Source organism: Streptomyces sp. NPDC030296 (assembly GCF_055572815.1).
In genome coordinates, this window is sequence record NZ_JBVICQ010000011.1 from 7289 (window position 1) to 236780 (window position 229492).

A 229492-nucleotide genomic window follows, 5' to 3' on the forward strand; every position below is an offset into this window, starting at 1 on the left:
AGTCTCCCGCCCGCCCGAGCCACCCCCTCACCGCCGGCTCACCACGACGCGGTGGTTCCCCGCCCCGTCCGTCCCCGTCACCGTGATCGTCACGCCCGCCCTCGTGTCCTTGAACGTCTCGCCGCGCACCAGCGGCGCGTCCGAGAGTTCCGCGTGGACGTTGGGGCTGCGGGTGCACCCCCCGCTGTCGGGGCGCGCGTCGTGGACCCGGATGGGGCCGTTGCCGGTGTCGACGTCCGCGTCGATCCGGTAGACGAGGACACCGGGACGGCAGACGGCGACATCGTTGCCCGCCCGGGTCCGCAGTTCGACGGCGTACGCCGTGCGGGCCGTCAGCGGCACCACCACCAGCTTCGGCCCACCCGCCTTCGCCAGCGGCGTGAGCGTGTACTCCGCCGCCCCCGGCGCGGAAACGCAGCCGACCTGCGTCGCGTCGAGCCAGCCGAGCTTCCACTTGTGCCAGCCCAGCATGTCGTTGTCGACGCCCCAGTCCTCGCTCATGATGTCCCAGTGCCCGACCGCGCCCCCGCCCTCGTGGGTGTAGAGGTCGGGCAGGCCGAAGACGTGGCCGTTCTCGTGGGGGAGCACGCGGTAGCCGGTCTCGTGGTACGTGCCGGAGCCGTCGTCCTGGCGGCTGTACACGAACGACGCGTTGGCGACGGGGGTGCCGTCCGCGACCGGCGCCTCCCGGTTCCCGGCGAACGTCACGGACAGGACCGTGTCGAGCGCGGAGGGCCCCGCGTTCGGAGTGACGAGGACGTTGACCAGGTCGTACTTGCGAAAGTCGACGACGGGGTCGGCGACCCGCACCATGTCCTGCACCAGCCGCCGGTAGCCGGGCTCGAAGGGGACGCCGCGTTCTATCCCGTACGAGCGGAACGTCTCCGGCATCCGCAGCCACTCGGTGACCGGGGTCTCGGGCCGGTAGTCGATACGGCCGTAGCTGCTCGTCCGGAACCACTTCTGGGTCTGCGGGGCGAACTCGGCGAAGCGGTCCATCGCGCTGCCCTCGCCGGGTGCGTCGGAGAAGTCGATCATCAGGTTGAGGGCGCGGACCGTTCCGGTGGAGCGGGAGTATCCGGGCGGGGTGGGGATGCCCTCGGACATCTGGACGCCGAGCCGGCCGCGGATCATGCACGGGTCGAGGCCGGAGCCGGGAGCCACGGCGACCGCTCCCGCGGCCGTGCTCGTCTCCTTCGCCACGAGGTGCCCGGTGCCGGCCGGGGTGCTGACCGCGAGGGTGAGGGCGGTGACGGAGGCGATCGCGACGGACCGGCGGGGGCGTATACGGCCCATCCCTCCCATACCGCCCATGCCGCCCATGCCGCTCGTCGCACGGCGGCCGTCCGTGCGGCGTGCCCGCCACGCGCGCCGGGGCCGCGGCCGGCCGAACGCGGTCGGCCGGCGCTCGGGTATCCCGCTTCGGCGGAACGGCTGCTGCATGCACGCGCCCTTCGCTTCACGGCAGCCGCCCGGGCCACGGCCGCACCCTTTCGATCACCCTGTGGCGAGGGCGGCGGAGGCGCGCGCTGGATGGGCCGAACGAGGGGTTCCCGCCCGCAGGAGCGTGACCTGGATCACTCCGCCGCATACTTGGGTCGGATGTGACCCAGGTCACGGGAAATCTCTTCGGCGGGGGGAAATAACCGGGGACCGTCTCCCCGTTTAGCCATGTGTCCGAGCGAAACGGGGAAACGCTCCCCGGATCCCGCTCCCTTCGATCGTCAGGAGGCACGCCGTGCAGACCGCCACCCCCGTGCGCAAGGTGTCCCGTCCCCGGGCGGACGCCCTGCGCAACCGGGAGCGGATCGTCACCGCCGCCCGGGAGATGTTCGTCGAGTTCGGCCCCGACGTGCCGCTCGACGAGATCGCCCGTCGGGCCGGCGTCGGCAACGCCACGGTGTACCGCAACTTCCCGGACCGCGACGCACTGGTCCGCGAGGTCGTGTGCTCGGTCATGGACCGTACGGCGCTGGCGGCGGAGGTCGCGCTCGAGGAGACCGGTGACGCGTTCGAGGCGCTGTCCCGCTTCGTGCACGCCGCCGCCGACGAGCGGATCAGCGCCCTCTGCCCGATGATCCAGAGCGCCTTCGACAAGAACCACCCCGACCTGGAGGCGGCGCGCGAACGGCTGGAGGAGCAGATGGCCGCCATCATGGAGCGGGCCCAGCGAGCCGGACAGCTCCGTGACGACGTCAGCGTCGGCGACCTGATGCTCGCCGTCAGCCAGCTCAGCCGCCCCCCGGCCGGCACCCAGTGCGTGGGGGTCGACCGTTTCGTCCACCGTCATCTGCAGCTGTTGCTCGACGGTCTGCGGGCCCCGGCCCGCTCCGAACTGCCCGGCACCACCGTCACGATGGAGGACCTCCGCCGAGCCTGACCTGATCTATCTGATCTGTCTGACTTATTCCGTCCCATCCGTCATCGGCGCAGTGTCGCGCTCCGACGCTTTCACCTGACTTTTTCCGTCACGAAGTCCCGAAGTGGGTACCGCCATGTCTGCAACAGCCCGGAATGTCCCCGAAACGGTGGACGATTCGCACTCCAACCGCTGGAAAGCGCTCGTGTTCATCGCGCTCGCCCAGCTGATGGTCGTCCTCGACGCGACCATCGTGAACATCGCCCTGCCGTCCGCCCAGCAGGACCTCGGGATATCCGACGGCAACCGCCAGTGGGTCATCACGGCGTACGCGCTGGCCTTCGGCGGTCTGCTTCTCTTCGGCGGCCGTATCTCCGACCTGTGGGGACGCAAGCGCACCTTCGTCACCGGTCTGATCGGCTTCGCCGGTGCCTCCGCGCTGGGCGGCGCGGCCACCGGTGAGGCCATGATGCTGGGCGCCCGAGCCCTTCAGGGTGCCTTCGGCGCGCTGCTCGCGCCCGCCGCGCTCTCCCTGCTCGCCGTGATGTTCACGGACGCCAAGGAGCGGGCCAAGGCGTTCGGCATCTACGGTGCGATCGCCGGTGGCGGTGGCGCCGTGGGCCTGATCCTCGGCGGCTTCCTCACCGAGTACCTGGACTGGCGCTGGACGTTCTTCGTCAACATCCCGTTCGCGGTGATCGCCGCGGCCGGCGCGTACTTCGTCATCCGTGAGCCGGAGGGCGGCCGCAACCGTTCGCCGCTGGACATCCCCGGTGTGGTCCTGTCCACCCTCGGTCTGGTCTCGCTGGTCTACGGCTTCACGCGCGCCGAGTCCGACGGCTGGGGCGACTCCCTGACCATCGCCCTCTTCATCACCTCCGCCGTGCTGCTCGCGGCCTTCGTCCTCGTCGAGTCCAAGGTCAAGGCTCCGCTGCTGCCGCTGCGCGTGGTCATGGAGCGCAACCGCGGCGGTGTCTACCTCTCCCTCGGCCTCGCGATCATCGCGATGTTCGGCCTGTTCCTCTTCCTGACCTACTACCTGCAGATCGTGAAGGGGTACTCCCCGGTCAAGACTGGCTTCGCCTTCCTGCCCATGATCACGGGCATGATCGTCGGCTCCACGCAGATCGGCACCCGCCTCATGACCCGGGTCGCGCCGCGCCTGCTGATGGCGCCGGGCTTCCTGCTCGCGGGGGTCGGCATGCTGCTGCTGACCCAGATGGAGATCGACTCCTCGTACGCGGCCCTGCTCCTGCCGGCCCAGCTGCTGCTCGGCCTCGGTATGGGTACGGCGTTCATGCCGGCGATGTCCCTCGCGACCCACGGTGTCGAACCGCGTGACGCGGGTGTCGCCTCCGCGATGGTCAACACCTCACAGCAGGTCGGTGGCGCCATCGGTACGGCCCTGCTGAACACGATCGCCGCGTCCGCGACCACGTCGTACATCCAGGACCACATCGCCTCGGCGACCTCCCGTCCCCAGCAGCAGCTCGTCCAGCTCCAGGGCATGGTCAACGGCTACACCAACGCCATCTGGTTCGCCGTCGGCATCCTGGTCCTGTCGGCCGCCATCGCCTTCACCTTCGTCACCACCGGCAAGCCGGACATGACGGCCACCGCCGGTGCGAGCGAGGACGCGGCGGACGGGGTCAAGGTCCCGGTGATCGCCCACTGACGACGGGACGGGCCCCGCGGTCGGGGCCGACCTGAGGGGCGTGGGGACCCACGCGGCCGGCCCAGTACGGCTCACGGCGGCGGGGGGTCCCCGAGTCCCGGCACCCACTCCCCGTGGGCCGAGTCCCAGCACCCCACTCCCCGAAGGTCCCCGAGTCCCGGCGCCCCACTCCCCGTGGGCCGAGTCCCGGCGCCTCACGCGCCGTGCGGCGGAGCGGCTAACGCAGCCAGGGCAGGTCCGCCCCCGCCTCCTTCGGCTGAAGCCCCTCGGCGATGATCCCCATGATCTCGCCGAGGGCTTTCTGCTGTTCCGGCGACAACCGGTCGAACAGCGCCTGCCGCACCGCCGCCACATGTCCCGGCGCGCTCTTCTCCAGGGTCGCGAACCCGCCTTCCGTGAGCACGGCGAACTGTCCCCGCTTGTCCGACGGACAGTCCTCGCGCCGCACCCATCCGTTCTTCTCCAGGCGGGCGATGGCGTGCGAGAGGCGCGAGCGCGTGATCTTCGTGTGCATCGCCAGTTCGGTCATCCGCAGCCGCCGCTGCGGCGCGCCGGACAACACCACGAGCAGGTGGTAGTAGAGGTGCGGCATACCCGCGTCCCGCTGCAACTGGCGATCGAGGTGGTCGTCGAGCAGGGTCGTGCCATGGACGTAGGCGAGCCAGGTGCGCTGTTCCTCTTCGGTGAGCCAGCGGGGTTCTTCGGCGGCGGACGGTGTCTTCATACCTCCACTCTACGAGCACCCTTCTTGAAATTTGAACAATAGAGATGTAAGGTGAAACTAGAAATATTGAGACTTCAACTACTGGGGAGTGGGGCGAGGTCTCAAGCAACCGATGAGCCTGAAGCGACCCGCCGCGGCCCGCTTGAGGACGACGCGCTCAAGGAGCCGTCCGTGCCGAGGCGTGGCCCCGCCCCTCGCGAGTCGCGTGTGCCGAGGGAGTCACCCCAATGTCCGCCGCCACCGCCGAACGCATGCCGACCCTCTATCTCAGCCATGGCGCGCCCCCGCTCGCCGACGACCCGATCTGGCCCGGCGAACTGGCCGCCTGGGCGAAGACGCTGGCCCGCCCCAAGGCGATCCTCATGGTCTCCGCCCACTGGGAGGAGGCCCCGCTCGCCCTCGGCGCCGTCGAGACCGTCCCGCTGGTCTACGACTTCTGGGGCTTCCCCGAGCACTACTACACCGTCCAGTACCCGGCGCCCGGCGCTCCCGAGCTGGCCGCGTCGGTGCGCAAGCTGCTCCAGGCACCCGGCACGCCGGTCCAGGACATCCCGGACCGGGGCCTCGACCACGGGGCGTACGTCCCGCTCGTCGAGATGTTCCCGGAGGCCGACATCCCGGTCCTTCAGATCTCCATGCCGACCCTGGACCCGGTGAGGCTGATGGACATCGGCCGCAAGCTCGCCCCCCTCCGGGACGAGGGCGTCCTGATCGTCGGCTCCGGCTTCTTCACCCACAACCTCGCCGCGCTCCGCCAGGGCGGCATCCCCGCCTGGTCCGCCGAGTTCGACGACTGGGGCAACCGGGCTCTGGAGTCCCGCGACTGGGACTCCCTCCTGGACTTCCTCCACAAGTCCCCGGCGGGCCGGCTCGCCCACCCTCGCACCGAGCACTTCGCGCCCTTGTTCGTGACCATGGGCGCGGCCGAGGCCACCGGCGAACTGGACGCCCAGCGGTCGGTGATCGACGGCTTCTGGATGGGCCTGGCGAAGCGGTCGGTCCAGTTCGGCTGAGGAGCCTGCCGACAGGAAGGGCCGCGGACAACGGCACCGCGGCCCACCCTGAGGGGCTTCCCGCGACGGGCTTTCCCCTCAGGGCAGGGCGAGTTGCTCCTACGCTGGACGGCGTGACGGATCCGGACGGCGCGAACAACAGCATCAACGACACCACGGTCCACGGCACGGCGTTCCAGGCGCGTGACGTGGACCAGGTGGTGATCAACCACTACGCGACGCCCGCGCCCGACGCGACGGACGGCCTCACCGACACGCCGCTGCCCGGCTGGGCGCGGGAAGTCGCCGACTCCCCGCTCTGGCAACGGCTTCCGCCGACCAGGGGCCCCGCGCCGTTCCGGGCCGCCGCCCGTGACATCGCCGCCGCGCTCGCCGCCCTGCACGACGAGACGGAGTGGGAGGCGACCGGCGACCCCTGGTCGGACCGCTCCTTCCCCACCCGCTTCCACGGCCAGCTCAGCCAGTTGCTGTGCGCGGAGGACGCGCCCGAGGCGGACTTCCACCCCGCCGAGATCCTGCTCCTGACCCTCGCCCCGTACCTGTCGCAGACCCTGTGGGCGCGTACGGCGGCCGACCGGGTCGGTGTCGACCCCACCGACCTCCGCCTGACCGGGGCCGGAGGAGACCGCGGCGACTTCGAGAGGTACTTCGACCGCGGGCACGAACGCCTCGTCCGCCGGGCCCGGTTGGAGCTGCCGGAGCGACGGGGCGCCGAGTCGGACATCGGGTGGTGGCTGTTCCACCAGTGGGTGGACCACGGGCTGCGGGGCAGTCAGGACCACTGGACGGCGTACACGGACCTGACCGCCCGGCTCCCCCTGGGCGACACCGCGCTGGGCGCGCTGTTCCACCGGCGCCGCACCGGTCAACTGCTCTACGGGCTGCGGCTGTCGCTGGGGGAGACGTGCCGCCAGGAACGCCTGGACCGGCTGGAGGCCGTCGCGTCCGTCACCGGCGGCGTCGGCGGTATCGGTGGCATGGGCATGGGCATGGGGGTGCCGCAGCAGGTCCGGGTGAGACGTCTCGCCGTCCTTCTGGCCGTCGCCCGCGCCCGGGCGCTGGACATCCCCGCGACGGGTCCGCTGCTTCCGGCACGCCCGTCGGACGGTGTGCTGCTGGCACCGGGCGGCCGTCGGGGCCGACGCCCTGCTCGAAGCGGATCTTCCCCTTCCAGTCGTCCGGGGCGCCGCCCTCCGACCTTCCGGACCCGGTGGATGTCGATCTGCTGAGGGACGGCCCGCTCGACACCGACCACGTCCCGTTCGACGAGGCGGTGGTGTGGCTGTCCGCCGCCAAGCCGGTGCCGCTGCGCCACTTCCTCTACGCCTACGTGGACCTGGGCCTGAGCGTCACGGAGACGGCCGACCGCATGAGGTCGTACGGCTTCGACGTCTCGCTGGCCGAGACCCTTCCGGACCGCCCGGACCGGACGGACCTCGCGCTGTTGAGCCGGGACGGCGGGGGTGAGGGCGCGTGGTTCCGCGGCGACCGTGAGGTGCCGCCGGGACATGTGCTGTGGAGCGCGGAGCGGACCGGCCTCCCGGTGGCGGAGGTCTGCCGCCGGCTGCGGAATTACGGGCTGGACGTGACCGACCCCCCGGAAGGCGGAGCCCGCAGGACCTGCGGTTGCTCAGCCGCGATCACGACGGCCGGCCGCACTGGCACGCGGTGGGCGCGATCGTGCCTTTCAAGAGCCTTCTGGACGCCGCGGAGAAGTGCGGCATGACGGTCACCGCCGTCGCCGCCGTCCTCACCGCCTACGGTCTGCGCCCAGGGAGTCCCCCGCCGGTCCGGCCGACGGATCAGGACCGCAGACTCTTCGGTTCTCAGGTGTACGAGCAAGCTGAGGACGGGCGGTCCGTGCGCGACCTGAACGTGTGGCACCGGGTATGGGGCAGGGCCGACGATCTGGGGCTGTCCCGGGCAGCCGCGGCGGACAGACTGCGGGAGCTGGGGGTGGCCTGCCCACTGGTCCTGCCCGAGGCGACGACCGAACTCGACCATGCCCTGCTCGACAAGGACCTCTTCCTCTGGCAGACGCTGCATGCGAACGCCGACGACGTCCCCTTGCCCCTACTCCTGATCACCGCGTACGAACTGAGCAGACCCGTTACCGAGATCGGCGCCCGTCCGGAGTCGTACGGGCTGCGGGTGCCGGACTGCTCCGCGTACCCAGCGGCCGACCGGGCCGACCTCTGGGACGACATCGCGTTGCTGAGCAGGGACCTGAGCCGTCCGGAGCTCGGGGTCGTGGCGGTCTACCGGCCGAGTCTCCGTCATTGGCTGACGCCCGGGACCCAGATCCCCCTCCACCACCTCTGCGCCGCCTCGACCATGCTCGGCATCACCCTCGCCGAGGTCGCCGCCCGCCTCCGCCGCCTCGGCATCGACGTGCCCGATCTCGCCGACACCGTCCGCGCCGCCATGGCCCGGATCCCGCGCCCCTCGCGGGAACAGAACCCGGCCTGAAGGATCCCTAGAGCTCCTTCTCGTACCAGGCCACGTCCCAGTAGCGGCCGAACTTCCGCCCGACCTCCCGGTACGTCCCCACGTGGCGGAAACCGAAGCGTTCGTGGAGGCGGGTGGACGGCTCGTTCGGCTGCGCGATGCCGGCGTACGCGCGGTGCACGTCCTCCGTCGCGAGCGCGTCGAACAGCGCCTTGTACAGCAGCGTGCCGACGCCCCGGCCCCCCGCGTCGGGGGCGAGGTACACGGAGACCTCCACGGACGTGTGGTACGCCGCCTTCGCACGGAACGCGCTGCTCGTGGCGTAACCGAGGATTCGCTGTGAATCCTCCGTGGTGGCAACTATCAGGCGATGCCGACCGTCTACAAGGTGGGAGAGCAGCCACGGACGGCGCTCCTCCGGAGTGAGGACGGCGGTGTCGAATGTGATGGGCGTCTCACGGACGTAGTGGTTGTAGATGTCGGTGAGGGGGGCGAGGTCGGCCTCGACTCCTGGTCTGACCTGCACCTCTGCGGACCCCGCGGACATCACGCCTCCTCCTGTGGCCGCACAGGGTACTGCAAGATCAGAAAAATAGTGGGCTTGCTTGGGAATTCTGTCCTGATTCCAGTCGTTGTTTCCTTCGGAAGCCGGGCACTCGGGAGAGTGTCCGAGCGGCCTTGTCAAGACACGTAGGACCAGACACGACCCTGCCAGCCCACCATCGCAAGGGAGCACGCATGGCAACCCGTGCCGTCGCCGCTCGTCGTTCGTCCGCCGCCGGCGGGAGCGACGCGGCAAGCAGCGTTCGCGCCTCTGGCGGCGAGATCGCCGACCGCGACCTGGTCGGCATGTACCTCGACGAGATAGCGCGTACACCGCTACTCGACGCCGCCAAGGAAGTCGAGCTGTCCCAGATCATCGAGGCGGGTGTGTTCGCACAGCAGATCCTCGACGGCGAGGAGGAGGCGAGGGCGGACGCGACCCGCGAGGAGTTGGAGGCCCTCGTCGCCGACAGCGAGCGGGCCAAGGACATCTTCATACGGTCGAACCTCCGCCTCGTCGTGGCCGTCGCCCGGCGGTATCCGCGCAGCGGTCTGCCCCTGCTGGACCTCATCCAGGAGGGCAACGCGGGCCTGGTCCGCGCGGTGGAGAAGTTCGACTACCGCAAGGGCTTCAAGTTCTCGACCTACGCCACCTGGTGGATCCGTCAGGCGATCACCCGCTCCATAGCCGACCAGTCGCGCACCATCCGGCTGCCCGTCCACCTGGTCGAGGAGCTGGGCCGGATCCGACGGGTGCAGCGCGAGTTCAACCGGGAGCACGGCCGCGACCCCGAGCCCCAGGAGATCGCCGCCGAGCTGGGCTCCACCGCGGAGCGCGTCAGCGACGTCCTCGACTGGGCCCGCGACCCGGTCTCGCTGAACATGTCGGTGGACGACGAGGGCGAGACCCAGTTCGGCGACCTGCTGGAGGACACCTCCGCCGTCTCGCCCGAGCAGTCCGTGCTGACCCTGCTGCGCAGCGAGGAGCTGGACAGCCTCATCGGGCGGCTCGACCAGCGCACGGCCTCCATCATCAAGATGCGGTACGGCATCGAGGACGGCCGCGAGCGCACGCTCACCGAGGTCGGCAAGGAACACGGGCTCACCCGTGAGCGGATCCGGCAGATCGAGAAGCACGCGCTGCTCGAACTGAAGAAGCTCGCCCGCGACACGGGCTTCGACGCGGCGGCCTGACCCGCCCGGCCGGGCTACGACGCGGCGGCCCGATCGCGGCCGCCGCGCCCCGCCCGTCCCGCCCCGCCCGTCGCCCGCAGCCGGGACAGGCCCCGTGGGTGGACGCCGCCCCCGTACCTTCGCACCCCCGCACCACCGCCCTTCCGGCCCGCCGCCGTGGCCCGCGTGTCCCGGTTCGACGGCTCGGTCTCCGTCCGGTCCGACGACCGCCGGTTCGACCACCCGGTCTCCGTCCGGCCCGTCGCGCGGACCGTGCCCCGGCGTACGGCCGTACGTCGGCCGTCGGCCACACGTTGGCCGTAGTCCATCGCTTCAACTCCCCGATCCCGGGGCACAAGACTTGCGGGCCCACGACTCCACCGGGCTCGGAGCCCAGCGGCCCGGGACCCGGAGTCAGACGTTCCAGGGGAGCCGGGGGCACCGCACCGCAGCCAGTGCCGCCGTCCGTACGCCGCCGACCGCCGTCCTGCCCGCGCACCGAACCAGCCCCAGCCCCCACACGACCCGCCCCGGTCACCATCGAAGCCAACTGAAGCCGAGTCCCGACACTCTCCCCCCAGTGCCGGGACTCCTCAGAGCCGGGCTTCGGCGCCTCCCCCCCGGCGCCGGAGCCCGGCTCCTTCGTGTGCCGCCTCAGTCCTCCGTGCCGCCGGCCGCCCGGGTCAGCCGTGCGCCCAACTCCCGTACGTGCTCGACCAGTTCCGGCGGCTCGTGCACCGTGAACTCGTAGCCCAGCACGGCGAGCCGTACCGCGAGCCACTCCACCGCGTCGCCGGTCGACGCCCGTACGAGGCAGCTGTGCTCGTCGACGGGTTCGGGGCTGCCGAACCAGGCCGGCAGCCGGGCCGCGACGACCTCCCGGGGCGCGGCGAACGTGACCTCGAACGTGTACGTCTCCTGTCGACGCTGCATCGACTGCTTCAGATACTCCGCCGCGTTCCCCGTCGGCAGTTCACGCGGCGCGAACCGGGCGCCGGTTGCGAAGGGCTCCTGGACGCGGTCGACGCGGAAGGTGCGCCAGTCGGCGCGGTCGAGGTCGTAGGCGACCAGGTACCAGCGGCGGCCGGTCGACACCAGCCGGTACGGCTCGCAGTGGCGCCGCGAGTCCGCGCCGTCGCCGGCCCGGTAGGCGAAGCGGAGACGCTCGTTGCCCGCCACCGCCGACGCGATCACCGTCAGCGTCTCGGGCGTCACCGTCGCCCCGTCGCCGCTGGTCAGCGGGGTGGTGGCGGCCTGGAGCGTGGAGACCCGGTGCCGTAGCCGCGAGGGCAGTACCTGCTCCAGCTTGGCCAGCGCCCGTACGGAGGCCTCGTCCACGCCCTCCACGGCGTGCCCGGCACCGGCCCGCAGCCCCACCGCGATCGCCACGGCCTCCTCGTCGTCCAGCACCAGCGGCGGCATGGCCTTCCCGGCGACCAGCCGGTAACCGCCGTCCGCCCCCATGCTCGCCTGCACCGGATAGCCCAGCTCCCGCAGCCGGTCGACGTCCCGGCGGACCGTCCGCCGCGACACCCCCAGCCGGTCGGCCAGCTCACCGCCGGGCCACTCGCGGGGCGTCTGGAGCAAGGAGAGGAGCTGAAGGAGTCGCGCCGGGGTGTCCGTAGTCATGAGTTCGAGGATGCCGCAGAAGTAGGACACAATCTGACCTACTGGGGTTCTACCTTCGTTCCATGACCTCAACCACGAACGCCCTGAAGGGGCGCGACACCCGTACGGCGCTCGACGCCTCTCCCGACGGAGGCGCCGACCGCAGGCGGTGGATCGCCCTCGCCATCGTCATGACCGCCGCCTTCATGGACCTCGTGGACGTCACGATCGTCAACATCGCAATTCCCTCCATCCAGCGAGGCGAGGCCGCCACGGTCAGCCAGATCCAATGGATCACCGCCGGCTACGCCCTCGCCTTCGCTGCCGGACTCGTCACCGGCGGCCGGCTCGGCGACATCCACGGTCGTCGGCGGATCTTCCTCCTCGGCATCGGCGGCTTCACCGTCGCCTCCGCGCTGTGCGGCCTCGCCGCGAACCCGGAGATGCTCGTCGCCGCACGGATCGCGCAGGGCGCGACGGCCGCGCTGATGGTGCCGCAGGTGCTGTCGATCGTCCACGCCACCTTCCCCGCGCACGAACGCGGCAAGGTGTTCGGGCTGTTCGGCGCGATCGTCGGCCTCGGCGCCGTCTCCGGCCCGCTGCTCGGCGCCCTGCTCATCGAGTGGAACCCGCTCGGCCTCGAATGGCGGGCGATCTTCCTGATCAACCTCCCGGTCGGCATCGCCGGCCTCGTCCTGGGCCGCCGCTTCATCACCGAGTCCAGGGCCCCCCACGCCCTCAAGCTGGACCTCGTCGGCGTCGCCCTCGTCACCGGCGGCCTGCTGATGCTGCTCTACCCGCTCACCCGCGGCCACGAGCTGGACTGGCCGCTGTGGGGCTACGCCCTGATGGCGGGCTCGCTGGTCGTGTTCGCGGCGCTGGTGGCGTACGAGCGGCACAAGACCGCGCGCGACGGCTCCCCGCTGATCGAACTGTCGCTGTTCAAGGTGAAGAGCTTCGCGGCCGGCATCGCCGTGCAGACGGTGTTCGGCATCGCCCTCGGTGTGTTCTTCCTCGTCTGGACCCTCTACCTCCAGACCGGCCTCGGCTGGAGCGTCCTGAAGGCCGGCCTGACCGGCGTGCCGTTCTCCGTCTCCGTCTCCGTCGCTGCCGGGATGTCGGTCCAGAAGCTCGTCCCGCGCTTCGGCCGCAAGGTCCTCCAGACGGGCGCGCTGCTGATGGCGGCCGGGGTGCTGCTCTACCTGGGGGAGTCCGAGCGGTACGGCCTCGCCATCACCCCCTGGCAGATGGCGCTCCCGCTGATCGTGATGGGCGCGGGCATGGGGCTCATCGTCGCCCCGCTGACCGACGCGATCCTCTCCGGGGTGCCGCGTGAGCACGCCGGTTCCGCGTCCGGGCTGATCAGCACGGTGCAGCAGATGGGCAACGCGCTCGGACTCGGCCTGGTGGCCGTGGTCTTCTTCGGCGCCATGGACGAGCCTCTCGTCCCCGCCGAGATCGGCCCCGCCTTCGTCGACGCCTTCGAACACGCCCTCGGCTGGGTCGCCGCGGTGCTCTTCGCGATCTTCCTCCTGATGTTCGCCCTCCCCCGACACCCCGTGACGGCCGAGCACGACGCCCACGAGGCCGAGGGTGCGGCCGAGGTCGCGGGTGAGGTCGAGCGCGAGCCGCAGTTGGCCCGGTGACCGACGACGGTCGGTAGGACGAGTGGGACGGAGATCGGCCCGGCACCTTCGGATGCCGGGCCGATCTCCGTTTGTGTCCGAGTCATGCCCGAACCTGTTTACTTTCTGGAAATCCAGGCGTAGCCTCCCGACCGAAACCACAAAGTCGGGCATCGGTCGGAGGCGAACGGACATGTACGCACCGGAGCGGCAGCAGGAGATCCTCCGGCTCGCCCGTGACGGCGGCCGGGTGGACGTGGTGTCGCTGGCGGAGGAGTTCCAGGTCACGGCCGAGACCATCCGGCGCGACCTGAAGGCCCTGGACCGCGCGGGCCTCCTCCAGCGGGTCCACGGTGGCGCCATTCCCGCGGGCCGCCTGGACTTCGAGCCCGACCTCGCCGAACGCGAGAGCACGGCCGCCGACGAGAAGGACCGCATCGCGCAGGCCGCCCTCGCCGAACTGCCGATCGACGGCACCGTCGTCCTCGACGCCGGTACGACCGTCGCCCGCCTCGCCGCGGCCATCCCGCTGGAGGCCACGCTCACCGCGGTCACGCACAGCCTGCCCATCGCGGCCCGCCTCGCCGACCACCCGGGCATCCAGCTCCACCTGGTCGGCGGACGCGTCCGCCACCGCACCCGCGCCGCGGTCGACGCGTGGGCGCTCCGCGCCTACGGCGAGATCCGCGCCGACGTGCTCTTCGTGGCGGCGAACGGTTTCTCCCCCGCCCGCGGTCTGACCACCCCCGACCTCGCCGAGGCCGCCGTGAAGCGGGCCGCGATGGCCGCCGCCCGCCGGGTGGTGCTGCTCGCCGACTCCTCCAAGTGCGGCCAAGAGCACTTCGCCCGCTTCGGTGCCCTGAGCGACGTCGATCTGCTGATCACCGACAGCGGCCTGAGCCCCGAGGACGCCCTCGCCATCGAACGCGACGGCACCGAAGTACTACGGGTCCCCGGCGCAGGCGGGGGCACGGGCGCCTCCGCGGGCAACGCCAGGGGCAGGACCGCGGGCAATGCCACGGCTCAAGGGGCCGTCAACGGCTCCGTCGCGGGCCGCACCGCCGGTCGGAAGGCCCGCGCATGATCCTCACCGTCACCCCCAACCCGTCCCTCGACCGCACCTACGAGGTCCCCTCCCTCGACCGCGGCGAGGTCATCCGGGCCACCGGCGAACGCATGGACCCGGGCGGCAAGGGCGTCAACGTCTCCCGCGCGGTCGCCGCCGCCGGGCAGCGCACCGTGGCCGTCCTGCCGCTGGGCGGCGCGCCAGGCGCGCTCGTCGCGGACCTGCTCGACGCGCAGGGCATCGAGGTCGCACGGGTCCCCGTGGCCGGGGCGACCCGCTCCAACATCGCCCTCGCCGAGGCGGACGGCGTCCTCACGAAGATCAACGCGCCGGGCCCCGAACTCTCCGCCGCCGAACGGGAACTCCTCCTGGAGACCGTCCGCACCCAGTCCGTCCACGCCTCGTGGATCGCCTGCTGCGGCAGCCTCCCGCGCGGCCTCGCCCCCTCCTGGTACGCCGAACTCGTCGCCCGCGCCCACGCCGCGGGTGCCCGGATCGCCCTGGACACCTCCGGCCCGGCCCTGCTGGCCGCCCTCCGCGAACGCCCCGACGTGGTCAAGCCCAACGCCGAGGAACTCGCCGAAGCCGTCGGCCGCCCCCTCGCGACCGTCGGCGACGCTGTCAAGGCAGCGGAGGAACTGCGGGAGATGGGCGCGGGCGCGGTCCTGGCCAGCCTCGGCGCCGACGGACAGGTCCTCGTGAACGCCTCCGGCGCCTGGTTCGGCAGCGCCCGGGTCGACGCCGTCCGCAGCAACGTTGGCGCCGGCGACTCCTCCCTCGCCGGCTTCCTCATCGCCGGCGGCCACGGCGCTGACGCCCTCGCCTCCGCCGTGGCCCACGGCGCCGCCGCCGTCCAACTTCCCGGCAGCGTCATGCCGACCCCCTCCGACCTCGACCCGTCCGCGGTGAGGGTGACGACGGAGGTACCGGTGGACCGCGCCCTGAAGGAGCCGGTGGCATGAGCGAGCGAACGCAAACGAACCTTCGTTCTGTATTACTCCCGCCGCGCCCGGGAAGGCGTAGTCTCCCCGGCCCCGGCAGCCCCGTCGGCGCCACCGGCTCCGTCGGCCTCGTCGGCCCCGGCCGGTCCTTCCTCTCGGCCCCCCTGGCCGGCGCCCCCCACACTTCCGTCCCCACCCCCGCCCACCTCACCCCCCGGGCGATACGCGTGCGAAGGAGCCCGCGATGAGCGAGATGATCACCGCGGATCTGGTCGACCTCGACCTGTCCGCCGAGACGAAGGAAGCGGCGGCGCGTGCCCTCGCCGAGCGCATGGTGGCGAAGGGCCGGGTCACCGACCTGGACGGCTTCCTCGCCGACGTGGCAGCCCGCGAGGCCCAGATGCCGACCGGTCTCGACGGCGGTATCGGCATCCCTCACTGCCGCAGTGAGCATGTCACCGAGCCGACCCTGGCCTTCGGGCGCAGCGCCGCCGGTATCGACTTCGGTGCCGCCGACGGCCCCGCCGACCTGATCTTCCTGATCGCCGCCCCTGCCGGCGCGGACGACGCCCACCTCACGATCCTCTCCTCGCTCGCCCGTCAGCTGATGAACGCCGAGTTCACCGAAGCCCTCCGCGCGGTGGACGACGCGGCCCGCGCCGCCGCCCTCATCCGGGGCGACGCGACGGACGAGACCACCGAAGACTCCGCGGCGGCGTCGGGCGGAACGGCCTCCCCCGACGCCGCCGCGGGCGGCACGCCCCCGAAGGAGCCCGCGGCCACGACGACCGCCACGGCGTCGCTCGACGAGGCCCCGCCCGCGGAGCCGCAGACGGGCGCGGAGGACGAGCCCGCCCCCGCCGGCCGCCCCTTCCGGATCGTCGCCGTCACCTCCTGCCCCACCGGCATCGCGCACACCTACATGGCCGCCGAGTCCCTGGAGAACGCGGGCCGGGACGCCGACGGCGTCGAGATCGTCGTCGAGACGCAGGGTTCGGCCGGGTTCAGCCGGCTCGACCCGGCGGTCATCGCCGCCGCCGACGGCGTGATCTTCGCCCATGACGTCCCCGTACGGGAGAAGGAACGGTTCGCCGGAAAGCCCACCGTGGACACCGGTGTGAAGGCCGCCATCAACCGCCCCGCCGAACTGATCGCCGAGGTCCGTGGCAAGGCCGAGCGCGGCGAGGTCACCGCCGCCGCGCGCCCGGGCACCCCCGTGGAGCGCGCGGGCGAACCCGGCGAGGGCTACGGCACCAAGCTGCGCAAGTGGCTGATGACGGGCGTGAGCTACATGGTTCCGTTCGTCGCGGCGGGCGGTCTGCTGATCGCCCTCGGCTTCATGATCGGCGGCTACCAGATCAACGAGGCGAAGTCGGTCACCGAGCACTTCGACTGGGGGCAGATCGACAGCTGGGGCGCGCTGCTGTTCCAGGTCGGCGCCGCCGCCTTCGGCTTCCTCGTCCCGGTCCTCGCCGGTTACATCGCCTACGGCATGGCCGACCGGCCCGGTCTCGTGCCCGGTTTCGTCGGCGGTGCGATCTCCGTGACGATCGGCGCGGGCTTCCTCGGCGGTCTCGTCGCCGGTCTGATCGCCGGTGGTGTGGTCCTCGCGATCCAGCGGATCGAGATCCCGCCGGTGCTGCGCGGCATCATGCCGGTGGTGGTGATCCCGCTGGTGTCGACGGCGGTGGTCGGATTCCTGATGTTCGTGGTGATCGGCAAGCCGATCTCCGAGGCGCAGAAGGGGCTGACCGACTGGCTGAACGGCCTCTCCGGCACCAACGCCGTCCTCCTCGGCGTCCTGCTCGGCCTGATGATGTGCTTCGACCTCGGCGGTCCGGTCAACAAGGTGGCCTACGCCTTCGCCACCGCCGGGATCGCCGTCCAGGACCCCAGCGACTCCGCGATGAAGATCATGGCCGCGGTCATGGCCGCCGGTATGGTCCCGCCGCTGGGCATGGCCCTGGCCACCACGATCCGCAAGAAGCTGTTCACCACCGCCGAACGCGAGAACGGCAAGGCGGCCTGGGTCCTGGGCGCCTCGTTCATCTCCGAGGGCGCCATCCCGTTCGCGGCGGCCGACCCGCTGCGCGTCATCCCGGCCTCCATGGCGGGCGGCGCGGTCACCGGCGCGCTGACCATGGCCTTCGGGTCGACCCTGCGCGCCCCGCACGGAGGTATCTGGGTCACCTTCCTGATCGGCAAGCCGATCCTGTACCTGCTGGCCATCGCCGTCGGCACGGCGGTCACGGCCGGCCTCGTCATCGTCCTGAAGGGCATGCGCAAGACCCAGCCGGGCAGGGCCGCCGAGGCCGCTCCCGCTGCCGAGACGCAGACGAAGGAGTCGGTCGCGGCCTGAGCCCCGCGACCTTCCGCCGGCCGCAGCCCTCCCTCGTGGGGCTGCGGCCGACCGCGTTTCACAGTGAGCCCCATGCGCCCCTTTGGGCGCCTTTGCGACCCCTGTTACTTGTACGCCGTACCTGCGAGATACGTCACCATCCGGGCTCAAAGTCCCGTCTGGTGGTGTCTACTGGAGGGCATGCCTGAGCACGTGTCGATCCTCCAGTTGGTGGGCGTGGCCACCCTCGCCCTCGCGGCGGTCATCTGGGTCGCCGTGCTGGTCCGCGTTCTGCGCCGGGACGGCGAGGCGCATCGCGCCCGCTTCATGGATTTGGCCCGGCGCCGCGGTGGGCGCCTTCGCGGCCTGCCCCACCAGCGCCGCAAGGGCCCGCACGTCGAGCATGTGGAACTGACCCCGGCCGAACAGGACGCCTTCGCGTTCCTGGCCCGTCAGTTCACCGATGACCGTCTGGCCTGAGGGGCCGGCTCCGGACCCTCACGGCCCGGTCCGCTCCCGGGCCCTACCCGAGTAACCCCGCCCGGCGCTCCATCGCGTCTCGGGCCGCGTCCTCCGTCGTGTAGACCTCGCACATATGGCGTCCGTCCGGGGTGGCCGTGTGCTCCACCTCCCACAGGGAGATCTCCTGCCCGTCCGTGAGCAGGAACGCGTGCTCGTAGAGCGAGAAGCTCAAGCCGGGGCGACCGCCCCGGCGGGACCGGCTCGGGCGGCCGAACGCCTGGGTGATCTCATGCGCGAACGCGGTCCGCAGCAGCAACGTGGCGATCTCGTCACCGGGAGGGTCCGGGTTCTCCGCCCGCCGCAGCAGCCGCCGGGCGTGGTCCGCGGAGTCGTCCGGTGTGTACGCGTGGCGCGGCTCGGGGAACGCCGCCAGCTCCACCATCGCGGGCAGTTCGAAATCCGGGGCGTCCGCAGGCAGCGGCAGCCGCGCGGTGGCGGCCCGCAACTCCTCCTCGTCGGTGTACACCTCGTGCTGGATGTCGCTGCCGGGCACCGTGTTGTGCACCAGCTCCCACAGGGTGACCGCGGAGCCGTCGGCGAGCAGCCACGTGTGCCGGTAGGTCGCCCGGTGCAGGCCCGAGCTGTAGTGCGCGGAGTGCAGCGAGCTGTCGTGGGCGAGGGGGCAGTCGAGCTGCCTTATGGTCTCGTCGGGCAGTTCGAAGGAGTTCAGGGCGCGACCGAGGAGCCGCGCGAGGTGCTCCTCCGGAGACTCCGGCGACTCGGCTGGTTCGTACGCTGCCGTCTCGTACGGAACGCTCAAGGTTTCTCCCGGCGTTGCTGCATGTCACCTTGTGGGTGCATACCGTAGCCCCTCGGTCGGACATCATGTCCGGGAACCGAGAAAACGTACGCCCGTGAAACGGCCGCGCCGCGCGGTTTGTTCCCGCGCGGCCCGGCGAACTCTCTGACGGATCCTCAGAAGCCCGAGGTCAGACGACGCTTCCGGCCTTCCAGGCGCTCCAGGACATGTTCCAGCCGTTGAGGCCGTTGTCCGGCGCGACCGTGTCGTCGGGGGAGTTCTTGACGATCACCACGTCACCGGTGAGCGAGTTGTCGAAGAACCACTTGGCGATCGTGTCGCCGTTCGCCCCCCGGACGTCCGCCAGGCCGACGCAGCCGTGGCTGGTGCCCTGCCGGCCGAAGGGCGGGTTGCCCCGGTTGTACCAGTAGTTGCCGTGGAGGAAGGTGCCCGACGAGGTCAGACGCATCGCGTGCGGCACGTCCGGGATGTCGTACTCCCCGCCGAAGCCGACCGTCGAGCCGTTCATCCGGGTCTGCTTGAACTTCTCCGAGATCACCATCTGCCCGTTGTACGTCGGGTTTTCGGCGCTGCCGGCGGAGATCGGCACCGTCTTGATCGTCTTGCCGTCCCGGACGACCTTCATCGTCTGGGTGTCGACGTCGACCGTGGAGACCTGCGACCGCCCGACGGTGAAGGTCACCGTCTTGTCCTGCACCCCGTACAGCCCGTTCGCACCCTCGACGCCGTCCAGGTCGATCTTCATCGTGACCTTGGAACCGGCCTTCCAGTACTCCTCGGGCCGGAAGTCGAGCCGCTGCGCCCCGAACCAGTGCCCGACGACCTCCTGCCCGCTGCTCGACGTCACCTTGATGTGCGACTGCACGGCCTTCTTGTCCGTGATCGCCTTGTCGAACGTGAACGACACCGGCATGCCCACACCGACCGTGGTGCCGTTGTCCGGCGTGTACGTGCCTATGAAGCTGTTGGCGGTGGAGACCGTCGTGAAGATGGAGTTGGCGGCCGACGTCTTGCCCGCCGCGTTCTTCGCCGTCGCGGAGATCCGGTACTTCGTCCCCCGCTCCAGCTGCCCCTTCGGCTGCCAGGAGCGTCCGTCCGCCGCGATCTCGCCCGGCACCTCGGTGCCGGCCTCCGTCGCGGTCATCTTCACCTCGGTCAGCTTGCCGCCGCTGACCTTCACACCGGTCGAGTTGATCGACGCGCCCGTCGAACCGTCCTTCGCCGAGATCGTGATCCGCGCCGCCGAGTCCTTGACCGACGTCTTCTTGTCGCCCCCGCCCTTGTTGTCGGCCTGGGCGTCCCCGCCACAGCCGGTCAGGGTCAGCGCGCCGGCCACCAGCACGGCACAGGCCCCCATCACACGCCGCACAGCTATCTTCGGCCTCGTCACGATCTGCTCCACCTTCTACGCGTCCACGTGATCTACGTCATCCGCTCCAGTACGTGGAGAAAGAGCGACCGGCGGCCGACAGGGTTCCCGACTTCCGCCCCACACGGCATCACGTGACAGAACCGGGACAATCGCCTCCCGTACGAACCCCTACGACCCCCTCAACACCCTGTCCCGGTACTCCTGCCACGCCTCGAACGACGACCGCCGCGACTCGGCGGTGAGAAAGCCCCCGACCCGGCCTCGATGTCGGCCGGTGACTCGGCCTCGGGCGGGAACCGGTAGACGTAGAGATCCCAACTCACGGCCGCAACCCAGCCACGCCCACTGACACTCCGGCCGACCGCCCTCCGCGACCCCGCGTGGCTCATGCCCCCCGCACGCGCCCCCGTACGACTAGTGGCTCCCGTACAACTCCCCGTACGACGGCCACGTCCCGCCCGGTCCGTCCACCGACTCGGCCGCCCGCACAGCCCGGACGATCGCCCGTGTCACCAAGTCCGCGCTCACCGCCAGGAGTTCGTTCAGGGCGAGTGGACCGGAGTCCGGGGCGAGCGGGCGGGCGCCGGTGGCCAGGGTGAAGACCGTGTCGCCGTCGTTCAGCAGATGCACGGGCCGCACGGCGCGGGCGATGCCGTCGTGGGCCGTCCCGGCGAGCTTCTGGGCCTGGGCGCGGGTCAGTTCGGCGTCGGTCGCGACGACCGCCAACGTCGTGTTCAGCGGGGGAGGCGGGCTCTTCGCTGCGGCCTCGGCGATCCTGCGGCGCGCGACCTCGTGCACCTCGGCCGCCGGATACTCCACCCGACCCTGGAACAACTCCCCGTACAACACCCCCGTCTCCGGCTCCATCACCGACCCTGCGGCGTTCGCCACGACCAGCGCGGCCACCGTGATCCCCGAGCCGAGCACGGTGCTCGCGGTGCCGACACCGCCCTTCAGCAGCCCGACCGTCGCCCCCGTCCCCGCGCCCACGCACCCCTCCGCCACCGGGGCACCGAGCCCGCTCGCAGCCGCCGCCTCCACAGCGGCCCGGCCGGTCGCCGCGTCCGGTCTGGCCCGGAAGTCGCCGCCCCGGCCCAGGTCGAAGACACAGGCCGCCGGCACCACCGGCACGACATGCGCCGGATCGGGGCCGACCCGTACCCCGCGCCGCCGCTCCTCCAGCCAGGCCATCACACCCGACGCCGAGTCCAGCCCGTACGCGCTGCCGCCGGTCAGTACTACCGCCTCGACCCTCTGCACCAGGTTCCGCGGGTCGAGCGCGTCCGTCTCCTTGGTGCCGGGCCCGCCACCGCGCACATCCACGGCCGCCACCGCGCCGCCCTCCGGAGCGAGAACCACGGTCGTACCGGTCAGCCAGCCGCCGCCGACCCGGGTGGCGTGCCCGACCCGCAGCCCGAGCACGTCGGTGAGGGCGTCCGCGCGGTGGGCGCGGTCGGAGGACATGGGGGTGCCGGAGGTCTCGGGTGTCATCTGCGTCCTTGTCTGCGACCGGGGCGTGCGTGTGTCGGACCGTGCCTGTGACTCCCTCAACCCTGCCCGGGCGCGGCGGTCCTGGCCCCCTCCGCACCGGCCGTACGTGCCGTGAACACCACGCCGATCGCCACGGTCCCCGCCGCCACGACGCCCGCCGCCAGGACCGCCCAGTGGCCCAGGAACGTGCACAGCACCACCGCCAGCGCGGCCAGCGGCAACACGGCCTGCTGCGCCGTGCCCACCTTGTAGTGACGGGCGTGCAGCGCCCACACCGACAGCAGGTAGAGCGCCGTCGGCAGCGTCACGGCGGCGGACGCGGCCAGCGTCGAGATGTGCGCCTTGTGCACCGCCTCCTCCACCGCGACCTCCAGCCCGGCGCCGATCGCGGCCGCCGAGGCGAAGATCAGGTAGTGGCCGTAACCCCACAGGAAGCTCTCCCTGTTGGAGCGCAGATGGCCGTGGATCGGCACCGTGAAGTAGATCCACCACGCGGAGAACACGATCAGCAGTCCGCCCAGCGCGATCGGCAGCAGCTCGCCCAGCGCGTCGTTCTCGTCCGCGGCCGACTTCACGGCGACCGTGGCCGCCAGGATCGTCTCGCCGAGCACGATGATGGTGAACAGGCCGTACCGCTCGGCGATGTGACGCGGATGCCAGGACGTGGCGAAGTCCTTCTCCGCGTACACCGGGACGCACAGCTCCAGGATCGCCATCCCCAGGAACAGCCACGGTCTGGCCGGCTCGGGCAGGATCAGCAGGCCCAGCCAGCCGACCTGACACACCGCCACACCGGCCGCGTACCGCAGCGCCATGACGCGCTCGGCGCCCTCCGCCGACCGGGCCACCCGCAGCCACTGCGTGGTCATCGCCAGCCGCATGATCGCGTAACCGAGCCAGACCAGCAGGAAGCCGTGGTCCTCGAACGCCCGGGCGATCCCGGCGGCGAGCACCAGCACACCGAATATCTGGACGAGGGTGACGACCCGGTAGAGCACGTCGTCGTTGTCGTACGCCGAGGCGAACCAGGTGAAGTTCATCCAGGCCCACCAGATCGCGAAGAAGACCATCGCGTAGTTGAGGATGCCTTCGGCCGCGTGGGCCTCGGCGACGGCGTGCACCAACTGGACGCCTGCCTGGGCGACGGCGACGACGAAGCACAGGTCGAAGAACAGTTCGAGAGGCGACGCGACCCGGTGGGTCTCCCCGCGCCCACGGGCGACGAGCCGACGCAACGGGAGCCGGCCGGCACCGGAGGGAGAGGCGGATGCCGTGGCCGGGCCGGAGCCCGGGTCGGGGTCCCGCGCCGGGGGTGTCGAGGACGTGGAACTGGACGTCATGGCGCCAAGCACACCAGAAAACCCGGGGGAATTCTCGCTCAGGTGTTCATGAGTGCGCGCGCGGGCCGGGAGAGTGCGCGGAGGGGTCCGGCAACCGGCTCGGGCGGTGGGTGGGGGTGTCCGGAGGCTGGCTCGGGCCGTGGGTGGGGGTGGCCGGTGACTGGGCTGGGGGCGTTCGAGCGGGGGCCCGTACCCTGGAGGCATGAGTAGCGCTCCCGCACCCGAGCCGCGTGACCCCAAGGCCGCGCTGGTTTTCGACGACCCGCTCAGCCGCCCCTCGTCCGACGACACGGACCACGGCTGGGGCGAGCGGCCCGGCGACGGCGGCGACAGCGCGGCCGACCTCAAGCGCTTCCTCGACGAGAAGCCGCCCCACCACCTCTGACCTCGCCGGGCATGCGCCCGTCGTGCGGTTACTCGCGGTCGTGGCCCGAGCCGCGCTGCGCCACCAGGGCGTCGCGGATCTCCTTCAGGACCTCCAGCTCCGTCACCTCGATGACCTCGTGGGTGCCCTCCTTCGCCTTCCGGCGGGCCTCCTGGCGGGCCAGGTACTTGGCCATCGGCAGGACCATCAGGAAGTAGACGACGGCCGCGGTGATGACGAACGTCATCGTGGCACCGAGCACCGAACCCCAGGCGATCTGGATGCCGCTCGTCACCGTGCCGTCCTTGGCGACGTCGCAAGGGCCCTTCAGACAGCTGGTGTAACTGTCCAGGTTCTTGGTGCCGAACGCCCCCACCAGCGGGTTGATGACGCCCTTCACCACGGAGTTGACGATGTTCGTGAAGGCCGCGCCGATGACCACGGCGACGGCCAGGTCCACGACGTTCCCCCGCATCAGGAAGGCCTTGAAGCCCTCCCAGACACTCGGCTCCTTCTTCTCGCTCACCACGAGACCCCTCCGCGCTGGTTGTGGAACAAACGACTCCGCAACCTACGTCAAGGCCCGCTCCGACTGTCCCCTCGGGTCCCACCAACGAGGGACTTGACCTGTGGCCGGGGGCCCGGCGCCTCACCACAGCGTCACCGCCAGGCGGGAGGTCGCGCCCGCGCCGGCCAGGCGCGCCGCCGTGGAGCGGGGCACCGACAGGACGATCAGGGCGCCGCTCTCCGTGGCGCTCGCCGTCGGCACCTTCGTGACGCGGGCGCCTCGCGCGACCACCCGCGCGTCGCCGCCCGTGGCGGACTGCTCCGCCGCGATCACGTCGACGCGGTCGCCGGGGCGCAGCAGCCGTACCGTCGCGCCGTCGGCGATGCGTACCGGTGCGGTGACCGTGCCGGTGGTGGCCCGGCGCTCGGCCACGGGGTGCCCCCTGACCCGTTCTCCCTCCCTTTCCCCTTCACCGGGGCCCGCCCCCGTGGCAAGCAGCGCGGCGGCGGTCACCGCCAGACCGGCCGCCATGGCCCGCCTCCGGCAGCGGGCGAGGCGCCGCAACCGCTGAGCGCCGCCACGCACCCGCAGCGGCGGGAAGTGCGGGACCTCGCAGGTGGGAGGCGCGTCGGCACCGGGCGGCCCGGCGGCCCAGGAGGGCAGGCGGGCGGACACCGAACCGGATGCGCGCGAGGACGGGATCGCCGACGGCATGGAGGCCGAGGGGGACGAGAGGGCCGAGTGCGTGAGCCCAGGCCTGGCCGAGGCCGAGGCCGTGGCCGAGGTCGCGGGCGTGGACGAGAGCGTGGACGAGGGACGGGACATGAGGTCACCACCTGCTGCGTGAGATCGGCTTGCGGTCCCACGATGAGGCTTCGCGGCGGAGCCCGCCGACCCCTGTGGATCGTCCACCGACTGTGGAAAACGCAGCCACCCGAACGGGGCGTTCCGGCGGACCGTCCCCACCAACTCCCGGCCGGTCACCCCGCCGCCGGAACAAGAGGCTCCGGCGTCGCGGCCACCACCGTCCCGCCCAGTCTCACCTGGCCACCCGGCCACACCCCGTCACGGCAGTTCGAACCCCGGGTCCATTCCGCCCAGTGCCTTCGTGCACAGGCAGTCGCGGGTGTCGGTCGGGGGCAGTGCGGTGATCGTGTCGAAGAGGACGCCGCGGAGGCGGTCGATGTTCGCGGCGAAGACCTCGAAAACCTCCTCGTGGGAGACGCCCTCGCCGGTCTCGGCACCCGCGTCGAGGTCGGTGACGAGGGCGAGGGACGTGTAGCAGAGCTCCAGCTCACGCGCGAGGATCGCCTCGGGGTGGCCGGTCATGCCGACGACGGACCAGCCCTGCGCCTGGTGCCAGAGGGACTCGGCGCGGGTGGAGAAGCGGGGGCCCTCCACGACGACGAGAGTGCCACCGTCCACCGGCTCCCACCCCCGGCCGCGGGCCGCTTCGAGGGCCACCCTGCGCCCGGCGGGGCAGTACGGGTCGGCGAGCGAGACATGGACCACGTTCGGGATCGTGCCGTCGGGACGGGGCAGGCCGTCGAAGTAGGTCTGCTCCCGGGACTTCGTGCGGTCCACCAGCTGGTCCGGCACCAGGAGCGTGCCGGGGCCGTACTCGGGGCGCAGCCCGCCCACCGCGCACGGGCCGAGGACCTGGCGCGCCCCCACGGACCGCAGCGCCCACAGGTTGGCGCGGTAGTTGATGCGGTGCGGCGGCAGATGGTGGCCGCGGCCGTGGCGCGGGAGGAAGGCGACCCGGCGGCCGGCGATCTCGCCGATGAACAGTGAGTCGCTCGGCGGCCCGTACGGGGTGTCCACCTGTATCTCGGTCACGTCGTCGAGGAAGGAGTAGAACCCCGAACCCCCGATGACACCGATCTCCGCCCGGTCGGCCGCCGACGATCCCGTCGACGTGGCCGCCGACGCTCCCGTGGACGTGGCCACCGCGTTGCCCAACTGCTCCGTGTTCGCCATGCCCGCACCCTAACCGGGCGGGGGGACGCCGAAGACCCTGCCGTCGGTGAACGACGGCAGGGCCGGAAGGAAGCGCCGCCCGCGTACTACGCGGCGGAGGTGCTGCTGGAGCTGCTGCTGGTCGAGGACGAGCCCGAGGACGACTTCGCGTCGGACGACGACGTCGAGGAGGCGGCCTTCGAGTCCGAGGAGGACGACGACGACTTCGACGACGCCGGGCTGCTGCTCGACGACGAGCCACGGCTGTCGTTGCGGTAGAAGCCGGAGCCCTTGAAGACGATGCCGACCGCGGAGAACACCTTCTTGAGGCGGCCGTTGCAGCTGGGGCACTCGGTCAGGGCGTCGTCGGTGAACTTCTGCACCGCTTCGAGGCCCTCACCGCATTCGGTGCACTGGTACTGGTACGTCGGCACTGGTCTTCCTCCTGGCACTCTCACTCGATGAGTGCTAACGACGGTCCATAGTGACCTATTCCAAGGCCATCAGTCCACTGTCACCGGCACTCGGTGACCGACGACACGCGCGACGGTACGGCTCCGGGGCCGTGCCACCAGGCGTGAACGCAGCGCCAGCAGGGTCACCAGCGCCAGTGCCGTACCGGCCATCGGGACCAGGAACCCGGCGCCGCCCCACAGCCGGTCCTCCAGCTGTCCGGCGGCCGTGACGGCGGCCGCCTGGCCGAGCGCGACCGCGCCGGTCAGCCAGGTGAACGCCTCCGTGCGGGCGCCCGCCGGGACGAGGCTCTCGACCAGGGTGTAGCCGGTGATCAGCGCGGGCGCGATGCACATGCCGACCACGAGCCCCAGGGCGGCGAGCACCACCACGGAGTCGGCGGTCCACAGGGCGGAGGCCACGAGCGCGAGGGCCGTGTACCCGGCGATCAGGCGCCGTCGCGGAGTCGCCTTCCAGGCGATCGCGCCGCAGACGACGCCGGACAGCATGTTGCCGGCGGCGAAGACGCCGTACAGGACGCCGTTCATGCCGGGCTCGCCGATCGACTCGCTGAAGGCGGCGAGTGACACCTGCATGCCGCCGAAGACGGAACCGATGCCCAGGAAGGCGACGATCAGGACGCGCACACCCGGGACCGACAGCGCGGAGACGTGCTCCACGCGCGCGTGGGACGCGAGTACGACCGCGGGTTGAGTGCCCCGCTGCGCGGCGAACAGCAGTCCGCCGACCAGCGTGAGCGCGGCCTCGGTGAGCAGTCCCGCGGCCGGGTGCACGGCCGTGCAGAGCGCTGTCGCCAGCAGCGGGCCGAGCACGAAGGTCAGCTCGTCCGTGACGGACTCGAAGGCCGCCGCGGTCGACAGCAGGGGCGAGCCCTTGAGCTTGACGCCCCAGCGGGCCCGCACCATGGGTCCGATCTGCGGTACCGAGGCACCGGTCGGCACGGCGGCGGCGAACAGCGCCCACAGGGGGGCGTGGGCGAGTGCCAGCGCCGTCAGGGAGAGGGCTGCCACGCCATGGACGAGGATGCCCGGAAGCAGGACGGCGCGCTGCCCGTAGCGGTCGGCGAGACGGCCGCTGTAGGGGGCGAACAGCGCCATGGAGGCACCGGTGACGGCGGCGACGGCGCCCGCCGCCCCGTACGAGCCGGTGGTGTGCTGCACCAGCAGCACGAGGGAGAGCGTCAGCATCGCGAACGGCTGGCGTGCCGCGAAGCCGGGGAGGAGAAACGTCCACGCGCCGCGGGTGCGCAGCAGTTGCCCGTATCCCGGGCGGGACGCCTTCGAGGTGACCGTGGATGCCACGGCCCGTGCCTTTCCGCCGCCTGGTAGCGCGGTCCCCAGGTCGCGGGGCCGGGCGCCGAGAGCTGTCCTCTTGCGCCACTGCGGTAGATGCCGATGCCCGCGGAAGGGGGCGATCCGGCCGCCATACGGTCGCGCCAGCTCTGCGTCAGACAGAGTTGGTCCGATCAAGTGCGCCTTCATCGTACAGGGGGAACGGGCGGTTCACCTGTGAAAATGAGCACTTCTGGCGGTCGGGCCTCCGGATTCGGATGGTGTGAACGGTTGGAAATCTGTTCTTAACGGCCCCTCGTCGGCCCCTCAGCGACCGGACCCGCCGTTCCCGTTGCCCGTGCCCAGCCATCCGGCGAGCTTGCCGCCCTGGCCGACGGCCCTCAGGCGGCGCTCCGCGCTGTCGCGGACGGGGTCGGTGGCGACGACGAGGAGTTCGTCCCCGCGGCGCAGCACGGTGGTCGGCAGCGGCACGAAGGACGTGCCGTCGCGGACGACGAGGGTGACGGCCGAGCCCGCCGGCAGCCGCAGCTCGTTGACCTCGACGCCGTGCATACGGGATCCCTCCGGGATGGCCACCGACAGCAGGTGCCCGCGCAGCCGCTCCAGGGGCGCCGATTCGATGCCGAGGTCGGCGGCCTCGTCGCCGCTGCCGCCCAGCCGAAGCTTCCGGGCCAGCCAGGGCAGGGTCGGCCCCTGGACCAGGGTGTAGACCACGACCAGCACGAAGACGATGTTGAAGATCCGGCGGCTGCCCTCGACGCCGCTCACCATGGGGATGGTCGCCAGGATGATGGGCACCGCGCCGCGCAGGCCGGCCCACGACAGCAGGGCCTGCTCGCGCCACGGGATCCGGAACGGCAGCAGGCCCGCGACGACGCTCAACGGTCGCGCCACCATGGTGAGCACCAGGCCGATGACGAGCGCGGGCCAGATGTCGTCGCCCATCTCGTGCGGGGTGACGAGCAGACCGAGCAGCACGAACATGCCGATCTGGGCGATCCAGCCGACGCCCTCGGCGAAGCCGCGGGTGGCGGGCCAGTGCGGCAGCTTGGCGTTGCCGAGCACCATGGAGGCCAGGTAGACGGCGAGGAAGCCGCTGCCGTGGGCGAGCGCGCCGGTCGCGTACGCGGCGACGGCGATGGCCATGACGGCGATCGGGTAGAGACCGGAGGCGGGCAGGGCCACATGCCTGAGGCCCCACGAGCCGAGCCAGCCCACCGCGAGGCCGATGGCGGCGCCGATCGTCAGTTCGAGGGCTATCTCGCCGATCAGGGCGTACCAGTGCTCGACCGGTCCGGCGGTGGAGAGCGCGGCGACGAGGATGACCACCGGGGCGTCGTTGAAGCCGGACTCGGCCTCCAGGATGCCCGTCACGCGCGCGGGGAGGGGGATCTTGCGCAGCACGGAGAACACGGCCGCCGCGTCCGTGGAGGACACCACCGCGCCGATGATGAGCGCCTGCCGCCACTCCAGGCCGATCAGGTAGTGCGCCCCCGCGGCCGTCACCCCGACGCTCACCGCGACCCCGACCAGCGCCAGCGAGCTGGCGGCCGGCAGGGCCGGCTTGATCTCCTTCCACTTCGTGCCGAGGCCGCCCTCCGCCAGGATGACGACGAGGGCCGCGTAGCCGATGACCTGGGTCAGTTCGGCGTTGTCGAAGTGGATGTCCCCGATGCCGTCCTGACCCATGGCGATGCCGATGCCGAGGTAGACGAGCAGGCTGGGGAGCCCGCTGCGCGACGAGATCCGGACCGCGGCCACCGCGACCAGGAGGACGAGCGAGCAGACGAGCAGGAGCTGGTTGAGGTCATGGACAGTCAGAGGGTCGTACCTTTCTCGCCGAACCGCACGTGGTTCCAGGTGGTGGGCTGCCGAGCACCTGAAGCGGGCACGTGCGCGTGAGGGCATACGAAGCCGATCACGGGAACCGTGCTGTAGGGGTTACTTCAGTGCAAGTACTTCGTTACCTTACCTAACTCTTGACGATTTCTTGACGCTTGCGGGTGCATGATCGAACGTCCGTCTGTGCCAGTTCCCGACTCCGCGTCAAGTCGTGTCGGGCCCTGCGCCTATGGTTGCTCCAGCGTTCAGTACAAAGCACAGCCCGACCTGCCGCTCGTGTTAGGACAGCAAGGACAGCGATGCCCCCCAACACCACCGCCTCCTCCGGCCAGCAGTCCGGCAAGTCCGGCAGGAAAAAGGGGCGCAAAGTACGCCTTCTCCTGATCATCCTGGTTCTGGCCCTCATCGGCGGCGTCGGCTTCGGGGCGTTCTGGTCCATCAGCACGGTCCGCGCCTCGTTCCCGCAGACCAAGGGCTCCATAACCCTGGAGGGCCTGTCCGGCCCGGTCGACGTCAAGCGCGACGGCTACGGGATCCCGCAGGTCTACGCCTCCTCCGACGAGGACCTGTTCATGGCGCAGGGCTACGTCCAGGCGCAGGACAGGTTCTACGAGATGGACGTGCGCCGCCACATGACGGCCGGCCGCCTCTCGGAGATGTTCGGCGAGGGTCAGGTCGACAACGACGAGTTCCTGCGCACCCTCGGCTGGCACCGCGTCGCCGAGGAGGAGTACAAGTCCACGATCTCGGCCGAGACGAAGAAGTACCTGGACGCGTACGCCAAGGGGGTCAACGCCTACCTCGCAGGCAAGGACGGCGCGGAGATCTCCCTGGAGTACGCGGCCCTCGGCTTCGCCAACGACTACCAGCCCGAGGAGTGGACCCCGATCGACTCCCTGGCCTGGCTGAAGGCCATGGCCTGGGACCTGCGCGGCAACATGCAGGACGAGATCGACCGGGCCCTGATGACCAGCCGCCTCGGCCCCAAACAGATCGCCGACCTGTACCCGCAGTACCCGTACGACCGCAACAAGGCGATCGTCCAGGAGGGCACGTACGACGAGCTCACCAAGACCTGGACCGACGGCTCGGGCGCCTCGCGGAACGCCGGCGGTGCCGCGCAGGGCACGGGTGGCACGGGCACCGGCACGGGCGGCACGGGCACGAACACCGGCGGAACGGGCGCGGGCGGCACGGGCACCGGGACCGGCACCGCGGGCGCCTCCTCCGACTCCTCGGCCCTCCAGACCCAGCTGACGGGCCTCTACGACGTCCTGGAGGACCTGCCCGAGGCCGTCGGCGTGAACGGCAACGGCATCGGCTCCAACTCCTGGGTCGTCGCCGGCAGCCACACCATCACCGGCAAGCCCCTGCTCGCCAACGACCCGCACCTGTCGGCGTCGCTGCCCTCCGTCTGGTACCAGATGGGCCTGCACTGCAAGTCGGTCTCCCAGAAGTGCCAGTACGACGTCTCCGGCTACACCTTCGCCGGGATGCCCGGCGTGGTCATCGGCCACAACCGGGACATCTCCTGGGGCATGACCAACTCCGGCGTCGACGTCACCGACCTGTACCTGGAGAAGCTCACCGGCGACGGCTACCAGTACGGCAGCAAGGTGCTGCCGTTCGAGTCGCGCGAGGAGACCATCCAGGTCGCCGGCGGCTCCGACAAGAAGATCGTCGTCCGCACCACCAACAACGGGCCCCTGCTGTCCGACCGCAGCAGCGAACTCGTCCAGGTCGGCAAGAAGGCCACCGTCGACCGGGACGCCCCCGACCGCGGCGACGGCTACGGCATCGCCCTGCGCTGGACGGCGCTGGAGCCCGGCACCACCATGGACGCCGTCTTCGCGATGAACAAGGCCGCCGACTGGAACGGCTTCCGCAAGGCCGCCGCCCTGTTCGACGTGCCCTCGCAGAACCTGATCTACGCCGACACCAAGGGCCACATCGGCTACCAGCTGCCCGGCAGGATCCCCACCCGCGGCAAGGGCGACGGCTCGATACCCGCGCCGGGCTGGGACACCAGGTACCGCTGGAACGGCTACATCGATCAGGACGAACTGCCGTACGAGTACGACCCGGAGCGCGGCTACATCGTCACCGCCAACCAGGCCGTCGTCGACGAGAAGTACCCCTACACCCTCACCACCGACTGGGGCTACGGCACGCGCGCGCAGCGCATCACCAGCCTGATCGAGTCGAAGATCAAGGGCGGCGGGAAGATCTCCACCGAGGACATGCGCCAGATGCAGATGGACAACAGCAGCGAGATCGCCAAGCTGCTCGTCCCGCTGCTGCTGAAGATCGACGTCAAGGACAAGCACGTCCGGGAGGCGCAGAAGCTCCTGGAGGGCTGGGACTACACCCAGGACGCCGACTCGGCCGCCGCCGCGTACTTCAACTCGGTCTGGCGCAACATCCTCAAGCTCGCCTTCGGCAACAAGCTGCCCAAGGAGCTGCGGGTCAAGGGCCAGTGCCTGTCGGTCGAGCCGGTCGACAGCACCGGTCCCGCCGACGAGGACCGCCGGGTGCGCGAGTGCGGCAAGCGCGACGCCGACCAGGCGCAGCCGGACGGCGGCGACCGCTGGTTCGAGGTGGTCCGCCGGATCATCGACGACCAGGACAACGCCTGGTGGTCCACGCCCGCGCTGCGCAACCAGGACGCCGCCGACACCCGTGACGAGCTGTTCGCCCGGGCCATGCGCGACGCCCGCTGGGAGCTGACCGCCAAGCTCGGCAAGGACATCGACACCTGGAGCTGGGGCCGGCTGCACCGCCTGTTCCTGAAGAACCAGACGCTCGGCACCGAGGGCCCCGGCTTCGTGAAGTACATGCTCAACCGAGGCCCCTGGAAGCTCGGCGGCGGCGAGGCCACGGTCAACGCCACCGGCTGGAACGCGGCCGGCGGCTACGAGGTCGTGTGGGTGCCGTCGATGCGGATGATCGTGAACCTGGGGGACCTCGACAAGTCCAAGTGGATCAACCTCACCGGTGCGTCCGGCCACGCGTACAACGCGCACTACACGGACCAGACCGGCAAGTGGGTCAAGGGCGAGCTGCTCACGTGGTCCTTCTCGAACAAGGCGGTCCAGGAGAGCACGAGCGACACGCTGCTGCTGAAGCCATGACCGGCTGACCGAGCGGAACGGCAAGAAGCGGCCCCCACGCGTGCGTGGGGGCCGCTTCTTCGCGTCCGGTCACCGGAAGCGGCGCACCCCCGAAGGGGTCACCGCCGCGTGCACCGGGCGGTCGTGCGGCTCCTCGGGGACCCGGTCCACGACCTCCGTGTCGTACAGCAGCACCACCAGCGCCGGGTCGGCTCCCGCGCGCTCCAGGCGGGCGAGGACACGGTCGTACGAGCCGCCGCCCCTGCCCAGCCGCATCCCGCGCGCGTCCACGGCGACCCCGGGCAGCAGGACGACATCGGCGGCGGTCACCGCGTCGGGGCCGAGGTGCTCGCCGGCGGGCTCCAGGAGTTCCATCCGGCCGCCGCCGTGCCGCACGCGCGCGAGGGAGCCCTCTCCCTCGTACACACCCCAGTCGAGGTCGTTGTCCGGGAGGAGGGCCGGGAGCAGGACACGCGCGCCGCGCGCGCGGAGCGCGTCGAGGAGCGGGAGGGTGCCCGGTTCGCGTCCCACCGAGACATACGCCGCCACCGTGCGCGCCTGCGCCAGTTCGGGCAGATCGAGGGCCCGGCCGGCCAGGGCGTCAGCCGTTCTCCTGACGTCATCGTCCGTCAACCCGTTCCTCACCGAGAGGAACTCTCTGCGCAACGTTGGCTTGGGAGGCTCCGCTTCGCGACCCATCTGACTCACAGGTTGCCCCAGTACCCTTCTAATCTGCTCATATGAGAGCGAATTAACCGGAGCCACAGAATCTTCCTAAAGGCACCGGATATGGTTGCGGACATGACTGAGGCGAACCCCAGGATCAGTAAGGCTGTCATTCCCGCCGCGGGTCTCGGTACTCGCTTTCTCCCGGCCACCAAAGCCACTCCCAAGGAGATGCTGCCGGTCGTGGACAAGCCCGCGATCCAGTACGTGGTCGAGGAGGCCGCGGCGGCAGGGCTCGACGACGTCCTGATGATCACCGGACGCAACAAGCGTCCCCTAGAGGACCACTTCGACCGCAACCACGAACTCGAGTCGGCCCTGGAGAAGAAGGGCGACGGCAGCAAGCTCGCCAAGGTCCAGGAGTCCAGCGACCTGGCGACCATCCACTACGTCCGCCAGGGCGACCCCAAGGGCCTCGGTCACGCCGTCCTGTGCGCAGCCCCCCACGTGGGCAACGAGCCCTTCGCGGTCCTCCTCGGCGACGACCTGATCGACCCCCGCGACCCGCTCCTCCAGCGCATGGTCGAGGTCCAGGAACAGCACGGCGGCAGCGTCATCGCGCTCATGGAGGTCGCCCCCGAGCAGATCCACCTCTACGGCTGCGCCGCCGTCGAGAGCACCGGGGCCGGCGACGTCGTCAAGGTGACGGGCCTGGTCGAGAAGCCCGACCCGGCCGACGCCCCGTCGAACTACGCGATCATCGGCCGCTATGTCCTCGCCCCGCAGATCTTCGACGTCCTGCGCAAGACGGAGCCGGGCCGCGGCGGCGAGATCCAGCTCACCGACGCCCTCCAGCAGCTCGCCGCGGACGAGAAGGTCGGCGGCCCCGTGCACGGCGTCGTCTTCAAGGGCCGCCGCTATGACACCGGGGACCGCGGCGACTATCTGCGTGCCATTGTCAGACTCGCGTGCGAACGTGAAGACCTGGGCCCGGACTTCCGGACCTGGCTCCGCAGTTTCGTAGCCGAGGAGATGTAGCCACTTTGAGCAGCGCCGCGACCCGCGCCACCGACCGGGACCACCTGTGGTCGGTGACCGAGCACCTGGAGGACGTCCTCGCCACCGTCCGTCCCCTGGAACCCATCGAGCTGCAGCTCCTCGACGCCCAGGGCTGCGTCCTGGTCGAGGACGTCACGGTGCCGGTGTCGCTGCCGCCGTTCGACAACAGCTCCATGGACGGGTACGCGGTGCGGGTCGCGGACGTCGCGGGCGCGAGCGAGGAGTTCCCGGCCGTGCTCACGGTCGTCGGGGACGTGGCGGCGGGCGCGGCCGAGCAGCCCCACGTGGGGCCCGGCGAGGCCGCCCGCATCATGACCGGCGCCCCCCTGCCGCCCGGCGCCGAGACCGTCGTCCCCGTGGAGTGGACCGACGGCGGCCTCGGCGAGGGTCCCGTCTCCGGGATGCGCGCCCGCAGCGCGAGCCCCGACGACGCCACCGGCCAGGTCGCCGTGCACCGCGGTGCCGAGGCACGCGCGCACGTACGCGCGAAGGGCAGCGACGTGAAGGCCGGGGAGCGCGCCCTCGCCGCGGGCACCGTCCTCGGCCCGCCGCAGCTCGGGCTGCTCGCCGCCATCGGCCGGGCGTCGGTACGCGTACGCCCGCGCCCGCGCGTGGTGGTGCTCTCCACCGGCAGCGAACTGATCCCGCCGGGCGAGCAGTTGGGCACCGGCCAGATCTACGACTCCAACAGCTTCGCCCTCACCGCCGCCGCCCGCGACGCCGGCGCCATCGCCTACCGCGTGGGCGCCGTCGCCGACGACGCCGAGACCCTCCGCGCCACCATCGACGACCAGCTCGTCCGCGCCGACCTCGTCGTCACCACCGGCGGCGTCAGCGTCGGGGCGTACGACGTCGTCAAGGAAGCCCTGGAGTCCGTCGCCGACGAGGACGAGGAGGGCGCCGGCATCGAGTTCCGCAAGCTCGCCATGCAGCCCGGCAAGCCCCAGGGCTTCGGCACCATCGGCCCCGACCACACCCCGCTGCTCGCCCTTCCGGGCAACCCGGTGTCGTCGTACGTCTCCTTCGAACTGTTCGTCCGGCCCGCCATCCGCACCCTGATGGGGCTGGAGGACGTCCACCGTCCGACGACCACGGCGACCCTCCGGGCACCCAAGGCGCTGACCTCACCCACCGGGCGCCGCCAGTTCCTGCGCGGCACCTACGCCGACGGACAGGTCACCCCCGTCGGGGGCGCCGGATCGCATCTGGTCGCGGCCCTGGCACAGGCCGACGCGCTGATCGTGATCCCCGAGGACACCGAGTCCGTCGAGCCGGGCACGGAGGTCGAGGTCGTCCTGCTGGGCTGAGGTCCCGCGGAGGCGGTCCGCGGCCGCAGCGGTCCTGCTCGGCCGAACCGCCGAGGGTGGCGTACCGTGTCGCGCACAACAGGCCGCGCGCCGCACCGCGACGGGCCCCGACCGGGAGCGCCACACCACCATGAGTACGCCGCAGGACCGACTGACCCACATCGACGAGGCGGGCGCCGCGCGCATGGTCGACGTCTCAGGGAAGGACGTGACCGCGCGCACCGCCCGCGCCAGCGGCCGGGTCCTGGTCTCACCGAAGGTGGTCGAACTGCTGCGCGGTGAGGGCGTCCCCAAGGGCGACGCCCTCGCCACCGCGCGCATCGCCGGGATCATGGGCGCCAAGCGCACCCCCGATCTCATCCCGCTCTGCCACCCGCTGTCGGTGTCGGGCGTCAAGCTCGACCTGTCGGTCGCGGACGACGCCGTCGAGATCCTGGCCACCGTCAAGACCACGGACCGCACGGGCGTCGAGATGGAGGCCCTCACCGCCGTCTCCGTCGCCGCGCTCACCGTGATCGACATGGTCAAGGCCGTCGACAAGGCCGCGGTCATCACGGACGTGCGCGTCGAGGAGAAGACGGGCGGCAAGTCGGGCGACTGGAGCCGGTCATGAGCGACACCCCGCACCCGGCGCCGGACCCCGCCCAGCACGGGTCGCCCGCGCACGATCCGGCCGGAGGCGCCGCACACCCGTCCGCCCCGGATGCCGCCCCCGCCTCCGCCGAGGTCGCGCCCGCCCCGTACCGCGCGCTCGTCGTGACCGCCTCCAACCGGGCCTCCGCCGGGGTCTACGAGGACAAGGGCGGCCCGCTGATCGCGGAGGGGCTGGCGCGGTTCGGGTTCGCCGTGGAGGGGCCGCAGGTGGTGCCCGACGGCGACCCCGTGGAGGCGGCGCTGCGCGCGGGCGTGGACGCCGGGTACGACGTGATCGTCACCACCGGCGGTACGGGCGTCTCACCCACCGACCGCACCCCCGAGGCGACCCGCGCGGTCCTCGACCACGAGGTCCCCGGCATCCCCGAGGCGATCCGGGCGTACGGCCGGGACAAGGTGCCCACGGCGGCGCTCTCCCGGGGCCTCGCCGGAGTCGCCGGCCGCACCCTGATCGTCAACCTGCCGGGCTCCACCGGCGGCGTACGGGACGGTCTGGCCGTCCTGGAACCGCTGCTGACCCACGCCGTCGACCAGATCCGCGGCGGGGACCACCCGAGGCCGGCCGAAGGCGGGGGCACCCCGGCCTCACCCGCCTCCCTCACCGCCGAGGACCACGAGCGACCCTCCGGACCCCATGGGGGTGCGAGCTGAACAGCTCATCCTGGCCCGTAGTGCTGGTGGACGGCGACGTGGTCCTCCGGCCCATAAGGATGCGCGACCAGCGGGCCTGGCGCGAGGTCAACCGGCGCAACCGGGACTGGCTGCGCCCCTGGGAGGCGACCATCCCGCCGCCCACACCGAGCGGGCCCATCGCGCACCGGCCGACGTACCGTCAGATGGTCCGCCATCTGCGGGCGGAGGCGAACGCGGGCCGGATGCTGCCGTTCGTCATCGAGTACCAGGGGCGGCTCGTCGGGCAGTTGACGGTAGCGGGGATCACCTGGGGCTCGATGTGCTCCGGGCACGTCGGCTACTGGATCGACGAGTCGGTGGCCGGGCGCGGGGTCATGCCGACGTCGGTGGCGCTCGTCGTCGACCACTGCTTCAGAACCGTCGGACTGCACCGCATCGAGGTCTGCATTCGCCCCGAGAACCGGCCCAGCCGACGGGTCGTGGAGAAACTCGGATTCCGCGAGGAGGGTCTTCGTCCACGATATCTTCACATCGACGGTGCCTGGCGTGATCATCTGGTCTTCGCCCTCACTGCCGAGGAGGTCCCCGAGGGGCTGCTCGGCCGTTGGCAGCGCGAACGGGCACGGTACGGGCGCAACGCCGGATCCGACGCGGGCTAGCCGGGCCGACTCAATAAATGAAATATATGTTCGAAGAAAGCTGATCGACCTGCGATCGAGTTGAACGAGTCGAAGCGTTCTCGGTGCGTACTCGATTCGCTCTCGATGCGTGAAATTCCCGCTCTCGATGGTCAGCTGATCGGATCGGTCACAAAAAAAGCTCGAAATATCAGCCAGATCGTGCGACACACCGGCCCAATTGGCGGATGGCCCCACGCAAACCCCTCTACGGTGTGAGCGTGAGCAGCAGCGGCCTCATCTACGCAGTCATCGTCGGGGCCTGGGCCGCCTACTTGGTGCCGATGTGGCTCCGTAGGCAGGACGAGCTGAACGAAGCCCGTCCGACGGAACGCTTCAGCACCGCCATCCGGCTGCTTTCCGGACGGGCGGGCATGGAGCGCCGATACGCCAAGGACCTGCGGGCGCGCTCCACCGACGAGGGGGAGCCCGACGCCGATCCGGACGCCGTCACCGACTCGGTGGACGTCCGGGCCTTCGCCATGCCCCCGCACCGGGCGCACACGAAGGCCCAACTCCCCGTGGAGCGGGGTGAGTCACCGCAGCACCCGAAGCAGGCGCAGCAGCACGGGAAACCGGCGCCCCAGGGCAAGGCCGGCCCGCAGGGCAAGCCGATGCCCCAGCAGGCCGGCGCGGGCAAGCCGATGGCCGCGCAGGCCTCGGCCGGGGCGCAGGGCGGGGCCGGGATGCAAGGCGGACCCGGGATGCGGGGCGGGGCCCGCGCGAAGTCCGCGGCAGCCGCCTCGCCCTCTTCGACACCCTCTTCCTCGTCCTCTTCCCCCTCTCCCTCGCCGTCGGGCAAGCGGAAGGCGGCCGCACGCAAGGCGGCCTCGGCGGAGGCCCTGGCGCGGGCCCGGCGCACGAAGGTGCTCGCGCGCCGACGGCGTACCACCGTGATGCTCTTCCTCGCCTTCACCCTCGGCGCGGTGGTCGCCGCGGTCGGCGGACTCGCCTTCCTGTGGGCGCCCGCCGTCCCCGCGGTGCTGCTGAGCGCGTACATCGCGCATCTGCGCCGCCAGGAGCGCAAGCGGTTCGCGTACGTCATGGACCGCAGGCGGGCCGAGGTGGCGGCGCAGCAACTGCGGGAGCGGCAGCCCAGGCGGCGGCCGGTCACCGAAGCGGTGGACGCCGACGAGCCGGAGGACGGGCCAGAGGCGAACGAGGAGACCAGGCCGGACCTGAACGCCCTCGCGGCCGACCGCCGGGCCCTCGTCGAGCAGACCGACCACGCCGAGTGGATCGACCAGCAGCGCGAGCGCCAGCGCAAGCCCGGCCAGGGTGAGAGCTGGGACCCGGTCCCGGTTCCGCTCCCCACCTACGTCACCGCGCCGGTCGCCCCCCGGGCCACCTCCGGGGTCGACCTCGGCGCACCGGACGCGTGGAGCTCCGCGCGCTCCAGCGCGGCCGACCCGCACGCCGGAGCGCGGGAGGCGGAGTCGGAGTCCGCCGCCGAGGAGGACCCTGCCGGTGCCGGGCCGCCCGAGGCCGCGGACACCCCCGACGGCGGACGCTCCGACGCCCGCCGCGCCGCGTCCGCGCGCCGCTCCCGCGAGCGGGGCCGCACACCGCTCTTCGACCAGTACGAGGACGGCGACCGCCCCCGGGCGGCCAACGAGTGACACCCGGCCCGCTGGTCCGCCCGCTCCCTGACCAGCCACGAGCCGGCCGGAAGTGGATCGGCGGCCCACCCGGAACGGATTTCCAAGCAGCCGGATGGGGATGCTAGAGTTTCACTCGTTGCAAGGGCCTGTGGCGCAGTCCGGTAGCGCACCTCGTTCGCATCGAGGGGGCCAGGGGTTCAAATCCCCTCAGGTCCACGCAGCTCAGAGCCCCCAGTGGTATCACCACTGGGGGCTCTGACGTGTTGTCAGGCGGGTGTCGTGGGGGCGTTGGGCGTCACGGCGGTGATCGTGTCGAAGTAGGGCCAGCCGTCCAGTTCGACCGTGTGGGCGGACGGGGAGCGGTCCAGGGTGGGGGCCGCGGCGTCCAGAAGGCGGCGGACCGTGGCGGGTTCGTAGAGGTTGAGCCAGGTGTGGTCCGGCAGGCGGACCAGGTCGCCGGCCGCGAAGTAGCAGCTGGAGACGACCCGGTTCTCAGCCGGCGCGAAGACCAGGACCAGGCGGCGGCGCCGGGGGCCCTCCGGATAGAGCGTGAGCTTCAGCAGGCAGTGGCCGTGAGTGCGGTGGGAGCGTCGGCGGACCGTCCAGAGCCAGGTGGTGTCACCCACGACCATGCGGCGCAGACGGCGGTTCTCGTTCACGGGGTCACGGTAGGGGGCGGGAGGCGACGGCGGCATGGGGATTTTCCCGCCGCCGGGCTGACCGGCCCCGACCGCCCCTCGCTGCCGCGCCGTGCCGCCGTGTTGCGTCAGAGCGGCTTCGCGAAGCAGAGGCTCAGTTCGTGGAAGCGGTAGTAGCCGAACTTGGCGCAGGGCTCGTAGCCGCTGGAGGCGTAGAGGGCGACGGCCTCGGGCTGCTTCGTGCCCGTTTCGAGGACCATGCGCGTGCGGCCGGCCGCGCGGGCGTCGCTCTCCAGCTGGGTGAGGATGCGGCGGGCCAGGCCCAGGCCGCGGGCGGCCGGGGTGACGTACATGCGCTTGATCTCGGCGTCCCCGTCCAGGTAGCCCTCGTCGCTCGCGTCCTGGGAGCGCCAGCCGCCCGTCGCGACCGGTCTGTCCTGGCCGTCGTAGGCGATCAGATACAGCCCGGTCGGCGGCATGAAGTGCGCGGGGTCGACATGGGTGGCGTCCCCGCCGTCGCCGTAGCGGACGGCGTACTCGGCCTGGACCTCGTCGTTCAGCTTGACGGCGTCGGGGTGGTCGAAGCGTACCGGGCGGATAATCATGTCGTGGATCGTACAACTATGCATGTGTCCGGGGGTGTGAGCGGGCTCGTCGGAATCTGGACACAGTCCAATGTACGGGTATCGTGCAGCGGTGCTCACTGTGACCTCTGTGAATGTGAACGGGCTTCGGGCCGCCGCGAAGAAGGGCTTCGTGGAGTGGCTCGGCGAGACCTCCGCGGACGTGCTGTGCCTCCAGGAGGTGCGGGCCGAGCCCGGGCAGCTGCCCGAGGCGGTGCGGGAGCCCGACGGGTGGTTCGTCGTGCACGCGCCGGCCGCCGCCAAGGGGCGCGCGGGGGTGTCGCTGTACACCCGGCGTGAACCCGACGGGGTGCGGGTGGGGTTCGGGTCGGCCGAGTTCGACGGCACCGGACGCTATGTCGAGGCCGATCTGCCCGGCGTCACCGTGGCCAGCCTCTATCTGCCCTCCGGTGAGGTCGGAACCGAGCGGCAGGACGAGAAGGTCCGGTTCATGGGAGAGTTCCTGCCCTATCTGAAGGAGCTGCGCGAGCGGGCCGCCGCCGACGGACGTGAGGTCGTGGTGTGCGGCGACTGGAACATTGCCCACCGCGAGGCCGACCTCAAGAACTGGCGCGGCAACGTCAAGAACTCCGGGTTCCTCCCGGAGGAGCGCGCCTGGCTCGACCGGGTCTTCGACGAGGCCGACGGCGGCTATGTCGACGTCGTGCGCGCCCTGCACCCGGACGTCGAGGGGCCGTACACCTGGTGGTCGTACCGGGGGAGGGCTTTCGACAACGACAGCGGATGGCGCATCGACTACCACGCGGCCACCGCCCGGCTCGCCGGCAAGGCGGTCAAGGGGTTCGTGGAGCGGGCCGCCACGCACGGGGAGCGGTGGTCGGACCACGCCCCGGTGACCGTCGTCTACGACCTCTGACCGGGCCGAGGGCGGCTTCACGGCCGGCTCCTGTCGCACTCGCTCCGGATCACTGACGGATTCTGCGGCACTCGCTCCGGATCACTGACGGATTCTGCGGCACTCGCTCCGGGCGGCTGTGTGGTCGGCCCCGGCTACGGCTGCTCGTTCCCCCGGCCGGCCTGCCGCAGGCGTCGGTCCAAGGCCATTGACAGTTCTGCCTCCGCCACGCTCTTCGCCAGGGGGCGGAGGCGTTCGAGGTCTTCGGGGGTGTGGTCGGGGTGGTTGAGGACGAGGTCGGTGAAGAGGGCGGCCAGGGCTTCCGCGTGGGTGCGGACCTGGCGGCCGGTGGCGAGGACGTCGGCCAGGGGGATGCCCTCGCGGACCAGGGCGGCGGAGGCGTCGAGGAGGCGGCGGCTGATGTGGACGATCTCGCCGCCGTCGGTGGCGAGGTAGCCGAGGTCGAGGGCCGCGGAGAGGTTCTCGGGGGTCGCCTGGTCGCCGAAGTGGTCGGCGAGGGCCTCGGGGGTGAGGCGGACCGGGGTCTCCTCGGTGGGTTCGCCGAGGCCCAGCAGTTCGCCCACGTCGCGGCCCTGGTCGAAGGCCTCGGCCAGTTCCGCGATGCCGTTCAGGGTGTGGCCGCGCTCCAGCAGGGCCGAGATCGTGCGCAGCCGGGCCAGGTGTGTGTCGTCGTACCAGGCGATGCGGCCCTCGCGGCGGGGCGGCGGGATCAGTCTGCGCTCCCGGTAGAAGCGCAGGGTGCGTACGGTGATGCCGGCCTCCCTGGCCAGCTCCTCCATGCGGTACTCGCGTCGCTCGCCGTCTGCTGCCACGTGGGAAGCCTATGTTGTACCGGCGGTAACTCGGCACCGTCCGACCCCTACCCATCGGTACGGTCCTGCCCTACTCTCGCCACTGCGCCAGTGATTACTGGCGTGGACGTGGGGTGCGGACGCAGGGTGCGGACGCGGTGTGCGCACGCGATGAGGCGTGGAGGTACCGGATGGCCGAGCAGGAGCACAGGCAGGGGCACGCGGACGGGGGCGGGGGTGAGTCCTCGTACCCGCACGTCCGGGTCGCGGTGATCGGGGCCGGGTTCGGCGGGCTGGGCGCCGCCGTACGGCTGAGGCGGGAAGGGATCACCGACTTCGTCGTGCTGGAGCGGGGCGGCTCGGTCGGCGGCACCTGGCGGGACAACGACTACCCGGGGTGCGCCTGCGACGTGCCGTCGCACCTGTACTCGTTCTCCTTCGCGCCCAACCCGGACTGGCCGCGCACCTTCTCCGGGCAGGAGCACATCCGGGCCTATCTGGAGCACGTCGCCGATGTCTTCCGGCTGCGGCCGCACATCCGGCCGCACTGCGAGGTCAAGCGGATGAGCTGGGACGGGAAGCGGCTGCGCTGGGAGATCGAGACCAGCGGCGGGCGGTTCTCCGCCGATGTCGTGGTCTCCGCCACCGGGCCGCTCTCCGATCCCAAGGTCCCCGACATCCCCGGCATCGACTCGTTCCCCGGCGAGGTGTTCCACTCCGCGCGCTGGAACCACGACTACGACCTGCGCGGCAAGCGGGTCGCGATGGTCGGCACGGGGGCCTCGGCGATCCAGATCGTGCCCGCGATCCAGCCCGAGGTCGGCCGGCTGACCCTGTTCCAGCGGACCCCGCCGTGGGTGCTGCCCCGCGTCGACCGCGACATCAGCCGGGCCGAGCGGTGGCTGCACCGGCAGCTGCCCTTCACCACGCAGGCCCGGCGCGGACTGCTGTGGGGCATCCGGGAGCTCCAGGTGCAGGCCTTCACCAAGCGGCCCGAACAGCTGGGCCTGGTGGAGCGGATGGCCCGGCGGAACATGGCGCGGGCGATCAAGGACCCCGCCCTGCGTGCCAAGCTCACCCCCGACTACCGCATCGGCTGCAAGCGGATCCTGCTGTCGAACACCTATTATCCGGCGCTCACCCGGCCGAACGTCGACGTGGTCGCCTCCGGGCTCACCCGCGTCGAGGGCTCCACACTCGTCGCGGCCGACGGGACCACCGCCGAGGTCGACGCGATCGTCTTCGGCACCGGGTTCCACGTCACCGACATGCCCATCGCCGACCGGGTCGTGGGCGCCGACGGCCGGACCCTCGCGGAGTCCTGGGCGGACGGCGGGATGCGGGCGCTGCGCGGGGCGTCCGCTGCCGGGTTCCCGAACTGGATGACGATCATCGGGCCCAACACGGGCCTCGGGAACTCCAGCATGATCCTCATGATCGAGTCCCAGCTGAACTACATGGCGGACTTCCTGCGGCAGTTGGACGTGCTGGGCGGCCGGGTCGCCCTCGACGCCCGGGCCGACGCCGTGGACGCCTGGAACCTGCGCGTGCAGAAGCGCATGGAGCGGACCGTCTGGAACACCGGCGGCTGCACCAGCTGGTACCTCGACGCGCACGGGCGCAACACCACCATCTGGCCCGGCACGACCACGGAGTTCCGCGGCGCCACCCGGCGGGTGGATCTCGCCGAGTACGAGGTGCTGCGGGTGCCGCCGCCCGGTGCGGGGAAGACGCGGGGGACGACCGCGACCGAGGCGACGAAGGTGGAGGCCGGGGCGTGACCCGACTGACCCATGTGAAGCACGGGCCCTACGCCCCGCCCGCCGCCGTACGGGAGTTGACGGCCGTGTCCGCCGACGGCGCGCGGCTGCACGTCGAGATCCACGGGCCGGACGACGCGCCCGCGGTGGTGCTCGTGCACGGCTGGACCTGCTCGACCGCGTTCTGGGCGGCGCAGATCCGGGACCTCGCCGTCGACCACCGGGTGATCGCCTACGATCAGCGCGGCCACGGCCGCAGCCCCGCCGCCGACCTGTGCAGCACGGACGCCCTCGCGGACGACCTGGAGGCGGTGCTCGCGGCGACGCTCGCGCCCGGCGAGAAGGCCGTGCTCGTCGGGCACTCCATGGGCGGGATGACGCTGATGGCCGCCGCGACTCGGGTCGGCGTCCAGGAGCACGCGGCGGCGGTACTGCTGTGCAGCACAGGCAGTTCGAAGCTGGTGTCCCAGGCGCTCGTCGTGCCCGGCCGCCCCGGACGGATGCGCACCTGGCTCACCGCCAAGGTCCTCGGGTCGCGGGCGCCGCTCGGGCCGGTCACACCCCTCGCCCGGCGGATCCTGAAGTACGCCACCATGGGCCCAGGTGCGTCGCCGACGATGGTCGAGGCGTGCGCGCGGATCGTGCACGCGTGCCCGGCGCGGGTGCGGCACGCCTGGTCGCACGTCCTCGACACGCTCGACCTCGACCACGGGGTACGGGCCTTGACGGTGCCGGCCGCCGTCCTCGTGGGCACGGCGGACCGGATGACTCCGCCGGTGCACGCCCGGACGCTGGCCGCCGCGCTGCCGGACTGCGTGGGCGTGACGGAGCTGACGGGTGTGGGGCACATGGCGCCGGTGGAGGCACCGGAGGCGGTCACCGCCCGGATACGCGGGCTGGTGACGGCGTACGGACCACGGACCGAGCGGGACGAGCTGGAGGAGGCGGGCGCATGAGCAGGGGCGGCAGCAGGGGGAACGTCCTGGAGGGGCGGGTGGCGGTGGTCACCGGGGCCGCGCGGGGCGTGGGGGAACTCCTCGCCCGCAAGCTCTCGGTGCGCGGGGCGAAGGTCGCGCTCGTCGGGCTGGAGCCGGACGAGCTGAAGGGGGTCTGTGAACGGCTGTACGGCGAGAGTGAGTTCTGGCACGCCGACGTCACCGACCACGAGGCGATGGCGCGGGTCGCCGCCGAGGTGAAGGAGCGCTTCGGCCGGGTGGACATCGTGGTCGCCAACGCGGGTGTCGCCAACGGCGGTCCGTTCGTCGACTCCGACCCGGACGCCTGGCGGCGGGTCATCGAGGTCAACCTCGTCGGATCGGCCGTGACCGGGCGGGTGTTCCTGCCCGCGCTCGTGGAGAGCCGGGGGTATCTGCTGCAGATCGCCTCCCTCGCCGCGATCACGCCGGCGCCGATGATGACGGCGTACTGCGCGTCGAAGGCAGGCGTCGAGGCGTACGCGCACAGTCTGCGGGCCGAGGTCGGGCACAAGGGCGTCGGGGTCGGGGTCGCGTATCTGTCGTGGACCGACACGGACATGGTGCGCGGGGCCGATCAGGAGCACGCCATGCGGGAGTTGCGGCAGCGGCTGCCGTGGCCGGCCGGCAAGACGTATCCGCTGGGCCCGGCCGTGGACCGGATCGTGGCCGGGATCGAACGGCGGTCCGCGCATGTCTACGGGCAGTGGTGGCTGCGGGGCATGCAGGGCGTGCGCGGGTATCTGCCGGGCCTCATCGGGGCGTTCGGGCCGCGTGAGGTGCGGCGGTTCGAGGGACGGCTGCGCGGGGCGCCGACCGGGCTGGTGGGGGCGGGCGGTGCCGCCGACGAACGGGAGCGCCGGGTGGTCGGTGACCGTGAGTGAGTGATCGAAATGCGTTGAATGTCCGCCCGTGTTTGTCTGGTCGAGGCCCGATCCCCTCACCCACATTGGGAGTGAAACCACATGGGCATGAAGGACCAGTTCCAGGAGAAGACCGAGCAGCTCAAGCACCAGGCGCGGCAGAAGGCCGGGCGGGCTCCGCAGGAGTCGGAGCGACTGTCCCCCGAGGAGCGTGCGCGTCAGGAGCGTGAGCGGGCTCAGCAGCAGCCTGGGCAGCGCGGCCGGCAGCCGCAGGGCGAGCACGAGCGCGGCCGCGACCTGCGGGACGCCGAGGACCGGTTCCAGCAGGACTACGACATCTGAGTCGAGCGTCCGCTGATGGTCCTGAGCGGGGCGCCCTCTTCACCGAGGGTGCCCCGTTCTCATGTCCGCCGCCGGTCCTCGTCGACAACTTCGCAGCCGACGTTCCCCGTCGGCAACCTGTCAGCCGCTGCGCCCCGCCGGCGACTTCTCAGCCGCTGCGCCGCCGACAGCTTCTCAGCCGCCGTTCCTCGGCGGCAGCTTCGGGCGGGACCTGTCCGGCACGTTGCCGTAGTCCGGGGGGTTCGCGGCGGGGTGGGTCTTGAGGAGGTCCAGGGCGAGCGTGACCGCGGCGTCGAGCTGGGAGTTGCGGCCCTCCGCCCAGTCGAGCGGGGTGCGGTGGACCTCGACGTCGGGCAGGACGCCCCGGTTCTCGATGGACCAGCCGTACGCGTCGAACCAGGCGGCGTTCATGGGGACCGTGATGACGGTGCCGTCGCCGAGCTGGTGGCGGCCGGTCATGCCGACGACGCCGCCCCAGGTGCGCAGGCCCACCACCGGGCCGAGTTCGAGGAGCTTGAAGGCGGCCGTGATCATGTCGCCGTCGGACGAGGTCGCCTCGTCGGCCAGCGCGACGACCGGCCCGCGCGGCGCGTTGGAGGCGTACGACACCGGCTGCGCGCCCCGGGTGAGGTCCCAGCCGAGGATCCTGCGGGTGAGTTTCTCCACCACCAGTTCGCTGATGTGGCCGCCCGCGTTGCCGCGCACGTCCACGATCAGGGCCGGGCGGGAGACCTCCATGCGCAGGTCGCGGTTGAACTGGGCCCAGCCGGAGCCGCCCATGTCGGGGATGTGGAGGTAGCCGCAGTGGCCGCCGCTGAGTTCGTGGACGACCTCGCGGCGTTTGGCGACCCAGTCCTGGTAGCGCAGGGGGCGCTCGTCGAGCAGGGGGACCACGGCCACCCGGCGCGCGCGGCCCTGGCCCTCCGCCGGGGTGAACGTCAGCTCCACCGTCGTGCCGCCCGCGCCCGCCAGCAGGGGGAACGGGCCCGTCGTCGGGTCCACCGGGCGGCCGTCGACATGGGTCAGGACGGCGCCCTCGCGGATGCCCGTACCGGCGAGCGGGGAGCGGGCCTTGGAGTCCGAGGAGTCGCCGGGCAGGACCCGGCGGACCTGCCAGCCGTCGTCCCGGCGCACGAAGTTGGCGCCGAGGAGGCCCTGGCGGCGCTGGTAGTGGGGCGGGCCCTCGTTGCGTCGGGCGGCGGACACATAGGCGTGGGAGGTGCCCAGTTCGCCGAGGACCTCGCGCAGGAGGTCGGCGAACTCGTCCGGGGAGGCGACCCGTTCGACGAGGGGCCGGTACTGGTCGAGGACCCCGGCCCAGTCGACGCCGCTCATGCCCGGGTCCCAGAAGTGGGCGCGGATCAGCCGGCCCGCCTCGGCGTAGGACTGGCGCCACTCGGCGCCCGGGTCGACCTCGTGCATGATGCGCCGCAGGTCGATCCAGACGGTGCTGTCGCTGTCGCCGGACTCGGTGGACGGCACGGCCCGCAGGTCGCCCTCGTCGACGACCACGAGGCGGGTGCCGTCGCCGCTGACCGCGAACCAGTCGAGGTGGGAGACGAGTTCGGACCTTTTCGCCTTGCTGATGTTGAAGTACTCGAGGGTCGGGCGCCCGGTCATGTCGTCGGGGTTGGCGAAGGTCTCGCCGAGGGCGCCGGAGATCGGCCAGCGCAGCCAGACCAGACCGCCGCCGTTCACCGGGCACAGCGCCGAGTACTTGGAGGCGGTGACGGGGAAGGGCGTGACGCGGTTCTCCAGGCCCTCGGCCTCCACGGTGACCGCCCCGCCGGTCTCCTCGTCCCCGCCGGGGTCCATGCCCCCGGCGACCGGGCGGCCGTCGGGGTTGAGGGCGAACGGGGAGGGCGTGGCGGAGGAGAGCGGGACCAGGTAGGGGCGGCAGCCGAGGGGGAAGGACAGGTCGCCGGTGTGGACGTCGTAGACCGGGTCGAAGCCGCGCCAGGACAGGAAGGCCAGATAGCGGCCGTCGCCGGTGAACACCGGGTTCTCGTCCTCGAAGCGGCCGCCCGTGACGTCGACGATCAGCCGGTCCTTCAGGCGGGCCATCTTGATCTGGCGCAGGCTGCGGCCGATGCCCGGATGGGACCAGGCCAGCCAGCTGCCGTCGGGGGAGAACGCGAGGTCGCGGACGGGCCCGTTGATCGAGGCGATGATCTCGGTGACCTCGCCGTTGGACTCCTCCGTGGCGTCGAGCAGCAGCAGCCGGCCGTCGTGCGCGGCGAGGGCGAGGCGCTCGCCCGCCGGGTCGGAGACCATCTCCAGGACACGGCCCACCGCGCCGGACGCTAGACGGCGGGGCTCGCGGTCGCCGGTGGCCCGGGGGAGGTAGGCGATCTCGATCGCGTCCTCGCCGTCGGCGTCCGTCACGTACGCGACCTGGCCGCCGACGCCGAGCATCTCGGGCAGCCGGACGCGGACGCCGGGGGTGTCGGTGATGGTCCGGGCGGGTCCGTCGCGGTGGGTCAGCCAGTACAGGCTGCCGCGGACGACGACGGCGCTGGCCCGGCCCGTCTCGTCGACGGAGAGGCCGTCGACGTGCTGCGCGGCCGGCACCTGGTACGGCCGCCGCCCGGTGAGCGATCCGCCGAGGCGGATGTCGAGCCGGCGCGGTACGGCGTCGGGGGCGAGGTCGTCGACGATCCACAGGTCGCCCGCGCACTGGTACACCACCCGGCTGCCGTCGCTCGCCGCGTGCCGGGCGTAGAAGGCGTCGTGGTCGGTGTGGCGGCGCAGGTCGGAGCCGTCGTACGCGCAGGAGTAGAGGTTGCCGACGCCCTCGTGGTCGGAGAGGAAGGCGATGCGCCCGCCGACGAACATGGGGGAGTGCACATGCCCTTCGAGGTCGGGCAGCAGCCGCTCGCCGTGCAGCCAGAGGCGGCCCGTGGCGCCGCCCCGGTAGCGCTTCCACGAGGCCGGTTCGTGCGGGGGTGTGCCGGTGAGCAGCAGTGTGCGGCGCTCGCCGTCGATCTCGGCGACCTGGAGGGCGGAGACGGGGCCCCAGGGCAGTTTGCGGCCGGGGTCGCCGTCGGGCCGGACCTTGTACGCCCAGGTGTAGTGAGAGAAGGGCTCGCCGTGCGAGGCGACGGCCAGGATGTCGGAGCGGCCCTCGTCGTCGGGGGGTGTCCAGCCGCAGACCTCGGTGTCGGGGCTGCCCCAGTGGGTGAGGCGGCGCGCGGGCCCGCCGCCCTCCACCGGCGCCAGATGGATCTCCGGGAGGATGCTGCGCCAGCTCGTGTACGCGATGTGGCGGCCGTCCGGCGAGAAGCGCGGGGTGGCGGCCTTCGTGCGGTCGACGGTGAGGCGCCAGGCGCGGTCGGAGCCGTCGAGCGGGGCCAGCCACAGATCGTCCTCGGCGACGAAGCAGACGCGGTCGCCGCCGATGTGGGGAAAGCGCAGGTAGCCGGGGGTGCCCCGGCCGCTTCCGGTCTCGTATGAGTCGCTCACCTCCCCATGCTTTGCCGGGTCGGGGGGCGCGGCAACTCGTGCGCGGGGCGTTCGGGGGGCGGTTCCGGGGCGTCCGGGGTGAGGGGCTGCGAGGCACGCGACTCAGGGCCCGTGACCCAGAACGCGAACGAAACCGTTTCGTTTCTATGGGGCTCGGGGTATCGTCACGGTGTACGAAACGGTTTCGTTCGAGAGGGTGGGTCGACCGGCCCGAGCCCCGGCACGTGACCGGTAGCCTTGTCGTCTCGAACGTCCAGTGGGAGTGGGGAGAGTGGGATGACTGAGACCGCGACGGCGCGCCGCAGTCGACTCACGCCCAAGCGCGAGGCCGAGCTGTACGCGGCCGTGCTCGACCTGCTCCGGGAGGTCGGCTACGACGCCCTCACCATGGACGCCGTGGCCGCCCGCACCAGGTCCAGCAAGGCCACCCTCTACCGCCAGTGGGGCGGCAAGGCCGAGCTGGTCGCGAAGGCGATCGGCAAGGAGAAGTCGATGGGCGCCCGCGCCGTCGACACCGGATCCCTCCGCGGTGACCTGCACGCACTGGCGCGGCGCGAGGACGACTGCGTCATGGAGCAGAACTCCGCGCTCATGCGGGGCCTGGCCATGGCGGTGCACACGAACCCCGAGCTTCTGGTGGCCTTCCGGGAGTTCCTCATCGAACCGCAGGTCGCCGAGTTCCGGCGGCTGCTGGAGTGCGCGGTCGAACGCGGTGAGGTCCGGCCGGACAACCCGGCGCTCGACTTCGTGATGCACATGATGCTCGGTGCCTTCGTGACCCGGACGCTGCTCGAAGAGCTGCCTCCGACCCAGACCTTCCTCGTTTCGTACATCGACGCCGTGGTCCTCCCCGCCCTCGGTGTACCGACCGACTGACGCATCCCGAGCCATCGCCGCGTGACACGCGGCTGAGCCCCACCTGACGCCACCGCTCACGTCGTCGGGCCGATCGACCCTGTTCGCGTACTCCCCGGTACGGCAGCACACGGGCCGATCACCCCTGCCCTCCTGCACGTCCACGACCTGAACGGGAGTACCGCCCGTGGCCACATTCCTCTACAAACTGGGCCGACTCGCCTTCCGGCGACGACACTTCGTCGCCCTGATCTGGGTCGCGCTGCTGACCCTCGCGGGCGTCGGCGCCGCCTCCGCGCCCACCGCGGGCTCGTCCTCCTTCTCCATCCCGGGCACCGAGGCGCAGAAGGCCTTCGACCTGCTGGACCAGCGCTTCCCCGGCATGAACGCCGACGGCGCCACCGCACGCGTCGTCTTCAAGGCGCCCGCCGGCGAGAAGATGGCCGACGCCGCGAACAAGGCGGCCGTCGAGCGGACCGTCAAGGAACTGGACACCGGCTCCGAGGTCACCTCCGTCACCGACCCGTTCAAGAGCAGGTGGTCTCGAAGGACGGCACGATCGCCTACGCCCAGGTGCGGTACGAGGTCTCCGGCATGGAGCTGAAGGACGCCTCCAAGGACGCGCTGGAGGACGCCGCCCAGGGGGCGCGGGACAGCGGGCTGACCGTGGAGATCGGCGGTGACGCCCTCCAGGCCGTGCCGCACACCGGGAGCACGGAGGTCATCGGCATCGCGGTCGCCGCGGTCGTCCTCGTCATCACCTTCGGCTCGCTGGTCTCCGCCGGTTTGCCGCTGCTGACCGCCCTCGTCGGCGTGGGCATCGGCGTCGCCTCGATCACCGCGCTGGCGAGCGCCCTCGACCTCGGCACCACCACGTCGACCCTCGCGATGATGATCGGCCTCGCGGTCGGCATCGACTACGCCCTCTTCATCGTCTCCCGCTACCGCGCGGAGCTCGCCGAGGGCCGCGACCGCGAGGAGGCCGCGGGCCGGGCCACCGGCACGGCCGGCTCCGCCGTGGTCTTCGCCGGACTGACCGTCGTCATCGCCCTCGTCGGCCTCGCGGTCGTCAACATCCCGATGCTCACCAAGATGGGCGTCGCGGCGGCGGGCACGGTCGCCGTCGCCGTCCTCATCGCCCTCACCATGGTCCCGGCGCTCCTCGGCTACGCGGGCGCCAAGGTCCGCCCGGCGGGGCACAAGGCCCGCTGGATGGGCGGCGGTCGCGCCTCGGCGAAGGTCCTGTCCGGCGGGGGCGGGGCAGCGGAGAAGCCCAACATGGGGACGCGGTGGGCCCGTTTCGTGGTCCGCAGGCCGGTGATGGTGCTGCTCGTGGCCGTGATCGGCCTCGGCGCCGCCGCGATCCCGGCGAGCTCCCTCGAACTCGGCCTGCCCGACGACGGCTCCCAGCCGACGTCCACCACCCAGCGCCGCGCCTACGACCTCCTCTCCGAGGGCTTCGGCCCCGGCTCCAACGGCCCGCTGATGGTCGTGGTCGACGCGAAGTCCTCCAGCGACCCGAAGGCCGCCGTCAAGCAGGTGTCCGACGAGGTCGAGGACATGAAGGGCGTCGTCACGGTCACCCCGGCGACGTACAACAAGGCCGGTGACACGGCGATGATCACCGTGGTCACGGACTCCAAGCCGTCGTCCGTGGCGACCGAGGACGTGGTCCACGAGATCCGCGGCGCCGGGCCGGCGATCAAGGCCGACTCCGCCGCGAACGTCCTCGTCACGGGCGCGACGGCGATGAACATCGACGTCTCCCAGAAGCTCGACGACGCGCTCGTGCCGTATCTGGTCCTGGTGGTCGGCCTCGCCTTCCTGCTGCTGATCGTGGTCTTCCGTTCCGTCCTCGTCCCGCTGAAGGCGGCCCTCGGCTTCCTGCTCAGCGTGATGGCGGCGCTCGGCGCGGTGGTCGCGGTCTTCCAGTGGGGCTGGCTGGCGGACGTGGTGGGCGTCGAGGAGACCGGCCCGGTCATGTCGATGATGCCGGTCTTCATGGTGGGCGTCGTCTTCGGTCTCGCCATGGACTACGAGGTCTTCCTGGTGACCCGGATGCGCGAGGCGTACGTCCACGGCGAGCGTCCCGGACAGGCCGTGGTCACCGGCTTCCGGCACGGGGCGCGGGTGGTGACGGCCGCGGCGGTCATCATGATGGCGGTCTTCGCGGGCTTCATCGGCTCCAGCGAGTCGATGATCAAGATGATCGGCTTCGGTCTCGCCGTCGCGGTCCTCTTCGACGCCTTCGTGGTCCGGATGGCCATCGTCCCGGCCGTCCTCGCCCTGCTCGGCGACAAGGCCTGGTGGCTGCCGAAGTGGCTGGACCGGGCGCTGCCCGACGTCGACGTCGAGGGCGAGGGCCTGCGCACGCACGGCGACGCCGCCGAGAGCACGGAGCGGGGCGAGGAACTCGTACGCGCCTGACGCGCCTGCTTCCACGCAGAACGGCCGGTGAGGGCCTCGTGGGGACGGGGAGCCCTCACCGGCTGCGGTGTGCCGGGAGGCAGGGCGAGGTAGACGCGCCGAGCCATACAGGACAAGACCTGGCCTATATGGCTCCTAACGTGGCCGTATCAGTCCACGCCGAGCAACCGGAGCGATCATGGACACGCGGGTCCGCCCCTTCCGCATCGACATCCCGCAGGCCGAACTGGACGACCTGAACGACCGGTTGGCGCGCACGCGCTGGCCGCGACAGCTGCCGGGCGAGGGGACCGACCGGGGAGTCCCCGTGGCGGAGGTCAGGGACCTGGCCGAGTACTGGCGCACGACGTACGACTGGCGGATCCACGAACGCCGGCTCAACACGTTCCCCCAGCACCTCACCACGATCGACGGCCTCGACGTCCACTTCCTGCACGTCCGCTCGCCCCGGCCGGACGCCGTGCCGCTGCTCCTCTCCCACGGCTGGCCCAACTCGGTCGTCGAATTCACGCGGCTGATCGGCCCGTTGACCGAGCGCGGGTTCCATGTGGTCGCCCCGTCCGTCCCCGGGTTCGCCTTCTCCGAGGGCCCGCGCGAGACCGGCTTCGGCGTCGACCGGGTGGCCCGCATGTGGGCCGAGCTGATGAGCCGCCTCGGCTACGACCGCTACGGCACCCAGGGCGGCGACCTGGGCGCGTACCTGGCGCCCGCGGTGGCCCGCGTCGCCCCCGCGCACGTCATCGGCGTCCACATCAACGGCGGGTTCGGCTTCCCGACCGAGAAGGACCTGCCCGAACTGACGCCGGACGAGCGGGCGTTGTACGACATGATCCAGCAGTGGTCGCAGGGCGGGGTCGACCACCACACCCTGCTCCGCCACACCCCGCAGACCTTCGCGTACGGCTGGCACGACTCCCCGGTCGCCCAGCTCGCGTGGATGATGCAGAAGTTCCGGGACTTCGGAGTCCAGGGCCTGGACCGCGATCTGTTCCTCACCAACGTCACGCTCTACTGGCTGACCGGGACGTCCGGCACGTCGTCCTGGTTCATGTACGAGCGGGACGAGTTCACCTGGCCGGAGGGTCAGCGGCGGGTGCCGACCGGCGTGTACTGCGGGCCGCCGGCCGTCCGCCGCCTCGCCGAGCGCGACAACCGGATCGTGCACTGGCCCGAGTCCAATCCGGGCCACCACTTCGTGGGGATGGACGAGCCGGAGACCCTGGCCGCCGACATCCGCACCTTCTTCGACAAGATTCTCTGAGCACACCCGACGCCGGACGGCACGGCTCCGGACGGCTTCGGGGAACCCGAGGACGAGGAGGATCGCCGATGGCCGAGGACAAGCGGGTGGGGCCGCCCCACGCCGGATCCGAACGGGAGACGCTGCGGGCCTTCCTCGACTACCACCGCGCGACCCTCGCCATGAAGTGCGAGGGCCTCACCGACGCGGAGCTGCGACAGCGGTCGATGCCGCCGTCCACGCTGTCGCTGCTCGCGCTGGTCCGCCACATGGCCGAGGTGGAACGCGCCTGGTTCCGCCGGGTGTTCGAGGACAACGCCGCGCCCATGGTCTGGTCGGACGAGATCGACTTCCAGGCCGCGTACGACGACAGCGCCTCGACACGGGCGGAGGCGTTCGCCGCGTGGGAGGCGGAGGTGGAGCACTCCCGCCGTATCGAGCGCGCGGCCCCCTCCCTCGACCTGACCGGCCGCCAGCCGCGCTGGGACGAGGAGGTCTCCCTGCGGATGGTCATGGTCCACGTCCTCCTGGAGTACGGCCGCCACAACGGCCACGCGGACCTCCTGAGGGAGGGCGTGGACGGGGAGGTCGGGGCGTGACGGTTCCGCCGGCCTGACGCCGCCGAGCGAGACGGGCGGGCCGCGCGGGCCGCCGGTCAGCGGCCGCGTCCGGGTGGCGGTTCGGCGGGGCGGGCGGCCGGGAGGGCGCGGGGCAGGGCGGCGGGCGTACGCGCACCGCTCGTCGGTGGCTGGGGAGCGACCACCGACCGGCTGCGCGCCGCCGCGGCGGCCGCGGTGGGGTTGCTCCCGGCCACGGTTCCGGTCCCGACCGTGGCGGCTGAGCCCGCCGCGGCCCCCGCGACCGCACCGACCCCCGTTCCCGCTCCCGGTCCCGCGCCCCGTCGGGCAGGTGGCGGGGTCGGCCGAAGCGTGGGGTCCGCTCGCAGGGCCCGGCGGTGGGTTTCCTCGGTGCCGCGGGCCTCCGGGGACAGGGCGGAGCGGCGGGACAGTTCGCCGAGCAGGCGGTCGGTGGTGTGCTCATGGCGCGCGACGGTCGCCGGGTTGGTGTCGCCCCGGGAGACGGCGGTGTGCCGCTCGGCCAGATTGTGGGCGAGGAGGTCGATGACCTCGTGATCGCCACGGGCCAGGAGCGTGGGCTCCGGCCGGTGCGGCGGCTCCGCCGTGCGCAGCGCGGCCGCGCGATCGGCCACGGCGCGCCAGGGGGCCTCGGGCGCCGGCAGGATCGGCGCGGCGGAACGGGCGATGCGGTCCAGTTCCGGCAGGGCGTAGTCGGGGGCCGTCACGACCGCCGCCGCGTGCCGCGCCACGAACTGCGCCGCCTCGGCGGTCGTCTGCACGCGCGCGTGCTCCCGCTCGACGGCCGCCACCAGCGACGCCCCCGCCCCGCTCGTCCCCGCGTCCGAGGAGAGGCCACCGGGGGCGATGTGCTGCATGTGCACGGTCTCCCCGCCCCGGCGCAACACCGAGGCGAAGTCGCCCAGGCCCTCCCGTTCCAGGGCGGCGGCACCCCGTACGACCCCACGCAGTGCCGCGTCGTGGATGTCGGGGTCGACCAGGCGGCCGTGGCCGTGCCGCTGGAGCTCGTCGAGGTAGCGGGTCATGACGCCGAGCCGGCTGACGGGGCCGGGCACGGCCACGAACGCGGTCTCGATGCGGTACCGGGCGACCCCCTCGGGGAGCCGCGCCGAGCGGATGCGGCGGCAGATGTCCTCGTACTCGGCGGGGGTGACCATCGCGGATTCGAGCAGGATGTTGTAGCCGCGGGAGAGGGCGAGGTCCTGGGCCTGCTCCCACCAGCGGTCGCCGTCCGGGCGGACCAGCGCGTCCGCCTCCTGGGGGCGCTCGGCCTGCCAGCGGGCGTACTCCGGGTGGTGCGGGTTGTAGAAGTCCATGTTGATCCAGGCCGAGGGACCGCCCCGGTCCAGCGCGTCCTTGACCATACGGGTCACGGCGGTCTTCCCGGCGCCGGTCTGCCCGGCCACGATGACGGCGACCGGGGCCCGCTGCGGTGCGCAGCCGTCGAGGAAGACGGGGGCGATCTGCTCGCGGAAGATCCGCTGGTTCTCGGCGAGGGGCAGCCGCCCTTCGAGGGTCGGCCCCTTCGGCGTCCCCGTCGGCGTCCCCGTCGACGTCGCGGGGTCGTTCGGCGACCGGCTCACGCGTCGCCGCCCGGCAGTCGGGCCAGTTCCGTACGGACCCGGTGGCACAGGGCGTGCGCGTCGGCCAGGGCGTCCGTGTCGTCGGGGCGCAGGCCCAACTGGAGTCGGTTCAGCTCCCGCTGGCGTGCGAGCAGGTGCTCGCGGGTGGCTCCGGCGGCGTCGCGCAGGGCGGCCGAGACCTCGCCGACGGTCCTGCGCAGGTCACCGAGGGCCGCCTCGTAGGGCTCATCCGCGTACAGGCCGCCGCCGAGCGGCTCCACCCGCGAGAGCACGGGCTCGGAATCGGGCTGCTCCGTCATGGGGGTGTCCCTCCGTCGTCATCGAGTCGTCGTAGGTACGGGTATGCGTACGGGTCGGGTCGTGGTCGGCGCCGTAGGGGCGGTCGCGGTCAGAGACGTGCGCCGAGGGGGCGGTGGTTCAGGCGAGGTGTGCGGTGTCGCCCCACCGCACCAGCTTCAGCCGTCCGCCTGTGCCGTTCCAGCACGAGACCGAGGCGTTGGGGACCGGCGGCAGGGTGTCGGGGGAGGGTGCGCCCAGGCCGGCCAGGACGAAGCGGAGGGTGATGACGATCGCGTCGTGCGCCACGAGCAGCACCCGCCGTCCGGGCGCGGCCCGGTCCAGCTCCGTCACGAAGTCCCGTACGCGCAGCGCGACATCGGCCATCGCCTCGCCGCCCGGCGGCCGGTACGCCCACTCGCCGAGCAGGGCCCGCCGTGCGGCCTCCTCAGGGGCGCGGGCTCGCAGCGCGCCCGGTGGGTGCAGTTCGAAGACGCCCATCTCCCGGTCCCTGAGCCGCTCGTCGACGAGCAGCTCGGGCGGGGTCACCCGTGGGTGCGCGGCCATGACCTGCCAGGTCTCCCGGGCCCGGGCGTAGGGCGAACAGACCACGAGGTCCGGCCCCGTCCCCTCGTCCAGCCCGGCGAGCCAGCCGCCCAGCGACCGGGCCTGCTCTCGTCCCAGCGGAGACAGGGGGACGTCCGTGTCCCGTCCGGGGACCGGCAGTTCCGTGGAGCCGGTGCGCTCGGCCTCGGCGAAGGCGACGTTCGCCGTGCTCTGCCCGTGCCGTACCGCCCACAGCCCGCGCAGTGAACTGGGCGCCGCGAGCCCGCCCTTGTGCATCTCATCGGCCATCCGGTCATTCTGCTCGACCGGAACGCCGGCGTTCAGTACGCGATCGCCGGTCTTGCCGGGCTTCAGCGCGCGATCACGGGCGTTCAGCGCGCGACCGCCGGTGTTCAGTGCGCGACCGGCGTCGCCGTGTACGTGCGGCGGAGGAAGCGGATCAGGGCCTTCGTGTCGAACTGCATCACCGCGACCCCGTGGGCGGAGTGGAACTCCATGACGGCCTGGACCCGCCCGCAGGGCCAGATGCTGACCGGGCCGGCGGTCGCGGGGGTGCGCAGGCCGCGTTCGAGGAGGTCGCGGGGGAAGGTCCACTCGTGGGGGCCGGGCAGCCCCACGTGGACGGCGGTGGGGCCGCCGTCCGGGTCGTAGCGGAGGATCACGGGGACCGTGTCCCGGTCCTCGGGGGAGTCCGTGACGACATGAGCCCGAGCGTACTGCTCGACGGTGACAGGCATCGGGCGGCTCCTCACGCTGAGTGACCCAAGCAGAAGCTGTTGATCCGCTCTCCGTGCCCCTCCAATGTCGCATATTTTCCGCAATCCGCCCGCGGAGGAGGGTGCCGGGCCGGCCCAGTTCGCCGCCGGGCCGCACGCTCCGCGCCACCTTCAGGGCGAACGCCCAGCCGCCGGTGCGGGCGTACACCCCGAAGTCGCGTGCGTCACGGGCGACTTGCTCGTCCACGACGTCCTCGGCGTCGACCGCGTCGCCGTCCACAGCGGTCGGGGCCGGCGCGTCGGGCAGCGATCTGTTCGCTATTCGAAGTGAAGGCGCTCTTGCAAGACCCTCGCAATAAGGCCCTATCATCGTAAGGTTCCAGCCACGCGCAGCCGGATGCGATCGCCACCGGGCGATCCGGAGAGCGAGCCCTCGCATGCATGTCCCCGACGGATTCATCAACGCCCCCGTCTCGGCGGTCGCCGGTGTCGTCGCCGCAGGTGCCGTCGCCGTCTCCCTGCGCGGCGCGCGCAGGGAGCTGGACGAGCGGACGGCGCCGCTCGCCGGACTGGTCGCCGCGTTCATCTTCGCCGTGCAGATGCTGAACTTCCCGGTCGCGGCCGGCACCAGCGGCCATCTGCTCGGCGGTGCGCTCGCCGCGATACTCGTGGGCCCCTTCACCGGGGTGCTGTGCGTGTCCGTGGTGCTCCTCATGCAGGGCATCCTCTTCGCCGACGGCGGCCTCACCGCGCTCGGCGTGAACATCACCATCATGGCCGTCGTCACCACCGTCGTGGCCTACGCCGTCTTCCGCGGGCTGGTCAAGGTCCTGCCGAGGAAGCGACGCTCCGTGACCGTCTCCGCCTTCGTCGCCGCGCTCGTCTCGGTGCCCGCCGCGGCCGCCGCGTTCACCTTCGTCTACGCGATCGGCGGCACCACGGACGTGCCGCTCGGCTCCGTCCTCACCGCCATGGTCGGCGTGCACACCCTCATCGGCATCGGCGAGGCAGCGATCACCGCCGCCACCGTCGGCGCCGTCATCGCCGTACGCCCGGACCTCGTGCACGGCGCCCGCGGGCTGAGCGCCCCGCTGAAGCTCCGGGTGAACGGCGAGCTCGTCGACGCCGCCCCCGCCGCCGGTCCCACGCCCGTGCCGGTGGCCGCCCGGTCGCCCCGCAAGCTCATCCTCGCCGGGCTCGGCACCTCCCTGCTCCTCGCCGGTGTCGTCAGCTTCTACGCCTCCGCGAACCCGGACGGGCTGGAGAAGGTCGCCGCCGACAAGGGCATCGACGCCAAGGTCGAGGACCACGCCGCCGCCGACTCCCCGCTCGCCGACTACGGCGTGAAGGGCCTCACCGACGCCCGGCTCTCCGGCGGTCTCGCGGGAGTGATCGGTGTCGGTGTCACCGTCGTCGCCGGCACCGGGATCTTCTGGGCCGTGCGCAGGCGCCGGGCCGGCGAGGCCGAGGCGACCTCCCCGTCCTCCGTGCCCGAGAGCGTCTGACATGGGCGCCGGCCACGCCCACAGGCTCTACCGGCACGCGCACTCGCCGGTGCACGCCCTGCCGCCGCACACCAAACTCGCGGCCGTCTTCGCCTTCGTGGTCGTCGTCGTGTCGACCCCGCGCGAGGCGATGTGGGCGTTCGCGCTGTACGCCGTGCTCCTCGCCACGGCCGCGGGCGTCGCCCGGGTGCCCGCCGGGTTCCTGCTGCGGCGGCTGCTGATCGAGGTGCCGTTCGTCGCCTTCGCTTTGCTCATGCCGTTCGTGGCGCAGGGCGAACGGGTCGAGGTGCTCGGCATGTCGCTGAGCGTCGGCGGACTGTGGGGCGCCTGGAACGTCCTCGCCAAGGGCACCCTCGGTGTCGCCGCGTCCGTCCTCCTCGCCGCCACCACCGAGCTGCGCGAACTCCTCCTCGGGCTGCAACGCCTCAAGCTGCCGCCGCTGCTCGTCCAGATCGCGTCCTTCATGATCCGCTACGGCGACGTCATCACCGACGAGATGCGCCGGATGCGGATCGCCCGCGAGTCACGCGGCTTCGAGGCGAGCGGCGTCCGGCACTGGGGCGTGCTCGCCAAGTCCGCCGGGGCGCTGTTCATCCGCTCCTACGAACGCGGGGAACGCGTCCACCTCGCCATGATCAGCCGGGGGTACGCCGGCACCATGCCCGTGATCGACGAGGTGACCGCCTCGCGGGCGCAGTGGTCGTACGCCTTCGCCCTCCCGTTCGCCGCGCTCGTCGTCTGTCTGCTGGGATGGACCCTGTGACCGTGTCCAAGGAACCCGCACCCCCGTCCCTCGAAGTCGCCGGGCTCGCCTTCGCCTATCCCGACGGCCACCAGGCCCTCTTCGGGGTCGACTTCACCATCGGCCGGGGCGAACGGGTCGCGCTGCTCGGGCCGAACGGCGCCGGCAAGACCACCCTCGTCCTGCACCTCAACGGCATCCTCACCGGGGGCGCCGGCACGGTCGCCGTCGCCGGACTGCCGGTCGGCAAGCAGCACATGGCGGAGATCCGGCGGAAGGTCGGCATCGTCTTCCAGGACCCCGACGACCAGCTGTTCATGCCGACCGTGCGGGAGGACGTCGCGTTCGGCCCGGCCGCCGCCGGGATGAAGGGCCCCGAACTGGAGGCCCGCGTCGACCGCGCGCTCGCCCGGGTCGGCATGGCCGAGTTCAAGGACCGGCCCCCGCACCACCTCTCTTTCGGGCAGCGCCGCCGGGTCGCCGTCGCCACCGTGCTCGCCATGGAGCCGGAGATCCTCGTCCTCGACGAGCCGTCGTCCAACCTCGACCCCGCCTCGCGCCGCGAACTCGCCGACATCCTGCGCTCCTTGGACGTCACCGTCCTCATGGTGACCCACGACCTGCCGTACGCCCTGGAGCTGTGCCCGCGTTCGCTGGTGCTCAGCGAGGGCGTCATAGCCGCCGACGGGCCCACCGGTGAACTCCTCGCGGACGACGACCTGATGCGGGCCCACCGCCTGGAGCTGCCGTTCGGCTTCGACCCGAGGTCGGTCGCCGCGGGGAGCTGAGGACAATGGGGCGCGTGACGAACCAAGAGGACGCCGCGTGGCCCGGGTCGCTGCTCCTCGACGAGCAGCTGTGCTTCGCGCTGTACGCGGCCCAGCGCGCGGTCACGGCCGCGTACCGCCCGCTGCTCGACGAACTCGGCCTGACCTACCCGCAGTACCTGGTCATGCTCTGCCTGTGGGAGCGGCGTGAGACCACGGTCAAGGAGCTGGCCGGCGCCCTGCGACTGGACTACGGCACGGTCTCGCCGCTGCTGAAGCGGCTGGAGGCGGCGGGCCTGCTGAGCCGGCGCCGCTCCGCCCGCGACGAGCGCTCGGTCCGGATCACGCTCACGGGGCGCGGCGAGCAGCTCCGCGACCGGGCGGAGGCCGTCCCCGAGACCCTGGCCGCCGCCACGGGCCTGCGGGGCGGCGACGTGGCCCGCCTGCGGGCGGAACTCTGGGAGCTGGCGGCACGGGCGGAGCGGTCGGCACGGAAGACGGCCACCTGACGGGGACGGACGCGGCCCCGCAGTACCGCTCACCGCGCCCCGCCTCCGGGACCGCCCGTTGTTACCGCTGGTTACTACCCCCTGGTAACCGCTGTCACCTACCAGCCGGTACCTTGTGCACGATGTACTTGTGCGCGCTTTTCCTGGGGGAGGCACATTCATGACCGACGGCGCCGCTGTCGAGACCCGCTCCGACAGTCCTGCTCAGGCCCGTCCGGACACCCGTCCGGCGAAGATCATGTATGTGGCCGAGGCCACCGCGCACGGCGGCCGGGACGGCTACATCACCAGCCAGGACGGCCACATCGACCTGAGGGTCGCCATGCCCCCCGAGCTGGGCGGCGACGGCAACGGCACCAACCCCGAGCAGCTGTTCGCGGCCGGCTACAGCTCCTGCTTCCACAACGCGCTGGTCCTCGTCGGCCGCCGCGAGGGCTACGACCTCACCGGCTCCACGGTCGCCGCGAAGGTGGGCATCGGCCCCAACAAGCAGCGCGGCTACGGCCTCGCCGTCGCCCTCAGCGTCTCCCTGCCCGTCCTCGACCAGGACATCGCGGCCAAGCTCGTGGACGCGGCCCACCAGGTCTGCCCCTACTCCAACGCCACCCGCGGCAACATCGACGTGACGATCGTGCTGGGCTGAGGACCCCACGGGTGCACGGGGCATGGGGAGTCCTGCACGGGCACCCCGAGCCCCGGCCGGAGGAATCCCCGGCCGTGCGTGTACGTTGCAGCCGTCGTCGTGGCGAGTGAACGGAACGGAGCGCCGGCGTGGATGTGAACGGCACGGTCGCCGAGGGCTTCGAGCCGGTGCGGGAGGCGTTCCTCCGCAACTTCGAGGCGTTCGGCGAGAAGGGCGCGGCGGTCGTCGTCTACCAGCAGGGCCGCAAGGTCGTCGACCTGCGGGCCGGCACCCGGGACGTGGACGGCGACGAGCCTTGGCAGCAGGGCACCGCCCAGATCCTGCGCTCCGCCACCAAGGGCGTCGCCGCCGCCGCGCTGCTGATGCTGGCCGAGCGCGGCGAGCTGGACCTGGACGCCCCGGTGGGCCGCTACTGGCCCGAGTTCAAGGCGCACGGCAAGGACGGCGTCCTCGTGCGGCACGTCCTCAACCACCGGGCGGGTCTGCCCGTCCTCGACCGCCCCCTCACCCCCGCCGAGGCGCTGGACCCCCGCCGCGGCCCCGAGGCCGTCGCCGCCCAGACGCCCGCCTGGGAGCCCGGCACCGCGCACGGCTACCACCCCCTGACGTACGGCTGGCTCCTCGACGAGCTGGTGCGGCGCGTGACGGGCCGGGGTGCCGGTGAGTGGATCGCGTCGGAGATCGCGGCGCCCCTCGGCCTCGACCTCTGGCTCGGTCTGCCCGACTCGGTGGCCGCCGAGGGCCGGGTGGGCCGCGCCGGGCGGCTGCCGTCGCCACCCGAACCCACCGGGGGACTGCGCGTGCGCGCGAAGCGGTCGGTCACCGCCGCCTACGACGACCCCGACTCCCTCACCCGGCGCGCCTTCGCCGCGATCACCCCGTTCCCCGACCAGAACGACCCCGCGTACCGCGCGACGGCGCTGCCCGCCACCAACGGCATCGCCACGGCGGACGCCCTCGCCCGCTTCTACGCCGCGCTGATCGGCGAGGTCGACGGCGTACGACTGCTCGCCCCGGCCACGAGGGAGGCGGCCCGCGCGGAGGAGTCGGCCGGCCCCGACCGCACCCTGGTCATCAACACCCGCTTCGGCCTCGGCTACATGCTGCACGGCACCGCGTCACCGCTCCTCGGCCCCGGCTCTTTCGGCCACCCCGGCCGAGGCGGCCCGCTCGGCTTCGCCGACCCGGACACGGCCACGGGGTTCGCCTACGTCACCAACGGCTACCGCAAGACGGTCACAGCGGACCCGAGGGCCCAGGCCTTGGTGAAGGCGCTGAGGTCCGCGCTGTCGCAATAGGGCGCGCGAAGCCCTGCCCCGGGGCGCGGGGAACTGCGCGAACAAGCCCCACCCACCCGCGGCCGCCAACGAGAGCGCACCCCCGAGCTGTCAGGCGCCCCGGCCACCCCAGCGGAGCGAAGACGCGGCCGCCCGGACACCGAAGACGCCCCAGAACTCCCCCGCAGAATGCCCTGGCGCGCTCCGATGAACCGGACGGCCGCCCTCCGTGAGCGGCGATCCCAGCATGCGCGACATTTCCCGCGCTGTCGTTCGCACCCAGTCCACAGTCGCTTGGCACCCCGTCCACGGCCGGACCGCCCGGCGGCACCACCGGCACGGCGGACGGCTGCCCCCGGCCGCGCGGGGCCGCGGGCAGCCGCCCGGTCACCAGGACTTGTCACAGCTCAGAGGGCTATCGGGTGGGACGTCCTGCCCGACGCCTCGTCTATCTCGTCGTGCGCCTTGGTGAGCAGTTTCATGGCCAGCTCGTTGAGGGCCCGCGCGCCCGCTATCTCCTCGCCGACCCGTGGCTGATTGGAGTCGGTGTGGTGGCGGCTCGCGTACCCGTTGGCCCGGACCTCCTTGCCGTCGGGCAGCCGTACGAGCGCCGCCGCCCGCGTCTTCTGTTCGTCCTCCTGGAACTCCAGCTCGATGTGCCATCCCACAGCGGTGTGCATCATGACGATCACCTCCGGAAACCGCTCTTTCCAGAGTGCTCCTCCGGGCCCGCCGACGCACGACCTGGCCGACCCTCGGCCCCGCGCCCCCCGCCCGCCCCGTCAGGCCCCTACCCGGCCCGCAGCATCAACCCGATGCCGACCACCAGCAACCCGGCCGCCACGACGCGCGGAGCGCCGAACCGCTCCTTGAAGAACACCGCACCGATCGCCGCCCCCACGATGATCGACGACTCCCGCAGCGCCGCGATCGGCGCCAGCTCCGCCTTCGTCTGGGCCCACAGGACCAGGCCGTACGCCACCACGGACAGCGCGGCGCCCAGCAGGCCCACGGCGGCGACCGGGCGCAGCAGAGCCACCGTCTCGCCGCGCCAGCGGTACACCGCGTACGCGGGGACGGCCAGTCCTTCCAGCGCCATCAGCCAGGCGATGTAGCTCATGGGGGACCCGGCGGCGCGTACGCCGAGGCCGTCGACGACCGTGTACGCCGCGATCGACAGGCCCGTGGCGAGCGCCGCGCCGATCGCGGCCCAGTGGGGCCGGGCCCCGCGCAGGCCCCACAGGGCGACCCCGGTCAGTCCGGCGCAGCTGAGCAGGATGCCGGCCGCGGCCCAGCCGTCCGGCACCTCGTGGGCGAAGACGGCGGCGAGAACGGTGACGACGAGGGGCGCGGAGCCGCGGGCGATGGGGTACGCCTGGCCGAAGTCGCCCAGCCGGAAGGACGTCATCAGCAGCACGTAGTAGAAGAGGTGGAGGATCGTCGAGGCGATGAGGTAGGGCCAGGCGGCGGGCTCCGGCAGGGGGACGAACGGTACGGCCGCGAAGCCGATGAGTGTGCCGCCGCCGGATATCAGGGTGAAGCCGACGAGCTTGTCCGTGATGTTGTGGGCTATCGCGTTCCAACTGGCGTGGGTGACCGCGGCGAGCAGCACCGCCGCGGTCACCAGCGGCGTCATGGGGTCCCGTCCTGTGCGTCGGTGGGCATGGTCGGCAGGCTAGCGCGACGCTGTGTCGGGCTGGGAGCCCAGCCCTGCTCACCACCCACCGCTCCGACTTGACCGTCGGCGGCGAGGGAGACCGAGCTTCCTCCGGCCACCAGCAGATACCGACACGCCAGTCATGCCGTCGGCGAAGCGCGTGGACTGGTCACGTGGAGCGATTCAGCCAACTTGCCCTATAAGCAGTGATGTTGACGGCGGTACAACTATAGGTTCTTCCTGACCATCCTTGATCGTTTCACGGGGGAACCTTGTCGCTTTCGCGTGCAAGATTGTTGTTCTCGGCGTGCGCCGGAGCCGCCGCTCTCACTGCATTCACCGTTCTCGGCGCCGCCCCGCCGGCAAGCGCAGCTGCACCCAACGAGGCATGCAGCCTCCTCTACAGCGCCCGCATCACGTTCTGGGCGATGACGTGCAGCGAGCCGGGTGAGCCGATGATCGGAGGCTTCGCCACTTGGCGCAACATGCCGATCACCTTCGATCAGGTCGACACTGCGTCGGCGACCGTACAGGCGGCCACCTATCTGCGTGTCAGCCCGAACACGTCGAGCAGTCCGCTGGCCCCCAACATCGAGATCGGCCTGTACGCGGAGAAGACGGGGAAGACCACCCACACCTACGGGCCACGCTGGTCGGAGCTGTCCACCAGTGGCGGTCGCACGACGGCCATCAAGGCCGGGGTCAATCCGACCAAGCCGGACAAGCGCAACCACACCTATATGACCGTGCGTCAGGACTCCGGCAATCAGTGGGACGTGCTCTACGACTTCAACAAGGTCGGCTCCACCACCAAACAGCTCAAGGTTGTCGGCGGGAGCACCAACCGCATCGACGTCGGCCTTGAGGTGACGGGGCCGAAATACATCAACGTCCCCTCGATCGCGAATCGCATGCAGTTCATGACCGGGAACAAAGTGTGGCAGCAGGTGGCGACAGGCAATGTGGCCAAGTCCGTGACGCTCCCCGCGTGCGGCACGAGCCACAAGCCGCCGAACTGCTTCACCACCAAGCTGACCGACAGCAGCAAGTTCGTCCAGTGGACCGCGAGCAAGCCACGGCGGCAGGCCGCCGCCGTGGCCTCACCAGCCACCGCACCCGCTGCCTCGACTCATGGCCCGGGCGTCGGCGCGGCCGGCCTGCCCGCCACATTCAACGGCGTGGACCAGCAGGCTCTTCAAGCCTGCCTGGAGAACGACCCCGACACCTGTTTGGCAACCGTGCCCGGCCTGTCGGATTGCGTGGTCACGGTACGGGTCTGCAACGCCGCCGCTCTGCCGGCGGGTGAGCCATCCGGGGACGCCGAAACAGGTGCTGACGTGTCGGCCGCCGACATACGGGCGCGGGCCGCAGCCTCCTTCGACGTCCCCAGCGACGCCCTCGCCGTCGAGCCACCCGCCTCGTCCGCTGCGCTGAGGGCTCACCCGAACGCAGCCGACGGCAACGCCGAAGCCACCTGGACGGTGTCCTCCGCCAGCTCCACCTCCGGCCTGCAGCACACCGACCGCCGCTTCGACGGGTTCACCGCCCTCTACTCCGCACACACCGGCGCACTGCTGGAGGCGTGCTGGGGCGACCTCTGCGATGCCCTCTGATCAGCGCATGCCGCAGATGCCCCGCCTTCCTCACGCCAAGAAGGAGTCCGCCAGTGAACACAGGCACCGCACTCGTACGTCTCGCCCGTTCCACCGCTATCGCGGCGGCGCTGACACTACTCACCGCGGCCACCACAACCGCCACTCACGCTGACCCGGCCGCTGACGATCCGGCTTCCGAGAGCACCGTGTTCGTCGACGCCGCCTCGCTTCCCTCCGATGAGCTGCGCAGCTTCGACCAGCTGATTCCGTATGCGGAATACGCGCGTTCCCACGGATCGAAGTCGGCATCGCCGCGGACGGCCGCCGACCGGGCTCCCGGTGACGAACGGGACCTGCGCCTGGAGTGCGCCGAGCAAGCAGCCAAAGCCAAGACTGCCACCGGCTGGATCAAGTCCCGCTTCGAAAGCTGCCAGAAGCGCCCCTTCGACCTCGTCCTGCGTGATGTCAGGGGTACGACCACACTCGGCCGCCTCCAGTTCGACCAGTGGGTCCTCGGCTTCGCCTACGACGGCAGCCGACGCGTCGACTACGTAGCCAGCATCGAGAACATATGGGTCAATCCCATACCCACCGAAGATGCCAAGAAGTGGAGGCTCGGCCAGCACTTCCGCCACAGCATCAACGCATCCAACAGCGATGCGGACCCCAGGGTGAACGCGCCGCAGACCGAGGCCCGCGACGAATTGCTCGGCGTGTGGGACAGCAAGCCCCAATGGACCCTCACCTACACATCCCCGGACAAGGGCGCCTTGTTCAAGGACGGCAACCAGCAACGCGTCTCTTCGACCGTCGCGATGGACCTGAGCGCCAGCTCCCCCAACGCCGCCCCTTACACCGACGGTGGCAGCGTCTACAAGTCGAGCATCCGCTACGACTATGCCGGCCCTGTCGCGGGCAAGCACAAAGGCACCGTCTTCACCAAAGCCCGTGTGGAACTCGTGATGAGCCAGAAGGACCCGGCAGTCAACGAAAGCGCACTGCACATCTACGACGCTCTGAACCGCCCCGAGCGCACCTTCCCCTCCTGGGTCGGCAAGAGCGTCCCGGGAGCGAAGGAACCCCTGCACCGAGTCGTCAACGAAAAGACCGTCGACGACAATCGTGAAAAGTCCATCAGCGAGTGCAAGAAGGTCTGGGGCAACTACACCGGCACCGGCCTGGAGTGTGACGAGTACCCCTTCGCCTCCACGAAGGAAGGGTCCACCAAGGGCGACAACCGTTTCTCTGTCCGGTTGATCACCGGTACGGACAACCGAAAGGGTGGAGAGCGTCTCAACGCGATGTACACCCTCAACCGCATCCTTGACGACGACCCCTTCTACGTGAAGATCACCAAGTAGCGGAAAGGCACCCTCCAACCGTGGCTCTTCTCGCCGAACACAACATCACCGCCATCCCCGGCCGACGCGTGATCGAGGTCTATGACGCGGACGCCTACGTCGGCGACGAAGCAGCCCTTGATTCCGCAGAGACCCAGGTGGTGGCCGGCAACGGCTATCACCTGTATCTCCTCAGCCTGCAACCGGACATGAAGGTCCAGGTGACCATCCGCATCTGGGACAGCCCACCCACTCCGCCCGCCGAGGCCGAGGGCCACACCGACATCAGCCTCGAATCCGAGACGGGCACTCTTGTCATCGGCCAACTGGACCGCGGGCCCGCCGACGAAGTGACTCTGCCCCGCCCCGGTGTGTACGAGGGCCACGCCTGGTGGCAGGGGCGCCAAGCAGCAGCCGACTATTACGACACCACCCTCGACCAGTTCACTGACGAATCCCCCGAAGGTGAACTCGTCGAAGTCTGGAACCGCTGTCCCGTCACCGAACGCTATGTTCTCGACCTCGCCTACAGCCGCGAACCTGAAGTCGTCGATGACGACGACCTTTGAGATCACTACGGTTGGCCCCGCGATTGTGTTGGAGGCAACCCCGTCTGGAGCGTACGTGCGTGCACGGAAGGAACGGACCTCCAGTTCCTCGAGCTCCTGAAGGGCCCCCACCCACCCGCACCCCGAAAACCGGTCCGGACACAGAGACGGCACTGGACCAGAGTGATCGGGTTCCCTGACGATCGGGGTATGACAGAGACTCCGCCGACATCGACCCACACCCCCCGCGCCTTCCTCGTGCTGCACGGCTGGCAGAACCACCGGCCGGTCGGGCACTGGCAGTACTGGCTGGCCGACCGGCTCGCCGACCTGGGGCACGAGGTGGTGTACCCGCAACTTCCGGAGGCCGACGATCCGGATCTGGAGCGGTGGCTGGCGGAGCTGGACGCGCTGCTGGGGGAGTTGGCGGGCAGGCGGGTCACCGTGGTGTGCCACAGCCTCGCCTGTCTGCTGTGGCTGCACGCCGTGGCCCGCGACGACGTCCTGTCCGGGCCGGTCGAGCGGGTCCTCCTCGTCGCGCCGCCGTCCGCGGAGGTCGCCCTGGAGAACCCGGAGATCGCCGAGTTCGCCCCGCCGCCGCTGACGCCGGAGCGGGTCGCGGCGGCCGCCGCGACCACCCGGGTCGTCGGCACCGACAACGACCCGTACTGCCCGCAGGGCGCGGCCGCCGCGTACGCCGAACCGCTGGGCCTGCCCGTCGACGTACTGCCGGGCGAGGCCCACCTCAACCCCGACTCGGGCTACGGGCCCTGGCCGTCGATGCTCGACTGGTGCCTCGCGGCCTCCTCCGACGGGTACGCGGAGATGGCGGTCCGGGACCGTTCCGCGCAGCGGGCGGACGCGTCCGGGACCTGAACCGCCGCGCTCAGCTGCTGCCCGCCTTGAGGAGCGCCGCCACGATCGGGCCCGCGGACTCGCTGCCGTGGCCGCCCTCCTGGACGACGCCGGCGGAGGCCAGGTCGCCCTTCCACGCGGTGAACCAGCCGTTGGGCTCCTTCTGGCCGTCGACCTCCGCCGAGCCGGTCTTCGCGCCGAAGTCGGGGCCGAGGCCCGCCATCGCCTCGGCCGCCGTACCCGCCGCGGCGGTGTACTGCAGGAGTTCGCGCAGCTGGGAGCGGACGGTCTGCGACATGGGCCGGGACGCGGTCGCGAGGGTGCGGCCGTCGACGGACGGGGCGACCAGGTAGGGCTGCTTGAAGACACCCGTCTTGGCCGTCGACACCACGGACGCCATGTTCAGCGGGTTCATCCGCACCCCGCCCTGCCCGATCAGGGAGGCGGCCATCGGCGCGGCGCTCTGCACCGGCACCGCGCCGTCGAAGGTCGGCACGCCGATCGCCCAGTTGTTCATGCCGAGACCGAAGACCTGCTGGGCCTCCAGGGTCAGCGAGTTGTCGTCGAGCTTCTTCGCCTGCGAGATGAAGGCGGTGTTGCAGGAGCGGGCGAAGCTCGCCTTGAACGTCCCGCCGTTGATCTTGAACTTGTCGTCGTTCTGGAACTTCCAGCCGCCGTACGACGAGTACTTCGGGCACGGGTGGACCTTGTTCGCCGAGGCCAGGCCCTTGTCGATGAGGAGCGCGGACGACACGATCTTCATGGTGGAGCCGGGGGCGAGGGAGCCCTGGAAGGCCACGTTGAAGCCGTGGCCCGAGTTGGCGACGGCCAGGATCTCGCCGGTCGACGGCCGCATCACGACCACCGACGCCCGCTTCCTGGTGTTCACCTGCTGCTCGGCGGCGGCCTGGAGGGACGGGCTGAGCGTCGTCCTCACCTCGCCGGGCGTGCCCTCGCTCAGCTCCAGCAGCGTCTTGTCGGCGTTCTTCTTCCTGCCCTTCTCGGCCTTCGCGCGCACCACCCGCAGTTCGACGCCCGCCTTGCCGCCGGCCTTCTTGCCGTACTTCTCCCGCAGCCCGTCCAGGACCGTGCCCAGCGACGGGTACTTCTTCGCCGTCAGCTCGCCGCCGTCCCGGTCCAGGGCCTTCACCGGGGGCGTCCCCGCCTCGCCGGTGACCAGCCGGTCGCCCTCGCCGAGCTCCGGGTGGACGACGGACGGTCGCCAGTCGACGACCGGTTCACCGTCCTTCTCGGCCCGCACGACGGTCAGGGACGACGTGTACGACAACGGCTTGTCCGTGCCCTTGTACGACACCGTGCCCTTCACCGAGAAGGCGACGTCGTCGCCCGCGCGCTTGCCGCGGGTGAGGGTGACGTCCTTGATGTGGGCGTCCTTGGCGAAGCCGGTCAGCGTGGTGCGCGCCGCCGCGGAGTCGTCCGTGGCGGCGGCGGCCTCGGCGACGGAGCCCTTCTGCCAGGCGGTGAGGAATGTGGTCGTGGCGGTCCGGACCTCGGCGGCGGACAGAGGGCCGGTCTTCACGGGCTTGGCGTCGCCGGCGGACGAGCGGTCCTCGGCGAACGCGCCGCCGCCGAACACGGAGTACACGGCGAAGGCGCCGCCGCCGAGCGCGACGATCGCCGCGCCGGCCAGGACGGCGGGCCGCCGTGACCTCGCCGGTGACTTCGCCGGGTCCGACCGCACCGGTGCCGGCGCGGGGGCCGACGCCGTGTGCGTCGAGTCCGGCCGTGCCGGCTTCGCCGACTTCCGATCGTCGACACGCCTTCTCTTACCCACTCTCCCGACCTTCCGCTGCGGTTGCCTCTCGTTGCGTACAACGAGGACCCCCACCCTAGAGCTTCGGGGGCGGGCGCCTTGTAGCTCGGGGGTGCGCGGTTCGCCGCCGGGTGCGGGTGCGTGGTGGTTTCTCGCGCAGTTCCCCGCGCCCCTGGGGTTCGGGCCTGCGGCCCGCCCTTCATCCTGAAAAGCACGGGCGCAGCCCGGTCGCTTGCCAGGGGCGCGGGGAACTGCGCGAACGCCCCCCACTCACCCGCACCCCGCGACGAAACCGTACCCCCTACGGGGGATCCCGGACCGCCGTCCCGTCAGCCCCCCGCCCTCAGTACGTCAACCACGATCGGCCCCGCCGCCTCACCCCCGCGGCCCCCCGCCTCCGCCATCGCCGCCGCGGCGACACCGTCGCGGAAGCCGGTGAACCAACTGTCCGCCACGTCCTGTCCGTCGACCTCCGCGGAGCCGGTCTTCGCGCCGATGTCGCCGGTCAGTCCGGACATGACGCGTGCGGCGGTGCCCTGCGGCGAGGTCGCGGTGAGCTTCATCATCTGCTTGAGCTGCGCGGCGGTGGCGGGGGCCAGGCCCCGTGCCGTGGCCAGTTCGCGGTCGTCCAGGTCGGGTGACACCAGGTACGGCTGGCGGAACTCGCCGGTGATCGCGGTGGCCGTCACCGACGCCATGTTCAGCGGGTTCATCGTGACCTGGCCCTGCCCGATCGCGTTGGCCGCGCGGTCCGGCCCCACGGACTCCGGCACCGTGCCGTCGGCGGAGGTGATGCCCGTCTTCCAGTTGTCCCTGCCGAGGCCGAACCGCTCCTGCGCCTCCTTCGTCAGCGAGGCGTCGTTCATCGGGTCCTCGTCGATCAGCTTGATGAAGGCCGTGTTGCAGGACCGCATGAACGCCTTGGCGAGCGTCGCGCCGGACGACTCGTCGGCCTTCATCCCCGGCAGGTTCTTGAAGGTCTGGCTCTTCCAGGTCGCGGTGTCGGGGCAGGGCGCGGGGCCGTTCATCGTGGCCACACCGTTGTCGATGAGCGTGGCGGCGGTGAGGATCTTCATGGTGGAGCCGGGCGGCACCTTCCCCTCGAACGCCGCGTTGAAGGCGTCGTCGCGGTGGTTGGCGACGGCCAGCACCTCACCGGTGCCGGTCTTGACGGCGACCACGGACGACTCGGCGTACTTCTCGACGGCTTTCTCGGCGGCGGCCTGCACCTTCGCGCTGATCGTCGTCTTCAGCTCGCCCGCCTTGCCCTTCGCGAGGGTCAGCAGGGGGGTGTCGGCGGCGTTCGTGGCGGTGTGCCGGATCGCCAGCTCGATCCCGGGGGTGCCGCCCGCCTTGTCGCCGTAGCGTTCGCGCAAGGTGTCCAGGATCGGCCCAAGGGAGGGGTACTTCTCCTTCGTCAGGGCCGCGCCGTCACGGTCCACGGCCTCGATGGGCGGCGCCTCGGCCTCCCCGGTGTACAGCTCGTCGCCCTTCTTGAGGTCCGGGTGCACGACGGACGGCGCCCAGTCGACGAGGGCCCGCCCGGTGGTCTCGCCCCGCACCACGGTCAGCCGGCTCCTGTACCCGAGCTTCTCGGTCTTCCCCTTGTACGACACCGTCGCCCGGACGGAGAACGGCACGGTCCGGCCGCCCGCCCCGGTCGGCTCGCCCGGCGTGATCCGCACCTCGCCGATCCGCGCGGCGCCGGTGTACTCCCCGAGCAACTTCCCCGCGCTCACCGCGTCGTTGGTGTACGACGACGCCGTCTTCGCGTCGCCCTTCTCCCACGCGGCGAAGAACTTCTCCGTGGTCTCCGCGACCTCGTCGGAACTCGGCGGGCCCGTCCGTCTCTCCGTGCCGGTCCCGTCGTTCAGCGCGTCGAAGAAGTTGTACGTCCCGTACCCGGCGCCCCCCACCATCACCACGAGCACGCCGCCGACTATGGCGACCTTGGCCCCCTTGCGCATGACCTCTCCCCGTTCGTTCCCCGTGAGCGGTCCCGGTATCTGACCCGGACCGCTTTGAACATGTTCAGAAATCGCTTGCCGCGCCTCACTGTAAGCGCGTGGGTGACGAACGGGACGGGTGTTCCCCGAATCGTTAGCCCCGGACGTCTTTCCACATACGCGAACGCCAATCGCGGTGCGGACCGGGGCCGGTCGCCGGGATGCGACCCATGGGGCTGAAGTGCACGGTGGTACTGGGGGTGTTACTTGGAGGCGAGAGACATGCGACGTTCGACCACTTGCGTGACCCTGGCCGCCTCGCTGGTCCTTGCGGGAGGCGCGGCCGTAGCGGTACCCCAGAGCCCTGACTCCCCGGCGCGCACGACGGCGGCGCGCGCGGCGGCACCCGAGCGGCCCGTCGCGCACGGGACCGTGGACGTCTGCAACCAGACCATCCAGCGGCCCACCCTGAAGATCGGCTCGTCGGGCAGCGCCGTCCGGCAGGCCCAGTGCTACCTGAACAACTCGATGACGGGTCCCAAGCTGGCCGTGGACGGGAACTTCGGGCCCGTCACCAGTGCGGCGACGAAGCGGTTCCAGCAGTGCGCCGGCATCACCGTGGACGGCACCATCGGCGCCCAGACCTGGTCGTTCCTGGTCTTCTGGGCCAACTCGACGTCCAACGTGTGCTGATCGGCGCGTGCCGGCCGACGCGCCCCCACCGTCCCTAGACCCAGGTGTCCAGTCACTAGACCCAGGTATCCAGCCACATCCGTGAACGCCAGCCGTCGATCGGGATGGGCTGCCCGGTGTACAGCGGCCAGAAGTAGATGAAGTTCCAGGTGATGAGGAGGACGAGGACGCCCGCCGCGGCGGCGCCGGCCACCCGTCGGCGTTCGGTGGCCGCCGCGGGGCCGAGGACGGCGCCGACGAGCATCGCCACCGCCAGGCACATGAAGGGCAGGAAGACGACGGCGTAGAAGTAGAAGATCGTCCGTTCCTGGTACAGGAACCAGGGGAGGTACCCGGCGGCGATCCCGCAGGCGATGGCGCCGGCGCGCCAGTCGCGGCGGAACAGCCAGCGCCACAGGACGTAGAGGGTCGCGAAGGCGGCGGCCCACCACAGCAGCGGGGTGCCGATGGCGAGGACCTCGCGGGCGCACTTCTCGACGGTGTCGGTCGGACAGCCGTCCGTGCCGGGCGGCGGCGACTCGTAGAAGTACGAGACCGGCCGGCCGGCGATGATCCAGCTCCACGGGTTCGACTGGTACGTGTGCGGCGACGACAGGCCCACATGGAACTCGTAGACCGCGTGCTCGTAATGCCACAGGCTGCGCAGCCAGTCCGGCAGCCAGGCGAACCAGCCGCCCTTGCCCTCCGTCGCCGCCCAGTTGCGGTAGTAGCCGCCGGTGCCGTCGTCCGGGGAGACGATCCAGCCGGTCCACGAGACCAGATAGGTGACGATCACCACCGGGACCGTCGACAGGAACGCCCAGCCCAGGTCGCGCTGGAGCGTCGCGATCAGCGGCTGACGGGCACCGGCGACCTTGCGCGCCGAGTAGTCCCACAGCACCGTCATGATCCCGAAGAACACCAGGAAGTACAGGGCGTTCCACTTGGTGCCGAAGGCCAGGCCGAGGCACAGCCCCGCCAGCAACCGGTACGGGCGCAGGCCCAGCCGGGTCGTCTCCGCGACGAGCGGGTGGGGCCGTACGACCCCGTCGCCGTCCCGTGGCAGGGCCGCCGCCAGCCGCGCGCGTGCCTTGTCCCGGTCGATGACCAGACAGCCGAAGGCCGCCAGCACGAAGAACATCAGCACCTGGTCGAGCAGCGCCGTGCGGCTCATCACGAAGTGCAGCCCGTCCACCGCCATCAGCCCGCCCGCCAGGCAGCCCAGGAACGTCGAGCGGAAGATCCGGCGGCCGATCCGGCACAGCATCAGCACCGACAGCGTGCCGAGCACCGCCGTCATGAAGCGCCAGCCGAACGGGTTGAACCCGAACATCAGCTCGCCCAGACCGATGACGTACTTGCCGACGGGCGGGTGCACCACATACGCCGCATCCGTGGGGATCGGCACGTTCCCGTTGTTCTGGAGGATCAGCTCATTGGCGTTCTTGGCCCAGTTGACCTCGTATCCGCGGTGGACGATCGCCCACGCGTCCTTGGCGTAGTACGTCTCGTCGAATATCACCGCCTTGGGGCTGCCCAGGTGCCAGAACCGCAGCAGCCCCGCGACCAGCGTCACCAGCAGCGGACCGCCCCACGCCGACCAGCGCACCAGGCGCTCGGCGAGCCGCTCGCCCACCCCGATCGAGGCCCAGAAACGCGGGCCGGGCCGGGTGTACGGGGGCACGAGCCGGGCGCTGACGTCGCTTCTCCGCGGCGCCGAGTAGCCGAAACGGCGCAGCCGCTGCTGCCACGACGGCCGCTGGTCTTCGGTGGCCTGGTCCTGCCGGGTGTCCGTGGAGGACGCGGTACTGGTCACCGCGCCATCGTAGGGAACGCCGCTGTGGGAGTCCCGTGCGTCGGGGATGTGGCCCGTCGCCTCCCGCGCCTCGTCCGCCCGCCTGAGCGGCTGGGAGGATGGGGGGTGTGACAGGAATCCTTGTGTTGGCAGGTACTCCCATCGGCGACATCGCGGACGCCCCGCCCCGGCTGGCCGAGGAGCTGAGCGGTGCGGACGTGGTCGCCGCCGAGGACACCCGGCGGCTGCGCCGGCTCACCCAGGCGCTGGGTGTGCAGCCGAGCGGCCGGATCGTGTCGTACTTCGAGGGCAACGAGGCGGCGCGCACCCCGGAGCTGGTCGAGGCGCTGGCCGGGGGCGCGCGGGTGCTTCTCGTCACGGACGCGGGGATGCCGTCGGTCTCCGACCCCGGGTACCGGCTGGTCGCGGCGGCCGTCGAGAAGGACATCCGGGTCACCGCAGTCCCCGGCCCCTCCGCCGTGCTCACCGCACTGGCCCTGTCCGGTCTGCCCGTCGACCGCTTCTGCTTCGAGGGCTTCCTGCCGCGCAAGGCGGGCGAGCGGCTCGGCCGGCTCCGCGAGGTCGCCGACGAACGCCGCACCCTCGTCTACTTCGAGGCCCCCCACCGCCTCGACGCGACGCTCACCGCGATGGTCGAGGTCTTCGGCGCGGGGCGCCGCGCCGCGGTCTGCCGCGAGCTGACCAAGACGTACGAGGAGATCAAGCGGGGCCCCCTCGGCGAGTTGGCCGCCTGGGCGGCGGACGGGGTGCGCGGCGAGATCACGGTCGTGGTCGAGGGCGCGCCGGAGAAGGGGCCGGAGGAACTGGACGCGGCCGAGCTGGTCCGGCGGGTGCGGGTGCGGGAGGAGGCGGGGGAGCGGCGCAAGGAGGCGATCGCCGCGGTGGCGGTGGAGGCCGGGGTGCCGAAGAGGGAGGTGTTCGACGCGGTCGTCGCGGCGAAGCGGTTGCCGTAGCGGGGGGCCGCCGTAGGGGCGCGGGGAACTGCGCGATCAGCCCCCACTCCGCCGCACTCTGAGGGACCGCTCCCATGCCCCGGTAAAGCCGCGCAAAGCGCGGGTCTCGGACGGGGGGTCTTCCCACAAGGGGAGGCCAAATCAGCTTCAACAGACGGCAGGTCGGGTGCATTCGGGCCCGCTCCGGGCGTCCACTGGTCGTGAGGGCATACAAGGCCCTCACGGTCCAGCGGACAAAAGGAGCTGGCATGACCGAGATCGCAGAGCGGGCCGTACTGCGGAGCACCGCCACCGCTGTCGTTCACGAGTCGTATTCGTTCGCCTGCATGCGCTGCGGGCACGGCTGGGAGCAGTCGTACGAGATAGAGCACCACAACGACGCCCAGGGGCACGACTTCGTGATGTACGTGGCCGACGGTCATGTCGTGCCGTCGCCGCTGTCGCGGCCCACCTGCCAGAACTGCGACGGTCATGTCGTACGGATCATGCGCGCCGGCCAGGTCTCCTCGGTGCGGGACGCCGAGCGGCGCCGGGCCGTGCCGAAGCCCCGCCCGGTCGCGGCCCCGTCCGACGAGGCGGAGGCCGAGCGGACCGGGGCCCCGTCGGGTGAGAAGCCGGCCGCCGTACACCACCACTGGCACCTCTCCGACCTCCTGCACCCCTTCCACCGCAAGGCGAGCTGACCCCCGGCGAGCCTGCGCAAGGCGAGCCGTCCTCCCCCCGGCGCGCCTGGAGGACATGCCCCGATCCCGCGATTCGTAGGATCGGGGCATGCCTTCGAACGACTCCGGCACCGCCTCCGCCAAGCAGGGCAAGAACGCCGCGCCCCCGCTGCCCGCACCCCTCCGGGTGCCCGTCGCGGACTCGCACACCCATCTGGACATGCAGTCCGGCACCGTCGAGGAGGGCCTCGCGAAGGCCGCCTCCGTGGGGGTGACGACGGTCGTGCAGGTCGGCTGCGACATCAAGGGGTCCCGGTGGGCCGCCGAGACGGCCGCCCGGTACGACGCCGTCCACGCCACCGTCGCCCTCCACCCCAACGAGGCCCCGCGCATCGTGCACGGCGACCCCGACGGCTGGTCACGGCAGGGCGCGCGCGCCGCCGGCGGTGACGCCGCCCTCGACGAGGCGCTCGCCGAGATCGACCGGCTGGCCGCGCTGCCGCAGGTCAAGGGCGTCGGCGAGACGGGGCTCGACTACTTCCGGACCGGCCCGGAGGGCAAGGCCGCCCAGGAGCGGTCGTTCCGCGCGCACATCGAGATCGCCAAGCGGCACGGCAAGGCCCTGGTCATCCACGACCGTGACGCCCACGAGGACGTCCTGCGCGTCCTGAGGGAGGAGGGCGCGCCCGAGCGGACCGTCTTCCACTGCTACTCCGGCGACGCCGCCATGGCCGCGATCTGCGCCGAGCACGGCTACTTCATGTCCTTCGCCGGGAACATGACCTTCAAGAACGCGCAGCCGCTGCGCGACGCCCTCGCCGTCGCCCCCCTCGAACTCGTCCTCGTGGAGACCGACGCGCCGTTCCTCACGCCCGCGCCGTACCGCGGACGGCCCAACGCGCCGTATCTCGTTCCGGTCACGGTCCGGGCGATGGCCGCGGTGCGCGGCATCGACGAGGACGCCCTGGCGACGGCGGTCGCGGCGAACACGGCGAGGGCGTTCGATTACTGACGGATCACGCCCCGTCAGCCGTCCGGGGGAAGCGAAAAGATGATGAGCGCCCCCGTGTCGCGACACTGTGTGACCGCGTTGCTTGGGAGGGTGACCGCCGTCCGCTAGGTTCACGTCGCCCGACCCGGACCCGGATCGCCTCTGGAGCGTGTCGTCGTGAGCAACGTGAAGCCCCCACCGCCGTCGCCGTACGAGACCTACGACACCCAGCGGACGTACGAGACCCCCGAGCCACCGCGTCCGCGCCCGCGGCCGCAGCCGCACGTCGCCGAGACCCTGCGGTACGGCGTCCACGGGGACACCTACCGCCCCGCCTACGAGACCGGAGCGGACCCCGAGGCGGGCAGCCCGGCGGGGCCCGGCGGCCGTGGCGGCTCCCGGCGGGCGGTGCGGCGCAGCAGGTCCGCCGACCGGCCGGGCTCGCTGCGGCGGCTGGTGCCGCAGGCCCTGGTGGTGGCGTTCCTCGCCGGCGGGACCTCCGCGTTCGTGGCGAAGGACAAGGCGATCGAGCTGACCGTCGACGGCAAGCCGCGCACCCTGCACACCTTCGCCGACGACGTCGCCGAGCTCCTCGCCGACGAGGGCGTCGCCTTCGGCACGCACGACGTCGTCGCCCCCGCCCCCGGAACCGCTCTGACCAGCGGAGACGAGGTCGCCGTGCACTACGGGCGGCCCGTCCGCCTCACCCTCGACGGCCACCGGCGCGAGGTGTGGACGACCGCCCGCACGGTCGACGGCGCGCTCCGGCAGCTCGGGGTGCGAGCGGAGGGCGCGTACGTCTCCACCTCGCGCTCCCGGCGGATCGGGCGCGCGGGCCTCGAACTGGACGTCCGCACCGAGCGGACCGTCACCGTCATGGCGGACGGGCGGACGCGGACGATCCGCACCAACGCGGCGACGGTCGGGGAGGCCGTGGCGGAGGCCGGGGTCACCCTGCGCGAACAGGACACCACCTCCGTCCCGCCGACGAGCTTCCCCCGCGACGGGCAGACGGTGACCGTGCTGCGGGTGACCGGCTCGACGGAGGTGCGGGAGGAGCCGATCCCGTTCCGGGTGAGCCGCACCGAGGACCCCTCGCTCTTCCAGGGCACCGAGGTCGTCGAGCGGGGCGGCCGGCCGGGGACCCGGCGGGTCACCTACGCGCTCCGCACGGTCAACGGGGTCGCCCAGCCGCCCCGGCTGATGCGGACCGAGGTGGTGCGGGAGCCGCAGGACCGGATCGTGAAGGTGGGGACGAAGCGGCTGCCGACGTCCGTGGCCGGGGCGGACGGCCTGAACTGGGCGGCTCTGGCGGCGTGCGAGTCGGGAGGCCGGCCGAACGCGGTGGACCCGTCCGGTACGTACGGGGGGCTCTACCAGTTCGACACGCGCACCTGGCAGAGCCTCGGGGGCCGGGGCCGCCCCCAGGACGCGTCGGCGGCGGAACAGACCATGCGGGCGAAGAAGCTGTACGCGCAGCGGGGGGCGAGCCCGTGGCCCCACTGCGGGGCGCGGCTGCGGGGGTGAGCGGGGCGCGCCTTCGGGGATGAGCGGGGCGCCTAGTAGCTCGGGGGTGCGGGTGGTTCGGCGGGTGCGGGTGAGTGGGGGTTGTTCGCGCAGTTCCCCGCGCCCCTGAAAAGCGGCCGGGGCTGCGCCCCGTGCTTTTCATGGGAAGGGCGGGCCGCAGGCCCGTTCCCTTCAGGGGCGCGGGGAACTGCGCGAGAAACCACACACCACCCGCAGCCGCCAACGAACCCGCACCCCCGAGCTGTCAGGCGCCCGGCCCCCGTACCCTGGTGCTCGTGAGCAGCCCCTCCCCCGACGCCCTCCTGGGCCCCGCCGACGTCCGCGAACTCGCGGCAGCGCTCGGTGTGCGGCCCACCAAGCAGCGCGGCCAGAACTTCGTGATCGACGCGAACACGGTGCGCCGGATCGTGCGCACCGCGGACGTCCGCCCGGACGATGTCGTCGTGGAGGTGGGACCGGGCCTCGGCTCCCTGACGCTCGCGCTGCTGGAGGTCGCCGACCGGGTTACCGCCGTCGAGATCGACGACGTCCTCGCCGCCGCGCTCCCCGCGACGATCGCCGCCCGGATGCCGGCCCGCGCCGACCGTTTCGCCCTCGTGCACTCGGACGCGATGCATGTCGCCGAGCTGCCCGGCCCGGCGCCCACCGCCCTCGTCGCGAACCTCCCGTACAACGTCGCGGTCCCCGTGCTGCTGCACATGCTGGACACGTTCCCGACGATCGAGCGCACCCTGGTGATGGTGCAGGCCGAGGTCGCCGACCGGCTCGCCGCCGGGCCCGGCTCCAAGGTGTACGGCGTCCCCTCGGTGAAGGCGAACTGGTACGCGGAGGTCAAGCGGGCCGGCGCGATCGGCCGGAACGTCTTCTGGCCGGCGCCGAACGTCGACAGCGGACTCGTCTCGCTCGTCCGCCGCACCGAACCGATCAAGACGACCGCGACGAAGGCCGAGGTCTTCGCCGTCGTCGACGCGGCGTTCGCGCAGCGGCGCAAGACGCTGCGCGCCGCCCTCGCCGGATGGGCGGGCTCCGCCGCCGCCGCCGAGGCCGCGCTCGTCGCCGCCGGTGTCTCCCCGCAGGCCCGCGGCGAGGCCCTGACCGTCGAGGAGTTCGCCGCGATCGCCGAGAACCGCGCCGACGCCGACGCCCTCGGCACCGCCCAGCACACCCAGCGCACCGAGGAGTCCCGTCCGTCGTGAGCGTCACCGTCCGCGTGCCCGCCAAGGTCAACGTCCAGCTCGCGGTCGGCGGCGCCCGCCCCGACGGGTTCCACGACCTGGCCAACGTCTTCCTCGCCGTCGGGCTGTACGACGAGGTCACCGCCGCCCCCGCCGACGAACTGACCGTCACCTGTGAGGGCCCCGGCGCCGACCAGGTCCCGCTGGACCGCACCAACCTCGCCGCACGGGCCGCGCTCGCCCTCGCCGCACGCCACGGGATCGACCCGGCCGTGCGGCTGCACATCGCCAAGGACATCCCCGTCGCGGGCGGCATGGCCGGCGGCAGCGCGGACGCCGCGGGCGCGCTGGTCGCGTGCGACGCGCTGTGGGGGACCGGCGCCTCCCGCGCTGAACTCCTCGACATCTGCGCCGAGTTGGGCAGTGATGTGCCGTTCAGTCTGGTGGGCGGGGCGGCGCTCGGCACCGGGCGCGGCGAGCGGCTGAGGCCGCTGGAGGCGGGCGGCGTCTTCCACTGGGTGTTCGCGGTCGCGGACGGCGGGCTCTCCACCCCGGCCGTGTACCGGGAGTTCGACCGGCTCCACGAGGACGACGAGGTGCCCGAGCCCGTCGCCTCCCAGGCGCTGCTCGACGCGCTCGCCAAGGGCGACGTCGACGCCCTCGCGGCGTTCCTGCCCGGGTCCAACGACCTCCAGCCCGCCGCCGTGTCCCTGTTCCCGAAGCTGGCCGACACCCTCGCCGCGGGCCGGGCGGCCGGGGCGCTCGCCGCCCTCGTCTCCGGCTCCGGGCCGACCACTGCCTTCCTCGCCCGCGACGCCGCCTCGGCGCACACCGTCGCCGAGGGGCTCCTGGCGGCCGGCGTGTGCAAGGCGGCCCGTGTGGCCGTCTCCCCGGCGCCGGGCGCGACGATCCTCCCGTAGCGCGCGGGCTCCCACGGGGGCCCAACCGCACATACTCAGAACCGACTTGAGTACCTGAGCGCTGCCCGCCGCCCGGGGTGCCGCGCGACCGTACTCCCATGACTGCCAGCGTCAGCGCGAGCGCACTCGCCGCCGCCACCCCGTCCAGCCGTGACCGGTACGTCGACCTGCTGCGGGTCGCCTCGCTCGGCACGGTCGTCCTCGGCCACTGGCTGATGGCGGCCGTGACGACGGGCGGCGACGGCCGCGTGGAGGTCGGCAACCTCCTCGCCGTCGAGCCGCGGCTGCAGATCCTCACCTGGGCCTTGCAGATCATGCCGGTGTTCTTCTTCGTCGGCGGCTTCTCCCACGCCCTCTCCTACCGTTCCCTGCGCCGCAAGGCCCCGGAAGCCGCCTCCGTCTACCCGGCCTTCCTCCGCGCCCGCCTCCAGCGGCTGCTGCGGCCCACCATGGTGTTCATCGGGGTGTGGGGCGCCGCCGCCGTCCTCCTGCACCTCGGCGGACAGGTCGGCGGGCTGCTCGACGTGGCGCTGCGGCTGGTGGCGCAGCCGCTGTGGTTCATCGGGATCTACCTGGCGATGGTGGCGTTCACCCCGCCGCTGCTGAGGCTGCACGAGCGGTACGGCTGGGGAGCGTTCGGCGGGCTCGTCGCGGCGGCCGCCGCCGTGGACGTGCTGCGCTTCGCGCTCGGTGTGCCGTACGTCGAGTTCCTGAACTTCGCCTTCGTCTGGCTCGCCGTCCACCAGCTCGGATTCCTGCGCGCCGACGGCATGCTGACGCGGCCGTACCTGCTCGCAGGGGCGGGCCTCGCGGGGGCCGCGCTGCTGGTGGCGTACGGGCCGTATCCGCTGTCGATGGTCGGGATGCCCGGCGAGAAGGTGTCGAACATGGCGCCGCCGACCTTCGCGCTGCTGTGCCACGGGGTGTGGCTGGTCGGCGCGGTGGAATGGGTGCGCGGGCCGGTCACGCGATGGCTGGAGCGGCCGAAGGTGTGGCGGGCGGTCGTGGCGGCCAACGGCATCTCGATGACGGCGTTCCTGTGGCATTTGACCGCGATGCTCGGCGTGTACGGGGTGCTGCTCGCCCTCGACACGGCCCTGCCGGCCCCGGCGACCGGTGCCTGGTGGGCCCAGCTGCCCCTGCGGCTCGCCGCGGCGGCCGTGCTGACGGCCGTGCTCGTGGCCGCGTTCCGGGGCTTCGAACGGCCAGCGGCGCGCGGCGGACAGGGGCGCCCCGCCGGGTCGGCGTCGCGTGCCGGATACGCGGGGATCGCCGCGGCCCTCGGCGTGACCCTCTGCCTGTTCGGCGTCCTCGGGCTGTCGATGGTCGGCTTCGGCGGACTCTTCGAGGGCCGGACGGCCCTGCTGATCGCCGTCCAGGTGACGGCACCGGTGGCGGTGGGAATGACCCTCGCGGGGTGGCTCCTGGTGGAGCGGGTGGGCCGGGGCGCGTCATAGCTCGGGGCCGTGGGTGCGTTGGCGGGTGCGGGTGGGTGGGGGCTGTTCGCGCAGTTCCCCGCGCCCCTGAAGGGAACGGGCCTGCGGCCCGCCTTTCCTCCTGAAAAGCACGGGGCGCAGCCCCGGCCGCTTTTCAGGGGCGCGGGGAACTGCGCGAGAAACCCCCACCCACCCGCACCCGCCGGACCCACCCGTACTCCCACCCCCGTACGCGCGGATACTCCCACCGGCAGACGACCACCCCCGCCACCCCCGGCAGGGTGACCCCATGAGGACAAACCGCCCCGTACGCCGGGCCCTCCTGGTCGTCCACGTCGCCGTCTCCGCCTGCTGGCTCGGGCTCACGCTCGGGCTGCTCGCGCTCGGGGTCACCGCGAGCACCACCGGTTCGGCGGTGACCGTGGAGGCGTCCGTGCGCGCGATGAAGCTGTTCGCGGACTGGCTGCTGATCCCGGTCGCGCTCCTGACGTTCCTCAGCGGGCTGGCCCTGTCGCTGGGCACCGCGTGGGGCCTGGCCAGGCACCGCTGGGTGTACACGAAGTTCTGGCTGACCCTGGCCACGCTCACCGCCACCGTCCTCGCCCTGCGCCCCGGTGTGAACGGGGCGGTCACCGCCGTCGCGGCGGGCGGCCCGCTGCCCGACGCCGGTGACCTGCTGTTCGGGCCGGTCGTGTCGTTCTCCGCGTACGTCTTCATGACGGTGATCTCGGTCCTCAAGCCCTGGGGGCTCACCCGGCGCGGCCGCCGGCTGCGGGCGGCCGCACGGGGCCGGGGCAAGCGTCCCGGCACGGCCGGCACGGCCGCCGACTACCCTGGAGGGTCGATCGTCCCCGTGGCAGGAGAGTAATGGCCGTCAACCTGGTCAATGTCGAGAACGTCAGCAAGGTGTACGGCACCCGCGCCCTGCTCGACGGGGTCTCGCTCGGCGTCTCCGAAGGGGACCGGATCGGAGTCGTGGGCCGGAACGGGGACGGCAAGACCACCCTCATCCGGATGCTCGCCAAGCTGGAGGAGGCCGACACCGGGCGGATCACCCACTCCGGCGGCCTCCACCTCGGCGTGCTCACCCAGCACGACTCCCTCGACCCGGCCGCCACCGTCCGTCACGAGGTCATCCGGGACATGGCGGACCACGAGTGGGCGGGCAACGCCAAGATCAGGGACGTCCTCACCGGGCTGTTCGGCGGGCTCGACCTGCCCGGCTTCCCACAGGGCCTCGACACCGTCATCGGCCCGCTCTCCGGCGGTGAGCGGCGCCGTATCGCGCTCGCCAAGCTGCTCATCGAGGAGCAGGACCTGATCGTCCTGGACGAGCCGACGAACCACCTGGACGTCGAGGGCATCTCCTGGCTCGCCAACCACCTGCGGGAGCGGCGCTCCGCGCTGGTCTGCGTCACCCACGACCGCTGGTTCCTCGACCAGGTGTGCACCCGCATGTGGGACGTGCAGAAAGGCTCGGTCTACGAGTACGAGGGCGGCTACTCCGACTACGTCTTCGCGCGGGCCGAGCGGGAGCGGATCGCCGCGACCGAGGAGGTCAAGCGGCAGAACCTCGTCCGCAAGGAGCTGGCCTGGCTGCGGCGCGGCGCCCCCGCCCGCACGTCGAAGCCCCGCTTCCGGGTCGAGGCGGCCAACGAGCTGATCGCGGACGTACCGCCGCCGCGCGACACCAGCGAGCTGATGAAGTTCGCGTCGACCCGCTTGGGCAAGACCGTCTTCGACCTGGAGAACGTCACGGTCCAGGCCGGGCCGAAGGTGCTGCTGAAGCATCTGACCTGGCAGCTCGGCCCCGGTGACCGCATCGGCCTCGTCGGCGTCAACGGCGCAGGCAAGACCTCCCTGCTGCGGGCCATGGCCGACGCCGCCCGCAGCGAGGGCGAGAAGCAGCCGGTCGCCGGGCGCGTCGTCACCGGCAAGACCGTCAAGCTCGCCTACCTGTCCCAGGAGGTCGCCGAACTCGACCCCGCGTGGCGGGTGCTCCAGGCCGTGCAGCAGGTCCGCGACCGCGTCGACCTCGGCAAGGGGCGCGAGATGACGGCGGGACAGCTCTGCGAGACCTTCGGGTTCAACAAGGAGAAGCAGTGGACGCCGGTCGGCGACCTCAGCGGCGGTGAGCGGCGGCGGCTCCAGCTGCTGCGGCTGCTGATGGACGAGCCCAACGTCCTGTTCCTGGACGAGCCCACCAACGACCTCGACATCGAGACCCTCACCCAGCTGGAGGACCTCCTCGACGGCTGGCCCGGCTCGATGATCGTCATTTCCCACGACCGGTTCTTCATCGAGCGGACGACGGACCGGGTGTTCGCTCTGCTGGGTGACGGCACGCTGCGGATGCTGCCGCGCGGGATCGACGAGTACCTGGAGCGGCGCCACGCCATGGAGGAGGCCGCGGCGGCGGCCTCGCCGGTCGCCGCCAAGGCCGCCGCCTCGGCCTCGGAGAAGACCGTGTCCGCGGCCGACGCGCGCGCCGCGAAGAAGGAACTCCAGAAGATCGAACGGCAGTTGGACAAGCTCTCCCAGCGGGAGACGAAGCTGCACGCGCAGATCGCCGACAACGCGACGGACTTCGCGAAGGTGGCCGAACTCGACGCGGAACTGCGGACGTTGGCGGGGGAGAAGGACGAGCTGGAGATGCGCTGGCTGGAACTCGCGGAGGACGCGTAGCGGTTATCGGGTGGCGGGCTCTGCCGTGGGGGCCGCTGTTCGATGCCGGGTGCCGGATGTGGGTGGCTGATCGCGCGGTTCCCCGCGCCCCTTCAGGGCGTCGGCCGCGTCCGGGCTTTGTCAGTCCTCCGAGTGTCCTCTGAAGCCTTGCGGGGCAAGGGGCGTGCGTCCCGTGAAGGGGGCGTGAAGGAGCGTAACGGAGGCATCACGGGGCGGTTCTCCCTTGGGAACAGGGGAGCGACCGGCCCCGTGCGCGGTCGTGTCGCAGTGATAGAAAGAGCCGACTGACAACGGTCCGGGAAGCGACACCACGCGTGACGACGGGTGGCTCGAAAGCAGCGAAACAGGGGGAATCGCGCTGATGACTCAGCCACCCAACCAGCCGCCTCAGGGCGGCTTCGGAGCTCCGCAGAACCCCGGACCGCAGCAGCCGTACGGCTATCCGCAGACCCCTCCGCCGCAGGGCCCGCCCGCGCCGACCCCCGGCTACGGCTACCCACAGCAACCGCCCGCGCAGTCGGGCCCGTACGCCCAGCAGCCCGGCCCGTACGCGCCGCAGCCGGGGCCCTACACCCCGCCGCCGCAGCCCGGTTACGGCTATCCGCAGGGGCAGTACCCGGGCGCGCCCACCGCGCCTTCGGGCGGTGGCTCCAAGAACCCCTTCAAGGGCAGGCCCGCCCTGGCGGTCGGCGCGGCGGTGGCCGCGCTCCTCGTGATCGGCGGCACCGTGTTCGCGGTGACGAGCCTCGGTGACGACGGCGGCAAGAAGGAACCGGTCGCCAAGGAGAGCGCGAGCAAGGGCGCCGACGACCCCAAGGCGTCCTCCTCCCCGTCCGCGCCCGTCAACCCGGGCGACGGCAGCGGGGGTGGCGGCGAGGACCTCGACATCTCCGACCTCAACGAGGGCCGCAAGGCCGGCGAGGCGAAGGTGCTCTGGTACAAGAGCGCGCCGGACGCGCCCGGTTCGGGTGCGGAGGCCCCTGGCCTGTGGGTCACCCACAAGGTCGCCGTGAAGGCCGCCTACAAGCAGCTGTTCGCGTTCGACGTCCAGAGCGGCGACCCCGCCTGGGACCCCATCGAGTTCAAGGGCAAGATCTGCACGGTCACCCCGCAGGCGACCGCCGACGGCCACATCGTGGTCGCCTCCAAGCGCGGCACCAGCAACGACTCCGAGTGCGACCAGCTCCAGCAGATCGACCTGAACACCGGGAAGACGGGCTGGACCGCCGAGTTGGAGAAGGGCGCCCTGTTCGACAGCAACATCAGCGTCGGCCTGTCCGTCACCGGTGACACGCTCATGGTGGGCCGCTCGCAGTCCGGCACCGCGTACGACGTCGACACCGGCAAGAAGCTCTGGGACAAGAAGGAGTACGGCCAGTCCTGCTATCCGGGCGGGTTCGCGGGCGGAGCACGGCTGGTCGCTGTCTCCTCCTGCGCGGTCGGCTCCGAGGACAAGCAGCACGACGAGGTCCAGGAACTCGACCCGAAGACCGGCAAGGCCAAGTGGACGCGGAAGATCCCCAAGGGCTGGCGGGTCGACCACGTGTACTCGCTGAACCCGCTCGTCCTCTACCTCAGCAACGAGGACGAGAAGAAGTGGAACATCTCCGTCTTCAAGGCCGACGGTTCCACCCGTTCCCAGCTCGACGTCAAGGGCTCCTTCAAGCCCGACTGCGACACCGGGATCATCTCCCGCAACCTCCAGGGCTGCTCCGGCATCGCGGCCGACGCCGACACGCTCTACCTGCCGACCGAGGCGAAGGACGACGCGAACGAGATCGTCGCGGTCAACCTGTCCACCGGCAAGGAGAAGTGGCGGGTCAAGTCCCCCGCCGACGCGGCCATGTCGGCCGTGAGGATCGAGAACTCCAAGCTGATCGCGTACGTCGAGTCGACGTACGGGGGCGAGGGCGGCCAGATCGTGTCGTTCCCCACCACGGGCTCCAAGCGCAAGGTGACGAAGCTCCTGCAGATGCCGGACAGCGCCGCGAAGATCGAGAGTTCCTTCTACTCGAAGGCCATCGACTACGTGGACGGGCGCTTCTACATCTCCACCACCCTGCTGACGGGCGTGGACGAGTCGAAGGAGAAGTTGATGCTGGCCTACGGCAAATGAGCCGGGGACCGGTGTCCCGGTCGACCTCCCCTCTCGTCCCTCACCCGCCTTCCGATCTCCGCTCCGAGGTATTCACGTCATGACGCAGCCGCCGCCCCCGCCGAACCAGCCGCCGGGCCCGCCCCCGAACCAGCCGCCGCAGCCCCCGGCCCAGCCCCCGCAGGACACCCCGCCGCAGGGCGGCTTCGGCGCGCCCACACCCCCGCCGGCCGGCGGTTTCGGCGCCCCGACGCCCCCGCCGCAGGGCCCGCCGCCCGCACAGGGCGCCGGCTACGGCTACCCGCAGACGCCCCCGCCCGCGCAGGGCCCCGGTTACGGTTACCCGCAGACGCCCCCGCCGCAGCCCGGCTACGGCTACCCGGGACAGCCGGGCCCGTACGGGCAGCCGCAGCCCGGTCCGTACGGCCAGCAGCCCTACGGCCAGCCCGGTCAGCCGTACGGCTACCAGCAGCCGACCATGGCGATGCAGCCGCAGGTCCCCGGCGGCAAGAAGAAGGTCAACTCCACGGCGATCATCATCACCGCGGCGGTCGCGGCCATCGCCCTCATCGTCGGCGGCGGCGTCTGGTACGCCACATCCAAGGGCGGCGACGACGACAAGAAGAACACCGCCAGCTCCGAGGGCACGACCGGCGGCAAGGACGACCCGAAGGGCACCGACGGCGGCACCTCGTCGTCCGGCGGCTCGTCGTCCGGCGGTGTGGAGATCCCGGCCGAGGCGCAGGAGAAGGTGCCCTCCAGCACCAGTGCCAAGGTCCTCTTCCAGGTGCCGGCGCACGAGATCAAGGACAAGGGCCAGATCGACAGCGTCAAGGGGTCCTGGCTCACCGACAAGACGTACGCCAAGGCCGGTCTGAACAAGATCGTCGGCTATGAGCCGGACAGCGGCAAGGCCAAGTGGACGCTGGACCTGCCCGGCCAGACCTGCGCGAGCTCCCGTGAGATCACCACGGAGGGGATCTCCGTGGTGATCACCGAGGAGGCCAAGCGCAGCAAGGCGGACGAGCGCCCGGCGTGCACCCAGGTCATCGCGTTCAACGTCGACACCGGCAAGGAGATCTGGGCCAAGAGCGCCGACGTCAGCGGCAGCAAGGTGCCGTTCGGCGAGGTCACCATCTCCGGTACGACGGTCGCCGCGGCCGGCGGCTACTCCGGTGGCGCGGCCTTCGACGTCAACTCCGGCAAGGTGCTGTGGTCGCCCAAGGCCGGCGAGTGCACGGACGAGGGCTACGCGGGCGGCGCCCAGCTGGTCGCGGTCCGCAAGTGCGGCGACTACGGCGAGGAGACCTTCGAGGTCCAGCTGCTCGACCCGAAGTCGGGCAGCGTCAAGTGGACGTACAAGCTGCCCTCGGGCATCGACCGCGCCAAGATCATCTCCACCAAGCCGGTGGTGTTCGGCGTGGTGACCGGCAGCGACGTGCCGCTGACCGGCACCAGCGACATCTTCTCGCTGGACGACAAGGGCAAGCTGCGCGCCAAGATCTCCATCCCGGACAAGAAGTACAACTACGACTGCCCGGTCCGCGGCGTGTGGTCCTGCAAGGGCATCTACGTCGGCAACGACAAGGTGTACATGCCGACCGAGAACCACGACGGCACCGGTTCCTACAGCAGGACCAACGAGATCGTCTCCTTCTCGCTGGCCACGGGGAAGTCCACGGGCGACCGGGTGGACGCGGGTGACGACTACGAGCTGTTCCCGATCCGCATGGACGGCCCGAACGTCATCGCCTTCAAGGACGGCCCGTACGACAAGGGCGCCCAGGTCGTCTCCATCGACGGCAAGACGCTGAAGCAGACCACCCTCATCGAGACCCCGTCGTCCGAGTCGGTCCTCCGCGCGATCAGCGCGATGGTGCCGACGCTGAGCGAGATGCTCTACACCGACGGACGGTTCTTCATCGGCAAGGACCTGGTCAGCAAGCCCTACGACGAGGACGAAAAGGAGTACACGGCGCTCGGTTTCGGGGCGAAGTAACCCCACGCGCCCCCTGGGTCCCGTGCGACGGCCCCGCCCCTGGTCAGGGGCGGGGCCGTGCACGTATCCCGCATCACTCCCGAATGGGAGGGATTTCGGTAATCCGGGGCACTTCTCTCCGGTAGGGGGAGCGCAATGTCGAACAAGCGTGTAGCTTCCGGGGGCATGAGAGCGGGGGAGCAGACGGCGGAGTCGGGGGGCTTCTGTCCGTGAGGCCCGGTGGGCGGCCATAGTTGGCAACCATTGGGGGACTGGGGGGTGGCTGGCTCGATGGGAGTGCGGCTCATGGTGGTCGACGACCACCGACTGCTCGCCGAGGCGCTGGCCTCGGCGTTGAAGCTGCGGGGGCACCGGGTGCTCGCCGCGGCGGCGCCCGCCGCGGGCGCGGCGGAACTGGTGATCAGCAGGGCACCCGAGGTGTGCCTGCTCGGTACGGCGACACCCGCCGAGCCGGGGATCTTCGATCCGGTGGTCAGGATCAAGCGGGAACGACCGCAGGTGGCGGTACTGGTGCTCGGCCCGGTGCCCAACCCGCGCGGCATAGCCGCCGCGTTCGCCGCGGGCGCGTCCGGCTACGTACGGCACGACGAACGCATAGAGGGTGTGGAGCGGGCCATCATGAAGGCCCGCGCGGGAGAGGCGGCGGTGGCGCCGCAACTGCTCCAGAGCGCGTTCAGCGAACTGCTGAACCCGGCGGCCCAGCCGGACGACGAGGGCCAGCGCCTGCTCCAGATGCTGACCCCGCGCGAGGTGGAGGTCCTGGTCCGCGTCGCGGACGGCGAGGACACGAGGCTGATCGCGGCGGGCATGGGCATCGCCCCGTCGACGGCCCGCACCCACGTCCAGCGGGTCCTGATGAAGCTGGGCGTGGGCTCAAGACTGGAGGCAGCGGCCCTGGCGGCCCGAACGGGGTTGCTGGACCGGGCGGGGCCGGTGGCGCAGGGGGTGTCGGGGGTGGAGGAGTAGGCAGCCGGCAGGCGGGTCCGCCCCACAGGAGGAGGCCGGGCCGACGGCCACGGCTAGGTACGATCCCTGTGGCCCTTGCCCTCCTGCCGGTGCGGCTGGGCGCAGACCGCGTGGTCGACGAGGTCCGTGATGGCGCGGATCTGCCGGACGGCGGTCGTCTCGTCGGCGGGCCGGCTGTGCACGGCGACGGTGATGGACACCCGGCCGTCGCCGGTGGTCGCGGGCCACGCCAGATAGCCGAAGCCGCTGCGCTGTGCCCCCAGTAGCCGCCGCCGCAGCTCAGCGGGGTCCAGGCCAGCCCCAGCCCGTAGCGGGAGCCGGGCACCTCGCCGGGGGTGTCGGGCACGGCGACCGTGCGCCGCATCTCGGCGAGCTGGGCGGGGGCGAGGAGCCGGCCGCCGAGGAGCGCCGAGAAGAGTATCGATGAACAGGACACCGGTGGGGGCATCACGCAGTCCAGTGTCCAGCTGGGGAACCGGACCACCCAGGTACATCATCGAGGCGGCGGCGCCCCCGAAGCCGTCCTGGTCGATGGGGATGACCCGCACCGTCACATGGCCCTCCTCGATCTCGCGCCGGAGTTGAGTGAGCGATGTCTGTCGGGCGGCCACGCGGACACGTAAAGCGAACTCGTGGACGACCGATTCGTACGTGAGGGAATCCTCGCTCTCTATGACCGCGCGCCGCCGCATCCGGTACTCCACCCGAGGGGACAGCTCACTGTTGGGCGGCTCCGGGCAGTTGTAGCTGAACACTGCTCGGGCGTAGTCGGGGGTCTGGAGCAGTCCGGGTACGTAGCCGATGGACACCTCGTGGAGGAACCTCGCATGATGCTCCGCTTCGGCGACGTCCAGATTCACCTGGGGCAGGACTCCCCGGTAGTCGTCCCACCAGCCGCGCGACGAACAGAGGCGGCTGCAACGCCTGGTTCTGAGACTTCTCTACTGACGGGGGATCGGGGTGCCATCCGCGGTGCAGAGCAGAGTCCTGGGAACCACCGACCTGGACCAGCTCAAGATCCTTCGAGCCCGCGCCTATGAAGTGACCGACCCGGCCGACCTCTTCGCCCCCGAGTGACGTAGGAGGGCCGAAGCGGCTCCGCCCTCTTCCCTCCCCCTCCTGCTACGCGGAGGCCTGCTCCTACTCCTCCACGCGCCCCGCATGCTCCGCCGGCCGGATCGGCCGCAGCCAGAGCCACGCCAAGAAGAACACCCCCAGCGCGAGCATGCCGAGGCCCGTCCACAGGTTGATGTTGACGCCCTCCGCCTTGTCGATCTCGGCGTCGGACGCGGTGATGCCCGCGAGGGTGACGATGACGCCGTAGACCACGAAGAGGCCGCCGATGATGCGGCGGATGTCGAAGAGGCGGGCCGCGGTGGTGGACCTGCCCTCCAGTTCGGTGACCTCGCGCAGGACGTCACGCTCGGAGTACCCGGAGCGGGCGGCGTGATCGGGGTGCTCCCGCCCGCCGTGCTCGGCGTCGTCGTGGCGCCCGGAGTGCTCAGGAGGCTCGGGGAAGTCGGACATCGGTTTGGTCCTCCGGTGGTCAGAACGAGAACGGGATGTAGCAGGCGGCGGCCAGCACGACCGCGCCCCAGCCCAGCAGCGCCGGCCGGCGGTACCACGCGTCGTCGCCCTTCGCCGGCGGCTCCTCCATGCCGGGCATGGGGGTCCCCCCGGTCGAGCGAAGCCGAGACTGGGGGAGGGTCCCGTACACCAGCCCCTGGAGGTCCTCCTCTGGCTTCGGCGCGGTGAAGAGGGACACCGCGACCATCACCACCGCTCCCGCCACGAACCCGGCGATCGCGGAGACGAAGTTGGCGCCCTGGTCGGTGGGGATGTCGAGGACGTCCCGCTTGTAGAGGACGAAGTAGTTGACCATCGCGGCCGTCGTCCCGGCGAGCACCCCCCAGAAGCCGGACTTCATCGACGCGCGCCGCCAGAACATGCCGATGATGAAGACGACGAACATCGGCACGTTGAAGAAGGAGAACAGCGTCTGGAGGTAGCTCATGATGTTGGAGAAGGACGACGCGAGGAACGCCGTCCCGATCGATGCCAGCACCCCGACCGCCGTGATGAGCCGCCCGAAGCGGACGTAGTACTCGTCCTCGCGGCCCCGGACCGCGTACTTCGCCCAGATGTCGTTGGTGAACACCGGGTTGAAGGACGACACATTGGCCGCCATGCCCGCCATGAACGCGGCGAGGAGCCCGGTGACGGCGATGCCGAGGACGCCGTTCGGGAGCAGATCCTGCATGCTGCCGTAGTAGAAGGGCATCATCACCAGGCCCAGGAAGACCATGGCCGGGATGGCGCCGATCCAGTACCAGTGGGTGGTGTAGACGCCGTACTGCGCGCTGTTCGCGGCCATGCCGAGGATCTCGGTGGCGCCCAGGTTGGCCGCGATGAACGCATGCGCGGCTCACTTCGGTAGGCGGCTTTGCAGGGATGACGGCAGCGGGGCAGGGGGCGGCGGAGGCCGGTGACACCAGTGGTGCCACCGGTTGGTGTTCTGGTGATCTTTGTTTAATTGTGATGGTGACGGGGGTGGGTACTTGTGCTTTGATGTGTTCGGTTCTGTTTGGTGAGCTCGATGTCGTGACGGCTTGATCGCTTGATCGCTCGATTGCGGGTACGGATGGGGAGTCCGGCGTGAAGAAGACCTCGACCCGGCTGGCCGACGGTCGTGAGCTGATCTACTACGACCTGCGCGACGACACCGTGCGCGACGCGGTGGACAAGCGCCCCCTGGAGCGCACCCTCACCACTTCGGAGGTACGCAGGGACCCGCTCCTCGGCGACTCCGTCGCGATCGCCTCCCACCGGCAGGGCCGCACGTACCACCCGCCGGCCGACGAATGCCCCCTGTGCCCTTCCCAGGGCGACCGGCTCAGCGAGATCCCCGACTCCTCGTACGACGTCGTCGTGTTCGAGAACCGCTTCCCGTCACTGGCCGGCGACTCCGGCCGCTGCGAGGTCGTCTGCTTCACCTCGGACCACAACGCGTCCTTCGCCGACCTCACGGAGGAGCAGGCCCGCCTCGTCCTGGACGCCTGGACCGACCGCACCGCGGAGCTGTCGCATCTCCCCTCCGTCGAACAGGTCTTCTGCTTCGAGAACCGGGGCGCGGAGATCGGCGTGACCCTCGGCCACCCCCACGGGCAGATCTACGCCTACCCCTTCACCACTCCCCGCACCGCCCTCATGCTGCGCTCGCTCGCCGCCCACAAGGACGCCACCGGCGGGGAGAACCTCTTCGACGCCGTACTGGAGAGCGAACTCGCCGGCGACCGGATCGTCCTTGAGACCGAGCACTGGGTGGCGTTCGTGCCGTACGCGGCGCACTGGCCGTACGAGATCCACCTCTACCCCCGCCGCCGCGTGCCGGACCTCCTGGCGCTCGACGAGGACGCGCGTGCAGAGTTCTCCCAGGTTTATCTGGAACTCTTGAGGCGCTTCGACCGGATCTTCGGCGAAGGTGAACCGCCCACGCCGTACATCGCCGCCTGGCACCAGGCACCGTTCGGCGCGCTGGAGGAGTTCGAGGGCGTCAACCGCGACGACTTCGCGCTCCACCTCGAGCTTTTCACCATCCGCCGCACCTCCGGCAAGCTGAAGTTCCTCGCGGGTTCCGAATCCGGCATGAACGTGTTCATCAACGACGTGCCGCCGGAGCGCGCGGCCGAGCGACTGCGAGAGGTAGCGAGTTCATGAGCGGCAAGTACCTGGTCACGGGTGGTGCGGGTTACGTCGGCAGCGTGGTCGCCCAGCATCTGCTGGAGGCGGGTCACGAGGTCGTCGTCCTCGACAACCTCTCCACGGGCTTTCGCGAGGGCGTACCGGCGGGCGCGTCCTTCGTCGAGGGCGACATCCGGGACGCCGCGAAGTGGCTGGACGCGTCCTTCGACGGGGTGCTCCACTTCGCCGCGTTCTCCCAGGTCGGTGAGTCCGCCGTGAAGCCCGAGAAGTACTGGGACAACAACGTCGGCGGCACCATGGCGCTGCTCGGCGCGATGCGCGAGGCGGGCGTGCGCACGCTGGTCTTCTCGTCGACGGCCGCCACGTACGGCGAGCCCGAGACGACCCCGATCGTGGAGTCCGCGCCGACCCGCCCGACCAGCCCCTACGGCGCCTCCAAGCTCGCCGTCGACCACATGATCACCGGCGAGGCGGCCGCCCACGGCCTGGGCGCGGTCTCGCTGCGCTACTTCAACGTGGCCGGCGCCTACGGCTCCTGCGGTGAGCGGCACGACCCCGAGTCCCACCTGATCCCGCTGGTCCTCCAGGTCGCGCAGGGCCGCCGCGAGGCGATCTCCGTCTTCGGCGACGACTACCCGACGCCCGACGGCACCTGCGTCCGCGACTACATCCATGTCGCGGACCTCGCCGAGGCGCACCTGCTGGCACTGGACGCCGCGGTGGCCGGCGAGCACCTCATCTGCAACCTGGGCAACGGCAACGGCTTCTCCGTCCGCGAGGTCATCGAGACGGTCCGCAAGGTGACCGGTCACCCCATCCCCGAGGTCGTCGCCCCCCGCCGCGCCGGCGACCCGGCGATCCTGGTCGCCTCCGCGGCCACGGCCCGCGACCGCCTCGGCTGGAACCCGTCCCGACCGGACCTCGCGGGGATCGTGGCGGACGCGTGGGAGTTCGCGCGGCGACAGGCCGGATGAGGCCGTCCCCGGCCGTGCACCGGTGAGGGTGTCGGCCGGGTGGGCGTCGGCCGAATGGTGGGTGTGGGCCGGGAAGCCGGTCGGTAGGTTCGGCCGGTGTCGCGGTCGGTAGGTTCGGCCGGATCGTCGGCCGGTGGGCAAGGAAAGGTCAGGGTCAGGGCATGAGCGAGGCCGTAGAGGGCGAGGCCGTGGAGGTCGGAGCGGTGGAGTCCGGGGTCGTCGAGTCCGGGGCCGTGGAATCCGGGGCCGAGGTCGCTGTCGCCGAGCGGTTCGAGAAGCTGTACGGGACGGCGCCGGAGGGGGTGTGGGCGGCGCCGGGCCGGGTCAACCTGATCGGCGAGCACACCGACTACAACGACGGCTTCGTCATGCCCTTCGCCCTCCCGCACACCACCGTCGCCGCGGTCTCCCGCCGCACGGACGGCGTCCTGCGCCTGCACTCCTCCGACGCGGACGGCGGTGTGGTCGAGCTGACGCTGGACGGGCTGGCCCCCGAGACGGACCGCGGCTGGACGGCGTACCCGGCGGGCGTCGTCTGGGCGCTGCGCGAGGCCGGCCACGCGGTGACCGGCGCGGACGTGCACCTGACGTCGACGGTCCCGACGGGCGCGGGCCTGTCCTCGTCGGCCGCGCTGGAGGTCGTGGTGGCCCTCGCCCTCAACGACCTCTTCGACCTCGGCCTGAAGGGCTGGCAGCTGGCCCGCCTCTGCCAGCGCGCGGAGAACGTCTACGTCGGCGCGCCCACCGGCATCATGGACCAGACGGCGTCGGCGTGCTGCGAGCAGGGCCACGCCCTGTTCCTCGACACCCGTGACCTCTCCCAGAAGCAGATCCCCTTCGACCTGGCGGCCCGGGGCATGCAGCTCCTGGTCGTCGACACCCAGGTCAAGCACTCCCACAGCGAGGGCGAGTACGGCAAGCGCCGCGCCGGCTGCGAGAAGGGCGCGGCCCTGCTGGGCGTGGACGCCCTGCGGGACGTGGCGTACGACGACCTCGACGCGGCGCTGGAGCGCCTCGGCGACGAGGAGGAGGTCCGCCGCCTGGTCCGCCACATCGTCACGGAGAACCACCGGGTCGAGCAGGTGGTCGCGCTGCTGGAGGCGGGCGAGACACGGGCGATCGGCCCCGTCCTGATCGAGGGCCACGCGTCACTGCGCGACGACTTCCGCATCTCGTGCCCCGAGCTGGACCTGGTCGTCGACACGGCGATCGCGTCGGGCGCGCTGGGCGCGAGGATGACGGGCGGTGGCTTCGGCGGCTCGGCGATCGTCCTGGTCGAGTCGGCGGACGCGGACACGGTCACGAAGGCGATCCAGGAGGCGTTCGCAGCGGCGGACTTCACGACGCCGAGGGTGTTCGTGGCGGTGCCGTCGGCGGGGGCGCGGCGGGTGTCGTGAGGGCGGGGGTCTGGGCGCCTGAGGCCTGAGGTCTTGGAGCCTGAGGTCCTGAGATCTTGACGTCTTGAGACGAGGTGGGCGGTGCCGGGATCATCGGGTGCCGCCCACGTGCTTCTTGGCCCGCCACCCGCGTGGCTGTAGGCGGCTGCCGCCCAAGTACGTCCCGCCTGCCGCCCAGGCATGTCCGGCACGGCCGCCCAAGTACGTCCGGCCGCCGGAACCCAAGCGGTGTTTCGGACCGCCGCCCTCATATTCCGGTCACGCCCCTGCCCCGAGCCAGCGGACGGATGTCGCACATTTCATCCGCGAACGCGCAACATTCCCCCGACATCGCGCCGTTGACGCGCAACTTCGCGCCCCACACCTGAGTATGAACACTCATGCATCCCGCTCGCCCCGGCCACGACACTGTCACAGCAAATAGCTAAAGTGGTCGATGAGGTGCCGGCTTCACGGGGGAGGGCATGATGCTGGACGGCGGTTCGACGGGCGGCGCGACGAGTCCCTCGTGGGTGTCGGGCATCTTCGACACCGCACGCGACGCGGCCGCGGACGTGGCGACGGAACTGACGTCGTTCACGGCGTTCAAGAAGCGCGTGGACCAGTTGATCACCGACCTGAAGGACTCGGACGCGGGTCCCGGCAAGGTGGGCCAGGAGCCGCTGACCCGGGCCCAGTTCGGCGGTGGCAACGGCGAGTGGGCGCAGGCGGCAGGCCTGTTCACCGCGTACGAGACGGTCATCACGGAGCTCGAGAACCTCTCCAAGCTGCTCTCCGACTCGATGGAGGGCATGGGCATCGCCGTCATGGCGTCCCACAAGGGCTACCAGAACATCGACCTGGACATCCGCGACCGCATGGCCGCGATCAGCGCGGAGACGACGGAACACTACGGCGGCGCGTACGACCCCGGCCTGCCGACGTCCCCCGCGGCCCCGCCCCGCGACGCGACGGCGCCCGGGGAGACGGGGAGCGCGCCCCACACCAAACCCCGGACACCGACGAACGGTGGCGACGCGGGAGGCACGATCTGATGCCCGGCGGCAACCCTTTCGAGGACATGAGCCACGAGCGCATGCTGCAGTGGCTGGACGAGGCGAACAGCGGAACGGTGCAGGCGGCCGCGGACCGCCTGGCCAAGGCGGCGGAAGAGATCCACAAGATCGCGGAGGAACTGAAGATCCGCCCCCAGTGGGTCGAGTGGAAGGGCGAGGGAGCGAACGCGTTCCGCACCTGGACCGCCGACCTCGCCAACTCCACGCTCCGCCTGGGCGACTTCAGCGAAAGCTCAGCGAAATGGCTGGCACAGACGTCATCGGCGATCGCCCGAGCCCAGGCAGCGATCCCCCGCGACCCGAAGGGCGCCGAGGCCAACCGGGTCGCGGCGGCATCGGCCCCGAACGACCCGGACGCGGACACCATCTCCACCAAGTCGGCCGCGGAACTCGCGGCCCTAGCAGAAAACAAGGAGAGGGTCCGCCGGGAGGCAGCCGCCGAGATGACCAAACTGGGCCAGGCGTATGAGTTCTCGGCGGTGCAGCTGAACGCGCTGGAGAGGCCTAAGTTTCCGCCGCCGCCGGACGCGGTTCTGCCGGACAGGCAGGAAGACGTCCGCGGTGGCTCAGTCCAGGTCGGTTCGGGTCCAGCAGCCTCGAGTACCTCTTCGAACGGCGGCTCGATTGCTTACTCGGGCAATGCCGACAGTCGCCACGCCATTGTCGATCACCGGCGAACATTGGATGTCCCTTCGCGCGAGCATGTCGCACCGGTGGAGAAGGCGCCACCGACCCGGATGGGAATCGACTCCATCGAGACGCCACTGCCGGAGAAGCAGACTGCGGCTGGGCCGGTCAGCGGCCAGCCCGGCCCGGGGCGTCCAGACGGGACTAGTCACTCGCCTCCGACCGGCCTGGTTCCCTCGATTCCCGGAGGCCGACTGGGCGTTACCCCTGAAGGTTTCTCAGCACAGGGACGATCCGGAGCAACCGGCCGCGTGCCGCAGTTGCCCAGCCAAGCTCCTGTCCCTCCGAATCCAGCACGGGTACCGGGCGGAACGGGCATCATCGGCGGTCGTCCGACCCTTCCGCCGATGGGCGGGCAAACGGGAGCGATCCATCGAGGAACAGTGGTTGGAGGGCCGACGACTGGTCGTGCCCCGCACGGTCCAGCGCCAGGGACTACGAGTCCCGTGCCGCGGGGTGCCGGTCTGCAGGGTCAGTCACCTGGCCGCCGTCCCCCGGGGCCCAACGCTGGTGTCATTGGTGGCACTCCACAACGAACAGGTCGTGTTTTGCCTGGGCCCAGCGGTCTGATCCGGCCCGGAACAGCCGGAACCGGAAAAACTGGTAGCGCACCGGGAGGCGGTGTTGTGGGCGGGGCCACCAATGTGCCTCGCTCTGATGAACCCAGGAACAGGCAGACAGCACGTACACCTGCGCCTAATTCGTCGCCTGATGGTCCTCGTCGAAACCGACGCCCGATCCGGTCGGACCCCGATGAGGGGACCGGTCGATCGGACAACGGCCGCAACGTGCCTCCAGCCATCGACTGATGGGCATCCAGGAGTGAAGACAGGGAACGTTATGCGCACTGCCAGCCTGCGGCGTGGGCGAACTCGTGCCGCCGCATCAGCGCTACTCGGCCTGTTGCTGGTGGGGGTAGCAGGAGTACCGGCCCACGCCGAGACGATCCGTGAGCAGCAATGGTTTCTGGATGCCATGAAAGCTGACCAAATGTGGCGATCCAGCACTGGCAAGGGAATCACGGTCGCTGTCGTCGACTCAGGAGTCGATCCGGCTACTCCTGACTTGTCGGGTCAGATCCTGCCTGGAAGGGATTTTGCCGGGGACCAGCCGGGAGACGAACGAACCGATTACTCAGGGCATGGCACGGGAATGGCTGCTCTTATCGCCGGGACTGGAGCTGCAAATGGAGGGGCGGGGGCGTTTGGACTAGCTCCCGGAGTGAAGATCCTCCCGATCCGCATGCCGAAGGCGGGTGCAGCGTCCAACCAGGCGGAGGGTAACAAGCGATTTAACCAGGTCGCTCCTAAGGCGATCCGATATGCCGCGGACGCGGGCGCCAAGGTCATCAACATCTCTCTGGCTCGTACAGCAGGGTCACCGCAGCTCACGGAGGCGGTGAGGTACGCCCTGGACAAGGGCTCGCTGATCTTCGCCGGAGTGGGCAATGACGGCGATGAGGCGAACCAGGTCATGTACCCGGCAGCGACACCAGGCGTAGTTGGAGTGGCAGCAGTCGGTCGAGATCTCCACAGGACGGACGAGTCGCAACATGGACCGCAGGTCGACGTAGCCGCGCCCGGAGAAGACATGGTCGCGGCCTGTAAGGGTGGCACCGGCTTCTGCAAGTCCCACGGCACCAGCGACGCCACAGCCATCGCGTCAGCGTCGGCGGCCCTCATCTGGTCCGAGCACCCCACCTGGACCAACAACCAGGTTCTCCGCGTCATGCTCAACACCATCGGCGCCCCCACCGACGGCGCCAAGCGCAACGACTCCATCGGCTACGGCATCGTCCGCCCCCGCGTCGCCCTGCAGAACCCCGGTGACCCCGGCCCCGCCGACGAGTACCCGCTGCCGGACCTCGCGGCCTCCGCATCCGCGCCGCCGTCCCCCGAACCGTCGTCCGTGACGGACGCCGCCGACGCCCCGGCCAAGGACAAGAGCGCAGAGGAAACGTCTTCGGAGTCCAAGACGGACACCTCCGTATGGATCGCCTTCGGTGCCCTCGCCGTGGGGCTTCTCTGCGTGACCGCGGTGGTCCTCGTCCGTAAACGGCGAGCTGCTAACGCCGCTGCGTCCTACCCGACGATTATGCACTCCCCAGGAAGCCAACCCCCGAATCCGGCCGCGAGCTTCCCGAATGCGCCGCACTACCCTCCCCCGGCCGCCGGAAGTGACATCCCTCCCGGCCGAGGACCGGACGCCGCAGTCTGAGGGCGGTCGGGCGCCTCGTATTCCGCGCCCAGCAAGCCAGCCGTACCGGCAATGAGACACATCAACAATCGGCAGCGCCGTGAACCTGGACGAGGAACGGGAGAGTACCGCGCATGGCGTGGGACGAGTGGGAGCAGTTGAAGTCGCAGGCGGCGGAGCGGCAGCCCGACGGAATGCGGCTGAACCAGCTGGAGACGAGCAGTGGGTCGGCCGGCAGCCCGGGCTCGGGCAAGTACGGGGATCTGACCGCCAGCCAGGGCGACCTCGCAAAGATCGGTGAGCACGCCTTCGATCTCCACGGGAAACTGTGGGACAAGGGCCGCACTCCCGTGTCCAGCAGTGACAAGGCGGCAGGCGACCTGATGAAACAGGGTCTCGCTCTGGGCGGCGCGCTTCAGCATGTGTCGACCCGCTGGGAGGAGCAGCTGACCTCACTCAGGGACGCCTGCGCCCACATCTCGAACCACATGACGGTCTCGAAGAAACTACACATCGACGGCGATCACTACATCGGTCGCAAGTTGAGCAGCATCGACACCTTGGACGCCGGCTTCGACGAACGAGTCGGAGCACCCGGCGAGAAGAACCCGTTGTACGGCGAAGCGGCTGACAAGGGCAAGAAGGACGACTGATGGATCTCGACGCGCTCCGATTCGCCAGCTTCAAGCTTCTCGACGACGCCATCGAGGACTGGTCGACCACGGTCAGCAATCTGGCTGAACTGAAGGAGGCGGCCGACAAGGGGCTCAGGGGCGCCGCGAACAAGGCGAACTGGACCGGCGAGAACGCCACGGTCTCCAAGGAGTTCATCGGGAAGACGGCCGGCGAGTTCGAGGACGCGCATACGCAGGCCGAGTCCATCCGGAACATTCTCAGGGACACCCGCGGGGAACTGAAGGGGTACCAGGACAAGCTCCAGGCCGCCATCAGCCGCGGACTCAAGAAGAACCTGACGGTCACCTCCACGCAGGGCGGTGGTTTCACCGTGACGATGAATATCCACCCCGACCGCGCCGCGAAGGGGACGACGGTTCCCGAGCACGACGCGAAAGACGTGACCGCCCTGCGTGACGAGGTCCAGAAGATCCTCGACGGAGCCACGGAGAGCGACAACTCGGCGAGCAGGGTCCTCAAAGCGCTCGTGGACCAGACCGAACTGGGCTTCTCGGACGCGAGCTACAAGAACCGCGACTCTGCCGCAGATGCCCTCAAGCGGGCCGACGACCTCGCCAAGCTCGCGAGGAAGAACCCGGAAGACCTCACGGAGCGGGAGTTCGACCGGCTCAACGACGGCCTCAAGAAGTACGCGAAGGACGATCTGTTCGCCGCCGAGTTCGCGACGAGCCTCGGGGCGCGCGGAACTCTGGATTTCTGGGCCGGTATCAACGACCCGAACGGCCCGCGAGACTTGCGCATTGGACGATCGGACCAGTTCGACGAGCTGCAGAAGAACCTCAGCCTCACCCTCGCCAACGCGAGCCAGAGCGACACGGCTGGTATGACCGAGTGGAAGAACACCATGGTCGGTCTGGTGGACAAACCGGTGAGCCGCGAGGGCGTGTACGCGATCGGCGGTCAGGTCATGAGCAACCTCATGCGGTGGGGTGACTTCGACGACAAGTTCCTCCACCGGTACGGCGACAAGCTCATCGAGACCGAGAAGAAATTCACCGGCAACGGCCGCCACGGTGCCTGGCAGCCCCTGGGTATGGACCCGCTGCTCAATCACACCGGAACCGATTCCGGCTGGGACCCGATGACCGGATACCTGAAGGCCCTGTCCAACAACCCGGACGCGGCGACCCAGTTCCTCAACGACACGTTCGTCACGAAGAACGAGGACCATGACTTCACCGAGCAGAAGGGCGGCAAGGAGGTCAAGAGGTCCCTCACCAACTTCGACTACCTCTTCGAGGAGCGCGACTGGCCCCAGGAACTGGACTCCAAGGGCGAGGACAGCATCGCCGGCCGCAACAACCTCGCCATGGCAATCGAAGCCGCGACGACGGGGCATCCGGCAGGAGAAATGCCGACGGTGGACACACCGCCTCACAATGCTTCGCAGGCGAGACTGATGGAAAGTCTGGTGACCTCTATTTCAGAGGACCCAGGACGTCTGACGGACCACGGATACATGTCCGACAGTGTCGGGCAGATCACCTCGGAATACCTCGCGGACATCAACCGTGCCACGGCTGACGCCGCTCCCGGTAACGACAGCATCACCCGTCTCTTCCCCATCGCCGGGGTGCCTGCCGAGTTGGATCACAGGGACGTGACCCGGTTCCTCGTTTCCCTCGGGCAGAACCCTGAGGGGTATGCGGCCGTGGAAGTGGGCCAAAAAACTTATATGGCGCGTCTCATGGAGCACCACCTCAACCCCGATCTCCCCGAATCTCAGCGCTATGAGCAAGGTGCCGAGACCACAGTGCGGGAAATTGCGCGCAGATCCGGGGAGATCGGCGGAACTCTTGGGATCGGCCGTACCGAGGCGGTTCTCGGGCCTGGCAACGAGCAGGACGGCGACTTCGAGTACGCGGTGACCCAGGAGAAGAACCTGGTCGCGGGTACGGTCGGGCTCGGCGTGGCTGTCGGTACGTCCTTCATCGCCACCCCCGCGGTCGGTGCCGGTGTCGGCGCCGCTGCCGGTACCGTGACGAGTCTGGTACTGGAACAGTTCTACAAGGATTCCGAACCGGAGTTCCGCAAGGAGCTCGGTAGCAATATCGCTGAGCGCTGGGAGAACACCAAGGACGCCAATACGGCGATGAGTCACAACGCCGCCGTGGCGGCAGCCGACGCCCATCGGTCACCGTATGCCGATCAGGTGGAGGAGTGGACTCGTATGGGCACCCAGGACGGTTTCAACGACGCGTCGACCGCGGGTCATCACATGGCGAGGGACCTTGAGACGGAAATTCCGGATTGACGGAAATATGTGGAGGATTTCGTTGCGATTTCACCGGTGTCGGCTGCCCCTCAGGGGTGCCGTCCTCACTGCTTCCGTCGCGGTGCTGTTCTCGGGGACGGCGTGCTCGTCCGATGAAGCAAGCTATGAGCTCCCCACTGCGCTCTGCGGCATCGACGTTTCGCGGAGCGTACTGAAGCCGACGCTGCCGTCGGGGCAGAAACTCACCCAGCATCCGCAGTCGACAGGAACGACCAAACGCTGCCGTATCCACGTCGACGGCCGATCAGTTCTTTCGGTCAGTGTGGAACGGTGGGAAGGCGATACGACAGCGGAGCAGGTCGCCCAGTCCGCCCTGAGCGTCGACCCCTCAGACGCGAAGACCCGCGATGGTCTCTACATCTACTCGTCCACCGGTGCTGTCGGAAAGATCAACTGCCCCGCAGTTAAAGCGCGCCAGGAGTCGGCTTGGGCGTCCGTCAGGGTGTCGCGTACCGGTGTGGATGCGGAGGACATGCTCAGGCTCGTCAAGGAGTACGCCAAGGCCGAGGGTGAATCTTCCGACTGCGACCGTTGACGGCAACTCGATCCGGTCCGCGCGAGTACTCCGACGGGATGGCGAGCCTGGGAGGGTCGCCGACGCGTGTCACCTCCCGAAGGGTCCCATGAAGTCATCTGAGAAGGGCGAAGTGCCCCTCACCCCAACCGCTTAGTCAACGTGTACTCCGTAACCCCCGGTGGATAGTCCGGGATCACGCACACCACCTCGTAGCCCTGCTTCTTGTAGAAGTCGGGGGCCTGGAAGTCCCAGGTTTCCAGGCGGGAGGACTGGCAGCCGCGGTCGGTGTGGGCCGTGCGTTCGGCTTCCCTCAGGAGGCGGGAACCCAGGCCTGAGCCTCGGGCGTTCTCGTCGACCCACAGGTACGTGACGTGGAGCCAGGTCGCCCAGGTGTGGCCCACGAGGCCGCCCATGAGGGTGCCCGTGGCGTCGAGGGCCCAGATGTGCAGGGGCGTCTCCCGTTCGCCGAGGGTGCCGCGCAGTTCGCGCAGGACCGGTGAGGCCGCCGTGTTCGTGGCCCGCAGCCGGGAACGCAGCAATTGGGCTCGTTCTTTGTCGACTTCTGTCTCGATCCGAAACATGCGGCACACCATAAACGCGTTGGCCAACCAGTTCTGCAAATCACCTTCCGCTCCCGCCCCCCGGCCTTACCCTGATGAACAGCGCCGGTGGGGGCCGGTGCTGATCAGGGGGCGAGACAAGTCGGGTACGACGCCCGGAGTGGGGGTAGCGGTTCAGCACGGCGGCGGCCGTGCGGCTGCGGCGCCCCGTCCCAGGTGTAGACCGGGGAGCATTCCGGGCGCCGTACCCGCGCCGGGCGTCCCCCGACCAGTGGGGGTTTCAGTGGTTCGCATCCGAGTCCTGGTCGTCGACGACCACCGCATCTTCGCCGAGTCGCTCGCCGCGGCCCTCGCCGCCGAGCCCGACGTCGACGTGTCCGCGGCCGGCAGTGGCCCGGCCGCGCTGCGCTGCCTGGATCGCGCGGCGGCGGAAGGGCGCAAGTTCGACGTGCTGCTCGTCGACGCCGATCTGGGCGGGCACGGTCAGCCGCCCACCCTGCGCTCCGGCCACCTCCCCGGAGGGGCCGCCTACGGCTCGGGGGCGCAGATGGGGCCCGGGCGCGGGCCCGTCGCCGCCGTCTCCGGGCCGGTGCCCGTGCAGGACACCGGCGAGGACGGCCTCGTCGACGGCATATCCCTCGTCGCCGGTGTGCGGACAGGGCAGCCGACCGTACGGACCGTCGTGCTCGCCGAGAAGGACGACCCGCGCCGGGCCGCGCTCGCCCTCCAGGCGGGGGCCTCGGGATGGGTCGCCAAGGACTGCTCGCTCTCCCGGCTGCTCACCGTGATCCGCGGCGTGCTGCGCGACGAGACGCATCTGCCGCCCGCCCTCCTCACCGGCGTGCTCCGCGAACTGACCGCCGCCCGCAAGCACCGCACGGAAAGTGAGCGCCTCGTCGAGTCGCTCACTCCGCGTGAGCGGGAAGTGCTTCGGTGCATGGTGGCGGGCCTGGGGCGCAAAGCCGTCGCCGAGCGCCTGTTCCTGTCGCCCCACACCGTCCGCACGCATATGCAGAACGTCCTCGGCAAGCTGGGCGTCCACAGCACCCTCGCCGCCGTCGCGCTCGCCCGCCGGGCCGGCGTCGGGCCCGTCGACCTAGCCGGGGATGTTGTCGAACGGGGCGGTCAACTGGCGTAGCAGCCCGGCGAGTTCACCTCGCTGGGCCCGTGACAGCTCGGCCAGGATCGCTCGTTCCTGGTCGAGGAGTCCGGCGAGCGCCTGGTCCGCCCGGTCCCTGCCCTCGTCCGTCAGCCGCACGAGCACGCCCCGACGGTCACTGGGGTCCGGCAACCGCTCGACCAGCCCCTTCTTCGCCAGGCGGTCGATGCGGTTCGTCATCGTCCCGGAGGTCACGAGCGTCTGCGTCAGGAGTTGACCGGGGGAGAGCTGATACGGCGTACCCGCGCGCCGCAGCGCCGTCAGGACGTCGAACTCCCACGGCTCCAGCTGGTGCTCGGCGAACGCCAGCCTGCGCGCACGGTCCAGATGCCGGGCCAGTCTGCTCACCCGGCTGAGTACTTCAAGCGGCTCCACGTCGAGGTCGGGGCGCTCCCGGCGCCACGCTGCGACCAGCCGATCGACCTCGTCCTCCATGGCGATCAGTGTAGTGGTTGTGTCGATGTGAAGTCTCTTGGTGTCAAGAGTGTTGTTGTTGAGTTTCTTGACGTCGAGACACTTTCCGTACGAGAGTTGGGGATCCGGCCTTGAGGACCTACGAGGAGGTAGCCCGAACATGCCCCCCACCGGCCCCACCACCCCCACCTGGGACCCCCAGCAGTACCTGCGCCATGCCGGCCACCGAGCCCGCGCCTTCGTCGACCTCCTCGCCCATGTGCCCGAGCCGCCCGGCGGCGACCGCCCCCGCATCGCCGACCTCGGCTGCGGCCCCGGCAACGTCACGCTGCTGCTCGCGGACCGCTGGCCCGGCGCCCGCATCACCGGGTACGACAACTCGCCCGAGATGCTCGACAAGGCGCACGTCGACCACGAGGGCCCCACATCCGGCGGCGGCCACATCGACTTCGCCGCCGCCGACCTGCGCACCTGGGCGCCCACCGAGCCGTACGACCTGATCGTCAGCAACGCGACCTTCCAGTGGGTGCCCGGCCACCTCGACCGGTTCCCGGGCTGGGTGGACGCCCTCGTGCCGGGCGGCACCTTCGCCTTCCAGGTGCCCGGCAACTTCGACTCGCCCAGCCACCGCCTCATGCGGGAGCTCGCCCGGTCCGACCGGTGGCGGGACCGGCTCGGCGACACCCTCCGCCACGACGACGCCGTTCACATGCCCGCCGCGTATCTGGCCACGCTCGCCGACCTCGGCTGCGAGGTCGACGCCTGGGAGACGACGTACGTCCACCTCCTCCAGGGTGAGGACGCCGTGCTCGACTGGGTCACCGGGACAGGACTGCGGCCGATCCTCACGGAACTCGGCGACGACGCCGGCCCCTTCGTCGCCGAGTACCGCACCGCCCTCCGCGAGGCCTACCCGGCCACCCCCCACGGCACGGCCTTCCCCTTCCGCCGCATCTTCGTCGTCGCCCGGAAGCCGGGTGGTGAGGGGTAGGGCGGGGCCTGCCCCCACCCCAGCTCCGCCCGGTCCTCCGTACCCTTACCGCTGTGGAGGACGAGACCCTGGACGTCGATGTCGTCGATGTGCCGCAGCCGCGGCCGCAGTCGCTCGTGCTGGCCTTCTTCGGCAACCACGTCCTGGACCGCGGCGAGGGCGACCTCGGGGTGTACTCGGGAAGCATCATCGACGTCCTCGCACGCGTCGGCACCGGCGAGCAGGCGGTCCGGTCGACGCTGACGCGGATGGTGAACCGGGGGCTGCTGTGCCGGCAGCGCGAAGGACGGAAGATGTTCTTCGGCCTCACCCCGCACGCGAACCGCATCCTGCGCGACGGCGGACAGCGCATCTGGCGCGACGGCGCCGTCAACGAGGACTGGGACGGCACCTGGACCCTCCTCGGCTTCTCCCTCCCCGAGTCCTGGCAACGGCAACGCCACGACCTGCGCTCCCGGCTCACCTGGTCCGGGTTCGGGGCGCTCTACAGCGGTCTGTGGATCGCGCCGGGGCGTGTCGACGTACGGGGGATCGTCTCGGAGCTGGGGCTCGACGCCCATGTGAAGGTGTTCCACGCCCGCGCCGACGACTTCACCGACGTCGGGCTGATGATCCGCGAGAGCTGGGACCTGGAGGCCCTCGCCGCGCAGTACGTCGCCTTCGACAGACGCTGGACCGGCGCGGATCTCGCCGCCGCCGACCCGATCGCCACCCGGCTGCGGCTGGTCGCCGAGTGGCTGCGGATCATCCGGACCGACCCCCGGCTGCCCGTCCGGCACCTGCCGGAGGAGTGGCCCGCGCGACAGGCCCAGGAGACGTTCCGGCGCATCGCGGGACAGACGGAGGGGCCTGCCGCGCGGATGGCGGCGGAGGTGTTGGAGACGACGCCGCTGCGGTTGGCCTTGACGGGAACGCCGTAGCCCGCACGCGGGCCGGACGGCACGAGCCGAGCCGCTGCCGTCGCCCAAGGGGGTGGCGTGTGCGGTCTCGCGCGAGTGCGGGTTCGTCGTGGCTTGTCGCGCCGTTCCCCGCGCCCCTCAGGGGCACGCAGCCCCGGCCACGGAACGAGTCCTAGCTCTTGCGGTGGCCGATCAGGCGCGGCTTCTGTTCCAGGCCGTCCAAGCCGTGCCACGACAGGTTCACCAGGTGCGCGGCGACCTCCGCCTTCTTCGGGCGGCGGACGTCCAGCCACCACTGGCCGGTCAGGGCGACCATGCCGACCAGGGCCTGGGCGTACAGCGGGGCGAGCTTGGGGTCGAAGCCGCGGCTCTTGAACTCGCGGCCCAGGATGTCCTCCACCTGGGTGGCGATGTCGGAGATCAGGGACGCGAAGGAACCCGTCGACTGGGGGATCGGCGAGTCGCGGACCAGGATGCGGAAACCGTCCGTGTACTCCTCGATGTAGTCCAGAAGCGCGAAGGCCGCCTGCTCCAGCAGCTCCCGCGGATGGCCGGCGGTGAGGGAGCTGGTCACCATGTCCAGCAGGCGCCGCATCTCCCGATCCACCACCACCGCGTACAGGCCCTCCTTGCCGCCGAAGTGCTCGTACACCACCGGCTTGGAGACCCCCGCCTTCGCGGCGATCTCCTCCACCGACGTGCCCTCGAAGCCCTTCGCGGCGAAGAGGGTGCGGCCGATTTCCAGGAGTTGCTGACGGCGTTCGGCGCCCGTCATCCGGGTGCGGCGAGCACGCCGCGGCTTCTCATTGCTCGGGGTGCTGCTGGAGTCGGTCGCCACGGCGTCAATCATGCCGCCTCGGCGGGCGCCTTCCGGTGCTCGGAGCCGTCCTCACCCGTGATACGCCTGGAATCGATACGCGAGCGTGACGGCCAGCGCACGTCGTAGGCCCACCCCAGCTGTTCGAACCACCGGATCAGGCGGGCGGAGGAGTCCAGCTGGCCCCGTTCGACGCCGTGCCGTGCCGAGGTCGGGTCGGCGTGGTGCAGGTTGTGCCAGGACTCGCCGCAGGACAGGACCGCCAGCCACCACACGTTGCCCGAGCGGTCACGGGACTTGAACGGGCGCTTGCCGACCGCGTGGCAGATCGAGTTGATCGACCACGTCACATGGTGCAGCAGCGCCACCCGGACGAGGGAGCCCCAGAAGAACGCCGTGAACGCGCCCCACCAGGACATCGTCACCAGGCCCCCGATCAGCGCGGGCAGCGCGAGGGAGACCACCGTCCACAGGATGAACTGGCGCGAGATCGTCCGCAGCGCCTTGTCCTTGATCAGGTCCGGGGCGTACTTGTCCTGCGGGGTCTGCTCCTCGTCGAACATCCAGCCGATGTGGGCCCACCACAGGCCCTTGATCAGCGCCGGAACCGTCTCGCCGTAGCGCCACGGCGAGTGCGGGTCGCCCTCGGCGTCGGAGAACTTGTGATGCTTGCGGTGGTCGGCCACCCAGCGCACCAGCGGACCCTCCACGGCCATCGACCCGGCGATCGCCAGCGCGATCTTCAGCGGGCGCTTGGCCTTGAACGAACCGTGGGTGAAGTGCCGGTGGAAACCGATCGTGATGCCGTGGCAGCCCAGGTAGTAGAAGAACACCAGCAGACCGAGATCCAGCCAGCTCACGCCCCAGCCCCAGGCCAGCGGGACCGCCGCGAGCAGGGCCACGAACGGGACGGTGATGAAGAGGAGCAGCGTGATCTGCTCGATCGAGCGCTTCTGCTCGCCGCCCAGCGTCGCCGAGACGGCGGGGGAGTCGGACGTCGCGGAGTTCGGGGAGTCGTTCGCCTTCGGGGCGTCTTCGATCACATCGGAACTTGTGGTCATGGGGGCGTCCCCTAGGGGGTCGAGGGTGGAGAGAGGGGGAGTGCCTGTCGACGACAGGCTCGTGGGCCGCCTTACGGCATTCCCTACGGTTCCGTAACCTACGGCATCGTAAGTATCTCAGCGCGTCGCCCGGCGGCAAGAGCCCATCCCCTCGCGTCCTGGCATCCAGGGGACATCTGCTGCCACGGGGCCCAAAACGGGGGCTTCCGACCCCCATATCTGGCACTCAGTGCCGTCAACCGGACACCTGGCGGCCCGCGCGTGACACCGGCCACCTATCCTGGTGTCGGTCGGACAGCGCGGTCCGCTCTGATTCCTGCCCGGAAGCCAAGCCCACCAAGCGGCGCCTGCACCTCCTCGAGTCGCTGGGCCGCCCTCCGGGTTCCCTCCCAGACGAGCTTCAACACTGCAAGGAGCCGCACCTGTGAGCAGTGCCGACGACCAGACCACGACGGTCAGCAGCGAGCTGCGCGCCGACATCCGGCGCCTGGGCGACCTGCTCGGCGAAGCCCTCGTACGCCAAGAGGGCCCCGAACTCCTGGAGCTGGTCGAGCGCGTCCGCCGCCTGACCCGCGAAGACGGCGAAGCCGCCGCCGCACTGCTGCGCGGCACGGAACTGGAGACCGCCGCCAAGCTCGTACGGGCGTTCTCCACCTACTTCCACCTGGCCAACGTCACCGAACAGGTCCACCGCGGCCGCGAACTGAGGGCACGCCGTGCCGCCGAGGGCGGCCTCCTCGCCCGGACGGCGGACCGCCTCAAGGACGCCGACCCCGAACACCTGCGCGAAACGGTCCAGAACCTCAACGTCCGCCCGGTCTTCACCGCACACCCCACCGAAGCCGCGCGCCGGTCGGTCCTCAACAAGCTCCGGCGCATCGCCGCGCTCCTGGAGACCCCGGTCATCGAATCCGACCGCCGCCGCTACGACACACGACTGGCCGAGAACATCGACCTCGTCTGGCAGACCGACGAGCTGCGCGTCGTCCGCCCCGAACCCGCCGACGAGGCCCGCAACGCCATCTACTACCTCGACGAGCTGCACGCGAACGCCGTCGGCGACGTCCTGGAGGACCTCACCGCGGAACTGGAACGCGTCGGCGTCCAGCTCCCCGACCACACCCGCCCCCTCACCTTCGGCACCTGGATCGGCGGCGACCGCGACGGCAACCCCAACGTCACCCCCCAGGTGACCTGGGACGTCCTCATCCTCCAGCACGAACACGGCATCAACGACGCCCTCGACCTCATCGACGAGCTGCGCGGCTTCCTCTCCAACTCCATCCGCTACACCGGCGCCACCGAGGAACTCCTCTCCTCCCTCCAGGCCGACCTCGAAGCCCTCCCCGAGATCAGCCCCCGCTACAAGCGCCTCAACGCGGAGGAGCCCTACCGGCTCAAGGCCACCTGCATCCGGCAGAAGCTGGAGAACACCAAGCAGCGCCTCGCCAAGGGCACCCCGCACGAGCCCGGCCGCGACTACCTCGGCACCAGCGAGCTCCTCAAGGACCTCACCCTCATCCAGACCTCGCTGCGCGAGCACCGCGGCGGCCTCTTCGCCGACGGCCGCATGAACCGCACCATCCGCACCCTCGCCGCGTTCGGCCTCCAGCTCGCCACCATGGACGTCCGCGAACACGCCGACGCCCACCACCACGCCCTCGGCCAGCTCTTCGACCGCCTCGGCGAGGAGTCCTGGCGCTACGAGGACATGCCCCGCGAGTACCGGCACAAGCTCCTCGCCAAGGAGCTGCGCTCCCGCCGTCCCCTCGCCCCCACCCCGGCACCCCTCGACGCCGACGGCGCCAAGACCCTCGGCGTCTTCGAGACCGTCAAGAAGGCCCTGGAGGTCTTCGGCCCCGAGGTCATCGAGTCGTACATCATCTCCATGTGCCAGGGCGCCGACGACGTCTTCGCCGCCACCGTCCTCGCCCGCGAGGCCGGCCTCCTCGACCTCCACGCCGGCTGGGCGAAGATCGGCATCGTCCCCCTCCTGGAGACCACCGACGAGCTCAAGGCCGCCGACACCATCCTGGAGGACATGCTCGCCGACCCCTCCTACCGGCGGCTCGTCGCCCTGCGCGGCGACGTCCAGGAGGTCATGCTCGGCTACTCCGACTCCTCCAAGTTCGGCGGCATCACCACCAGCCAGTGGGAGATCCACCGCGCCCAGCGCCGCCTGCGCGACGTCGCCCACCGCTACGGCGTACGCCTGCGCCTCTTCCACGGTCGCGGAGGCACCGTCGGCCGCGGCGGCGGCCCCTCCCACGACGCGATCCTCGCCCAGCCCTGGGGCACCCTCGAAGGCGAGATCAAGGTCACCGAACAGGGCGAGGTCATCTCCGACAAGTACCTCGTGCCGTCCCTGGCCAGGGAGAACCTGGAACTCACCGTCGCCGCGACCCTCCAGGCGTCCGCCCTGCACACCGCGCCCCGCCAGTCCGTCGAGGCCCTCGCCCGCTGGGACGCCGCCATGGACGTCGTCTCCGACGCCGCCCACGCCGCCTACCGCGCCCTCGTCGAGGACCCGGACCTGCCGACCTACTTCCTCGCGTCGACGCCGGTGGACCAGCTCGCCGACCTGCACCTGGGCTCCCGGCCCTCCCGCCGCCCCGGCTCCGGCGTCTCCCTCGACGGACTGCGCGCCATCCCCTGGGTCTTCGGCTGGACCCAGTCACGGCAGATCGTCCCCGGCTGGTTCGGCGTCGGCTCCGGCCTCAAGGCGCTGCGCGAAGCCGGCCTCGACACCGTGCTGGAAGAGATGCACGAACAGTGGCACTTCTTCCGCAACTTCCTCTCCAACGTCGAGATGACGCTGGCCAAGACCGACCTGCGGATCGCCCAGCACTACGTCGACACCCTCGTCCCCGACGAGCTCAAGCACGTCTTCGACACCATCAAGGCCGAACACGAGCTCACCGTCCGCGAGGTCCTGCGCATCACCGGGGAGGAAAAGCTGCTCGACGCCAACCCCGTCCTCCAGCAGACCTTCTCCATCCGCGACGCCTACCTCGACCCCATCTCCTACCTCCAGGTCGCCCTCCTCAAGCGGCAGCGCGACGCGGCCGCCGCCGGCGAGACCCCCGACCCGCTCCTCGCCCGAGCCCTCCTGCTCACCGTCAACGGCGTGGCGGCGGGCCTGCGCAACACCGGCTGACCCCGGACACCCGGACACCCGGACACGGAAAAACGGTGCCCCCGTGGTCCTACGACCACGGGGGCACCGTCGTGTCGTTCTCAGGCGGACGGCCTCACAAAGCCACCCACGCCGCCGTGACCAGCGCGAGCCCCGCACCGCCCAGCACCCACGCCGAGCGACGCATCCGCAACCCGCCCGCCACGACCACCGAGGACAGCAGCAACGCGCCACCCAGCGGCACCCACGCGTGCAGCAGACCCGCCGGGCCCGTCCGCACCACATCACTGCTGCCCGGCTTCACGACGACCGAGTACGTCTCCCCCGTCCGCACCGCCACCGAGTGCTCGATGCTCACCCGCTGCCGCGCGGTCGACCCCGCCGACACCGGCTCGTACGGCCCCCAGCAGACCGTCGCCTCACACCGGGACACCGTCATCGTCCCCTGCTCGCGCCCCTTGCTCAGCATCACGTGCTGGGCGCAGCCCCACGAACCCCACACCCCGGCGACCAGGATCACCAACGCGACGACACCCATCGCCGCGAGCCGCCCGTACCGCAACGCGCTCGACGCACCACCCTTGCGCGGCAGCGCACGGGCGTGCCGCGAACGGGAAGCGGAGGCATGGCTGGCGGGCATGGCCGGGATCATTGGCCATGGCACCGCGGTCGGTCAACTCCCGCAGGGAAAACCGGACGAGGACGCAATCACGACTTGTCCGGATCCCTCCCGAACACGCCCTCAGGAGTTGTACGTCCCCTGTGCCCGCTCCAGCCCCTCGATCACCAGACACTCCACCGCGTCCGCCGCCCGGTCCACGAAGTAGTCCAACTCCTTGCGCTCCGCCGACGCGAAGTCCTTCAGCACGAAGTCCGCGACCGGCATCCGACCCGGCGGCCGCCCGATCCCGAACCGCGCCCGGTGATAGTCCGACCCCATCGCCTTCGTCATCGACTTCAGCCCGTTGTGACCGTTGTCACCACCGCCCAGCTTCAGCCGCAGCGTCCCGTAGTCGATGTCCAGCTCGTCATGGACGGCCACGATGTTGCCCACCGGCACCTTGTAGAAGTCCCGCAGCGCGTTCACCGGACCACCGGACAGATTCATGAACGACATCGGCTTCACCAGGACCACCCGCCGGCTCATCGGCCCCGGCGGCCCGATCCGCCCCTCCACGACCTGCGCCTGAGCCTTCCCGGCCCGCTTGAACCTCCCCCCGATCCGCTCGGCCAGCAGATCCACCACCATGAACCCGACATTGTGCCGATTCATGGCGTACTCGGGCCCGGGATTCCCCAACCCGGCGATCAACCAGGGGGCAGCGGGATCGGTCGTCACGTCCATGTCTCCATTCCTACGCGAACCAGCCGCCGCTCCCGCAAGGGAAACGGCGGCTGGATCAAGACTCGCAGTACCGCTGTCGCAGTACGGCTCAGGCCTCGGCGACCTCTTCGCCCTCGGCGCCCTCCTCCGAGGGCTCCTCCGCCTGCGCGGCCAGAACCTGGAGGACCACCGCGTCCTCCTCGACCGCCAGGGAGACACCCTTCGGCAGCGCGATGTCCTTCGCCAGGACGGACGCACCCGCCTCAAGGCCCTCGACCGAGACACTGACCGACTCGGGGATGTGCGTGGCCTCGGCCTCGACCGGCAGGGCGTTCAGGACGTGCTCCAGCAGGTTGCCACCCGGCGCCAGCTCACCCTCGGTGTGCACGGGGATCTCGACGTTGACCTTCTCGCCCTTCTTCACGAGCAGCAGGTCGACGTGCTCCAGGAAACCCTTGATCGGGTCACGCTGTACCGACTTCGGGATCGCCAGCTCGGAGGTCTTGCCGTCGATGTCCAGCGAGATCAGGACGTTCGGCGTACGCAGCGCCAGCAGCAGGTCGTGGCCCGGCAGCGTCAGGTGCAGCGGGTCGGAACCGTGACCGTACAGAACACCGGGAACCTTGGCGTCACGACGGATACGACGGGCGGCACCCTTGCCGAACTCGGTACGCGTCGACGCGGTGAGCTTCACCTCGGACATGATCACTCCTCGTAGAGATAGCAACGGACGTGGTCACCCGGCCACGAACGGCCTGCTACGAAGAGCGCGTCGATAACGGACCGCCGAACCCGCGCACAGAACGCGGACGGCCTCCCTCGCCGAGCAACTGCAGCAGTCTACTCGGCAAGGGAGGCCGCACCCAAAACGATCTCTACACGACCGCTCCGCGATCCCTACTGCTCGCCCTACTGCTCGTCGAACAGGCTCGTCACCGAACCGTCCTCGAACACCTCACGCACCGCGTTCGCGATCGTCGGCGCGATCGACAGCACCGTGATCTTGTCCAGCTCCAGCTCGCTCGGCGTCGGCAGCGAATTGGTGAACACGAACTCGCTGACCTTCGAGTTCTTCAACCGGTCGGCGGCCGGACCCGACAGCACACCGTGCGTCGCCGTCACGATGACGTCCTCCGCACCGTGCGCGAACAACGCGTCCGCCGCGGCGCAGATCGTCCCACCCGTGTCGATCATGTCGTCCACGAGGACACAGATACGGCCCTTGACCTCACCCACGACCTCATGCACCGTGACCTGGTTCGCCACGTCCTTGTCGCGCCGCTTGTGCACGATCGCCAGCGGCGCGCCCAGCCGGTCGCACCAACGGTCCGCCACCCGCACACGACCCGCGTCCGGGGACACCACCGTCAGCTTGCTCCGGTCCACCTTCGCGCCCACATAGTCCGCCAGCAGCGGCAGCGCGAACAGATGGTCCACCGGACCGTCGAAGAAGCCCTGGATCTGGTCCGTGTGCAGATCGACCGCCAGGATCCGGTCCGCACCCGCCGTCTTCATCAGATCCGCGATCAGACGCGCCGAGATCGGTTCACGACCACGGTGCTTCTTGTCCTGCCGCGCGTAACCGTAGAACGGCACGATCACCGTGATGGAGCGGGCCGACGCGCGCTTCAACGCGTCGATCATGATCAACTGCTCCATGATCCACTTGTTGATCGGAGCCGTGTGGCTCTGGATCAGAAAGCAGTCCGCACCACGCGCCGACTCCTGGTACCGCACATAGATCTCGCCATTGGCGAAGTCGAAGGCCTTCGTCGGGACGACCCCGACACCCAACTGCTGGGCGACCTCCTCGGCAAGCTCGGGGTGGGCGCGGCCGGAGAAGAACATCATCTTCTTCTCGCCGGTCGTCTTGATCCCGGTCACAGCACTGTCTCCTCAGAGGTGTCACAGCTGGGCATGGATGACCGCTCAGCTGGGGTGCGGGTGTGCACTTATCACGGTACGCCGTCCCCGACGCACCCGTTTCCGGTCAGCTTCCGCTTTCCGCCTCCCGAGCAGCCGCCTCGGCCGCCTTCGCCGCCGCGCTCCCCGGACGCTTACGAGCCACCCAACCCTCGATATTCCGCTGCTGGCCACGGGCCACGGCCAGCGAACCGGGCGGCACATCCTTCGTGATCACGGACCCGGCGGCGGTGTACGCGCCGTCCCCGACCGTGACGGGAGCCACAAACATGTTGTCCGAACCCGTCTTGCAGTGCGAGCCGACGGTCGTGTGATGCTTCTGCTCACCGTCGTAGTTCACAAAGACACTTGCCGCACCGATGTTCGAGTACTCGCCGATCGTCGCGTCGCCCACGTACGACAGATGCGGAACCTTCGTCCCCTCGCCGATCGATGCGTTCTTCGTCTCGACGTACGTACCGATCTTCGCCTTCAGACCCAGACGCGTACCCGGACGCAGGTACGCGTACGGCCCCACCGTCGCCTGCGGACCCACCTCCGCGCCGTCCGCCACCGTGTTGTCCACCCGCGCGCCGGCCCCGACCACCGTGTCCTTCAACCGCGCGTTCGGGCCGACCTCCGCACCCTCACCGAGATGCGTGGCACCGAGCAGCTGCGTACCGGGGTGGACCAGCGCGTCCTGCTCGAACGTCACCGTCACGTCGACCCACGTGGACGCCGGATCCACCACCGTCACACCCGCGAGCATCGCCTCGGTCAGCAACCGGTCGTTGAGGATCCGGCGCGCCTCGGCGAGCTGCACACGGTTGTTGATCCCAGCGATCTCCCGGTGATCCACCGCGACCGAGGCGCCCACCCGGTGCCCGGCCTCCCGCAGGATCCCCAGCACGTCCGTCAGGTACTCCTCGCCCTGGCTGTTGTCCGTCCGCACCTTCCCCAGCGCGTCCGCGAGCAGCTGACCGTCGAACGCGAACACACCCGAGTTGATCTCCTGGATCGCCCGCTGCGACTCCGTCGCGTCCTTGTGCTCCACGATCGCCGTCACGGCACCCGAGGCGCCGTCCCGCACGATGCGGCCGTAGCCGGTGGCGTCCGGGACCTCGGCCGTCAGCACGGTGACGGCGTTGCCGTCGGCCGCGTGGGTCTCGGCGAGGCGGCGGAGCGTCGCGCCGGTCAGCAGCGGGGTGTCGCCGCAGACCACGACGACGGTGCCGTCGATGCCGCCGCCGAGCTCCTCGAGGCCCATCCGTACGGCGTGCCCCGTGCCGTTCTGGTCCGCCTGGACCGCGGTGCGTACGCCCGGGTCGATCTCGGCGAGGTGCGCGGCGACCTTCTCGCGGGCGTGCCCCACGACGACGACCAGGTTCTCCGGGTCCAACTCGCGCGCGGCGGCGAGGACGTGGCCGACCAGGGAGCGGCCACAGATGCTGTGCAGAACCTTGGGTGTGGCCGACTTCATACGGGTGCCCTCACCCGCTGCGAGGACGACGACGGCTGCCGGGCGGGTTGCGCTCACGGGGATGCCCTTCGGCTGTGGATGAGTGGGGTGTGGACATCCGCAGGATACCGGGGGGCTGCGAGGGGGAAATGTGAGCGGGTCCTGACCCGTCTTGCTGGGTCAGGACCCGAACTGAGGTCTTGTGTGCTGTGGCTCCCGGAGAAGGATTCGAACCCTCATTCAACGGACCAAAACCGTTTGTCCTGCCCTTAGACGATCCGGGATGGTTCAGTCGCTATGCCCGATTTCCTAGATCGGAGGCGACGCCAGCCCCTACTATGCCGTACCAGGCACCCTCCATGCGACGGTACAGGTCGGCGCTCCCCAGCACGTAGATGATCAGGCAGCCTCGATATGCCTGAGAGGTGTTCTTCCTCCGTGTCGTCCTCGGGTTGTGCTTCTTGAGGCTGGCCTTCTGGAACACGGAGGGGGCCACGCCGACCAGCCCGGCCCAGAAGGCTACGGCCTCCGTCACGTCGGCCGACTCGTGAATGCTCACCCGGAAGCGGAGCCGCTCGCGCTCCACGCCCAGTGTGTCGAGCCAGCGCAGGAAGAAGGCGATGACGTTCGGGTCGCTGTTGATGAAGTGCAGCCTCTCGCGGCGGCAGTACGCCTTGTCCTTGGCGCCCTCCGCCCAGTAGAGGGCGACGCCCGCGAGGAAGACCTCTCGGTCGGACAGCTCGCCGACCGCGTGCATGGCGGCGGCTTTCGTCTGTCGACGTTCTTCCTCGCGGCGTTGCAGCCTGGCCTCCCAACCTCTCCTGGCGATGGCCGAAGCCTCCTCGGCGCTGCGCCTGCGCTCGGGCTTGGGCAGGTCGCGCACCCACAGGGAGATCGAGCTCTTCGAGCAGCCCAGTTCCACCTGGATCTGGTCGTACGTCCAGCCCTGGGTGCGAAGCTCTCTGGCCTTGGCGCGGAGGTCGTCCTTGGCGCGTGGGCGCTTCGTCCACTCGGGAGGGGGCTCGCCCTCCAGGAGGCGCTTGAGGAGGTCGTTGTTGTCGACGTGGAGGCGGTCGCGGATCTGTCGGCGGCTGAGGCCCGCCCGGCGCAGGGTGATCGCCTGGTCACGCAGGCCCTCGAAGTCGGCGTACTTGCCGTGGGGATGTGCCATGGGCTTACCGTCTGGGCGGAATGGGGGCTTCCGGGGTCGCACGGTGTGCGATTCAGTAGTTCGAGGGATACCGGGTGGTTTCGCTTCTGTTCGATTGGGCGGTGTGGTGTAGGCCAGTACGAGAAACTCGCCGGAAAAGCGGGGGCGCTCGAACGTAGGCTGGGGGTATGACCGCGACGGGGGAAGACCGCACCGGGGCCAGGATGGAGGGCCGCCCGGTCGGCCCGTGGTGGTGGGAGCGATGGCGGGGGGCCGTGCTCGACGGCGCGTTGGCGTTCGTGTCGGCGGTCGAGTGTTCGGTTGAGGGCGTGGAGTTCGCCCGGGACGCCGGGCTGCCCGCGTCCGTGGGGGTCGTCTTCGGCGCGCTCGCCGGTTCCGTGCTGCTGGTGCGGCGGATGTGGCCCGTCGCCGTGGTGCTGGTCTTCATCGCCGTCGCGCCGGCCCAGATGGGGTATCTGATGGGGCTCGTCGGGCTCTACACCCTGGCCGCGTCCGAGGCGCCGAGACGGATCATCGGGGCGCTGTCCGGGATGGCGTTCACCGGGGTGTTCATCGTGTGGTTCGTGCAGGCCACGCAGATCACCCGGGGCGAGGACGGCGGGGTGGGCGGGGACACCGTGGTCGGCGGCGCGGAGTGGTTCGCGCTGTTCCTGGCGCTGACGGTGGCGATCGGGCTGACGGCGCCGCCCGTGCTGCTGGGGCTGTACGTGGGGGCCCGGCGGCGGTTGATGGAGAGCCTGCGGGAGCGGGCGGACTCGTTGGAGCGGGAGCTTCAGCTGCTCGCGGAGCGGGCGGAGGAGCGGGCGGAGTGGGCCCGGGGCGAGGAGCGGACGCGGATCGCGCGGGAGATGCACGACGTGGTGGCGCACCGGGTGTCGTTGATGGTGGTGCACGCGGCGGCGTTGCAGGCGGTGGCGCGCAAGGACCCCGAGAAGGCCGTGAAGAACGCGGCGCTGGTGGGCGACATGGGGCGGCAGGCGTTGACCGAGCTGCGGGAGATGCTCGGGGTGCTGCGGTCGGGGGAGGGGTTCTCGACGGTGCGGTCCGCCGAGCCGGCGTCGGTGCCGTTGGCGGCGGTGGGGGCGGCCGCGGCGGCCGCTGCTTCGCGGGCGGAGGACGAGGTGGGGGAGGGGCCCTGTCTCGCGGAGCTGGAGGTGCTGGTGGGGCAGTCGGCGGCCGCGGGGATGGTCGTGGAGCTGTCGGTGGAGGGGGAGGTGCGGGTGTATGCGGCCGAGGTGGAGCAGACGGCGTACCGGGTGGTGCAGGAGGCGTTGACCAACGTCCACAAGCACGCGGCGGGGGCGAAGACGCATGTGCGGCTCGCGCACCGTTCGGCGGAGATCGCGATGCAGGTGGAGAACGGGCCGCCGCCGGAGCCGGGGGCGGCGGGGGCCGCGCGGCTGCCCAGCGGCGGGAACGGGCTGCTCGGGATGAAGGAGCGGGTGGCCGAGCTGGGGGGCGTGTTCGTGTCGGGGCCGACGGACGCGGGGGGTTTCCGGGTGTCGGCGGTCATACCGGCGTAGCGCTCCGTGTGGGGCGCGGTGCAGGAGCGTGTGTCGCCCCGGCGGCAGGACGGCTGCCCGCTGCTCGCCGCCTGAGGCCGGCAGTCGCTCAGCCGGCTGTCAGGCGGGTCGGGGCCGTGCCTGTGAGGAGGGTCGTGAGGGCCGCGTCGATGTGGGGGCCCAGGTACCAGTCGCCGGTGTGGTCGAGGGCGTAGGCGCGGCCGTCGGTGTCGATGGCGAGCAGCGCGCGGGTGGCGGTCTCGTGGCCGAGGGGGCAGACCTCGGTGTCGAGGGCGCGGCCGAGGTCGCCGAGGGTGCGGGCCATGTGGAGGCCGTGCAGGGGGTCGAGGTGGAGGTCGACGGGGGCGAGTTGGCGGCCGGGGCCTTGTGAGGTGAGGCGGAGGCCGCCGAATTCGGCCCAGGCCTCGACCGCGGCCGGGAAGACCGCGTGACGGTGTCCCGCGGGCGAGGTGTGCTCGCGCAGGGTGTCGGCCCAGAACTCGGCCTGCTTTATGTCCCAGCGTCCGGGCTGCCAGCCGGCGGCGCGCAGGGCGGCGTCGACGGGTACGGAGAAGCGCGTGGTGGAGGTGCGGTCGGTGTGCATCTGCCCTTTGTTCGTCGGGGGGTTCGTCGGCGGCTCGGCTGGGGGTCGGTGCGGGGTGTCGAGGGTCTCCAGGTGTCCGGGGTGCGTGGGGCGTGTATGTGCTCGCGTAGCTGGTGACGTGTCGGATGGGGGCGGTGGTTCCGGGGGGTTCCGGTGAGTCCGTCCGGCTCGGCCGGGTTTCCTCCGGGTGGCTTCCCTCAGTACTCCCGGTGCGGGGCTCCCGTTCAGTTGCCCTCGGTCGGGTCGACGATGCGGACGCCGAAGTGGGCGCTGAGGGCGGTGCAGGAGCGGCAGGGGGTGGCGAAGCCGCCGTGGAGGGGGTCGCCGTCCTCGCGGATGTGGCGAGTGGTGAGTTTGGCGTGCTTGAGGACCTTGCGGGCCTCGCCGTTGGTCATGGGTCTGCGGGCGGCGCGCTTGCTGCGGGCGGCGTCGGCGGTGGTGATGAGGCGGGAGATGAGGATGGCCTCGGCGCAGCGGCCGGTGAAGCGGTCGCGTTGCGCGGTGGCGAGGGAGTCGAGGAACTCCTGGACGAGGGGGTGCAGGGGCGGGGCGTGGTCGCCGCGCGCCGCGGTGCCGGTGAGGGTCTCACCGCGTACGGAGAGGGCGGCGGCGACGGTGGGCAGGATGCCGTCGCGGCGGTGGAGGAGGGCGGGGGTGTGCGGTAGTTCGGTGGCGCTCCAGCCGATGCGCGGATCACCCGAGGGTCCTGCCTGCGTCGTGCTCATGATCGTCATCCCCTCCTGTCGCATCCCCCGTCAGCGGACACAGAGTGCCAAACGGCGTGGCCGGTGTGGAAGCTGGGGCGGTGCGACACGCCCGGGCTTCGGCACACGGTGAGGGTGGTGTGACGGCTGGTCACGGAAGCGGAGGGCCGGTGACCGGGGTCGCCGTACCGCATAGGCTGTCGACAACCGCGATCCGTGCGGGTCCCGCGTTCGAGTGCGGGTCCGGGGCGGGTCGGGGAGTGTGAAGGGGCCTTTGACGGGCCTTTTTTCACTGCCAGTGGTCAGTCCGTACAGACGCCATGACCAGTCAGCCAGCACAGTCAGCCAGTACCAGAACAGGTCGAGAACGCCGCAGGGGGCTACCGCCATGACGACAGGTCGGCTCGGGCAGCAAGCCGCGCCGCCGAACGCGGCCTACGCCGGGCAGGTCGTGCAGTTTCCGGACCCGGTCCGGGCCGCGCGTCATCCGAGGGGTGTCCGTGTGGACGCGCACGGCTATCCGGATTTCTCGCCCTACGCGCGTGCCGCGGCGGAGATCGCCGATCCCCCGGAGGGGTTCGGGGTGGACGAGCTGCGGTTGACGGACTACGTGTCGGCGAACGCGGCGCTGGCGGCGTCGGGGCACGCGTTGTGGGACACGATTCCGCCGGTGGCGACGCCGCACGGCTGGACGTGGCATCACGTGGTGGGCAGTCGGCGGCTGGAGTTGGTGCCGGTCGAGGTGAAGGCGCTGCTGCGGCACCACGGGGGTATCGCGACGGCGCGGGTCGACCAGGGCAAGCGGGGCACGCGGCCGTTGCAGGAGACGCGGCCGGCGCACTTCGGGTTGCCGAAGTCGTCGGCGGTGGCGGTGACGGAGTCGCAGGTGCAGGGGGTCGAGGAGGACCTCGGGTACCGGTTGCCGGGCGCGTACCGGTCGTTCCTGAAGGCGGCGGGCGGTTGCGCTCCCGTGGGGGCGGCGCTGGACGCGGAGTTGGGGCTGCTGGTGGACCAGCCGTTCTTCACGGTGCGGGACGAGGCGGCGATCAATGACCTGGTGTACGTCAACAAGTGTCTGCGGGACCATCTGACCAAGGACTACCTGGCGGTGGCGTTCGCGCAGGGCGGGCTGGTCGCGGTGAAGGTGAAGGGTGACCGGATCGGGTCGGTGTGGTTCTGCGCGTACGACGACGCCCGTGATGTGGATCCGTCCTTGCCGCCGGCCGAGCGGGTGGAGCGGCTGCTGCTCCCCGCCGGTGAGGACTTCGACGTGTTCCTGTCCCGGTTGGCGGGCAATCCGCCGGAGTTGGAGACGGTGGCGAATCTGATGGTGGACGGTGGGTTCGCCCGTGCCGTGCCGGTCGCCGCAACGTCCTCGGTGGGGGAGTGAGTTCTCGATGGTGACGTTCGCTCAGGCGCAGGAGCGCGCCGAGGAGTGGATCAACGGTGATCTGCCCGCGTATCAGCACCGTGAGGTGCGGGTGCGGGAGTTCGACCTGGGGTTCGTGGTGTGGGCGGAAGACCGGGCGGACGGTCCGCGGTCCGACGGCGGTGCGCAGCGGCTGGTGATCGCCCGGGACAGCGGGGAGGCCACGTTGTGGCCGTCGCTGCCGGTGGGTGAGGTGATCCGCCGTTACGAGGAGGAGTACGGCCGGACGGAGGTGCCGCCCGCCGAGGCGCCGGCTCCTCCGGCGCGGGTGGATCTGAACCAGACGTCGTTCCTGCTGACTCCGCCGGAGTGGTTGCAGGACGCGGCGGACCGGATGGGCATCCCGGACCGCCGTTCGGGCGCCGGGGCTGGTGCCGGTTCGGCTGCCGGCTCCGCTGCTGGTGCTGGTGCTGGTGCCGCTGCCGGTGGGTCGGACGGTGCCGGGTCGCGTCCGGCGGGCTCCGTGGCCGGTGGTGGGATGCCGGAGACGTTGGCCGGGCCGTCGGGTCCGCCCTCCCCGTCCTCCCCGGCGTCGGTCGGCGGGGCGCCGGTGCCGGCGGACGCCACGCCGTGGCCGGCGGCCGCGTCGGCGGAGGACGAGGTGCGGGACGCGGTGCCGCCGCCGAGGGACGCCGAGCCGCATGACGCGGTGCCGGGTGTGCCGGACGGGGCGACGCCGTGGGCCGGTACGGACACCAACGCCGAGATCGAGGACGACCGTTCGGTGCCGCTGCCGGACACGGTGTTCGCGCCGCAGCTGACCGAGGTGAGCGACGAGGACGACGCCCCGCCGCCCAGTGCCCTGCCCGAGGCCAAGACCGCGCTGATCACCGGTGGCAGCCAGCTCCCGCGTACGGCCGTGGCTCCTGTGCTGGACCCGTCGGGGCAGCCGCAGCCGCAGCCGCCGGCCGGTCCGGCGACGCCGCCGCCGGGTACGCCGTCGTACGGGTATCCGCAGGGTGGCCCGCAGGGTCCGGGGACTCCGCCGCCCGGCGCCCCGTCGTACGGGTATCCGCAGGGAGGCCCGCAGGGGCCCGGTACTCCGCCGCCGGGGCGTCCGTTGGCGCCGCACGCCGGGGACATCGCCGACGCGGCGACGAGCAAGGCGGCGCCGCCCCCGCGCAGGGGAGGCAGGAGCGGTGGTCCGGGTACGCCGCCGCCCCCGCCGGGGCTGCCGGGTGCGCCGGGTGCCCGTCCGGGCGCGACGCCCCCGCCGTCCGCTCCGGCCGGCGCGTATGTGCCGACGCAGATGGTGTCCGCCCTCGGCCCGGATGGGCCCCCGGGTCAGCCGGGTGCGCCTGGTGCTCCCGGTGCGCCGAATCCGCCGGGGGGTACGCCCGCCGGTGGGGTGCATCATGCGGCGACGATGCTGGCCGGGCCCGCCGTAGGGGGGCCCGGCGCTCCGCAGCCGCCCGGCGTTCCGGGTGCTCCGGGTCAGCCGGGTGCGCCCGGCGCTCCTGGTGCTCCTGGGGCGCCGAATCCGCCGGGGGGTACGCCCGCCGGTGGGGTGCATCATGCGGCGACGATGCTGGCCGGGCCCGCCGTGGGCGGTCCGGGGGCTCCGCTGCCGCCGGGTGCTCCCGGTGCTCCGGGGCAGCCCGGCACCCCGTCCGGTGGCCCCGCTCCGGTGCATCACGCCGAGACGATGCTGGCCGGGCCCGCGGTGGGCGGTCCCGGTGCGCCCGGCATGCCGCAGCCGCCCGGCCCACCCGGTGTGCCGCCGGGCCCGCAGGGCATGCCCGGGCAGCCGGGTCACCCTGGTCGTCCCGGGCAGCCGGGTCACCCCGGGCAGCCGATGGGTGGTCCGCCGGCGTACGGGTATCCGCAGCAGCCGACGGGGCAGCCGACCGTGGGTCCCGGCTACCAGGCCGTCCTGCGGTACCGCGCGCCCGACGGCTCCGAGCAGCAGGTGATCCGGCGTTCCGCGCCGGGCACCCCGCACCCGGAGTGGCAGATCTTCCACGAGCTGCGCGGGCTGAACATTCCGCCGGAGGCGGTGCTGGAGCTGCACACGGAGCTGGAGTCGTGCGAGCTGCCGGGCGCCTACTGCGCGCGGATGATCCGTGAGCAGTGGCCGAACGCGCGCATCACGTCCATCGCCCCGTACGGCAAGGACCACGCGAGCCGGCAGCAGGGCATGGCGCAGCTCCTGGCGCACCAGGGCGAGTTGCACCAGGTCGCGGACGGTCCGGCGCGACTCGCGCCGGTGCGTGCGCCGTTGCCGCCGGTGCAGCCGGCGCCGCCGATCCCGCCGGAGGCGATCGGGCAGGAGTTGGCGGCGGCGTTCGGGCCGGGGGTGTTCCGGTTCGACCAGCAGGCGGTGTCGCGGCAGGGCGTGCCGCCGATCGTGGCGCACACGCTGGTGGTGGCCGGACTGCCGGTGGACATGGGCCCGTTCTTCTGGGCGCAGGCCCAGCCGGGCCGTCCGGTGCCGACGCTGGCGGAGCTGGCGCAGGAGCGGGGTGTGCGGCCGGCGGCGGACGCGGGCTCGTACCTGGTGATGGGCAGCGACTTCGGCAAGGCGCTGTGTGTGCAGTACGGCACGGCGAACATCGTGGCGGTGCCGGTGGAGGCGGGGCCGGGCGGTGCGCCCGTACCGCCGCAGTTCGTGAACACCGGGCTGCCGGAGTTCACGCGCTGCCTGGCGCTGCTGGGCCGGATGTGGCGGCTGCGGTTCGGGCTGAACCAGGAGCAGGCGGGCCGCTGGACCGTCGACTTCCAGGCGCAGCTGGCCGCCCTGGACCCGGCGGCGCTCGGCTCGCCGGAGAGCTGGTGGTCGGTGCTGCTGGAGCAGATGTGGGACGGCCTGCTGTGAGCCGCGGCCGCTGACGTCGGCGGCGTGAACATGAGGGGCCGGGCCCGGTCGTACGACCGGGCCCGGCCCCTCGGCGTTGTCAGCCGTGTCGCGTGACCCGCTTCCGCCGCCCGGACCCTCGCCCGGAGTGTCGTGTTGTGAACACGTCTGTCGGATCCATCAAGATATGCGCCACATCGGCATTTCGTGTGCGTCCGGCGAGAGGTTTCCAGCATGAGCAGCGCACCGGCGGCGCCCCACGGGTGCGACTTCGAGTTCGACGTCGTACGGCGTGGCTACCGCCCCGACCAGGTCGACGCGTGCGCGGCGGCTCTCTCGCGTGACCGTGACGCGGCGTGGGAGCGGGCGGCCCGGCTGACCGTGCTCGCCAAGGAGATGGGCGCGGAGCTGGCCCGGCTCCGGGAGACCGTCGCCGGGCTGCCCCAGCAGACGTACGAGGCGCTCGGCGGGCGGGCGCGGCAGTTGTTCGACCTGTGCGTGGAGGAGGCGGCGGCGCTGCGGGAGGGCGGGCGTGCCGATGCCCGGCGGTTGGTCGAGGAGGCCGAGGCGGCCGCGCGGCGGCTGCGGGAGGAGTCGCGGGCGTACGCCGACCAGGTGCGTGGCGAGGCGGACGAGCGGGCCCGGCAGCGGGTGCTCTCGGCGCGGGCGCAGGCCGACGATCTGCGGATCGCCGCGCGGCTGTCCGTGAAGGAGGGGCGGACCGAGGCGCTGGCCGCGCTGCGGGAGGTGCGGGAGCGCACCGAGGGGATGCTCACGGAGATCGACAAGGAGTTCGCCGAGCGGGTGGCCGACATCGAGCGGGCGGTCGCCGAGCGCGAGGCCGTGTTCGACGCGCGCCACGCGGAGCGGGTCGCCCGCGCGGAGGCCGCGGTCGTCGAGGCGGAGCAGACTCTCGCCGAGGCGGAGCGGCAGGCGGCGCAGTTGCAGACGCAGGCGGAGGCCCGTGCCGCCGAGGTGATCGCGGAGGCTCGGGTCCGGGAGGAGCGCGTCGCACGGGACACCGAGCGGGTCCTGCGCGAGCACGCCGAGCGCGGAGAGGGACTGAAGGTACAGATGGACTACGTCCGCGACAGCCTGTCGGCCCTCACGGACTGAGGGCCGGGACTGAGGGGCGCTGGGCTGAGGGTCGTGGGCCGAGGGCCGATGCCGGCCGGGACTGAGGGCTGCCCCGGCCGGGGGCCGACCCCGTTTCACGTGCTTGTTCCCGGCCGGGGGCGATCGCGGTTGTGGGGCCAGTTCCCGGCCGGGGGCAATCCCCGTCGGGCGCTCAGCACGGCCAGGGGCCGGCCTCGGCCGGTGGCACTCGGCGGGCTCAGCTTTCGGGGCCGCTCCTCACCGCTCCCGCGAGGATCCAGCCCTCCACCGCCTCGTACTGCCTGCGCTGTTCCTCCGCCCTGCCGCGGCCGGACCACACCGTGCCCAGCCAGCCGCACGCGAAGCCCAGCGGGATGGAGACCAGGCCCGTCGTGGTGAACGGGAACCAGTTGAAGTCGGCGCGCGGGAACGCGGCGAACGGGGAACCGGACACGAGGTTGGTGCCGGTCATCAGGACCAGGACGGCGAGCGAGCCGCCGATGAGCGTGCACATCAGGCCCGTACGGGTGTAGCGGCGCCAGAAGAGGCCGTACACCAGCGCGGGGGCGATCGCCGAGGCGCCCAGGCAGAACGAGAGGGTGACCAGCGGCTGCAGGCTGCGGTTCTGGACCAGTGTGGCGAGGACGATCGCGGTGACACCGACGGCGCCCGCGGAGAGCCGGGCGATGGTCATCTCGCGGCGGGGCGTGAGGGGCTCGGACGCGACGGCCGCGAAGACGTCGTGGGCCAGGGAGTTGGCGCAGGCGAGGATCATGCCGGCGACCGAGGCGAGCAGCGTCAGGAAGACCGCCGTGGCGACCGTGGTGAACAGCAGCGTCTCCGCCGTGGACACCTCCGTGCCGAACGCCGCCATCGAACCCAGCAGATACGCCGTGTTGCCCTGGGCGTCGGCCGCCGCGATGACCTCGCGGCCGATCAGGGCCGTCGCGCCGAAGCCGACCACCGAGATGATCAGCACGAACAGGGCGACCGACGGCACCGCCCACGACAGAGAGCGGCGGACCTGACGGGCGCTGCGCGCGGTGTACATGCGCATGGTGACGTGGGGCAGGCAGGCGCCGCCGAGGACGACGGTCAGCTGGGCGCTGATCATGTCGAGTTCCGGGTACGGGCCGCCCGAGAACTGGAGCCCCGAGTGGAGGTAGCCGGTACCGACACCGCTCTTCGCCGCCGCGGCGCCCAGCAGCAGGCCGGGGTCCCAGTCGAACCTGTTCAGGATCAGTACGGCGATGACGCCGCCGGAGCCGAGCAGCATCACGATCTTGATGATCTGGATGAGGGCGGTGCCCTTCATCCCGCCGATCGCCGCGTAGCCGATCATCAGCGCGCCGACGATCACCACGACACCGGTCTTCAGGCTGTCGTTGGAGAAGCCGAGGATGAACGCCAGCAGGTCACCGGTGCCGGCCAGCTGCACCAGCATCATCGGCATCAGCGCCGCGAGCGTCACGACGCACGCCGTGATGCGCACGATCCGGCCGGGCATCCGCCGGGCCAGCGCGTCGCCCATCGTGAACCGGCCCGCGTTGCGCAGGGGTTCGGCCAGCAGGAACATCAGCAGCATCAGGGACAGGGCCGTGCTGAGGGCGAGGACGACACCGTCGTAGCCGAAGAGGGCGATCACCCCGCCGGTGCCGAGGACCGTCGCCGCGGAGATGTAGTCGCCGGCGATCGCCAGGCCGTTGCGCATGGGGGAGAGCGAGCTGTAGCCGGTGTAGAACTCGTCGAGGTCGTCCCGGTCGGGCCCGGTCATCACGCACAGCAGCAGCGTGACCGTCGCGACCGCGGTGAACCCCACGAGCGACATGGCCTGCGCCGACCCGCTGAACTCGGTGAGGACACCGGCGGCGGTGGGGAGGGAGGAGGGGGCGGTGGTGAGGGAGACGGCGGTGGTGATCATCGGGCGGGCCCCCACGAGGAGTTCTGGTTGGTGCCCCGTCGGGGGGTGCGGTCCGTGCTGCGGCGGGTGCGGTCCGCCTCGCGCTTGGCGTCCCGGCGCGTCTCGGCCTCCGCGAGCCGGCGTATCCGGTCCGCGAGCGGGTCCACGCGGCGGCGCGCGGTGCGTTCGTACAGCCAGATCGCCAGGCAGGTCACCGGCACCTGGAGCAGCCCGAGCAGCAGCCCCGTCGACAGCCCGCCGCTGACCGTGCCCGTCATGAACGACGGGGCGAACGCCGAGAGCATCAGGAACAGCAGGAAGTAGCCCAGCGCGGTCAGCGTCGCCACCCGCCGCTGCCACCGGTAGGCGCTGCGGAGCAGACGGAGGTCGCTGTGGTGGTGCACGAGGGGGTCGTCGGGCTCGTCGGGGAGCGGCGGCGCGACGGACGGCTCGAACGCGGACGGGTACCCCGTCGCGTACGTGGGCGAGGAATGCGACGCGTAAGAGGGCGAGGACTGCGGCGCGTACGTGGGTGAGGACTGCGGTCCGCCGTACGCGGGGGAGGGTTGCTGCGGATGTGAGGGGGGGTGCGGTGGGCGGTAGGGGGGTCGGTGCGGGGGTGACGAGAACGGGTCGGTCATCCCTTGTCTCCTTGCGTGGCTCTGGTCCGGTGCCTGCGGACCGCAGGGAGCGGGGGGCGGGCGTGAACGCTACCCGTGGGTTCGGTACCGCGCGACAGTTTCCGCAAACTGAGCGGTCGGTATGCGCTTTCTTCTTGGAAACCGCACTGACCTGGGGTGTTACCCGGATTAACTCAGGTTTTTTTAGTCCCTCTGCCGTGCCGCTGCCGAGCCGCGCTGTTCAGTCCTTCAGGACCGGGAACCTGCGCGGCGCCACCACCAGCAGCACCAGCAGCGCGACCGTCGCCGCGCACGCCGCTCCCAGGTACACCGCGTGGACCGCCTGCGCGACCGCGCGGCGGACCGGCTCCGCCGTCGTGCCCGCGTCCAGGCCGTGGGTGACCGCGTCGAGGTCGCCCGCGCCACCCAGGCGGGAGGCCAGCACACCGTTCGCGACCGCGCCGAAGACCGCCGCGCCCAGGGTCTGGCCCGTCTGGCGGCAGAAGAGGATCGACGCCGTCGCCGTGCCCCGCTCCTCCCAGCCCACCGTCGACTGCACGCCCACGATCAGGGGGAGCTGGAACAGGCCCAGCGCGGCGCCCAGCAGCAGCATCAGCAGGGTCGGCTGCCAGGCCTCGCCCGGGTAGGGGAGGAGAGGGAACGCGAACAGCAGCAGTGCCGCCGCCGTGATGCCCAGGATCGCCGTGTCCCGGAAGCCGATGCGCCGGTAGACGTGCTGGCTCAGGGCCGCCGACAACGGCCAGCTCAGCGTCCAGACGGAGACGACGAAGCCGGCGGCCACCGGGGCCAGGCCCAGGACGGACTGGGCGTAGGTCGCCAGGAACACCGTCGGCGCCACCATCAGCAGGCCCAGCGCGGCCAGCGCCAGGTTCACGGCCGCGATCGTGCGGCGGCGCCACACCCAGCCGGGGATGACCGGTTCCGCGGCGCGGCGTTCGATCAGGACCAGTGCCACGACGAGAGCGACCCCCGTGCCCAGCAGGGTCAGGGAGGGCCAGGACAGCCAGGCCCAGGCCACTCCGCCCTGCACCAGCGCCGTCAGGAGGGCGCCCCCGCAGGCGAAGATCGTCAGGGCGCCGGCCCAGTCGACCCGGGGCCGCGCGGTCCGCTCCCGGACCGGCTCGTGCAGATGCCGGACCAGGAGCCACAGGGCCGCCGCGCCGAGCGGGAGGTTGATCAGGAAGATCCAGCGCCAGTCCGCGTAGGCGGCGAGGACCCCGCCCACTCCGGGGCCGGCCACCGCGGACACCGCCCACACCGTGGACAGCTTGGACTGGATCTTGGGGCGCTCCTCCAGGGGGTAGAGGTCGGCCGCCAGCGTCTGCACCGTGCCCTGCAGTGCCCCGCCGCCCAGGCCCTGGACGATCCGGAAGGCGATCAGCGCGCCCATGTTCCAGGCCAGCGCGCACAGCAGTGAGCCCAGCAGGAACAGGGCGGCGCCGGCGATCAGCACCGGCTTGCGGCCGAAGGTGTCGGAGAGCTTGCCGTAGAGGGGGAGGGTGACGGTGACGGCGAGGAGGTAGCCCGAGAACAGCCAGGAGAAGACGGAGAAGCCGCCGAGGTCGGCGACGATCTGCGGGACGGCGGTCGAGACGATCGTGGAGTCCAGCGCGGCCAGGCCCATGGCCAGCATGAGCGCGGCGGTGACCGCTCCTCGTCTGCCGGATCCGGTGTGCTGTGCCGTGTCGCGGAGCGCGGGTCGCGTGTCGCCCACCGGATTCCTTCCCCCTGCATCTATCTGCCGGGGACCACCATGCCACTTGTCCCTCACGCCACGGCAGGGTGCAGCCTGAGTGCGCCGGAAGGTGGAGTCGAACCCTGAGACCGGCTCCACCCCTCGATGGAGGTCCCTTAGGGGTATCTCCGTACTCCGGCCAGGGGCGGGTTCGTACCGCCGGAGGAAGAGACGGGACGGTACCCGTCCTTAACCTGGCTTTACGCCGCTGGGGGGCGGTGCACCGGGGCCCACGGGGGGTGGGGACCGGACCCGCGGGGGTGGGGTTTTCCCCAGCAGAAGACTGCGCCGAGCACCAGCGCGCGGGACACCCCTGGGCCACCAGACTCAAGGCACCACCGAGCGACAGCACCACCGCTGACCAACAGCACCATCTGCTGACCGACTTAGGAGACATACCGTGACATCGGCTGTGACCATCACCAGGCACGGGGGCACTGGAGGGCGTACGGCCGTTGCCGCGCGGGCGCGGCAGGTCGTGAAGGCGTACGGGTCCGGCGAGACCCGTGTCGTCGCCCTCGACCATGTGGACGTGGACATCGCGCGGGGTCAGTTCACCGCGATCATGGGGCCCTCGGGGTCCGGCAAGTCCACGCTCATGCACTGCCTCGCCGGACTCGACACCGTGACGAGCGGTCAGATCCACATCGACGACACCGAGATCACCGGCCTGAAGGACAAGAAGCTCACGCAGCTGCGCCGGGACCGGATCGGGTTCATCTTCCAGGCGTTCAACCTGCTGCCCACGCTGAACGCCCTCGAGAACATCACGCTCCCCATGGACATCGCCGGGCGCAAGCCCGACAAGGAGTGGCTCGGCCGGGTCGTGGAGACCGTCGGGCTCGCCCAGCGGCTGAAGCACCGGCCGACCCAGCTCTCCGGCGGCCAGCAGCAGCGCGTCGCCGTGGCCCGGGCCCTGGCCGCGCGCCCCGAGATCATCTTCGGGGACGAGCCGACCGGCAACCTCGACTCGCGGGCCGGCGCCGAGGTGCTGGGCTTCCTGCGGCGATCCGTCGACGAACTGGGCCAGACCATCGTCATGGTCACCCATGACCCGGTGGCCGCCTCCTACGCCGACCGCGTGCTGTACCTGGCGGACGGGCGCATCGTCGACGAGATGCACCAGCCGACGGCCGACCAGGTCCTGGACCGCATGAAGGACTTCGACGCCCGGGGGCGCACGTCATGAGCGTGATGAGGACATCGATGCGCAACTTCTTCGCGCACAAGGGACGGATGGCGCTGTCGGCCGTCGCGGTCATGCTGTCGGTGGCGTTCGTGACGGGCACCCTCGTCTTCACCGACACCATGGGCACCACCTTCGACAAGCTGTTCGCGGCCACCTCCTCCGACGTCACGGTCTCCGCGGCCGGAGGTGAGCCCGACGAGGTGTCCCGGACCGGCCGCCCCGACTCCCTGCCCGCCTCCCTGGTGAAGGAGGTGGCCGCGGTCGAGGGCGCCAGGTCGGCGGAGGGCGCCGTCTCCTCGATGGACGTGACCGTCGTCGACCGCGACAACAAGAACATGGGGTCCTCCACCGGAGCCCCCACCATCGCGGGCAACTGGACGAAGAACGACCTCCGTTCCATGGAGATCACCTCCGGGCACGCCCCGCGCGGCCCGACCCAGGTGATGGTCGACGCCGACACCGCCGACAAGCACGGCCTGAAGCTCGGTGACGAGCTGCGCACCATCACCGTCAGCGGGGACATCACCGCGCGGATCGTCGGCATCGCCTCGTTCAAGGTGACCAACCCCGGTGCAGCCGTCGTCTTCTTCGACACCGCCACCGCCCAGCGCGGACTCCTCGGCGCCACCGGCCGGTTCACCCAGGTCAACGTCACCGCCGAGGCGGGCGTCAGCGACACCCGGCTGAAGCGGAACGTCAGCTCGGCCCTGGCGGCCCTCAAGGCCCGGGACGGACAGGGCGAGCAGGGCGCGAAGGGCGCCCGGGGGACGTCGTACAAGGTCCGTACGCAGCAGGAGACCGCGGACGCCAACCGCAGCGACGTCGACGAGTTCATGAACGTCATCAAGTACGGGATGCTCGGCTTCGCCGGGATCGCGTTCCTCGTCGGGGTCTTCCTGATCATCAACACGTTCTCGATGCTGGTCGCCCAGCGCACCCGCGAGATCGGTCTGATGCGGGCCGTCGGATCCTCCCGCGGACAGGTCAACCGGTCGGTGCTCGTCGAGGCGACGCTGCTCGGCGTCCTCGGCTCACTGATCGGTGTCGGCGCGGGCGTCGGCCTCGCGGTCGGGCTGATGAAGCTCATGTCGGCCGTCGGCATGGAACTGTCCACCCGCGACCTGACGGTGCGGTGGACGACCCCCGCCATCGGCATGCTGCTGGGCATCGTGGTCACCGTCCTCGCGTCCTATCTGCCCGCCCGCCGCGCGGGTAAGGTCTCCCCGATGGCCGCGCTGCGCGACGCCGGCACCCCGGCGGACGGCAAGGCCGGACTCCTACGGGGCCTGGTCGGCCTGGTGCTCACCGGCGCCGGTGCCTTCGCGCTCTACCTGGCGGCCACCGCCGACCAGGCGAAGCAGGGCTCGCTGATCCTCGGCGTGGGCATCGTCCTCAGCCTCATCGGCTTCGTCGTGATCGGCCCGCTCCTCGCGGGCGGTGTCGTGCGGGTGCTCAGCGCCGTGCTGCTGCGGGCCTTCGGCCCCGTCGGCCGGATGGCCGAGCGCAACGCCCTGCGCAACCCCCGCCGTACCGGCGCCACCGGCGCGGCCCTCATGATCGGCCTGGCCCTGGTCGCCTGCCTCTCCGTGGTCGGCTCCTCCATGGTGACCTCCGCCACCGCCGAGCTCGACAAGTCGGTCGGCGCCGACTTCATCATCACCGCGGGCAACGGCGGCAAGCCCCTCAACCCCGCCACCGTCAAGGCGGTCGAAGGGGTCGAGGGCCTCGGCCACGTCACCCGGATGAAGGAGACACCGGCCAGGGTGACCGCGCCCGACGGCACCTCCGAGTCGGGGCAGCTGCTCGCCGCCGAGGCCACCTACGCCGACGACCTGCGTCGGGAGACCGTCTCCGGTGACCTCGCGGCCGCGTACGGCACCGACGCGATGTCCGTCGGCTCCGAGTTCGCCGAGAAGGCGGGCGTGAAGGTCGGCGACACCCTGACCGTGGCCTTCGACGGGGGCCGCACCGCGAAGCTGCGGCTCGCGGCCATCACCTCCGACGACACGGGTCTCGACCAGGGCGCGATGTACACCAACCTCACGACCGTCGAACGCTATGTCCCGGCCGAGCGGGTGCCGCTGGACACGGCCCTGCTCGCCAAGGCGGACGAGGGCAGCAAGGACCAGGCGTACGCCGCGCTGAAGACGGCCGTCGCCAAGGACCCCACGGTCGAGGTCAGGGACCAGACCGACTACAAGCAGGCCCTGCAGGATCAGGTCGGTCAGCTGCTCAACATGGTGTACGGCCTGCTGGCCCTGGCGATCGTCGTCGCGATCCTCGGTGTCGTGAACACCCTCGCCCTGTCGGTGGTCGAACGCACCAGGGAGATCGGCCTCATGCGGGCCATCGGCCTCTCCCGCCGCCAGCTGCGCCGCATGATCCGCCTGGAGTCCGTGGTGATCGCCCTGTTCGGCGCGCTGCTGGGCCTGGGCCTGGGGATGGGCTGGGGCGCCACCGCCCAGCGGCTCCTCGCCCTGGAGGGCCTGGAGGTCCTGGACATCCCGTGGCCGACCATCATCGGAGTCTTCATCGGCTCGGCGTTCGTGGGCCTGTTCGCCGCCCTCGTCCCGGCGTTCAGGGCGGGACGGATGAACGTCCTCAACGCGATCGCGACGGACTGATGCCGGCGGGGGAAGGACCGGGGACGGGCTAGGAGGACCGGCCCCTCGGACCGGTACGGGGGTCCCGCCCGAGGGGCTGTGAAGACCGGGGACGGCGGGGCGTGGGGAATGATCTCCACGCCCCGCCGTTCTCGCGCCGCCTGGTCCCGCGGCGGTGTGCTGCCTGGCCCCGCGGCGGCGTGCCGCATGGTCCCGCGCGGGCCGGCGGGGGCGGGCGGGGGCGACGTCAGCCGGCGGCGCGGACGGCCTGGTAGTACTTCTTCGCCGTCTTCAGGCAGGCGGCCTTGGCCTGCCTGCGGATGGGCGGGGTCAGCGGGTCGGCCCAGAACTTCTGTCCGCAGGCACGGTTCATGTCGCCCAGGAATGCCTTGTCGATGCGGAGTTTGTGGGACCGCTTGAATGTGGCCTGGCCCGCGATCGTCTTGTAGTTGCGGTATCCGAAGTCGTGCCGGTAACAGGCGAACGAGAAGTCGTACCCGCCCCAGATCTTCTCCGGTGACGAATTGCAGTAGTTGGTGCTCCAGTTGAACTTGTACTTCGTGATCGCCGGCTTGTGCTGCCTGTGCTGCCCGAGCGCCGTGAACCACTTGGTCTGGGAGCCGGACGAGTTCGCCGTCAGGGTGCTCAGCTTCGACAGCTTCTGCGCCTTGGTGACGTCGGCGGCCGCCTGCCTGGAAGCCCCACCGTCCGCCGCGGCGGGACCATCGGCGAGGGCGGGTGCGGCGCCGGTCAGCAGAAGAACCGCCGAAAGGGTCGCGCCGGGAATTACTCTGCGTAACGTGGTCATGGTTTTCCCCGTTTCTGGTCGGCTGTTGCTCGGGAAGCGATCGTCACGGTGCCATGTCCGGGGAAGGGCGCCAATTGTCCCTTGGTGCAGTGCGCGGAATTGAAGAAGGTGTTCCGTATTCCCGTGGAATGGGATAGGGAGTCGGGGGGCGGGGTCACCCGGACGAGGCCGGCAGCAGCACTGAAAGGAGCGGTGCCCCCAGGGGCGCGGTGCCCTGAGGGGCGCGGGGAACTGCGCGAGCGACCACGACGGCCCGCAGCCCCGGGCGAACACACGGGCCCCCTGACAAGGCCTCCCACGGTTGTCCACAGGCTCCGCACCACCCCCACCACCCGTCGTACCCTGGACACCCCCGGCCCCTCCCATGAGGTCGGGCGCTCGTGTTGCCCCCGCTGTACCCCAGCCGCAGCCTGACCCCCGGACGGGAAACGCCCTTCATGAGCCTCCACGGTCTGCTTGACGCCGTAGTCAAGGACGCCCCCCTCGCGGAAGCGATCAGGGCCGCGGCCGACGGCCACCGCACCCACGTCGACCTGGTCGGCCCCCCGGCGGCCCGACCCTTCGCCGTCGCGGCCCTCGCGAGGGACGCGGGCCGCCCCGTACTCGCCGTGACGGCCACCGGCCGCGAGGCCGAGGACCTGGCGGCCGCCCTGCGCTCCCTCCTCCCCCCGGAGGGCGTCGTCGAGTACCCGGCCTGGGAGACCCTCCCCCACGAGCGCCTCAGCCCCCGCAGCGACACCGTCGGCCGCCGCCTCGCCGTCCTGCGCCGGCTGACCCACCCGCGCCCCGACGACCCGGAGACCGGCCCGGTCCAGGTCGTTGTCGCCCCCGTGCGGTCCGTCCTCCAGCCGCAGGTCAAGGGCCTCGGCGACCTGGAGCCCGTCTCCCTGCGCAGCGGCGAGAGCGCCGACCTGAACCGCACGGTCGAGGCGCTCGCGGCGGCCGCGTACTCCCGCGTGGAGCTGGTGGAGAAGCGCGGCGAGTTCGCCGTGCGCGGGGGCATCCTCGACGTCTTCCCGCCGACCGAGGAGCACCCCCTCCGGGTGGAGTTCTGGGGCGACGACATCGAGGAGATCCGGTACTTCAAGGTCGCCGACCAGCGCTCCCTGGAAGTCGCCGAGCACGGACTGTGGGCCCCGCCCTGCCGTGAGCTCCTCCTCACGGACGACGTGCGGGGGCGCGCCCGCGCCCTGGCCGAGCGCCACCCCGAGCTGGGTGAACTCCTGGGCAAGATCGCCGAGGGCATCGCCGTCGAGGGCATGGAATCCCTCGCCCCGGTCCTCGTCGACGACATGGAGTTGCTGATCGACGTCCTGCCGAAGGGCGCGATGGCGGTCGTCTGCGACCCGGAGCGGGTGCGCACGCGCGCCGCGGACCTGGTGGCCACCTCGCAGGAGTTCCTCCAGGCGTCGTGGGCGGCCACGGCCGGCGGCGGCGAGGCCCCGATCGACGTCGGCGCGGCCTCTCTGTGGTCCATCGCGGACGTCCGCGACCGTGCCCGTGAGCTGGACATGATGTGGTGGTCGGTGTCGCCGTTCGCCGCCGACGAGGAGCTGGACGGGGACACCCTCAAGCTCGGCATGCAGGCCCCCGAGACCTACCGCGGCGACACCGCGAAGGCGCTCGCCGACACCAAGGGCTGGCTCGCCGACGGCTGGCGCACGGTCTTCGTGACCGAGGGCCACGGCCCCGCCTCCCGCACGGTCGAGGTCCTCGGCGGCGAGGGCATCGCCGCCCGCCTGGAAGCCGATCTCGGGGAGATCGCCCCGTCGGTGGTGCACGTGGCGTGCGGCTCGATCGACTACGGCTTCATCGCCCCGTCCCTGAAGCTCGCCGTCCTCACCGAGACCGACCTGTCCGGGCAGAAGGCGGCCGGCAAGGACGGCGCCCGCATGCCCGCCCGCCGTCGCAAGACCATCGACCCGCTGACCCTCGAATCGGGCGACTACATCGTGCACGAGCAGCACGGCGTCGGCCGCTACATCGAGATGGTCCAGCGGACCGTGCAGGGCGCGACCCGCGAGTACCTCGTCGTCGAGTACGCCCCCGCGAAGCGCGGCCAGCCCGGTGACCGCCTCTACATCCCCACCGACCAGCTGGAACAGATCACCAAGTACGTCGGCGGCGAGGCACCCACGCTGCACCGCCTCGGCGGCGCCGACTGGACGAAGACCAAGGCGCGCGCCAAGAAGGCGGTCAAGGAGATCGCCGCCGACCTGATCAAGCTGTACAGCGCCCGCATGGCCGCGCCCGGCCACTCCTTCGGCCCGGACACCCCCTGGCAGCGGGAACTGGAGGACGCCTTCCCGTACGCGGAGACGCCCGACCAGCTGACCACGATCGCCGAGGTCAAGGAGGACATGGAGAAGACGGTCCCGATGGACCGCCTGATCTGCGGCGACGTGGGCTACGGCAAGACGGAGATCGCGGTCCGCGCCGCGTTCAAGGCCGTCCAGGACGGCAAGCAGGTGGCGGTGCTCGTCCCCACGACGCTCCTGGTGCAGCAGCACTTCGGCACGTTCAGCGAGCGGTACTCGCAGTTCCCGGTCAGCGTCAAGGCCCTGTCCCGCTTCCAGACGGACACCGAGGCCAAGGCCACCCTGGAGGGCCTGCGCGAGGGCTCGGTCGACATCGTCATCGGCACCCACCGCCTGTTCTCCTCCGAGACCAAGTTCAAGGACCTCGGGCTCGTCATCGTCGACGAGGAGCAGCGCTTCGGCGTCGAGCACAAGGAACAGCTGAAGAAGCTACGCGCCAACGTCGACGTCCTGACGATGTCCGCGACGCCGATCCCGCGAACCCTGGAGATGGCGGTCACCGGCATCCGGGAGATGTCCACGATCACCACCCCGCCCGAGGAACGCCACCCCGTCCTGACCTTCGTCGGCCCGTACGAGGAGAAGCAGATCGGCGCGGCCATCCGCCGTGAACTCCTGCGCGAGGGCCAGGTCTTCTACATTCACAACCGGGTCGAGTCGATCGACCGCGCGGCCGCCCGGCTGCGCGACATCGTCCCCGAGGCACGCATCGCCACCGCCCACGGCCAGATGTCGGAACAGGCCCTGGAACAGGTGGTCGTCGACTTCTGGGAGAAGAAGTTCGACGTGCTCGTCTCCACGACGATCGTGGAGTCAGGCATCGACATCTCCAACGCCAACACCCTGATCGTGGAGCGCGGCGACACCTTCGGCCTGTCCCAGCTCCACCAGCTGCGCGGCCGCGTCGGCCGAGGTCGCGAGCGGGGCTACGCGTACTTCCTGTACCCGCCGGAGAAGCCGCTGACGGAGACGGCGCACGAGCGCCTCGCCACGATCGCCCAGCACACCGAGATGGGCGCGGGCATGTACGTGGCGATGAAGGACCTGGAGATCCGCGGCGCGGGCAACCTCCTCGGCGGCGAGCAGTCCGGCCACATCGCGGGCGTCGGCTTCGACCTGTACGTCCGCATGGTCGGCGAGGCGGTCGCGGACTACCGGCGTCAGCTGGAGACCGGGGAGATCGAGGAGGAGCCGCCGCTGGAGGTCAAGATCGAGCTGCCGGTCGACGCGCACGTCCCTCACGACTACGCGCCCGGCGAGCGGCTCCGCCTCCAGGCGTACCGGGCGATCGCCTCCGTCAACACCGAGGCCGACATCGCCGCGGTACGCGAGGAACTCGTCGACCGCTACGGGAAGCTGCCCGAGCCGGTGGAGAACCTGCTGCTGGTGGCCGGGCTGCGGATGCTCGCGCGGGCCTGCGGTGTCGGCGAGATCGTGCTCCAGGGCAACAACATCCGCTTCGCGCCGGTGGAGTTGCGGGAGTCGCAGGAGCTGCGCCTGAAGCGGCTCTACCCGGGCACGGTCATCAAGCCGGCCGTCCACCAGGTGCTGGTGCCCCGCCCGAAGACGGCGAAGGTCGGCGGCAAGCCGCTGCTCGGGCGGGAGTTGCTGGGGTGGACGGGGGAGTTCCTGGCTTCGATTCTGGGGTCGTAGCTGTTTTTCGGTGACGGCTGGTCACCGTCCTGTGGACGGGAACAGCAGCTCCGTCGCCGTGCGGAAGACGTCCTCCGGGTCCTGGTCGCCGACCACGGCGTCGAGGTTGTGGCTGAGGAGCAGCGTCGCGAAGCCGTGGGAGAGGGACCAGGCGGCGATGCCGGCCAGCCGGGGGTCCGCTCCACCGAACTCGGGGCGGGCGGTACTGACCGCGATGCGCAGCCGCTCGCCCGACAGGGCGCGGGCGGTGGTCAGTTCGAGGTCGTCCTCGCGGAGCAGCTCCGGGCGGAACATCACCTGGAAGTGGGCCGGGTGCTCACGGGCGAAGCGGACGTAGCGGACGCCCGCGTCCCGCAGGTCGTCGGCCTCGGTGAGCGTGGTGGCCAGGAGCGCGTGGCCCTCGGCCGCGATCGCCGTGAGCAGCCCCGTGCGGTCCTTGAAGTGGTGCGCCGGCGCCGCGTGCGAGACGCCCGCGCGGCGGGCCAGGTCCCGCAGGCTGAGCGCGGAGGGCCCGTCGGCGGCGATGACATCGAGTGCGGCGCGGAGGATCGCGCGCCGTAGATCGCCGTGGTGGTAGGGGCGGTCGGGGCGGTCGGGCCCATCTGGACGGTTGGGCCCATTTGGACGGCTGGGCCTGTCAGGACGGTTCGGCCTGTCAGGGCGGTCGGCGTCGTCCCGGGAGTCGCTGCGCGGCATGGGGTCAGCGTACGCCCAATCTTGTCGTTGACAAGTTCGCGTGCGGTCCGGCAATCTTGTCAGTGACAAGTTCGGGCTCGGTCGTAGTGGCCGGGGGAGCGGCAAGGGGGATGCGTCATGTCCGAGAACGTCAGCGTGAGCGGTGTGGGTGCAGCAGTGGGCCGGGGCGAGGGCGACGGCGTCGCGCTGGGCGAGGTCCGCCGAATGTGGCACCTGCTGGAGCCGCTGCACGCCGTCTTCTATTACGCGCAGGAACCCTTCGAGGAGGCCGCCGCGCTGGGATACGACGTGACGGAGCGCTGGCCGAGCTACTTCGCCTACCGGGCGGCCCCGTTGGGCGCGGCCGGAAGCGAGCGGGTGGCCTCCGCCTTCTACAGCTTCAGCCCGCGCATGGTCGCCGAACACATCGAGCCGGCCTGGCGGACCGCGAGCCCGGAGGCCGTGCTTGCGGCCCGGGAGCGGGCGGTCGACCGCACGTACCGAGGGCTGTTCGGGGAGCGCGCGGACAGTCCCGAACTCGCGGAGGCCGCCGCCCTGGCCCGCCGCGCCGCCGAGTCCGTGAGTACCGCGGGCCGCCCGCTGGCCGCCGCCAACGCCGAACTGTCGTGGCCCGAGCCCGCGCACCTCCAGTTGTGGCGGGCGGCGACGATCCTGCGCGAGCACCGGGGGGACGGCCACCTCGCGGCCCTGTTGATCGCGGACCTCGACCCCGCCGAATCCCTCGTCTCCTTCGCGGCGATAGGCGCGGCCTCGGTGGCACGCTTCGAGAGCCGGGGCTGGACCCCGGCCGAGTGGTCGGCCGCCCGCGACCGCCTGGCCGCACGCGGACTGGTCGACGCCGACGGTACGGCCACGGAAGCCGGCCGGAGTCTGCGCCGGGAGGTCGAGCGGCACACCGACCGACTGGCCGCCGAGCCCTGGCAGTTCCTCGGCCCGGCGGACACCGCGCGACTCGCCGACCTGCTGGGCGAGTTCTGGGTCACCGCGATCGGCTCGGGTCTGCTGCCGTCGGAGACGACGCTGGGGATAGGCAAGGTGTGAGCCCGGAGCCGGTGCCTGCGCCGATCCGCCCCTTGCCCACGGGGGCTACGGTGTCGGCCGGAGTGGGCAGGGAACACAGGCAGGGCAACCGGACCGAAGCAACCAGCAAGGACAGTGAGGAGGGTCGCGTGGTGCGTCTGAGGGGTGGGGTGGCCGTCGCCGCCCTGGTACTGGTCGCCGCCGTCAGCGGCTGTGAACCGGGCACGGCGGGTTCCGCGGGGCCGGCGGACAACCCGGGCGGGGGAGGCCCCGCCCTGGCCGCGGCGGAGTCCCTGACCGTCAAGGGCCGTGCGCCGAAGACCGGTTACGACCGGGAGGAGTTCGGCAGCCCCTGGGCCGACACCGACTCCAACGACTGCGACACCCGGGACGACATACTCCGACGCGACCTGGAGGACGTGAAGTTCCGCGACGGGGACTGCCGGGTGGCCTCCGGTGTGCTCGACCCGGACCCGTACACCGGCGAGGACGTGTCGTTCGTACGGGGCCGCAGCCAGATCGACATAGACCACATCGTGGCCCTGTCCGACGCCTGGCAGAAGGGCGCCCAGAAGTGGGACGACAGCAAGCGCATAGCCCTGGCCAACGACCCGCTCAACCTTCTCGCGGTCGACGCGGGCACCAACCGGGGCAAGGGCGACGGTGACGCGGCCACCTGGCTCCCGCCCAACAAGGCCTACCGGTGCACGTATGTGGCCGCGCAGGTCGCCGTGAAGAAGAAGTACGAGCTGTGGGTCACCTCGGCCGAACAGGCCGCGATGAAGCGGGTGCTGAGCGCCTGCCCCGACCAGAAGCTCCCCAGCGGCGGAAACCCGACCAAGGCCCCGGCCCGCTTCCACGCGGACTGAGGCCCTGAGGGACCGCTGTACCGAGCCCCGGAGAAGACCGTGGCGTGCACCGTGACGTGCGGGGCGCGGGGCGCCTCGGACGCCGTGGGGCTCACGCGCGCTGCGGGGGCTCGTGCGGTGTGCCTGTCTCCCGCGCCCCGGGGCTCGTGCGGGTCGTGCCCGATGCGAGCCCCGGGGTGTCAGGTCAGCTCCAGTCCTTGTCCAGGTCGATGACCTTGCCCTTGGGGGCGTCGGCCGGGACCGGCTTGTTGTAGTCGGTGAAGCTCATGTCCCCCGGCTCCTTGGCGGACTTGCTCACGACCCGCAGGAGGTACGGCTTGCCCTTGGTGGCGACGGACAGGGTGTACCGGTCCTTGCCGTCCTTCTCGTGGAGGAGGATCGCGGGCGTGCCGTCGACCGTGGTGGTCTTGCCGCGCTCGGCGTCGGAGTTGGTGTCCTCGAAGTCGGCGAGCACGGTGTCCAGGTCGCAGAAGGCCGCCATCTCCTTGGAGTCCTTGGCGGTCGCGGACGTCTTGGTCCACTTGCCGGCCAGCATGTCCACGATCATGTCGGTCTCCTCCTTGGAGGAACCGCCCGCCTGGGCGCGCAGGAACGCCTCGTCGTACTTCATGTAGATCGTGTCGCCGGTCTTGATCAGGTCGGCCTTGCCGTCCTTCATGCCGATCGTGCCGGCGCAGTCGCCCTTCTTGTTGAGGGCCATGTCGAGGTTGATCGTGCCGCCGGCGCTGTCGTCCTGGATCTCGCCCTTCATCCGGAGCGAGTCGGCGTCGGAGGTGGCCTTCACGGCCTTGTCGGCGATCTCGCCGCCGCTCAGGCCGGAGAACGGCTCGTTCGACTTGTCCTCGCCGGGCAGGCAGCCGGTGAGCGAGAAGGTGGCCGCGGCGGCGATGCAGAGAGCGGCGAGTGCGGTGCGACGCATGGGAGGTCCCCCTGGGATGTGATGAGTGAACGGTGCCGCCGCCGCACGCGGGCACGGGTGTGCGTACGGCGGCGGACGTGAGCGGTGAGCGGTGATACCGGATCGGCGGGCGGTGACACCCGCTCGATGAGCGGAGGTGCCTGTCAGTAGGCGCGGGTGGCGAGTTGCTCGCCCGCCGAGTCGTAAACAGTGACGTGGCCCCGCTCGCCGTGCTTCCAGTCGGCGAAGGCGGCGGCGATCAGCCGGGCGGGACGGGTACCGCCGCCCGGTGGGCCGCCGGAGAGGTCCGTGAGGACATCGGTGGAGTCGGTCCCGTCCGCGGGTGGCGCGGGTCTGTACACATCGGTGACATGCGAGACGGCGACTCTCTCGGCGGAGGTGCCGTGAGTGTTCACAAAGCTCTTGAAGCGGTCGACGGATCCGGTGCCGTAGGAGGCGCTGTCACCGCTCCCGGCGTTCGCCGAGACCACACCGATGACGAGGAGACCGACCGCCGCATGCAGTGCGAGCTGCGCCTTCATGCCCATGGTCGTGCCTCCTCTCCTGGTGGATGACCGCACGACGGGGTGTGACCACCCGAGGCGGGCGGTCCGTCGTTCGATGAGTTAATCACAGCAGAGCTTGTGAACCGAGTCAACACGGTTCACGATAATGAGTAGGTACACGGCGTGAAGCGGTAGATCTTGCGTGTGTCGGTATGCTCAACGCCACACACCAGGTACGAGGGGAGCCGGGCGCGTGCAGGAGAACGGGACAGAGGTCACCGCCGCGGAGATCGCGCGGCTCGCCGGCGTCGGCCGCGCCGCCGTCAGCAACTGGCGCCGCCGCCACGCCGACTTCCCCAGGCCGGTCGGCGGCACCGAGACCAGCCCGTCCTTCGCGCTGACCGACGTCGAGGAGTGGCTGCGCAAGCAGGGCAAGCTCGCCGAGGTCCCGCTCAAGGAGCGGGTCTGGCAGCAGGTCACCGGCCACCCGGACGGCCCCGGCACGGCCCTGGTGCACGCCGGCTGCGCCCTGCTGTACCTCCACGACCGGCCCCTGGCCTGGCTGGAGTCGAGCGCCACGGACGACGACGAACAGCTGGCCGACTCTCTGGCCGACCACCTCGCGCAGCTTCTCGGCCCGCGTTTCGGCCCGCACGGCGAGCCCGCCGTGCACGCACCCACGGCCGCCGAGCTGCGGCCCTCGATCCCGCTGCTGCGGGGCGCCACGGAACTCGCGGCGGACCTGGGCGCGCGGCAGACCTTCGAGTTCCTGCTGGCCCGCCATCTCGACGCCAACCCCCGCCAGTACACGCTCACCCCGGGCGAGCTGGCCGAGCTGATGGCCGAGATCGCCGGGCCCGCCCGCACCGTGTTCGACCCGGCCTGCGGCACCGGCGCCCTCCTGCGCGCCGTCGCGCCCCGCCCCGGCCAGGAGCTCCACGGCCAGGACAGCGCCCCCGAACTGGCCGCCCTCACCGCGCTGCGGCTCGCCCTGCGCACCAAGAGCGCCATCCGCACCGCCGCCGGGGACAGCCTCCGCGCGGACGCCCACGAACACCTCAGGGCCGAGGCGGTGCTCTGCCACCCGCCGTTCAACGAGCGCAACTGGGGCCACGACGAACTCGCCTACGACCCGCGCTGGGAGTACGGCTTCCCGGCCCGCACCGAATCCGAACTCGCCTGGGTGCAGCACGCGCTGGCCCGGCTGGAGGACGGCGGCACCGCCGTCCTGCTGATGCCGCCGGCCGTCGCGAGCCGCCGCTCCGGGCGCCGTATCCGCGCCGACCTGCTGCGTCGCGGCGCCCTGCGCGCCGTGATCGCCCTGCCGGTCGGCGCGGCACCCCCGTACAACATCGGGCTGCACCTGTGGGTGCTGCGTCGGCCGGGCAGGACGCCGGCGCCGCCGGAGCTGCTGCTCGTGGACACCGGGCGGCTCGGCGCCGAGGGGCGGGGCGGGGTCGACTGGGCGGCCGTGGCGGCCGCCGTGCTGGAGGCGTGGAAGCCGTTCGACCGCACCGGCGAGGCCGTGGCACGCCCCGGGCTGAGCCGTTCGATGCCGGTCATCGAACTGCTCGACGACGATGTGGACCTGGCCCCCGCCCGGCATCTGCCGCCACCGGCCGCGGGCGGCTCAGCCGCGGAACTCGGCACCGTACGCGAACGCCTCGGCGAGACCCTGCGGCTGACCGCCGATCTCACGCCCCCGCTCGCCGACGAGACGCAGCCCCCGCGCTGGCCGCTCACCACCGTGGGGGAACTCGCGCGCGGCGGGGCCCTGTTGCTGCGCACCGGCGGGAACGGCCCCCACGCGCGGGTGCTCACCGACCACGACGTCCTGGCGGGCACGGCACCGTCGGGGACCCTCACCGAGACCGGGGAGGAGCCGGTGCTGGTGGAGCAGGGCGACATCGTCGTCCCCGTCCTCGGCGGCGGCGGGATCGCCCGCGTCGTCGACGAGGACACCGCCGGAGCCGCTCTCGGCCGCAACCTGACGCTCCTGCGCCCCGACCCGGCGGCGCTCGACGCGTGGTTCGTCGCCGGGTTCCTGCGCGGCACCGCCAACAGCCGCCAGGCCAGCAGTTACGCCTCCACCGCCAGCCGCCTCGACGTACGCCGCCTCCAACTGCCCCGACTGCCCCTGGAGCAGCAGCGCCGCTACGGCGAGCGGTTCCGGGCCCTCGCCGCCTTCGAGGACGCGCTCCGCGAGGCGGGCCGCCTGGGCACCCGACTCGTGCGCGGTATGTACGACGGACTGACGGACGGAACGGTCTCCCCGGACTGAAGACGACGAACTGCCCTTACGATCAGGTGGGTCCGTCGAACGATCGTGTGGATCCGCCGGGACGACCGACACGGTTCCACCGGACGGAACCACTCCGCTCCGGGCGGCGTGACCAGGACTGCAACGGTTGTCCACAACCCTGGACCGCTTGTCGTGGTCGACCTATACGCTCGGAACGACATCGCGGTCCACTTCCACCAGGCCTTCAGGAGCAGCCATGCACGGCCACGGCTACGCGCCGCAACAGCCCCCCGGCCCCTCGCAGGGGGCGCCGGTCACGCTGCGTGTGATCTTCGTGGTGGTCACCGTCATGAGCTGCGGCCTCCTCGGTTGGGCCAGCCTGCTGCGACTGGCCTCCGTCACCCGCAGACCGCGCGACTGGTTCCTGTTCGCCCTGGCGGTCGTGCACATCGTCGCGACGCTCTACATCATCGGCACCGACCCGGGCGAGGACGAGTTCACCACCTGGCGCGGCGACGTCGGCATGACGATGCTGTTCGGCGGACTCGTGGCCACCGTCGCGTACTACCTGTACGCGGACATACGCCACTTCAGCCCGTCCCGCACGGCCCCGCCCTCGGCGTACGCCCAGACCACGGTCTACTCCCAGCAGACGGGCTACAGCTACCCGCCGGCCCAGGTCCCGCAGCCGCAGCCCTACACCCCGGCCCCGCAGCCGCCCGTCCAGTCGCAGTCGACGCCGATCCCGGGTCCCCCCGTCCAGCCGGGGCCCGCGTCGGATCCGCAGCGTCCCGGCCCGGCCCGTATCGACCAGGTGCGCGCCGAACTCGACGAGCTCAGTGACTATCTCCGCAGAAACGAAGGAGACCGGTGACCCAGGGGACCGGACGCCTGATCACCGGCCGCTACGAACTGTCCACCCTCATCGGGCAGGGCGGCATGGGCCAGGTGTGGACGGCGTACGACCAGCGCCTCGACCGGCGGGTGGCGGTCAAGCTGCTGCGCCCGGACAAGGTCGCCGGCCAGGAGGCCGACGAGCTGCGCCGCCGCTTCGTGCGCGAGTGCCGGGTCACGGCCCAGGTCGACCACCCCGGCCTGGTCACCGTGCACGACGCGGGCAGCGAGGGCGAGGAGCTGTTCCTCGTCATGCAGTACGTCGACGGGGCGGACCTCTCCGACCACCTCGCCGAGCACGACCCCTACCCGTGGCAGTGGACGGTCGCGGTCGCCGCCCAGCTGTGCGCGGTGCTGTCCGCCGTGCACGCGGTGCCGATCATCCACCGCGACCTCAAGCCGCGGAACGTGATGGTCAAGCAGGACGGCACGGTCACCGTTCTCGACCTCGGTGTCGCCTCCGTGATGGACACCGACACCACCCGCCTCACCCACACCGGCTCGCCCATCGGCAGCCCCGCCTACATGGCCCCCGAGCAGGCCATGGGCGGCGCGGTCGGCCCGTACACCGACCTGTACGCCCTCGGTGTGCTGATGCACGAACTGCTCAGCGGGAACGTGCCGTTCACGGGCTCCACGGCCCTCGGCGTCCTCCACCGCCATCTGTACGAGCCGCCCGTCCCCGTCCGCCGGATCCGCCCCGAGGTCCCCGAGGCGCTGGAGACGCTGGTGCTGCGGCTGCTGTCCAAGGACCCGCAGCACCGCCCGTCCTCCGCGCAGGAGACCTACGAGCAGCTCCTGCCGCTCCTCCCGGCGCGCGGCATGCCCACGGGTTCGCCGCTGGATCCCACCCGCCCCTTCCTGCGCCCGCACGCCCCCTGGCCGGACCGCGCCCGGATCCCCGCGCCGCAGCCCTCCGCCGCCCCGGCGGAGGCCCCTCCGGTCGACAAGCCCGATGTCGCGGGCGCCGTCGACGAGGTCAAGCGGCTCCTCGGTGAGGGACGTATCACCCAGGCCGTCGACATCCTCGGCGCGATCCTCCCGGCCGCCGCCGCCCAGCACGGCGAGCACTCACCCGTCGTGCGCACCCTGCGCAAGCAGTACGCGGCCACGCTCATGGACGACGGGCAGTACCGCCGCGCCCTGCCCGAGCTGCGCCGCCTCGCCGACGAGCGGGCCGCCGAGGCGGGCCAGGCCGACCCGCAGTCCCTGCGCTTCCGCTACGACTCCGCCCAGTGCCTCGAACAACTCGGCGAACCCGCGGCGGCCCTCTCCGAGTACCGCTCGCTGCTGCCGTACTTCGAGAACCAGTACGTGGGCGGCGACCCCGAGCTGGCCCTCGACGTCCGCCGCCGCATAGGCCACCTGCTCCTCGCCCTCGGCGACCGCGGCGCCGCCCACGAGACCCTGGGCCGCCTCCTGCTGGACGTGGAGCGCCTGCGGGGCCCCGGCCACCCCCTGGCGGGCGAGGTCCGGCGAACCCTGCAGTGGCTGGGGCAGGTGCGCGGCTGACACCCACCGGCGGGCGTATGTTTTGCGCCGCCTTGGCCCAAGTTTGCCGCACCGTAGAGGCGGTGTTTCCCGAATGCGGAACCGACCCCGCTTAGCTGTGCACACACAGATCGATCAAGGGGTGGGGCCAACCATGTCCGAAGAGACGACCGACGGGACGACCAGCCGCAGACGGTCCGGGAGGCCGAGTCACCGGCAGTCACGGAAGCGCCGGTACATCGCCTGGACCGCGGCCGGGGCCGCCGTGCTCGCCGGGGCCGGCGTCGCCGCGCAGAACTCCCTCGCCACGACCACCGCATGGCCGTCCGCGAAGGTCTACACGGGCCGCGCCTTCGACACCTGCACGGCACCGTCCCTGTCCGCGATGAAGGCATGGAACACCGGCTTCTACGGCGCGGCGGCCGTCTACATCGGCGGCAAGAACCGCGGCTGCGCCCAGCCCAACCTCACCGCGTCCTGGGTGAAGTCGGTCGACACCCTCGGCTGGAAGCTCGTCCCGCTCTACGTGGGCGCCCAGCCGCCCTGCCAGAGCGGCTCCAGCCCCGAGGTGATCACCGCGTCGACAGCCGCCTCCCAGGGCGCCGCCGACGGAGCCGACGCCGTCGCCAAGGCCGCCGCCCTCGGAATGAAGCCCGGCAGCGCGCTCTACCTCGACATGGAGGCGTACGACATCACGAACACGGCGTGCGACGACGCCGTCCTCACCTATGTCCGGGCCTGGCACAAGGCGCTCGGCGCCAAGCAGTACCGCTCCGGCTTCTACGGCTTCAGCAGCTCCAGCGCCAAGGCGGTCGCCACGGCCACCGACCGCACGAACCTGCCGGGCAACCTCTGGTACGCCAAGTGGGACAAGGTCAACACGACGACCAGCGACTGGCCGTACGCCCCGACGCTGTACACCGGGCACCACCGCGCCCATCAGTACATGGTCAACAGCAAGGAGAGCCGCGGCGGCCACACGATCACCGTGGACCGTGACGCGTGGGACGCACCGGTGGCGATCGTCGGATGAGCGGACGGTGAGCGGCGTCCGGCGCGGGGCGCGGGCCGACGGGGGCGGCCTCCCGGTGCGGCGGTGCCGGAAGTCGGTGTGAATCGTTGGTCGAATGGCTGGCCGAGAGCAGGGCCACTGCCTACCATCGATCACCGCAAGACCTTGTGCACCGCCGCACAATCTCCTCGGGAGGCCAACTTGCACCGCCGTCGTCGCACCGCGCTCGTCCTCTCCGCCGCGATCGCCGCCGCGGCTCCCCTGCTGACCGCCTGCGGGAGCGACGCGCATCCCGGCGCCGCGGCCGTCGTGGGCAGCGAGCGGATCACGGTCGCGCAACTGGAGAACCGGGTGAACGACGTGCGCACCGCCCAGCGCGCCGCCAGCGGGGACGACGCCCAGTACCAGCGCCTCGTCGCGCAGACCGGCACCCTCACCCGCAACACGCTGAACGGCATGGTCCTGGAGAAGGTCCTCGACCGGGCGCTCGCGGACGCCGGTGTGACCGTCACCCGCAAGGAAGTCCAGAAGTACCGTTCCGACCTGGAGCACGAGGCGGGCGGCTCCGAGGCGCTGGAGGCGGCCTGGCTCCAGCAGTACAACGTCGCTCCCGAGCACCTGGAGGAGAGCCTCCGCAGCGACGTCGAGGTCCAGAAGCTCGCCACCGCGCTCGGCGCCGACATGAACAGCCCCGAGGGCGGCACCGTCTTCTGGAAGGCCATGGCCGACGCGTCCGAGGAACTCGGCGTCGACCTCAACCCGCGCTACGGCTCCTGGGGCGTGGCCCAGGACGGCCGGCTCGGCCTGGCGGACACCAAGACGCCGTGGGTCCGCGAGGTCACGAAGGCCACCCAGCAACAGCCGACCTGACCCACCCGGCAAGGGCCCACCGGCCGTCGCCGCACCGCGGTCCGCCGCCTCCCGACCGCCCGCCGCGCACGCCGGCCCTGCCTGTGGACGCACGCCGGCCCCTGCCTGTGGATAACTTCGGGGGCCGTCGGTGGCGTGGGTTACGTTCGTGGGGTGAACGCACACCGTCCCGACGACGCCCCCGACACCGCGGCCCCCGCCCCCGGCCCCGGCAGGGTCGTCCTGCTCACCACCAGCCACCGTGTCGCACCCGGTCTGCTCTCCTGGCCCGCCTGGCAGGCCCTGCGGGACGCCGACCGCGTCCTGTGCGCGGACGAGGCCCACCCGCAGCTGCCCTATCTGCGGGAGGCCGGCATCACGGTCGAGCAGGCCGCCCCGACCGCCGAGGACCTGGTCGACGCCTGCGCCGGCGACCGCACCGTGGTCGTCGTGGCGACCGCCGAGGGCGAACCCCGCCTCACCGACGGCCTGGCCCGCCTCGCCGGCTCCGGCCGCCTGCGGATGCCGTCACTGGAGCTTCTCCCCGCCTCCTACGACCTCCCCGGCGCCCGCCTCCTGGACCTGATCCAGGTCATGGACCGCATCCGCGAGGAATGCCCCTGGTCCTCGCGCCAGACCCACAAGGGCCTCGCCAAGTACGGCATCGAGGAGGCCTACGAACTGGTCGAGGCGATCGAGGAGGGCGACCGGGACGAACTCCGCGAGGAGCTGGGCGACGTCCTCCTCCAGGTCGTCTTCCACTCCCGGATCGCCGAGGAGGACCCCGAGGCGCCGTTCTCCATCGACGACGTCGCCGCCACCATCGTCACCAAGCTCATCCACCGCCACCCCCATGTCTTCGGCGACGCCACCGCCACCACCCCGGAGGAGGTCAAGGAGCACTGGCTGCGCACCAAAGCCGTCGAGAAGCGGCGCGAGTCGGTGACCGACGGCATACCCCTCGGCCAGCCCGGCCTGGCGCTCGCCTCGAAGCTCGCGTCCCGCGTCCGCACGGCCGGCCTGGACGTCCCGCTCCCCGCGGGCGACGGCATCGGGTACGAGCTGCTGGCGATGGCCGTGCGGGCCGAGGCCGAGGGCGTCGACCCGGAGGCGGCGCTCCGGGCGGCCGCCCGCTCGTACCGTGACGCCGTGCGGGCGGCCGAAGGGCTGAACGCTTAGTACCGTTGCCCTCACGGGTGGTCGCGACGTGTGGGGGCTTGGGTGGGTCGGGAGTCGGACGACGAGACCGGGGGCAAGCGGTCGGTGGAGGCCACGGGCAGCAGGTCCATCGCCGCCGGGGGCGACATAGGCAACGCCTACACCGGCAACGTCAGCAACGGCATCTTCATCCAGGCCGGCCGCATCGGCCACATCTCACAGGGGCCCTCGGCCGGTGAACGCCCCGCCGGAGCCCCCGAGGACCGCGCCACCGGCGTCGAGCACGACCGCTACGGCAGTGTGCTCGACCCGGCCGAGTGGCGGCCGGTCGGCGAGGTAAAGCCCCTGGAGTTCGGCGTCGGCCCGACCCGGCACATACCGGGCCAGGCCGACGTACCGCCGTACGTGCCCCGCGACTGCGACGCGGACCTGCGCGCCAAACTCGCGCACAGCGGGCTGGTACTGGTTCTCGGCGAACGGTACGTGGGCAAGTCGTACACCGCGTGGCACGGGGTGCGGTCCCTGGAGGGGTACCGGCTGTACGCCCCGGACCCGGCGGAGGATCTGCGGGCGGTGCTCGCCGCGCTGAAGGGCGAGCCGGGCAGGTACGTCATCTGGCTGGACGAGTTGACCGACCACTTCGGCGAGGGCGGGCTGGACCGGAGGCTGTTGGGGCGGCTCGCCGGCCTCGGCGTGGTCCTGCTCGGCACGATGAGCTCCGAGGAGTACTACCGGCGCCGGATGAGGAGCGACAGCGTCGGCCTCGCCCTGACCAAGGCCCGCACGGTCGAAGTGCCCCGGGAGTGGAGCGACGCGGAGCTGGACCGCCTCAAGGATCTCGACGACCCGCGCGCGTACCCGGCGTACATGTGGAGCGGCAAAGAAGGCGCCGCGTCCTACTTCGCGATCGGGCACACCATGTACGAGGAGTGGCGGCGGCCGGGGACGAAGCTGGAGCACCCGCGCGGACAGCTCCTGGTCCGGGCCGCCGTCGACCTGGCGCGGTGCGGAGTGAAGGGCGCCGTACCGACGGAGCTGCTCAGACAGGTGCAGGAGCAGTACGGCGCGGAGGAACGCGAGTCCTTCGAGGACGCCCTCACCTGGGCCACCACCCGCATGTTCGGGGTCTCGGGCCTGCTCGTGGCCGGTGAGGAACACCGCACCTGGCGGGCGTACGGGGCGCTGGTCGCGGAGGCCCTGCGCGCGGAGGACCTGGAACCGGTGCCGGACGGGGTGTGGTGGCTGTTGCTGGACGCGGCGGAGGGGGGCGCGCGGATCGACCGTGAGGCCGTGCTGGACGCGGCTCGCGCGGCGTTGCGCCCGCGGATGGAGGCGGGCGAACCGGACCTGATGGTCGCCCTCGCCGAGCGTGTGGGCGGGGACGAACGCGCGGACCTGGTCCGCCGGGCCGCGGAGGCCGGCCACCGCGAGGCCGCCGAGGCGTGGGCGGCGCATCTGGTGGACGCCGGGGACGAGGCGGCCGCGATCCGGTACCTGGAGATCGCCGCGCAGGGCGGAAGCGTCGAGGCGGCGCGCGAGGCGGGGCGGTTGCACCGCGAGCGCGCCGAGCTGTGGCTGCGCACGGCCGCCGAGGCGGGGGACGGGGCGGCGGCGCACGAGCTGGGCGATCTGCTGCTGGGGTCCGGACAGGCTGACGCGCTGCGCTGGTTCGTCAGGGCGGTCCGGTCCGGTCACGAGGAGGCGTCCACGAGCCTGGGCCGGGCCCTGTACTACCGGAAGAGCACGAACGCGGAGTTCTGGCTCCGCCGCGGTGCGGCGCTCGGGGACGCCCACGCCGTGCACGCGCTCGCCGCGTACCTGCACAGCCTCGGCGACCACGACGAGGAGGCGGAGCGGCTGTTCCGTGAGGCCAAGGAGGCGGGCCACCCTGCCGCGTCCCGCCATCTCGGCGCCCTCCTCCTTCGCGAGGGCGACCACCCCTCCGACGAGGTGAGGAACCTGCTCCACGAGGACGCCGCACAGGGCAGTGGTGACGCCGCCTACTGGTTGTCGCAGTACCACCGTCGGCGCGGGGACATCGACGAGGCCGACAAGTGGCTCCACAGGGCCGCCGAACTGGATCAGTACCACGCCATGCGCGACCTGGGCCTGCTGCCCGTACCCCCCGGCGACCAGCCCGATACCGTCGACGAGTGACCAACCAGCCCCACCCGCCGCACTCCCAGCCGCAGCCGCGCTCCCAGCCGCAGCCGGCCCCCGACCAGGCCTCCGCCCCGGCCCCGGCGCCCGCCCTGTTCACCTGGGAGTTCGCCACCGACCCCTATCCCGCCTACGCCTGGCTCCGTGAGCACGCGCCCGTGCACCGTACGAAGCTGCCCAGCGGTGTGGAGGCCTGGCTGGTCACCCGGTACGCCGACGCCAAGCAGGCCCTCGCCGACCAGCGTCTGTCCAAGAACCCGGCGCATCACGACGAGCCCGCGCACGCCAAGGGCAAGACCGGTATCCCCGGTGAGCGCAAGGCCGAGCTGATGACGCATCTGCTGAACATCGACCCGCCGGACCACACCCGGCTGCGCCGCCTCGTCTCCAAGGCCTTCACACCGCGCCGGGTCGCCGAGTTCGCCCCCAGGGTCCAGGAGCTGACGGACGACCTCATCGACCGGTTCGCCGAGAAGGGCGAGGCCGACCTCATCCACGAGTTCGCCTTCCCGCTGCCCATCTACGCGATCTGCGACCTGCTCGGCGTCCCCCGCGAGGACCAGGACGACTTCCGGGACTGGGCGGGCATGATGATCCGGCACGGCGGCGGGCCGCGTGGCGGGGTCGCGAGGTCGGTGAAGAAGATGCGCGGCTATCTCGCGGACCTCATCCACCGCAAGCGCGAGGCGCTGCCCGCCGAACCCGGCCCCGGCGAGGACCTCATCTCCGGTCTCATCCGCGCCTCGGACCACGGTGAGCACCTCACCGAGAACGAGGCCGCCGCCATGGCCTTCATCCTTCTGTTCGCCGGTTTCGAGACCACCGTCAACCTCATCGGCAACGGCACCTACGCCCTCCTCACCCACCCCGAGCAGCGCGCCCGCCTCCAGACCTCCCTCGCCGCGGGCGAGACCGCCCTGCTGGAGACCGGTGTCGAGGAACTCCTCCGCTACGACGGGCCGGTGGAGCTGGCCACCTGGCGGTTCGCCACGCGGCCGCTCACCGTCGGCGGGCAGGACATCGCCCCCGGCGACCCGGTGCTGGTGGTCCTCGCGGCGGCCGACCGCGACCCCGCCCGTTTCGCCGACCCCGACACCCTCGACCTGTCCCGCCGCGACAACCAGCACCTCGGCTACGGCCACGGCATCCACTACTGCCTGGGCGCGCCCCTCGCCCGCCTGGAGGGGCAGACCGCGCTGGCGACGCTCCTCACCCGCCTGCCCGACCTGCGGCTCGCCGCCGACCCGGCGGACCTGCGCTGGCGCGGCGGGCTCATCATGCGCGGACTGCGCACCCTTCCCGTCGAGTTCACACCGCGTCAGGGCTGATGAACGGCCTGTGCCCTTATCAGGATCAGCGGCCGAAGGTGACGCACCCTCAAGTTCGTGATCTTCACGTGATCTCCGCTGCATTAACTTGTGACAACTGATCGTCTACGGCTACGTTCACACGTCAGTGCGAAGGGTCGTCACATCCCTCGCACAGATCTCTGCTGTCGCGTGAAAGGCAACCGCATGCTCTCCGGGAACGGTCGTCACCGTCGCCCCCGTCAGGCTCCGGCACTCCTCGTCGCGGCGGGAGTGACCGGCTCCGCCATCGCCATCCCGCTCCTCGGCGCCACCGGCGCGAGTGCGGCCAGTGGAACCACCTGGGACCAGGTGGCGGAGTGCGAGAGCGGCGGCTCCTGGAGCGCGGACACCGGGAACGGACGCTACGGCGGCCTCCAGATCTCCCAGGCCGACTGGGAGAACCACGGCGGCCTCGACTACGCGACCAGCCCCGACCAGGCCAGCCGTTCGCAGCAAATCGCGGTCGCCGAGAGGATCCTCGACGACCAGGGTGTGGGCGCCTGGTCGACCTGCGGACTCCTCCACAACCTCGACGGCGACTCCGCCTCGGCCGACGTGAACACCGGGGTGGCGGGCGATTCGTCCAGCTCTGGTGATTCGTCCGGTTCGTCCAACTCGTCGGGCATCTCCACCAAGTCCAGCGACTCGTCTGATTCCTCGGAGTCATCTGACTTGTCCGGTTCGTCGGATTCGTCCTCTCGTGCCTCCGGGGACTCCGCCAAGGCCGACGCGGACGCGGGCGACTCCTCCGAGTCCGCTGAGTCCTCGGGCTCCGGCCGCGTCGGCGGTTCGCAGGAATCCGGCAGCTCGGCCGAGGTCGACGCCAAGAATGGCGACTCGGACAACTCCACGCCGGGCGACACCCCTTCCACCAGCGGCGATGCCGACGCCGGCACCGGTCGCCACCGTGGCGCCAGCGCCGAGGAGGGCGTCCACACGGACGTGGCCGACTCCCGTGGCGACGCCTCCACCGGCCGTCATGCCTCCCGTGGCGGCGACGCGTCCCGCGAGGCTGTCGACGGCTCGTACACCGTCCGCCCCGGGGACAGTCTGACGGCCATCGCCGACTCCCTTGAGCTGACCGGCGGGTGGCGGGAGCTGTACGCCGAGAACGAGGGCACGGTCGGGACCGACCCGGACCTCATCCTTCCCGGTCAGACCCTGGAAGTCGGTGCCGAAACGGGCGAAAAGTAGCGGCAGTTCGGGTCACGGTTCGCCCCTTAATGCCCGTTTTGATCTCGGTGGGAGATGAATCACAGACCCCCTGATCGTCTTTGAAATTCGGCGAATCACGTGTTTACGGTCGTGACCGCTCGCCACAGCGGGCCCCTGCGGTCGTCACGCCGAATCCTGCCGACGGCCGCTCGGAACAGTCGTCGCGTCAAGCGCCGTAGGCAGGAGCGGGGGACCCAAGGTTTGTGCCGGGTCCGGCGGTTGAGGCCCTTGGGGTCACACCGCCGGCACCGGCTCGGGGTGAAGCCGCATCACGTGAGCCGAAAGGCGAGCGGGTGCGGCCGGGCAACTCAACCGGCCCGAACCCGACAGCTCACCTCGTAGGCGTCGGTGAGGGGATCACTCCATGCTGTTTTCCAGCAAGGGCAAGCACCGCCGTCCGTCCAAGACCGCCCGCGCCATCGCCGTCGCCGGTGTCACCGGCGCCGCCGCGATAGCCGCCCCGCTCATGGCGGCCGGCAGCGCCTCCGCCGCCACCGCGTCCGAGTGGGACGCCGTCGCCCAGTGCGAGTCCGGCGGCGACTGGACCATCAACACCGGCAACGGCTACTACGGCGGTCTGCAGTTCTCGGCCTCCACCTGGGCCGCTTACGGCGGTACGCAGTACGCCTCCACCGCCGACCAGGCCAGCAAGGCCCAGCAGATCGCCATCGCCGAGAAGGTCCTCGCGGGCCAGGGCAAGGGTGCCTGGCCGGTCTGCGGCAAGGGCCTGTCCGGCGCCTCGTACGACGGTGCCGCCGCCTCCTCCGGCAACTCCGGCTCGAGCCCCTCCTCGTCCTCTTCCTCCTCGCAGAAGAGCACCCAGGAGACCCGCGCCTCGCGTTCCTCCGAGCGCGCCACCGTCGAGACCCCGACCGGCAAGAAGGTCAAGAAGGGCGACGGCGAGTACAAGGTCGTCAAGGGCGACACCCTCAGCAGCATCGCCGCGAAGAAGAACGTCAAGGGTGGCTGGGAGAAGCTCTTCGAGCTGAACAAGGACATCATCGACGACGCCGACTTCATCTACCCCGGCCAGCAGCTCCACCTGAGCTGACGGCCGGTTCCGGACGGTCGCCGCGGCCGGGCCCCTGGGGTCCGCCGCGGCCTGGCCGGGACCGCGGTTCGGCCGGGCCGAAAAAAAGGCCGCTCCCCGGCTGAACCGGGGTCCGCTCACAGCCGTGTCCTCCTGAGTGAAGACCTCGTGAGGGCCGTCCCCCGTCCCCACGGGCTCCCCGCCCCGGTGCGCATTCCCCCGTACGCACCGGGGCGGGGTTTTTCTGTGTCCGGGGCCGTCGCGCTCCCCCTTCTGTTCACTTTCCTGCCCACCCCCCTTTGTTCCGAGCTGGAACAATGGGTACGGTCTGTCTGTCCACGGGACGGTCGGTCGGCTGCCGACGGCCCCGGGGCGGTTAGGCTCTAGTCGCACGGCCCCCGTGGCCCCGCACCAACGCGTCACATCCCAAGAAGGAGATGCTCGTGCCGTCCATCGACGTCGTCGTAGCCCGGGAAATCCTGGACTCCCGAGGCAACCCCACGGTCGAGGTCGAGGTCGGCCTCGACGACGGCAGCACCGGTCGTGCCGCCGTCCCGTCCGGCGCCTCCACGGGCGCCTTCGAGGCCATCGAGCTCCGTGACGGCGACCCGAACCGCTACCTCGGCAAGGGCGTCGAGAAGGCCGTCCTCGCCGTGATCGAGCAGATCGGCCCGGAGCTGGTCGGCTACGACGCCACCGAGCAGCGCCTGATCGACCAGGCCATGTTCGACCTGGACGCCACCGACAACAAGGGCTCCCTCGGCGCCAACGCCATCCTCGGCGTCTCCCTCGCCGTCGCCCACGCCGCCTCCGAGGCCAGCGACCTCCCGCTCTTCCGCTACCTGGGCGGCCCGAACGCGCACCTGCTGCCCGTTCCGATGATGAACATCCTGAACGGCGGCTCGCACGCCGACACCAACGTGGACATCCAGGAGTTCATGATCGCCCCGATCGGCGCGGAGTCCTTCTCCGAGGCGCTGCGCTGGGGCGCCGAGGTCTACCACACCCTCAAGAAGGTCCTGAAGCGCAAGGGCCTGAACACCGGCCTCGGCGACGAGGGCGGCTTCGCCCCGAACCTGGACTCCAACCGCGCCGCCCTCGACCTCATCCTCGAGGCCGTCAACGAGGCCGGCTACACCCCCGGCGAGCAGATCGCCCTGGCGCTCGACGTCGCCGCCTCCGAGTTCTACAAGGACGGCGTCTACGTCTTCGAGGGCAAGGAGCGCACCGCCGCCGAGATGACGGACTACTACGCGGAGCTCGTCGACGCGTACCCGCTCGTCTCCATCGAGGACCCGCTGTTCGAGGACGACTGGGACGGCTGGAAGACCATCACCGAGCGCCTCGGCGACAAGGTGCAGCTCGTCGGCGACGACCTGTTCGTCACCAACCCCGAGCGCCTCGCCCGCGGCATCGAGGAGGGCGCGGCCAACGCGCTGCTCGTCAAGGTCAACCAGATCGGCTCGCTCACCGAGACCCTGGACGCCGTCGAGCTGGCCCAGCGCAACGGCTTCAAGTGCATGATGTCCCACCGCTCCGGCGAGACCGAGGACGTCACCATCGCCGACCTCGCCGTCGCCGTGAACTGCGGCCAGATCAAGACCGGCGCCCCGGCCCGCTCGGACCGCGTCGCCAAGTACAACCAGCTGCTGCGCATCGAGGAGATCCTCGACGACGCCGCGGTGTACGCCGGCCGCAGCGCCTTCCCGCGCTTCAAGGGCTGACCTGCTCGCCACGGGCACAGCAAGGGCTGACCCCGTAGGGCGGCAGTAGGAAGCGTCGCACGTACGTCCCCGTACCCGGTCCCGTACCGTGTGCGGGGACGTACGCACGTTGGGCCCGTAGGAAGGGGAAGTGGGACATGCCCGTGAAGGACCGGGACCGTTTCTCCACCGCGACCCGGCTGAAGCTGCTCGGTGAGCAGACGGCCGCCCGGGTCTACCGCTCCCAGACCCGGCGCCAGGCGCGCCGCTCCCGGCTCACCGGCCGGGCCGCGCTGCTCGCCCTCGTCCTCTGCTCGATGATCGTGGCCCTCGCCTACCCCATAAGGCAGTACGTCTCCCAGCGCGCCGAGATCGCCGACATGCGGCGCCAGCGCCAGGAGGCGCGCGAGCGCGTCGAGGAGCTGCGCGACCTCAAGGCACGCTGGCAGGACGACGCGTACGCCGAGCAGCGCATCCGGGAGCGGCTGCACTACGTCATGCCGGGCGAGACCGGCTACACCATGATCGACCCGGACGCGGCGAAGCAGTCCCGCACGACGCAGGGGGCGGCCCACCTCCCCTGGTACACCAACGTCTGGGACGGGGTCGACAAGGCCGACGCCGCCGCCCAGTAACCGACCAGAGCTCCAGAGGACTTACGTACAGGTATGGACACGCCCCCGCCCTCCACCCCGCGCACCGAGCCCACCGACGCGGATGTCGAGGCCTTCCAGCAGCAGCTCGGGCGCCCGCCGCGCGGACTGCGCGCGATCGCGCACCGGTGCCCGTGCGGGCAGCCGGACGTCGTCGAGACGGCGCCGCGCCTGCCGGACGGGACGCCGTTCCCGACGACGTACTACCTGACGTGTCCGCGGGCCGCCTCCGCGATCGGCACGCTGGAGGCGAACGGCGTGATGAAGGAGATGACGGAGCGCCTGGCGACCGACCCCGAACTCGCCGCCGCGTACCGGGCCGCGCACGAGGACTACATCGCCCGCCGGGACGAGATCGAGGTCCTGGAGGGCTTCCCGAGCGCGGGCGGCATGCCGGACCGCGTGAAGTGCCTCCACGTCCTCGTGGCGCACTCCCTGGCCGCCGGCCCCGGGGTGAACCCGCTGGGCGACGAGGCGATCGCGATGCTGCCGGAGTGGTGGGCGAAGGGACCGTGCGTGGTTCCCGCAGAGGAGGCCGCCAAGTGACCCGTGTCGCCGCCATCGACTGCGGTACCAACTCCATCCGGCTGCTCGTCGCCGACGCCGACCCCGAGTCGGGTGAACTCGTCGATCTGGAGCGCCGGATGACGATCGTGCGGCTCGGCCAGGGCGTCGACCGTACGGGCCGGCTGGCGCCCGAGGCGCTGCAACGGACGTTCGCCGCGTGCCGGGAGTACGCGGCGGTCATCAAGGAACTGGGCGCCGAGCGGCTGCGGTTCGTCGCGACGTCCGCCTCGCGGGACGCGGAGAACCGGGACGAGTTCGTCAGGGGCGTCATGGACATCCTCGGTGTCGAGCCCGAGGTCATCTCCGGTGACCAGGAGGCCGAGTTCTCCTTCACCGGTGCCACCAAGGAGCTGCTGGGCCGGGACGATCTGGCCAAGCCGTTCCTGGTGGTGGACATCGGCGGCGGCTCCACGGAGTTCGTCGTCGGCGACGACCACGTGCGCGCCGCGCGCTCCGTGGACATCGGCTGCGTGCGGATGACGGAGCGCCACCTCGTCCGGGACGGCGCCGTCGTCGATCCCCCCGGCCCCGAGGAGATCGCGGCCGTTCGCGCCGACATCGAGGCCGCCCTGGACCTCGCCGAGCGGACCGTACCGCTGCGCGAGGCCCACACCCTGGTGGGGCTCGCCGGGTCGGTCACGACGCTGTCCGCGATCGCCCAGGACCTTCCTGGGTACGACTCGACGGCCATCCACCACTCCCGGATCCCCTACGAGCGCGTCCGGGAGATCACCGAGGGGCTGCTGCGCTCCACGCACGCCGAGCGGGCCGCGATCCCCTCGATGCACCCCGGCCGGGTGGACGTGATCGCCGCCGGCGCGCTCGTCCTGCTCGCCATCATGGAGCGGATCGGGACCTCGGAGGTCGTGGTGAGCGAACACGACATCCTGGACGGAATCGCCTGGTCCGTCGCGTAGCCGCGCGGCCGGAACGCGGGCGCCCTCTCGGCGGGTTCGGGGCGCTTGTGAGGATCTGTTTACTACTTGTCGGTAGTCTCGGTTGAGCTGTTCGGATAACGTATGAGCGCCTTCGAGGGGTGCTCGGGCGCCCCTCGTTGACGCGCCGCCGGGAAACTTCGTGAAGTTCTTCACAAGAGAATCGGCCCTGTTGGGCGACGTTTTGAGGCTGCGCAGAGCCTTCGGGGGCTTAAAGGGGTCCAGAGGGTGCCTCCGAACGGCCTCCGGGGGGTACTCGTCCGGGTGACAACCGGGGCCCGATCGGAGTGTCGGCGAGGGGTCCGCGGAGCCGGAAGGGCAGTTCACGCGGCATTGACAACGGTCGGCCGTGCGGTGAGGTTCCCCCGTCGGACGATGACCTGGATCACGAGGGCCGCGCAGTGTAGCAGAGGGCCTGGGGAAGCTTGTGAAGGGGCGCACGAGCACCCCCCGGATGGCGGGTACATACTCGATGGCATGAGCACCACGGAGCGTCCCAGGATCCTCGTAGTAGGCGGTGGGTACGTAGGCCTGTACGCAGCTCGGCGCATCCTCAAGAAGATGCGCTACGGAGAGGCGACCGTCACGGTCGTCGACCCCCGGTCGTACATGACCTACCAGCCCTTCCTCCCCGAAGCCGCCGCCGGCAGCATCTCCCCGCGGCATGTCGTCGTCCCGCTGCGACGCGTGCTGCCCAAGGCGGAGGTCCTCACCGGTCGGGTCACCACCATCGACCAGGACCGCAAGGTCGCCACCGTCGCGCCGCTGGTCGGCGAGGCGTACGAGCTGCCCTTCGACTACCTGGTGATCGCGCTCGGCGCCGTCTCCCGCACCTTCCCGATCCCCGGCCTCGCCGAGCAGGGCATCGGCATGAAGGGCATCGAGGAGGCCATCGGCCTGCGCAACCACGTGCTGGAGCAGCTCGACAAGGCCGACTCCACGACCGACGAGGACGTCCGCCGCAAGGCGCTGACGTTCGTCTTCGTGGGCGGTGGCTTCGCCGGCGCGGAGACCATCGGCGAGGTCGAGGACATGGCCCGCGACGCCGCGAAGTACTACAAGAGCGTGTCCCGCGAGGACATGCGGTTCGTGCTCGTCGACGCCGCCGACAAGATCCTCCCCGAGGTCGGCCCGAAGCTCGGCAAGTACGGCAAGGAGCACCTGGAGGGCCGTGGGGTCGAGGTCTACCTCAACACCTCCATGGAGTCCTGCGTCGACGGCCACGTCGTGCTGAAGAACGGCCTGGAGGTCGACTCCAACACGATCGTCTGGACCGCCGGCGTCAAGCCGAACCCGGTCCTCTCCCGCTACGGTCTGCCGCTCGGCCCCCGCGGCCACGTCGACACCGCCCCGACCCTCCAGGTCCAGGGCACCGACTACATCTGGGCCGCCGGCGACAACGCGCAGGTCCCGGACGTCGCCGCCCGCAAGGCCGGCGTCGAGAACGCCTGGTGCCCGCCGAACGCGCAGCACGCGCTGCGTCAGGCGAAGGTCCTCGGCGACAACGTGGTCTCCGGTATGCGGGGCTTCCCGCAGAAGGAGTACGCGCACTCCAACAAGGGCGCGGTGGCGGGTCTCGGCCTGCACAAGGGCGTCGCGATGATCGTCATGGGCAAGATGAAGATCAAGCTCAAGGGCCGTCTCGCCTGGTACATGCACCGTGGCTACCACGGTCTGGCCATGCCGACCTGGAACCGCAAGATCCGCGTCTTCGCGGACTGGACGCTCGCGATGTTCCTCAAGCGTGAGGTCGTCTCGCTCGGCGCGATCGAGACGCCTCGTGAGGAGTTCTACGAGGCGGCCAAGCCGGCGCCGGTCCCTGCGGCTGCGGCTGCCGCCAAGACCGAGGAGAAGGCCAAGGCCTCCTGACCTCTTCCGGTCACCTCTTTGTTCGACCCGAAGGACCTTCCGCCATCCGTGGTGCGGGGGGTCCTTCGGCGTTTCCGGGGGCGCCCCATAGCTCGGGGGCGCGCTGTCGGTTCGGCGGGTGCGGGTGCGTCGTGGTTTCTCGCGCAGTTCCCCGCGCCCCTGAAGGGAACGGGCCTGCGGCCCGCCCTTCATGAACAGCACGGGGCGCAGCCCCGGTCGCTTTTCAGGGGCGGGGGGAACTGCCCGACCAGCCCCCACTCACCCGCACCCGAACAACACACCCCCTACCGGGACTACGGCGGAGCCCCGCCCGTGTTTACCGTGTCGTTGGACATTCCGGGATCTGTTGTCACGGAGGTGTGCGCCATGCAGGACGCCGCGTCGCGGCTGAAGACCCTGTTCGAGCAGGTGATCGGGGCCCCGCTCCCGGTCCGGCTTCGGGCGTGGGACGGTTCGGAGGCCGGCCCCCCTCAGGCCCCCGCGCTGGTGGTACGGAACCGCAGGGCCCTGCGCCGGCTGCTGTGGAAGCCGGGCGAGCTGGGCCTCGCCCGCGCCTGGGTCGCCGGTGACCTGGGCGTGGAGGGGGACCTGTACGCCGTACTGGACCTGATGGCCGGGCACGTGTGGGAGCGGGACGACGACTCCCGGAGCCTCGCCGACGCCCTGCGCGACCCGCAGGCCCGCGCGGCCGTGCGGGGGCTGCTGAAGCTGGCCGGACCCGCCGTGCTGGTGCCGCCCGAGCCGCCCCGCGAGGAGGTGCGCAGAACCCGCCATCTGCACACCAGACGCACCGACAAACGGGCCGTCAGCCACCACTACGACGTCGGCAACGACTTCTACGAGATCGTCCTCGGCCCGTCCATGGTGTACTCCTGCGCCTTCTGGGAGACCGACGACGGGACCACCACCCTCGAAGCCGCCCAGCGCGACAAGCTCGACCTCATCTGCCGCAAGCTCGCCCTCGCACCGGGGCAGCGCCTCCTCGACGTCGGCTGCGGCTGGGGCTCCATGGCCGTGCACGCCGCCCGCGAGTACGGCGTGCACGTCGTCGGCATCACCCTCTCCCAGGAGCAGGCCGCGTACGCTCGCAAACGCGTCGCGGACGAGGGACTGACCGACCGGATCGAGATCCGCGTCCAGGACTACCGGGACGTCAACGACGGGCCCTACGACGCCATCTCCTCCATCGGCATGGCGGAACACGTCGGCGCCGACAGGTACCTGGAGTACGCCCAGAACCTGTACGCCCTCCTCCGGCCCGGCGGACGGCTCCTCAACCACCAGATCTCACGGCGGCCGCAGTCCGACGAGAGCGCGTACTCCATCGACGGGTTCATCGACGCGTACGTCTTCCCCGACGGTGAACTCGCCCCCATCGGCACCACCGTGACCCAGCTCGAACGCGCCGGGTTCGAGGTCCGCGACGTGGAGTCCCTGCGCGAGCACTACAACCTCACGCTGCGCGCCTGGGTCGCGAACCTCGAAGCCCGGTGGTCCCGGGCCGTCGCCCTCGCCGGACCCGGCCGGGCCCGCGTGTGGCGCCTGTACATGGCCGCCTGCGCCGTCGGCTTCGAACGCAACCGCCTCGGCGTCAACCAGGTGCTCGCCGTGCGGACGCCGGAAGGGGGTGCCTCGGGGCTGCCGCTCAGGGCCCGCACCTGGGGCGCCTGAGCCCCCGTACGCCCGCGGGGCCCGTTCCGGGAAGGAACGGGCCCCGCGGGCTGCCGTGGCGGCGCCCCTACTCCGCCTTGATCGCCGTCAGCATGTTCAGCTTCGCCGCCCGCCGGGCCGGCCACATCGCGGCCAGGACGCCGACCGTGCCGGCCAGCAGCAGAAAGACACCCATCCGGGCCCAGGGCAGGATCAGTTCGTACGTCGGCATCCGGGAGGCGACCAGCTCACCGGCCGCCCAGCCGAAGAAGACACCGAGACCGATCCCGAGGACACCGCCGAACAGGGAGATGACCAGGGACTCCAGACGGACCATCCGCTTGATGTCGCGGCGGTCGAGACCGATCGCGCGGAGCATGCCGATCTCCTGGGACCGCTCGAAGACGGACATGGCCAGCGTGTTGATGACACCGAGGACGGCGACGATCACGGCCATGGCCAGCAGGCCGTACAGCAGGTTCAGCATCAGCGTGAACATCTGGGCGATGTCGTCGGACAGGTCGTCGCCGTCCTGGATCTTGATCGCCGGGTTGTCGCCGAGGTTCTTCGCCAGCCGGTCCTTGGCGGTGTCCGAGGCACCGGTCGACGTCTTCACCATGACCATCATGTCCGCCGGGCGGGTGTCGGCGGGCAGTCGCTTCTCCAGCGTCCGGTTGTCCAGGAGGATGCCCCGGATCAGCTCGTTGGCCTCGTAGACCCCGGCCACGGTCAGCTTCTGCCGCTCGCCGCCCTCGAACCCGGCCGTGAACGACGTGCCGGCCTTCCAGCCGTTGCGCTTCGCACTCTCGGTGTCCACCACGACCTTCGTGCCGCCGACCTCGAACGCGCCCTCGTCCAGGGGGAACGTCGTCAGCTCGCCGATCGCGTCGCCGTTGACGCCGGTGACGTACTCCGTCTGTCCGTCGATGCGGGACTCGGCGTTGCGCAGCGGCGAGACCGCCGTGACGCCCTCCGTTCCGGCGAGCTTCTTCTCCACGTCGGGGGAGAGGTAGTTGCCGTTGGCCATCGAGACGACGTAGTCCGCCTTGATGGAGTCGGCGGCCATCTTGCCGATGGCGTTCTGGAGGCTGCCCGCCATCACCGTCATACCGGTGATCAGGGTGAGACCGATCATCAGCGCCGAGGCGGTGGCGGCGGTGCGGCGCGGGTTGCGCACCGAGTTCTGCCGGGCGAGCTTGCCGGAGACCCCGAAGACGCGCAGCACCGGGGCGGCGGCCGCGATCAGCGGACGGGACAGCAGCGGCGTCAGCACGAACACACCGATGATCAGCAGCACCGCGCCGATCCCCATCGGGACCTGGCCGTCCGAGCCCTCCAGGGTCGTCGCGTACAGGACGGTGGCGATGCCCGCGCCGGAGAACAGCGCGCCGATCGTGTTCCGTACGACGAGGGACCTGGTCGTGGCCTTCGCGTGCACGCTGCTCATCGCCGCCACCGGCGGGATCTTCGCCGCGCGGCGGCCCGGCAGCCAGGCCGCCAGCATGGTGATCAGGACGCCGACCAGCAGGGCCGTGGCGACCGTGCCGGGGGAGACCACCAGAGGGCCGTCGGGGACGGTCTCGCCGAGCGTGCTGATCAGCCCCCGCATCGCGGCGCCGATGCCGACCCCGACGGCCAGACCGGTGACCGCGGCGACCGCGCCCACCACGAACGCCTCGATCAGCACCGAACGGGTCACCTGGCGGCGGGAGGCGCCCACCGCCCGCATCAGGGCCAGCTCCTTGGTGCGCTGGGCGACCAGCATCGTGAAGGTGTTGGCGATGATGAACGTGCCCACGAACAGGGCGATGCCGGCGAAGACCAGCAGGCCGTTCTTCAGCCCGCTCATGGAGGCGGCGATCTGCGTGGCCTGCTGGTCGGCGAGCTGCTCACCGGTGATCGTGGTGGCGACGTCCTCGGGGACGACCTTGTCGATCGCCGACCGGAGCCGGTCCTGGCTGGTGCCGGGGGCCGCGGTCACGGTGATCTCGTCGTACGCGCCCGGGCTGTGGAACAGCTTCTGCGCGGTCGCCGTGTCGAACAGGGTGAGGCTGCCGCCGGCGGCGACATTGCCGTCGTCCGTGCGGAAGACGCCGCTGACGGTGGGGGTGAGGACCGGGCCGTCGACGGACAGCCGGACGGTGTCGCCGACCTTGTACCCGGCGCGCTCGACGGTCCTCGCGTCGATGGCGATCTCGTTCGGGCCGCGGGGCGCGCGGCCCTCCTCGATCGGGTACCGGGGGTCGTCCTCGCCCCAGTAGTTCCCGCCCTGGGACTGGAAGCCGCCGCCGATCAGCTTGCCGTCCTTGTCGGCGAGCGCGGTGAAGCCGGTGACGACGCCCGTCGCGGACTCGGCGCCGGGCACCTTCCCGACCTTCCTCAGCAGCTCCGGCGTCAGCTTCGGCTGCTCGGCGATCCGGTCGCCCTCGTCCGGGCGGTACGCCTGCTGGACCGCGACGTCCACCTGGTCGAAGCCCTTGGCAGAACTCTTCTGGTAGGCCTCCGAGATGGTGTTCGTGAAGACCAGCGTCCCCGACACGAAGGCGACGCCCAGCGTCACGGCGAGCACGGTCATCAGGAGTCTGGCCTTGTGCGCGAGCACGTTGCGCAGGGCGGTACGGAACATGAAAGGGGTCCCTGTTCGGGGTCGGGTGGTGAGGTGGACGGGGGGCGGGGAGGCGGAGACGGCCTAGCTGGTGCGGCCCTTGGCGTCGAACCGCTTCATGCGGTCCAGGACGGAGTCCGCCGTCGGCTCGTACAGCTCGTCCACGATCCGTCCGTCGGCGAGGAAGATGACCCGGTCCGCGTACGCCGCCGCCACCGGGTCGTGCGTCACCATCACCACCGTCTGCCCCAGCTCCCGAACGGAGTTGCGCAGGAAGCCCAGGACCTCGGCGCCCGAGCGGGAGTCGAGGTTTCCGGTGGGCTCGTCGCCGAAGATGATGTCCGGCCGGGAGGCGAGGGCCCGCGCCACCGCTACGCGCTGCTGCTGGCCGCCGGAGAGCTGGGAGGGCCGGTGGCTCAGCCGGTCGGCGAGACCGATCAACCCGATCACGGTCTCCAGCCACTGCTTGTCCGGCTTGCGGCCCGCGATGTCCATCGGGAGGGTGATGTTCTCCAGCGCGGTCAGCGTCGGCAGCAGGTTGAACGCCTGGAAGATGAAGCCGATCTTGTCCCGGCGGAGCTTGGTGAGCTGCTTGTCCTTCAGGGATCCCAGCTCGGTGTCACCGATGCGCACGGATCCGGCGGAGAAGCTGTCCAGGCCGGCCACGCAGTGCATCAGCGTGGACTTGCCGGAACCGGAGGGACCCATGATCGCGGTGAACTGGGCCTGCCGGAAGTCGACGGTCACCCGGTCCAGGGCGACGACCCGGGTCTCGCCCTGTCCGTAGACCTTCGACAGTTCCGTGGCACGGGCGGCCACGGCGGTGGCCCGGTCGGCGAGGGGAGTGGTGGTCACGGGTGGGAACTCCTGTCGGGGCGACGGCGTTTGGACGGTTCGGGGGATGGATGCGCGCGGGTGGACGGGGCGGTGTCCGGCGTTTCCGGCGCTGTCTCCATCGTCGCGACGCCGGGCCGCCGTGTAGTCAGCCGCTGTTCCGGTTCCGGGGGCAGACTTCTGACGGACGCAGGGGCGCGCCGTCATACCTGGGGATGACGGCCGACCCCGAGGCGGGGATGACGGTGGACCCGAGGCGGGGATGACGGTGGACCCGAGGCGGGTGTGACGCGGGCCCGGGGAGCGGCGGTATTCGGACGGTTTGGCCTACACGAGTCAGTCGTCAGCGTGCGGGTCGTCGGGAGGGCGCTCGTTCGGGCGGTGAAATTCCGTCATTCCGCATACGCCGGGTCGCACCGTCCGAAAGGCTATTGGCAAGTGCGGATGGCGTGTTCCATGGGCTGATGCACCCTCAGACGTCAATAAAATAAGACAACATCGGTCCGCTGTTCCGCTGTTCGGGGGAAGCCTCCCGATAGGCTCGGAACCGCAGCGCGGGGCCCATGGCCTGCCCGGATGGTGGAATGCAGACACGGCGAGCTTAAACCTCGCTGCCCCTCGCGGGCGTACCGGTTCAAGTCCGGTTCCGGGCACCTTCCCTCACAGGGCGTGAGTGCGTGAGAACCCGTTGTCGATCGCAACGGCGCGCTGCTGGTGTGCTGTGAAGGCTGCCGCGGCCCCCGGAACGGAGCGTTCCGGGGGCCGCGGCGCATCTCGGCGGGCCAGGGTTCGTCAGCCGGCCCTGTGGGCGGTGTCAGTCCGGCAGGGAGGCCGCCGGGGGCCGGTCGGCCAGGGCGCGGACCAGGGACGTCCAGAACGCCGGGGTGTACTCCGTGATCAGCGGCCGGGGCGTGCCCTTCGGCCAGGTGAAGGCGATGCCCGGATTGTGCAGGTCGGTGCCGTCGGGAAGGAAGAAGTGCGGGCTGCCCCGCACCTCCGGCGCCTTCGACTCCTCCCACTGGTCGAAGAGGACCCCGCGGCAGGTGCCGCGCCGCAGCGCCTCGCCGAGGTGACCGGTGTCGACCAGGGGGCATCTCCCGGCGACCGCGAGGATCTCCGAGTGGACGCTGATGCAGCGGGACTCGGCGTAGAAGGCGTGGCGCAGGGCCGCGTCGAGCTGGTCGGAGGCGGCCAGGCCCGCCTCCGGGGTGCCGGGCTGGGTCTTGGCCGCCTGGACCGCCTCCATGGCGGGCAGCATGGTCACCGGATAGCCGGACTCCGGGCCCCGCCAGTCCGTCCACCCGAGAGCGGGTTCCCGCTCCGCCACGGCGGCGATCTCGGGGTCGAGGATCCATTTGGGCGTGGGCCGGGAGTTGAACAGCTCCAGGGGGAACGCCCGGTGGTCGACGGCGAGCGCGACACCCTCCTCGGCGGCCGCCCGCCGCAGGTTGAACAGCCCCAGTGAGGCCCAGGGACAGCCGATGTCGGAGTACACGGTCACGGTGTTCGTCACGGGGCGTTCCGTTCTCAGCGGGCCGCGGCCAGGGCGGGGCTGGCCGTCTCCGGGCGGGTGAAGGTGCGGTTGTGGTAGACGAGCGGCTCCTGGTCGCCGACGTACACGGCCTCGACACGGCCCACGAGAATACTGTGGTCGCCGCCGTCGAGCACCGCGTGCGCGGTGCAGGCCAGCCGGGCCGTGGCGCCGGGCAGGCCGGGCAGGTCCAGCTCGCAGGGGACCATGTCGCCGGTGGTGAACTTGTCGTGGCCGGAGCGGGCGAAGTGCCGTGCGATCGCGGCCTGTTCGGCGGACAGGATATTGATCATGAAGCGCTCGGCGGCCACGAACGTGTCGTGCGAGCCGGCCGACTTGGCGGGGCAGACCAGCACCAGCGGCGGGTCCAGGGAGAGCGAGCTGAACGAGCTCGCGGTGAATCCCCAGCGCCGGCCGCTGCCGTCCGTGGTGGTCACGATCGTGACGGGGCTCGGCACTTGGGCCATGGCGCGGGTGAAATCCGATGGGGCGACGGCGGACATCGGTCCTCCTGGGGCCGGGAAGCGGATGGGGCCGGGAAGCGGGTGGGGGCGGTGGGGAGGGACCGGCGGCCCCTCCCCCCTGCGGTCCGTGCGGATCAGGCGCTGGTCTCGCGCTGCGCGGTGAACCCGCCCGGTACCGCCGGTTCGGCGTCGAGCCAGATACCGGACGCGGTGCCGAAGCGCGGCTGCTCCGGGTCCCGGCCGTCCCAGATCGTCTCGCCGCGGCGGACGGTGACGTCGGGGCGGCCGGTGAAGGTCCAGCCCTCGTACGCCGACCAGCCGACCTTGGCGTAGGTGTGCTTCGCGGCCATGATCCAGGTGACGTCCGGGTCGAACAGGGTGAAGTCGGCGTCCAGACCGACCGCGATCCGGCCCTTGCGGCCACCCAGCCCGAACAGGTCGGCCGGCCCCTCGGCGGTGAGCCGGGCGACGTGCCGCATGGCCTCGTCGGTGGACATGCCGGGGTAGCGGCGCCGCATGCCCGTGTACAGGGCGATGATCAGCTCCTGCACACCGGGCAGCCCGGGCGGGGCGTCCGCGACGGCCAGCAGCTTCTCCTCGACGGTGTGCGGGGCGTGGTCGCTGCCGAGGCTGGCGACGCTGCCCTCCATCACCGCGTCCCACAGCCGCCCCTTGTCCTTCTCGCAGCGGATCGCGGGACGCAGCCGGATCCGGGCGCCCAGGCGTTGCGTGTCGGGCGCGGAGAAGGACAGGTGGTGCGAGGTCACCTCGTAGGTGATCGGCAGGCCCGCCTTCGCGGCGGCCTTCAGCAGGTCCGACTCCTCGGAGGAGGAGACGTGCAGGATGTGCGCGGCGGTGCCGTGCTTGCGCACCAGTTCGATGACGCGGGACGAGGCGACGATGCCGCCCGTGCGCGGGTGCGCCGACTCGTACGCGTCGTAGCCGGTCGGCGGGGCCTGCGTCTCGTCCAGCAGCGAGAAGACGCTGTCGTCCTCCGCGTGCAGGACCAGCCGGATCCCGCGTTCGGCGGCGACCTGGAAGATCCGGTCGAGGACGACCGGGTCGCGGATGATGTTGGGCGCGGTGTGGTGGCCGGTCATGAAGACCTTCACCGAGGTCGCCTGGCGGGGCTGGAGACGGCGGAGGTTCTCCACACTGTCGACGGTGACGCCCATGTGGAAGCGGAAGTCGACCAGGGAGTCGCCGGAGACGGTGGACGCCTTCTCCGCGGCCAGCTCCGGCTCGATCAGCGGCGGCTGGGTGTTGGGCATGTCGATGACGGTGGTGACACCGCCGGCGGCCGCCGCCCGGCTGCCGTGCGCCCAGTCCTCCTTGTGGGTGAGGCCCGGCGTACGGAAGTGGACGTGCGGGTCGATGCCGCCGGGCAGCAGATAGCGGCCCCCGGCGTCGATGGTCTCCTTGGCGGGCGGCTGTTCGCCGTCCGCGAGGATCGCCGATATTCGCTCACCGGAGACGGCGAGGCCTCCGGACGTGACCCCGTCAGGGGTGACTACGCGCGCGTTGGTGACGACGAGGTCGTAGGACTGCGTCACAGGTCCTCCGGGTCGATGGATGGTCAGGACGGTGGATGAGGTGATGCCCCGCCGGCCGCGGACAGGGAGCGGACGGGGAGCGGACGGGTGGCGGTCAGGCCGCGGTCAGGCGGCGGTCCAGGGGGCGCTGACCAGTTCCCGGGCCAGGTCGTTCGTCGGGCCCATCAGGCCGACCGCGCGGGCGTCGCGGGCCAGCTTGTTCAGCGGGTGGTCGTGCAGATAGCCGGCGCTGCCCAGGAGCCGCAGCGCCTCCTGCACGACCTCCTCCGAGATCCGGGAGCCGAGGATCTTGCTGTAGAGGGTCGTGTTGCCCGGTTCCGCCGAGTCCCGGCGGGCCGACGCGTCGACCAGGGCACGGGCCGCCTCCACCTTCGCGGCGAGGTCCACCAGCCGGTGGCGCACCGCCTGCTGGTCCGCAAGGCCGCGACGCCGCGCGTGGGCGAACGCCGTCCGGTACGCGGCGGCGGCGATCCCCGCCGAGACGGCGCCCAGGGTGGCACCGGACTCCCGCACCCCTGCGATGATCCGGACCGCCGCGCCCACCGGGCCGAGCACCGCCGATTCGTCGGCCTCGCAGGCCGTCAGTTCGACGAAACCGGTCGCGGAGGAGCGCATGCCGACCAGGTCCATGCCGGTGTTGGCGAACAGGCCCGGGTTGCCCGCCTCGATGAGGAAGAACGTCTGGCCGTCGCTGCCGTAGGTGCTGGCGACGCCGTCGGTCGGCGCCGACGTCTGGGCGAGCACCAGATACACGTCGGCCAGGCCCGCTCCCGTGGTGAACGCCTTGGCGCCCTCCAGGAGCCAGCCGCCGCCCTCGGTGCGCCGCGCCCTGGTGGCGAGGTTGCGCTTGTCGGCGCCCGAACCGGACTCGCTCCACGCGGAGGCGGCGATCCACTCGCCGCTCGCCAGCCGGGGGAGGTAGCGCTCGCGCTGGGCCTCGCTGCCCCACTCGCTGATCCGGGAGCTGACGGCGTAGTGCTGGAACAGGATGATCGCGACCGACGGGTCCGCGGCGGCCGTCAGTTCGATCAGCCGGTTGGTGAGCAGGGAGTCGCCCCCCTGGCCGCCGTACTCCACGGCGATGGCCGCGCCGAGGATGCCGGAGGCGCGCAGGGCGTCGAAGACCTCCTGCGGGAGTTCGGCGGCCGCGTCCGCGCTCTGCGCGTGCCGGTGCAGGACCTCGGTGAGGCTCGCGTACCGCTCGGCGAGTTCGGACCGGGTCGCGGCCCCGGTCCCCGCCTGAGTGAGGGTCAGACCGCCAGCGGGAGCCATGCCGTTTCCTCCTTGTAGTCGTAGTTCTTGAGCGAGGCGATGCACGCCGGCTCGTCGAGCTGGGCGAGCTTGCGGCTGACGCTGACCCAGTGCAGGGTGTCCGCGCCGTCGCCGCGACCCGCCACCGACGCCGCGGCGGCGGTGCTGCCGCCCGGGGTGTCGATCTCGATGACACCGCGCGACAGCCCGGCCCGGCGGGCCAGCCGTTCGGGGACGGTGCCCGGGATGCTGGAGGCCGCGGCCAGGCAGGTGGTGCCCGTCAGCGCGATGCTGGGGTGCCACTTGGGCACGGATATGGCCCGCACGGCGAGCCGGCCCTCCGTGTACTGGCCCACGGCCGCGATCTTCGGGAAGACCCCGTCGGTGGGCCACTTGAGCAGCTCGCAGGCGGCCCTGCGGATCTCCAGCATCCGCTCGTACATGTCGTCGCCCGCCCCGAACAGCTCCTCCACGCCGTTCAGACCCAACTCCTCGGCGTCCACGAACACATACGGGTTGCCCATGGAGACCAGGGACGCCTCCTGCACGCCGGTACCTGTGATCAGCTGGTCCACCGGGTTGCCCGTGAGCAGCAGCTCGTCGAGGCGGGCCCCCGCGTCCTGGAGGAAGTGCACCGTGAAGCTGCCGCTGCGGCGGCGCGCCTCGTCCACCTCGCACACCACGTGGTCGCCGTTGTTGATGACCCGGACCCGGACCCGGCCGCCGGGGGCGAGCCGGGGCAGCCACGCCTGGCCGTCGGCGGCGACCACCGAGGCGAGGATGGAGTGCCCGCAGCTGCCCTTGAAGTCGAACCGGTCGACGCCGCCGGTCAGCCCCTGCACGAACCGGTAGTCCAGGTCGAACATGGGGTGCGCGGACGGCTCGACGAGCGCGAACTTCAGGATGTCACCGCGGCCGTTGGCCTCCAGCCACTCCCGGATCCGGGTGAGCACCGGCGTGAGCCGCTCCTCGTCCCGCGGCAGTTGGCGGTGGTCCAGCACCAGGGTGGGGGTCGGGGCCCCCACGGCCCGTGCGATGTACCCGATCACACCGTCACCCCCGGGACGCTCCCCGCGACCGTGCCGGCGGGCGAGCAGAACTGGTCCAGCCACAGCTCGTGGACCATCAGCGACCAGATGGCAAGCGAGGCCCGGTCGTTCGGGGACTCGGCCTGGACGCGGAACAGCTCCTCGACCCTGCGCGGGTTCAGCTTGCCGCCGCGGCGCAGCCGGTCCTCGGCCAGCAGGTCCCGGGCGTGGTCGAACAGCGCCTGGCCGGGCTGGAGCATGGCCGTGATGGGCAGGGTGAACGGCTGCTTCGGACGGTTCAGGACCGACTCCGGCAGCAGACCGTCGGCGGCCGCGTACAGGACCTTCTTGCGGCGGGTGCCGTCGATCTTGAGGTCGGCCTTGAGGGAGCGGGCGTAGCGCACGACGCTCGGCTGGCAGAACGGCAGCCGCACCTCGACGGAGGCCGACATCGACAGGTGGTCGACGCGGCGCAGGTGGTAGGCGGGCAGCCGCTCGCCGATCTCGAACTCGGTGAGCGTGGTCATCCGGTCGGCGGTGGAGGCACGCAGCCGCTCGGTGATCTCCTCGGCGGCGGAGCCGTTGGCCGTGACGAAGCCGAGGTACTCCGAGGAGTACAGGCTCTCCCGGAGGTTCCTCGGGACGGCGGCGAGGGCCTCCACGTAGTCCGGCACCCAGTCCGTGCCGAAGGGCGCGTCCATCGCCTTCTTCAGCCGGTCGTAGCCGCCGAACAGCTCGTCGGCCGCGTCACCGGTGATGGCGACCTTGAAGCCGGCGTCGCGGACGGCGCCGAACAGGGCGTACGTGGACAGGGTGATGGGGTCGGCGTTGGGCTGCCCGAGGTGCCAGACGACGTCGGCCAGCAGCGACGGGAACGTCGCCGGGTCGATCTCCACCTGGTGGTGGGTCGTGCCGGCCCGCTCGGCGACCTCCCGGGCGAACGCCCGCTCGTCGGACGGCCAGGTGCCGGTGTACGCGATGTTGAAGGAGTGCAGGTCGCGCACCTTCTCGGCGGCCAGCACGGTGACGAGGCTGGAGTCCAGGCCGCCGCTGGTGATCGCGGAGACGGGGACGTCGGCCTCCGTGAGCCGGTGCACCTCTGTGCGCAGCAGCGACCGCACGTGCGCGGCGGCCTCCGGCTCGGCGCAGTGCGGGGCGCGGGCACCGGTGGTGGGGCGGATGGTGACGTGCATGCCGCCGGCGCGGGTGACGCGGACGGTCGCGGCCGGCGGGAGCACCTTGACGCCCTCGAACATGGTCTGCTCGCCGAACGGCGTCTTCGTCGCCAGATAGGCGTCGAGACCGGCCTCCGCGGGGGTGGCCCCCACCTGGCGGAAGGACAGCAGGGCGGGCAGCTCGGACGCGAAGTACAGGTGCCGCCGGGCCGCGTCCCAGTGGTAGTACAGCGGCTTCATGCCGACCTCGTCGGTGGCGAGGTAGAGCGTCGGCTCGCCGCGCAGGTCGACGACGGCCACCGAGTACATGCCGTCGAGGTACTCGGGGAAGGCCGCCCCGTACTCGGCGTACAGGGCCGGGATGACCGAGCCGTCGCAGGTGTCCTGGAAGGTGTGCCCGCGCGCGGAGAGCTTCTGCCGCAGCTCGTCGTGGTTGTAGATCTCGCCGTTGAAGACGACGACGATGTCCTCGCCGAGGGTGTACGGCTGGTCCCCGCCGTCGAGATCCATGATCGCGAGCCGGTTGTTGCCCAGCGCCCAGCCCGCGCCGTACGCGTGGGTCTGCGCGTCGGGGCCGCCGTGCCGCTGGGCCGCCGCCACGGACCGCAGCTCGTGCGGTGTGGCCAGGGCGTCGAAGTGGCCGAATATTCTGCACATGTCTGAAGATCACCGGACCTTTGTCGAGACACCGGCGCGCTGATAGAGCACCGGATCGAACGGAGTGGGGCCACCGCACGTGGCGAAGCGGGGAGCGGCGGGGTCTTCGTCGGGGTGCCGGGTGCCGTGCGGCACTCCGGGCGGCGCGTAGAGCACGTCGCCGGGCTCGGCGTCGTACCACTGGCCGTCGAGGTGGAGCTGGCCCTTGCCCTCGAAGGCGATGAACGCCTCCTCGCTCTCGGGGTGGACGTGGACGTTGAAGTACTCGCCGGGCTGCATGAAGCCGCAGTGGAGGCACAGCTGCGGGGAGCCGGTGCCCGGCCAGAAGAGGAAGTTCATGGTGGCGGTCCGGGCGGAGGCCTCCGCCTGGCCGGTGCCGGTGAAGCCCTTCAGCTGGGTCTCCTCGTTCCACAGCCGGGAGAAGCGGCGGGGCTCGGTGCCGGGGGCGCGGTCCGGGCGCAGCGTGGTGTTCCACACGTACGCCGTGAGGTCCATGCCGGCGTCGGCGCTCAGCTCGTACAGGTCGCCGGTCGGCGTGTACACCGTGTCGGCGCGGTTGACGCGCCGGCGGGCGGCGCCGGAGGCGGCGGAGCCGGAGCCCGCGAAGACGACCACGACGTTCTCCTCGTGCGCCGAGGAGTGCGGCCGCCACACGGCACCGCTGGGAACCCGGACCACGTCGAGCCGCACGATCCGCGCCCCGAGGTGCGGGCCGACCGCTGTCGCGACCCGGCACCCGTCAAGCTGACGGAACTCCAGTTCGCCGGACTTGATGACGGCGCCCTGGACGGTTGCGGTGCTCATGGCTTTCCTTTCGCTGGAGGCGTGCGGGACGGGGGGAGGGGAGCTGGGCGAGGACGATCCCGGCCAGGACGGCGGCGGCCCCGGCGAGCTGCGGCGGGGTGAAGCCCTGACCGAGCACCACCAGGCCGAGCAGCGCGGCGACGACCGGGCTGAGCAGGCCAAGCAGGGACACGGCCACGGCGGGCAGCCGCTCCACACCGCGGAACCACACGGTGTAGGCGAACACCGCGCCCACCAGGCACAGATAGCCGTAGGCCGTTAGATTCACGGTCGTGACCCGCTGGGGGAGCCCCTCGAACAGCAGGGTGAGCGGCAGCAGGAACAGCCCGCCCAGGGCGAGTTGCCAGCCGGTGAAGGCCACCAGCCCGGCCGGGCGGCCCCACCGCTTGGTGAGCACGATGCCGAGGGCCATGCAGCCGGCGCAGCCCAGCGCGGCGGCCACCCCGACCGGGTCGAGGGCGGTGGCGGAGGTGCCCACCAGCAGCGCCACGCCCGCCGTGCCGAGCAGACAGGCCGCCAGGTCCCGGCCGCGGGCCCGCTCGCCGAGCAGCGGGACGGCGAGGCCGAGGACGAGCATCGGCTGGAGGGAGCCGATCAGCGCGGCGATACCGCCGGGCAGGCGATAGGCCGCCACGAAGAGCAGCGCGAAGAACGCGCCGATGTTGAGCACGCCGAGCACGGCGGCCCGCCCGATCCACACGCCCCTCGGCAGGCTGCGGGTGATCAGGACCAGCAGCAGTCCGGACGGCAGGGCGCGGACCGTGGCGGCGAGCAACGGGCGGTTCTCCGGCAGGAACTCGGTGGTGACGAGGTAGGTGCTGCCCCACACCATCGGCGCGAGTGCGGCCGACACGGCGTCGGCCGCACGGGGTCTCACGGACATCTGGGCCCCTCCTCTCATCAGTGGGTGGGTCTGTGCCGAGCGTCTCCGGTTGTGGTCCCGTGTCCGTCCCGGTGTGATTCCTTCCGGTTCCCGTTGATAGTTCAAGGGTTCTGCTGGTTTGCGGGGAAAACGCACGTCGGGCCCGTGCCCGGCGCTCGGCCGGGACACGGGCCCGAAAAGGGGTGCGGAAGGGAAAGGACGGAGGAACGGCTACCTGGGGGGCGCCCGTGGATCAGGCGGCGGCCTTGACGGAGATGGCCTCGTTGACCAGCTCCAGGTACTGGCGGGGCGTCTCGGCGTCCGTGACGGCGTCCTCGTCGAGGGTCACGTCGTAGTCGCGCTCGATGCGGCCCGTGGTCTGCAGCACGGCCAGCGAGTCGTAGCCGAGGACCTCGAACGGGACGTCCAGCACATCGCCGTCGAGGTTCACCGCCTCGGCCTCACCGGCGCACTCGCGCAGCAGGTCGGTCAGCTCGGTGATGGTCAGTGCGGGCATGGGGATTCCTCTCAATCGCTTGCGGTTCCAGGGGCTTGCGAAGGACAACGGGGGAGTGGGGTGTGAGGGGGACGGTCAGTCGGCGGCGCGCACCACCATCGCCGCGTTGAAGCCGCCCCGGCCGCGCGCCAGCACCAGCGCGGTGCGCAGGGCGGCGGGGCGGGCCTCGCCGGTGACGAGGTCCACGGGGCAGTCGGCGGCGGGCTCGGACACGTTGACGGTCGGCGGGATCACCTGGTCCCGCAGCGCCAGCAGCGCCGCCGCCAGGTCCAGCGAGGCACCGCCAGCCGCCAGCCGCCCCGTCATGGTCTTCGGGGCGGTGACCGGCACACCCCGAGGGCCGAACATCGTGGCGAGCGCGTCCGCCTCGGCCCGGTCGGCGTCCCGGCGGCCCGCCGCGTCCGCGAACACCACGTCCACGTCGTCGGCGGCCAGGCCCGCGTCGGCCAGGGCCAGTTCGGCTGCCGCGTCCAGCCGCGGGGCGCCCTTGCCGCGCGGTGGGTCGAAGGTCGCCGCGTACCCGGCGACCGTGCCGTACCCGCGCACGCCGCGCGCACGGGCCGCCGCCGCGTCCTCCAGCACCAGCAACGCGCCGCCCTCACCGGCGACATGACCGCACGCGTCGGCGGAGAACGGCAGATACGCGCGGGCCGCGTCCTCGACGGTGCTCAGCTCGCCGCCCGCCAGGTGCGCCGCCCACCCCCACGGGCAGAGCGAGGAGTCCACGCCGCCGGTGAGCAGCACCGGAACGCCCTTGCGCAGCTGCCTGCGGGCCTGCGCGACGGCGTCGAGGCCGCCGGCCTGCTCGGTGACCAGCACCCCGCTGGGTCCGCGCAGCCCGTGCCGGATGGAGATCTGGCCGGTGTTGACGGCGTAGAACCAGGCGAACGACTGGTAGGCGCTGACGTGGTGGCCGCCCTTGCTCCACAGGGCCTGAAGCTCCCGCTGGCCGAACTCGAAGCCGCCCGCCGAGGCGGCGGTGACGACCCCCGCGGAGAAGTCGGGCAGCTCCGAGGCGTCGATACCGGCGTCGGAGAGGGCCTCCGCGGCGGCGGCGAGCGCCAGCCGCGTCATGTGGTCGGTCTGCGGGAGCAGCCGACTGGAGACGTGCTCCGCCGGGTCGAAGCCGGGCACCTCACCGGCGAGCCTCGCCGGGTACTGGCCGGCGTCGAAGCGGGTGACGGGCCGGATGCCGCTCTCGCCGCGCAGGGTCGCGGCCCACCAGGCCTCGGTGCCCAGGCCGTTGGGCGCGGTCACACCGAGGCCGGTGACCAGGGGCGTGCCCGGGGAGGGGCCGTCCGTGGCGGCGGCGGAGCGGTCGAGGGTCTGGGTGGTCATGCTGCCTCTCCCGTGCGCGGGCGGGTCAGGATCATCGCGCTCTGGAAGCCGCCGAAGCCGCTGCCCACGCTGAGCACCGTGTCGGTGCGCTGCTCGCGGGCGGTCAGCGGGGTGTAGTCCAGGTCGCAGGCGGGGTCGGGGGTGTGCAGGTTGGCGGTGGGCGGCACGGTGTTGTGCTCGATCGCCAGCGCGCTGGCGGCGACCTCCAGGGAGCCGATGGCGCCCAGGGAGTGCCCGACCATCGACTTGATGGAGCTGACCGGCACCTCGTAGGCGTGGCTGCCGAGGCTGCGCTTGAACGCCGCCGTCTCGTGGCGGTCGTTCTGCTTGGTGCCGGAGCCGTGCGCGTTGATGTAGTCGACGGCCGTGGGGTCGAGGCGGGCCTCGTCGAGGGCCACCCGGATCGCCTCGGCCATCTCGGTGCCGTCCTTGGTCAGGCCGGTCATGTGGTACGCGTTGCAGCGGGTGGCGAAGCCCGCGATCTCGGCGTAGACGTGTGCGCCGCGCCGGCGGGCGGCCTCGAACTCCTCCAGGATCAGCACCGCCGACCCCTCGCCGAGCACGAAGCCGTTGCGGGAGGCGTCGAACGGGCGGGAGGCCGTCTCGGGTTCGTCGTTGCGGGGGGAGGTGGCCTTGATGGCGTCGAAGCAGGCCACCGTGATGGGGGAGATCGGCGCCTCCGTGGCGCCGGCGACCATCACGTCGGCGCTGCCCTCGCGGATCAGCTCGACGGCGTGCCCGATGGAGTCCAGGCCCGAGGTGCAGCCCGTGGAGACCATGGAGACGGGGCCCTGCGCGCCGGTCCGCCAGGCGACCTCGGCCGCCATGGAGCTGGGCACGAAGTAGTCGAACAGGTGCGGTACGGCGAGGGTGTGGTCCACCTGCCAGGTGGAGCCGCCCCGGCTGACGGTGTTGTACTCGCGGTCCAGGCCCATCGTGCAGCCGACGGCGCTGCCCAGCGTCACCCCCGTGCGCAGCGGGTCGAGGCTGTCGGGGGTGAGGCCGCTGTCGCGCAGTGCCTCGTCGGCGCTGACGAGGGCGAACTGGGCCGCGCGGTCAAGGCGTTCGGCCTCCTCGGGGGTGAAGCCGTGCAGCAGCGGGTCGAAGTCGGCCTCGGCGGCGATCCGGGACCGGAACGAGGAGGCGTCGAACAGGGTGATGCCCCGGGTCGCGGTCCGTCCGGCGGTCAGCAGCGACCAGAACTCCTTGGTGCCCACGCCGCCCGGGGCGACCACCCCGATACCGGTGATGACGACACGGCGGTTCATCTGTCGTCGGTTCATTTGTCGTCCTTCACGGGAGAGTCCTCCTGCTGAGGTGCGGTCCAGGCGGTCGGGTGGGTACGGGCGGCCCCGGCGGACTCCGGCGTCCCGGCCCGGCGCTGCACGACCCGGCACGCCCGGTCCAGCAGCCGCGGCAGCGCCGGCCCGCGCAGGAAGAAGTGGTCGCCGGGGAGGGTGCGCTCGACGAACGGGCCGGTGGTCCAGTCCCGCCAGCCGGCCATCACCTCCCGCCCGGCGAGCGGGTCGAGGTCGCCGGAGACGGCGAGCAGCGGCACCGACAGCGGGCCGTCGGCGGCGTCCCGCAGGGACTGGGCGAGCCGCAGGTCGTCGCGGATCACCTTCAGGGCCGAGCGCTGCCACACCCCGCCACGCGGGGTGTCGGGCGGTACGGCGCCCGCCTCCCGCAGCGTCTCCATCAGCTGGCAGTCCGGCAGGTCGGCCGCCTGGACGAGCCGCACCCGGGCGTCCGGCGGCGGGCAGGCGCCCACCACCACCAGCGCGGGGGCCGGGCGTCCGGCCTGCTCCAGGGCGCGGGCCACCGAGTAGGCGATCATGCCGCCGAGGCTGTGCCCGTACAGGACGTAGGGGGAGCTGGGCACGGGCTTGTGATGGCGCAGCAGGTCGGCGAAGAGGGCGCGGCGGCCGGTGACGCGGGTCTCGCGGCGGCGGGCGTCCCGGCCGGGCAGCAGCACCGGCACGGCCTCCACCTTCGGGCCGAGCTGTTCGGGCCAGCGGGCGAACGCGGAGGTGCCGGCGCCGGCGTGCGGGAAGCAGTACAGCCTCATGCCGCACCCCCCTGGGACGCGGCGTCGGCCTGCGGCTTCCACCAGTCCGGGTGGTCCCGGTACCAGGCGACGACCTCGCGCAGCCCCTCCTCGAGCGTGCGGCGGGGCGCGTAGCCGAGTTCGGCGCGGATCTTGCGGTCGTCGATGGCGTACCGCAGGTCGTGGCCCTTGCGGTCCTCGACGTACTCGACGGAGGAGAAGTCCGCGCCGCACAGGTCGAGCAGCCGCTCGGTCATCTCCCGGTTGGTCAGCGCGGTGGCGCCGCCGATGTTGTAGATCTCCCCGGCCCGTCCGCCGGTGAGGACCAGCTGGACCGCCCGGCAGTGGTCGTCGACGTGCAGCCACTCGCGGACGTTGGAGCCGTCGCCGTAGAGGGGGACGGTCATGCCGCGCAGCAGCCGGGTCACGAAGTTCGGGATGAGCTTCTCGACGTGCTGGTGGGTGCCGTAGTTGTTGGTGCAGCGGGTGACGCGGACGTCGAGGCCGTGGGTGCGGTGGTAGGAGCGGGCCAGCAGGTCGGCGGCGGCCTTCGACGCCGAGTACGGCGAGTTGGGAAGCAGCGGCTCCTCCTCGGTCCACGCGCCGCTGTCGATGGAGCCGTACACCTCGTCGGTGGACACCTGCACCACCGGTCCGACGCCGAGCCGCAGACAGGCGTCCAGCAGGCTCTGGGTGCCGAGGACATTGGTGGTGACGAAGGCGGCGGCGCCGGCCACCGACCGGTCGACGTGCGACTCGGCGGCGAAGTGCACCACCGCGTCGTGCCCCGGCAGCAGATGGTCCAGCAGCTCGGAGTTGAGGATGTCGCCGCGCACGAAGTCCAGCCGGGGGTGGTCCATCGGCAGGTTGGCGGTGTTCCCTGCGTAGGACAGCTTGTCGAGGACGGTGACGCGGGCGTCCTCGAAGCCTTCGTAGCCGCCGGCCAGGAGGGTGCGCACGTAGTGGGAGCCGATGAAGCCGGCGCCGCCGGTGACGAGGATCCTCATGCCGTCACCTCCGCGGTGCGCTCGGCGACGGACTTGCGCAGCGCCGCGACCACGGTGAGCACGTCGGCGTCGGACAGGCCCGGGTGCAGCGGCAGGCACAGGGTGCGGTCGGCCGCCCAGTCGGAGCCCGGCAGGCCGGGCTCGGGCGCGCCGTGCGCGTACGCCGGCACCTTGTGCAGCGGCGCGTAGCGGAAGGTGGTGTAGATGTCGGCGGCCAGCAGGTCGCCCGCCACGGCGTCCCGGATCCGCGGGTCCATCTGCACCCAGTAGAAGTAGTACGTCGACTCGTGGCCCTCCGGCAGCGGTGGCGGCAGCAACAGCCCGTCTGCGTCGGCGAGTTCACGGTCGTACAGGGCGACGATGTCCCGGCGGCGGCCGACCAGCTCGGGCAGCCGGCGCAGCTGCACGGCGCCGATGGCCGCGGTCATGTCGTTGCCGATGACCCGCCGGCCCGGCTCGGGGACGTCGAGCTCCCACCAGCGGGCCGACACCTTGGCGTAGCCGAAGCCGCTGGGCTGGACCAGCCCGTGGTAGGCCAGGCGCCGCACCCGGGCGGCCCGTTCGGCGTCCTTGGCGTAGATCATGCCGCCGTCGCCGGTGATGAGGACCTTCATGGCGTCGAAGCTCCACATGGCGAGGTCGCCGAAGGTGCCCACGGCCCGGCCGTCCACCCGGGAGGCCACCGAGCAGGCGGCGTCCTCGACCAGGGTGACGCCCCGCTCCCGGCACAGCTCCGCGATCCGCGCGACCTCGCCCGGGTAGCCGCCGTAGTGCAGCACGACCACCGCGCGCGTGCGGTCGGTCAGGGCGCGTTCGACGTCCTCGGCGGTGGGGTTGAGGGTGCGGGCGTCGACATCGCAGAACACCGGTGTCGCCCCGGTGGTCAGGATCGCGTTGGCCGCGGCGACGAAGCTGAGCGAGGGCAGCACCACCTCGTCGCCCCGCTCCAGGTCGAGCGACTCCAGCGCCAGGAACAGTCCGGCCGTACCGGAGTTGAGGAAGACGACGTGCTCGGCGTCCACCCCGAGGTGCGCGGCGAAGGCCGCCTCGAAGGCCTTGGTGCGGGGGCCGTGCCCGAGCCACCTGTCCTCGAACACATCGGCGATCGCGTTCAGTTCCTCAGCGCCCACCTGGGGCTGGAAGAGATTGATCATAGCCGCCTCTCAGGTCCTCGTGTCGGGGCCGACTCTGGCCGGATCCGCTCGACACGGGATCGAGCCGTGATGGTCGGCGCGATGGCGGACGGGCCGCCGCCGACGGTCCCGAGAGGTGTTCGAGCGCCGCTCCAGCACCGGACGCGAACCTCCTGCCGCCAGGACCGGACTATCCAGGAGAGCTCATGTCGGAACAGGAGCGACGGGTCGCCGTCGTCACGGGTGCGACCAGCGGTATCGGCCTCGCGGTGACCCGGCTGCTGGCGCAGCAGGGCCACCGGGTGTTCCTCTGCGCGCGCGGCGAGGACGCCGTGCGCGACACGGTCAAGGAACTCGGCGAGGAGGGCCTGGAGGTGGACGGCGTCGCCTGCGACGTGCGCTCCGCCGACGACGTCAAGGCGTTCGTGCGGGCCGCGGTGGACCGCTTCGGCACCGTCGACGTGCTGGTGAACAACGCCGGCCGCAGCGGGGGCGGGGTGACCGCCGACCTCACCGACGAGCTGTGGGACGACGTCATCGACACCAACCTCAACAGCGTCTTCCGGATGACCCGCGAGGTCCTCACCACCGGCGGCATGCGCCACAAGGACCGCGGCCGGATCATCAACATCGCCTCCACCGCCGGCAAACAGGGCGTGGTGCTCGGCGCCCCCTACTCGGCGTCCAAGCACGGTGTCGTCGGCTTCACCAAGGCCCTCGGCAACGAGCTCGCCCCGACCGGCATCACCGTCAACGCCGTGTGCCCCGGCTATGTCGAGACGCCCATGGCGCAGCGCGTGCGGCAGGGCTACGCCGACGCGTACGACACCACCGAGGACAAGATCCTGGAGAAGTTCCAGGCCAAGATCCCGCTCGGCCGCTACTCCACCCCCGAGGAGGTCGCCGGTCTCGTCGGCTACCTGGCCTCCGACACCGCCGCCTCCATCACCTCGCAGGCCCTGAACGTCTGCGGCGGCCTCGGCAACTTCTGACCAGCCCGACGAAAGGGACAAGGACATGACGACCCGTGAGGTCGAGCACGAGATCACCGTCGCCGCCCCGGCCGCCGAGCTGTACCGGCTGATCGCCGAGGTGGAGAACTGGCCCCGGATCTTCCCGCCGTCCGTCTACGTCGACCACGTCGAGAAGGGCGAGCGCGAGGAGCGCATCCGGATCTGGGCCACCGCCAACGGCGAGCCGAAGAACTGGACGTCGCGCCGCGTCCTGCACCCCGAGGAGCTGCGCATCGAGTTCCGCCAGGAGGTCCCCGCCCCGCCGGTGGCCGCGATGGGCGGCACCTGGATCATCGAACCGCTCGGCGACGCCGAGTCCCGCGTGCGGCTCCTGCACGACTACTCCGCGATCGACGACGACCCCGAGCGGCTCGCCTGGATCGACGCGGCCGTGGACCGCAACAGCCGCGCCGAGCTGGCCTCCCTCAAGACCAACGCCGAACTCGCCGTGCGGGCCGTCGGACTGACCCTCTCCTTCGAGGACAGCGTCCGTATCGAAGGCTCCGCGAAGGACGTCTTCGACTTCATCAACGAGGCCGACCGCTGGCGCGAGCGCCTCCCGCACGTCGCCGAGGTCTCCCTGCGCGAGGACACCCCCGGTCTGCAGGTGCTGCGCATGGACACCCTCACCAAGGACGGCTCCCGGCACACCACCGAGTCGATCCGCGTCTGCTTCCCGCACCACCGCATCGCCTACAAGCAGACCACCCTGCCCGCGCTGATGACCCTGCACACCGGCTACTGGCAGCTCGACGAGGACGAGGACGGCGTCACCACCGCCACCTCCCAGCACACCGTCGTCCTCAACGCCGACAACATCACCAAGATCCTCGGCCCGGACGCCGGGGTGCCCGAGGCCCGCGAGTTCATCCGCGGCGCCCTCGGCTCCAACAGCCGCGCCACGCTGGGCCACGCCAAGGAGTACGCCGAGAAGCGCAGGGCGGCCGCGCGATGAACGGGCACACCCCGCGCACCTGGCTGGTCACCGGCGCCTCCCGGGGCCTCGGCCGGGCCATCACCGAGGTCGTACTGGAGGCGGGTGACAGAGTCGTCGCCACCGCCCGCAAGCCCGAGACCCTCGACGACCTGGTCGAGCGGTACGGCGACCGCGTCGTCCCGCTCGCCCTCGACGTCACCGACCGCGCCGCCGTCCTCGCCACCGTCGCCGAGGCCGCCGAGCGGGCGGGCCGGATCGACGTCCTGCTCAACAACGCGGGCTACGGCCTCGCCGGGGGCGTCGAGGAGGTCGGCGAACGGCAGGTCCGGGACCAGTTCGACGTCAACTTCTTCGGCGCGCTGTGGGTCACCCAGGCGGTGCTGCCGGTGATGCGCCGTCAGGGGGCCGGCCACATCCTCCAGATGTCCAGCATCGCCGGCCTCACGACCTACCCGAACCTCGGTATGTACTGCGCCGGCAAGTGGGCCCTGGAGGCCATGAGCGAGACCCTGGCGCTGGAGGTCGCGGGCTTCGGCATCCGCGTCACGATCGTCGAGCCCGGCGAGTTCCGCACCGAGTGGAGCGCCGGCAGCATGGTCCGCGCCACGCCCATGCCCGAGTACGACGAGGTGCTCGCGGGGCGGCGGCACGGGCTGTCCGGGGCGTACGCCCACCTCCAGCCCGGCGACCCGCGCAAGGCGGGCCAGGCCCTGCTGAAGCTGCTCGACGCGGAGCGGCCGCCGCTCAGGATCCTGCTCGGCAACAGCGCCGCCGACCTCGCCCCCCGCGTGCTGCGCGAACGCCTCGCGGAGTGGGAGGAGTGGGACGCGCTGGCCCGCACGACGGATCACGACGGAACGGACGCCCGGCCGTGACCCCGACCGCGCGCCCGACGACGGAGCGGGCCCCGGGCCCGGCCGCCGACCCACGACCGGCCTCCCCCGGCAGACCGGTCGGCCCCGGCGCGGGAACGCGGTCCGCCTCTCCGGGCGCGCCGGGTGTTCCGCCGGCCGGGGCGCGGGCCGTCTCCTCGGGTGCGCCGGGCAGCCTGCCTGCGGGGTCATGGCCGGGCTCGGCGGGTGCCTCGGGGGCGGCGGTTCTGTCCGGTGCCGCCTCGGGCGCGGCGGCGCGGTCCGGTGGGCCGGGGCGGTTCCTTCGCGGAGTCGTCCTGCGTGCCCGGCGGGTCGCCTGGCGCGCGGTCCTGTCGCTGCGTCCGCTCGCGCTGGGCGTCTGCGCCTTCGCGCAGGCCGCCGCCGTCGCCTGGGTCGCGTACGAGCGGACGCGTCCGCCCGCCCCGCAGCCCGGCGACCACGCCTGGTGGCACGGCGGCGGGCCGGCAGCCGCCGGGCACACCGCGCACGCAGGCGGGGACGGGAGCGGGCCCGTGCTGTACCTCGCGCTCGCCACGGCCGCCCTGTACCTGCTGCTGCCCCTGTTCGCCCTCGCCGCGCACACCGTGCGGCACCTGGGCGGCGGCGCGTGGACCTTCGCCGTCGTGGGCGGCGCGGTGAGCGCGGCCGTCGCCGTGCCCGTGACCGCGCTCGCGGTCGCCCTGACCCCCGGCGCGCCCGCCGAGTCGTGGGCCGCGGCGGGCGACCACGCCCTGACCGCGCTGCGCATCTGCGCCCCGGCCGGTCTGCTGCTCGCCGTCGCCGTCGGGGTGCCGTCGAGCGCACGGCACCGCGCGGACCGTCCGCCGAGACTTGTGGAGAAGAGAACCCGATCATGCTGAACCGACGCCATCTGCTCAAGGCCGCCGTCGTGGGCGGCGCCGCCGCGCTGTTCCCCTGGGAGGGGCTGAGCGGCAGCGGATCCGCCGCTGCGGCCGGCGACCTCGCGGAGGCGGTGCCCTTCGCGCACGCCCTGCCGCTGCCGAAGACCCTCGCCCCCCTCACCCGCAGCGCCACCACCGACGTCTACGAGATGCGGATGCGGGAGGCCGACGTCGAGATCGTCAAGGGGCTGACCTCCCGGGTCCGCACCTTCGACGGCACGTTCCCCGGTCCCACCATCAAGGCGTGCCACGGGCGCGCGGTGGAAGTGCGCCAGTACAACGACCTGACCGTGAACGCCGCCGTCCACCTGCACGGCGGCGAGGTCCACTCCGAGCACGACGGCCTCCCGATGGACGTCATCGCGCCCGGCGGCAACCGGACGTACCACTACCCGAACAAGCAGCGGGCGGCCTCCCTCTGGTACCACGACCACGCCCACCACCTGGAGGCCGAGAACGTCTACAAGGGCCTGCACGGGCTCTACCTGATCAGCGACGCCGAGGAGAAGAGGCTGCCGCTGCCCCGCGGCGCCTACGACGTGCCGCTGGTCATCCGGGACGCCCGCGTGGAGACCGACGGCACCCTGCGCTACACCCGCCCCTCCGACTGCCCGCACATGCTGGTCAACGGCAAGGAGCGGCCGTACTTCAAGGTGGCGGCCCGCAAGTACCGGCTGCGGCTCTACAACGCCTGCGCCAACCGGTACATCAGGCTGCGGCTCGCCGACGGCACGCCGTTCACGCAGATCGCCTCGGACGGCGGCCTGCTGGAACGCCCGGTGCAGCGCGACGAGTTGCTGATGCTGGGCGGTGAGCGCGTCGAGGTCGTCGTGGACTTCTCCCGCTACGCCGTGGGCCAGTCGGTGGTGCTGGAGAACACCGGCGCCCTGCCCACCGAGCGCCCCGAGGTGCTCCGCTTCGACATTGACCGCAGGAGCACCGACAACAGCGAGGTGCCGACCCGCCTCTCCACGCTGCCGCCGGTGCCGCGGGGCACGGTGGAACGGGACTTCGAGCTGCGCACGTTCCCCGCGATGACCATCAACGGCGTCAGCTACGACCCGGACCGGGTCGACGTGGCGACCACCGTCGGCAGCAGCGAGATCTGGACGATCCGCAACGTGGAGGCGCCGCTGCCCGCGCCGCCGGACTTCCACCTGTACCACAGCTTCCACACGCACCTGACGTACTTCCGGGTCCTCGAACGCAATGGCAAGCCGGCCGGCGTCCAGGACTCGGGGCTCAAGGACACCGTGTGCCTCGGCCCCGGGGAGACCGTGAAGATCGCCATGACCTGGGGCCCCTACACCGGCCAGTACCTCTACCACTGCCACCAGCTCGGCCACTCCTCCGGCGGCCAGATGGGACGCATCGACATCAACCCGGCCTGAACGACGGCCGCCCGACATGAGGCTGCGCTGCCGGACCGTCCGCCCCGACGGTCCGGCAGCGCTGCCGTACCGGTCCGGACCTGCCGGGTGGCCCCCGTGGGACGGTCCGGGAGGTGGCCGGATCTCGAGCGGGATTCGAGGGGGGCGGGATCAGGGGCTCCTAGGTTGCCCTCATGCAGACTTCGCCCCCCGAACGGTTGGACCGCAAGCTCCTCGTCCTCGCGGGCACCCTCCTCATCGGTGCCATCGCGTCCCTCCTGGACTCGACCATCGTCAGTGTCGCCCTGAACGACATCGGTGAGGAACTGGAGGCCTCCGAGACCGCGCTGTCCTGGGTCAACACCTCCTATCTGCTGACCCTGGCCCTGGTCACCCCGCTCGTCGGCTGGGCCGTGGACCGCTTCGGCGACAAGCGGATGTGGATGTTCGCCCTCGTGGTGTTCCTGGCCGGCTCGGTGCTCTGCGGACTCGCCTGGTCCGTGGAGAGCCTGATCGCCTTCCGCGTGGTCAAGGGCATCGGCGGCGGCATGGTGCTGCCGATGGTGCAGGCGATCCTCGCGGAGGCGGCCGGGCCGAAGCGCTTCGGCCGGGTGATGAGCCTGGTCGGCATCCCCGGGCAACTGGCGCCCATCATGGGCCCGGTGGCCGGCGGTCTGATCATCGACGCGGCGGGCTGGCGGTGGATCTTCTTCGTCAACGTGCCCGTCATCCTGATCGCCCTCGCCCTCGCCTGGAAGGTGCTGCCCTCCTCGGGCGAGCGACGCGGCACCCGTGTCGACCGCGTCGGCATGCTGCTCCTGCCGCCCGGCATGGTCGCCCTCGTCTACGGCTTCTCCCGGGTCCGGGACGTGTCCCAGCTGACCGACCCGTTCACCCTCGGTGTGCTGCTGGCCGGCCTCGCCCTGGTCGCCGGGTTCTGTGTGCACTCCGCGCGGTCCGCGGACCCGCTGCTCGACGTACGGCTGTTCCGCTCCCGCGTGTTCTCCACGTCCTCGGCGCTGATCCTGCTGCACGGCGTGGCCATCTACGGCACCCTCTTCGTGCTGCCGCTGTACTACACGCGGGTGCTCGGCCACGACAGCTCCACCACGGGCTGGCTGCTCGCCCCGCAGGGCCTCGGCATGCTGATCGGCATCTCGCTGGCCGGCGCGCTCACCGACCGGTACGACCCGCGCACCCTCATCCTCGGCAGCACCGTGGTCGCCGCACTCGGCACCGTCGCCTTCACCCAGCTCGCCGAGCACCCGGGAGACCTGCTGCTCGGCCTGTCCCTGTGCGTGCGGGGCCTCGGCCTCGGTGTCATCGGCGTCGCGGTCATCACCACGGCCTACCGTGACGTGCCCGCCGACCGCATCGCGCGGGGCACCGTACTGATCGCGGTCGGGCAGCGGGTCGGCGCGTCCTTCGGCACGGCCGTCGTCGCCCTGCTGCTGTCCGTCGGCCTCACCGCCGCGCCCGGCGAGGCGGGGGCGGGGGACGCGGCGGCGTACGGCGACACGTTCTGGTGGGTGCTCGGCCTGGTCGCGCTGATGCTGCTGCCGGCGCTCCTCATGCCGCGCAAGCCGAGGGAGCCGGAGACCGGCGTGGAGCAGGAGGAGGGGCAGCCGGCGGAGTCAGGACACCACTGACGTCACCGTGGCGGCCGACGGCACCTACGCGTCCGCGCCGGCGCGGGACCCACGGCCGCACGCACCCATGAAGGGACCGCCCGGTCGTCCCGTGGACGACCTGGCGGTCCCTCTCCCGTGCTCCCGTCACGCCACCCGCCGGATGCCCCGCGGGTCCGCCGTGATGCCCGCCGGGGCGCCCACCGCCGTGCCGTCGGCCCGCGCGGCCCGGGCGACCGCCATCACGTACTCCCCGTACCCGGACTTGCCCAGCTCCTCGCCCAGCCGGTGGCACTGGTCCGCGTCGATGAACCCCATCCGCAGCGCCACCTCCTCCACGCACGCGATCCTGAGGCCCTGGCGCCGCTCCAGGGTCTGCACGTACAGGGAGGCGTCGAGCAGCGAGTCGTGCGTGCCGGTGTCCAGCCACGCGAAGCCGCGCCCCAGGTCCACCAGACGCGCCTGACCGCGAGCCAGGTACTCCTTGTTGACGTCCGTGATCTCCAACTCGCCGCGCGCCGACGGTTTCAGGTTCCGGGCGATGCGGACCACGTCGTTGTCGTAGAAGTACAGGCCCGTGATGGCCCGGTTGGACCTCGGGCGCTTCGGCTTCTCCTCGACCGACAGCAGACGGCCCTCCGCGTCGGCCTCGCCCACGCCGTACCGCTCCGGGTCGCGCACCGGGTAGCCGAACAGCAACGCGCCCTCGCGGTGCGGGAGATGGCTGCGCAGCACCTGGGAGAAGCCGGGGCCGTGGAAGACGTTGTCACCGAGGACCAGTGCGACCGGGCCGTCGCCGATGTGGTCCGCCCCGATGACGAACGCCTCGGCCAGGCCGCGCGGTTCGGGCTGCTCGGCGTACGACAGGCGCAGGCCGAGCCGGCTGCCGTCGCCGAGGACCCGGCGGAACTGCGGCAGGTCCTTCGGCGCGGAGATGACGAGGATGTCCCGGATGCCGGCCAGCATCAGCACCGAGAGCGGGTAGTAGACCATGGGCTTGTCGTAGACCGGGAGCAGCTGCTTGGAGACCCCGAGGGTGATGGGGTGGAGCCGGGTGCCGTTCCCGCCGGCGAGGATGATTCCCTTCACGTCCTGCTCACCTCTGTAGTCGGCTTGTCGTCGTCGGCTCGTGCCGTCGTCCTGACGAGCGTGCGCCCACCCGTTCGAAGCCCCGGTCGTGGGCACCTCGAAGGCCGCGGGGCCTCGACGCCGGAAGGGGCGAGCCCCGGCAGGGCCCGCCCCCTCAGGGGACCGGTGCCTGTGGCGGCCCGGTCCTACCTGCGCTCAGTCGACGGTCAGCACGACCTTGCCCCGGCCGTGCCCGCTCTCCACGTCCCGGTGCGCCTCGGCGGCGTGGGCCAGCGGGTGGGTGGCCCGCAGATGGATCGTCACCTTGCCCCGCGTGTACAGGTCCACCAGTTCCGCGAGCCGCTCCGCCGACCGGGCACCGGCCACGTCCCGCAGGCCCAGGCGCTCGGCCTCCTCCGTGGCGATCATCGTGACCACCCGGTCGCGGTTCTTCGCCACCGCCACCGATGCCCGCAGCGCCTCGGGGCCGGCCGCGTCGACGGCCGCGTCCACACCGTCGGGCGCGATGGCCCGCACCCGCTCCTCCAGCCCCTCGCCGTAGGTGACCGGCACGGCGCCCAGGGCCCGCAGATGGTCGTGGTTGCGTTCGCTGGCCGTGCCGATGACCGTGCCCGCGCCCCAGGCCAGGGCCAGCTGCACGGCGAACGTGCCGAAACCGCCCGCGGCCGCGTTGATGAGCACCGTGTCACCCGGCTCCACGCCGACGGTCGACAGGGCCATGTGCGCGCCCTGCCCGTTGCCCGGGAAACCGGCGGCGATCTCCCACGGCATGTCCGCCGGCTTGCGGACGATCTGGTCGGCGGGCACCGTCAGGTACTCCGCGTAGGCGCCGAGCACGCTGTAGCCGAGCACCTCGTCGCCGGGCGCGAACGACGTCACGCCCTCGCCCGCCTGGTCGACGATCCCGGCGAACTCGTTGCCGAGGACCATCGGGAACTCGCGCTTGATGAACGGCGGGGTCCACCCGCCGCGCACCCGCACGTCGAACGGCAGCACCCCGGCCGCCCTCACCCGCACCCGGACCTCACCGGGCCCGGCCTGCGGTTCCTTCAGCGTCGTCTCTTCCAGCACCTCGGGGGGCCCGAACGAGGACAACGTCGCCGCTCGCATCATGCGTCCTTTCCACTGCGCTCGCCTTGACCGTGCTGCCGTTTGTACTCGACGCGCTCCTTCACGGCGTCCAGAATCAGCCGCACCTTGGAACTCAGCTCGGCCCGCACGAACTGACGCGCCGTCTCCAGCCCGGTGCCCTCCCCGAGGACGGCCGCAATGCCGGACTCCCTGATCACCACGGTCTGCACCGACGTCACCGTCGTCGAACCGTCCGGGCCGGCCCCGATCCGCCAGCGCACCTGGTGCGAACTGCCCAGCGGCGGCAGCAGCAGCTGCTTGTACGCGATCCCGTGGTGCGGCAGCCCCACGCGGGCGGTGCGCGTGGTGAACCGGCCGCCGTGCCGCTCCAGGGTCTCCATCTCCAGGACGTGCGCTCCGGGCCCGCTCGCGCGCACATCGGCCCGGACGACGTGCGCCATCACCGAGGGCCACCCGGCCGCGTCGAAGAGCAGGTCGTAGACCTCCTCGGGCGTTCCGTCGATCTCCACCGCGTCCTCGACCGTCATCAGCAGCTCGGGGAAGCGGCAGATGATCTCGGCGGCCGTCTGCACCGCGGCCAGCTCGCTGTGGGCGATCTCCTCGGTGGTGCGCCGCACCGCCTCCGCGGCCCGCGGGTCGTCGTCCCTCAGCCGGTAGTCGTGCTCCAGCCGTACCACGCAGCGGTCGTCCCCGGCCGCCTCCACGGACCAGGTGCGGCACAGCGACTCCAGCGGCGGCTCCACGCGCTCCGGCCGGAACTCGACGCGCAGCGCGTCCTCGTCGGTACGGCGCAGCGCCACCCAGTGCTCGACGCGGTCGCCGGCCGGCTCACCCGCCCCGGACAGCGCCCACATGCCGACCCGCTCGTACCCGTCCACGGAGCCGAGCCGCTCCAGGTGCACGAAGGGCGGGAAGATCCGCGGCCAGGCGTCGAGATCCGCCAGCAGCCGGTAGACGTCGCCGGCCGCCGCCCGCACCGTGACCTCGTGCCGTTCGCTCACCGCTTGTGGCGATGCCATGTGCTCCTCCTCGCGTCGGGGGCCGCTCAGCCGCTCCAGCGGGCCGCGCGGACCACGCCCTGATCGGTGGTCAGATAGCCGACGGTGACGCCCTCGTTGTTCAGCAGATACGCCTCGCTCGACCCCGACACGACCGCGCCGATGTCGGTGACCTGGCCGCCGGGCGACCAGCGCACCGCGTGGAACACGCCGCCCGGCGTGTACGAGAACCCGACCGCGACACCGGCGTCGTTGATGCCGTACACCGCCGAGCCCGTGTCACCGGGCAGCGGGCTCAGCGGGACCGCCGTGCCCGAGCGCGACCACTTGACCGCGTGGAAGGGGCCGTCGTACCCCTTGCCCGCCTTGTAGGAGTTGCCCACCATGGTCCCGCGGTTGTTGATCCAGCTGGCCTGGCTGGAGTCGTCACCGGGCAGGACGCCGCCGAGGGACACCGCGGTGCCGTCGGCGTTCCAGCGCACCGCGTGCTGCTTGCCGTCGGAGGTGCCGGAGAAGCCGACGGCCGCCCCGCTGTCGTTGATCTTCGCGGCGGCGCTGGACACGTCGCCCGGCAGCGGCGGCAGATGCGTGGCCTTGCCGTCCACGTCCCAGCGCTGCGCCTTGTACACCAGCTCCGGCGTGGCCGAGAAGCCCACGGCGACCCCGCGCGTGTTCACGCCGTAGGCCCTGCTCCGGGTCGAGCCGGGCAGCCCCGCCAGCTGCGCGGTGCGGCCGTCGGGGGTCCAGCGCACCGCGTGCTCGGCCTTGTCGGCGCCGACCGAGCGCCCCACGACCACACCCGCGCGGTTGATGTTGTACGCCGTGCCGGACACGTCGCCCGGCAGCGTCCCCAGGTCGGATACCACTCCGTCGGCGCTCCAGCGGACCGGGCGGGTGACACCGTCGGCGTTCGCCGAGGAGCCGACGACGATCCCGGCGTCGTTCACGGCGTACGCCAGGCTGGTCGTGCCGCCGGGCAGCGTGCCCAGGTCGGTGACGGTCGTCCTCGCTCCCGCCGGGAACGCGGTCGCGGCCGTCAGGGCGGCGGTGCCCAGGGCGACACCGAGGCCGCGCGCGGCCATGGGCGACAGTTGGGTTCTCACGTGCTTGCCTGCCTTCCTCTTGCAGATACGGCCGATGCTCTGGGCGCCCGCTCCACCGCCGGTCGACTCCGGGTCGTGGCGCGGTCGAGGCCCGCGGCCGGACGTCGGGGTTCAGAGCGGCTTGCCCGCCAGCTCGACGAGACGGGTCACCATGTGGTCCGGACCGGGCTCCACGGCCAGTTCCTCGGCCAGCGCGGCGGCGTTCTTGCGAACCGGCCCGTCCTCGACCAGGGCGCGCAGCACGGACCCGTCGACCTGCTCCGGCTGCCGGTCGAAGCCGATGCCCTCGCTCTCGATGATCGAGGCGTTGATCCAGTTGTCGGCCCCGTACGGCATGGCCAGTTGGGGCACGCCGGCCTGCGCGGCGGCGAGCATGGTGCCGCAGCCGCCGTGGTGGACGACACCGTCGAGGGTCGGCATCAGCGCGCTGAGCGGGGTCCAGCCGACCGGCCGGACGTTCTCCGGGAGGGTGCCCAGCGGCGCCAGGTCGACGTTGTCGCCGAGCGCGAGGATCAACTCGACGTCCAGGCCCGCCGAGGCGTCCAGCACACTGCGCAGGCTGCCCGAACCGGCCACGCCCGGCACGACGGTGCCGAGCGTCACCACGATCCGCGCCCGCTCCTTCGGCGCCGCCAGCCAGTCGGGCAGCACACCGCCGCCCTGGAACGGCATCGACCGCATCGACCAGCCCTCGCCCTCGCCGCGCATCAGCTTCTGCGGCGCGAAGTACACGGGCTGCACGAACGGCAGCTCCACCGGCACACCGAGGCGCTCGAACGTCGGAGCGAGGTGGGGGAGCATCCGGGACGGCAGGTCGCCCTCGCGCAGGAAGCTGAAGCCGTTCTCCACCGCCGGGACGCCGAGGTCGCGGGCGGCGAGCAGCGCGGTGCCCTGAAGCCGCGAGTACACGATCAGGTCGGGGCGCCAGCAGCGGGCGAACTCCAGCGTTCCGTCGGCCATCATGTCGTTGATCAGGCCGAACTTCTCCAGGATGATCTCCGGCGTCCGCTCCGACCTGGTGATCTCCGCGCCGCGCTCCCGCATCATCCGCACGCGCTCCTCGGGCGTGCCCTTCTTCGGGAACACCGTGCTGAAGTCGGCGTCCGGGGCGACGTCCCGCACGGTCAGGCCCGCCCGGGCCGCGGCGTCGACGGAGACGCCCGCGGTCGCCACGGCCACGTCGTGGCCCGCCGTACGGAACGCCCAGGCCAGGCCCAGTGCCGGATACAGGTGGTCGAGGCCGGGGGAGACGTTGAACAGCACGCGCATGGCGGTTACCTCGTTTCCGTGGACATCGGGTCTGCGGTGGACTCCGCTGCCGTGACCGTGCCGGGGGCGGCTCAACCCGTGCTCGAGAGACGGCGCCGACACTCACCGCCACACACGCCACCGCCCGACGAAAGGCCCCCACCGATGCCCAGGGACCCTCTCGTGACGCCGGACACCAGCACGACCCCGGCCCCCCGTACGGCCCCCGACCCGCTCGTGCGCCCGGATCTCCCCGCGCCCCCCGCCGGGGAACCCGTGTCGGCCTCCCTCTACGCCGGGGTCCAGCAGTTCTACGCCCGGCAGATGCACCTCATCGAGGGTGCGGGCGCCGACCCGGGCGCGTGGGCGGAGACGTTCACCGAGGACGCGGTCATCGAGTTGGCCGGGGACACCCCCGACGTCGGCCGTGAGGCCATCCGCGCCTCGGTGACCGCCGGGGTCGCCCATATCGCCGCCCAGGGCTGGGACTTCCGCCACTGGTTCGGCATGCTCGACGTCCGGCCCCGCGAGGACGGCTCGCTGCGCACCCGGTACTACGCCCTCGCCATGGCCACGCCCCGCGGCGGCGCCCTGGCCATCCGTGGCTCCCTGCTGTGCCACGACGACCTGGTCCCCGCCCCCGACGGCTCCGGCTGGCTGGTCCGCCACCGTCGCCTCGTGCCCGACGGCCGCTCCGGCGACTGAGGCACCCGGCGGCGCCCGCGGCCTCCGCGCCCGGCCGTGCCGCCGCCCCCGCCGCCCGCCCGTCGAGTGCGCCTCGAGACGCCCTGGACGGGCCCCCGATCCCCGGCGGCCACCGTGGACCGCCCAGCCCGCGCCACGGGCCGCACGGGTTCCAGCAGATCACCGGGTGAGGAAGTGGGTTCTATGCCGAGCCAGTCGACAACCAGCCGAACCGGTCTGCCGGAGCGCGCCGGTGACCTCGCCGCGACCGCGGGCCGGTACGCCGCCGACGCGGACACCGACCGGGAACTGGCACCGGCGGTGACGGACGGCATCGTCCGCGCCGGTTTCGCACGGCACTTCGTGCCCGCCCGCTTCGGCGGCGCCGAGGGCGGCGCCCGGGAACTGCTGGACGCGGTCGCCGCGCTGGCGGAGGGCTGCACCTCGGCCGCCTGGTGCGCGTCGGTCACCGCGGGCGCCGCCCGCATGGGCGCCTATCTGCCCGAGCGGGGCCAGCGGGAACTGTGGGGACGGGGCCCCGACACCGTGGTCGTCGGGGCGCTCATGCCGAGGGGCGCGGTCACGGAGGTCGCGGACGGCTGGCGGGTGACCGGCGAGTGGGAGTTCACCAGTGCCGTCGGCTTCTCCGACTGGGCGCTGGTGTGCGCGCTCGTGCCGCAGGACGACCGGCACGTGCCCTGGTTCTTCGCGCTGCCCCGCGCCGACTACCAGATCGTCGACACCTGGTCGGCGATCGGTATGCGCGGCACCGGCAGCCACACCCTCACCGTCGACAACGTCTTCGTCCCCCGGCACCGCGGCTTCGCCCGGGACACCATGCTCGCCGGGCGCGCCGTCGCCTCCACCGCCCGCTGCCACACCGTTCCGCTGCGGCTGGTCAGCGGCCTGCTGTTCGCCGCCCCCGCGCTCGGCGCGGCCCGCGGCGCCCTGCGCGTGTGGTCCGAGCACACGGCGATGGACACCGACGAACGCAACCCCGGCCCCCGGATCGCCCTCGCCCGCGCCGCCGTCACGATCGACGCGGCCCATCTGCTGCTGGAGCGCGCGGCCCGCGTCGCCGACGCCCCCGCGGCGACCCCGTTGGAGCAGGTGCGCAACCCCGCCGACTGCGCGCACGCCGTGGACCAGCTCGTCGACGTCGTCGGGCAGCTGTTCCGCACCGTCGGCAGCACCGGCCAGCTCGCCGCCCACCCCCTCCAGCGGATCTGGCGCGACGTGCACTGCCTGGCCAGCCATGTCGCCCTGCGCTTCGACACCGCGGGCGGGGCGTACGGCGCGCGGCTGCTGGAGCCCGCCGCCGGCTGACCCCCGGCGCCGCCCCCGTCCTCGTACCGACCTGTCACACGACCTACGGAAGGCAGCTGGCATGAGCCACCCCAACACCCCGGACCGGGCGACGGCGTCGTTCGCCCCGGCCGACCTGTACGCGGAGATCCAGCAGTTCTACGCCCGCCAGATGGGCCTGCTGGACGACGGCAGGCCCGACGACTGGGCCGACACCTTCACCACCGACGCGGTGTTCGCCGAGGCCAGCCGGCTGGCCGAGCCGCTGCGCGGCCGCGAGGTGATCCGTGCCTCGTCCCGGGCGCGCCAGGAGCGGCTCGACGCCGACAAGATCGACTTCCGGCACTGGCTGGGCATGCTCGACGTCCGCCCCCAGGACGACGGTTCGGTGCGCACCCGCGCGTACGCCCTCGCCATGCGCACCCCGCGCGGCGGGCAGCTGGAGATCTTCGCCAGCGTCGTCTGCCACGACCACCTCGTCCGGGTGAACGGCGCCTGGCAGGTGCGGCAGCGCGATCTGACCCACGACGGCTCGGCCCGGGACTGAGGAGCACACGATGAAGTTCGGCATCGTCTTCTTCCCCACCGTCGGCCCGGCCGACAAGCCCGCCCCGCAGTACTTCGACGAGGCGCTGCGCCTGGTGGACCTCGCCGAGGAACTGGGCTTCGACCACGTGAAGATGGTCGAGCACTACTTCTTCGCGTACGGCGGCTACAGCCCCGACCCGGTGACGTTCCTGGCCGCCGCCGCGGGCCGCACGAAGCGGGTGCGGCTGGGCACCAGCGCCACCATCCCCGCCTTCCAGCACCCGGTGAAGCTGGCGGGCAAGCTGGCCATGCTCGACGCCATGTCGGGCGGCCGGGTCGACGCCGCGTTCGGACGGGCCTTCCTGCCCGACGAGTTCACGGCGTTCGGCATCCCCATCGACGAGTCCAAGGACCGCTTCACCGAGGGCGTCGAGGCGATCAAGCGGCTGTGGGCCGAGGAGGACGTGGTCTTCGAGGGCCGCTTCCACCGCTTCGGCCCGGTCACCCTGCTGCCCCGGCCCGTGCAGGACCCGCACCCGCCGGTGTTCGTCACCACCGCCCGCAGCGCCGAGTCGTGCGCCGAGGCGGGCCGCGCCGGGCACCACCTCCAGACCGTGCCCAACGTGATGTCCACCGAGGAGCTCCAGAGCCGGCTCGCCGTCTACCGCGAGGAGTGGGCCGCATCCGGCCGCGCCCCGGGCACCGAGCAGATCCACTTCAGCTATCCGTGCGTGGTGTCCGAGGACGGCGACACGGCCCGGACGAAGGGCCGTCACGACGACGACCGCAACTCCGCGGCGATCCGCGCCGCCGTCGCCTCCTGGGAGACCACGCGCAGCTCCGCCTACCCCGGCTACGAGAAGCTCGTCGAGGCCACGAGGACCTCGCACTTCGAGGGGAAGCTGGCGCAGAACAAGCTCCTCATCGGCGCCCCGGACCAGGTCCGCGCCCAACTGGAGCAGATCGCCGAGTGGTTCGGCGACGACATCACCATCAGCCTCGGCGTCCACTCCGGCCATCTGTCCTTCGAGGACGCCGCCACGACCATGCGGTTGATGGCCGAGCAGGTCATCCCGAAGCTGTCCGCCGCCCGGTGACCACCGGCCCGTCGACCCCGAAGCGAGGCATGCACCCATGACGCCCCCAGCACAGCAGCGGACGGTCACCGTCGTCGGCGCCGGCACCATCGGCCTCGGGTGGATCGCGCTGTTCCTCGGCCACGGACTGCGCGTCCGCGTCAACAGCCGCAGGCCCGACGCGCCGCGCATCGTCCAGGAGGCCCTCGACCTGTTCGCCCCGTTCCTCCCTGAGGGGAGCGAGGACCCGGCCGGGTTCGGGGAGCGCCTGGAGTTCGAACCCGACGTGGAGCGTGCCGTCGCGGACGCCGACGTCATCGTGGAGAACGCCCCGGAGAACCTGGAGCTCAAGCAGGAACTCTTCGCCCGGATCGGCAAGGCGGCCCGGCCCGACGCGCTGATCCTGTCCTCCACCTCCACCCTGAACCCCGACGACCTGGGCGCCCTGATGGCCGACTCAGCCCGGCTCGTCGTCGGGCACCCCTTCAACCCGCCGCACGTCGTGCCCCTCGTGGAGGTCGTCGCCGGTGAGCGCACCTCCCCTCAGGCCGTGCGGGAGGCCGTCGCGTTCTTCGAGTCGGTGAGCCGGGTCCCGGTGGTGCTGCGCAAGCCGGTCCTGGCATTCGCGGCGAACCGGCTGCAGTCCGCGCTGCTGCGCGAGTCGATCCACCTGGTGAAGGAGGGCGTGGTCTCCCTGGAGGAGCTGGACCGCGTCGTCACGCACTCCATCGGGCTGCGCTGGGCGACCGTGGGCCCCTTCCTCGCCTTCCACCTGGGCGGCGGCACCGGCGGCCTGCGCAAGTGGCTGGGCACGCTCGGCTCCGGCCTGGAGAAGGGCTGGGAGCTGCTCGGCCGCCCCACCCTGGACGAGGCGACGATCCAGTCCCTCATCGAGCAGGCCGAGCAGGTGTACGGCGGCTCGTCGTACGAGGAGCTGGTACGCGAGCGCGACACCCGGCAGACCGCCGTCCTCAAGGCCCTGGCGGAGGTCGGCGACCGCCAGTCCTGAACGACGGCCCGCGCGAGCCCGGTCGGGCCCGCGCCCCCCGACCGGCGGGTGCCCCCACGGCACCCGCCGGTCCTGTTCACCCCTAGGTCCCTTCTGATGGATCCCCGCGGCGTCGCGACGCCCGGCACTCCCCCAAGCTCTTCGAGCAGGGGGTACCCCCACTCGCCGCACCGGACAAAAGCCCTAGTAGCTCCGCTACGAGGGCTTCCGCCCGGCACACCGAGAGCACGCACCGAACGCCGCTCCTTCTCCCGCGGAGATCCATCAGAAGGGCCCTAAACCCCAGGTCACCGCCCCGCCCCGACTTCGAGCCCCCTTCTACCGCCGTGCCGAATGCTGGCGGCACAGCAGCCGACCGGGAGGGCCCCACCGTGTTCCCCACTGTGTTCCGCTTCCGACAGACGTCGGAGTTCCTCGACTGGTTCGCCGAACGGAACCGCACCCACCGGCACCGGGTGACGCCCGTGCCGCTCGACGCCCTGGACAGCTGGGCGAGCGACCCGGAGACCGGGAACCTGCGGCACCGCACGGGGAAGTTCTTCACCGTCGAGGGCGTCGAGATCACCACCGGCCGCCGCGAGACCCGGTCCTGGACGCAGCCGATCATCGTGCAGCCCGAGGCCGGCATCCTCGGCATCCTCGTCAAGGACTTCGACGGCGTACGGCACTTCCTGCTCCAGGCCAAGATGGAACCGGGCAACATCAACGTCCTGCAGATGTCCCCGACCGTGCAGGCCACCCGGTCCAACTTCACCCGCGTCCACCAGGGCGGCGCCGTCCCGTACCTGGAGTACTTCCTGGCGCCGCCCCGGCGGCGGGTCCTGTTCGACGCGCTCCAGTCCGAGCAGGGCTCCTGGTTCCACAGCAAGCGCAACCGCAACATGATCGTGGAGCTGCCGCCCGACGAGGACGTGCCGCCGCGCGAGGGCTTCTGCTGGCTGACCCTGGAGCAGATCGGGGACCTGCTCGCCCTGGACAACGTCGTCAACATGGACACCCGAACCGTCCTGTCGGGCCTGCCGGAGCCCTGGCCCGACGACGTCGGCGCGCCCGGCGCCGAGGACCGCGGCCGGCACTCGATGACCGAACTGCTCAGCTGGTTCACCGACGTCAAGGCACCGCAGGACCTGCACCGGCGCCGCATCCCGCTCGCCGAGGTGAAGGGCTGGACCCACACCGGGGACCGCCTCGTCCACGAGGAGGGCCGCTACTTCTCGGTGATCGGCGTGGACGTCGAGGCGGACGGCCGCGAGGTGGCCCGCTGGTCGCAGCCGATGCTGGCCCCCGCCGGACGCGGGGTGATCGCCTTCCTCACCCGGCGGATCGACGACCGCCGCCACGTACTGGTGAACGCCCGCACGGAGGCCGGCTCCCGCGACATCGCCGAGATGGCGCCGACCGTGCAGTGCTGCCCGGCCAACTACGACGGGCGCCCCGCGCAGGAGCGGCCCCGCTTCCTGGACACGGTCCTGTCGGCGGACCCCTCGCGGATCCTGTTCGACGTGGTGCACTCGGAGGAGGGCGGCCGTTTCCACCACGCCGAGAACCGCTACCTGGTCGTCGAGGCCGACGACGACGTGCCGCTCGACGCGGGCGGGGACCACATCTGGATGACGCCCGGACAGCTCGGCAGCCTGCTGAGGTACTCCAACCACGTCAACGTCGAGGCCCGCAACCTGCTGACCTGCCTGCGCTTCCTGCGGCAGCGGGACCGATGACCGGGCGCACCGTGCGGCTCGGCCTGCTGGGCGCCGCCGACATCGCCGTCCGCCGGATCCTGCCCGCCGTGTCCCGCGCGCCCGGCATCACCCTGACCGCCGTGGCGAGCCGCGACCCCGATCGCGCGAGGACCCTAGCCGCCGCGTACGGGGCCGACGCGCTGCCCGACTACCGGGCGGTCCTCGCCGACCCCCGCGTGGACGCGGTGTACGTGCCCGTGCCGGCGGCGCTGCACGCCGACTGGGTGCGCGCCGCCCTGGAGGCGGGCAAGCACGTCCTCGCCGAGAAGCCGCTGACCACCGACCCCCGCACGACCGCCGAACTGGTCGCCCTGGCCGGGAAGTCGGGGCTGGTGCTGCGGGAGAACTACCTCTTCGTCCACCACCCGCAGCACCGGGCGGTGCTCGACCTGATCGCACGGGGCGCCGTCGGCGAGGTCCGCGCGGTCTCGGCCGCCTTCACCATCCCCCCGCGGCCCCCGGCCGACATCCGCTACCGCCCCGACCTCGGCGGCGGCGCCCTCCTCGACGTCGGCGTGTACCCGCTGCGCGCCGCCCAGTTGCTGCTCGGCCCCGAACTGCGGGTGGCCGGCGCGGTGCTGCGCACCGATCCCGCGCGGGGCGTGGACGTGGCGGGCGCGGCCCTGCTGTGCCGGGACGGGGACGGCGCGACCGCCCACCTCACCTTCGGTATGGAGCACCGGTACACGTCCCGCTACGAGGTGCTCGGCAGCACCGGCAGGCTCCGCCTCGACCATGCCTTCACCCCACCCCCCGACCACCGCCCCGTCCTGCTGCTGGAGGGCCCGGACGGCGTCCGGCGCCACGAGCTGGAACCGTACGACCAGTGCCTCGGCGGCGTCGAGGCGTTCACCCGCGCGGTCGTCGGCGGCGAGGCGACCGGCGACGAGGCCGGTACGTCCGGCGCGATCAGTACCCGACAGGCGGAGCTCACCGCCGACATCCAACGACAGGCCCAGTACGCCGTGGGAGGCGATGCTCGATGACCGAGACCCTGGTGACCGGTTCCCCCGAGGCCAAGCAGGAGCGGGCGGCGGCCAAGGCCCGCATCCTGGAACAGGTCCGTGACTACCACGCCCACGGCGACCAGCACGGCGGCGGGTCCGGCGCGTTCGTGCCCGGCGAGACCGAGGTGTGGCCCTCCGGCGCCGTCTTCGACGCCGAGGACCGGGCGGCGCTCGTCGAGGCCGCGCTGGAGATGCGGATCGCCTCGGGGGTCAGCTCCCGCCGCTTCGAGCGGGACTTCGCCCGGTACTTCAAGCTGCGCAAGGCCCACCTCGCCAACTCCGGTTCGTCCGCGAACCTGCTGGCGCTGTCCGCGTTCACCTCGCACCTGCTGGAGGACCGCCGGCTGCGGCCCGGCGACGAGGTGATCACCGTCGCGGCGGGCTTCCCGACCACCGTCAACCCGATCATCCAGAACGGCCTCGTGCCCGTCTTCGTCGACGTCGACATCCCGACGTACAACACCACACCGGAGCGGGTGGCCGCGGCCATCGGCCCGCGCACCCGGGCCATCATGATCGCCCACGCCCTGGGCAACCCGTTCGCCGTCGAGGAGATCGCCGCGCTCGCCGAGGAACACGACCTGTTCCTGATCGAGGACAACTGCGACGCCGTCGGCTCGACCTACCGCGGCAAACTCACCGGCACCTTCGGCGACATCGCCACGACCAGCTTCTACCCCGCGCACCACATCGCGATGGGCGAGGGCGGCTGCGTCCTCACCAGCAATCTGTCGCTGGCCCGGATCGTGGAGTCACTGCGCGACTGGGGCCGGGACTGCTGGTGCGAGCCGGGCGAGAACAACCGCTGCTTCAAGCGGTTCGACTACCAGATGGGCACGCTGCCGCACGGCTACGACCACAAGTACATCTTCTCCCACGTCGGTTACAACCTGAAGGCCACCGACCTCCAGGCCGCCCTCGGCCTGAGTCAGCTCCGCCGGCTGGACGCCTTCGGCGACGCCCGCCGCGCCAACTGGCGCCGGCTGCGGGAGGGACTGGACGGCGTGCCCGGGCTGATCCTGCCGGAGGCGACACCCGACAGCGACCCCAGCTGGTTCGGCTTCGCCCTCACGGTCCGCCCCGAGGCCCGCTTCACCCGCAAGGAGCTGGTCGACTTCCTGGAGGCCCGCAGGATCGGCACCCGCCGCTTCTTCGCCGGCAACCTCACCCGGCACCCCGCCTACCAGGACCGCCCGCACCGTGTGGTGGGCTCCCTGGTGAACAGCGACCTCGTCGCCGAGCACACCTTCTGGGTGGGCGTCTACCCGGGCCTGGACGAGCAGCGCGTCGACTGGATCGCCGAGAGCGTCCGCGACTTCGCGGCGAAGAAGTCCTGAGCCGTACGGTCCCCCGACACACGTTCGCCCCCGCCGGCCCAGGGCCGGCGGGGGCGAACGTGTGAGGTGCTCAGGTGAAGACGGGCAGCCGCGCGGGACCCTGCGCGGTGTTCCCGGAACCGGAGTGCGGGGTCCCCCGCGTCCCGCCGTCCGGTCGGGAACCGAGCAGTTCCAGCTGGAGCCGCTGAAGGTCCGCGGAGGGCTCGAGGCCCAGCTCGTCCGCGAGGATGCGCCGCAGGTTCTGGTACGCCTGGAGGGCCTCCGCGCGCCGCCCGGAGGCGCCCAGCGCCATGATGAGCCGGCTGTGGAACCACTCGTTGAGCGGGTAGTCGTTGACGAGCTTGCGCAGCTGCGGAATGGACTCGCGGTGCCGGTTCAGGCCGCCCTCCGCCTCGATCCGGATCTCCAGCGCCCGGATGCGCAGCTCCTCCAGGTGCACGATGTGCCCGGTGAGCAGGTCACCGGCGGGGATGTTGGACAGGGCGGGCCCCCGCCACAGCTCCAGGGCCCCGTCGATCCTGCGCACGGCCGACTCGTAGCGGTGCGCCCCGAGGTCGGTGTGCGCCTCGGCGACCAGCCGCTCGAAGATCCGTATGTCGACCTCGTCGTCCTCGACCTGGACGGCGTAGCCGGGGGCACGGGTGACCAGCAGGGGCCGCTCGGCGGGGACGAGGCGCTCGGCCACGAACATCCGCCGGGCGTGGTAGACGTACGTCTGGAGCGTCGTGACGGCGCTGCGGGGCGGGCTCTCGCCCCACAGCTCGTGGATGAGGGAATCGGACGTGACGATCTCGTTGGCCCGGGTCAGCAGCAACGCCAGGGTCTGGCACACCTTCGGCGTGCTCGGCAGATAGGATCTGCCGTCCTGCGCGACGATCTCGAACGGGCCTATGAGGTTGAACCGCACCACGCTTGCTCCTCTTCAGGTGGGGGCGAAGAATGCCGGTTGCCGCGTTCTGTGAGGTGATGACCAGAACGGTAGGCGTGGTGCGAGGTGTCCCCCTACGCCGACAGGGCGAGAGTGTCACTCTCGCCCTGTTCTCCTGCGGCGTCCTGACGAGGCGTCACGCCGCCGAGCGCCAGCCCGGCAGGGAGCGCGCGGTCCAGGCGGGCGCCGGGCGGCGCTCCGGGCCGCCGTCCCAGGACGCGCCGCGCAGCGGCGCCGCGGCGCCGTCGTCGGTGTGCGCGGCCCGCAGGCGGGCCGCCAGGACGACGGCCAGCGCGGCAAGTTCCTCCGGTGTGGGATCGCCGCGGGTGATCCGCCAGGACGCCCCGCTGAGCACGTCCCGCGTCCGCGCCTCCGGTCCGGTGGGCGTTCCGTCGGCGCTCACTGGGGCTGGTTCCCGTGCTTGCGGCTGGGCAGCGGCGCGTGCTTGGAGCGCAGCACGGACAGGGTGCGGATCAGGACGGACCGGGTGTCGGCCGGATCGATGACGTCGTCGACCAGACCCCGCTCCGCCGCGTAGTACGGGTGCATCAGCTCCTCCTTGTACTCCTTGACCAGGCGGGCCCGCATGGCCTCGGGGTCGTCCGCCTGCGCGATCTGTCGGCGGAAGACGACGCCCGCGGCGCCCTCCGCGCCCATCACGGCGATCTCGTTGATCGGCCACGCCAGCGACACGTCCGTACCGATGGACCGCGAGTCCATGACGATGTAGGCGCCGCCGTAGGCCTTGCGCAGGATGAGCTGGACCCGCGGCACGGTGGCGTTGCAGTAGGCGTACAGCAGCTTGGCGCCGTGCCGGATGACACCGCCGTGCTCCTGGTCCACGCCCGGCAGGAAACCCGGCACGTCCACCAGGGTCACCAGCGGAATGTTGAAGGCGTCGCACATCTGCACGAAGCGGGCGGCCTTCTCGCTGGCCTCGATGTCCAGCACCCCGGCCATCCGCTGCGGCTGGTTGGCGACGACGCCCACCACCTCGCCGCCCATGCGGGTCAGCGCGCAGATCACGTTCGGCGCCCACCGCTCGTGGACCTCGAAGACCTCGCCGTGGTCCGCGATCTCCTCGATGACCTTCGCCATGTCGTAGGCCTGGTTCGGGTCGGCCGGCACCAGGTCCACCAGCGCCTCCCCGCGCCGGTCCGAGGGGTCGCAGGTGGGGCCGCCGGGCGGCGTCTCCCGGTTGTTCGACGGCAGGAACGACAGCAGGTGCCGTACGTCCCGCAGGCAGCACTCCTCGTTGTCGTACACGAACCCCGCCACCCCGGACCGCTCGGCGTGCACATCGGCGCCGCCCAGGTCGTCATGGGTGATCTGCTCGCCGGTGACCGCCTGCACCACGTCGGGGCCCGTGATGAACATCTGCGAGGTGCCGCGCACCATGAACACGAAGTCCGTCAGCGCGGGGGAGTAGGCGGCGCCGCCCGCACAGGGCCCCATGATCACGCTGATCTGCGGGATCACCCCGGAGTTGCGCACATTGCGGCGGAAGATGCCGCCGTACCCGGCGAGCGCCGTCACCCCTTCCTGGATGCGTGCGCCCGCCCCGTCGCACAGCCCCACGACGGGCGCGCCCGCGGACTCCGCCAGGTCCATCAGCTTGTGGATCTTCTGCGCGTGCGCCTCGCCGAGCGCGCCGCCGAAGATCCGGAAGTCATGGGCGTAGGCGAAGACGGGACGGCCGTCGACCGTGCCCCAGCCGGTGACGACGCCGTCCGTGTGCGGGCGGCGGTCCTCCAGGCCGAAGCCCGTGGCGCGGTGCCGGCGCAGCCCCTCGATCTCGACGAACGAGCCCTCGTCGAAGAGGATGTCCAGCCGCTCCCGTACGGTCAGCTTGCCCTTCGCCTTCTGCGCCGAGGTGGCCTTCTCGCCCGGCCCCGCGACCACCGCCGCGCGCAGCGAGGCCAGCTCCTGAACCCGTGCCCGGGTGGTGCCGGCGACCGCCGGCGCTTCCTCGGTCTCCTGGATGACACTCACTTCTGCCCCTTTCGGTCTCTCACGCGTGGCATTCGGGGAGCCGGCCGTGGAACTCGACCATTTCCGAGAACAGCAGTCCGATGTCGAGCGGGTGACCGGGCGGTGCGCCGCCGGCCTCCGCGAACGCCCGATGCAGATTCGGCACCAGCCGCTCGCTGTCGAGGAGTTCCGCGTACGGGCCGAGGTCCGCCTCACGCGCCGTCTCCAGCGGGGTCAGACCCGCCGCGAGACCTCGCCCCGCCAACTCCTGCACCCAGCGCAGGTACCGCTCGGCGGTGTCCAGCAACTCCGGCCCGCCGACCGGGCCGTGACCGGGCACGACGACCCGCGGGCCGAGCGCCCGCAGTTTGCCGACGACGTCGATCGTGCCCGCGACGGACCCGGTCAGGCAGAACGGCGTGGCCCCGTTCATCACCAGGTCGCCCGCGAACAGCACCCCCTCCTCCGGCAGCCACACCACCGTGTCGTTGGTGGTGTGCGCCACGCCCGGGTGCGTCAACTCGGCGCGGACGTCGCCCAGATGCAGGGTCACCGGCTCACGGAACGTCAGGGTCGGCAGCTCCACGGCCAGATCGCCCCAGCACACCTCGGGCCACAGCCCGGTCAGATGCAGCTGGGCGAGGTTCATCTCGGCGCGGGTCGCCTCGTGGGCGATCACCACCGCGTCGTCGGCGAAGAACCGGTTGCCGAAGGTGTGGTCCCCGTGCGGATGGGTGTTGACCACATAGCGCGGGGGACGCGGAGCGACGGCCGCGACCGCCTCCTTCAGCGCCAGCGCCCGTGCCTCGGTCGCCGCCGTGTCGATCAGCGCGGGCCGTCCGCCGGCGGTGATCAGCCCCGCGTTGTTCAGGCACCAGCCGCCGTCCGGCTGGACGTACGCGAACACCCCGTCGGCGACCTCGACCATGCGGGCGTCCGCGGGGGAGTGGCGGCTCACGCGGGCCTCCCCGCGGTGCCACCGCCGTCGCCCCCGGCGCCCGGGGCGGCCAGGGCGTCCTTGCGGGAGCAGGTCACCACCGCCCGCATCAGGCCGCTGTCCACCATCCCGGACGCGTCCACCGTCCCGGCGGCGGCATGGGGCGCCGGTCCCACGGCCGCGCTGAGGGTGCACCGGTCGTCGAGGGTGTGGGTCTCGAAGTGCCAGCCCCCGTCATCGGCGGGCAGCCCGTCCGTGCCCAGCAGCCGCGGCGCGGCCGTCCGGGTCGACGGGGTGGTGAACCCGAACGAACGGAACGACAGGCGCATCCCGAGGCCCAGCGCCTTCGTGTACGCCTCCTTGAGCGTCCACAGCCGGATCACCGCGGCGTTCCGGTCCTCCTCCGGCAGCCATCCCAGGGCCGCCCGCTCGTGCGCCGTGCACACGTCCTCCTCCAGGCCCGTGCCGTACGCCGCCCTGTCCTGCGGTTCGACGTCCACGCCGATCGGGCCCAGCCGGCTCAGCCCCACCGCGACGACGTCGCCCGTGTGACTGAGGCTCACGTCCAGCCGCCCGCACCCCCGCAGATACGGGCGGCCGTTCGGGCGGCGGGCCAGCTCCAGGTCGGCCGGGTCAGCGCCCAGCACGGCGGCCGCCCCGTGCTTCAGCACCAGGCGCGACACGGCGAACCGGGTGCGGGCCTCCTCGCCGTTCACCGCCAGGTAGCGGCCGTACTCGTGACCGAGGAGCCCGTGCAGGGCGGGACCGCGCGCCGCGGGCGCCCATTCGCTCGCCAGACCGTACGCCAGCCCGTACCCGCCGTCGCGGACGGCGCCGCTCAGCGCCTCCCACGGGCCGTCGGGGGAGGCGACGCGCAGGGGAGGCGGCCCTGCCAGACCACGGCGTACGGACATGCTCATCCCTTCTCGCGGTGCCGGGCCGGTGTGCCCAGCACGGTGTCGTACAGATCGAGGCTGTGACCCTCGCGGCAGCGCCGTACGGCCTCGGCGAGCATCACGTCCTCGTGGTCGGCCGAGGCGGCCGCCACCGGCAGGCCGAGCCGCACGGAGATCCGTCCCAGCGCGGTGAGCAGCCAGGCCGGTTCGGCGAGGAACCCGCCGGTGCCCGCCCGCCGGGCCGCACGCCACACCCCGAGGCAGGCGGCGGCCGCGGCGAGCAGCGCGTAGCGCTCGCTCAGGGCGAAGCCGCGCGGGTTGGCGAGCACGGCGGGATCCAGCTCGGGCAGCCGCCGGCACTGGTCGCGCAAGGCGGCCAGTTCGTCCGAGAGCGCGGTCGGCCAGTTCGCGAGCCCCTCGTCGGCCAGCCCGTCGCGGGCCCGCGCGAGCAGTACGGTCAGGCCGTCGTCGGCCGCCGCCAGCTTCAGCCGCGCGCCCGCCAGGGGCGGCACCGGCCCGTCCGGCCGGAACAGTTCCGCCGGGGCCGGCGGCCCCTGGGCCGTCCAGGAACGCCGGGCCAGGGTGGGCAGTTGCGGCAGCAGCGTGGCGAGGGCGGCGGCCGATCCGGCGGGGCCGGGCGGCATCGCCGCGAGGTCGCGGACCTGCTTGTGGAAGGTGCCGAGACCGTCCCCGTCCCGCATCGAGTCGGTCCCCAGCACCGTCATCAGGTCGCCCACGCCCTCCTGGAGCAGCCGCAGCACCAGATACCGGGCGGCGGCCGACCAGATGCTCGACCGTTCCGGCATCAGGTGCAGCGAGCGCAGCGTCACCAGCGACAGGCAGTCCGCGGCCAGCAGGTCCGCGAACGCGCCCACCACGGTGCGGCGCGTGACCCGGGAGCGCATGCCCCGCACCCCGCCCCGCTCCGTCAGCACCGCCGTCAGCACGGCACGCAGAGCGGTGTCGGCGCAGCCGACCGCCATCGACGGGAGCAGCGGGAGGCGGGCCTGTGCCACCCGGCGGGTGACCCACTGGCCGTCGCCCACCTCGCCGATCACCGCTCCGGCCGGCACCGCCCAGTCGTCCAGCACGAGTTCACCGGCGGGGATGCGCGGCGGAACGCCGACGTCGTACGGCGACAGCTGCCCCACCGCGCCCGGCGGCAGGTCCCCGCGGCGCAGGAGCAGCACCGACTCACCGTCGCCGCCCGCGCCCGGCCCCGCGTGCCGGGGCACCACCACGAACCCCGCGGCACGGGGGGCGTTCACCAGCCCGGCCGTACGGCCGGTCAGCCGCAGCGGCGTCCCGCCGTCGGCGATCAGGTTCTCCTCGACGGCCGCGCCGCCGGCGATCCGCTCACCGGCGAGCAGCAGGCGGGCGGTGGCGGTGCGCTGCCCGGCGGTGCCGAAGCACCACGGGTACAGGGCGGCGCCCAGGGAGGCGGAGCCGTAGCCGCGGCCGAGCGCGGCGTCCCGCCGGAACACCGCCCGCAGCAGGGCGGCGGCCTCGTCCAGTCCCGCCAGACGCCCGCCGTGCTCCTCGGGCACGAAGTCCTCGTGCAGCCCGAGCGACGCGAGCGACGGCTCACCACCGAGCGGCAGGTCCCCGCGGCGCTCCGCCGCGAGCACCCCGGCGTCCCCCAAGGGGTTCGCCGCGTCGCCCGGGTCGCCGAGCACCGCCTCCAGGTCGGCCCGCCGGGTCGCCGGACCACGCGGAGGCAGGACCTGTAGCGGGAGTCCCGCCTGCCGTACGGCATCCACCGGGCCCCCCGCGCCGGCCCCTGCCTCCGCCATCGTCGTCTCCTCGCCTCCGCTGCACACGCAACGGTCGCCGGGGGAGCTGGAGCCCGGCTCGGGACGGGCTCGAACGGGCCGGGGCCGGCCGGGGAAGGGGTTGGTGCCGGGTCCGCGTCGGGGCTATGGGCTGGTGGCGGGTCCGGGGCGGGCCAGGGTCCGGTGTCGGGTTCCGGCTGGGAACGGGGCGGGTGCGAGGAGGGCCCGGACGGCGAGTCGGGGCTGTGTCGAGGGCAACGGGTCGACGCCGGGGCCCCGTTGGAGCGGACCGGCGCCGGCGCCGGGGCGCGGGCTGGAGTCGGCCCGGCGGCAAGGGTGTTGAGCGGACGCCGCGAGCCCCGGCGCCGCCCCCCACCTCGCGGGACTACGCCGCGCGCACCCCGTGCACGGCCCGGCGGTCGCGGAGCACCGCCGCCGCGTGGGCCGCCGAGGCGAGGGTCATGTGCCGGTGCCAGCCCTGGAAGGAGCGGCCCGCGAAGTCCCGTATCCCCATCTGCTCGGACACCTGACGGAAGGCCAGCTCCACGGTGTCGGCCAGCGCGGCGAGCGCGAGCAGGGCCTCCTCGGAGCGGTACGGCGCACCGGCACCGGCCCCGCGGGCTGGGCCGACGCCGGACGGCGTCCCCGAACCGGTGGGCGTGCCCGAGCCGGGGGCCGCGCCGAGGGCCGGCGTGGTGGCCAGCCAGTAGCGGTCGGGCCCCCGGGTTCCGGCCGTCCACCGGGCGAGGAGCAGCAGCGGCTGCCGAGGAGCGGCGGGCAGGACGACCGGGAGCGCGGCCCGCACCCCGCGTCCCTCGGCGGGCCGCCACAGCCACCGGCACCCGGCGACGAGCTGATCGGCCGTGGCCGGCCGTTCGCTGTAGCTGTGCAGGACGGCGGGGTCGACCCGCAGCGGCGTCGACGCCGGCACCCGGACGACGGCGGGAACCCCGGTCGGCACGAGCACCCGCAGCACCCGCGTGGGGTCGAGTCCCTCCGCGTCGATGACGACGGGCCGCCGCGACGGCAGGCCGCGGCTCGCGTCGAGGGCGAGCCGGCCCGCGACCTCCTCCGGCCCGGCGGGCAGCGCGCCGGCCGGGATCTGCGCGCGACGGCGCCGGCCGGGGTCGTCGAGCCAGGCGCGGGTCAGCAGCAGCGACCAGTCGCAGGGGACGGCCGTGTGCTCGGACGCGAGCCACGCGCCGTACGCCTGCTGCCCGTGGACGGTCAGGCCGAGGTGCGGCACGAACTGCTGGTCGACGCCCACGGAGTGCGGCCCCGCCTTGGGGATCACCAGGGGCCGGACCACCCACGCGCGGGGCGCGACGGTGTCCTCGACGTACCCGGCGAGCGCCTGCCGCACCCGTGTCCAGTCCCACGAGGAGTTGCTGATGAAGTGGTGGACGCTCTGCTTGGCGGGCTCCCGGTCGGCGGGCTCGCCCTCCATCCAGTCGGCGATGTTCCGCAGCGTCTTGCGTCCGGGCACCGACAGCAGGGCCCGGACGTACTGCTCCGCCTTGAGTCGCTGGCCGCGCCGCGGCATCGAGGCGAACAGCCTGGAGCAGAGCTCTGCGACGTGGTCGCGATGGTCGTACATCGGCCTTCCCCCTCCGGACGGCGGCCGGAGCGGCTACTCCCGGCCAAAAAACACACTGGCCGTCGGCGGTACCGAGCCTTTCCCGGCCCGATTCCGCATCGGTCCCGCATGGCGGGAAGTCACTGGCGCCGTGGGCCAACAGGGGCAGAACGGGCGCTCTGGAACGAGGGGTTGAAAATGGCCACCAGTTGACCTGGCGGGTCGTCACAGGAAATAAGCGTTTACCGTGACACTGCGGTTGCGGAGCGTACAAGTTTCAATTGATGCGATCGAACAAGCCTGCATAGAATCTGGCAGCTGTCGATCAGACCTGAAAGATCGTCGACGGGGGGCTGTGCGAAGATGGCACATCGTGCTGCAGAAATTCGGAGCCCGAGATTCCGAATCCTTGGCGTTCTCGAAGGCTGGCACGAGGATTCGCCGCTGAAACTGGGCGGGGCTCTGCGTTCGCGCACACTGGTGATGCTGCTCCTGGAGGCCAACCGCGTCGTTCCCGTGCCACGCCTGGTCGAGGCCGCCTGGGACGACAATCCGCCGATCAGCGCCTCGCACCAGATCCGCAAGGCGGTCGCCGAACTGCGGCAGCGCATACCGGGCGGGGCCGAGATGATACTGACCGACGGCCCCGGCTACCGGGCGTCGGTGGGCGAGGACCAGCTGGACCTCAGCCAGTACCGCTCCCGGCTGCGCAGGGCGCGCAAGGCCGTGGAGGAAGGCCGCCGGGCCCTCGCCGCGGAGGAGCTGAGAGCGGCGATGGAGCTGTGGCGCGGCCCGGTCATGGCGGGCTTCGGCGGCTCGGTCATCGACGCGGCCTCGGCGGCGCTGGAGGAGCAGCACCTGGCCGCCGCCGAGCAGCTGTTCAGCCTCCAACTGTCGGCCGGCGAGGCGTCGTCGGTCGTCGGCGAACTGCGGGTCCTGGTCAACCAGCACCCGCTGCGCGAGACCCTGCGCGGACAGCTGATGCTGGCGCTGTACCGCACGGGACGGCAGGCCGAGGCCCTGGAGGAGTACGGGCGCGTCCGGCACCTGCTCGCCGAGGAACTGGGCATCGACCCCAGCGGGGCCCTGACGAAGCTCTACGAGGACATCCTGCGGCAGAGCCCCGAACTGGCCCTTCCCGAGTCGGCCCAGGAGCCGACCGCGCCGCCCGCCACCGCCCCCGCCCCGCCGTCGGACGAGCCCGGCCCGACCGCGCCGTCCGCCCTCCCGGCGCCGTCCGCCGCGTCGATGCACTCCGTCGGATCGACGCCCTCCGTCGCGCCCGCGCCGCCCCTGCCGGCCATGCCCTCGGCGCCGAGCACACTGCCGTACGCGCTGCGGGACTTCTCCGGCCGGGCCGCCGAGATGGACTGGATCCGTGAGACGGCCCTCGACAAGGACGGGGTCTGGGCGCACATCGTCGCCATCGACGGCATGGGCGGAAGCGGCAAGACCGCGCTCGCCGTGCAGGCCGCCCACCAGCTCGCCCCGTACTGGCCGGACAGCCAGCTCTTCGTCGACATGCGCGGATTCACCCCCGGCCAGGAGCCGCTGAGCTCGGCCGCCGCGCTGGACGCGCTGCTGGCGTCGGCGGGGGTGCCCGGCGAGGAACTGCCCGACGACCCAGCGGCCCGTACCGCGCTGTGGCGTTCGATCACCGCGCAGCGCAGACTGCTGATCGTCCTCGACAACGCCGCCACCGCCGACCAGGTCATGCCGCTGATCCCGGCCTCCCCCGACTGCCTCACCATCGTCACCAGCCGCCCCCGCCTGGTGGACCTGGACGGCGCCCGCTGGCTCTCGCTGGACGTGCTGACCGACGACGACGCCACCGAACTGCTGGCCCGGACCCTCGGCCGCGAGTGGGTGGAGCGCGAACCGGAGGCGTGCGCCCAGCTGATCCGGCTCTGCGGCCGGCTGCCCCTCGCGATCCGGATCTCCGCCGCCCGCCTCAGGAACCGCTCCCACTGGACGATCCAGCGGCTCGTGGACCGGCTGCGCGACGAGACCCGCCGCCTGGACGAACTCAACTCCACCGGCCGCAGCGTCGCGGTCGTGCTGCGCATGTCGTACCAGGCGATGGACGAGGGCAAGCGCACCGCCTTCCGGCTGCTCGGCCTGCACCCGGGCCGGAACATCGACCCCGCGGACGCCGGGGCCCTCCTCGACTGCCACCCCCACGACGCCGAAGAGGTTCTGGAGCACCTGCTCGACGCCCACCTGCTGGAACAGCGCGAGCCCGGCTGGTACCGGATGCACGATCTCGTCCGGAGCTTCGCCCGCGGCCTCCTCGGCACCGAGCAGGCCGGGGAGCAGGAGAACCAGGCGGTGGGGCGGCTCCTGGACCACTACGTGCTGACGGCGGAGAGCGCCTGCGACACGCTCTTCCCCAAGCGGCCCCGGTTCCCGGAGTTCCTGCCGCCGGGCCGCCCCCTCCACCCCGGCTTCGCCACGGCCGACGAGGCCCTCCAGTGGCTGGACCGGCAGCGCGACAGCCTGCTGTCGGCGGTGGACCTGGCCGTGGAGAACGGCCACCTGCTGCACGCCGCGTACCTGCCGCGCGCCCTCGGCTTCCACTCCCACATCAGGAACTACCCGCACGACCTCCAGGAGACCAACCGGGCCGCCGTCGCGGCCGCCCGCAGCCTCGGACAGCCGGTCCTGCTGCGCATCAGCCTGACCAACCTCGCGATGGGACAGTGGCGGCTCGGCCTGTACGAGGAGTCCGCCGCGCATCTGCGGGAGGCGCTGGACGTCGCCCGCGGCGGCGACCGGCTCGGCGAGGCCGTGTGCATGAGCAGACTGGGCCAGGTCTACAACAGCCTCGGCAAGTTCGCCGAGGCACTGGAACTGCTCACCGGCTCCGCGTGCCTGCAGCAGGAGCTCGGCCAGGTACGGGAGGAGGCGGTGAGCCTCGGCCTGCTCAGCTCGGTCAACGCCCGCCTGGGCCGCTACCAGGAGTCGGCCGACGCGGCGGCCCGCTCGCTCGCGCTGTACCGGGAGATCGGGGAGATCAGCAACTCGATCGTCTCCCTGTCGACGCTGGCCCTGGCCCTGCTGGGACTGCGAAGACCGCAGACCGCCCTGGAACGGCTCGACGAGGCGCTGCAACTCTGCGACCGGCTGAACAAGCCCGCCAACACGGCCCTCATCCTGTCCTACTGCGCCGACGCCTATGTGATGCTCGGCCGGCCCGAGCAGGCTCTGCCCTACATCGAGCGGGCCGCGGAACTGGCCGCCGCCGAGACCACCGCGCGCCGGGCCACGGTGGAGAACGCCGCCGGCCGGGTGCTGCGCGCGCTGGGGAAGTTCTCAGAGGCCCGCGACCGGCACCGCAACGCCCACGACCTGGCCTCCGGTATCGCCTTCCGCTACGAGACGGCGCAGGCGCTGCACGGCCTGGCGAGGGCCGGCGAGGAACTCGGTGACTACGCGAGCGCCCAGGAGCACCGCCGCCGGGCCGACGAGCTGTTCGCCGAGATGGGAGTACCGCGCGAGGCCCGCCGCCTCGCCTGACCCGGCCCTTCGGCACCGGACGAACGGCGCCGGAACAGACAGCGGGCCCCGGCCTCTTTCGAGGCCGGGGCCCGCAGCGGCTCCCGTCTGCCGCCGCCCGAGCCCACCGGGAGACCGGTGGGCAAGCCAGCCTGGACGCGGTGGCTGTCAGGTGGAACGACGTACCGGGTGGTTCAAGCGGCCTGGAGCACCGGCGACCGCCGTACGACCGACGGCCCGTGGTCGTCGTTCAGGGGGCCCGACGCGGACGCGACCGAGGGGCCGTGGTCGTCGTTCAGCGGACCCGAGGCGGACGCGACCGAGGGGCCGTGGTCGTCGTTCAGCGGGCCGGAGGGGGACGCGACCGAGGGGCCGTGGTCGTCGGCCAGGATGACTCGCGCGGCTGCGCCGGAGGGGCCGTGGTCGTCCGCCAGAAGAGAGCCGACCGGACCTGTCACAGCAATCCCCCACATGCCAGCCGTAGCGATAACGCCGATCACGCCGGTCATCTTGCCGCGCATTCTGTGCCCCTTCGGTGGATGTCATCTCCTCTGACACCACCGACATTTCCAGTACCTCCTCCCGTGCTGTTCCTCTCTTCCGACCTGCGTCTTCCTCGCCTCTGAGCTGGGAAAACAGCACCGTTACCGCCTCATTCCCGCGCCTCTTCCCGCCTTTCTACCCGTCTTTCCGTCGACAGCTGTCCCGTTACCCTCTCCAGCTTCCCGACCGTTTTCGGAACCGGCTTTCCACTCGGTTCCGAAACCGGCTTACCGACCGGTTCGCAAACCGGATCGTCGACCGGTTTCTCCTCCCGCACGTCGGCGCGGAGAAGTTCCACCGCGCCACCGCTGCGCCGAGCCGCCTCCTCCGCGGTCCCACCGGACACCACCACATATCCGTTGCCGGTGCCGTCCGGAAAAGGAACGGAGTCCCCCGGGGAATAGGGGAAATTCACCGCCTGGGTATACGGCAGGGCGCAGATGCTGTCGATTCCCGCGACCGTGCGCAGCCGCCCCGCGGGCATGCGGAAGAAATCGATCGCGGCGAAACGGGCGGGCTCGGGCACCGGGCCCAGCTCCTTGCCGAGGAGAGCGGCGAATACCGCCGCCTCGAGATCGAGGCCCCGGGCGATGTCCACGAGCAGCGGAATGCGGTCACCGCCGAGACCGGCCCGCGCCGCCAGGAGACGGGGACCGTCCGGGGTGGCCGTGAACTCGAAGTGCGCCGGTCCGAAGCGGTGTCCCGCCGCGTCCAGTGCCCGGGTGACCAGCCGGTCCACCACGGAGCGGTCCAGCGCCGCGGGCGGCGCTGGATGGAGATGGCCCGTGCCGCGGCGGGCGGTCACCCCGATGACCTGATGTCGTCCCTCCGTGGAGAACGCCTGAACGCTGAATCCCGGCCACTCCGGCACGGGGCCGGAGGGACCGGGACGAGGAAGCGGATCGGGCGGGGCGGGGCGGACACGGCTCAGGGCACGGACGGCGGACGGGGGGTTCGGGGCCCGGCCGAGCCGCCAGCCCTCCTCCAGCGCCGGCAGGACGAGCTCCAGCGGGTCGTCGGCGGACAGATGCAGCACATGACCGATGCCGTGCCGCCGCACGGTCCCGCGCACCAACGCACGCAGCCCCTGCTCGTCGGAGTGGTCCGTGAGCAGGAGCTCGTGCGAGGCGTCCTCGATCTGGCGCAGGCTCCGCGCGTCGGCGAGGCCGGGGTCCCACAGGGACCACACGTCGAATCCGGCGGCGACGGCCTTCCGGACGACCCGGTACCGGGGCAGCACCAGCAGCAGCCGCCGGTCGTCGATTCGACCCGCCATGGTCACGAGCCCGCCTCTCTCTTGTTGTGGAGGAACCGGAGCCGGAACCCGGTGACTAGGCCGCCACTTCCCGGGGGGTGGCGGCGAGGTGGCCGGCGACCGCGTCGACCAGGCCGTCGAGGGCCTTGACCACGGAGGGCTCGGTGATGACGCCCTCGGGCGTGCGGAGCTCGATCGCGTTGCCGACCGCCACCTGCTCGCAGTCGATGAGCGCGGCACCGCAGTTGCCGAGGATCTGGCGGACGTGCGGCTGTACGTTCTCCCCGCCGGCCGGGCCCGGGGAGGCGCTGACGACGACCGTGGGCAGGCCCTCCAGCGGCGCGCGGTCCGCGTCGCCCGGCCGGGACAGCCAGTCGAGGGCGTTCTTGAGGACGCCCGACGGGTAACCGTTGTACGCGGGGCTGCTGATGATCAGTACGTCGGCGGACGCGACCTGCGCCTTCGCGGCGAGCAGCTCGGGCGTGCCGCCGTCGCTCTCCAGGTCCTCGTCGAACAGCGGGAAGTGACGCAGCGACAGCTCCGTCACCTCGTAGCTCTCGTCCCGCTGCTCCAGCAGCCGCCGGACGGTGGCGATCACGGCGGCGTTCGCCGACTCCCGGCGGATGCTGCCGGAGGCGAGCACGATCTTGGGCATGGCTTTGGGTCCTCTCCGAGGTTCCTTCCGGGCGCGCGACCCGGCTCCGGTCGTTGAAGGGCGAGCATGCCGGGGCCCGTTCCCGTCCCGTTCCCGTCCTGTTCCCGCCCGCCTCCCCGGGGTGCCATGCGAGGCACCGCGCGGGGATCCGGGGTGTCGGCCGGGGGAGGATCCCGGGCCCCGCGCCGAGACGGACGGGGGGGAACCGTCTCGCGCGGGACCCGGAAGCGAGGGGGCCCTGTGGCCAGGGGGTCGCGGGTGTGAAGGCCGCCGCTGTGGGGGGGCGTGGGGGTGCGGGGCCCGGCGGGGTGGGAGCCCCGGCCGGCCGGGGGACAACCGGCCGGGGAGTCGAGGGGGGAGCCGGGGGCCGCGCCGATGCTGCGGCGGTCCGGTGGCCCGGTGGCCCGTAGGCCCGGGGCCCCGCGCCGGGAGCCGCGGGGCTGTTGCGGCGGTCCGGCGGCCTCGTGGCCCGGAGGCCCGGCGGCCGCGTGGCCCGGCGGGGGCGCTGGTTCAGCCGGCGATCGGTGCCACCCGGGGGCGGGCGAGCACCTTGTAGTCCTCCGTCCGGATCGCGACCGAGAGGTCGAGGCGGCCCGCGGTGAAGTAGATCTCCTCGTGCTCCAGCAGCGCAGGGGCGACGACCAGCTCCAGCTCCGGGCCGCAGGCGAAGGGGAGGACCGCGCCCCGTGGGGTCCCGCTGAGCCGTTCGGCCTCCTCCGGCGGGGTGAACGAGGCCGCCGTGCCGCCGAACAGCCGGGCCACCGAGACCAGGTCGACCGTCCGGTCGCCCGGCACCACCGCGACGACGTCCCGGATGACGCGGCGGCCGCGCCTGACCCGGACCATGTGGCACCGGGCCGACTGCTCCAGAGGGCTGCCCCGAAGGCTGCTGGCCTCCTCGACACGGTCCTCCGGAGCGTGCGGGATCACCCGGTAGCGGGCACCCCGCAGATCGAACGTGGTCAGCAGTCGCGGCCAGTCACGGGAGTGCTCCGCGGCGGGAGCGGTGGCCGCCGGGGCGGGCGCGGCCGACGCCCCGGGCGTCTCACCGCGTGAGCGGTCGGTGTCGAGCAGGGTAGGCACCGGATCCCTCTCCTTAGGTTCCTTGGGTCGTCCCTCGGTTCGCCGCGTGCTTTCCGCCGGCACCCGAAAGGTCGCAGACCCGCCTCCCCTTTCCCTCCTGCCTCGTTCCCGCCCCGCCACCCGCCCGCCCGGAGGAGCGCTGGAGTCCGCCTCGACACCCGCCCGCACCGCTCGACCCGCCCGCACCGCCCCGTTGATCTCCGAATGGTCGCGAGCCGGTAGCGGCTTGGTCAGGGGTTGAGGGGGTTGGGGCGGGGAATCAGGGAGACGCGTAGCGTGTTCGATGACACGGCAGGGGAAAGATCCTCCCTGAGCACTAGAGTCAATCCCTTTGCCTACCTATTACTCTTGAGCCAAGGCCACGCAGGGTGGCCATGGAGGAGTGAAATGAGGAGCAGCAACCCGGTCTTCTCGCGACGGGGGTTCAGCCGCGACAACGGCTACGCGGGCTTCAACACCGCGCCGCAGGCCGGGGGAGCAGCTGTCGGCACCCAGGGCAACCCGTACGCCCAGCAGGGCGCCAACCCCTACGCGACCAACCCGTACGCCCAGCAGGACCTGCAGCACGGCGCCCCGCCGCAGGCCCCGGTCACCGCCGGCCGTATGACGATGGACGACGTCGTCATGCGCACGGGCCTGACCCTCGGCACGGTCATCGTCGGCGCCGTTCTCGCCTGGGCCCTCCTGCCGGTCTCGCCCACCAGCTACGGCCTGGCCGTCGGCGCCGCGCTGATCGCGTTCGTCCTGGCGATGGTGCAGTCCTTCAAGCGCAAGGCCTCGCCCGCGCTGATCCTCGCGTACGCCGCGTTCGAGGGCGTGTTCCTCGGCGTGATCAGCGAGATGTTCAACAGCCAGTGGGACGGCGCGCCCTTCCAGGCGGTGCTCGGCACCATGGCCGTCTCCGGCGCCACTCTGCTGGTCTACAAGGCCGGCTGGATCCGGGTCACCGCACGGTACGCCCGTATCGGTCTGACCATCGCGATCGCGTTCATCCTGGTCATGGCGGTCAACCTCCTGCTGGTCGTCTTCGGGGTCGCCCCCGACGGCGGTCTGCGCAGCATGGGCCCGCTCGGCGCGATCGTCGGCATCTTCGCGATCCTGCTCGGCGCGTTCTTCCTGACCCTCGACTTCAAGCAGATCGAGGACGGCATCGCGTACGGCGCCCCGCGTGAGGAGTCCTGGCTGGCCGCGTTCGGCCTCACCATGACCCTCGTGTGGATCTACATCGAGATGCTCCGCCTGGTCGCCATCTTCAGCGGCGACGACTAGCGACGACCAGCAGGGGGCGGGCCCCGCGCCCGCCCGCCCGCAGCCAGACGAAGGGCCCCCGGACCTCACGGTCGGGGGGCCCTTCGTGGTGTCTGGGCGCTCTCAGCGGAGCTTCCTCGCGGCCCTCCTCAGGTCGTACTCATGGACGATCGCCTTGGCGTGGCCGTACGCGAGGTCGTACTCGTGCCGGAGCCAGCTGACCTTCTCCTCGAAGTTGAAGAGAGCGGGGCCTTCATCGACTTTGCGCAGCCAGTCGGAGACTTCACGACCGGTGCAATGGGGGATGCGGGCGAGCAGATTGCGATGGGTCTCCTCGGAGAAGACTTGGGACATCGGCGCCTCCGGACGAAAGGAAATGTAAGCCGGTCCTTCAGGAAACGTTGCCTGAGTGGCGGCGTGTTGGCAACAGTCCGGTTGCTGCGCGTACGCTCGCGGCGTGCTTGATACGACGCCGTTGACCCGTGCCGTGGACCATTTCGCCGACCGGTTGCGGGCCGCGCCGCAGAGCCGGCTGCAACGGGGCGCCGCAGCGGAGGCACTGGCCCTGGCCAGGGAATTGGCACTGCGTGCCCAGCGGCTGGAGGCGCCCGATCAGGCGCCCCGGGAGATGCCGGACGCGGGAATGTTCGCCGCGGCGGATCAGGTGATGGTCGCCGGGAACGATCTCGCGCTGGTGCTGGCCGACGAGGCCGGGCTGGCGGAGGCGGTGGCGCTGGTGGAGGAGGCCCAGAAGAGGGCGGGTGTGTGATCCCGCCGGGCGCCCGTCACGGGGCGCCTACAGGGAGGCGATGACCCGGTCCGCCAGGATGTAGACCATGTCCTCGCCGCACTCGAACGTGAGGGTGTACGCGCCCGAGATGCCCGAGCCGCCCAGGAGGACCGGGGTGTCACCGCCCTGGAGGGCCCTGGCGAGGCGCTCGGCGGTCTCCCGGTGACCGGGGGTCATGCACAGGGTGGTGCCGTCGGCGAAGACATACACGTCGAGGGTGCCGAGGGGGCCCGGACGGACGTCGGCCAGCGCGGTGCGGGAGGCGGCCAGGTCCTCCAGACAGGCGACGGTGCGCTCGTGGTCGTTGGTGACCGGGGACTGCACCGGCACGAAGTCGGGGTGCGAGGGGTGGCGGCGGCGGGCCGCGGCCAGCTCCGCCGACTCCCCGGCGAACTCGTCGCCCTCCAGGCTCGGCTCGGTCACCGGTTCCAGGTGCTCCAGACCCGCGAAATCGGACTGTCGGGGCAGGAACAGCTCACTGTCGGGCAGACCCAGCAGGGAGGGCGCGTCGGAGCCGTCACGGGCCTCCTGGGCGGCCCAGAACGCCCGCGCCTCGGCCAGCTCACGCTCCCGCTCCTCGGCGAGCGCCTCGGCCACGGCGGCGCGTATCTCCTCCGTGTCCGCGGCCGGCCGGGCGGCGGGCACGACGGCCCGCGCACCGGCGGGACGGCTCTCGGCCAGTTCCTTCCGCAGAGCGGCGACCTGACGGCGCAGCCCGGTGAGGCTGCGCAGGACGGCGACGCCCACGGCGGCGGTGGCGGCCGTGGTGAGCAGCAAGGCGATCGGCATGGCGCTCACTGACGTACTCCCGGTTCAAAGTCGACCCCCGACTTCCTACATCAGCTTGAAGGGCGGACTAACCAGCTGTCAGTGCGTAACGTCACGAAAGGGACAGGACTTTGCCTGGGTGTTTCGTGGTTAAACCGCTCTGACCTGCGTAAATCGCTCTCCGGGGGGAGATAGGTCACATCCTGGGGGAGATTGGATCACAAAACGGCCCGGAGTCCCGGGGATTCCGGGGCTCCGGGCCACAGCGTCACGGTGGGTTCCCGTGCGGCTACGGCGGAGGGGTCAGCTGAGGCGCTCGATGACCATCGCCATGCCCTGGCCGCCGCCGACGCACATCGTCTCCAGGCCGAACTGCTTGTCGTGGAACTGGAGGGAGTTGATCAGCGTGCCGGTGATGCGGGCGCCGGTCATGCCGAAGGGGTGGCCGACGGCGATGGCGCCGCCGTTCACGTTCAGCTTCTCCAGCGGGATGTCCAGGTCGCGGTACGAGGGGATCACCTGGGCGGCGAAGGCCTCGTTGATCTCGACGAGGTCGATGTCGCCGATGGTCAGGCCGGCGCGCGAGAGGGCCTGCTTGGACGCCTCCACCGGGCCGTAGCCCATGATCTCGGGGGAGAGGCCCGAGACGCCGGTCGAGACGATCCGGGCGAGCGGGGTCAGGCCCAGCTCGCGGGCCTTCGTGTCGGACATGATCACGAGGGCGGCGGCGCCGTCGTTGAGCGGGCAGCAGTTGCCGGCGGTGACCAGGCCGTCCTCGCGGAAGACGGGCTTCAGGCCCTGCACGGCCTCCAGGGTGACGCCGGCACGGGGCCCGTCGTCCTTGCTGACCACGGTGCCGTCGGGCAGCGTCACCGGGGTGATCTCGCGCTCCCAGAAGCCCTTCTTGATGGCTTCCTCGGCGAGGTTCTGCGAACGGACACCGAACTCGTCCATGTCCTCGCGGGTCACGCCCCAGGAACGGGCCAGGTTCTCGGCGGTCTGGCCCATCGAGATGTACGCGTCGGGGAGCAGGCCGTCCTCACGCGGGTCGTGCCAGGTGGCGCCCACGGACTTCGACACAGCCTCCGTACGGGCCTCCGCCTCCGCGAAGACCGGGTTGTGGGTGTCGGGCATGCCGTCGCTGCTGCCCTTCACGCTGCGTGACACCATCTCGACGCCCGCCGAGATGAAGACGTCGCCCTCGCCGGCCTTGATGGCGTGCAGGGCCATACGGGAGGTCTGCAGCGAGGAGGAACAGTAACGGGTGACGGTGCAGCCCGGCAGGTGGTCCATGCCCATCTGGACGGCGACGATCCGGCCGAGGTTGTGGCCCTGCTCACCGCCGGGGAGGCCACAGCCGAGCATCAGGTCGTCGATGTCCTTGGGGTCCAGCGCCGGGATCTTGTCGAGGGCCGCCTGGATGATGGTGGCGGTCAGGTCGTCGGGGCGCAGGTCCTTGAGCGAGCCCTTGAAGGCGCGGCCGATGGGGGAGCGGGCGGCTGAGACGATCACGGCTTCGGGCATCACGGCTCCATAATCAAGAAGGTGTGGCGCGTAGCGCCCCAATGAGGGGCGGTGGTCGGGCGACGGGCGGGCGTACGGTCCCCGGTCGCGCGGGGCAGGGCTGTGGGGGAAGTTACCCGTACGTATGGTCGAGGTCACGGGCATTGAGGTGTGACGCCGACCGCACTTTTCTAAGCGCTTGCTTTTCTGGGCGGGGCGCCTAGTAGCTCGGGGGTGCGGGTTCGTTGGCGGCTGCGGGTGGTGTGTGGTTTCTCGCGCAGTTCCCCGCGCCCCTGAAGGGAACGGGCCTGCGGCCCGCCCTTCATATGAAAAGCACGGGGCGCAGCCCCGGTCGCTTTTCAGGGGCGCGGGGAACTGCGCGAACAAACCCCACTCACCCGCACCCGCCCACGAAACAGCGCACCCCCGAGCCACTAGGCGCCCGGCGCGGTCGCTGTCGTGGGGGCCGGGTCCGTCGCCGACACCCGGCGTCGCCGGCGCCGCTTCAGGAGGGCCCACGGCCCCCTCGGCCCCGTCGGCATCGCCGCCGTCACCTCCGTGCCGGCCTCGGACGCCGCCTCGGCGGCCGCACGGGCGACCGGCAGGAAGCCCTCGCGGCGGGAGACGTCGGGGCGCTCCTCCTCCGCGGGCCACAGGTTGAGCGCCGCGCACATCGTGGGCAGGACGGCCATCGCCGCCGTCGCGTACCCCTCCGCGGAGGGGTGGTAGTTGTCGGGGCCGAACAGCTCCCGCGGGTTCGCCTCGAACTCGGGGCCCAGCAGGTCGCCCAGCGACACCGTGCGGCCGCCCTGTTCGACGACACCGATCGTCTGGGCTGCCGCCAGCTGCCGGGACGCCCGTCGGGCGAGCCAGCGCAGGGGCTGCTGCACGGGCTCGATCGTGCCGAGGTCGGGGCACGTGCCGACGACGACCTCCGCGCCGGCCGTGCGCAGTCGGCGTACCGCCGCCGACAGGTGCCGCACCGAGCGGGTCGGCGGCATGCGATGGGTCACGTCGTTCGCGCCGATCATGATCACGCAGACGTCGGGGACCCGGGCCGGGTCCTCCAGGACCAGCGCGACCTGGCGGTCCAGGTCGTCCGACTGGGCACCCGGCAGCGCGACGTTCCGCAGCTCCACGGGGTGCTCCGCCACCGCCGCGAGTCCCGAGGCGAGGAGCGCGCCCGGTGTCTGCCGGGCCCGGTGGACGCCCTGGCCCGCGGCGGTGGAGTCACCCAGCATGACCAGACGGATCGGCGGATCCTCGGACACGTCGTACGCGCCGTCGTGCGGGGCGGACGGGCGCCCGTACCGACTGTCGTAGGAACGGCCGTAGAGGCCCTCCGCGCTCGGCGGATGCGGACTGCTGCCGTTGCCGACGACCCGCTTGGCCATCCGCACCTCGGCCAGCAGCACGCCGACGGCCGCCGCACCGACCAGTCCGATGCCGCCGCCGCCGTACGCCGCGCCCGCCGCGATACGCCGGGCCACCCTCGCTCTGGACATGCTCGACATGCGTCGCCGCCACCTCCTCGTAGCCGTACAACCACTCATTGCCCCGAAGCGGCCCTCGGCCAATCCCTGGAGGAAGTGAACAGTGAGGAGATCAAGAGGGGCGGGGCTTAGGCTGGCGGGACATCACGACCATCACTTTTGCGGCTCCGGAGACAACGGTGCAATTCCACGACTCGATGATCAGCCTCGTCGGCAACACCCCGCTCGTGAGGCTCAACAGCGTGACCGAGGGCATCCAGGCGACCGTCCTGGCCAAGGTTGAGTACTTCAATCCCGGCGGGTCCGTGAAGGACCGCATCGCCCTGCGCATGATCGAGGCGGCGGAGAAGAGCGGAGAGCTGCAGCCCGGCGGCACGATCGTCGAGCCCACCAGCGGCAACACGGGCGTCGGCCTCGCGATCGTCGCGCAGCAGAAGGGGTACAAGTGCATCTTCGTGTGCCCCGACAAGGTGAGCACCGACAAGATCAACGTGCTGCGCGCGTACGGCGCCGAGGTCGTGGTGTGCCCCACGGCCGTCGACCCCGAGCACCCCGACTCGTACTACAACGTCTCCGACCGGCTGGTGCGCGAGACGCCCGGCGCCTGGAAGCCGGACCAGTACTCCAACCCCAACAACCCCGAGTCCCACTACCACTCGACCGGCCCTGAGCTGTGGGAGCAGACGGAGGGGCGCATCACCCACTTCGTGGCCGGCGTCGGCACCGGCGGGACCATCTCCGGCACCGGGCGCTACCTCAAGGAGGCGAGCGACGGCCGCGTCCAGGTCATCGGCGCCGACCCCGAGGGCTCCGTGTACTCGGGCGGGTCCGGGCGGCCGTACCTGGTCGAGGGCGTCGGCGAGGACTTCTGGCCGACGGCGTACGACCGGACCGTCGCCGACGAGATCGTGGCCGTGTCCGACAAGGACTCCTTCCAGATGACCCGGCGGCTGGCCAAGGAGGAGGGGCTGCTGGTGGGCGGCTCCTGCGGCATGGCGGTCGTCGCCGCGCTGCGCGTCGCCGAGCGGCTCGGCCCGGACGACGTCGTGGTCGTGCTGCTCCCGGACAGCGGGCGCGGCTACCTCAGCAAGATCTTCAACGACGAGTGGATGGCCGACTACGGCTTCCTGGAGGACGAGGGTCCGAGCGCGCGCGTCGCCGACGTCCTCAACGACAAGGAGGGCGGCTCCATCCCCTCGCTCGTCCACATGCACCCGGACGAGACGGTCGGCCAGGCGATCGAGGTGCTGCGCGAGTACGGCGTCTCCCAGATGCCGATCGTGAAGCCGGGCGCCGGGCACCCGGACGTCATGGCCGCCGAGGTCGTGGGGTCCGTCGTGGAGCGGGAGCTGCTCGACGCGCTGTTCACCCAGCGGGCCTCGCTCGACGACCCGCTGGAGAAGCACATGTCGGCGCCGCTGCCGCAGGTCGGTTCCGGTGAGCCGGTCGGCGACCTGATGTCCGTGCTCGGCCGGGCCGACGCGGCGATCGTGCTGGTCGAGGGCAAGCCGACCGGGGTCGTCAGCCGGCAGGACCTGCTGTCGTTCCTCGCTAAGGACGGCCTCAAGCAGTAGGCCGACCTGGAGGAATCGCTCCAAGAGGGCCGCAAGGGTGAAGATTTGCGCGGGTATCGCGTGCGACTTCGCAGAAGTGGTACGAGCGCGTCACGTCCGCGCAGCACCCGCTTAACACGGGTCCGGCACATTAGTGGATGTCGGCAGGGCGGGAGCGGCTCCCCGCCCCGGCCGGCGCCCGAAACGGCGTCAAGGACCTCCGGAGCGGCTCCCGGACCTCCATGGACGCCATGGACGCGAAGCCCGGCCTGACCCGGCCCGCGTCCCCGCGGGGACCGCCGTCGTCCCGCCCCCCGTCACACGGGGGTGCGGCGGTCCCCGCGCATACATCTCGTCCTTCGCACCTCGTGGCTCGCGCCCGGCGCACCCCTACTCCTGCCAGTCCGGGTCACCGGACTTGTCGCCCTTCCGCCTGCCCAGGCGAGGGGACGTACGCAGCGCCCAGGCCACGTTCACGCCGACGATGCCCGCCCAGGTGACGAAGAGGCCGGGGAGTTCGGCCACGCCGCCGCCGATGCCGGAGAGCGGGATGGCGACGACGAGGGAGACGACACCGAAGCCGTAGCGCTCGCCCCAGGAATCGGTGGACTTGGGCGAGCGGGAGCCGCGGGCCACCACCATCTGCTGCTCCGCCACCTGGCGCCGGACCCGGCGGTCGACCGCGCCGTCGATGCGCTGGTCCACCTTCTCCAGGAACGACTCCACCAGCGCGGACTCGTAGTCCTCGCCCAGCTCCCTGCGCGCGTGCAGGGTCGCGGCGAGCTCCTTCTTCAGCTCGGTGTCCCCGAGCCGCGTGTCACGGGCATCCATTCCGGTCATGCCCCTCACGGTAGGCAGCCGCGACCCGCCCGGCACTGGGGACAGCCCCCCTCTTTTCCTTCGCCCCGGACGGCAAAGAGCCGTTCGCGGTTGTCCGACCCCAGCACTATTCGGCGCCAACTCGCCCTCCCCCCAAGGGGGGAGGAACTCCGTCCCGTGGAAGGATCAATCCACGTTCCGTGCTCGACAGGATGGGTCGCGTCCCTCACCCACCGACCCAAGGACGCCACACGCGTGCGCAACAGCCGAATAGCCCTCCTCGTGGCGGTCAGCGCCGTCACCACGCTGGTCCCCGTGCTGACCCCGACCGCCGCATCCGCCGCGGGCGACCCCCTGCGCCCCTACCTCAAGCAGAAACCTTCCTGGCACCGCTGCGACAAGTCGCTGCCCGCCTCCCTCCAGTGCGCCACGATCAAGGTGCCGCAGGACTACGCCAAGCCGGGCGGCAAGAAGCTCGACCTGGAGATATCCCGGATGCGGACGAGCACCAAGAAGGAACGGCGCGGTGTGCTCCTGCTCAACCCCGGTGGCCCGGGCGGCCCGGGCGTCGACATGCCGTACTACATGGCCCGCGAACTGCCGAAGTCGGTGAAGAACACGTACGACCTCGTCGGCTTCGACCCGCGGGGCATCGGCCTGAGTTCCCCCGTCGGGTGCGGCCTGACGTCCGGCGAGCGGAACTGGGAACGGCCGTACAAGGCCGAGACGTTCACCAAGGACGTCAAGTGGGCCCGGACCGTCGCCGAGAAGTGCGACAAGAAGCAGGGCGACAAGCTGCGCCACCTCACCACGCGCAACACCGCCCGGGACATGGACGTCATCCGCGCGGTGCTCGGTGAGAAGAAGATCTCCTACCTCGGGTACTCCTACGGCACCTATCTCGGCGCCGTCTACACGCAGATGTTCCCCAAGCGCTCCGACCGCTTCGTGCTGGACAGCGCCGTCGACCCCGCCCGGATCTGGCGCGGGATGATCCAGGTCTGGGCGGAGGGCGCCGAGCCCGCCTTCACCCGCTGGACCGAGTGGACCGCCGAGAGGGACGCCAAGTACAAGCTGGGCGCCACTCCCGAGGCGGTCCGCGCGACCTTCTACGACCTGGTCGCCCGGGCCGACCGCAAGCCCATCGACCTCGACGGCACGCTGCTGACCGGGGACGACATCCGCTCCGGCCTGCGGGCCATGTTCTTCGGCGGCACACGCGACGTCGCCGAAGCGGTCGTCGAACTGAAGAAGGCCGCGGACAAGACCCCGTCGGCCGGCACCGGCAAGCCCAGGACGCCCGAGCCCGTTCCGCCGTCCTTCGGCCGGGCCGTGCCCAAGGACAACAACGACGCCGCCTTCTGGGCCGTCGTCTGCGCCGACACCCGCGACTGGCCGCGCGATCCCGAGCAGTACCGCGAGGACGCGATCAAGGACAAGGCCACGTACCCGCTGTACGGCGACTTCGCCTCCTCCATCAAGCCGTGCGCCTTCTGGAAGAAGCAGGGCAGCGAGCCCGCCACCAAGGTCGACAACAAGGTC

At 71.7% G+C, this 229492-nt stretch carries 195 protein-coding genes, 3 tRNA genes, 4 pseudogenes and 1 riboswitch (1 of these 203 only partly in view); of the genes and pseudogenes, 112 read left to right on the top strand and 90 right to left on the bottom strand.

What is annotated here, in order from left to right; genetic code table 11:
• Positions 1 to 27: 27 nt before the first annotated feature.
• Positions 28 to 1323 (bottom strand): M6 family metalloprotease domain-containing protein, encoded by a 1296-nt coding sequence (locus ACZ4Z3_RS29165; RefSeq protein WP_468504033.1) that lies wholly within the window; start codon positions 1321 to 1323, stop codon positions 28 to 30.
• A gap of 415 nt (positions 1324 to 1738) precedes the next feature.
• On the opposite strand from ACZ4Z3_RS29165, the gene ACZ4Z3_RS29170 reads away from it, so the two are divergent.
• Together ACZ4Z3_RS29170 and ACZ4Z3_RS29175 are read left to right on the top strand one after the other, a co-directional pair.
• Entirely contained in the window at positions 1739 to 2380 is a 642-nt protein-coding gene (locus ACZ4Z3_RS29170) for a TetR/AcrR family transcriptional regulator (protein WP_468503826.1), read from the top strand.
• A gap of 115 nt (positions 2381 to 2495) precedes the next feature.
• Complete coding sequence (locus ACZ4Z3_RS29175) at positions 2496 to 4034, top strand: MFS transporter (protein ID WP_468503827.1); 1539 nt, start codon at positions 2496 to 2498, stop codon at positions 4032 to 4034.
• Positions 4035 to 4251: 217 nt separating this feature from the next.
• Here ACZ4Z3_RS29175 and ACZ4Z3_RS29180 read toward each other — a convergent pair whose 3' ends face one another.
• A complete protein-coding gene (locus ACZ4Z3_RS29180) occupies positions 4252 to 4758 on the bottom strand; it encodes a MarR family winged helix-turn-helix transcriptional regulator (RefSeq protein ID WP_468503828.1) in 507 nt (168 codons plus the stop codon).
• Positions 4759 to 4985: 227 nt separating this feature from the next.
• Between ACZ4Z3_RS29180 and ACZ4Z3_RS29185 the strand changes: the two genes are divergently transcribed.
• From ACZ4Z3_RS29185 to ACZ4Z3_RS29200, 4 genes are all read left to right on the top strand, one after another.
• Entirely contained in the window at positions 4986 to 5771 is a 786-nt protein-coding gene (locus tag ACZ4Z3_RS29185) for a dioxygenase family protein (protein WP_468503829.1), read from the top strand.
• 113 nt (positions 5772 to 5884) lie between these two features.
• Positions 5885 to 7000, top strand: a complete 1116-nt coding sequence (locus tag ACZ4Z3_RS29190; protein WP_468503830.1) for an HD domain-containing protein — start codon at positions 5885 to 5887, stop codon at positions 6998 to 7000.
• Positions 6982 to 7497, top strand: coding sequence for a wHTH domain-containing protein (locus tag ACZ4Z3_RS29195; RefSeq protein ID WP_468503831.1), 516 nt, complete (start codon positions 6982 to 6984; stop codon positions 7495 to 7497). Before ACZ4Z3_RS29190 ends, ACZ4Z3_RS29195 begins: the two co-directional genes overlap by 19 nt.
• The gene (locus ACZ4Z3_RS29200; RefSeq protein ID WP_468504034.1) at positions 7440 to 8240 is read left to right on the top strand and encodes a wHTH domain-containing protein; all 801 of its coding nucleotides are present in this window, start codon (positions 7440 to 7442) and stop codon (positions 8238 to 8240) included. The genes ACZ4Z3_RS29195 and ACZ4Z3_RS29200 overlap by 58 nt, the downstream gene beginning before the upstream one ends.
• 7 nt (positions 8241 to 8247) lie before the next feature.
• Here the strand turns inward: ACZ4Z3_RS29200 and ACZ4Z3_RS29205 are convergent, their stop codons facing one another.
• Positions 8248 to 8766, bottom strand: coding sequence for a GNAT family N-acetyltransferase (locus ACZ4Z3_RS29205; protein WP_468503832.1), 519 nt, complete (start codon positions 8764 to 8766; stop codon positions 8248 to 8250).
• Positions 8767 to 8957: 191 nt separating this feature from the next.
• On the opposite strand from ACZ4Z3_RS29205, the gene ACZ4Z3_RS29210 reads away from it, so the two are divergent.
• The gene (locus tag ACZ4Z3_RS29210) at positions 8958 to 9956 is read left to right on the top strand and encodes a sigma-70 family RNA polymerase sigma factor (protein WP_468503833.1); all 999 of its coding nucleotides are present in this window, start codon (positions 8958 to 8960) and stop codon (positions 9954 to 9956) included.
• Positions 9957 to 9970: 14 nt separating this feature from the next.
• Here the strand turns inward: ACZ4Z3_RS29210 and ACZ4Z3_RS29215 are convergent, their stop codons facing one another.
• Both ACZ4Z3_RS29215 and ACZ4Z3_RS29220 read right to left on the bottom strand, forming a co-directional pair.
• Positions 9971 to 10264 (bottom strand): hypothetical protein, encoded by a 294-nt coding sequence (locus ACZ4Z3_RS29215; protein WP_468503834.1) that lies wholly within the window; start codon positions 10262 to 10264, stop codon positions 9971 to 9973.
• 325 nt (positions 10265 to 10589) lie between these two features.
• Positions 10590 to 11564, bottom strand: coding sequence for a helix-turn-helix transcriptional regulator (locus ACZ4Z3_RS29220; RefSeq protein ID WP_468503835.1), 975 nt, complete (start codon positions 11562 to 11564; stop codon positions 10590 to 10592).
• 62 nt (positions 11565 to 11626) lie between these two features.
• Between ACZ4Z3_RS29220 and ACZ4Z3_RS29225 the strand changes: the two genes are divergently transcribed.
• The 5 genes and pseudogenes from ACZ4Z3_RS29225 (at position 11627) to ACZ4Z3_RS29245 (ending at position 17993) form a co-directional block, all read left to right on the top strand.
• A complete protein-coding gene (locus ACZ4Z3_RS29225) occupies positions 11627 to 13189 on the top strand; it encodes an MFS transporter (RefSeq protein ID WP_468503836.1) in 1563 nt (520 codons plus the stop codon).
• A gap of 172 nt (positions 13190 to 13361) precedes the next feature.
• Positions 13362 to 14117, top strand: a pseudogene (locus ACZ4Z3_RS29230) (DeoR/GlpR family DNA-binding transcription regulator); the annotation flags it as partial.
• Positions 14118 to 14248: 131 nt separating this feature from the next.
• Positions 14249 to 15196 carry a 1-phosphofructokinase gene (pfkB, locus tag ACZ4Z3_RS29235; protein ID WP_468503837.1) on the top strand — a complete coding sequence of 316 codons (948 nt, stop codon included), beginning with the start codon at positions 14249 to 14251 and terminating at the stop codon, positions 15194 to 15196.
• Between the two features lie 223 nt (positions 15197 to 15419).
• Positions 15420 to 17534, top strand: a complete 2115-nt coding sequence (locus ACZ4Z3_RS29240; protein WP_468503838.1) for a PTS fructose transporter subunit IIABC — start codon at positions 15420 to 15422, stop codon at positions 17532 to 17534.
• Positions 17535 to 17714: 180 nt separating this feature from the next.
• Positions 17715 to 17993, top strand: a complete 279-nt coding sequence (locus tag ACZ4Z3_RS29245) for a hypothetical protein (protein WP_468503839.1) — start codon at positions 17715 to 17717, stop codon at positions 17991 to 17993.
• A gap of 43 nt (positions 17994 to 18036) precedes the next feature.
• On the opposite strand, the gene ACZ4Z3_RS29250 is transcribed toward ACZ4Z3_RS29245, so the two are convergent.
• The 4 genes from ACZ4Z3_RS29250 to ACZ4Z3_RS29265 all read right to left on the bottom strand — a co-directional run bounded on the left by ACZ4Z3_RS29250 (position 18037) and on the right by ACZ4Z3_RS29265 (position 22998).
• Positions 18037 to 18795, bottom strand: coding sequence for a DUF6227 family protein (locus tag ACZ4Z3_RS29250; protein ID WP_468503840.1), 759 nt, complete (start codon positions 18793 to 18795; stop codon positions 18037 to 18039).
• A gap of 169 nt (positions 18796 to 18964) precedes the next feature.
• Positions 18965 to 20185: a L,D-transpeptidase gene (locus tag ACZ4Z3_RS29255; protein WP_468503841.1), complete on the bottom strand. Its 1221-nt coding sequence runs from the start codon at positions 20183 to 20185 to the stop codon at positions 18965 to 18967.
• A 396-nt stretch (positions 20186 to 20581) separates the two neighbouring features.
• Positions 20582 to 21658 (bottom strand): P1 family peptidase, encoded by a 1077-nt coding sequence (locus ACZ4Z3_RS29260; RefSeq protein ID WP_468503842.1) that lies wholly within the window; start codon positions 21656 to 21658, stop codon positions 20582 to 20584.
• A gap of 56 nt (positions 21659 to 21714) precedes the next feature.
• Positions 21715 to 22998 carry a low temperature requirement protein A gene (locus ACZ4Z3_RS29265; protein ID WP_468503843.1) on the bottom strand — a complete coding sequence of 428 codons (1284 nt, stop codon included), beginning with the start codon at positions 22996 to 22998 and terminating at the stop codon, positions 21715 to 21717.
• A gap of 202 nt (positions 22999 to 23200) precedes the next feature.
• Between ACZ4Z3_RS29265 and ACZ4Z3_RS29270 the strand changes: the two genes are divergently transcribed.
• Positions 23201 to 23383, top strand: coding sequence for a hypothetical protein (locus ACZ4Z3_RS29270; RefSeq protein WP_055537715.1), 183 nt, complete (start codon positions 23201 to 23203; stop codon positions 23381 to 23383).
• A 28-nt stretch (positions 23384 to 23411) separates the two neighbouring features.
• Here the strand turns inward: ACZ4Z3_RS29270 and mscL are convergent, their stop codons facing one another.
• Positions 23412 to 23888 carry a large conductance mechanosensitive channel protein MscL gene (gene mscL, locus ACZ4Z3_RS29275; RefSeq protein WP_468503844.1) on the bottom strand — a complete coding sequence of 159 codons (477 nt, stop codon included), beginning with the start codon at positions 23886 to 23888 and terminating at the stop codon, positions 23412 to 23414.
• A 123-nt stretch (positions 23889 to 24011) separates the two neighbouring features.
• On the bottom strand, positions 24012 to 24584 hold the full coding sequence (locus ACZ4Z3_RS29280) for a hypothetical protein (RefSeq protein WP_468504035.1): 573 nt from the start codon (positions 24582 to 24584) through the stop codon (positions 24012 to 24014).
• Between ACZ4Z3_RS29280 and ACZ4Z3_RS29285 the strand changes: the two genes are divergently transcribed.
• Positions 24487 to 24717 (top strand): hypothetical protein, encoded by a 231-nt coding sequence (locus ACZ4Z3_RS29285; protein ID WP_468504052.1) that lies wholly within the window; start codon positions 24487 to 24489, stop codon positions 24715 to 24717. The genes ACZ4Z3_RS29280 and ACZ4Z3_RS29285 overlap by 98 nt on opposite strands.
• Positions 24718 to 24935: 218 nt before the next feature.
• Here the strand turns inward: ACZ4Z3_RS29285 and ACZ4Z3_RS29290 are convergent, their stop codons facing one another.
• The 4 genes from ACZ4Z3_RS29290 to ACZ4Z3_RS29305 all read right to left on the bottom strand — a co-directional run bounded on the left by ACZ4Z3_RS29290 (position 24936) and on the right by ACZ4Z3_RS29305 (position 29503).
• Positions 24936 to 25850: an S-methyl-5'-thioadenosine phosphorylase gene (locus ACZ4Z3_RS29290; RefSeq protein ID WP_468503845.1), complete on the bottom strand. Its 915-nt coding sequence runs from the start codon at positions 25848 to 25850 to the stop codon at positions 24936 to 24938.
• A gap of 86 nt (positions 25851 to 25936) precedes the next feature.
• Positions 25937 to 26263, bottom strand: coding sequence for an FmdB family zinc ribbon protein (locus tag ACZ4Z3_RS29295; protein WP_079049327.1), 327 nt, complete (start codon positions 26261 to 26263; stop codon positions 25937 to 25939).
• 69 nt (positions 26264 to 26332) lie between these two features.
• Positions 26333 to 27604 carry an MFS transporter gene (locus ACZ4Z3_RS29300; protein ID WP_468503846.1) on the bottom strand — a complete coding sequence of 424 codons (1272 nt, stop codon included), beginning with the start codon at positions 27602 to 27604 and terminating at the stop codon, positions 26333 to 26335.
• Positions 27605 to 27901: 297 nt separating this feature from the next.
• Positions 27902 to 29503 carry a potassium/proton antiporter gene (locus ACZ4Z3_RS29305; protein ID WP_468503847.1) on the bottom strand — a complete coding sequence of 534 codons (1602 nt, stop codon included), beginning with the start codon at positions 29501 to 29503 and terminating at the stop codon, positions 27902 to 27904.
• A gap of 233 nt (positions 29504 to 29736) precedes the next feature.
• Between ACZ4Z3_RS29305 and ACZ4Z3_RS29310 the strand changes: the two genes are divergently transcribed.
• Positions 29737 to 32568, top strand: coding sequence for a penicillin acylase family protein (locus ACZ4Z3_RS29310; protein WP_468503848.1), 2832 nt, complete (start codon positions 29737 to 29739; stop codon positions 32566 to 32568).
• A gap of 69 nt (positions 32569 to 32637) precedes the next feature.
• On the opposite strand, the gene ACZ4Z3_RS29315 is transcribed toward ACZ4Z3_RS29310, so the two are convergent.
• Positions 32638 to 33246, bottom strand: a complete 609-nt coding sequence (locus ACZ4Z3_RS29315) for a 5-formyltetrahydrofolate cyclo-ligase (RefSeq protein WP_468503849.1) — start codon at positions 33244 to 33246, stop codon at positions 32638 to 32640.
• A gap of 102 nt (positions 33247 to 33348) precedes the next feature.
• On the opposite strand from ACZ4Z3_RS29315, the gene galU reads away from it, so the two are divergent.
• From galU to ACZ4Z3_RS29350, 7 genes are all read left to right on the top strand, one after another.
• Complete coding sequence (galU, locus tag ACZ4Z3_RS29320) at positions 33349 to 34251, top strand: UTP--glucose-1-phosphate uridylyltransferase GalU (protein ID WP_468503850.1); 903 nt, start codon at positions 33349 to 33351, stop codon at positions 34249 to 34251.
• Positions 34252 to 34256: 5 nt separating this feature from the next.
• Complete coding sequence (gene glp / locus ACZ4Z3_RS29325) at positions 34257 to 35579, top strand: molybdotransferase-like divisome protein Glp (protein WP_468503851.1); 1323 nt, start codon at positions 34257 to 34259, stop codon at positions 35577 to 35579.
• Positions 35580 to 35709: 130 nt separating this feature from the next.
• Positions 35710 to 36192 carry a cyclic pyranopterin monophosphate synthase MoaC gene (gene moaC, locus ACZ4Z3_RS29330; RefSeq protein WP_055539637.1) on the top strand — a complete coding sequence of 161 codons (483 nt, stop codon included), beginning with the start codon at positions 35710 to 35712 and terminating at the stop codon, positions 36190 to 36192.
• The gene (locus ACZ4Z3_RS29335; RefSeq protein WP_468503852.1) at positions 36189 to 36884 is read left to right on the top strand and encodes a MogA/MoaB family molybdenum cofactor biosynthesis protein; all 696 of its coding nucleotides are present in this window, start codon (positions 36189 to 36191) and stop codon (positions 36882 to 36884) included. Before moaC ends, ACZ4Z3_RS29335 begins: the two co-directional genes overlap by 4 nt.
• Before the next feature lie 20 nt (positions 36885 to 36904).
• Complete coding sequence (locus tag ACZ4Z3_RS29340; RefSeq protein ID WP_468503853.1) at positions 36905 to 37525, top strand: GNAT family N-acetyltransferase; 621 nt, start codon at positions 36905 to 36907, stop codon at positions 37523 to 37525.
• A 239-nt stretch (positions 37526 to 37764) separates the two neighbouring features.
• Positions 37765 to 39162 carry a divisome protein SepX/GlpR gene (sepX, locus tag ACZ4Z3_RS29345; protein ID WP_468503854.1) on the top strand — a complete coding sequence of 466 codons (1398 nt, stop codon included), beginning with the start codon at positions 37765 to 37767 and terminating at the stop codon, positions 39160 to 39162.
• 124 nt (positions 39163 to 39286) lie between these two features.
• Positions 39287 to 39360, top strand: a tRNA-Ala gene (locus tag ACZ4Z3_RS29350).
• Between the two features lie 50 nt (positions 39361 to 39410).
• Here the strand turns inward: ACZ4Z3_RS29350 and ACZ4Z3_RS29355 are convergent.
• Both ACZ4Z3_RS29355 and ACZ4Z3_RS29360 read right to left on the bottom strand, forming a co-directional pair.
• The gene (locus ACZ4Z3_RS29355) at positions 39411 to 39803 is read right to left on the bottom strand and encodes a hypothetical protein (RefSeq protein ID WP_468503855.1); all 393 of its coding nucleotides are present in this window, start codon (positions 39801 to 39803) and stop codon (positions 39411 to 39413) included.
• Positions 39804 to 39910: 107 nt separating this feature from the next.
• Positions 39911 to 40387 carry a GNAT family N-acetyltransferase gene (locus ACZ4Z3_RS29360; RefSeq protein WP_468503856.1) on the bottom strand — a complete coding sequence of 159 codons (477 nt, stop codon included), beginning with the start codon at positions 40385 to 40387 and terminating at the stop codon, positions 39911 to 39913.
• A 70-nt stretch (positions 40388 to 40457) separates the two neighbouring features.
• Between ACZ4Z3_RS29360 and ACZ4Z3_RS29365 the strand changes: the two genes are divergently transcribed.
• On the top strand, positions 40458 to 41282 hold the full coding sequence (locus ACZ4Z3_RS29365) for an exodeoxyribonuclease III (protein ID WP_468503857.1): 825 nt from the start codon (positions 40458 to 40460) through the stop codon (positions 41280 to 41282).
• A 134-nt stretch (positions 41283 to 41416) separates the two neighbouring features.
• On the opposite strand, the gene ACZ4Z3_RS29370 is transcribed toward ACZ4Z3_RS29365, so the two are convergent.
• The gene (locus ACZ4Z3_RS29370) at positions 41417 to 42061 is read right to left on the bottom strand and encodes a MerR family transcriptional regulator (RefSeq protein ID WP_468504036.1); all 645 of its coding nucleotides are present in this window, start codon (positions 42059 to 42061) and stop codon (positions 41417 to 41419) included.
• Positions 42062 to 42264: 203 nt separating this feature from the next.
• Here ACZ4Z3_RS29370 and ACZ4Z3_RS29375 point away from each other — a divergent pair, with 203 nt between their 5' ends.
• The 4 genes from ACZ4Z3_RS29375 (at position 42265) to ACZ4Z3_RS29390 (ending at position 46012) form a co-directional block, all read left to right on the top strand.
• Entirely contained in the window at positions 42265 to 43854 is a 1590-nt protein-coding gene (locus tag ACZ4Z3_RS29375) for a flavin-containing monooxygenase (RefSeq protein ID WP_468503858.1), read from the top strand.
• Entirely contained in the window at positions 43851 to 44789 is a 939-nt protein-coding gene (locus ACZ4Z3_RS29380) for an alpha/beta fold hydrolase (RefSeq protein ID WP_468503859.1), read from the top strand. Before ACZ4Z3_RS29375 ends, ACZ4Z3_RS29380 begins: the two co-directional genes overlap by 4 nt.
• Positions 44786 to 45691, top strand: coding sequence for an SDR family oxidoreductase (locus ACZ4Z3_RS29385; RefSeq protein WP_468503860.1), 906 nt, complete (start codon positions 44786 to 44788; stop codon positions 45689 to 45691). The genes ACZ4Z3_RS29380 and ACZ4Z3_RS29385 overlap by 4 nt, the downstream gene beginning before the upstream one ends.
• 81 nt (positions 45692 to 45772) lie before the next feature.
• A complete protein-coding gene (locus ACZ4Z3_RS29390; RefSeq protein WP_468503861.1) occupies positions 45773 to 46012 on the top strand; it encodes a hypothetical protein in 240 nt (79 codons plus the stop codon).
• 174 nt (positions 46013 to 46186) lie between these two features.
• Here the strand turns inward: ACZ4Z3_RS29390 and ACZ4Z3_RS29395 are convergent, their stop codons facing one another.
• The gene (locus tag ACZ4Z3_RS29395) at positions 46187 to 49474 is read right to left on the bottom strand and encodes a S41 family peptidase (protein ID WP_468503862.1); all 3288 of its coding nucleotides are present in this window, start codon (positions 49472 to 49474) and stop codon (positions 46187 to 46189) included.
• Positions 49475 to 49750: 276 nt separating this feature from the next.
• Here ACZ4Z3_RS29395 and ACZ4Z3_RS29400 point away from each other — a divergent pair, with 276 nt between their 5' ends.
• The 5 genes and pseudogenes from ACZ4Z3_RS29400 (at position 49751) to ACZ4Z3_RS29420 (ending at position 54595) form a co-directional block, all read left to right on the top strand.
• Positions 49751 to 50350, top strand: a complete 600-nt coding sequence (locus tag ACZ4Z3_RS29400; protein WP_468503863.1) for a TetR/AcrR family transcriptional regulator — start codon at positions 49751 to 49753, stop codon at positions 50348 to 50350.
• A 166-nt stretch (positions 50351 to 50516) separates the two neighbouring features.
• Positions 50517 to 51592: pseudogene (locus tag ACZ4Z3_RS29405) on the top strand (MMPL family transporter); the annotation flags it as partial.
• A gap of 297 nt (positions 51593 to 51889) precedes the next feature.
• Complete coding sequence (locus tag ACZ4Z3_RS29410) at positions 51890 to 52756, top strand: MMPL family transporter (protein WP_468504037.1); 867 nt, start codon at positions 51890 to 51892, stop codon at positions 52754 to 52756.
• Positions 52757 to 52934: 178 nt separating this feature from the next.
• Positions 52935 to 54017: an epoxide hydrolase family protein gene (locus ACZ4Z3_RS29415; protein WP_468503864.1), complete on the top strand. Its 1083-nt coding sequence runs from the start codon at positions 52935 to 52937 to the stop codon at positions 54015 to 54017.
• A gap of 68 nt (positions 54018 to 54085) precedes the next feature.
• On the top strand, positions 54086 to 54595 hold the full coding sequence (locus tag ACZ4Z3_RS29420) for a DinB family protein (RefSeq protein ID WP_468503865.1): 510 nt from the start codon (positions 54086 to 54088) through the stop codon (positions 54593 to 54595).
• A gap of 56 nt (positions 54596 to 54651) precedes the next feature.
• Here the strand turns inward: ACZ4Z3_RS29420 and ACZ4Z3_RS29425 are convergent, their stop codons facing one another.
• From ACZ4Z3_RS29425 to ACZ4Z3_RS29445, 5 genes and pseudogenes are all read right to left on the bottom strand, one after another.
• A complete protein-coding gene (locus tag ACZ4Z3_RS29425; RefSeq protein ID WP_468503866.1) occupies positions 54652 to 56175 on the bottom strand; it encodes a zeta toxin family protein in 1524 nt (507 codons plus the stop codon).
• Positions 56172 to 56474, bottom strand: coding sequence for a hypothetical protein (locus tag ACZ4Z3_RS29430; protein ID WP_055540486.1), 303 nt, complete (start codon positions 56472 to 56474; stop codon positions 56172 to 56174). Before ACZ4Z3_RS29430 ends, ACZ4Z3_RS29425 begins: the two co-directional genes overlap by 4 nt.
• A 118-nt stretch (positions 56475 to 56592) precedes the next feature.
• The gene (locus ACZ4Z3_RS29435; RefSeq protein WP_468504038.1) at positions 56593 to 57306 is read right to left on the bottom strand and encodes a histidine phosphatase family protein; all 714 of its coding nucleotides are present in this window, start codon (positions 57304 to 57306) and stop codon (positions 56593 to 56595) included.
• 104 nt (positions 57307 to 57410) lie between these two features.
• Positions 57411 to 57755: an SsgA family sporulation/cell division regulator gene (locus tag ACZ4Z3_RS29440; protein ID WP_468503867.1), complete on the bottom strand. Its 345-nt coding sequence runs from the start codon at positions 57753 to 57755 to the stop codon at positions 57411 to 57413.
• A 118-nt stretch (positions 57756 to 57873) separates the two neighbouring features.
• Positions 57874 to 58104, bottom strand: a pseudogene (locus tag ACZ4Z3_RS29445) (hypothetical protein); the annotation flags it as partial.
• Between the two features lie 67 nt (positions 58105 to 58171).
• Between ACZ4Z3_RS29445 and ACZ4Z3_RS29450 the strand changes: the two are divergent.
• The 6 genes from ACZ4Z3_RS29450 to ACZ4Z3_RS29475 all read left to right on the top strand — a co-directional run bounded on the left by ACZ4Z3_RS29450 (position 58172) and on the right by ACZ4Z3_RS29475 (position 63198).
• A complete protein-coding gene (locus ACZ4Z3_RS29450) occupies positions 58172 to 59239 on the top strand; it encodes an energy-coupling factor ABC transporter permease (RefSeq protein WP_468503868.1) in 1068 nt (355 codons plus the stop codon).
• Position 59240: 1 nt separating this feature from the next.
• Complete coding sequence (cbiQ, locus tag ACZ4Z3_RS29455; protein WP_468503869.1) at positions 59241 to 60002, top strand: cobalt ECF transporter T component CbiQ; 762 nt, start codon at positions 59241 to 59243, stop codon at positions 60000 to 60002.
• Positions 59990 to 60769, top strand: coding sequence for an energy-coupling factor ABC transporter ATP-binding protein (locus tag ACZ4Z3_RS29460; protein ID WP_468503870.1), 780 nt, complete (start codon positions 59990 to 59992; stop codon positions 60767 to 60769). The genes cbiQ and ACZ4Z3_RS29460 overlap by 13 nt, the downstream gene beginning before the upstream one ends.
• Positions 60770 to 60783: 14 nt before the next feature.
• A complete protein-coding gene (locus tag ACZ4Z3_RS29465; protein ID WP_468503871.1) occupies positions 60784 to 61257 on the top strand; it encodes a MarR family winged helix-turn-helix transcriptional regulator in 474 nt (157 codons plus the stop codon).
• A 160-nt stretch (positions 61258 to 61417) separates the two neighbouring features.
• Positions 61418 to 61900: an organic hydroperoxide resistance protein gene (locus tag ACZ4Z3_RS29470; RefSeq protein ID WP_468503872.1), complete on the top strand. Its 483-nt coding sequence runs from the start codon at positions 61418 to 61420 to the stop codon at positions 61898 to 61900.
• A gap of 128 nt (positions 61901 to 62028) precedes the next feature.
• Positions 62029 to 63198 carry a serine hydrolase domain-containing protein gene (locus ACZ4Z3_RS29475; protein WP_468503873.1) on the top strand — a complete coding sequence of 390 codons (1170 nt, stop codon included), beginning with the start codon at positions 62029 to 62031 and terminating at the stop codon, positions 63196 to 63198.
• 386 nt (positions 63199 to 63584) lie between these two features.
• Here ACZ4Z3_RS29475 and ACZ4Z3_RS29480 read toward each other — a convergent pair whose 3' ends face one another.
• Together ACZ4Z3_RS29480 and ACZ4Z3_RS29485 are read right to left on the bottom strand one after the other, a co-directional pair.
• Positions 63585 to 63860, bottom strand: coding sequence for a DUF1876 domain-containing protein (locus ACZ4Z3_RS29480; protein WP_055521112.1), 276 nt, complete (start codon positions 63858 to 63860; stop codon positions 63585 to 63587).
• Positions 63861 to 63967: 107 nt separating this feature from the next.
• Positions 63968 to 64813, bottom strand: coding sequence for an EamA family transporter (locus tag ACZ4Z3_RS29485; RefSeq protein ID WP_468503874.1), 846 nt, complete (start codon positions 64811 to 64813; stop codon positions 63968 to 63970).
• 449 nt (positions 64814 to 65262) lie between these two features.
• Here ACZ4Z3_RS29485 and ACZ4Z3_RS29490 point away from each other — a divergent pair, with 449 nt between their 5' ends.
• From ACZ4Z3_RS29490 to ACZ4Z3_RS29505, 4 genes are all read left to right on the top strand, one after another.
• Positions 65263 to 66447 carry a hypothetical protein gene (locus ACZ4Z3_RS29490; protein WP_468503875.1) on the top strand — a complete coding sequence of 395 codons (1185 nt, stop codon included), beginning with the start codon at positions 65263 to 65265 and terminating at the stop codon, positions 66445 to 66447.
• Between the two features lie 53 nt (positions 66448 to 66500).
• Complete coding sequence (locus tag ACZ4Z3_RS29495) at positions 66501 to 67790, top strand: NucA/NucB deoxyribonuclease domain-containing protein (RefSeq protein ID WP_468503876.1); 1290 nt, start codon at positions 66501 to 66503, stop codon at positions 67788 to 67790.
• 20 nt (positions 67791 to 67810) lie between these two features.
• Positions 67811 to 68338, top strand: a complete 528-nt coding sequence (locus tag ACZ4Z3_RS29500) for a hypothetical protein (protein ID WP_468503877.1) — start codon at positions 67811 to 67813, stop codon at positions 68336 to 68338.
• Positions 68339 to 68527: 189 nt separating this feature from the next.
• A complete protein-coding gene (locus ACZ4Z3_RS29505; protein ID WP_468503878.1) occupies positions 68528 to 69193 on the top strand; it encodes an RBBP9/YdeN family alpha/beta hydrolase in 666 nt (221 codons plus the stop codon).
• Between the two features lie 10 nt (positions 69194 to 69203).
• On the opposite strand, the gene ACZ4Z3_RS29510 is transcribed toward ACZ4Z3_RS29505, so the two are convergent.
• Positions 69204 to 70823, bottom strand: a complete 1620-nt coding sequence (locus tag ACZ4Z3_RS29510; RefSeq protein ID WP_468504039.1) for a penicillin-binding transpeptidase domain-containing protein — start codon at positions 70821 to 70823, stop codon at positions 69204 to 69206.
• Positions 70824 to 71275: 452 nt separating this feature from the next.
• Complete coding sequence (locus ACZ4Z3_RS29515; RefSeq protein WP_468503879.1) at positions 71276 to 72913, bottom strand: penicillin-binding transpeptidase domain-containing protein; 1638 nt, start codon at positions 72911 to 72913, stop codon at positions 71276 to 71278.
• A 261-nt stretch (positions 72914 to 73174) separates the two neighbouring features.
• Between ACZ4Z3_RS29515 and ACZ4Z3_RS29520 the strand changes: the two genes are divergently transcribed.
• Positions 73175 to 73585 (top strand): peptidoglycan-binding domain-containing protein, encoded by a 411-nt coding sequence (locus tag ACZ4Z3_RS29520; protein ID WP_468503880.1) that lies wholly within the window; start codon positions 73175 to 73177, stop codon positions 73583 to 73585.
• 55 nt (positions 73586 to 73640) lie between these two features.
• Here the strand turns inward: ACZ4Z3_RS29520 and ACZ4Z3_RS29525 are convergent, their stop codons facing one another.
• Positions 73641 to 75380 carry a dolichyl-phosphate-mannose--protein mannosyltransferase gene (locus tag ACZ4Z3_RS29525; RefSeq protein WP_468503881.1) on the bottom strand — a complete coding sequence of 580 codons (1740 nt, stop codon included), beginning with the start codon at positions 75378 to 75380 and terminating at the stop codon, positions 73641 to 73643.
• A gap of 107 nt (positions 75381 to 75487) precedes the next feature.
• On the opposite strand from ACZ4Z3_RS29525, the gene rsmI reads away from it, so the two are divergent.
• From rsmI to ACZ4Z3_RS29585, 12 genes are all read left to right on the top strand, one after another.
• Entirely contained in the window at positions 75488 to 76333 is an 846-nt protein-coding gene (rsmI, locus tag ACZ4Z3_RS29530) for a 16S rRNA (cytidine(1402)-2'-O)-methyltransferase (protein WP_468503882.1), read from the top strand.
• Between the two features lie 248 nt (positions 76334 to 76581).
• Positions 76582 to 77016: a hypothetical protein gene (locus ACZ4Z3_RS29535; RefSeq protein ID WP_468503883.1), complete on the top strand. Its 435-nt coding sequence runs from the start codon at positions 76582 to 76584 to the stop codon at positions 77014 to 77016.
• An 88-nt stretch (positions 77017 to 77104) separates the two neighbouring features.
• Positions 77105 to 78007 (top strand): TatD family hydrolase, encoded by a 903-nt coding sequence (locus ACZ4Z3_RS29540; protein WP_468503884.1) that lies wholly within the window; start codon positions 77105 to 77107, stop codon positions 78005 to 78007.
• 156 nt (positions 78008 to 78163) lie between these two features.
• Positions 78164 to 79513 carry a ubiquitin-like domain-containing protein gene (locus tag ACZ4Z3_RS29545; protein WP_468503885.1) on the top strand — a complete coding sequence of 450 codons (1350 nt, stop codon included), beginning with the start codon at positions 78164 to 78166 and terminating at the stop codon, positions 79511 to 79513.
• A gap of 275 nt (positions 79514 to 79788) precedes the next feature.
• Entirely contained in the window at positions 79789 to 80709 is a 921-nt protein-coding gene (gene rsmA / locus ACZ4Z3_RS29550) for a 16S rRNA (adenine(1518)-N(6)/adenine(1519)-N(6))-dimethyltransferase RsmA (RefSeq protein ID WP_468503886.1), read from the top strand.
• Positions 80706 to 81608 (top strand): 4-(cytidine 5'-diphospho)-2-C-methyl-D-erythritol kinase, encoded by a 903-nt coding sequence (locus ACZ4Z3_RS29555; RefSeq protein ID WP_468503887.1) that lies wholly within the window; start codon positions 80706 to 80708, stop codon positions 81606 to 81608. Before rsmA ends, ACZ4Z3_RS29555 begins: the two co-directional genes overlap by 4 nt.
• A 98-nt stretch (positions 81609 to 81706) precedes the next feature.
• Positions 81707 to 83065, top strand: a complete 1359-nt coding sequence (locus ACZ4Z3_RS29560; RefSeq protein ID WP_468503888.1) for an acyltransferase family protein — start codon at positions 81707 to 81709, stop codon at positions 83063 to 83065.
• A gap of 268 nt (positions 83066 to 83333) precedes the next feature.
• A complete protein-coding gene (locus tag ACZ4Z3_RS29565) occupies positions 83334 to 83912 on the top strand; it encodes a DUF2269 domain-containing protein (RefSeq protein ID WP_468503889.1) in 579 nt (192 codons plus the stop codon).
• The gene (locus ACZ4Z3_RS29570; protein ID WP_468503890.1) at positions 83912 to 85729 is read left to right on the top strand and encodes an ABC-F family ATP-binding cassette domain-containing protein; all 1818 of its coding nucleotides are present in this window, start codon (positions 83912 to 83914) and stop codon (positions 85727 to 85729) included. The genes ACZ4Z3_RS29565 and ACZ4Z3_RS29570 overlap by 1 nt, the downstream gene beginning before the upstream one ends.
• A 361-nt stretch (positions 85730 to 86090) precedes the next feature.
• Entirely contained in the window at positions 86091 to 87845 is a 1755-nt protein-coding gene (locus ACZ4Z3_RS29575) for an outer membrane protein assembly factor BamB family protein (RefSeq protein WP_468503891.1), read from the top strand.
• Between the two features lie 79 nt (positions 87846 to 87924).
• Complete coding sequence (locus tag ACZ4Z3_RS29580) at positions 87925 to 89823, top strand: outer membrane protein assembly factor BamB family protein (protein WP_468503892.1); 1899 nt, start codon at positions 87925 to 87927, stop codon at positions 89821 to 89823.
• Between the two features lie 270 nt (positions 89824 to 90093).
• Positions 90094 to 90789 carry a helix-turn-helix transcriptional regulator gene (locus ACZ4Z3_RS29585; RefSeq protein WP_468503893.1) on the top strand — a complete coding sequence of 232 codons (696 nt, stop codon included), beginning with the start codon at positions 90094 to 90096 and terminating at the stop codon, positions 90787 to 90789.
• 53 nt (positions 90790 to 90842) lie between these two features.
• Here the strand turns inward: ACZ4Z3_RS29585 and ACZ4Z3_RS29590 are convergent, their stop codons facing one another.
• From ACZ4Z3_RS29590 to ACZ4Z3_RS29600, 3 genes and pseudogenes are all read right to left on the bottom strand, one after another.
• Positions 90843 to 91649 (bottom strand): Scr1 family TA system antitoxin-like transcriptional regulator, encoded by an 807-nt coding sequence (locus ACZ4Z3_RS29590; RefSeq protein WP_468503894.1) that lies wholly within the window; start codon positions 91647 to 91649, stop codon positions 90843 to 90845.
• A 280-nt stretch (positions 91650 to 91929) separates the two neighbouring features.
• On the bottom strand, positions 91930 to 92316 hold the full coding sequence (locus tag ACZ4Z3_RS29595; protein ID WP_468503895.1) for a hypothetical protein: 387 nt from the start codon (positions 92314 to 92316) through the stop codon (positions 91930 to 91932).
• 19 nt (positions 92317 to 92335) lie between these two features.
• Positions 92336 to 93049: pseudogene (locus ACZ4Z3_RS29600) on the bottom strand (sodium:solute symporter family transporter); the annotation flags it as partial.
• Positions 93050 to 93444: 395 nt separating this feature from the next.
• Here ACZ4Z3_RS29600 and galT point away from each other — a divergent pair.
• The 8 genes from galT (at position 93445) to ACZ4Z3_RS29640 (ending at position 104306) form a co-directional block, all read left to right on the top strand.
• Entirely contained in the window at positions 93445 to 94506 is a 1062-nt protein-coding gene (gene galT, locus ACZ4Z3_RS29605) for a galactose-1-phosphate uridylyltransferase (RefSeq protein WP_468503896.1), read from the top strand.
• Positions 94503 to 95465: a UDP-glucose 4-epimerase GalE gene (gene galE / locus ACZ4Z3_RS29610; protein WP_468503897.1), complete on the top strand. Its 963-nt coding sequence runs from the start codon at positions 94503 to 94505 to the stop codon at positions 95463 to 95465. The genes galT and galE overlap by 4 nt, the downstream gene beginning before the upstream one ends.
• Positions 95466 to 95626: 161 nt before the next feature.
• Entirely contained in the window at positions 95627 to 96862 is a 1236-nt protein-coding gene (galK, locus tag ACZ4Z3_RS29615) for a galactokinase (RefSeq protein WP_468503898.1), read from the top strand.
• A gap of 464 nt (positions 96863 to 97326) precedes the next feature.
• The gene (locus ACZ4Z3_RS29620; RefSeq protein ID WP_468503899.1) at positions 97327 to 97896 is read left to right on the top strand and encodes a hypothetical protein; all 570 of its coding nucleotides are present in this window, start codon (positions 97327 to 97329) and stop codon (positions 97894 to 97896) included.
• A gap of 1683 nt (positions 97897 to 99579) precedes the next feature.
• On the top strand, positions 99580 to 100821 hold the full coding sequence (gene mycP, locus ACZ4Z3_RS29625; protein ID WP_468503900.1) for a type VII secretion-associated serine protease mycosin: 1242 nt from the start codon (positions 99580 to 99582) through the stop codon (positions 100819 to 100821).
• Between the two features lie 113 nt (positions 100822 to 100934).
• Positions 100935 to 101453 (top strand): hypothetical protein, encoded by a 519-nt coding sequence (locus tag ACZ4Z3_RS29630; protein ID WP_468503901.1) that lies wholly within the window; start codon positions 100935 to 100937, stop codon positions 101451 to 101453.
• The gene (locus ACZ4Z3_RS29635; protein ID WP_468503902.1) at positions 101453 to 103750 is read left to right on the top strand and encodes a DUF6571 family protein; all 2298 of its coding nucleotides are present in this window, start codon (positions 101453 to 101455) and stop codon (positions 103748 to 103750) included. The genes ACZ4Z3_RS29630 and ACZ4Z3_RS29635 overlap by 1 nt, the downstream gene beginning before the upstream one ends.
• A gap of 82 nt (positions 103751 to 103832) precedes the next feature.
• Complete coding sequence (locus tag ACZ4Z3_RS29640) at positions 103833 to 104306, top strand: hypothetical protein (protein WP_468503903.1); 474 nt, start codon at positions 103833 to 103835, stop codon at positions 104304 to 104306.
• A gap of 119 nt (positions 104307 to 104425) precedes the next feature.
• On the opposite strand, the gene ACZ4Z3_RS29645 is transcribed toward ACZ4Z3_RS29640, so the two are convergent.
• Positions 104426 to 104881, bottom strand: coding sequence for a GNAT family N-acetyltransferase (locus ACZ4Z3_RS29645; RefSeq protein WP_468504040.1), 456 nt, complete (start codon positions 104879 to 104881; stop codon positions 104426 to 104428).
• Between the two features lie 250 nt (positions 104882 to 105131).
• On the opposite strand from ACZ4Z3_RS29645, the gene ACZ4Z3_RS29650 reads away from it, so the two are divergent.
• Entirely contained in the window at positions 105132 to 105986 is an 855-nt protein-coding gene (locus ACZ4Z3_RS29650; RefSeq protein WP_468503904.1) for a LuxR C-terminal-related transcriptional regulator, read from the top strand.
• Here the strand turns inward: ACZ4Z3_RS29650 and tamR are convergent.
• Entirely contained in the window at positions 105945 to 106442 is a 498-nt protein-coding gene (gene tamR / locus ACZ4Z3_RS29655) for a MarR family transcriptional regulator TamR (RefSeq protein ID WP_055712124.1), read from the bottom strand. The two genes, ACZ4Z3_RS29650 and tamR, sit on opposite strands and share 42 nt — an antisense overlap.
• 139 nt (positions 106443 to 106581) lie before the next feature.
• On the opposite strand from tamR, the gene ACZ4Z3_RS29660 reads away from it, so the two are divergent.
• Both ACZ4Z3_RS29660 and ACZ4Z3_RS29665 read left to right on the top strand, forming a co-directional pair.
• The gene (locus ACZ4Z3_RS29660; RefSeq protein ID WP_468503905.1) at positions 106582 to 107412 is read left to right on the top strand and encodes a trans-aconitate 2-methyltransferase; all 831 of its coding nucleotides are present in this window, start codon (positions 106582 to 106584) and stop codon (positions 107410 to 107412) included.
• A gap of 53 nt (positions 107413 to 107465) precedes the next feature.
• Positions 107466 to 108332, top strand: coding sequence for a PaaX family transcriptional regulator (locus tag ACZ4Z3_RS29665; RefSeq protein WP_468503906.1), 867 nt, complete (start codon positions 107466 to 107468; stop codon positions 108330 to 108332).
• Between the two features lie 151 nt (positions 108333 to 108483).
• On the opposite strand, the gene ACZ4Z3_RS29670 is transcribed toward ACZ4Z3_RS29665, so the two are convergent.
• Positions 108484 to 109161 carry a TetR/AcrR family transcriptional regulator gene (locus tag ACZ4Z3_RS29670; RefSeq protein ID WP_055539988.1) on the bottom strand — a complete coding sequence of 226 codons (678 nt, stop codon included), beginning with the start codon at positions 109159 to 109161 and terminating at the stop codon, positions 108484 to 108486.
• Positions 109158 to 110189 carry an acyl-CoA desaturase gene (locus ACZ4Z3_RS29675; RefSeq protein ID WP_468503907.1) on the bottom strand — a complete coding sequence of 344 codons (1032 nt, stop codon included), beginning with the start codon at positions 110187 to 110189 and terminating at the stop codon, positions 109158 to 109160. Before ACZ4Z3_RS29675 ends, ACZ4Z3_RS29670 begins: the two co-directional genes overlap by 4 nt.
• 424 nt (positions 110190 to 110613) lie before the next feature.
• Here ACZ4Z3_RS29675 and ppc point away from each other — a divergent pair, with 424 nt between their 5' ends.
• A complete protein-coding gene (gene ppc / locus ACZ4Z3_RS29680) occupies positions 110614 to 113346 on the top strand; it encodes a phosphoenolpyruvate carboxylase (RefSeq protein WP_468503908.1) in 2733 nt (910 codons plus the stop codon).
• A 94-nt stretch (positions 113347 to 113440) separates the two neighbouring features.
• Here ppc and ACZ4Z3_RS29685 read toward each other — a convergent pair whose 3' ends face one another.
• From ACZ4Z3_RS29685 to ACZ4Z3_RS29715, 7 genes are all read right to left on the bottom strand, one after another.
• A complete protein-coding gene (locus ACZ4Z3_RS29685; RefSeq protein ID WP_468503909.1) occupies positions 113441 to 113965 on the bottom strand; it encodes a hypothetical protein in 525 nt (174 codons plus the stop codon).
• 102 nt (positions 113966 to 114067) lie between these two features.
• Positions 114068 to 114670 (bottom strand): aminoacyl-tRNA hydrolase, encoded by a 603-nt coding sequence (gene pth, locus ACZ4Z3_RS29690; RefSeq protein WP_468503910.1) that lies wholly within the window; start codon positions 114668 to 114670, stop codon positions 114068 to 114070.
• An 88-nt stretch (positions 114671 to 114758) separates the two neighbouring features.
• Positions 114759 to 115352, bottom strand: a complete 594-nt coding sequence (locus tag ACZ4Z3_RS29695; protein ID WP_055541138.1) for a 50S ribosomal protein L25/general stress protein Ctc — start codon at positions 115350 to 115352, stop codon at positions 114759 to 114761.
• 206 nt (positions 115353 to 115558) lie between these two features.
• Positions 115559 to 116533 (bottom strand): ribose-phosphate diphosphokinase, encoded by a 975-nt coding sequence (locus ACZ4Z3_RS29700; protein ID WP_055522386.1) that lies wholly within the window; start codon positions 116531 to 116533, stop codon positions 115559 to 115561.
• Positions 116534 to 116639: 106 nt separating this feature from the next.
• Positions 116640 to 118088: a bifunctional UDP-N-acetylglucosamine diphosphorylase/glucosamine-1-phosphate N-acetyltransferase GlmU gene (gene glmU, locus ACZ4Z3_RS29705; RefSeq protein ID WP_468503911.1), complete on the bottom strand. Its 1449-nt coding sequence runs from the start codon at positions 118086 to 118088 to the stop codon at positions 116640 to 116642.
• A 132-nt stretch (positions 118089 to 118220) separates the two neighbouring features.
• Positions 118221 to 118294: transfer RNA gene (locus ACZ4Z3_RS29710), tRNA-Gln, on the bottom strand.
• An 11-nt stretch (positions 118295 to 118305) separates the two neighbouring features.
• Positions 118306 to 119181 carry a hypothetical protein gene (locus ACZ4Z3_RS29715; protein ID WP_468503912.1) on the bottom strand — a complete coding sequence of 292 codons (876 nt, stop codon included), beginning with the start codon at positions 119179 to 119181 and terminating at the stop codon, positions 118306 to 118308.
• A gap of 167 nt (positions 119182 to 119348) precedes the next feature.
• On the opposite strand from ACZ4Z3_RS29715, the gene ACZ4Z3_RS29720 reads away from it, so the two are divergent.
• Positions 119349 to 120704, top strand: a complete 1356-nt coding sequence (locus tag ACZ4Z3_RS29720) for a sensor histidine kinase (protein ID WP_468503913.1) — start codon at positions 119349 to 119351, stop codon at positions 120702 to 120704.
• Between the two features lie 88 nt (positions 120705 to 120792).
• On the opposite strand, the gene ACZ4Z3_RS29725 is transcribed toward ACZ4Z3_RS29720, so the two are convergent.
• Together ACZ4Z3_RS29725 and ACZ4Z3_RS29730 are read right to left on the bottom strand one after the other, a co-directional pair.
• The gene (locus tag ACZ4Z3_RS29725) at positions 120793 to 121287 is read right to left on the bottom strand and encodes an SUKH-3 domain-containing protein (RefSeq protein ID WP_055716836.1); all 495 of its coding nucleotides are present in this window, start codon (positions 121285 to 121287) and stop codon (positions 120793 to 120795) included.
• A gap of 224 nt (positions 121288 to 121511) precedes the next feature.
• Positions 121512 to 122021 (bottom strand): YwqJ-related putative deaminase, encoded by a 510-nt coding sequence (locus ACZ4Z3_RS29730; protein WP_468503914.1) that lies wholly within the window; start codon positions 122019 to 122021, stop codon positions 121512 to 121514.
• A 358-nt stretch (positions 122022 to 122379) separates the two neighbouring features.
• Between ACZ4Z3_RS29730 and ACZ4Z3_RS29735 the strand changes: the two genes are divergently transcribed.
• From ACZ4Z3_RS29735 to ACZ4Z3_RS29745, 3 genes are all read left to right on the top strand, one after another.
• A complete protein-coding gene (locus tag ACZ4Z3_RS29735; protein ID WP_099970385.1) occupies positions 122380 to 123381 on the top strand; it encodes an SMI1/KNR4 family protein in 1002 nt (333 codons plus the stop codon).
• Positions 123382 to 123388: 7 nt separating this feature from the next.
• Positions 123389 to 126235, top strand: a complete 2847-nt coding sequence (locus ACZ4Z3_RS29740; protein ID WP_468503915.1) for an SUKH-4 family immunity protein — start codon at positions 123389 to 123391, stop codon at positions 126233 to 126235.
• Positions 126236 to 126448: 213 nt separating this feature from the next.
• Positions 126449 to 127330 (top strand): cellulose-binding protein, encoded by an 882-nt coding sequence (locus ACZ4Z3_RS29745; RefSeq protein WP_468503916.1) that lies wholly within the window; start codon positions 126449 to 126451, stop codon positions 127328 to 127330.
• A 217-nt stretch (positions 127331 to 127547) separates the two neighbouring features.
• Here the strand turns inward: ACZ4Z3_RS29745 and ACZ4Z3_RS29750 are convergent, their stop codons facing one another.
• The 3 genes from ACZ4Z3_RS29750 to ACZ4Z3_RS29760 all read right to left on the bottom strand — a co-directional run bounded on the left by ACZ4Z3_RS29750 (position 127548) and on the right by ACZ4Z3_RS29760 (position 131564).
• Positions 127548 to 129137 carry a sodium/solute symporter gene (locus ACZ4Z3_RS29750; protein WP_468504041.1) on the bottom strand — a complete coding sequence of 530 codons (1590 nt, stop codon included), beginning with the start codon at positions 129135 to 129137 and terminating at the stop codon, positions 127548 to 127550.
• 89 nt (positions 129138 to 129226) lie between these two features.
• Positions 129227 to 129850, bottom strand: coding sequence for a DUF485 domain-containing protein (locus ACZ4Z3_RS29755; protein ID WP_468503917.1), 624 nt, complete (start codon positions 129848 to 129850; stop codon positions 129227 to 129229).
• A 220-nt stretch (positions 129851 to 130070) separates the two neighbouring features.
• Complete coding sequence (locus tag ACZ4Z3_RS29760; protein ID WP_468503918.1) at positions 130071 to 131564, bottom strand: MFS transporter; 1494 nt, start codon at positions 131562 to 131564, stop codon at positions 130071 to 130073.
• Positions 131565 to 131985: 421 nt separating this feature from the next.
• On the opposite strand from ACZ4Z3_RS29760, the gene ACZ4Z3_RS29765 reads away from it, so the two are divergent.
• On the top strand, positions 131986 to 132774 hold the full coding sequence (locus tag ACZ4Z3_RS29765) for an ABC transporter ATP-binding protein (RefSeq protein ID WP_468503919.1): 789 nt from the start codon (positions 131986 to 131988) through the stop codon (positions 132772 to 132774).
• Positions 132771 to 135398 carry an ABC transporter permease gene (locus tag ACZ4Z3_RS29770; RefSeq protein WP_468503920.1) on the top strand — a complete coding sequence of 876 codons (2628 nt, stop codon included), beginning with the start codon at positions 132771 to 132773 and terminating at the stop codon, positions 135396 to 135398. Before ACZ4Z3_RS29765 ends, ACZ4Z3_RS29770 begins: the two co-directional genes overlap by 4 nt.
• 226 nt (positions 135399 to 135624) lie before the next feature.
• On the opposite strand, the gene ACZ4Z3_RS29775 is transcribed toward ACZ4Z3_RS29770, so the two are convergent.
• Positions 135625 to 136185, bottom strand: a complete 561-nt coding sequence (locus ACZ4Z3_RS29775; RefSeq protein ID WP_468503921.1) for a phospholipase A2 — start codon at positions 136183 to 136185, stop codon at positions 135625 to 135627.
• Positions 136186 to 136622: 437 nt separating this feature from the next.
• Here ACZ4Z3_RS29775 and mfd point away from each other — a divergent pair, with 437 nt between their 5' ends.
• Positions 136623 to 140156, top strand: a complete 3534-nt coding sequence (mfd, locus tag ACZ4Z3_RS29780; RefSeq protein ID WP_468503922.1) for a transcription-repair coupling factor — start codon at positions 136623 to 136625, stop codon at positions 140154 to 140156.
• Positions 140157 to 140177: 21 nt separating this feature from the next.
• Here mfd and ACZ4Z3_RS29785 read toward each other — a convergent pair whose 3' ends face one another.
• Positions 140178 to 140852 carry a TetR/AcrR family transcriptional regulator gene (locus ACZ4Z3_RS29785; RefSeq protein ID WP_468503923.1) on the bottom strand — a complete coding sequence of 225 codons (675 nt, stop codon included), beginning with the start codon at positions 140850 to 140852 and terminating at the stop codon, positions 140178 to 140180.
• Positions 140853 to 141056: 204 nt separating this feature from the next.
• Here ACZ4Z3_RS29785 and ACZ4Z3_RS29790 point away from each other — a divergent pair, with 204 nt between their 5' ends.
• Positions 141057 to 141893: an SCO6745 family protein gene (locus ACZ4Z3_RS29790; protein ID WP_468504042.1), complete on the top strand. Its 837-nt coding sequence runs from the start codon at positions 141057 to 141059 to the stop codon at positions 141891 to 141893.
• Between the two features lie 128 nt (positions 141894 to 142021).
• Positions 142022 to 142741 carry an HNH endonuclease family protein gene (locus ACZ4Z3_RS29795; RefSeq protein WP_468503924.1) on the top strand — a complete coding sequence of 240 codons (720 nt, stop codon included), beginning with the start codon at positions 142022 to 142024 and terminating at the stop codon, positions 142739 to 142741.
• A gap of 184 nt (positions 142742 to 142925) precedes the next feature.
• Here the strand turns inward: ACZ4Z3_RS29795 and ACZ4Z3_RS29800 are convergent, their stop codons facing one another.
• The gene (locus tag ACZ4Z3_RS29800) at positions 142926 to 143660 is read right to left on the bottom strand and encodes a hypothetical protein (protein WP_468503925.1); all 735 of its coding nucleotides are present in this window, start codon (positions 143658 to 143660) and stop codon (positions 142926 to 142928) included.
• A 143-nt stretch (positions 143661 to 143803) separates the two neighbouring features.
• A complete protein-coding gene (locus ACZ4Z3_RS29805; protein WP_468503926.1) occupies positions 143804 to 144187 on the bottom strand; it encodes a hypothetical protein in 384 nt (127 codons plus the stop codon).
• Between the two features lie 211 nt (positions 144188 to 144398).
• Here ACZ4Z3_RS29805 and ACZ4Z3_RS29810 point away from each other — a divergent pair, with 211 nt between their 5' ends.
• The 16 genes from ACZ4Z3_RS29810 (at position 144399) to ACZ4Z3_RS29885 (ending at position 164943) form a co-directional block, all read left to right on the top strand.
• Positions 144399 to 146426: an N-6 DNA methylase gene (locus ACZ4Z3_RS29810; RefSeq protein ID WP_468503927.1), complete on the top strand. Its 2028-nt coding sequence runs from the start codon at positions 144399 to 144401 to the stop codon at positions 146424 to 146426.
• Between the two features lie 217 nt (positions 146427 to 146643).
• Positions 146644 to 147261, top strand: a complete 618-nt coding sequence (locus ACZ4Z3_RS29815) for a hypothetical protein (RefSeq protein ID WP_468503928.1) — start codon at positions 146644 to 146646, stop codon at positions 147259 to 147261.
• Positions 147262 to 147299: 38 nt separating this feature from the next.
• Positions 147300 to 148793 carry a serine/threonine-protein kinase gene (locus ACZ4Z3_RS29820; protein ID WP_276205783.1) on the top strand — a complete coding sequence of 498 codons (1494 nt, stop codon included), beginning with the start codon at positions 147300 to 147302 and terminating at the stop codon, positions 148791 to 148793.
• A gap of 133 nt (positions 148794 to 148926) precedes the next feature.
• The gene (locus tag ACZ4Z3_RS29825) at positions 148927 to 149805 is read left to right on the top strand and encodes a glycoside hydrolase domain-containing protein (RefSeq protein WP_468503929.1); all 879 of its coding nucleotides are present in this window, start codon (positions 148927 to 148929) and stop codon (positions 149803 to 149805) included.
• A 180-nt stretch (positions 149806 to 149985) separates the two neighbouring features.
• Positions 149986 to 150654, top strand: coding sequence for a SurA N-terminal domain-containing protein (locus ACZ4Z3_RS29830; RefSeq protein WP_468503930.1), 669 nt, complete (start codon positions 149986 to 149988; stop codon positions 150652 to 150654).
• A gap of 153 nt (positions 150655 to 150807) precedes the next feature.
• Complete coding sequence (locus tag ACZ4Z3_RS29835; RefSeq protein WP_468503931.1) at positions 150808 to 151812, top strand: nucleoside triphosphate pyrophosphohydrolase; 1005 nt, start codon at positions 150808 to 150810, stop codon at positions 151810 to 151812.
• Positions 151813 to 151854: 42 nt separating this feature from the next.
• Positions 151855 to 153948, top strand: a complete 2094-nt coding sequence (locus tag ACZ4Z3_RS29840) for a tetratricopeptide repeat protein (protein WP_468503932.1) — start codon at positions 151855 to 151857, stop codon at positions 153946 to 153948.
• Positions 153945 to 155279, top strand: coding sequence for a cytochrome P450 family protein (locus tag ACZ4Z3_RS29845; protein WP_468503933.1), 1335 nt, complete (start codon positions 153945 to 153947; stop codon positions 155277 to 155279). Before ACZ4Z3_RS29840 ends, ACZ4Z3_RS29845 begins: the two co-directional genes overlap by 4 nt.
• A 186-nt stretch (positions 155280 to 155465) precedes the next feature.
• Complete coding sequence (locus tag ACZ4Z3_RS29850; RefSeq protein ID WP_468503934.1) at positions 155466 to 156494, top strand: transglycosylase family protein; 1029 nt, start codon at positions 155466 to 155468, stop codon at positions 156492 to 156494.
• Between the two features lie 182 nt (positions 156495 to 156676).
• Positions 156677 to 156875: riboswitch (cyclic di-AMP (ydaO/yuaA leader) on the top strand.
• Between the two features lie 4 nt (positions 156876 to 156879).
• Entirely contained in the window at positions 156880 to 157566 is a 687-nt protein-coding gene (locus ACZ4Z3_RS29855) for a transglycosylase family protein (RefSeq protein WP_468503935.1), read from the top strand.
• 422 nt (positions 157567 to 157988) lie between these two features.
• Positions 157989 to 159269 carry a phosphopyruvate hydratase gene (gene eno / locus ACZ4Z3_RS29860; protein ID WP_107424049.1) on the top strand — a complete coding sequence of 427 codons (1281 nt, stop codon included), beginning with the start codon at positions 157989 to 157991 and terminating at the stop codon, positions 159267 to 159269.
• Positions 159270 to 159406: 137 nt separating this feature from the next.
• A complete protein-coding gene (locus tag ACZ4Z3_RS29865) occupies positions 159407 to 159883 on the top strand; it encodes an FtsB family cell division protein (protein WP_055540666.1) in 477 nt (158 codons plus the stop codon).
• A gap of 33 nt (positions 159884 to 159916) precedes the next feature.
• Positions 159917 to 160447 carry a DUF501 domain-containing protein gene (locus tag ACZ4Z3_RS29870; RefSeq protein ID WP_468503936.1) on the top strand — a complete coding sequence of 177 codons (531 nt, stop codon included), beginning with the start codon at positions 159917 to 159919 and terminating at the stop codon, positions 160445 to 160447.
• Entirely contained in the window at positions 160444 to 161385 is a 942-nt protein-coding gene (locus ACZ4Z3_RS29875) for a Ppx/GppA phosphatase family protein (protein ID WP_468503937.1), read from the top strand. Before ACZ4Z3_RS29870 ends, ACZ4Z3_RS29875 begins: the two co-directional genes overlap by 4 nt.
• Positions 161386 to 161880: 495 nt before the next feature.
• On the top strand, positions 161881 to 163272 hold the full coding sequence (locus tag ACZ4Z3_RS29880; protein WP_468503938.1) for an NAD(P)/FAD-dependent oxidoreductase: 1392 nt from the start codon (positions 161881 to 161883) through the stop codon (positions 163270 to 163272).
• A gap of 366 nt (positions 163273 to 163638) precedes the next feature.
• Positions 163639 to 164943 carry a class I SAM-dependent methyltransferase gene (locus tag ACZ4Z3_RS29885; RefSeq protein ID WP_468503939.1) on the top strand — a complete coding sequence of 435 codons (1305 nt, stop codon included), beginning with the start codon at positions 163639 to 163641 and terminating at the stop codon, positions 164941 to 164943.
• A 67-nt stretch (positions 164944 to 165010) separates the two neighbouring features.
• Here ACZ4Z3_RS29885 and ACZ4Z3_RS29890 read toward each other — a convergent pair whose 3' ends face one another.
• Positions 165011 to 167548, bottom strand: coding sequence for an ABC transporter permease (locus ACZ4Z3_RS29890; protein ID WP_468503940.1), 2538 nt, complete (start codon positions 167546 to 167548; stop codon positions 165011 to 165013).
• A 63-nt stretch (positions 167549 to 167611) separates the two neighbouring features.
• Positions 167612 to 168382 (bottom strand): ABC transporter ATP-binding protein, encoded by a 771-nt coding sequence (locus ACZ4Z3_RS29895; protein WP_468503941.1) that lies wholly within the window; start codon positions 168380 to 168382, stop codon positions 167612 to 167614.
• A gap of 549 nt (positions 168383 to 168931) precedes the next feature.
• Between ACZ4Z3_RS29895 and ACZ4Z3_RS29900 the strand changes: the two genes are divergently transcribed.
• Positions 168932 to 169014, top strand: a tRNA-Leu gene (locus tag ACZ4Z3_RS29900).
• 161 nt (positions 169015 to 169175) lie between these two features.
• Here the strand turns inward: ACZ4Z3_RS29900 and ACZ4Z3_RS29905 are convergent.
• The 14 genes from ACZ4Z3_RS29905 to ACZ4Z3_RS29970 form a co-directional block, all read right to left on the bottom strand.
• Positions 169176 to 169874: a DsbA family oxidoreductase gene (locus ACZ4Z3_RS29905; RefSeq protein ID WP_468503942.1), complete on the bottom strand. Its 699-nt coding sequence runs from the start codon at positions 169872 to 169874 to the stop codon at positions 169176 to 169178.
• A 14-nt stretch (positions 169875 to 169888) separates the two neighbouring features.
• On the bottom strand, positions 169889 to 170395 hold the full coding sequence (locus tag ACZ4Z3_RS29910) for a flavin reductase family protein (RefSeq protein WP_055717905.1): 507 nt from the start codon (positions 170393 to 170395) through the stop codon (positions 169889 to 169891).
• Between the two features lie 95 nt (positions 170396 to 170490).
• Positions 170491 to 171909 carry a dihydroorotase gene (locus tag ACZ4Z3_RS29915; RefSeq protein ID WP_468503943.1) on the bottom strand — a complete coding sequence of 473 codons (1419 nt, stop codon included), beginning with the start codon at positions 171907 to 171909 and terminating at the stop codon, positions 170491 to 170493.
• 105 nt (positions 171910 to 172014) lie between these two features.
• Entirely contained in the window at positions 172015 to 173181 is a 1167-nt protein-coding gene (locus tag ACZ4Z3_RS29920) for an acyl-CoA dehydrogenase family protein (protein WP_468503944.1), read from the bottom strand.
• Complete coding sequence (locus ACZ4Z3_RS29925; RefSeq protein ID WP_468503945.1) at positions 173160 to 174209, bottom strand: PrpF domain-containing protein; 1050 nt, start codon at positions 174207 to 174209, stop codon at positions 173160 to 173162. The genes ACZ4Z3_RS29920 and ACZ4Z3_RS29925 overlap by 22 nt, the downstream gene beginning before the upstream one ends.
• Complete coding sequence (asnB, locus tag ACZ4Z3_RS29930) at positions 174206 to 176020, bottom strand: asparagine synthase (glutamine-hydrolyzing) (RefSeq protein WP_468503946.1); 1815 nt, start codon at positions 176018 to 176020, stop codon at positions 174206 to 174208. Before asnB ends, ACZ4Z3_RS29925 begins: the two co-directional genes overlap by 4 nt.
• 9 nt (positions 176021 to 176029) lie before the next feature.
• Complete coding sequence (locus ACZ4Z3_RS29935; RefSeq protein ID WP_468503947.1) at positions 176030 to 176824, bottom strand: cupin domain-containing protein; 795 nt, start codon at positions 176822 to 176824, stop codon at positions 176030 to 176032.
• The gene (locus ACZ4Z3_RS29940; RefSeq protein WP_468503948.1) at positions 176760 to 177707 is read right to left on the bottom strand and encodes an EamA family transporter; all 948 of its coding nucleotides are present in this window, start codon (positions 177705 to 177707) and stop codon (positions 176760 to 176762) included. The genes ACZ4Z3_RS29935 and ACZ4Z3_RS29940 overlap by 65 nt, the downstream gene beginning before the upstream one ends.
• Before the next feature lie 232 nt (positions 177708 to 177939).
• Entirely contained in the window at positions 177940 to 178203 is a 264-nt protein-coding gene (locus tag ACZ4Z3_RS29945) for an acyl carrier protein (protein ID WP_055521569.1), read from the bottom strand.
• A gap of 75 nt (positions 178204 to 178278) precedes the next feature.
• The gene (locus ACZ4Z3_RS29950; protein ID WP_468503949.1) at positions 178279 to 179541 is read right to left on the bottom strand and encodes a ketosynthase chain-length factor; all 1263 of its coding nucleotides are present in this window, start codon (positions 179539 to 179541) and stop codon (positions 178279 to 178281) included.
• The gene (locus ACZ4Z3_RS29955; RefSeq protein WP_468504043.1) at positions 179538 to 180809 is read right to left on the bottom strand and encodes a beta-ketoacyl-[acyl-carrier-protein] synthase family protein; all 1272 of its coding nucleotides are present in this window, start codon (positions 180807 to 180809) and stop codon (positions 179538 to 179540) included. Before ACZ4Z3_RS29955 ends, ACZ4Z3_RS29950 begins: the two co-directional genes overlap by 4 nt.
• 11 nt (positions 180810 to 180820) lie before the next feature.
• On the bottom strand, positions 180821 to 181609 hold the full coding sequence (locus tag ACZ4Z3_RS29960) for a thioesterase II family protein (protein ID WP_468503950.1): 789 nt from the start codon (positions 181607 to 181609) through the stop codon (positions 180821 to 180823).
• Positions 181606 to 182595 carry a dTDP-glucose 4,6-dehydratase gene (gene rfbB / locus ACZ4Z3_RS29965; protein ID WP_468503951.1) on the bottom strand — a complete coding sequence of 330 codons (990 nt, stop codon included), beginning with the start codon at positions 182593 to 182595 and terminating at the stop codon, positions 181606 to 181608. The genes ACZ4Z3_RS29960 and rfbB overlap by 4 nt, the downstream gene beginning before the upstream one ends.
• The gene (locus tag ACZ4Z3_RS29970; protein ID WP_468503952.1) at positions 182592 to 183749 is read right to left on the bottom strand and encodes a DegT/DnrJ/EryC1/StrS family aminotransferase; all 1158 of its coding nucleotides are present in this window, start codon (positions 183747 to 183749) and stop codon (positions 182592 to 182594) included. The genes rfbB and ACZ4Z3_RS29970 overlap by 4 nt, the downstream gene beginning before the upstream one ends.
• Before the next feature lie 185 nt (positions 183750 to 183934).
• On the opposite strand from ACZ4Z3_RS29970, the gene ACZ4Z3_RS29975 reads away from it, so the two are divergent.
• The 6 genes from ACZ4Z3_RS29975 (at position 183935) to ACZ4Z3_RS30000 (ending at position 190471) form a co-directional block, all read left to right on the top strand.
• The gene (locus ACZ4Z3_RS29975; protein ID WP_055521574.1) at positions 183935 to 184720 is read left to right on the top strand and encodes a 3-oxoacyl-ACP reductase; all 786 of its coding nucleotides are present in this window, start codon (positions 183935 to 183937) and stop codon (positions 184718 to 184720) included.
• A 25-nt stretch (positions 184721 to 184745) separates the two neighbouring features.
• Positions 184746 to 185696, top strand: coding sequence for an aromatase/cyclase (locus ACZ4Z3_RS29980; protein ID WP_468503953.1), 951 nt, complete (start codon positions 184746 to 184748; stop codon positions 185694 to 185696).
• Positions 185693 to 186553 (top strand): oxidoreductase, encoded by an 861-nt coding sequence (locus ACZ4Z3_RS29985; protein ID WP_468503954.1) that lies wholly within the window; start codon positions 185693 to 185695, stop codon positions 186551 to 186553. The genes ACZ4Z3_RS29980 and ACZ4Z3_RS29985 overlap by 4 nt, the downstream gene beginning before the upstream one ends.
• Positions 186550 to 187410, top strand: a complete 861-nt coding sequence (locus tag ACZ4Z3_RS29990; RefSeq protein ID WP_468503955.1) for a hypothetical protein — start codon at positions 186550 to 186552, stop codon at positions 187408 to 187410. The genes ACZ4Z3_RS29985 and ACZ4Z3_RS29990 overlap by 4 nt, the downstream gene beginning before the upstream one ends.
• Positions 187404 to 188843 (top strand): multicopper oxidase family protein, encoded by a 1440-nt coding sequence (locus tag ACZ4Z3_RS29995; RefSeq protein WP_468503956.1) that lies wholly within the window; start codon positions 187404 to 187406, stop codon positions 188841 to 188843. The genes ACZ4Z3_RS29990 and ACZ4Z3_RS29995 overlap by 7 nt, the downstream gene beginning before the upstream one ends.
• Positions 188844 to 189016: 173 nt before the next feature.
• Entirely contained in the window at positions 189017 to 190471 is a 1455-nt protein-coding gene (locus tag ACZ4Z3_RS30000; RefSeq protein WP_468503957.1) for an MDR family MFS transporter, read from the top strand.
• 126 nt (positions 190472 to 190597) lie between these two features.
• On the opposite strand, the gene rfbA is transcribed toward ACZ4Z3_RS30000, so the two are convergent.
• From rfbA to ACZ4Z3_RS30025, 5 genes are all read right to left on the bottom strand, one after another.
• On the bottom strand, positions 190598 to 191539 hold the full coding sequence (gene rfbA, locus ACZ4Z3_RS30005; RefSeq protein WP_468503958.1) for a glucose-1-phosphate thymidylyltransferase RfbA: 942 nt from the start codon (positions 191537 to 191539) through the stop codon (positions 190598 to 190600).
• 195 nt (positions 191540 to 191734) lie between these two features.
• The gene (locus ACZ4Z3_RS30010) at positions 191735 to 192652 is read right to left on the bottom strand and encodes an NADP-dependent oxidoreductase (RefSeq protein WP_468503959.1); all 918 of its coding nucleotides are present in this window, start codon (positions 192650 to 192652) and stop codon (positions 191735 to 191737) included.
• Positions 192649 to 193650: an aromatase/cyclase gene (locus ACZ4Z3_RS30015; protein WP_468503960.1), complete on the bottom strand. Its 1002-nt coding sequence runs from the start codon at positions 193648 to 193650 to the stop codon at positions 192649 to 192651. Before ACZ4Z3_RS30015 ends, ACZ4Z3_RS30010 begins: the two co-directional genes overlap by 4 nt.
• A 26-nt stretch (positions 193651 to 193676) precedes the next feature.
• A complete protein-coding gene (locus ACZ4Z3_RS30020) occupies positions 193677 to 194732 on the bottom strand; it encodes a hypothetical protein (RefSeq protein ID WP_468503961.1) in 1056 nt (351 codons plus the stop codon).
• Between the two features lie 111 nt (positions 194733 to 194843).
• Positions 194844 to 196001 (bottom strand): nucleotide disphospho-sugar-binding domain-containing protein, encoded by a 1158-nt coding sequence (locus tag ACZ4Z3_RS30025; RefSeq protein WP_468503962.1) that lies wholly within the window; start codon positions 195999 to 196001, stop codon positions 194844 to 194846.
• Positions 196002 to 196163: 162 nt separating this feature from the next.
• Here ACZ4Z3_RS30025 and ACZ4Z3_RS30030 point away from each other — a divergent pair, with 162 nt between their 5' ends.
• From ACZ4Z3_RS30030 to rfbH, 8 genes are all read left to right on the top strand, one after another.
• The gene (locus ACZ4Z3_RS30030; RefSeq protein WP_468503963.1) at positions 196164 to 196685 is read left to right on the top strand and encodes a nuclear transport factor 2 family protein; all 522 of its coding nucleotides are present in this window, start codon (positions 196164 to 196166) and stop codon (positions 196683 to 196685) included.
• 183 nt (positions 196686 to 196868) lie between these two features.
• Complete coding sequence (locus ACZ4Z3_RS30035) at positions 196869 to 197990, top strand: acyl-CoA dehydrogenase family protein (protein ID WP_468503964.1); 1122 nt, start codon at positions 196869 to 196871, stop codon at positions 197988 to 197990.
• Positions 197991 to 198051: 61 nt separating this feature from the next.
• Complete coding sequence (locus ACZ4Z3_RS30040; protein ID WP_468503965.1) at positions 198052 to 198516, top strand: nuclear transport factor 2 family protein; 465 nt, start codon at positions 198052 to 198054, stop codon at positions 198514 to 198516.
• A gap of 10 nt (positions 198517 to 198526) precedes the next feature.
• Positions 198527 to 199594: an LLM class flavin-dependent oxidoreductase gene (locus ACZ4Z3_RS30045; protein WP_468503966.1), complete on the top strand. Its 1068-nt coding sequence runs from the start codon at positions 198527 to 198529 to the stop codon at positions 199592 to 199594.
• Positions 199595 to 199631: 37 nt separating this feature from the next.
• Positions 199632 to 200582, top strand: coding sequence for a 3-hydroxyacyl-CoA dehydrogenase NAD-binding domain-containing protein (locus ACZ4Z3_RS30050; RefSeq protein WP_468503967.1), 951 nt, complete (start codon positions 199632 to 199634; stop codon positions 200580 to 200582).
• 371 nt (positions 200583 to 200953) lie between these two features.
• Positions 200954 to 202300, top strand: a complete 1347-nt coding sequence (locus tag ACZ4Z3_RS30055) for an NDP-hexose 2,3-dehydratase family protein (RefSeq protein WP_468503968.1) — start codon at positions 200954 to 200956, stop codon at positions 202298 to 202300.
• A complete protein-coding gene (locus tag ACZ4Z3_RS30060; RefSeq protein WP_468503969.1) occupies positions 202297 to 203307 on the top strand; it encodes a Gfo/Idh/MocA family protein in 1011 nt (336 codons plus the stop codon). The genes ACZ4Z3_RS30055 and ACZ4Z3_RS30060 overlap by 4 nt, the downstream gene beginning before the upstream one ends.
• A complete protein-coding gene (rfbH, locus tag ACZ4Z3_RS30065; RefSeq protein ID WP_468503970.1) occupies positions 203304 to 204665 on the top strand; it encodes a lipopolysaccharide biosynthesis protein RfbH in 1362 nt (453 codons plus the stop codon). The genes ACZ4Z3_RS30060 and rfbH overlap by 4 nt, the downstream gene beginning before the upstream one ends.
• A gap of 70 nt (positions 204666 to 204735) precedes the next feature.
• On the opposite strand, the gene ACZ4Z3_RS30070 is transcribed toward rfbH, so the two are convergent.
• From ACZ4Z3_RS30070 to ACZ4Z3_RS30100, 7 genes are all read right to left on the bottom strand, one after another.
• Positions 204736 to 205575, bottom strand: a complete 840-nt coding sequence (locus ACZ4Z3_RS30070) for an AfsR/SARP family transcriptional regulator (RefSeq protein WP_468503971.1) — start codon at positions 205573 to 205575, stop codon at positions 204736 to 204738.
• A 154-nt stretch (positions 205576 to 205729) separates the two neighbouring features.
• Positions 205730 to 205996 carry an acyl-CoA carboxylase epsilon subunit gene (locus tag ACZ4Z3_RS30075; RefSeq protein ID WP_468503972.1) on the bottom strand — a complete coding sequence of 89 codons (267 nt, stop codon included), beginning with the start codon at positions 205994 to 205996 and terminating at the stop codon, positions 205730 to 205732.
• On the bottom strand, positions 205993 to 207585 hold the full coding sequence (locus ACZ4Z3_RS30080) for an acyl-CoA carboxylase subunit beta (RefSeq protein WP_468503973.1): 1593 nt from the start codon (positions 207583 to 207585) through the stop codon (positions 205993 to 205995). The genes ACZ4Z3_RS30075 and ACZ4Z3_RS30080 overlap by 4 nt, the downstream gene beginning before the upstream one ends.
• Before the next feature lie 19 nt (positions 207586 to 207604).
• On the bottom strand, positions 207605 to 208492 hold the full coding sequence (locus ACZ4Z3_RS30085; protein WP_468504044.1) for an MBL fold metallo-hydrolase: 888 nt from the start codon (positions 208490 to 208492) through the stop codon (positions 207605 to 207607).
• 26 nt (positions 208493 to 208518) lie between these two features.
• Positions 208519 to 209415 (bottom strand): 4'-phosphopantetheinyl transferase family protein, encoded by an 897-nt coding sequence (locus ACZ4Z3_RS30090; RefSeq protein WP_468503974.1) that lies wholly within the window; start codon positions 209413 to 209415, stop codon positions 208519 to 208521.
• Between the two features lie 2 nt (positions 209416 to 209417).
• Positions 209418 to 211190, bottom strand: a complete 1773-nt coding sequence (locus tag ACZ4Z3_RS30095) for an acyl-CoA dehydrogenase family protein (RefSeq protein WP_468503975.1) — start codon at positions 211188 to 211190, stop codon at positions 209418 to 209420.
• Between the two features lie 364 nt (positions 211191 to 211554).
• A complete protein-coding gene (locus ACZ4Z3_RS30100; protein ID WP_468503976.1) occupies positions 211555 to 212766 on the bottom strand; it encodes an IS701 family transposase in 1212 nt (403 codons plus the stop codon).
• 462 nt (positions 212767 to 213228) lie between these two features.
• On the opposite strand from ACZ4Z3_RS30100, the gene ACZ4Z3_RS30105 reads away from it, so the two are divergent.
• A complete protein-coding gene (locus ACZ4Z3_RS30105) occupies positions 213229 to 216261 on the top strand; it encodes an AfsR/SARP family transcriptional regulator (RefSeq protein WP_468503977.1) in 3033 nt (1010 codons plus the stop codon).
• Positions 216262 to 216434: 173 nt separating this feature from the next.
• Here ACZ4Z3_RS30105 and ACZ4Z3_RS30110 read toward each other — a convergent pair whose 3' ends face one another.
• From ACZ4Z3_RS30110 to ACZ4Z3_RS30125, 4 genes are all read right to left on the bottom strand, one after another.
• On the bottom strand, positions 216435 to 216698 hold the full coding sequence (locus tag ACZ4Z3_RS30110; protein WP_468503978.1) for a hypothetical protein: 264 nt from the start codon (positions 216696 to 216698) through the stop codon (positions 216435 to 216437).
• 194 nt (positions 216699 to 216892) lie between these two features.
• Positions 216893 to 218059, bottom strand: a complete 1167-nt coding sequence (locus ACZ4Z3_RS30115; protein ID WP_468503979.1) for a hypothetical protein — start codon at positions 218057 to 218059, stop codon at positions 216893 to 216895.
• Positions 218060 to 218114: 55 nt separating this feature from the next.
• Positions 218115 to 218693 (bottom strand): NADPH-dependent FMN reductase, encoded by a 579-nt coding sequence (locus ACZ4Z3_RS30120; RefSeq protein WP_468503980.1) that lies wholly within the window; start codon positions 218691 to 218693, stop codon positions 218115 to 218117.
• 510 nt (positions 218694 to 219203) lie between these two features.
• On the bottom strand, positions 219204 to 219776 hold the full coding sequence (locus ACZ4Z3_RS30125) for a YbaK/EbsC family protein (protein ID WP_468503981.1): 573 nt from the start codon (positions 219774 to 219776) through the stop codon (positions 219204 to 219206).
• Positions 219777 to 220163: 387 nt separating this feature from the next.
• Between ACZ4Z3_RS30125 and ACZ4Z3_RS30130 the strand changes: the two genes are divergently transcribed.
• Positions 220164 to 221045, top strand: a complete 882-nt coding sequence (locus tag ACZ4Z3_RS30130) for a Bax inhibitor-1/YccA family protein (protein ID WP_055521268.1) — start codon at positions 220164 to 220166, stop codon at positions 221043 to 221045.
• Positions 221046 to 221147: 102 nt separating this feature from the next.
• On the opposite strand, the gene ACZ4Z3_RS30135 is transcribed toward ACZ4Z3_RS30130, so the two are convergent.
• Complete coding sequence (locus ACZ4Z3_RS30135) at positions 221148 to 221378, bottom strand: DUF4287 domain-containing protein (protein WP_009338122.1); 231 nt, start codon at positions 221376 to 221378, stop codon at positions 221148 to 221150.
• 103 nt (positions 221379 to 221481) lie between these two features.
• On the opposite strand from ACZ4Z3_RS30135, the gene ACZ4Z3_RS30140 reads away from it, so the two are divergent.
• Positions 221482 to 221793, top strand: coding sequence for a hypothetical protein (locus ACZ4Z3_RS30140; protein WP_468503982.1), 312 nt, complete (start codon positions 221482 to 221484; stop codon positions 221791 to 221793).
• 27 nt (positions 221794 to 221820) lie between these two features.
• Here ACZ4Z3_RS30140 and ACZ4Z3_RS30145 read toward each other — a convergent pair whose 3' ends face one another.
• The 3 genes from ACZ4Z3_RS30145 to ACZ4Z3_RS30155 all read right to left on the bottom strand — a co-directional run bounded on the left by ACZ4Z3_RS30145 (position 221821) and on the right by ACZ4Z3_RS30155 (position 225599).
• Positions 221821 to 222603 (bottom strand): hypothetical protein, encoded by a 783-nt coding sequence (locus ACZ4Z3_RS30145; protein WP_468504045.1) that lies wholly within the window; start codon positions 222601 to 222603, stop codon positions 221821 to 221823.
• 282 nt (positions 222604 to 222885) lie between these two features.
• Positions 222886 to 224106, bottom strand: coding sequence for an acetyl-CoA C-acetyltransferase (locus ACZ4Z3_RS30150; RefSeq protein WP_468503983.1), 1221 nt, complete (start codon positions 224104 to 224106; stop codon positions 222886 to 222888).
• 413 nt (positions 224107 to 224519) lie between these two features.
• The gene (locus tag ACZ4Z3_RS30155; RefSeq protein ID WP_468503984.1) at positions 224520 to 225599 is read right to left on the bottom strand and encodes an SGNH/GDSL hydrolase family protein; all 1080 of its coding nucleotides are present in this window, start codon (positions 225597 to 225599) and stop codon (positions 224520 to 224522) included.
• Between the two features lie 158 nt (positions 225600 to 225757).
• Between ACZ4Z3_RS30155 and ACZ4Z3_RS30160 the strand changes: the two genes are divergently transcribed.
• On the top strand, positions 225758 to 227152 hold the full coding sequence (locus tag ACZ4Z3_RS30160; protein WP_468503985.1) for a cystathionine beta-synthase: 1395 nt from the start codon (positions 225758 to 225760) through the stop codon (positions 227150 to 227152).
• 369 nt (positions 227153 to 227521) lie between these two features.
• Here ACZ4Z3_RS30160 and ACZ4Z3_RS30165 read toward each other — a convergent pair whose 3' ends face one another.
• Positions 227522 to 227962: a hypothetical protein gene (locus tag ACZ4Z3_RS30165; protein ID WP_468504046.1), complete on the bottom strand. Its 441-nt coding sequence runs from the start codon at positions 227960 to 227962 to the stop codon at positions 227522 to 227524.
• A 243-nt stretch (positions 227963 to 228205) separates the two neighbouring features.
• Between ACZ4Z3_RS30165 and ACZ4Z3_RS30170 the strand changes: the two genes are divergently transcribed.
• A protein-coding gene (locus ACZ4Z3_RS30170) for an alpha/beta hydrolase (protein ID WP_468503986.1) crosses the window boundary here: on the top strand, positions 228206 to 229492 show its 5' portion. Its footprint extends 297 nt past the window's final position; only the first 1287 of its 1584 coding nucleotides appear in the window; it begins with the start codon at positions 228206 to 228208; its stop codon lies off the right edge, out of view.

Coding starts and splice junctions, on each gene's coding strand:
- ACZ4Z3_RS29165 (WP_468504033.1), bottom strand. CDS start 1,323: ATGGGCGGCATGGGCGGTATGGGAGGGATGGGCCGTATACGCCCCCGC.
- ACZ4Z3_RS29175 (WP_468503827.1), top strand. CDS start 2,496: ATGTCTGCAACAGCCCGGAATGTCCCCGAAACGGTGGACGATTCGCAC.
- ACZ4Z3_RS29180 (WP_468503828.1), bottom strand. CDS start 4,758: ATGAAGACACCGTCCGCCGCCGAAGAACCCCGCTGGCTCACCGAAGAG.
- ACZ4Z3_RS29185 (WP_468503829.1), top strand. CDS start 4,986: ATGTCCGCCGCCACCGCCGAACGCATGCCGACCCTCTATCTCAGCCAT.
- ACZ4Z3_RS29205 (WP_468503832.1), bottom strand. CDS start 8,766: ATGTCCGCGGGGTCCGCAGAGGTGCAGGTCAGACCAGGAGTCGAGGCC.
- ACZ4Z3_RS29210 (WP_468503833.1), top strand. CDS start 8,958: ATGGCAACCCGTGCCGTCGCCGCTCGTCGTTCGTCCGCCGCCGGCGGG.
- ACZ4Z3_RS29215 (WP_468503834.1), bottom strand. CDS start 10,264: ATGGACTACGGCCAACGTGTGGCCGACGGCCGACGTACGGCCGTACGC.
- ACZ4Z3_RS29220 (WP_468503835.1), bottom strand. CDS start 11,564: ATGACTACGGACACCCCGGCGCGACTCCTTCAGCTCCTCTCCTTGCTC.
- ACZ4Z3_RS29225 (WP_468503836.1), top strand. CDS start 11,627: ATGACCTCAACCACGAACGCCCTGAAGGGGCGCGACACCCGTACGGCG.
- pfkB (WP_468503837.1), top strand. CDS start 14,249: ATGATCCTCACCGTCACCCCCAACCCGTCCCTCGACCGCACCTACGAG.
- ACZ4Z3_RS29240 (WP_468503838.1), top strand. CDS start 15,420: ATGAGCGAGATGATCACCGCGGATCTGGTCGACCTCGACCTGTCCGCC.
- ACZ4Z3_RS29245 (WP_468503839.1), top strand. CDS start 17,715: ATGCCTGAGCACGTGTCGATCCTCCAGTTGGTGGGCGTGGCCACCCTC.
- ACZ4Z3_RS29260 (WP_468503842.1), bottom strand. CDS start 21,658: ATGACACCCGAGACCTCCGGCACCCCCATGTCCTCCGACCGCGCCCAC.
- ACZ4Z3_RS29265 (WP_468503843.1), bottom strand. CDS start 22,998: ATGACGTCCAGTTCCACGTCCTCGACACCCCCGGCGCGGGACCCCGAC.
- ACZ4Z3_RS29270 (WP_055537715.1), top strand. CDS start 23,201: ATGAGTAGCGCTCCCGCACCCGAGCCGCGTGACCCCAAGGCCGCGCTG.
- ACZ4Z3_RS29280 (WP_468504035.1), bottom strand. CDS start 24,584: ATGCCGTCGGCGATCCCGTCCTCGCGCGCATCCGGTTCGGTGTCCGCC.
- ACZ4Z3_RS29290 (WP_468503845.1), bottom strand. CDS start 25,850: ATGGCGAACACGGAGCAGTTGGGCAACGCGGTGGCCACGTCCACGGGA.
- ACZ4Z3_RS29305 (WP_468503847.1), bottom strand. CDS start 29,503: ATGCCCTCACGCGCACGTGCCCGCTTCAGGTGCTCGGCAGCCCACCAC.
- ACZ4Z3_RS29310 (WP_468503848.1), top strand. CDS start 29,737: ATGCCCCCCAACACCACCGCCTCCTCCGGCCAGCAGTCCGGCAAGTCC.
- ACZ4Z3_RS29315 (WP_468503849.1), bottom strand. CDS start 33,246: ATGGGTCGCGAAGCGGAGCCTCCCAAGCCAACGTTGCGCAGAGAGTTC.
- galU (WP_468503850.1), top strand. CDS start 33,349: ATGACTGAGGCGAACCCCAGGATCAGTAAGGCTGTCATTCCCGCCGCG.
- moaC (WP_055539637.1), top strand. CDS start 35,710: ATGAGTACGCCGCAGGACCGACTGACCCACATCGACGAGGCGGGCGCC.
- ACZ4Z3_RS29335 (WP_468503852.1), top strand. CDS start 36,189: ATGAGCGACACCCCGCACCCGGCGCCGGACCCCGCCCAGCACGGGTCG.
- ACZ4Z3_RS29360 (WP_468503856.1), bottom strand. CDS start 40,387: ATGATTATCCGCCCGGTACGCTTCGACCACCCCGACGCCGTCAAGCTG.
- ACZ4Z3_RS29365 (WP_468503857.1), top strand. CDS start 40,458: ATGTACGGGTATCGTGCAGCGGTGCTCACTGTGACCTCTGTGAATGTG.
- ACZ4Z3_RS29370 (WP_468504036.1), bottom strand. CDS start 42,061: ATGGAGGAGCTGGCCAGGGAGGCCGGCATCACCGTACGCACCCTGCGC.
- ACZ4Z3_RS29375 (WP_468503858.1), top strand. CDS start 42,265: ATGGCCGAGCAGGAGCACAGGCAGGGGCACGCGGACGGGGGCGGGGGT.
- ACZ4Z3_RS29385 (WP_468503860.1), top strand. CDS start 44,786: ATGAGCAGGGGCGGCAGCAGGGGGAACGTCCTGGAGGGGCGGGTGGCG.
- ACZ4Z3_RS29390 (WP_468503861.1), top strand. CDS start 45,773: ATGGGCATGAAGGACCAGTTCCAGGAGAAGACCGAGCAGCTCAAGCAC.
- ACZ4Z3_RS29400 (WP_468503863.1), top strand. CDS start 49,751: ATGACTGAGACCGCGACGGCGCGCCGCAGTCGACTCACGCCCAAGCGC.
- ACZ4Z3_RS29410 (WP_468504037.1), top strand. CDS start 51,890: ATGAAGGGCGTCGTCACGGTCACCCCGGCGACGTACAACAAGGCCGGT.
- ACZ4Z3_RS29415 (WP_468503864.1), top strand. CDS start 52,935: ATGGACACGCGGGTCCGCCCCTTCCGCATCGACATCCCGCAGGCCGAA.
- ACZ4Z3_RS29420 (WP_468503865.1), top strand. CDS start 54,086: ATGGCCGAGGACAAGCGGGTGGGGCCGCCCCACGCCGGATCCGAACGG.
- ACZ4Z3_RS29430 (WP_055540486.1), bottom strand. CDS start 56,474: ATGACGGAGCAGCCCGATTCCGAGCCCGTGCTCTCGCGGGTGGAGCCG.
- ACZ4Z3_RS29435 (WP_468504038.1), bottom strand. CDS start 57,306: ATGGCCGATGAGATGCACAAGGGCGGGCTCGCGGCGCCCAGTTCACTG.
- ACZ4Z3_RS29440 (WP_468503867.1), bottom strand. CDS start 57,755: ATGCCTGTCACCGTCGAGCAGTACGCTCGGGCTCATGTCGTCACGGAC.
- ACZ4Z3_RS29450 (WP_468503868.1), top strand. CDS start 58,172: ATGCATGTCCCCGACGGATTCATCAACGCCCCCGTCTCGGCGGTCGCC.
- cbiQ (WP_468503869.1), top strand. CDS start 59,241: ATGGGCGCCGGCCACGCCCACAGGCTCTACCGGCACGCGCACTCGCCG.
- ACZ4Z3_RS29460 (WP_468503870.1), top strand. CDS start 59,990: ATGGACCCTGTGACCGTGTCCAAGGAACCCGCACCCCCGTCCCTCGAA.
- ACZ4Z3_RS29470 (WP_468503872.1), top strand. CDS start 61,418: ATGACCGACGGCGCCGCTGTCGAGACCCGCTCCGACAGTCCTGCTCAG.
- ACZ4Z3_RS29480 (WP_055521112.1), bottom strand. CDS start 63,860: ATGATGCACACCGCTGTGGGATGGCACATCGAGCTGGAGTTCCAGGAG.
- ACZ4Z3_RS29485 (WP_468503874.1), bottom strand. CDS start 64,813: ATGACGCCGCTGGTGACCGCGGCGGTGCTGCTCGCCGCGGTCACCCAC.
- ACZ4Z3_RS29490 (WP_468503875.1), top strand. CDS start 65,263: ATGACGTGCAGCGAGCCGGGTGAGCCGATGATCGGAGGCTTCGCCACT.
- ACZ4Z3_RS29505 (WP_468503878.1), top strand. CDS start 68,528: ATGACAGAGACTCCGCCGACATCGACCCACACCCCCCGCGCCTTCCTC.
- ACZ4Z3_RS29515 (WP_468503879.1), bottom strand. CDS start 72,913: ATGCGCAAGGGGGCCAAGGTCGCCATAGTCGGCGGCGTGCTCGTGGTG.
- ACZ4Z3_RS29520 (WP_468503880.1), top strand. CDS start 73,175: ATGCGACGTTCGACCACTTGCGTGACCCTGGCCGCCTCGCTGGTCCTT.
- ACZ4Z3_RS29535 (WP_468503883.1), top strand. CDS start 76,582: ATGACCGAGATCGCAGAGCGGGCCGTACTGCGGAGCACCGCCACCGCT.
- ACZ4Z3_RS29540 (WP_468503884.1), top strand. CDS start 77,105: ATGCCTTCGAACGACTCCGGCACCGCCTCCGCCAAGCAGGGCAAGAAC.
- ACZ4Z3_RS29560 (WP_468503888.1), top strand. CDS start 81,707: ATGACTGCCAGCGTCAGCGCGAGCGCACTCGCCGCCGCCACCCCGTCC.
- ACZ4Z3_RS29565 (WP_468503889.1), top strand. CDS start 83,334: ATGAGGACAAACCGCCCCGTACGCCGGGCCCTCCTGGTCGTCCACGTC.
- ACZ4Z3_RS29570 (WP_468503890.1), top strand. CDS start 83,912: ATGGCCGTCAACCTGGTCAATGTCGAGAACGTCAGCAAGGTGTACGGC.
- ACZ4Z3_RS29575 (WP_468503891.1), top strand. CDS start 86,091: ATGACTCAGCCACCCAACCAGCCGCCTCAGGGCGGCTTCGGAGCTCCG.
- ACZ4Z3_RS29580 (WP_468503892.1), top strand. CDS start 87,925: ATGACGCAGCCGCCGCCCCCGCCGAACCAGCCGCCGGGCCCGCCCCCG.
- ACZ4Z3_RS29585 (WP_468503893.1), top strand. CDS start 90,094: ATGGGAGTGCGGCTCATGGTGGTCGACGACCACCGACTGCTCGCCGAG.
- ACZ4Z3_RS29595 (WP_468503895.1), bottom strand. CDS start 92,316: ATGTCCGACTTCCCCGAGCCTCCTGAGCACTCCGGGCGCCACGACGAC.
- galE (WP_468503897.1), top strand. CDS start 94,503: ATGAGCGGCAAGTACCTGGTCACGGGTGGTGCGGGTTACGTCGGCAGC.
- galK (WP_468503898.1), top strand. CDS start 95,627: ATGAGCGAGGCCGTAGAGGGCGAGGCCGTGGAGGTCGGAGCGGTGGAG.
- ACZ4Z3_RS29620 (WP_468503899.1), top strand. CDS start 97,327: ATGATGCTGGACGGCGGTTCGACGGGCGGCGCGACGAGTCCCTCGTGG.
- mycP (WP_468503900.1), top strand. CDS start 99,580: ATGAAAGCTGACCAAATGTGGCGATCCAGCACTGGCAAGGGAATCACG.
- ACZ4Z3_RS29630 (WP_468503901.1), top strand. CDS start 100,935: ATGGCGTGGGACGAGTGGGAGCAGTTGAAGTCGCAGGCGGCGGAGCGG.
- ACZ4Z3_RS29635 (WP_468503902.1), top strand. CDS start 101,453: ATGGATCTCGACGCGCTCCGATTCGCCAGCTTCAAGCTTCTCGACGAC.
- ACZ4Z3_RS29645 (WP_468504040.1), bottom strand. CDS start 104,881: ATGGTGTGCCGCATGTTTCGGATCGAGACAGAAGTCGACAAAGAACGA.
- tamR (WP_055712124.1), bottom strand. CDS start 106,442: ATGGAGGACGAGGTCGATCGGCTGGTCGCAGCGTGGCGCCGGGAGCGC.
- ACZ4Z3_RS29660 (WP_468503905.1), top strand. CDS start 106,582: ATGCCCCCCACCGGCCCCACCACCCCCACCTGGGACCCCCAGCAGTAC.
- ACZ4Z3_RS29670 (WP_055539988.1), bottom strand. CDS start 109,161: ATGATTGACGCCGTGGCGACCGACTCCAGCAGCACCCCGAGCAATGAG.
- ACZ4Z3_RS29675 (WP_468503907.1), bottom strand. CDS start 110,189: ATGACCACAAGTTCCGATGTGATCGAAGACGCCCCGAAGGCGAACGAC.
- ACZ4Z3_RS29685 (WP_468503909.1), bottom strand. CDS start 113,965: ATGCCCGCCAGCCATGCCTCCGCTTCCCGTTCGCGGCACGCCCGTGCG.
- pth (WP_468503910.1), bottom strand. CDS start 114,670: ATGGACGTGACGACCGATCCCGCTGCCCCCTGGTTGATCGCCGGGTTG.
- ACZ4Z3_RS29695 (WP_055541138.1), bottom strand. CDS start 115,352: ATGTCCGAGGTGAAGCTCACCGCGTCGACGCGTACCGAGTTCGGCAAG.
- ACZ4Z3_RS29715 (WP_468503912.1), bottom strand. CDS start 119,181: ATGGCACATCCCCACGGCAAGTACGCCGACTTCGAGGGCCTGCGTGAC.
- ACZ4Z3_RS29720 (WP_468503913.1), top strand. CDS start 119,349: ATGACCGCGACGGGGGAAGACCGCACCGGGGCCAGGATGGAGGGCCGC.
- ACZ4Z3_RS29725 (WP_055716836.1), bottom strand. CDS start 121,287: ATGCACACCGACCGCACCTCCACCACGCGCTTCTCCGTACCCGTCGAC.
- ACZ4Z3_RS29730 (WP_468503914.1), bottom strand. CDS start 122,021: ATGACGATCATGAGCACGACGCAGGCAGGACCCTCGGGTGATCCGCGC.
- ACZ4Z3_RS29735 (WP_099970385.1), top strand. CDS start 122,380: ATGACGACAGGTCGGCTCGGGCAGCAAGCCGCGCCGCCGAACGCGGCC.
- ACZ4Z3_RS29740 (WP_468503915.1), top strand. CDS start 123,389: ATGGTGACGTTCGCTCAGGCGCAGGAGCGCGCCGAGGAGTGGATCAAC.
- ACZ4Z3_RS29745 (WP_468503916.1), top strand. CDS start 126,449: ATGAGCAGCGCACCGGCGGCGCCCCACGGGTGCGACTTCGAGTTCGAC.
- ACZ4Z3_RS29750 (WP_468504041.1), bottom strand. CDS start 129,137: ATGTCGCTCGTGGGGTTCACCGCGGTCGCGACGGTCACGCTGCTGCTG.
- ACZ4Z3_RS29755 (WP_468503917.1), bottom strand. CDS start 129,850: ATGACCGACCCGTTCTCGTCACCCCCGCACCGACCCCCCTACCGCCCA.
- ACZ4Z3_RS29770 (WP_468503920.1), top strand. CDS start 132,771: ATGAGCGTGATGAGGACATCGATGCGCAACTTCTTCGCGCACAAGGGA.
- ACZ4Z3_RS29775 (WP_468503921.1), bottom strand. CDS start 136,185: ATGACCACGTTACGCAGAGTAATTCCCGGCGCGACCCTTTCGGCGGTT.
- mfd (WP_468503922.1), top strand. CDS start 136,623: ATGAGCCTCCACGGTCTGCTTGACGCCGTAGTCAAGGACGCCCCCCTC.
- ACZ4Z3_RS29785 (WP_468503923.1), bottom strand. CDS start 140,852: ATGCCGCGCAGCGACTCCCGGGACGACGCCGACCGCCCTGACAGGCCG.
- ACZ4Z3_RS29790 (WP_468504042.1), top strand. CDS start 141,057: ATGTGGCACCTGCTGGAGCCGCTGCACGCCGTCTTCTATTACGCGCAG.
- ACZ4Z3_RS29800 (WP_468503925.1), bottom strand. CDS start 143,660: ATGCGTCGCACCGCACTCGCCGCTCTCTGCATCGCCGCCGCGGCCACC.
- ACZ4Z3_RS29805 (WP_468503926.1), bottom strand. CDS start 144,187: ATGGGCATGAAGGCGCAGCTCGCACTGCATGCGGCGGTCGGTCTCCTC.
- ACZ4Z3_RS29815 (WP_468503928.1), top strand. CDS start 146,644: ATGCACGGCCACGGCTACGCGCCGCAACAGCCCCCCGGCCCCTCGCAG.
- ACZ4Z3_RS29825 (WP_468503929.1), top strand. CDS start 148,927: ATGTCCGAAGAGACGACCGACGGGACGACCAGCCGCAGACGGTCCGGG.
- ACZ4Z3_RS29850 (WP_468503934.1), top strand. CDS start 155,466: ATGCTCTCCGGGAACGGTCGTCACCGTCGCCCCCGTCAGGCTCCGGCA.
- ACZ4Z3_RS29855 (WP_468503935.1), top strand. CDS start 156,880: ATGCTGTTTTCCAGCAAGGGCAAGCACCGCCGTCCGTCCAAGACCGCC.
- ACZ4Z3_RS29865 (WP_055540666.1), top strand. CDS start 159,407: ATGCCCGTGAAGGACCGGGACCGTTTCTCCACCGCGACCCGGCTGAAG.
- ACZ4Z3_RS29870 (WP_468503936.1), top strand. CDS start 159,917: ATGGACACGCCCCCGCCCTCCACCCCGCGCACCGAGCCCACCGACGCG.
- ACZ4Z3_RS29880 (WP_468503938.1), top strand. CDS start 161,881: ATGAGCACCACGGAGCGTCCCAGGATCCTCGTAGTAGGCGGTGGGTAC.
- ACZ4Z3_RS29885 (WP_468503939.1), top strand. CDS start 163,639: ATGCAGGACGCCGCGTCGCGGCTGAAGACCCTGTTCGAGCAGGTGATC.
- ACZ4Z3_RS29890 (WP_468503940.1), bottom strand. CDS start 167,548: ATGTTCCGTACCGCCCTGCGCAACGTGCTCGCGCACAAGGCCAGACTC.
- ACZ4Z3_RS29910 (WP_055717905.1), bottom strand. CDS start 170,395: ATGTCCGCCGTCGCCCCATCGGATTTCACCCGCGCCATGGCCCAAGTG.
- ACZ4Z3_RS29920 (WP_468503944.1), bottom strand. CDS start 173,181: ATGGCTCCCGCTGGCGGTCTGACCCTCACTCAGGCGGGGACCGGGGCC.
- asnB (WP_468503946.1), bottom strand. CDS start 176,020: ATGTGCAGAATATTCGGCCACTTCGACGCCCTGGCCACACCGCACGAG.
- ACZ4Z3_RS29935 (WP_468503947.1), bottom strand. CDS start 176,824: ATGAGCACCGCAACCGTCCAGGGCGCCGTCATCAAGTCCGGCGAACTG.
- ACZ4Z3_RS29940 (WP_468503948.1), bottom strand. CDS start 177,707: ATGTCCGTGAGACCCCGTGCGGCCGACGCCGTGTCGGCCGCACTCGCG.
- ACZ4Z3_RS29945 (WP_055521569.1), bottom strand. CDS start 178,203: ATGCCCGCACTGACCATCACCGAGCTGACCGACCTGCTGCGCGAGTGC.
- ACZ4Z3_RS29950 (WP_468503949.1), bottom strand. CDS start 179,541: ATGACCACCCAGACCCTCGACCGCTCCGCCGCCGCCACGGACGGCCCC.
- ACZ4Z3_RS29955 (WP_468504043.1), bottom strand. CDS start 180,809: ATGAACCGCCGTGTCGTCATCACCGGTATCGGGGTGGTCGCCCCGGGC.
- ACZ4Z3_RS29960 (WP_468503950.1), bottom strand. CDS start 181,609: ATGAGGCTGTACTGCTTCCCGCACGCCGGCGCCGGCACCTCCGCGTTC.
- rfbB (WP_468503951.1), bottom strand. CDS start 182,595: ATGAGGATCCTCGTCACCGGCGGCGCCGGCTTCATCGGCTCCCACTAC.
- ACZ4Z3_RS29970 (WP_468503952.1), bottom strand. CDS start 183,749: ATGATCAATCTCTTCCAGCCCCAGGTGGGCGCTGAGGAACTGAACGCG.
- ACZ4Z3_RS29975 (WP_055521574.1), top strand. CDS start 183,935: ATGTCGGAACAGGAGCGACGGGTCGCCGTCGTCACGGGTGCGACCAGC.
- ACZ4Z3_RS29980 (WP_468503953.1), top strand. CDS start 184,746: ATGACGACCCGTGAGGTCGAGCACGAGATCACCGTCGCCGCCCCGGCC.
- ACZ4Z3_RS29985 (WP_468503954.1), top strand. CDS start 185,693: ATGAACGGGCACACCCCGCGCACCTGGCTGGTCACCGGCGCCTCCCGG.
- ACZ4Z3_RS29995 (WP_468503956.1), top strand. CDS start 187,404: ATGCTGAACCGACGCCATCTGCTCAAGGCCGCCGTCGTGGGCGGCGCC.
- ACZ4Z3_RS30000 (WP_468503957.1), top strand. CDS start 189,017: ATGCAGACTTCGCCCCCCGAACGGTTGGACCGCAAGCTCCTCGTCCTC.
- ACZ4Z3_RS30010 (WP_468503959.1), bottom strand. CDS start 192,652: ATGATGCGAGCGGCGACGTTGTCCTCGTTCGGGCCCCCCGAGGTGCTG.
- ACZ4Z3_RS30015 (WP_468503960.1), bottom strand. CDS start 193,650: ATGGCATCGCCACAAGCGGTGAGCGAACGGCACGAGGTCACGGTGCGG.
- ACZ4Z3_RS30025 (WP_468503962.1), bottom strand. CDS start 196,001: ATGCGCGTGCTGTTCAACGTCTCCCCCGGCCTCGACCACCTGTATCCG.
- ACZ4Z3_RS30035 (WP_468503964.1), top strand. CDS start 196,869: ATGCCGAGCCAGTCGACAACCAGCCGAACCGGTCTGCCGGAGCGCGCC.
- ACZ4Z3_RS30040 (WP_468503965.1), top strand. CDS start 198,052: ATGAGCCACCCCAACACCCCGGACCGGGCGACGGCGTCGTTCGCCCCG.
- ACZ4Z3_RS30045 (WP_468503966.1), top strand. CDS start 198,527: ATGAAGTTCGGCATCGTCTTCTTCCCCACCGTCGGCCCGGCCGACAAG.
- ACZ4Z3_RS30050 (WP_468503967.1), top strand. CDS start 199,632: ATGACGCCCCCAGCACAGCAGCGGACGGTCACCGTCGTCGGCGCCGGC.
- ACZ4Z3_RS30060 (WP_468503969.1), top strand. CDS start 202,297: ATGACCGGGCGCACCGTGCGGCTCGGCCTGCTGGGCGCCGCCGACATC.
- rfbH (WP_468503970.1), top strand. CDS start 203,304: ATGACCGAGACCCTGGTGACCGGTTCCCCCGAGGCCAAGCAGGAGCGG.
- ACZ4Z3_RS30085 (WP_468504044.1), bottom strand. CDS start 208,492: ATGGTCGAGGTCGCCGACGGGGTGTTCGCGTACGTCCAGCCGGACGGC.
- ACZ4Z3_RS30090 (WP_468503974.1), bottom strand. CDS start 209,415: ATGTCCGTACGCCGTGGTCTGGCAGGGCCGCCTCCCCTGCGCGTCGCC.
- ACZ4Z3_RS30095 (WP_468503975.1), bottom strand. CDS start 211,190: ATGGCGGAGGCAGGGGCCGGCGCGGGGGGCCCGGTGGATGCCGTACGG.
- ACZ4Z3_RS30100 (WP_468503976.1), bottom strand. CDS start 212,766: ATGTACGACCATCGCGACCACGTCGCAGAGCTCTGCTCCAGGCTGTTC.
- ACZ4Z3_RS30105 (WP_468503977.1), top strand. CDS start 213,229: ATGCTGCTCCTGGAGGCCAACCGCGTCGTTCCCGTGCCACGCCTGGTC.
- ACZ4Z3_RS30115 (WP_468503979.1), bottom strand. CDS start 218,059: ATGGCGGGTCGAATCGACGACCGGCGGCTGCTGCTGGTGCTGCCCCGG.
- ACZ4Z3_RS30120 (WP_468503980.1), bottom strand. CDS start 218,693: ATGCCCAAGATCGTGCTCGCCTCCGGCAGCATCCGCCGGGAGTCGGCG.
- ACZ4Z3_RS30130 (WP_055521268.1), top strand. CDS start 220,164: ATGAGGAGCAGCAACCCGGTCTTCTCGCGACGGGGGTTCAGCCGCGAC.
- ACZ4Z3_RS30135 (WP_009338122.1), bottom strand. CDS start 221,378: ATGTCCCAAGTCTTCTCCGAGGAGACCCATCGCAATCTGCTCGCCCGC.
- ACZ4Z3_RS30145 (WP_468504045.1), bottom strand. CDS start 222,603: ATGCCGATCGCCTTGCTGCTCACCACGGCCGCCACCGCCGCCGTGGGC.
- ACZ4Z3_RS30150 (WP_468503983.1), bottom strand. CDS start 224,106: ATGCCCGAAGCCGTGATCGTCTCAGCCGCCCGCTCCCCCATCGGCCGC.
- ACZ4Z3_RS30155 (WP_468503984.1), bottom strand. CDS start 225,599: ATGTCGAGCATGTCCAGAGCGAGGGTGGCCCGGCGTATCGCGGCGGGC.
- ACZ4Z3_RS30165 (WP_468504046.1), bottom strand. CDS start 227,962: ATGGATGCCCGTGACACGCGGCTCGGGGACACCGAGCTGAAGAAGGAG.